General features: G+C 68.7%; 203 protein-coding genes, 4 tRNA genes, 3 rRNA genes, 19 pseudogenes and 1 riboswitch (2 of these 230 running past the window's edge). Of the genes and pseudogenes, 138 read left to right on the top strand and 91 right to left on the bottom strand.

Annotated elements, in window-relative coordinates:
- Together QUE79_RS06820 and QUE79_RS06825 are read left to right on the top strand one after the other, a co-directional pair.
- Positions 1-664 (top strand): annotated as a pseudogene (locus QUE79_RS06820) (carbohydrate ABC transporter permease) (it extends 172 nt beyond the left edge of the window).
- A gap of 90 nt (positions 665-754) precedes the next feature.
- On the top strand, positions 755-3,760 hold the full coding sequence (locus tag QUE79_RS06825; protein ID WP_286346010.1) for an alpha-mannosidase: 3,006 nt from the start codon (positions 755-757) through the stop codon (positions 3,758-3,760).
- Between the two features lie 168 nt (positions 3,761-3,928).
- On the opposite strand, the gene QUE79_RS06830 is transcribed toward QUE79_RS06825, so the two are convergent.
- Entirely contained in the window at positions 3,929-4,666 is a 738-nt protein-coding gene (locus tag QUE79_RS06830; RefSeq protein ID WP_286346011.1) for a phosphonatase-like hydrolase, read from the bottom strand.
- A gap of 197 nt (positions 4,667-4,863) precedes the next feature.
- On the opposite strand from QUE79_RS06830, the gene QUE79_RS06835 reads away from it, so the two are divergent.
- From QUE79_RS06835 to QUE79_RS06860, 5 genes and pseudogenes are all read left to right on the top strand, one after another.
- On the top strand, positions 4,864-6,027 hold the full coding sequence (locus QUE79_RS06835; RefSeq protein WP_286346012.1) for an ABC transporter substrate-binding protein: 1,164 nt from the start codon (positions 4,864-4,866) through the stop codon (positions 6,025-6,027).
- Positions 6,028-6,031: 4 nt separating this feature from the next.
- On the top strand, positions 6,032-6,979 hold the full coding sequence (locus QUE79_RS06840; protein WP_286346013.1) for an ABC transporter permease: 948 nt from the start codon (positions 6,032-6,034) through the stop codon (positions 6,977-6,979).
- Entirely contained in the window at positions 6,976-7,926 is a 951-nt protein-coding gene (locus QUE79_RS06845; RefSeq protein WP_286346014.1) for an ABC transporter permease, read from the top strand. The genes QUE79_RS06840 and QUE79_RS06845 overlap by 4 nt, the downstream gene beginning before the upstream one ends.
- A pseudogene (locus tag QUE79_RS26115) lies at positions 7,923-9,016 on the top strand (ABC transporter ATP-binding protein). Before QUE79_RS06845 ends, QUE79_RS26115 begins: the two are co-directional and overlap by 4 nt.
- Positions 9,017-9,161: 145 nt before the next feature.
- On the top strand, positions 9,162-11,372 hold the full coding sequence (locus tag QUE79_RS06860; RefSeq protein ID WP_286346015.1) for an NADP-dependent isocitrate dehydrogenase: 2,211 nt from the start codon (positions 9,162-9,164) through the stop codon (positions 11,370-11,372).
- Between the two features lie 233 nt (positions 11,373-11,605).
- Here the strand turns inward: QUE79_RS06860 and QUE79_RS06865 are convergent, their stop codons facing one another.
- The gene (locus QUE79_RS06865; RefSeq protein ID WP_286346016.1) at positions 11,606-12,547 is read right to left on the bottom strand and encodes an ROK family protein; all 942 of its coding nucleotides are present in this window, start codon (positions 12,545-12,547) and stop codon (positions 11,606-11,608) included.
- A gap of 246 nt (positions 12,548-12,793) precedes the next feature.
- Here QUE79_RS06865 and QUE79_RS06870 point away from each other — a divergent pair, with 246 nt between their 5' ends.
- The 7 genes and pseudogenes from QUE79_RS06870 to QUE79_RS06900 all read left to right on the top strand — a co-directional run.
- Positions 12,794-13,966, top strand: a complete 1,173-nt coding sequence (locus QUE79_RS06870; protein ID WP_286346017.1) for an ROK family transcriptional regulator — start codon at positions 12,794-12,796, stop codon at positions 13,964-13,966.
- 50 nt (positions 13,967-14,016) lie between these two features.
- Positions 14,017-15,345: an extracellular solute-binding protein gene (locus QUE79_RS06875; protein ID WP_286346018.1), complete on the top strand. Its 1,329-nt coding sequence runs from the start codon at positions 14,017-14,019 to the stop codon at positions 15,343-15,345.
- Positions 15,346-15,423: 78 nt separating this feature from the next.
- Entirely contained in the window at positions 15,424-16,353 is a 930-nt protein-coding gene (locus tag QUE79_RS06880; RefSeq protein WP_286346019.1) for a carbohydrate ABC transporter permease, read from the top strand.
- Positions 16,350-17,285: a carbohydrate ABC transporter permease gene (locus QUE79_RS06885; protein WP_286346020.1), complete on the top strand. Its 936-nt coding sequence runs from the start codon at positions 16,350-16,352 to the stop codon at positions 17,283-17,285. The genes QUE79_RS06880 and QUE79_RS06885 overlap by 4 nt, the downstream gene beginning before the upstream one ends.
- Positions 17,286-17,290: 5 nt before the next feature.
- Positions 17,291-18,952: a beta-N-acetylhexosaminidase gene (locus tag QUE79_RS06890; protein WP_286346021.1), complete on the top strand. Its 1,662-nt coding sequence runs from the start codon at positions 17,291-17,293 to the stop codon at positions 18,950-18,952.
- A 9-nt stretch (positions 18,953-18,961) separates the two neighbouring features.
- Complete coding sequence (gene nagB, locus QUE79_RS06895) at positions 18,962-19,747, top strand: glucosamine-6-phosphate deaminase (protein WP_286346022.1); 786 nt, start codon at positions 18,962-18,964, stop codon at positions 19,745-19,747.
- Positions 19,748-19,898: 151 nt separating this feature from the next.
- A pseudogene (locus tag QUE79_RS06900) lies at positions 19,899-21,317 on the top strand (N-acyl-D-amino-acid deacylase family protein); the annotation flags it as partial.
- A gap of 302 nt (positions 21,318-21,619) precedes the next feature.
- On the opposite strand, the gene QUE79_RS06905 reads toward QUE79_RS06900, so the two are convergent.
- Positions 21,620-22,480: an NmrA family NAD(P)-binding protein gene (locus tag QUE79_RS06905; protein ID WP_286346023.1), complete on the bottom strand. Its 861-nt coding sequence runs from the start codon at positions 22,478-22,480 to the stop codon at positions 21,620-21,622.
- Between the two features lie 86 nt (positions 22,481-22,566).
- Between QUE79_RS06905 and QUE79_RS06910 the strand changes: the two genes are divergently transcribed.
- On the top strand, positions 22,567-23,289 hold the full coding sequence (locus tag QUE79_RS06910) for a TetR/AcrR family transcriptional regulator (protein WP_286346024.1): 723 nt from the start codon (positions 22,567-22,569) through the stop codon (positions 23,287-23,289).
- 185 nt (positions 23,290-23,474) lie between these two features.
- Here the strand turns inward: QUE79_RS06910 and QUE79_RS26120 are convergent, their stop codons facing one another.
- On the bottom strand, positions 23,475-24,839 hold the full coding sequence (locus tag QUE79_RS26120) for an alanine racemase (RefSeq protein WP_286346025.1): 1,365 nt from the start codon (positions 24,837-24,839) through the stop codon (positions 23,475-23,477).
- Positions 24,840-24,932: 93 nt separating this feature from the next.
- Here QUE79_RS26120 and QUE79_RS06920 point away from each other — a divergent pair, with 93 nt between their 5' ends.
- Complete coding sequence (locus QUE79_RS06920; RefSeq protein ID WP_286346026.1) at positions 24,933-25,343, top strand: RidA family protein; 411 nt, start codon at positions 24,933-24,935, stop codon at positions 25,341-25,343.
- On the opposite strand, the gene QUE79_RS06925 is transcribed toward QUE79_RS06920, so the two are convergent.
- Positions 25,340-26,209: an HAD hydrolase family protein gene (locus tag QUE79_RS06925; protein WP_286346027.1), complete on the bottom strand. Its 870-nt coding sequence runs from the start codon at positions 26,207-26,209 to the stop codon at positions 25,340-25,342. The two genes, QUE79_RS06920 and QUE79_RS06925, sit on opposite strands and share 4 nt — an antisense overlap.
- 159 nt (positions 26,210-26,368) lie before the next feature.
- On the opposite strand from QUE79_RS06925, the gene QUE79_RS06930 reads away from it, so the two are divergent.
- Positions 26,369-26,803: a VOC family protein gene (locus QUE79_RS06930; RefSeq protein WP_286346028.1), complete on the top strand. Its 435-nt coding sequence runs from the start codon at positions 26,369-26,371 to the stop codon at positions 26,801-26,803.
- A 6-nt stretch (positions 26,804-26,809) separates the two neighbouring features.
- Positions 26,810-27,451: a winged helix-turn-helix transcriptional regulator gene (locus tag QUE79_RS06935; RefSeq protein WP_286346029.1), complete on the top strand. Its 642-nt coding sequence runs from the start codon at positions 26,810-26,812 to the stop codon at positions 27,449-27,451.
- Between the two features lie 39 nt (positions 27,452-27,490).
- On the opposite strand, the gene QUE79_RS06940 is transcribed toward QUE79_RS06935, so the two are convergent.
- Positions 27,491-28,105, bottom strand: a complete 615-nt coding sequence (locus QUE79_RS06940) for an NAD(P)-dependent oxidoreductase (RefSeq protein ID WP_286346030.1) — start codon at positions 28,103-28,105, stop codon at positions 27,491-27,493.
- A 126-nt stretch (positions 28,106-28,231) separates the two neighbouring features.
- On the opposite strand from QUE79_RS06940, the gene QUE79_RS06945 reads away from it, so the two are divergent.
- From QUE79_RS06945 to QUE79_RS06975, 7 genes are all read left to right on the top strand, one after another.
- Positions 28,232-29,437, top strand: coding sequence for an ROK family transcriptional regulator (locus QUE79_RS06945; protein ID WP_286346031.1), 1,206 nt, complete (start codon positions 28,232-28,234; stop codon positions 29,435-29,437).
- 136 nt (positions 29,438-29,573) lie between these two features.
- Positions 29,574-30,197 (top strand): ABC transporter substrate-binding protein, encoded by a 624-nt coding sequence (locus QUE79_RS06950; RefSeq protein ID WP_286346032.1) that lies wholly within the window; start codon positions 29,574-29,576, stop codon positions 30,195-30,197.
- The gene (locus QUE79_RS06955) at positions 30,092-30,910 is read left to right on the top strand and encodes an extracellular solute-binding protein (RefSeq protein WP_286346859.1); all 819 of its coding nucleotides are present in this window, start codon (positions 30,092-30,094) and stop codon (positions 30,908-30,910) included. Before QUE79_RS06950 ends, QUE79_RS06955 begins: the two co-directional genes overlap by 106 nt.
- Positions 30,910-31,902: a carbohydrate ABC transporter permease gene (locus tag QUE79_RS06960; protein ID WP_286346033.1), complete on the top strand. Its 993-nt coding sequence runs from the start codon at positions 30,910-30,912 to the stop codon at positions 31,900-31,902. Before QUE79_RS06955 ends, QUE79_RS06960 begins: the two co-directional genes overlap by 1 nt.
- Positions 31,903-31,951: 49 nt before the next feature.
- Entirely contained in the window at positions 31,952-32,833 is an 882-nt protein-coding gene (locus tag QUE79_RS06965) for a carbohydrate ABC transporter permease (RefSeq protein WP_286346034.1), read from the top strand.
- A gap of 49 nt (positions 32,834-32,882) precedes the next feature.
- Positions 32,883-34,106, top strand: a complete 1,224-nt coding sequence (locus QUE79_RS06970) for a family 4 glycosyl hydrolase (protein WP_286346035.1) — start codon at positions 32,883-32,885, stop codon at positions 34,104-34,106.
- Positions 34,103-35,137 (top strand): N-acetylglucosamine kinase, encoded by a 1,035-nt coding sequence (locus QUE79_RS06975; RefSeq protein ID WP_286346036.1) that lies wholly within the window; start codon positions 34,103-34,105, stop codon positions 35,135-35,137. The genes QUE79_RS06970 and QUE79_RS06975 overlap by 4 nt, the downstream gene beginning before the upstream one ends.
- A 175-nt stretch (positions 35,138-35,312) precedes the next feature.
- Here the strand turns inward: QUE79_RS06975 and QUE79_RS06980 are convergent, their stop codons facing one another.
- The 11 genes from QUE79_RS06980 to QUE79_RS07030 form a co-directional block, all read right to left on the bottom strand.
- On the bottom strand, positions 35,313-35,552 hold the full coding sequence (locus QUE79_RS06980; protein ID WP_286346037.1) for a hypothetical protein: 240 nt from the start codon (positions 35,550-35,552) through the stop codon (positions 35,313-35,315).
- A 136-nt stretch (positions 35,553-35,688) separates the two neighbouring features.
- Positions 35,689-36,669 carry an NAD-dependent epimerase/dehydratase family protein gene (locus tag QUE79_RS06985; RefSeq protein WP_286346038.1) on the bottom strand — a complete coding sequence of 327 codons (981 nt, stop codon included), beginning with the start codon at positions 36,667-36,669 and terminating at the stop codon, positions 35,689-35,691.
- Between the two features lie 33 nt (positions 36,670-36,702).
- Entirely contained in the window at positions 36,703-37,932 is a 1,230-nt protein-coding gene (gene nagA / locus QUE79_RS06990; protein WP_286346039.1) for an N-acetylglucosamine-6-phosphate deacetylase, read from the bottom strand.
- On the bottom strand, positions 37,929-38,321 hold the full coding sequence (locus QUE79_RS06995) for a YrdB family protein (RefSeq protein WP_286346040.1): 393 nt from the start codon (positions 38,319-38,321) through the stop codon (positions 37,929-37,931). The genes nagA and QUE79_RS06995 overlap by 4 nt, the downstream gene beginning before the upstream one ends.
- Positions 38,322-38,329: 8 nt before the next feature.
- Positions 38,330-39,181: a formyltetrahydrofolate deformylase gene (gene purU, locus QUE79_RS07000; RefSeq protein WP_286346041.1), complete on the bottom strand. Its 852-nt coding sequence runs from the start codon at positions 39,179-39,181 to the stop codon at positions 38,330-38,332.
- Positions 39,178-39,825 carry an HAD family hydrolase gene (locus QUE79_RS07005; RefSeq protein ID WP_286346042.1) on the bottom strand — a complete coding sequence of 216 codons (648 nt, stop codon included), beginning with the start codon at positions 39,823-39,825 and terminating at the stop codon, positions 39,178-39,180. Before QUE79_RS07005 ends, purU begins: the two co-directional genes overlap by 4 nt.
- A 366-nt stretch (positions 39,826-40,191) precedes the next feature.
- The gene (locus QUE79_RS07010; protein WP_286346043.1) at positions 40,192-41,010 is read right to left on the bottom strand and encodes an MFS transporter; all 819 of its coding nucleotides are present in this window, start codon (positions 41,008-41,010) and stop codon (positions 40,192-40,194) included.
- Positions 41,007-41,540, bottom strand: a complete 534-nt coding sequence (locus QUE79_RS07015) for an MFS transporter (protein ID WP_286346044.1) — start codon at positions 41,538-41,540, stop codon at positions 41,007-41,009. The genes QUE79_RS07010 and QUE79_RS07015 overlap by 4 nt, the downstream gene beginning before the upstream one ends.
- Positions 41,541-41,604: 64 nt before the next feature.
- Positions 41,605-41,856, bottom strand: a complete 252-nt coding sequence (locus QUE79_RS07020; RefSeq protein WP_286346045.1) for a MarR family winged helix-turn-helix transcriptional regulator — start codon at positions 41,854-41,856, stop codon at positions 41,605-41,607.
- Positions 41,857-42,306: 450 nt separating this feature from the next.
- On the bottom strand, positions 42,307-43,479 hold the full coding sequence (locus QUE79_RS07025; protein ID WP_286346046.1) for a glycosyltransferase family protein: 1,173 nt from the start codon (positions 43,477-43,479) through the stop codon (positions 42,307-42,309).
- A 38-nt stretch (positions 43,480-43,517) separates the two neighbouring features.
- Positions 43,518-43,898, bottom strand: a complete 381-nt coding sequence (locus QUE79_RS07030) for a DUF3253 domain-containing protein (protein ID WP_286346047.1) — start codon at positions 43,896-43,898, stop codon at positions 43,518-43,520.
- Positions 43,899-43,943: 45 nt separating this feature from the next.
- On the opposite strand from QUE79_RS07030, the gene QUE79_RS07035 reads away from it, so the two are divergent.
- Positions 43,944-45,281: an MFS transporter gene (locus QUE79_RS07035; protein ID WP_286346048.1), complete on the top strand. Its 1,338-nt coding sequence runs from the start codon at positions 43,944-43,946 to the stop codon at positions 45,279-45,281.
- On the opposite strand, the gene QUE79_RS07040 is transcribed toward QUE79_RS07035, so the two are convergent.
- Positions 45,278-45,745 (bottom strand): DUF2017 domain-containing protein, encoded by a 468-nt coding sequence (locus QUE79_RS07040; protein ID WP_286346049.1) that lies wholly within the window; start codon positions 45,743-45,745, stop codon positions 45,278-45,280. The two genes, QUE79_RS07035 and QUE79_RS07040, sit on opposite strands and share 4 nt — an antisense overlap.
- Positions 45,742-46,020, bottom strand: coding sequence for an ATP-dependent Clp protease adapter ClpS (gene clpS / locus QUE79_RS07045; protein ID WP_286346860.1), 279 nt, complete (start codon positions 46,018-46,020; stop codon positions 45,742-45,744). Before clpS ends, QUE79_RS07040 begins: the two co-directional genes overlap by 4 nt.
- Positions 46,021-46,078: 58 nt before the next feature.
- Positions 46,079-46,162, top strand: a riboswitch (ZMP/ZTP riboswitch).
- Positions 46,163-46,202: 40 nt separating this feature from the next.
- On the opposite strand from clpS, the gene glyA reads away from it, so the two are divergent.
- Both glyA and QUE79_RS07055 read left to right on the top strand, forming a co-directional pair.
- Complete coding sequence (gene glyA, locus QUE79_RS07050) at positions 46,203-47,483, top strand: serine hydroxymethyltransferase (RefSeq protein WP_286346050.1); 1,281 nt, start codon at positions 46,203-46,205, stop codon at positions 47,481-47,483.
- 9 nt (positions 47,484-47,492) lie between these two features.
- Positions 47,493-48,407 (top strand): bifunctional methylenetetrahydrofolate dehydrogenase/methenyltetrahydrofolate cyclohydrolase, encoded by a 915-nt coding sequence (locus QUE79_RS07055; protein WP_286346051.1) that lies wholly within the window; start codon positions 47,493-47,495, stop codon positions 48,405-48,407.
- Positions 48,408-48,528: 121 nt separating this feature from the next.
- Here QUE79_RS07055 and galK read toward each other — a convergent pair.
- Together galK and galT are read right to left on the bottom strand one after the other, a co-directional pair.
- Positions 48,529-49,687, bottom strand: a pseudogene (galK, locus tag QUE79_RS07060) (galactokinase).
- A pseudogene (gene galT, locus QUE79_RS07065) lies at positions 49,684-50,792 on the bottom strand (galactose-1-phosphate uridylyltransferase). The pseudogenes galK and galT overlap by 4 nt, the downstream one beginning before the upstream one ends.
- A gap of 65 nt (positions 50,793-50,857) precedes the next feature.
- Between galT and QUE79_RS07070 the strand changes: the two are divergent.
- The 4 genes from QUE79_RS07070 to QUE79_RS07085 all read left to right on the top strand — a co-directional run bounded on the left by QUE79_RS07070 (position 50,858) and on the right by QUE79_RS07085 (position 52,947).
- The gene (locus QUE79_RS07070) at positions 50,858-51,724 is read left to right on the top strand and encodes a DeoR/GlpR family DNA-binding transcription regulator (RefSeq protein ID WP_286346052.1); all 867 of its coding nucleotides are present in this window, start codon (positions 50,858-50,860) and stop codon (positions 51,722-51,724) included.
- The gene (locus tag QUE79_RS07075) at positions 51,725-52,348 is read left to right on the top strand and encodes an aldose epimerase family protein (protein ID WP_286346053.1); all 624 of its coding nucleotides are present in this window, start codon (positions 51,725-51,727) and stop codon (positions 52,346-52,348) included.
- 116 nt (positions 52,349-52,464) lie between these two features.
- Positions 52,465-52,671: an aldose epimerase family protein gene (locus tag QUE79_RS07080; RefSeq protein WP_286346054.1), complete on the top strand. Its 207-nt coding sequence runs from the start codon at positions 52,465-52,467 to the stop codon at positions 52,669-52,671.
- 87 nt (positions 52,672-52,758) lie between these two features.
- Positions 52,759-52,947: a multidrug transporter gene (locus QUE79_RS07085; protein ID WP_286346055.1), complete on the top strand. Its 189-nt coding sequence runs from the start codon at positions 52,759-52,761 to the stop codon at positions 52,945-52,947.
- 319 nt (positions 52,948-53,266) lie between these two features.
- Here the strand turns inward: QUE79_RS07085 and QUE79_RS07090 are convergent.
- Positions 53,267-53,339: transfer RNA gene (locus tag QUE79_RS07090), tRNA-Lys, on the bottom strand.
- A gap of 260 nt (positions 53,340-53,599) precedes the next feature.
- Between QUE79_RS07090 and QUE79_RS07095 the strand changes: the two genes are divergently transcribed.
- The 3 genes from QUE79_RS07095 (at position 53,600) to QUE79_RS07105 (ending at position 56,211) form a co-directional block, all read left to right on the top strand.
- A complete protein-coding gene (locus QUE79_RS07095) occupies positions 53,600-54,232 on the top strand; it encodes a DNA-directed RNA polymerase subunit beta (protein ID WP_286346056.1) in 633 nt (210 codons plus the stop codon).
- 531 nt (positions 54,233-54,763) lie between these two features.
- A complete protein-coding gene (locus QUE79_RS07100; protein ID WP_286346861.1) occupies positions 54,764-55,363 on the top strand; it encodes a sigma-70 family RNA polymerase sigma factor in 600 nt (199 codons plus the stop codon).
- On the top strand, positions 55,360-56,211 hold the full coding sequence (locus QUE79_RS07105; RefSeq protein ID WP_286346057.1) for an anti-sigma factor: 852 nt from the start codon (positions 55,360-55,362) through the stop codon (positions 56,209-56,211). The genes QUE79_RS07100 and QUE79_RS07105 overlap by 4 nt, the downstream gene beginning before the upstream one ends.
- A gap of 7 nt (positions 56,212-56,218) precedes the next feature.
- Here the strand turns inward: QUE79_RS07105 and QUE79_RS07110 are convergent, their stop codons facing one another.
- Positions 56,219-56,698: a hypothetical protein gene (locus tag QUE79_RS07110; protein ID WP_286346058.1), complete on the bottom strand. Its 480-nt coding sequence runs from the start codon at positions 56,696-56,698 to the stop codon at positions 56,219-56,221.
- 176 nt (positions 56,699-56,874) lie between these two features.
- On the opposite strand from QUE79_RS07110, the gene QUE79_RS07115 reads away from it, so the two are divergent.
- Together QUE79_RS07115 and QUE79_RS07120 are read left to right on the top strand one after the other, a co-directional pair.
- Positions 56,875-58,125, top strand: coding sequence for a sensor histidine kinase (locus tag QUE79_RS07115; RefSeq protein WP_286346059.1), 1,251 nt, complete (start codon positions 56,875-56,877; stop codon positions 58,123-58,125).
- A complete protein-coding gene (locus QUE79_RS07120; RefSeq protein ID WP_286346060.1) occupies positions 58,110-58,757 on the top strand; it encodes a response regulator transcription factor in 648 nt (215 codons plus the stop codon). Before QUE79_RS07115 ends, QUE79_RS07120 begins: the two co-directional genes overlap by 16 nt.
- 37 nt (positions 58,758-58,794) lie before the next feature.
- Here QUE79_RS07120 and pstB read toward each other — a convergent pair whose 3' ends face one another.
- The 7 genes from pstB to QUE79_RS07155 all read right to left on the bottom strand — a co-directional run bounded on the left by pstB (position 58,795) and on the right by QUE79_RS07155 (position 66,738).
- Positions 58,795-59,574 (bottom strand): phosphate ABC transporter ATP-binding protein PstB, encoded by a 780-nt coding sequence (gene pstB, locus QUE79_RS07125; protein ID WP_286346061.1) that lies wholly within the window; start codon positions 59,572-59,574, stop codon positions 58,795-58,797.
- Between the two features lie 37 nt (positions 59,575-59,611).
- Entirely contained in the window at positions 59,612-60,703 is a 1,092-nt protein-coding gene (gene pstA, locus QUE79_RS07130; protein ID WP_286346062.1) for a phosphate ABC transporter permease PstA, read from the bottom strand.
- Complete coding sequence (gene pstC / locus QUE79_RS07135) at positions 60,703-61,662, bottom strand: phosphate ABC transporter permease subunit PstC (protein ID WP_286346063.1); 960 nt, start codon at positions 61,660-61,662, stop codon at positions 60,703-60,705. The genes pstA and pstC overlap by 1 nt, the downstream gene beginning before the upstream one ends.
- 152 nt (positions 61,663-61,814) lie before the next feature.
- Positions 61,815-62,909: a phosphate ABC transporter substrate-binding protein PstS gene (gene pstS / locus QUE79_RS07140; RefSeq protein ID WP_286346064.1), complete on the bottom strand. Its 1,095-nt coding sequence runs from the start codon at positions 62,907-62,909 to the stop codon at positions 61,815-61,817.
- Between the two features lie 398 nt (positions 62,910-63,307).
- Positions 63,308-64,267, bottom strand: coding sequence for an NUDIX hydrolase (locus QUE79_RS07145; RefSeq protein WP_286346065.1), 960 nt, complete (start codon positions 64,265-64,267; stop codon positions 63,308-63,310).
- Positions 64,264-66,438, bottom strand: coding sequence for an RNA degradosome polyphosphate kinase (locus QUE79_RS07150; protein WP_286346066.1), 2,175 nt, complete (start codon positions 66,436-66,438; stop codon positions 64,264-64,266). Before QUE79_RS07150 ends, QUE79_RS07145 begins: the two co-directional genes overlap by 4 nt.
- Positions 66,439-66,522: 84 nt before the next feature.
- Positions 66,523-66,738 (bottom strand): hypothetical protein, encoded by a 216-nt coding sequence (locus tag QUE79_RS07155; protein ID WP_286346067.1) that lies wholly within the window; start codon positions 66,736-66,738, stop codon positions 66,523-66,525.
- 106 nt (positions 66,739-66,844) lie between these two features.
- Here QUE79_RS07155 and QUE79_RS07160 point away from each other — a divergent pair, with 106 nt between their 5' ends.
- Entirely contained in the window at positions 66,845-67,222 is a 378-nt protein-coding gene (locus tag QUE79_RS07160; RefSeq protein ID WP_286346068.1) for a hypothetical protein, read from the top strand.
- Here QUE79_RS07160 and mshD read toward each other — a convergent pair.
- Entirely contained in the window at positions 67,179-68,066 is an 888-nt protein-coding gene (gene mshD, locus QUE79_RS07165) for a mycothiol synthase (RefSeq protein ID WP_286346069.1), read from the bottom strand. The genes QUE79_RS07160 and mshD overlap by 44 nt on opposite strands.
- Positions 68,044-68,733 (bottom strand): winged helix-turn-helix domain-containing protein, encoded by a 690-nt coding sequence (locus QUE79_RS07170; protein WP_286346070.1) that lies wholly within the window; start codon positions 68,731-68,733, stop codon positions 68,044-68,046. Before QUE79_RS07170 ends, mshD begins: the two co-directional genes overlap by 23 nt.
- Positions 68,734-68,839: 106 nt before the next feature.
- Between QUE79_RS07170 and QUE79_RS07175 the strand changes: the two genes are divergently transcribed.
- The 4 genes from QUE79_RS07175 to QUE79_RS07190 all read left to right on the top strand — a co-directional run bounded on the left by QUE79_RS07175 (position 68,840) and on the right by QUE79_RS07190 (position 72,086).
- The gene (locus QUE79_RS07175) at positions 68,840-69,121 is read left to right on the top strand and encodes a hypothetical protein (protein WP_286346071.1); all 282 of its coding nucleotides are present in this window, start codon (positions 68,840-68,842) and stop codon (positions 69,119-69,121) included.
- Between the two features lie 149 nt (positions 69,122-69,270).
- Entirely contained in the window at positions 69,271-69,876 is a 606-nt protein-coding gene (locus QUE79_RS07180; protein WP_286346072.1) for a heme-binding beta-barrel domain-containing protein, read from the top strand.
- Positions 69,866-70,984 (top strand): CAF17-like 4Fe-4S cluster assembly/insertion protein YgfZ, encoded by a 1,119-nt coding sequence (gene ygfZ / locus QUE79_RS07185; RefSeq protein WP_286346073.1) that lies wholly within the window; start codon positions 69,866-69,868, stop codon positions 70,982-70,984. Before QUE79_RS07180 ends, ygfZ begins: the two co-directional genes overlap by 11 nt.
- 16 nt (positions 70,985-71,000) lie before the next feature.
- Positions 71,001-72,086, top strand: coding sequence for an FUSC family protein (locus QUE79_RS07190; RefSeq protein ID WP_286346074.1), 1,086 nt, complete (start codon positions 71,001-71,003; stop codon positions 72,084-72,086).
- 272 nt (positions 72,087-72,358) lie between these two features.
- On the opposite strand, the gene QUE79_RS07195 is transcribed toward QUE79_RS07190, so the two are convergent.
- The gene (locus QUE79_RS07195; protein WP_286346075.1) at positions 72,359-73,150 is read right to left on the bottom strand and encodes a class I SAM-dependent methyltransferase; all 792 of its coding nucleotides are present in this window, start codon (positions 73,148-73,150) and stop codon (positions 72,359-72,361) included.
- A 48-nt stretch (positions 73,151-73,198) separates the two neighbouring features.
- On the opposite strand from QUE79_RS07195, the gene QUE79_RS07200 reads away from it, so the two are divergent.
- The 3 genes from QUE79_RS07200 (at position 73,199) to QUE79_RS07210 (ending at position 75,299) form a co-directional block, all read left to right on the top strand.
- Positions 73,199-73,942, top strand: a complete 744-nt coding sequence (locus QUE79_RS07200) for a phosphoglyceromutase (RefSeq protein ID WP_286346076.1) — start codon at positions 73,199-73,201, stop codon at positions 73,940-73,942.
- Between the two features lie 65 nt (positions 73,943-74,007).
- Positions 74,008-74,934: a hypothetical protein gene (locus QUE79_RS07205; protein WP_286346077.1), complete on the top strand. Its 927-nt coding sequence runs from the start codon at positions 74,008-74,010 to the stop codon at positions 74,932-74,934.
- On the top strand, positions 74,931-75,299 hold the full coding sequence (locus tag QUE79_RS07210; protein WP_286346078.1) for a GntR family transcriptional regulator: 369 nt from the start codon (positions 74,931-74,933) through the stop codon (positions 75,297-75,299). The genes QUE79_RS07205 and QUE79_RS07210 overlap by 4 nt, the downstream gene beginning before the upstream one ends.
- A 355-nt stretch (positions 75,300-75,654) precedes the next feature.
- Here QUE79_RS07210 and QUE79_RS07215 read toward each other — a convergent pair whose 3' ends face one another.
- Both QUE79_RS07215 and QUE79_RS07220 read right to left on the bottom strand, forming a co-directional pair.
- Positions 75,655-76,074 carry a hypothetical protein gene (locus QUE79_RS07215; RefSeq protein WP_286346079.1) on the bottom strand — a complete coding sequence of 140 codons (420 nt, stop codon included), beginning with the start codon at positions 76,072-76,074 and terminating at the stop codon, positions 75,655-75,657.
- Positions 76,075-76,356: 282 nt separating this feature from the next.
- Entirely contained in the window at positions 76,357-76,926 is a 570-nt protein-coding gene (locus tag QUE79_RS07220) for a hypothetical protein (RefSeq protein WP_286346080.1), read from the bottom strand.
- A gap of 72 nt (positions 76,927-76,998) precedes the next feature.
- On the opposite strand from QUE79_RS07220, the gene QUE79_RS07225 reads away from it, so the two are divergent.
- Both QUE79_RS07225 and QUE79_RS07230 read left to right on the top strand, forming a co-directional pair.
- Positions 76,999-77,328, top strand: a complete 330-nt coding sequence (locus tag QUE79_RS07225) for a PadR family transcriptional regulator (protein ID WP_286346081.1) — start codon at positions 76,999-77,001, stop codon at positions 77,326-77,328.
- Positions 77,325-77,792: a hypothetical protein gene (locus tag QUE79_RS07230; protein WP_286346082.1), complete on the top strand. Its 468-nt coding sequence runs from the start codon at positions 77,325-77,327 to the stop codon at positions 77,790-77,792. Before QUE79_RS07225 ends, QUE79_RS07230 begins: the two co-directional genes overlap by 4 nt.
- Before the next feature lie 710 nt (positions 77,793-78,502).
- Here the strand turns inward: QUE79_RS07230 and QUE79_RS07235 are convergent.
- Positions 78,503-79,872, bottom strand: a pseudogene (locus QUE79_RS07235) (sugar porter family MFS transporter).
- A 218-nt stretch (positions 79,873-80,090) separates the two neighbouring features.
- Between QUE79_RS07235 and QUE79_RS07240 the strand changes: the two are divergent.
- Complete coding sequence (locus tag QUE79_RS07240) at positions 80,091-80,768, top strand: SDR family NAD(P)-dependent oxidoreductase (protein ID WP_286346083.1); 678 nt, start codon at positions 80,091-80,093, stop codon at positions 80,766-80,768.
- Positions 80,769-81,010: 242 nt separating this feature from the next.
- On the top strand, positions 81,011-81,685 hold the full coding sequence (locus QUE79_RS07245) for an HAD family hydrolase (RefSeq protein WP_286346084.1): 675 nt from the start codon (positions 81,011-81,013) through the stop codon (positions 81,683-81,685).
- Between the two features lie 60 nt (positions 81,686-81,745).
- Here QUE79_RS07245 and QUE79_RS07250 read toward each other — a convergent pair whose 3' ends face one another.
- The 5 genes from QUE79_RS07250 to phoU form a co-directional block, all read right to left on the bottom strand.
- Complete coding sequence (locus QUE79_RS07250) at positions 81,746-82,852, bottom strand: substrate-binding domain-containing protein (protein ID WP_286346085.1); 1,107 nt, start codon at positions 82,850-82,852, stop codon at positions 81,746-81,748.
- 113 nt (positions 82,853-82,965) lie between these two features.
- Positions 82,966-84,291: a multiple monosaccharide ABC transporter permease gene (mmsB, locus tag QUE79_RS07255; RefSeq protein WP_286346086.1), complete on the bottom strand. Its 1,326-nt coding sequence runs from the start codon at positions 84,289-84,291 to the stop codon at positions 82,966-82,968.
- Entirely contained in the window at positions 84,288-85,805 is a 1,518-nt protein-coding gene (gene mmsA, locus QUE79_RS07260; RefSeq protein WP_286346087.1) for a multiple monosaccharide ABC transporter ATP-binding protein, read from the bottom strand. The genes mmsB and mmsA overlap by 4 nt, the downstream gene beginning before the upstream one ends.
- 249 nt (positions 85,806-86,054) lie before the next feature.
- Positions 86,055-87,245 carry an ROK family transcriptional regulator gene (locus QUE79_RS07265; protein WP_286346088.1) on the bottom strand — a complete coding sequence of 397 codons (1,191 nt, stop codon included), beginning with the start codon at positions 87,243-87,245 and terminating at the stop codon, positions 86,055-86,057.
- A gap of 208 nt (positions 87,246-87,453) precedes the next feature.
- Positions 87,454-88,107, bottom strand: a complete 654-nt coding sequence (gene phoU, locus QUE79_RS07270; protein ID WP_286346089.1) for a phosphate signaling complex protein PhoU — start codon at positions 88,105-88,107, stop codon at positions 87,454-87,456.
- Between the two features lie 203 nt (positions 88,108-88,310).
- On the opposite strand from phoU, the gene QUE79_RS07275 reads away from it, so the two are divergent.
- The 6 genes and pseudogenes from QUE79_RS07275 (at position 88,311) to rlmB (ending at position 95,129) form a co-directional block, all read left to right on the top strand.
- Positions 88,311-89,447, top strand: coding sequence for a sensor histidine kinase (locus QUE79_RS07275; RefSeq protein ID WP_350271656.1), 1,137 nt, complete (start codon positions 88,311-88,313; stop codon positions 89,445-89,447).
- Between the two features lie 2 nt (positions 89,448-89,449).
- Positions 89,450-90,130, top strand: a complete 681-nt coding sequence (locus QUE79_RS07280) for a response regulator transcription factor (RefSeq protein ID WP_286346090.1) — start codon at positions 89,450-89,452, stop codon at positions 90,128-90,130.
- Positions 90,131-90,884: 754 nt separating this feature from the next.
- Entirely contained in the window at positions 90,885-91,367 is a 483-nt protein-coding gene (locus tag QUE79_RS07285) for a CarD family transcriptional regulator (protein ID WP_286346091.1), read from the top strand.
- Complete coding sequence (gene ispD / locus QUE79_RS07290) at positions 91,361-92,557, top strand: 2-C-methyl-D-erythritol 4-phosphate cytidylyltransferase (RefSeq protein WP_434011077.1); 1,197 nt, start codon at positions 91,361-91,363, stop codon at positions 92,555-92,557. Before QUE79_RS07285 ends, ispD begins: the two co-directional genes overlap by 7 nt.
- Before the next feature lie 114 nt (positions 92,558-92,671).
- Positions 92,672-94,089 (top strand): annotated as a pseudogene (gene cysS / locus QUE79_RS07295) (cysteine--tRNA ligase).
- Positions 94,086-95,129: a 23S rRNA (guanosine(2251)-2'-O)-methyltransferase RlmB gene (gene rlmB, locus QUE79_RS07300; protein WP_286346093.1), complete on the top strand. Its 1,044-nt coding sequence runs from the start codon at positions 94,086-94,088 to the stop codon at positions 95,127-95,129. The pseudogene cysS and the gene rlmB overlap by 4 nt, the downstream one beginning before the upstream one ends.
- Before the next feature lie 104 nt (positions 95,130-95,233).
- Here the strand turns inward: rlmB and QUE79_RS07305 are convergent, their stop codons facing one another.
- Positions 95,234-96,520, bottom strand: coding sequence for a DUF4032 domain-containing protein (locus QUE79_RS07305; RefSeq protein WP_286346094.1), 1,287 nt, complete (start codon positions 96,518-96,520; stop codon positions 95,234-95,236).
- Between the two features lie 197 nt (positions 96,521-96,717).
- Positions 96,718-97,818 (bottom strand): ABC transporter ATP-binding protein, encoded by a 1,101-nt coding sequence (locus tag QUE79_RS07310; protein WP_286346095.1) that lies wholly within the window; start codon positions 97,816-97,818, stop codon positions 96,718-96,720.
- A 253-nt stretch (positions 97,819-98,071) separates the two neighbouring features.
- On the opposite strand from QUE79_RS07310, the gene QUE79_RS07315 reads away from it, so the two are divergent.
- Positions 98,072-99,103 (top strand): DsbA family protein, encoded by a 1,032-nt coding sequence (locus tag QUE79_RS07315; RefSeq protein ID WP_286346096.1) that lies wholly within the window; start codon positions 98,072-98,074, stop codon positions 99,101-99,103.
- A gap of 5 nt (positions 99,104-99,108) precedes the next feature.
- Here QUE79_RS07315 and QUE79_RS07320 read toward each other — a convergent pair whose 3' ends face one another.
- Positions 99,109-99,615 carry a metallophosphoesterase family protein gene (locus tag QUE79_RS07320; protein WP_286346097.1) on the bottom strand — a complete coding sequence of 169 codons (507 nt, stop codon included), beginning with the start codon at positions 99,613-99,615 and terminating at the stop codon, positions 99,109-99,111.
- Between the two features lie 78 nt (positions 99,616-99,693).
- Here QUE79_RS07320 and QUE79_RS07325 point away from each other — a divergent pair.
- A pseudogene (locus tag QUE79_RS07325) lies at positions 99,694-100,853 on the top strand (AI-2E family transporter).
- 80 nt (positions 100,854-100,933) lie between these two features.
- Here QUE79_RS07325 and QUE79_RS07330 read toward each other — a convergent pair.
- Positions 100,934-101,986, bottom strand: coding sequence for an NAD(P)-dependent alcohol dehydrogenase (locus tag QUE79_RS07330; RefSeq protein ID WP_286346098.1), 1,053 nt, complete (start codon positions 101,984-101,986; stop codon positions 100,934-100,936).
- A gap of 108 nt (positions 101,987-102,094) precedes the next feature.
- On the bottom strand, positions 102,095-103,036 hold the full coding sequence (locus tag QUE79_RS07335) for an ROK family protein (RefSeq protein WP_286346099.1): 942 nt from the start codon (positions 103,034-103,036) through the stop codon (positions 102,095-102,097).
- Positions 103,037-103,193: 157 nt separating this feature from the next.
- Here QUE79_RS07335 and QUE79_RS07340 point away from each other — a divergent pair, with 157 nt between their 5' ends.
- Complete coding sequence (locus QUE79_RS07340; RefSeq protein ID WP_286346100.1) at positions 103,194-103,667, top strand: SRPBCC family protein; 474 nt, start codon at positions 103,194-103,196, stop codon at positions 103,665-103,667.
- Between the two features lie 43 nt (positions 103,668-103,710).
- Here QUE79_RS07340 and QUE79_RS07345 read toward each other — a convergent pair whose 3' ends face one another.
- Positions 103,711-104,760: an NADP-dependent oxidoreductase gene (locus tag QUE79_RS07345; RefSeq protein WP_286346101.1), complete on the bottom strand. Its 1,050-nt coding sequence runs from the start codon at positions 104,758-104,760 to the stop codon at positions 103,711-103,713.
- A gap of 117 nt (positions 104,761-104,877) precedes the next feature.
- The gene (locus QUE79_RS07350; protein ID WP_286346863.1) at positions 104,878-105,255 is read right to left on the bottom strand and encodes a DUF5997 family protein; all 378 of its coding nucleotides are present in this window, start codon (positions 105,253-105,255) and stop codon (positions 104,878-104,880) included.
- A gap of 139 nt (positions 105,256-105,394) precedes the next feature.
- On the opposite strand from QUE79_RS07350, the gene QUE79_RS25330 reads away from it, so the two are divergent.
- Positions 105,395-106,960, top strand: coding sequence for an SDR family oxidoreductase (locus QUE79_RS25330; protein ID WP_350271748.1), 1,566 nt, complete (start codon positions 105,395-105,397; stop codon positions 106,958-106,960).
- 54 nt (positions 106,961-107,014) lie between these two features.
- Positions 107,015-107,455 carry a YdeI/OmpD-associated family protein gene (locus QUE79_RS07365; protein WP_286346102.1) on the top strand — a complete coding sequence of 147 codons (441 nt, stop codon included), beginning with the start codon at positions 107,015-107,017 and terminating at the stop codon, positions 107,453-107,455.
- A 25-nt stretch (positions 107,456-107,480) separates the two neighbouring features.
- On the opposite strand, the gene QUE79_RS07370 is transcribed toward QUE79_RS07365, so the two are convergent.
- On the bottom strand, positions 107,481-108,740 hold the full coding sequence (locus QUE79_RS07370; RefSeq protein ID WP_286346103.1) for an MFS transporter: 1,260 nt from the start codon (positions 108,738-108,740) through the stop codon (positions 107,481-107,483).
- 74 nt (positions 108,741-108,814) lie between these two features.
- Here QUE79_RS07370 and QUE79_RS07375 point away from each other — a divergent pair, with 74 nt between their 5' ends.
- Positions 108,815-109,486, top strand: coding sequence for a TetR/AcrR family transcriptional regulator (locus tag QUE79_RS07375; protein ID WP_286346104.1), 672 nt, complete (start codon positions 108,815-108,817; stop codon positions 109,484-109,486).
- Here QUE79_RS07375 and QUE79_RS07380 read toward each other — a convergent pair.
- Complete coding sequence (locus QUE79_RS07380) at positions 109,473-110,315, bottom strand: ABC transporter permease (protein ID WP_286346105.1); 843 nt, start codon at positions 110,313-110,315, stop codon at positions 109,473-109,475. The genes QUE79_RS07375 and QUE79_RS07380 overlap by 14 nt on opposite strands.
- Positions 110,312-111,339 (bottom strand): annotated as a pseudogene (locus QUE79_RS07385) (ATP-binding cassette domain-containing protein). Before QUE79_RS07385 ends, QUE79_RS07380 begins: the two are co-directional and overlap by 4 nt.
- 210 nt (positions 111,340-111,549) lie before the next feature.
- Between QUE79_RS07385 and QUE79_RS07390 the strand changes: the two are divergent.
- From QUE79_RS07390 to QUE79_RS07425, 8 genes and pseudogenes are all read left to right on the top strand, one after another.
- Positions 111,550-114,976 (top strand): annotated as a pseudogene (locus QUE79_RS07390) (proline dehydrogenase family protein).
- Positions 114,977-115,076: 100 nt separating this feature from the next.
- Positions 115,077-115,847 (top strand): fumarylacetoacetate hydrolase family protein, encoded by a 771-nt coding sequence (locus QUE79_RS07395; RefSeq protein WP_286346106.1) that lies wholly within the window; start codon positions 115,077-115,079, stop codon positions 115,845-115,847.
- 644 nt (positions 115,848-116,491) lie between these two features.
- Positions 116,492-118,020: ribosomal RNA gene (locus QUE79_RS07400) — 16S ribosomal RNA — on the top strand.
- Positions 118,021-118,503: 483 nt separating this feature from the next.
- Positions 118,504-121,629: ribosomal RNA gene (locus QUE79_RS07405) — 23S ribosomal RNA — on the top strand.
- 175 nt (positions 121,630-121,804) lie between these two features.
- Positions 121,805-121,921, top strand: a 5S ribosomal RNA gene (gene rrf / locus QUE79_RS07410).
- The 16S, 23S and 5S rRNA genes sit together here, the layout of an rRNA operon.
- 97 nt (positions 121,922-122,018) lie before the next feature.
- Positions 122,019-123,509, top strand: a complete 1,491-nt coding sequence (gene gltX, locus QUE79_RS07415; protein WP_286346107.1) for a glutamate--tRNA ligase — start codon at positions 122,019-122,021, stop codon at positions 123,507-123,509.
- Positions 123,506-124,456: an NAD(P)/FAD-dependent oxidoreductase gene (locus tag QUE79_RS07420; RefSeq protein ID WP_286346108.1), complete on the top strand. Its 951-nt coding sequence runs from the start codon at positions 123,506-123,508 to the stop codon at positions 124,454-124,456. Before gltX ends, QUE79_RS07420 begins: the two co-directional genes overlap by 4 nt.
- A 66-nt stretch (positions 124,457-124,522) precedes the next feature.
- Positions 124,523-124,594: transfer RNA gene (locus QUE79_RS07425), tRNA-Gln, on the top strand.
- A gap of 82 nt (positions 124,595-124,676) precedes the next feature.
- Here QUE79_RS07425 and QUE79_RS07430 read toward each other — a convergent pair.
- Entirely contained in the window at positions 124,677-125,549 is an 873-nt protein-coding gene (locus tag QUE79_RS07430; protein WP_286346109.1) for a hypothetical protein, read from the bottom strand.
- Between the two features lie 358 nt (positions 125,550-125,907).
- Here QUE79_RS07430 and QUE79_RS07435 point away from each other — a divergent pair, with 358 nt between their 5' ends.
- The 7 genes and pseudogenes from QUE79_RS07435 (at position 125,908) to QUE79_RS25335 (ending at position 131,835) form a co-directional block, all read left to right on the top strand.
- Positions 125,908-126,894, top strand: coding sequence for an RDD family protein (locus QUE79_RS07435; protein WP_286346110.1), 987 nt, complete (start codon positions 125,908-125,910; stop codon positions 126,892-126,894).
- 268 nt (positions 126,895-127,162) lie between these two features.
- A complete protein-coding gene (locus tag QUE79_RS07440; protein WP_286346111.1) occupies positions 127,163-128,437 on the top strand; it encodes an ABC transporter substrate-binding protein in 1,275 nt (424 codons plus the stop codon).
- A 121-nt stretch (positions 128,438-128,558) separates the two neighbouring features.
- A pseudogene (locus QUE79_RS07445) lies at positions 128,559-129,559 on the top strand (carbohydrate ABC transporter permease).
- Positions 129,556-130,467, top strand: coding sequence for a carbohydrate ABC transporter permease (locus QUE79_RS07450; protein ID WP_286346112.1), 912 nt, complete (start codon positions 129,556-129,558; stop codon positions 130,465-130,467). The pseudogene QUE79_RS07445 and the gene QUE79_RS07450 overlap by 4 nt, the downstream one beginning before the upstream one ends.
- A gap of 12 nt (positions 130,468-130,479) precedes the next feature.
- A complete protein-coding gene (locus tag QUE79_RS07455) occupies positions 130,480-130,725 on the top strand; it encodes a hypothetical protein (protein ID WP_286346113.1) in 246 nt (81 codons plus the stop codon).
- Positions 130,726-130,742: 17 nt separating this feature from the next.
- Entirely contained in the window at positions 130,743-131,309 is a 567-nt protein-coding gene (locus QUE79_RS07460; protein WP_286346114.1) for a LacI family DNA-binding transcriptional regulator, read from the top strand.
- 76 nt (positions 131,310-131,385) lie between these two features.
- Positions 131,386-131,835 carry a substrate-binding domain-containing protein gene (locus QUE79_RS25335; RefSeq protein ID WP_350271660.1) on the top strand — a complete coding sequence of 150 codons (450 nt, stop codon included), beginning with the start codon at positions 131,386-131,388 and terminating at the stop codon, positions 131,833-131,835.
- A gap of 57 nt (positions 131,836-131,892) precedes the next feature.
- On the opposite strand, the gene QUE79_RS07470 is transcribed toward QUE79_RS25335, so the two are convergent.
- The 5 genes from QUE79_RS07470 to QUE79_RS07490 form a co-directional block, all read right to left on the bottom strand.
- Complete coding sequence (locus QUE79_RS07470) at positions 131,893-132,873, bottom strand: NAD-dependent epimerase/dehydratase family protein (protein ID WP_286346116.1); 981 nt, start codon at positions 132,871-132,873, stop codon at positions 131,893-131,895.
- Complete coding sequence (locus QUE79_RS07475) at positions 132,870-135,551, bottom strand: alpha/beta fold hydrolase (RefSeq protein WP_286346117.1); 2,682 nt, start codon at positions 135,549-135,551, stop codon at positions 132,870-132,872. Before QUE79_RS07475 ends, QUE79_RS07470 begins: the two co-directional genes overlap by 4 nt.
- Positions 135,548-136,570 carry a 3-oxoacyl-ACP synthase III gene (locus tag QUE79_RS07480; RefSeq protein WP_286346118.1) on the bottom strand — a complete coding sequence of 341 codons (1,023 nt, stop codon included), beginning with the start codon at positions 136,568-136,570 and terminating at the stop codon, positions 135,548-135,550. The genes QUE79_RS07475 and QUE79_RS07480 overlap by 4 nt, the downstream gene beginning before the upstream one ends.
- 111 nt (positions 136,571-136,681) lie before the next feature.
- Positions 136,682-137,323: a M15 family metallopeptidase gene (locus tag QUE79_RS07485; protein ID WP_286346119.1), complete on the bottom strand. Its 642-nt coding sequence runs from the start codon at positions 137,321-137,323 to the stop codon at positions 136,682-136,684.
- A 481-nt stretch (positions 137,324-137,804) separates the two neighbouring features.
- A tRNA-Thr gene (locus QUE79_RS07490) sits at positions 137,805-137,877 on the bottom strand.
- Positions 137,878-137,972: 95 nt separating this feature from the next.
- Here QUE79_RS07490 and QUE79_RS07495 point away from each other — a divergent pair.
- Positions 137,973-138,158, top strand: a complete 186-nt coding sequence (locus QUE79_RS07495; RefSeq protein WP_286346120.1) for a hypothetical protein — start codon at positions 137,973-137,975, stop codon at positions 138,156-138,158.
- A 27-nt stretch (positions 138,159-138,185) separates the two neighbouring features.
- Here QUE79_RS07495 and QUE79_RS07500 read toward each other — a convergent pair whose 3' ends face one another.
- Together QUE79_RS07500 and msrB are read right to left on the bottom strand one after the other, a co-directional pair.
- A complete protein-coding gene (locus QUE79_RS07500) occupies positions 138,186-138,743 on the bottom strand; it encodes a nitroreductase family protein (protein WP_286346121.1) in 558 nt (185 codons plus the stop codon).
- On the bottom strand, positions 138,743-139,144 hold the full coding sequence (msrB, locus tag QUE79_RS07505; protein ID WP_286346122.1) for a peptide-methionine (R)-S-oxide reductase MsrB: 402 nt from the start codon (positions 139,142-139,144) through the stop codon (positions 138,743-138,745). Before msrB ends, QUE79_RS07500 begins: the two co-directional genes overlap by 1 nt.
- A gap of 132 nt (positions 139,145-139,276) precedes the next feature.
- On the opposite strand from msrB, the gene QUE79_RS07510 reads away from it, so the two are divergent.
- The 5 genes and pseudogenes from QUE79_RS07510 (at position 139,277) to groL (ending at position 143,479) form a co-directional block, all read left to right on the top strand.
- Positions 139,277-140,263 carry a DUF2332 domain-containing protein gene (locus QUE79_RS07510; protein ID WP_286346123.1) on the top strand — a complete coding sequence of 329 codons (987 nt, stop codon included), beginning with the start codon at positions 139,277-139,279 and terminating at the stop codon, positions 140,261-140,263.
- A gap of 84 nt (positions 140,264-140,347) precedes the next feature.
- Positions 140,348-140,620 (top strand): DUF3263 domain-containing protein, encoded by a 273-nt coding sequence (locus QUE79_RS07515; protein WP_286346124.1) that lies wholly within the window; start codon positions 140,348-140,350, stop codon positions 140,618-140,620.
- Positions 140,621-140,649: 29 nt separating this feature from the next.
- A complete protein-coding gene (locus tag QUE79_RS07520) occupies positions 140,650-141,267 on the top strand; it encodes a LytR C-terminal domain-containing protein (RefSeq protein ID WP_286346125.1) in 618 nt (205 codons plus the stop codon).
- 201 nt (positions 141,268-141,468) lie between these two features.
- Positions 141,469-141,671 (top strand): annotated as a pseudogene (locus tag QUE79_RS07525) (cold-shock protein).
- Between the two features lie 188 nt (positions 141,672-141,859).
- Positions 141,860-143,479: a chaperonin GroEL gene (gene groL, locus QUE79_RS07530; protein WP_286346126.1), complete on the top strand. Its 1,620-nt coding sequence runs from the start codon at positions 141,860-141,862 to the stop codon at positions 143,477-143,479.
- A gap of 145 nt (positions 143,480-143,624) precedes the next feature.
- Here the strand turns inward: groL and QUE79_RS07535 are convergent, their stop codons facing one another.
- The 9 genes and pseudogenes from QUE79_RS07535 to QUE79_RS07575 form a co-directional block, all read right to left on the bottom strand.
- Entirely contained in the window at positions 143,625-144,080 is a 456-nt protein-coding gene (locus QUE79_RS07535; RefSeq protein WP_350271685.1) for a sensor histidine kinase, read from the bottom strand.
- Positions 144,081-144,372: 292 nt separating this feature from the next.
- Positions 144,373-145,281: pseudogene (locus tag QUE79_RS07540) on the bottom strand (HAMP domain-containing protein); the annotation flags it as partial.
- A gap of 40 nt (positions 145,282-145,321) precedes the next feature.
- Positions 145,322-146,014 carry a response regulator transcription factor gene (locus tag QUE79_RS07545; RefSeq protein WP_286346127.1) on the bottom strand — a complete coding sequence of 231 codons (693 nt, stop codon included), beginning with the start codon at positions 146,012-146,014 and terminating at the stop codon, positions 145,322-145,324.
- 84 nt (positions 146,015-146,098) lie between these two features.
- Complete coding sequence (locus tag QUE79_RS07550) at positions 146,099-147,733, bottom strand: DNA repair helicase XPB (protein WP_286346128.1); 1,635 nt, start codon at positions 147,731-147,733, stop codon at positions 146,099-146,101.
- A 179-nt stretch (positions 147,734-147,912) separates the two neighbouring features.
- Positions 147,913-148,080, bottom strand: coding sequence for a hypothetical protein (locus tag QUE79_RS07555; RefSeq protein WP_286346129.1), 168 nt, complete (start codon positions 148,078-148,080; stop codon positions 147,913-147,915).
- Positions 148,077-148,679 carry a helicase-associated domain-containing protein gene (locus QUE79_RS07560; RefSeq protein WP_286346663.1) on the bottom strand — a complete coding sequence of 201 codons (603 nt, stop codon included), beginning with the start codon at positions 148,677-148,679 and terminating at the stop codon, positions 148,077-148,079. Before QUE79_RS07560 ends, QUE79_RS07555 begins: the two co-directional genes overlap by 4 nt.
- Entirely contained in the window at positions 148,607-149,287 is a 681-nt protein-coding gene (locus QUE79_RS07565) for a hypothetical protein (protein ID WP_286346877.1), read from the bottom strand. The genes QUE79_RS07560 and QUE79_RS07565 overlap by 73 nt, the downstream gene beginning before the upstream one ends.
- A complete protein-coding gene (locus QUE79_RS07570; protein WP_286346130.1) occupies positions 149,284-149,778 on the bottom strand; it encodes a hypothetical protein in 495 nt (164 codons plus the stop codon). Before QUE79_RS07570 ends, QUE79_RS07565 begins: the two co-directional genes overlap by 4 nt.
- 36 nt (positions 149,779-149,814) lie before the next feature.
- Positions 149,815-150,114 (bottom strand): hypothetical protein, encoded by a 300-nt coding sequence (locus QUE79_RS07575; RefSeq protein ID WP_286346131.1) that lies wholly within the window; start codon positions 150,112-150,114, stop codon positions 149,815-149,817.
- 75 nt (positions 150,115-150,189) lie between these two features.
- Here QUE79_RS07575 and QUE79_RS07580 point away from each other — a divergent pair.
- Positions 150,190-150,566 (top strand): annotated as a pseudogene (locus QUE79_RS07580) (cold-shock protein).
- Positions 150,559-151,086: a DUF3027 domain-containing protein gene (locus tag QUE79_RS07585; protein WP_286346132.1), complete on the top strand. Its 528-nt coding sequence runs from the start codon at positions 150,559-150,561 to the stop codon at positions 151,084-151,086. Before QUE79_RS07580 ends, QUE79_RS07585 begins: the two are co-directional and overlap by 8 nt.
- Positions 151,087-151,182: 96 nt before the next feature.
- Here QUE79_RS07585 and serC read toward each other — a convergent pair whose 3' ends face one another.
- A complete protein-coding gene (serC, locus tag QUE79_RS07590) occupies positions 151,183-152,301 on the bottom strand; it encodes a phosphoserine transaminase (RefSeq protein WP_286346133.1) in 1,119 nt (372 codons plus the stop codon).
- Positions 152,302-152,423: 122 nt separating this feature from the next.
- Between serC and QUE79_RS07595 the strand changes: the two genes are divergently transcribed.
- From QUE79_RS07595 to QUE79_RS07615, 6 genes and pseudogenes are all read left to right on the top strand, one after another.
- Positions 152,424-153,116: an iron-dependent transcriptional repressor DtxR gene (locus QUE79_RS07595; RefSeq protein ID WP_286346134.1), complete on the top strand. Its 693-nt coding sequence runs from the start codon at positions 152,424-152,426 to the stop codon at positions 153,114-153,116.
- Positions 153,117-153,349: 233 nt separating this feature from the next.
- Positions 153,350-154,255 (top strand): C40 family peptidase, encoded by a 906-nt coding sequence (locus tag QUE79_RS07600; RefSeq protein WP_286346135.1) that lies wholly within the window; start codon positions 153,350-153,352, stop codon positions 154,253-154,255.
- Positions 154,256-154,768: 513 nt separating this feature from the next.
- Entirely contained in the window at positions 154,769-155,287 is a 519-nt protein-coding gene (locus QUE79_RS07605; RefSeq protein WP_286346136.1) for an HNH endonuclease, read from the top strand.
- Between the two features lie 150 nt (positions 155,288-155,437).
- Positions 155,438-155,509, top strand: a tRNA-Arg gene (locus tag QUE79_RS07610).
- A gap of 143 nt (positions 155,510-155,652) precedes the next feature.
- Positions 155,653-156,075, top strand: a pseudogene (locus QUE79_RS25340) (alpha/beta hydrolase); the annotation flags it as partial.
- Positions 156,076-156,221: 146 nt separating this feature from the next.
- Positions 156,222-156,581, top strand: a complete 360-nt coding sequence (locus tag QUE79_RS07615) for an alpha/beta fold hydrolase domain-containing protein (RefSeq protein ID WP_286346664.1) — start codon at positions 156,222-156,224, stop codon at positions 156,579-156,581.
- Positions 156,582-156,820: 239 nt separating this feature from the next.
- On the opposite strand, the gene QUE79_RS07620 is transcribed toward QUE79_RS07615, so the two are convergent.
- Positions 156,821-157,996, bottom strand: a complete 1,176-nt coding sequence (locus tag QUE79_RS07620; RefSeq protein ID WP_286346137.1) for a M24 family metallopeptidase — start codon at positions 157,994-157,996, stop codon at positions 156,821-156,823.
- 162 nt (positions 157,997-158,158) lie between these two features.
- Here QUE79_RS07620 and QUE79_RS07625 point away from each other — a divergent pair, with 162 nt between their 5' ends.
- Positions 158,159-158,971 carry a FadR/GntR family transcriptional regulator gene (locus QUE79_RS07625; RefSeq protein ID WP_286346138.1) on the top strand — a complete coding sequence of 271 codons (813 nt, stop codon included), beginning with the start codon at positions 158,159-158,161 and terminating at the stop codon, positions 158,969-158,971.
- Between the two features lie 64 nt (positions 158,972-159,035).
- On the opposite strand, the gene QUE79_RS07630 is transcribed toward QUE79_RS07625, so the two are convergent.
- Positions 159,036-160,157 carry a Gfo/Idh/MocA family protein gene (locus QUE79_RS07630; RefSeq protein ID WP_286346139.1) on the bottom strand — a complete coding sequence of 374 codons (1,122 nt, stop codon included), beginning with the start codon at positions 160,155-160,157 and terminating at the stop codon, positions 159,036-159,038.
- 29 nt (positions 160,158-160,186) lie between these two features.
- Positions 160,187-161,455, bottom strand: a complete 1,269-nt coding sequence (locus QUE79_RS07635; RefSeq protein ID WP_350271661.1) for a Gfo/Idh/MocA family protein — start codon at positions 161,453-161,455, stop codon at positions 160,187-160,189.
- A gap of 138 nt (positions 161,456-161,593) precedes the next feature.
- Here QUE79_RS07635 and QUE79_RS07640 point away from each other — a divergent pair, with 138 nt between their 5' ends.
- From QUE79_RS07640 to QUE79_RS07670, 8 genes and pseudogenes are all read left to right on the top strand, one after another.
- Positions 161,594-162,688 carry an ABC transporter permease gene (locus tag QUE79_RS07640; protein WP_286346141.1) on the top strand — a complete coding sequence of 365 codons (1,095 nt, stop codon included), beginning with the start codon at positions 161,594-161,596 and terminating at the stop codon, positions 162,686-162,688.
- Positions 162,685-163,710, top strand: a complete 1,026-nt coding sequence (locus QUE79_RS07645; protein ID WP_286346142.1) for an ATP-binding cassette domain-containing protein — start codon at positions 162,685-162,687, stop codon at positions 163,708-163,710. Before QUE79_RS07640 ends, QUE79_RS07645 begins: the two co-directional genes overlap by 4 nt.
- Positions 163,707-164,537 carry a sugar ABC transporter substrate-binding protein gene (locus QUE79_RS07650; protein ID WP_286346143.1) on the top strand — a complete coding sequence of 277 codons (831 nt, stop codon included), beginning with the start codon at positions 163,707-163,709 and terminating at the stop codon, positions 164,535-164,537. Before QUE79_RS07645 ends, QUE79_RS07650 begins: the two co-directional genes overlap by 4 nt.
- Before the next feature lie 110 nt (positions 164,538-164,647).
- Positions 164,648-164,842: pseudogene (locus QUE79_RS25345) on the top strand (hypothetical protein); the annotation flags it as partial.
- A complete protein-coding gene (locus tag QUE79_RS07655) occupies positions 164,818-166,050 on the top strand; it encodes a four-carbon acid sugar kinase family protein (protein WP_286346144.1) in 1,233 nt (410 codons plus the stop codon). The pseudogene QUE79_RS25345 and the gene QUE79_RS07655, both read left to right, overlap by 25 nt.
- Positions 166,040-166,855 carry an HpcH/HpaI aldolase family protein gene (locus QUE79_RS07660; RefSeq protein ID WP_286346145.1) on the top strand — a complete coding sequence of 272 codons (816 nt, stop codon included), beginning with the start codon at positions 166,040-166,042 and terminating at the stop codon, positions 166,853-166,855. Before QUE79_RS07655 ends, QUE79_RS07660 begins: the two co-directional genes overlap by 11 nt.
- 304 nt (positions 166,856-167,159) lie before the next feature.
- The gene (locus tag QUE79_RS07665) at positions 167,160-167,624 is read left to right on the top strand and encodes a hypothetical protein (protein WP_286346146.1); all 465 of its coding nucleotides are present in this window, start codon (positions 167,160-167,162) and stop codon (positions 167,622-167,624) included.
- Positions 167,625-167,640: 16 nt separating this feature from the next.
- Positions 167,641-168,048, top strand: a complete 408-nt coding sequence (locus QUE79_RS07670; RefSeq protein ID WP_286346147.1) for a RidA family protein — start codon at positions 167,641-167,643, stop codon at positions 168,046-168,048.
- Between the two features lie 60 nt (positions 168,049-168,108).
- Here QUE79_RS07670 and QUE79_RS07675 read toward each other — a convergent pair whose 3' ends face one another.
- From QUE79_RS07675 to QUE79_RS07690, 4 genes are all read right to left on the bottom strand, one after another.
- Entirely contained in the window at positions 168,109-168,759 is a 651-nt protein-coding gene (locus tag QUE79_RS07675) for a DUF11 domain-containing protein (RefSeq protein ID WP_286346148.1), read from the bottom strand.
- On the bottom strand, positions 168,756-169,307 hold the full coding sequence (locus QUE79_RS07680; RefSeq protein ID WP_286346149.1) for a hypothetical protein: 552 nt from the start codon (positions 169,305-169,307) through the stop codon (positions 168,756-168,758). Before QUE79_RS07680 ends, QUE79_RS07675 begins: the two co-directional genes overlap by 4 nt.
- Before the next feature lie 35 nt (positions 169,308-169,342).
- The gene (locus QUE79_RS07685; protein ID WP_286346150.1) at positions 169,343-176,449 is read right to left on the bottom strand and encodes a beta strand repeat-containing protein; all 7,107 of its coding nucleotides are present in this window, start codon (positions 176,447-176,449) and stop codon (positions 169,343-169,345) included.
- A gap of 260 nt (positions 176,450-176,709) precedes the next feature.
- Positions 176,710-177,078 carry a VOC family protein gene (locus tag QUE79_RS07690; RefSeq protein ID WP_286346151.1) on the bottom strand — a complete coding sequence of 123 codons (369 nt, stop codon included), beginning with the start codon at positions 177,076-177,078 and terminating at the stop codon, positions 176,710-176,712.
- 62 nt (positions 177,079-177,140) lie between these two features.
- Between QUE79_RS07690 and QUE79_RS07695 the strand changes: the two genes are divergently transcribed.
- On the top strand, positions 177,141-177,599 hold the full coding sequence (locus QUE79_RS07695) for a MarR family winged helix-turn-helix transcriptional regulator (protein ID WP_286346152.1): 459 nt from the start codon (positions 177,141-177,143) through the stop codon (positions 177,597-177,599).
- 5 nt (positions 177,600-177,604) lie between these two features.
- On the opposite strand, the gene QUE79_RS07700 is transcribed toward QUE79_RS07695, so the two are convergent.
- Positions 177,605-178,015, bottom strand: coding sequence for a hypothetical protein (locus tag QUE79_RS07700; RefSeq protein WP_286346153.1), 411 nt, complete (start codon positions 178,013-178,015; stop codon positions 177,605-177,607).
- A gap of 158 nt (positions 178,016-178,173) precedes the next feature.
- Between QUE79_RS07700 and QUE79_RS07705 the strand changes: the two genes are divergently transcribed.
- The 4 genes from QUE79_RS07705 (at position 178,174) to QUE79_RS07720 (ending at position 180,358) form a co-directional block, all read left to right on the top strand.
- Positions 178,174-178,731 carry an MOSC domain-containing protein gene (locus QUE79_RS07705; protein WP_286346154.1) on the top strand — a complete coding sequence of 186 codons (558 nt, stop codon included), beginning with the start codon at positions 178,174-178,176 and terminating at the stop codon, positions 178,729-178,731.
- A gap of 18 nt (positions 178,732-178,749) precedes the next feature.
- A complete protein-coding gene (locus tag QUE79_RS07710; RefSeq protein WP_286346155.1) occupies positions 178,750-179,430 on the top strand; it encodes a GlxA family transcriptional regulator in 681 nt (226 codons plus the stop codon).
- Positions 179,415-179,699: a helix-turn-helix domain-containing protein gene (locus QUE79_RS07715; RefSeq protein ID WP_286346156.1), complete on the top strand. Its 285-nt coding sequence runs from the start codon at positions 179,415-179,417 to the stop codon at positions 179,697-179,699. The genes QUE79_RS07710 and QUE79_RS07715 overlap by 16 nt, the downstream gene beginning before the upstream one ends.
- 101 nt (positions 179,700-179,800) lie before the next feature.
- Positions 179,801-180,358 carry a carbonic anhydrase gene (locus tag QUE79_RS07720; protein ID WP_286346157.1) on the top strand — a complete coding sequence of 186 codons (558 nt, stop codon included), beginning with the start codon at positions 179,801-179,803 and terminating at the stop codon, positions 180,356-180,358.
- A 34-nt stretch (positions 180,359-180,392) separates the two neighbouring features.
- Here QUE79_RS07720 and QUE79_RS07725 read toward each other — a convergent pair whose 3' ends face one another.
- Positions 180,393-180,731: a YciI family protein gene (locus QUE79_RS07725; RefSeq protein WP_286346158.1), complete on the bottom strand. Its 339-nt coding sequence runs from the start codon at positions 180,729-180,731 to the stop codon at positions 180,393-180,395.
- Positions 180,732-181,144: 413 nt separating this feature from the next.
- Here QUE79_RS07725 and QUE79_RS07730 point away from each other — a divergent pair, with 413 nt between their 5' ends.
- The 6 genes from QUE79_RS07730 to QUE79_RS07755 all read left to right on the top strand — a co-directional run bounded on the left by QUE79_RS07730 (position 181,145) and on the right by QUE79_RS07755 (position 189,610).
- Positions 181,145-182,095 (top strand): isopeptide-forming domain-containing fimbrial protein, encoded by a 951-nt coding sequence (locus QUE79_RS07730; RefSeq protein WP_286346159.1) that lies wholly within the window; start codon positions 181,145-181,147, stop codon positions 182,093-182,095.
- Entirely contained in the window at positions 182,092-186,483 is a 4,392-nt protein-coding gene (locus tag QUE79_RS07735) for an Ig-like domain-containing protein (protein WP_286346160.1), read from the top strand. The genes QUE79_RS07730 and QUE79_RS07735 overlap by 4 nt, the downstream gene beginning before the upstream one ends.
- 357 nt (positions 186,484-186,840) lie before the next feature.
- Entirely contained in the window at positions 186,841-187,392 is a 552-nt protein-coding gene (locus QUE79_RS07740; protein ID WP_286346161.1) for an alternate-type signal peptide domain-containing protein, read from the top strand.
- Positions 187,393-187,473: 81 nt separating this feature from the next.
- Positions 187,474-188,070 carry a TasA family protein gene (locus tag QUE79_RS07745; RefSeq protein WP_286346162.1) on the top strand — a complete coding sequence of 199 codons (597 nt, stop codon included), beginning with the start codon at positions 187,474-187,476 and terminating at the stop codon, positions 188,068-188,070.
- 50 nt (positions 188,071-188,120) lie between these two features.
- Positions 188,121-188,987 carry a hypothetical protein gene (locus QUE79_RS07750; protein ID WP_286346163.1) on the top strand — a complete coding sequence of 289 codons (867 nt, stop codon included), beginning with the start codon at positions 188,121-188,123 and terminating at the stop codon, positions 188,985-188,987.
- Complete coding sequence (locus tag QUE79_RS07755; protein WP_286346164.1) at positions 188,975-189,610, top strand: signal peptidase I; 636 nt, start codon at positions 188,975-188,977, stop codon at positions 189,608-189,610. The genes QUE79_RS07750 and QUE79_RS07755 overlap by 13 nt, the downstream gene beginning before the upstream one ends.
- Before the next feature lie 59 nt (positions 189,611-189,669).
- Here QUE79_RS07755 and QUE79_RS07760 read toward each other — a convergent pair whose 3' ends face one another.
- A complete protein-coding gene (locus QUE79_RS07760; protein WP_286346165.1) occupies positions 189,670-190,587 on the bottom strand; it encodes a phosphotransferase family protein in 918 nt (305 codons plus the stop codon).
- A 108-nt stretch (positions 190,588-190,695) separates the two neighbouring features.
- On the opposite strand from QUE79_RS07760, the gene QUE79_RS07765 reads away from it, so the two are divergent.
- Entirely contained in the window at positions 190,696-191,505 is an 810-nt protein-coding gene (locus QUE79_RS07765; protein WP_286346166.1) for a TolB family protein, read from the top strand.
- An 89-nt stretch (positions 191,506-191,594) separates the two neighbouring features.
- Here QUE79_RS07765 and QUE79_RS07770 read toward each other — a convergent pair whose 3' ends face one another.
- The 5 genes and pseudogenes from QUE79_RS07770 to QUE79_RS07790 all read right to left on the bottom strand — a co-directional run bounded on the left by QUE79_RS07770 (position 191,595) and on the right by QUE79_RS07790 (position 195,115).
- On the bottom strand, positions 191,595-192,527 hold the full coding sequence (locus QUE79_RS07770; protein ID WP_286346167.1) for an FAD-dependent oxidoreductase: 933 nt from the start codon (positions 192,525-192,527) through the stop codon (positions 191,595-191,597).
- Between the two features lie 101 nt (positions 192,528-192,628).
- Positions 192,629-192,760: pseudogene (locus tag QUE79_RS26125) on the bottom strand (FAD-dependent monooxygenase); the annotation flags it as partial.
- A gap of 28 nt (positions 192,761-192,788) precedes the next feature.
- Positions 192,789-193,484, bottom strand: coding sequence for a TetR/AcrR family transcriptional regulator (locus QUE79_RS07780; RefSeq protein ID WP_286346168.1), 696 nt, complete (start codon positions 193,482-193,484; stop codon positions 192,789-192,791).
- 144 nt (positions 193,485-193,628) lie between these two features.
- On the bottom strand, positions 193,629-194,375 hold the full coding sequence (locus QUE79_RS07785; protein WP_286346169.1) for a glucose 1-dehydrogenase: 747 nt from the start codon (positions 194,373-194,375) through the stop codon (positions 193,629-193,631).
- Positions 194,376-194,506: 131 nt separating this feature from the next.
- Positions 194,507-195,115, bottom strand: coding sequence for an acyl-CoA-like ligand-binding transcription factor (locus QUE79_RS07790; RefSeq protein ID WP_286346170.1), 609 nt, complete (start codon positions 195,113-195,115; stop codon positions 194,507-194,509).
- Positions 195,116-195,273: 158 nt separating this feature from the next.
- On the opposite strand from QUE79_RS07790, the gene QUE79_RS07795 reads away from it, so the two are divergent.
- The 10 genes and pseudogenes from QUE79_RS07795 to nagB (QUE79_RS07840) all read left to right on the top strand — a co-directional run bounded on the left by QUE79_RS07795 (position 195,274) and on the right by nagB (QUE79_RS07840) (position 203,044).
- Positions 195,274-196,353, top strand: a complete 1,080-nt coding sequence (locus QUE79_RS07795; RefSeq protein ID WP_286346171.1) for a Gfo/Idh/MocA family protein — start codon at positions 195,274-195,276, stop codon at positions 196,351-196,353.
- On the top strand, positions 196,350-196,685 hold the full coding sequence (locus QUE79_RS07800; RefSeq protein ID WP_286346172.1) for a LacI family DNA-binding transcriptional regulator: 336 nt from the start codon (positions 196,350-196,352) through the stop codon (positions 196,683-196,685). The genes QUE79_RS07795 and QUE79_RS07800 overlap by 4 nt, the downstream gene beginning before the upstream one ends.
- Positions 196,598-197,392, top strand: a complete 795-nt coding sequence (locus QUE79_RS07805) for a LacI family DNA-binding transcriptional regulator (RefSeq protein WP_286346173.1) — start codon at positions 196,598-196,600, stop codon at positions 197,390-197,392. The genes QUE79_RS07800 and QUE79_RS07805 overlap by 88 nt, the downstream gene beginning before the upstream one ends.
- Positions 197,393-197,469: 77 nt before the next feature.
- Positions 197,470-198,948: an MFS transporter gene (locus tag QUE79_RS07810; RefSeq protein WP_286346174.1), complete on the top strand. Its 1,479-nt coding sequence runs from the start codon at positions 197,470-197,472 to the stop codon at positions 198,946-198,948.
- Positions 198,949-198,985: 37 nt separating this feature from the next.
- Positions 198,986-199,924, top strand: a complete 939-nt coding sequence (locus QUE79_RS07815; protein ID WP_286346175.1) for a dihydrodipicolinate synthase family protein — start codon at positions 198,986-198,988, stop codon at positions 199,922-199,924.
- Positions 199,921-200,445 (top strand): fumarylacetoacetate hydrolase family protein, encoded by a 525-nt coding sequence (locus QUE79_RS07820; protein WP_286346176.1) that lies wholly within the window; start codon positions 199,921-199,923, stop codon positions 200,443-200,445. The genes QUE79_RS07815 and QUE79_RS07820 overlap by 4 nt, the downstream gene beginning before the upstream one ends.
- 61 nt (positions 200,446-200,506) lie before the next feature.
- Positions 200,507-200,650, top strand: coding sequence for a fumarylacetoacetate hydrolase family protein (locus QUE79_RS07825; protein ID WP_286346177.1), 144 nt, complete (start codon positions 200,507-200,509; stop codon positions 200,648-200,650).
- 108 nt (positions 200,651-200,758) lie between these two features.
- The gene (locus tag QUE79_RS07830) at positions 200,759-201,577 is read left to right on the top strand and encodes an ROK family protein (protein ID WP_286346178.1); all 819 of its coding nucleotides are present in this window, start codon (positions 200,759-200,761) and stop codon (positions 201,575-201,577) included.
- Positions 201,574-202,263, top strand: a complete 690-nt coding sequence (locus tag QUE79_RS07835; RefSeq protein ID WP_286346179.1) for an N-acetylmannosamine-6-phosphate 2-epimerase — start codon at positions 201,574-201,576, stop codon at positions 202,261-202,263. Before QUE79_RS07830 ends, QUE79_RS07835 begins: the two co-directional genes overlap by 4 nt.
- Positions 202,263-203,044, top strand: a pseudogene (gene nagB / locus QUE79_RS07840) (glucosamine-6-phosphate deaminase). The gene QUE79_RS07835 and the pseudogene nagB (QUE79_RS07840) overlap by 1 nt, the downstream one beginning before the upstream one ends.
- Before the next feature lie 150 nt (positions 203,045-203,194).
- Here nagB (QUE79_RS07840) and QUE79_RS07845 read toward each other — a convergent pair.
- The gene (locus QUE79_RS07845) at positions 203,195-204,730 is read right to left on the bottom strand and encodes a sialidase family protein (protein ID WP_350271662.1); all 1,536 of its coding nucleotides are present in this window, start codon (positions 204,728-204,730) and stop codon (positions 203,195-203,197) included.
- A 102-nt stretch (positions 204,731-204,832) separates the two neighbouring features.
- On the bottom strand, positions 204,833-205,579 hold the full coding sequence (locus QUE79_RS07850; protein ID WP_350271663.1) for a FadR/GntR family transcriptional regulator: 747 nt from the start codon (positions 205,577-205,579) through the stop codon (positions 204,833-204,835).
- 85 nt (positions 205,580-205,664) lie between these two features.
- Between QUE79_RS07850 and QUE79_RS07855 the strand changes: the two genes are divergently transcribed.
- The 5 genes and pseudogenes from QUE79_RS07855 (at position 205,665) to QUE79_RS07875 (ending at position 211,947) form a co-directional block, all read left to right on the top strand.
- A complete protein-coding gene (locus tag QUE79_RS07855; RefSeq protein WP_350271664.1) occupies positions 205,665-207,206 on the top strand; it encodes an ABC transporter substrate-binding protein in 1,542 nt (513 codons plus the stop codon).
- Positions 207,207-207,270: 64 nt separating this feature from the next.
- Positions 207,271-208,224 carry an ABC transporter permease gene (locus QUE79_RS07860; protein ID WP_286346180.1) on the top strand — a complete coding sequence of 318 codons (954 nt, stop codon included), beginning with the start codon at positions 207,271-207,273 and terminating at the stop codon, positions 208,222-208,224.
- 3 nt (positions 208,225-208,227) lie between these two features.
- Positions 208,228-210,197 (top strand): annotated as a pseudogene (locus tag QUE79_RS07865) (dipeptide/oligopeptide/nickel ABC transporter permease/ATP-binding protein).
- Positions 210,194-211,003 carry an ATP-binding cassette domain-containing protein gene (locus QUE79_RS07870; protein ID WP_286346181.1) on the top strand — a complete coding sequence of 270 codons (810 nt, stop codon included), beginning with the start codon at positions 210,194-210,196 and terminating at the stop codon, positions 211,001-211,003. The pseudogene QUE79_RS07865 and the gene QUE79_RS07870 overlap by 4 nt, the downstream one beginning before the upstream one ends.
- A gap of 8 nt (positions 211,004-211,011) precedes the next feature.
- Complete coding sequence (locus tag QUE79_RS07875; protein WP_286346182.1) at positions 211,012-211,947, top strand: dihydrodipicolinate synthase family protein; 936 nt, start codon at positions 211,012-211,014, stop codon at positions 211,945-211,947.
- 20 nt (positions 211,948-211,967) lie between these two features.
- Here the strand turns inward: QUE79_RS07875 and QUE79_RS07880 are convergent, their stop codons facing one another.
- Complete coding sequence (locus tag QUE79_RS07880; protein WP_286346183.1) at positions 211,968-212,351, bottom strand: winged helix-turn-helix transcriptional regulator; 384 nt, start codon at positions 212,349-212,351, stop codon at positions 211,968-211,970.
- A gap of 87 nt (positions 212,352-212,438) precedes the next feature.
- On the opposite strand from QUE79_RS07880, the gene QUE79_RS07885 reads away from it, so the two are divergent.
- Positions 212,439-213,176 (top strand): alpha/beta hydrolase, encoded by a 738-nt coding sequence (locus tag QUE79_RS07885; RefSeq protein WP_286346184.1) that lies wholly within the window; start codon positions 212,439-212,441, stop codon positions 213,174-213,176.
- Here QUE79_RS07885 and QUE79_RS07890 read toward each other — a convergent pair.
- The 3 genes from QUE79_RS07890 to QUE79_RS07900 form a co-directional block, all read right to left on the bottom strand.
- The gene (locus tag QUE79_RS07890) at positions 213,169-214,227 is read right to left on the bottom strand and encodes an AI-2E family transporter (protein WP_286346185.1); all 1,059 of its coding nucleotides are present in this window, start codon (positions 214,225-214,227) and stop codon (positions 213,169-213,171) included. The two genes, QUE79_RS07885 and QUE79_RS07890, sit on opposite strands and share 8 nt — an antisense overlap.
- A 146-nt stretch (positions 214,228-214,373) precedes the next feature.
- On the bottom strand, positions 214,374-215,753 hold the full coding sequence (locus QUE79_RS07895) for an MFS transporter (protein ID WP_286346186.1): 1,380 nt from the start codon (positions 215,751-215,753) through the stop codon (positions 214,374-214,376).
- A complete protein-coding gene (locus tag QUE79_RS07900; RefSeq protein ID WP_286346187.1) occupies positions 215,750-216,184 on the bottom strand; it encodes a MarR family winged helix-turn-helix transcriptional regulator in 435 nt (144 codons plus the stop codon). The genes QUE79_RS07895 and QUE79_RS07900 overlap by 4 nt, the downstream gene beginning before the upstream one ends.
- 146 nt (positions 216,185-216,330) lie before the next feature.
- Here QUE79_RS07900 and QUE79_RS07905 point away from each other — a divergent pair, with 146 nt between their 5' ends.
- The 6 genes from QUE79_RS07905 (at position 216,331) to QUE79_RS07930 (ending at position 223,152) form a co-directional block, all read left to right on the top strand.
- Positions 216,331-217,377 (top strand): LacI family DNA-binding transcriptional regulator, encoded by a 1,047-nt coding sequence (locus QUE79_RS07905; protein WP_286346188.1) that lies wholly within the window; start codon positions 216,331-216,333, stop codon positions 217,375-217,377.
- Positions 217,378-217,516: 139 nt separating this feature from the next.
- Positions 217,517-219,031 (top strand): FAD-dependent oxidoreductase, encoded by a 1,515-nt coding sequence (locus QUE79_RS07910; RefSeq protein WP_286346666.1) that lies wholly within the window; start codon positions 217,517-217,519, stop codon positions 219,029-219,031.
- A 55-nt stretch (positions 219,032-219,086) separates the two neighbouring features.
- Entirely contained in the window at positions 219,087-220,079 is a 993-nt protein-coding gene (locus QUE79_RS07915) for a hydantoinase/oxoprolinase family protein (RefSeq protein ID WP_286346189.1), read from the top strand.
- The gene (locus QUE79_RS07920) at positions 220,076-220,585 is read left to right on the top strand and encodes a hydantoinase/oxoprolinase family protein (RefSeq protein ID WP_286346190.1); all 510 of its coding nucleotides are present in this window, start codon (positions 220,076-220,078) and stop codon (positions 220,583-220,585) included. Before QUE79_RS07915 ends, QUE79_RS07920 begins: the two co-directional genes overlap by 4 nt.
- Positions 220,586-220,641: 56 nt before the next feature.
- A complete protein-coding gene (locus QUE79_RS07925) occupies positions 220,642-221,226 on the top strand; it encodes a hypothetical protein (RefSeq protein WP_286346191.1) in 585 nt (194 codons plus the stop codon).
- Between the two features lie 639 nt (positions 221,227-221,865).
- A complete protein-coding gene (locus tag QUE79_RS07930; RefSeq protein WP_286346192.1) occupies positions 221,866-223,152 on the top strand; it encodes a hypothetical protein in 1,287 nt (428 codons plus the stop codon).
- A gap of 22 nt (positions 223,153-223,174) precedes the next feature.
- Here QUE79_RS07930 and QUE79_RS07935 read toward each other — a convergent pair whose 3' ends face one another.
- Positions 223,175-224,272, bottom strand: a complete 1,098-nt coding sequence (locus tag QUE79_RS07935; protein WP_286346193.1) for a hypothetical protein — start codon at positions 224,270-224,272, stop codon at positions 223,175-223,177.
- 430 nt (positions 224,273-224,702) lie between these two features.
- Between QUE79_RS07935 and QUE79_RS07940 the strand changes: the two genes are divergently transcribed.
- The 5 genes from QUE79_RS07940 to QUE79_RS07960 all read left to right on the top strand — a co-directional run.
- Positions 224,703-226,067 carry an extracellular solute-binding protein gene (locus tag QUE79_RS07940; protein WP_286346194.1) on the top strand — a complete coding sequence of 455 codons (1,365 nt, stop codon included), beginning with the start codon at positions 224,703-224,705 and terminating at the stop codon, positions 226,065-226,067.
- A gap of 22 nt (positions 226,068-226,089) precedes the next feature.
- Positions 226,090-227,061 (top strand): carbohydrate ABC transporter permease, encoded by a 972-nt coding sequence (locus QUE79_RS07945; protein WP_286346195.1) that lies wholly within the window; start codon positions 226,090-226,092, stop codon positions 227,059-227,061.
- A 52-nt stretch (positions 227,062-227,113) separates the two neighbouring features.
- Entirely contained in the window at positions 227,114-228,043 is a 930-nt protein-coding gene (locus QUE79_RS07950) for a carbohydrate ABC transporter permease (protein ID WP_286346196.1), read from the top strand.
- Positions 228,044-228,053: 10 nt separating this feature from the next.
- Positions 228,054-228,752: an NAD-dependent epimerase/dehydratase family protein gene (locus QUE79_RS07955; protein WP_286346197.1), complete on the top strand. Its 699-nt coding sequence runs from the start codon at positions 228,054-228,056 to the stop codon at positions 228,750-228,752.
- A gap of 206 nt (positions 228,753-228,958) precedes the next feature.
- Positions 228,959-229,642: the 5' portion of an enolase C-terminal domain-like protein gene (locus tag QUE79_RS07960; RefSeq protein ID WP_286346667.1), read on the top strand. 585 nt of this gene lie beyond the right edge of the window; only the first 684 of its 1,269 coding nucleotides appear in the window; it begins with the start codon at positions 228,959-228,961; the stop codon falls past the right edge of the window.

Raw genomic sequence — 229,642 nt, forward strand, 5'->3', positions numbered from 1 at the left:
GAAGGTCCTGACACCCGACATCTCGTTCATCCCGCTGCTGAACAGCCTGATCCTGTCGGGCGGGTGCGCCATCGTCACGGTGATCGTCGCGATCCTGGCTGCGTACCCGCTGTCGCGGTACCGGATGCGAATCAACAAGCCGTTCCTCTACGGAATCCTGTTCGGCACCTGCCTGCCGATCACGGCGATCATGGTGCCCGTCTACAGCCTGTTCGTCAGCCTCAACCTGATCGACTCGGTGCCCGGCACGATCTTCTTCCTGGCGGCGTCGAGCCTTCCGATGGCGATCTGGATGTCCAAGAACTTCATGGACTCCGTGCCGATCTCTCTCGAGGAGGCCGCGTGGACCGACGGCGCCTCGATGATGACGACGCTCACGCGAGTCGTCGTGCCGCTGATGCGCCCCGGGATCGCGGTGGTCTTCATCTTCGTCTTCATCCAGGCCTGGGGTAACTTTTTCGTTCCGTTCATCCTGCTGCTCAGCCCGGGCAACCAGCCGGCCGCTGTGAGCATCTTCAACTTCTTCGGGCAGTACGGCTCGGTGGCCTACGGCCAGCTCGCGGCCTTCTCGATCGTGTACTCCGTGCCGGTCATCGCCCTCTACGTCGTCGTGTCGCGCACGCTCGGCGGCTCGAACGCACTGGCAGGTGCCGTGAAAGGGTAAGCCGAAACCAGACCACCACCAGTTCCTCCCCGGAACGACTGCCCGTACCACCGACTCTCTGCCGCACCGGCAGCCTCCAGGAGTAGAACCATGCACGACAACAGCGCCTCGGTCGAGGTCCGAATCGATCGATTCGTCCTCGAACGACTCACCCCGGCGATCTACCGCCGAGCTTTCCCCCTCAGCATCGAGGCCTGGGAGGTGCCAGACGAGCCGGTTCCGTTCGCCGAAGCGGTCGGCCAGGCCTTCACCCCGTTCTCGGTCGGCACTCCCTGGAGCAAACCGTGGGGCACCACGTGGTTCCACGTGACCGGCACGGTGCCCGCCGGCTGGGGTGTCGACGGCACCTCGCTCGAGCTCCTCGTCGATCTCGGCTTCAGCACGCGGCAGGCCGGCTTCCAGGCCGAGGGGCTCGTCTATCGACCCGACGGCAGCATCGTCAAGGCGATCGAGCCGTTCAACGGCTACGTGCCGCTCGACCTCCGCGAGGGCGACACCGTCGATCTGTTCATCGAGGCCGCGTCGAACCCCGACATCGGCGGCAACTATTTCTACATTCCGACTCCTCTGGGAGACAAGGCGACGGCCGGTACCGACCCGATCTACACGGTGAGCCGGATCGATCTCGTTGAGCGTGACGTCGACGTCTACGAGCTCGAGCGCGACACCTGGTCGCTCCTGGGGCTGATGCGCGAGCTCGAGCCCTCACTGCCGCGCCGCGCCGAGATCCTGCGTGCCCTCGAGCGCGTGTGCGACGTTGTCGATCCCGACGACGTGGCCGGCACGGCGCACCTCGGGCGCGAAGCCCTGACCGCCGTGCTCGCCTCACCCGCTTACGCCAGCGCGCACAGCGTCACGGCCGTCGGGCACGCGCACATCGACTCTGCCTGGCTCTGGCCCGTACGCGAGACGATCCGCAAGTGCGCTCGCACCTTCTCGAACGTCCTCCAGCTGATGGAGACCGATCCCGACTTCGTCTTCGCCTGCTCCAGCGCGCAGCAGTTCTGGTGGATGAAGCAGTACTACCCCGAGCTCTTCGAGCGCATCAAGGTGCGCGTCGCGGAAGGGCGCTTCGTGCCGGTCGGTGGAATGTGGGTCGAGAGCGACACCAACATGCCGGGCGGCGAAGCCCTCGCCCGCCAGTTCGTCCATGGCAAAGGCTTCTTCCTCCGCGAGTTCGGCTACGAGCCGAAAGAAGTCTGGCTGCCCGACTCCTTCGGCTACACTGCGGCGCTGCCGCAGATCGTCAAGGCGTCAGGATCCGATTCGTTCCTCACCCAGAAGATCTCCTGGAACGACACCAACCGGATGCCGCACCACACCTTCCTCTGGGAGGGCATCGACGGTACCCGTGTCTTCACGCACTTCCCGCCGAGCGACACCTACAACTCCGACCTCTCCGGTGCGGACCTCGCCAGAGCACAGCGCCAGTACGCCGAGAAGGGCGTCTCCAACGTCTCGCTGGCCCTCTTCGGCTGGGGCGACGGCGGTGGCGGACCCACCCGCGAGATGCTCGCCGCGGCCAAGCGCACGCGCGACCTCGAGGGATCGCCGCGCGTTCATTTCGGGTCGCCCAAGTCGTTCTTCGACGAGGCGAAGGCCACTCTGCCGCAGCCGTCGGTGTGGTCGGGCGAGATGTACCTCGAGCTGCACCGCGGCACCTACACCTCGCAGGCGAACACGAAGCAGGGCAACCGCGTCAGCGAGCACCTCCTCCGCGAGGCAGAGCTGTGGAGCAGCACGGCCAGCGCTCGCGGTCTGATCGAGTATCCCTACGACGCGCTCGAGTCGATCTGGCAGACGGTGCTGCTCCAGCAGTTCCACGACATCCTGCCCGGCTCCTCCATCGCCTGGGTGCACCAGCAGGCCGAAGAGAACTACCGCCGGATCGCCGGTGAGCTCGAAGCCATCATCGCGACGGCTCAGAAGGCGCTCGCCGGCACCGGCGACTCCGCCGTGGTGTTCAACGCGGCGCCGGTGACGGCAGCGGGCGTCGGCCCTCTCGGAGCCGCCGTCGTCGCTGCGCCCGAGCTGGTCGTTCCCCTGGCGGACGCGGGCGGCTTCACCCTCGCCAACGAGTCGGTCTCGGCGCACTTCGACGCGGCCGGGCTCCTGGTCTCCTTCGTCGACGCGACGAGCGGGCGCGATCTGGTCGCGCCCGGCGAGGCGGCTTCCCTGCTGCAGGTGTTCCGAGACACTCCCAACCAGTGGGACGCCTGGGACATCGACGTCCACTACCGGCACAACCGCACCGAACTGCGCACGCCGACCGCGGTGGAGGTCTCGGGTTCCGTGCTCGAGGTGACCCACGAGTACAACGCGTCGCGCATCGTCCAGCGCTACTGGCTCGCCGAGGGGTCGAGCGAACTCCAGATCGAGACCGAGATCGACTGGCACGAGCACGAGAAGCTGCTCAAGCTGGCGTTCCCGCTCGACCTGCGCACCGATCAGGCGTCGTCCGAGATCCAGTTCGGCCACATCAAGCGACCCACGTACACCAACACGTCGTGGGACTACGCGCGGTTCGAGACGATCGCGCACCGCTGGGTGCACGTGGGCGAGCCCGGCTTCGGGGCCACGGTCGCCAACGGATCGACGTACGGTCACGACATCACTCGGGCGACGCGCGACGACGGCGGCACGACGACACTCGTGCGAGAGTCGCTGCTGCGCGCGCCGCAGTTCCCCGATCCTTCGGCCGACCAGGGTGTGCACGTCCTGCGAACGGCGCTCGGCGTCGCTCCGGGCGTCCTCGACGCGGCGGCGAGCGGCTACCGGCTGAACCTGCCCACGCGCACCGTCGCCGGCGCCTCCGCCGAGGGCGTGGCGCCGCTGGTGACGGTGTCCTCGCCGTCGGTCTTCGTCGAAGCCGTCAAGCTCGCCGAAGATCGCTCCGGCGACGTGATCGTGCGTCTCTACGAGGCGCAAGGGGCCCGGGCCGAGACGTCTGTCGCGGTGGGGGCGGCTCTCGAGTCGGCGTGGACCACGGACATCCTCGAACGCGAGCTGGGCAACCCGGCCTGGCAGGCCGGCGACACGATCTCGCTCAGCCTGCGGCCCTTCGAGGTCGTCACCCTCCGGGTCAAGCTGGCCTAGAGGGCGTTCTCGAAAGGCGGCGCGGAAGCACCACGCGAGCCGGTCGGCACCAAGCGAACGTTTGGTGCCGACCGGCTTCGTCGGTGCCGCCGGCGGTGTGCTGTCGGCGCGGTGCCGCCACACCGGCCGCCACACCGCAGCGCCGCCGCCACACCGCCGCCACCCCCGTCAGCGCGCTGCGGCCGCCGCAGGCGCGAGCGCCGACTCCTGCGCCTCGGGCAGGTCCGGCACGTCCGCGACACCGTCCAGGACGTAGTCGAAGGGCCCCGCCGACAACGCCTCCCGCGACAGCGCGCCGGTGAGGACGCCGACCGAGACGACCCCGGCGTTCCTCGCCGCTTCGAGGTCGACGAGGGTGTCTCCGGCCGCGAGCACAGCCGCTACCGAACGGACACCCGTCAGCTCCATCGCGTGGTGGATCAGGTAGGGCGCGGGGCGCCCGGCTCGCACGTCCGACGTGGTCACCACGGCGTCGAGGGTGACCTCCGCGGACAGCCAGGCGGCGGGATCCTGCGCCACGGTCCAGCCGAGCGAGCCGAGCAGGCCCTCCGCGACGTCGCGGTCGAACCCGGTGCTGAGGGCGACCTTGATGCCGCGGGAGCGCAGCGTGGCGATCGCCGACTCGACGCCGTCGAAGGCGAACGGCGGGGTGGCCGCGTAGGCGCGTGCGAGATCCTGCTTGAACGCGTCGAAGGTGGAGGCGACCCGAGCGTGGTCCGGGGTCACGCCGCCGAGCTCGAGCAGCGCGGTGATGGCGGTGACCTTGTCGGTGCCCATCCACGTCTGGAGGTCTCCGGGCTCGACGGTGGCGCCGGCTCCCGTGACGGCCGACGAGAGCGCGCGGTAGACCGCCCCGCCGTCGTCGATCGTGGTGCCCGCCATGTCAAAGACTGCCAATTCGATCATGCTCCGAGGGTAGGTGCGCGCCCTCCTCCGACACCGCGGGAGGGCCCGGAAAGGCACTGGTCGCCGAGAGTTGGGGAACCGTTCACCGACCCAGCGTGTCCGCGTAACGGGGGACGACGACCATGGGCCCGATCGGCCACCGGCTTTCCCTCGTCCGGCACCACGGACCACCGGCTGCGATCAGAAGGACAATCACAGTGCAGACTCTCCCGAAGAAGTCGGTCCGCCGACTCGTCGCCGGCCTGGCCTTCACGGCCGCCGTCGGCATCGCCCTCACCGGCTGCTCCAGCAGCGCGACCGCCGGCTCCGGCAGCTCGGCCGACTCGAACGCGGCCACGGCCACGAGCGCCGCAGACCTCGGAGGCATGGACGGTCTCGTCAAAGCCGCCAACGCCGAGGGTGCCCTGAACGTCATCACGCTCCCGCCGTCGTGGGCCAACTACGGCAAGATCATCGCGGGCTTCGAGAAGAAGTACCCGAAGATCAAGATCACCTCGGCCAACCCGAACGGCTCGAGCGCCGACGAGGTCGCGGCCGCGAAGTCGCTCAAGGGACAGTCGACCGCGCCCGACGTCTTCGATCTCGGCACCGCCGTCCTGAGCCAGAACACCGACCTGCTGGCGAAGTACAAGGTCTCGAACTGGGCCGACATCCCCGCCGACTTCAAAGACCCGAGCGGTGCCTGGTACTACGACTACACCGGCCTCATGTCGATCGGCTACGACTCGAGCGTCATCAAGACGGCGCCGACCTCGGTCAAGGATCTCCTCGACTCGGCGTACAAGAACAAGGTCTCGATCAAGGGCGACCCGACGCAGGCCAACGAGGCCGCTTCGGCCGTGTACCTCGCCGCGCTCGGCAACGGCGGCTCGGCCGACGACGTCCAGCCCGGCATCGACTTCTTCAAGTCGCTCAAGTCGGCGGGCAACTTCAACTCCACCCTCCCGACCCAGGCCACCGTCAACTCCGGCGAGACGCCCGTCGTGATCCAGTGGAGCTACAACAACCTCGCCTGGGGTCCCGCCGCAGGATCGGCCGGCAACCCGAACTGGAAGACCGTCGTCCTTCCCGGAACCGCACTGGGCAGTTACTACAACCAGGCCATCAACAAGGACGCCCCGCACCCCGCGGCCGCCCGACTCTGGGAGGAGTACCTCTACACGCCCGAGGTGCAGAACCTCTACCTGGCGTCCGGCGCCTACCCGGCGACGCTCGCAGCGATGGAGAAGGCCGGCACGGTCGACAAGGCCACCCTCAAGACGGTCGGCGAGGCTCCCTCGGACTTCGTGCAGCTCAGCACCGACCAGGCGTCCAAGGCGGCGACCCTGCTGACGGCCGGCTGGGCCAAAGCGGTGAGCTAGCACCGTGACGACGCAATCGATTCCCGATGCGCGCACTCGCCCAGCGGGGTCGAGCGCGTCGTCCCCGGCTCCTCGAGAGGCGTGCGACGCCGGGGGCACGCGTCCCCGGCGTCGCAGCCTCGCGTGGCTCGGCTTCACGCCGTTCGCGGCCTACGTCGTCCTCTTCCTCGGCGTCCCCGCGGTCATCGCGGTCGCCAGCGGCTTCTTCTCTGCCGACGGGAGCATCACCGTCGCCAATCTCCGGGCGTTCACCGACCCCACGATCCTGAAGGCGTTCCAGGGTTCGCTCCTCGTCTCGATCGTGAGCGCCGTCCTCGGCGCGGTCATCGGAGCCCTCGTCTGCTTCGCGCTCCTCGGCACGAGGGCCGAGGGCCTCCTCCGCACCGTCGTCGACGCGGTCTCGTCGGTCCTCGCCCAATTCGGTGGCGTCATGCTGGCCTTCGCGTTCATCGCCACGGTCGGGTTCCAGGGCTTCGTCACGCTCTGGATCAAGAGCACCTTCGGGTACGACATCAACGGCGACGGCGCGCTCCTCTACAAGATCCCCGGGCTGATCCTGCCGTACACCTACTTCTCGGTGCCGCTCATGGTCCTGACGTTCATGCCCGCGATGGAGGGGCTCAAGGCCACCTGGGGTGAGGCGGCCGCCACGCTCGGCGCCACCCGGCGTCAGTACTGGACCAGGATCGCCATGCCGGTGCTCGCCCCCGCGTTCTTCGGCAGCCTCCTGCTGCTCTTCGCGAACTCGTTCTCCTCGTTCGCCACGGCGGCAGCTCTGCTCAGCCAGGGCGGGATCGTCCCGCTGACGATCAAGCAGCAGTTGACCAGCGAGACCATCCTCGGCGTCTCCAACACGGCCGGTGTCCTCGCCCTCGGAATGCTCGTCATCATGGTCGTCGTCATGTTCTTCTACTCGCTCCTCCAGCGTCGGGCCGCGAGGTGGCAGCGATGAGCGCCGTTCCGCTGACCGGCGTCGCGGTCGAACCGACCGGCGAACCGGCCAACCCGGCGCCGCGCAATCGGCGTGCGCCCCGCGTCGGAGCAGAACCGAGCAGGATCACCCGGCTCGTCATCCTGATCGTCGTCGGCCTCGTCTTCGTCGTCCCGCTCGCGGCGATGTTCGAGTTCACCCTCCGATCGGCGGGCACGACCGCGCTCGGCTTCGGCCACTACGCCTCGATCTTCCATCCGGACGCCGCGGCGGGGGTCGACTACTCGCCCCTCTTCCAGGGCCTGCGGAACTCGCTCGTGATCTGCCTCATCACGGTGGCGCTCATGCTCCTGATCCTGCTGCCGACGATGCTGTTCGTCGAGCTGCGGTACCCGAGGTTCCGCCGGGTGCTCGAGTTCGTCTGCATCCTGCCGATCACGATCCCCTCGATCGTGCTGGTGGTCGGTTTCGTCCCGGTCTACCAGCGGGTGGCCGCGATCTTCGGCAGTCAGCCGTGGACGCTGGCCTTCGCCGTGGGCATCATCGTGCTGCCCTACGCGTACCGGCCGATCGCCACGAACATCTCGGCCTTCGACCTCGTCACGTTGAGCGAAGCCGCGCGGTCGCTCGGCGGGAGCTGGCCCGTGGTCGTCTGGCGCGTGATCCTGCCGAACATGCGGCGCGGAGTCGTCTCGGCGGTGTTCCTCACCGTGGCCGTCGTGCTGGGCGAGTACACGATCGCCTCGTTCCTGAGCCAGAACACCTTCCAGACGGCGCTGCTGCTGATCAGTCAGACCGACTCGTACGTCGCGACGATCTTCGCGCTGGCGGCGCTCGTCTTCGCCGGCATCCTGCTCGTGATCATCGGCCGCTTCGGCGCCATCCGCCCGGGCGGACGCGAGCGCCGCGTCCGTCGCGCCCGCCCCGCGCGTCCCACTCGTCCCGTTCGTTCCAGGAGTGCCTCATGACGTCCACCAGCCCCGCCCCCACGCTCGAACGCCTCGGCGAGGGTGCGACCGTCGAACTCCGCGGGGTCGTGAAGAGCTACGCAGGATCCCGCGCGCTCGACCGGCTGAGCCTCACCCTGGCACCGGGGGAGTTCGTGGCGCTGCTCGGCCCGTCCGGGTGCGGCAAGACGACTGCGCTGCGCTCGCTCGCCGGACTCGAATCCATCGACGCAGGATCCATCCTCATCGACGGCGAGGACGTGGTCGCGACGCCGGTCAACAAGCGCGACATCGGCATGGTGTTCCAGCAGTACTCGCTGTTCCCGCACCTGACCGTGCTGCAGAACGTCGAGTTCGGCCTGCAGATGCGTCGCGTCGATTCGGCGAGTCGCCGGCGCCGAGCCGTGGAGGCTCTCGAGATGGTCGGTCTCGATCATCTCGCCGGACGGTTCGCCCATCAGCTGTCGGGCGGCCAGCAGCAGCGCGTCGCCCTGGCGCGGGCGCTCGTCACCCGACCGCGCGTGCTCCTGCTCGACGAGCCGCTGTCCGCGCTCGACGCGAAGGTGCGCGTCTCGCTGCGCGAGGAGATCCGCAGGATCCAGACCGAACTCGGCATCACCACCCTTTTCGTCACGCACGACCAGGAGGAGGCGCTCGCCGTCGCCGACCGGGTCGCGGTGATGCGCGCCGGAGAGATCGAGCAGATCGGCAGCCCGGAGGAGCTCTACCTCACGCCCGCCAGCGCCTTCGTGGCGGACTTCGTGGGGGTGAGCAACAGGATGCGGGGCGAGCTCCAGGCGGGGACCATCACGGTGCGAGGAGCGCGACTCGCGTCGATCGATCCGACGCTTCCCGACGGCCCGGTGCTCGCCTACGTGCGACCGGAGGACATCGCCTTCGTGCCCCCGCCGACGCCTCGCCGAAGGACATCCACGGGACGGTCGCGTCGACCAGCTTCCTCGGCTCGCTCCGGCGGACCACGGTCCGGCTCGACGACGACACCATCGTGTCGGTGCAGCACGGCGTCGAGCAGCAGTTCCTGTTCGGCGACGCCGTCGCGCTGCGACTGACGGGTCGGCCGGTGGCGTCCACCCCGGATGGCGCTGCCTGATCCTGCGCGCTTCGACGACTCACGGAACGGACACGGAAGGCTCACTAGGCTGGTCCGGGCGTCGGCGTTGCCCTTAAGGGGCCGACGCGAGGTATCTTGATATCGAGACATTTTCTGTCCGAAGATCTAAGGAGTCGTCCCGCGAATGAGCAAGATCATCTACACCCTGACCGATGAGGCACCCCGACTGGCGACGTACTCGTTCCTGCCCGTCGTCGCGGCCTATGCGGCGAAAGCGGGCGTCGACGTCGAGACCCGCGACATCTCGCTCGCGGCCCGCATCCTGTCGCAGTTTCCCGACCGGCTCACCGCGGAGCAGTTCGAGGCCGACGCGCTCGCGGAGCTGGGCACCCTCGCGGACACCCCCGAGGCCAACATCATCAAGCTGCCGAACATCTCGGCGTCCGTCCCGCAGCTGAAGGCGGCGATCGCCGAGCTGCGGTCGCAGGGCTTCGACCTGCCCGACTACCCCGACGAGCCCTCGACGGACGACGAGAAGGAGACCCGCGCGCGCTACGACAAGGTCAAGGGTTCCGCGGTCAACCCGGTGCTCCGCCAGGGCAACTCCGACCGTCGCGCCCCCGCCTCCGTCAAGCAGTACGTCCGCAACCACCCGCACCGCATGGGCGCGTGGTCGTCCGACTCGAAGACCAACGTGGCCACCATGGGCGTCGACGACTTCCGCTCGAACGAGACCTCGACGATCGTCCCCGACGCGGGCGCCGTCTCGATCCAGTTCACCGCGGCCGACGGCACCGTCACCGTCCTCCGCGACGCGGTCGCGGTCCGCGCGGGCGAGGTCATCGACGCGACCGTCCTTCACGTGAAGCCGCTCCGAGACTTCTTCGTGGCTCAGATCGACCGCGCCGCGGCCGAGGGTGTGCTCTTCTCCGTCCACCTCAAGGCGACCATGATGAAGGTCTCCGACCCGATCATCTTCGGCCACGCGATCCGCGCCTACTTCAGCGACGCGTTCGAGAAGTACGGCGCCGACCTCGCTGCCGCGGGGCTCAACCCGAACGACGGGCTCGGCGCCCTCCTCGCGGGCCTCGACTCGCTCCCGAACGGCGCCGAGATCACGGCGGCCTTCCAGGAGCGCCTCGACAACGGTCCCGACATCGCCATGGTCGATTCCGACAAGGGCATCACCAACCTCCACGTGCCGAGCGACGTCATCGTCGACGCGTCGATGCCGGCGATGATCCGCTCCTCCGGTCACATGTGGGGCAAGGACGGTGCCGAGCACGACACGCTCGCCGTCATCCCCGACTCGAGCTACGCCGGTATCTACCAGACGGTGCTCGACGACTGCCGCGTCAACGGCGCCTTCGACCCGAAGACGCTCGGCTCGGTGCCCAACGTCGGCCTCATGGCCATGGCGGCCGAAGAGTACGGGTCGCACGACAAGACGTTCGAGGCTCCGGCCGCCGGCACGATCCGCGTGCTCGACGCCTCGGGCGCCACGCTGCTCGAGCACGAGGTCGAGGCCGGCGACATCTGGCGCATGTGCCAGACGAAAGACGCGGCGATCCGCGACTGGGTCGGCCTCGCGGTCACCCGCGCGCGTGCCAGCGGGGCTCCCGCCGTCTTCTGGCTCGACCCGACGCGGGCGCACGACGCCGTCCTCACCGACCTGGTGCACGGCTACCTCGCCGAGCTCGACACCGACGGGCTGCAGATCGAGATCAAGTCGCCCGTCGACGCGATGCTCTTCTCGCTCGAGCGCATCCGCCGCAGCGAAGACACCATCTCGGTGACCGGCAACGTCCTCCGCGACTACCTGACCGACCTCTTCCCGATCATGGAGCTGGGCACCTCCGCGAAGATGCTCTCGATCGTTCCCCTGCTCTTCGGCGGCGGCCTGTTCGAGACCGGCGCCGGCGGCTCGGCCCCGAAGCACGTGTCGCAGCTCGTGAAGGAGGACTACCTGCGCTGGGACAGCCTCGGCGAGTTCCTGGCACTGGCAGCCAGCTTCGAGCACCTCGCGACGTCCACCGACAACGCCCGCGCGCAGATCCTGGCCGACACGCTCGACCGAGCCACAGCCACGTTCCTCGACGAGAACAAGTCGCCGGCACGCTCGGTGGGCTCGATCGACAACCGCGGCAGCCACTTCTACCTGGCGCTCTACTGGGCGCAAGAGTTGGCGGCGCAGACGGTCGACGCGTCGCTGGCCGCCGACTTCGCCGCTCTCGCGTCGACGCTGGCGTCGTCCGAGGAGAAGATCAACGGCGAGCTGATCAGCGTGCAGGGCTCGCCGGTCGACATCGGGGGCTACTACCGTCCCGACGACGTGAAGGCCAGCGCTGTCATGCGCCCCTCCGCCACGCTCAACGAGGCGCTCGCCGCGCTCTAGGTGCGTGCCGCGCGGGTGCGCGCTGCGCGTGCCTGCCCGCGCGGCCGCCCCTGCGCGCCGCCCGCGCCCGCGCGTACCCGCGCACACCCGCGCACCCGCACACCTGCCGAAATCGAAGGGGATTCTTCCCCGGAGGCCCTCGCATCCCCTTGCGCAGGCCCTCCGGGGAGGATCCCCTTCGATTTAAGGAGGGGCGGGGTGGCGGCGGAGTAGCGCGGGGCCGAGGGCAGGGATCAGGGGCGCAGGACGGCGGCCGGCGCACCCAGCATGGCGGCGCCCACCGCAGCGACCGAGAGGCCGTCGGGCAGCAGGCGGATCCGTCCCGGCAGGTCGAGCGACGCCAGGAACGTCGACGACCCGGCCCAGCCGGCGAGGACGCCGCGGACGCCGTCGAGGAGGGGCGCACCGACGTGGCTGAGGCCGCCGCCGATGACCACCGACTCGACGTCGACGGTCAGCACGAGGATCCGGACGGCCGCGGCGACCCCGGAGAAAAGAAGCGCGCGGATCCGCAGGGCTTCGGGGTCTCCACCCGCCGCCGCCGCGAAGAGGGCCTGAGCAGGATACGCGTGTTCGATCGGCCACAGTCGCGCGATGGCGCCGCCCGAGGCGACGGTCTCGAGGCAGCCGCGCTGCCCGCAGGCGCAGACGGCGCCGAGCGGGTCGACCGGGATGTGGCCGATCTCGCCGGACACGCCGCGGGCGCCGCGCCATAGGGAACCGTCGACGACGATGCCGGCGGCCAGGCCGGTGCCGAGGTTCAGGTAGGCCACGGGCCCGGACAGGGCCATCAGGTGGTACGCGCCCAGGGCGGCCGCGTTGACGTCGTTCTCGACCGCTACGGGGGCGTGCACCAGGTTCTCGAGGCCGCTGCCGAAGGCGGTGTCGTCGAAACCCAGGTTGACCGCGTGCCGCACGCGGCCGGTCGCGGGGTCGACCAGGCCGGGAATTCCGACGCCGATCGAGTCGAACTCGGATCGGGCGAGTCGCTGGAGCCCGGTCACGGCCGCAGCCGCATTGGCCAGCACCTCGGCCTCGCCGAAGCCCGTGGCGAGGCGCAGCCTCTGAACGGGTGTTCCCGCGTCGTCGATGGCGACGGCGTCGATCTTCGTGCCGCCGATGTCGAGGCCGGCCCTCATCGGACGGCGTCCGCCCTGGTGGTCGGCGCGGGGCATGTGCCGAAGACGTCGGTGGCGTGCGGGGCGGGCATGTTTGTTAGTAAAGCTTACGAATACGATTCCGCGCAACCGCTCCGTTCACTTCTTTACCGAATAAATCGCCGCAATTGCAAGGATGTTTCGGCCACGTTAACTCGCGAATTGCCCCTTGACTTTTGTTTGTAAGGGCAATTTACTAACACAACCAGGCCAGAGCGGGTCCCGTTCGGGGCCACCGGGCAGCCGAGACGAAAGTGGGCCAGCATGTCGGACGACGTGATGACGAGCGCGCAAGAAGCCGCTGCACCTCGTCGCCGACGCGTGTCGGTCAAGGCGCTCCCGCAGCACAATCGCGTGCACAACCGGTCCCTGGTGCTCCAGGCCCTCTTCCACCTCGGCGCCATGAGTCGAGCCGACCTGGCCCGTCAGTCGGGGCTCACTCGCCCCACCGTCTCGGTGCTCGTCGCCGAGCTCGAGGCCGACGGCATCGTCTCGGAGATCGGCCAGCGCGAAGACGTCCGCGTCGGCAAGCCGGCCACCCTCGTCGAGATCAACGCCGACGCCTTCCACATGATCGTCCTCGACCTCTCCAGCGCGGATCGTTTCGTCGGCGCGGTCGTCAACCTCCGCGGCGAGATCATCGAGCGCGCCGAGATCGAGATCGACGGAGCCGTTCGCGACGACGCGATCGCGCGGGTGATCCGGCTGGGGGAGCGTCTTTCCGCTCTGACGACCCGCCGCATCCTCGGTATCGGCGTCGGTTCTCCCGGAATCGTCGACGACCAGGGCGTCGTCCGCGAGGCCCTCCACCTCGAGTGGTTCGACCTCCCGCTCAAGGAGCGTCTGAAGAAGCACTTCCAGGTGCCCGTGCGCGTCGCCAACGACGCCAACGTCGCCGCACTCGGCGTGCACACCTTCCGCGACGTGCCCGGGCTCAGCCTCATGGTCATCACGATCGAGCACGGCGTCGGCGTCGGCCTCATCATCGGCGGATCACTCGTCGAGGGCGAGCAGTTCTCCGCCGGCGAGATCGGCCACGTCACGGTCGACACCGGCAGCGACGGCGAGTCCGGCGACCTCTGCACCTGTGGCCGCCGCGGCTGCCTCGAGGTCGTCATCGGTGCCCGCTACCTCAGCGACCGGATCGAAGGACTCGGCGAAGCCGATCGCGACGCGGCCCTCCGCACCGCGGGCCGGGCCCTCGGCGTCGTCACGGCGCCGGTGATCAGCGCGCTCAACCTCAACGAGGTGGTCCTCTCCGGCCCCGCCGCCCTCCTCGACGGCCCGTTCGCCGAAGCGGCCCTGGACACCGTCCGCTCGCGCACCCTGTCGGTGGTCGGCACGGGCCTCTCCCTCCGGACGAGCGGCGGCGACACCGACCTGGTGCTCCTCGGCGGTGCCTCCCTGGTGCTGCAGGCCGAGCTCGGCGTCTCCTGAATCTTCCTGTTCCCTCCCTTCACCCCACCCCACATCACGAGGAGTCGAAAGTGCGTAAGTCAAAGATCGCAAGCGTCGGGGCCATCGGCCTCGCCGCAATCGTGGCGCTCAGCGCCTGTTCCAGCGGCGGCACCACGAGCGCCGGCGGCGGCGGGGTCAAGACCATCCCCGACGTCAAGGGGTCGGGCAAGACCCTCAAGGTCTGGGTCATGACCGGCGACTACACGGACGCCACGATCGCCGCCATCAACAAGGAGTTCACCAAGAAGACGGGCGCCAAAGTCGACGTCCAGATTCAGCAGTGGGACGGCATCACGACCAAGGTCTCGACGGCGCTCGCGACGTCGACTCCGCCCGACGTGCTCGACCTCGGCAGCACGCAGGTCGCCAGCTACGCCGCCAACGGCGCCCTGCTCGACCTCACGCCGTACAAGAAAGACCTCGCTCAGGGCCAGACCTGGCTATCCGGCCTCTCCGACCCGGCCACCGTCGACAAGAAGCTGTACGGCCTGCCCGGCTTCGCCGGTGCGCGCGCCGTCATCTACAACAAGACGATGTGGGCCAAGGCCGGCATCACCGCCGCGCCGAGCACGTACGACGAGCTGACCGCCGACCTCGACAAGGTCGCGGCCGCCAACAAGTCGACCTCCGACTTCTCGCCGTTCTACCTGCCCGGGCAGTACTGGTACGCCGGCATGCAGTTCGTGTGGGACGCCGGCGGGTCGATCGCGACCTCGAAGAACGGTAAATGGACGGCCGGATTCGGCTCGGCCAAGGCCCAGCAGGGTCTGACCGACTTCAAGACCTTCCAGAACAAGTACTCCTCGGCGGCCTCGCAGACCCTCGACACCGACAGCCCGGATCAAGACCAGATCTTCGCGGACGGCAAGACCAGCGCGATCCTGCACACCAACGGCGCCATCGGTCTGATCGAGAAGGCCAACCCGAAGATCAAGGACTCCGACCTCGGCAGCTTCCCGCTCCCCGGCAAGTCGGGCAAGACGCAGCCGGTCATGCTCGGTGGCTCCGACTGGGGCATCGCCGCCAAGTCGAAGAACTCCGACCTCGCCCTGGCGTGGTCGAAGATCGCGGCGAGCCCGTCGATCCAGTCGAAGTGGGTCTACAAGAACGACGGCTGGATCCCGAACAGCACCGAGGGCATCAAGGCGGCCGACAGCACGCTGAGCGACCTCAACAAGGGCTTCTTCAACGCGGCCCTGAACTCGAAGGCCACCCCCGCAAGCGGTAACTGGGCCAACCTCGAGGGCGACAAGAGCATCAACCAGATCTTCGGCTCGATCGCCTCGGGCTCGAAGACGCCCGAAGCCGCGGCCAAGAGCTTCGACTCCGCTGCGAACAAGCAGCTGAACAGCAAGTAGTGCCGAGGGGCGCTGCGCGGACACGCGCAGCGCCCCTTCTCCACGTCGCCCATCACCCCGACTCGTTAGGACCTCTTCGTGGCCATCACGGCAGTGAACCCGGGCTTCCGGATGAAGAAGAAACGCAGCCTCGCGCCCGTCTGGCTCCTCAGCCCCGCCGGGATCGTCATCCTGGCGGTCCTGGTCGCACCGATCATCTACCTGGTCTTCACGTCGTTCACGAACTACGACCAGCGCACGCTCTACACCGGCGCCTTCGATTCCGTCGGCTTCGCGAACTACGTCACCCTGCTGACCGACCCCGACTTCTGGTGGTCGCTGATCCGCACGGTGTTCTTCACCGCGGCCATGGTGATCGGCAGCATCGTCATCGGCACCGGTGTCTCACACCTGCTGACCCGGCTCGGGACCGCGATGCGCTACGTCGTGACCGTCGTCCTCATCTTCGCCTGGGGCATGCCGAACGTCGCGTCCTCACTGGTGTGGAAGTGGCTGTTCCAGCCCGGCTACGGCGTCATCAACTGGTTCCTCACTCAGCTGCACGTCTTCGGCGACATGACGAACGTCGACTGGTCGAACAACGCGTTCCTCTCCTACTCGTCCATCTGGATGCTGATCGTCTGGCAGGCGGTTCCCTTCATCGCCCTGACGCTGTACGCGGCCGAGACGCAGATCCCCGCCGAGCTCAAGGAGGCGGCCCGCCTCGACGGCGCCTCCGAGTGGCGCGTCTACCGGATCATCACGCTGACTTTCCTCAAGCCGACCCTGCTTCTCGTCACGATCCTGTCGGTCATCTGGGACTACAACGTCTTCAACCAGATCTGGCTCGTCTCGCAGGGCGGCCCGGACGACGCGACGTCGACCCTGGGCGTCTTCACCTTCAAGACGGCCTTCGTCGGGTTCGAACTCGGGCAGGGCGCCGCGATCTCCGTCGTGACGACGCTCGTCCTCCTGATCCTGACCGTCTTCTACATCCGCAACCTCATCCGATCGGGAGAAGACCTGTGACCACGACCGCGCCCGCCGGCATCGGCACCGACGTCCCCGAGACCGCAGACGAGGCTAAGAAGATCTCGCGAGCAGAGGCGAAGGAGACGCGCAATCGCCCTCGCCGACGCAAGAAGGTGCGCTGGATCTCGAACACGATCGCCGTCGTGTTCTCGATCGTCTGGATCTTCCCCGTCTACTGGATGGTCAACACGGCCTTCAAGCCGCGCTCGGAGGCGATGACCTCCGTGCCGCAGTTCCTGCCGGCGAACCCGACCTTCCACAACTTCATCGTCGCGTTCACGCAGGGCGACTTCCTGCTCTACCTGCGCAACTCCGCGATCGTCGTCGCCGGAGCCGTGATCCTCTCGATCCTGCTCGGCCTCTTCGCCTCCGCGGCTCTGTCCCGCTTCACCTTCCGGGGTCGCCGCACGATCATGGTCTTCATCCTTGTCGTGCAGATGCTGCCCGCCACGGCGCTGCTGATCCCGCAGTTCCTGATCTTCAGCCAGATCGGCCTGATCGGCACCTACGGCGGCCTGATGCTCGCCTACGTCGGGGCGGTCCTGCCGTTCACGATCTGGGTCATGCGAGGCTTCTTCCTCGCGATCCCGATGGAGGTCGAAGAGGCGGCCAGGATCGACGGCGCGTCGACCTGGCAGGTTCTCACCCGGGTGCTGTTCCCGCTGGTGATGCCCGGCATCATCGCTTCGAGCGTCTTCGCGTTCATCGCGGCGTGGAACGATTACATCGTCTCGTACACGTTCATGCAGGATCAGTCGCACTACACGCTGCCGGTCTGGCTCGCCTCGTTCACCACGCAGACCACCGGAACGGATTTCGGCGGCCAGATGGCAGCGTCCGTGCTGTTCTCGCTGCCGGTCGTCGTGTTCTTCATGATCATCCAACGCAACCTGGTCTCCGGCATGTCCGCCGGTGCCGTGAAGGGATAACCACAATGATCTCGCTCGTCCCCCAGCCGTCGTCGCTCGTCGAGGGCTCCGGCCGATTCGTCCTCGACGAACAGACTCGCATCGTCGCACCCGACTCGCTCGCCGGCACCGTGGCCTGGCTTCAGCAGGCCCTCCGCCCGGCGACCGGCCTGCCCCTCCGCGAGAGCGAGCGATCCGACGCCACCGATCGATCCGACGCCACCGATCGATCCGACCGCGCCATCGTGCTGGGCCTCTCCGCCGATCTGCGGCCGTCGGAGTACCGCCTGGAGGCCGGCGTCTCCGGCGTCGTGATCGAGGGCGGCGACGAAGCCGGGCTCTTCCACGGCGTCCAGACTCTCCTGCAGCTTCTGCCGACCGCCGTCTATCGTCGCGCCCTGGTCGCCGATGCCGAGTGGTTCGTGCCCTCCGTCACCATCGTCGACGCCCCGCGGTTCGGCTGGCGCGGCGCCATGCTCGACGTGGCCCGTCACTTCCTCCCGAAGCACGACGTCCTGCGCTTCATCGACCTGATGGCGATGCACAAGCTCAACGTGCTGCACTGGCACCTCACCGAAGACCAGGGCTGGCGGATCGAGATCAAGCGCTACCCGAAGCTCACCGAGGTGGCCTCGTGGCGAACGGAGTCGCAGGTCGGCGCCGGGGAGGACGCCACGATGGACGGCCGCCCGCACGGCGGCTTCTACACCCAGGACGACATCCGCGAGGTCGTCGCCTACGCCGCCGCCCGCCACATCGACGTCGTGCCCGAGGTCGACGTGCCCGGCCACTCGCAGGCGGCGATCGCCGCGTATCCCTTCCTCGGCATCGGCGGAGAGGCGAAACAGCTCGAGGTCTACACCCGCTGGGGCATCATCGAGGACGTCCTCGCGATGGAGGAGTCGACCGTCGAGTTCTACACCAACGTCTTCGACGAAGTGATGGATCTCTTCCCGTCGGCCTACATCGGCGTCGGCGGCGACGAGTGCCCGCGCGTGCAGTGGGCAGAAGACCCTCGCACGCAGGAGCTCATGCGCGAGCGAGGCTTCACCGACGAGGCCGAGCTGCAGACGTGGTTCATCGGCCGCCTCGACGAGCACATCACCTCGAAGGGCCGCAGGATCTACGGGTGGGACGAAATCCTGGAGGGCGAGATCTCGCCCTCGGCCACCGTCGCCTCCTGGCGCGGGTTGACCGGCGCGGTGACCGCGGCCAAGCGGGGCCACGACGTGGTCGCCTGCCCCGACGACCAGGTCTACCTCGACTACCGGCAATCGCTCGATCCGAACGAGCCGATCCCCGTCTCGATCCCGCTCACCGTCGAAGACGTCTACGCGTTCGAGCCCGTCCCCTCCGACCTCACCGAGGCGGAGGCGGCGCACGTCCTCGGAGGCCAGGGCAACATCTGGACCGAGCACATGGACTCGCCGCGCACCATCGACTACCTGGTGTTCCCGCGGCTGTCGGCGCTCGCCGAGGCTGTCTGGACGACCGGTTCGCGCGACTTCTCGGAGTTCGAACCGCGGCTCGCGCGCCACCTGGCTCGTCTCGACGCGGTCGGAGTCGAGTACCGTCGGTCGTCCGGCCCGCTACCGTGGCAGACGCGGCCCGGCGTTCCCGGCCGCCCGGCGACCCGCGAGGAGCGCGCGGCGTACATCGCCGAGATCGTCGCGAACATAGCTCAGTAAGGACCCCGCGTGGAAATCATCATCCTCCCCACCCCGGAAGACGTCGGCCGCGTCGCCGCCGATCTCATCTCCTCGGTCGTGAAGGCCAAGCCGACGGCCGTCCTGGGCCTCGCGACGGGGTCGTCCCCGCTCGACATCTACCACTCGCTCGCTACGAGGGTGGCCGCGGGCGAGCTGGACGTCTCGCAGGCCTCCGGCTTCGCGCTCGACGAGTACGTCGGAATCCCGCTCGAGCACCCGGAGTCCTACGCCGCGGTGATCGCGCGCGACGTCGTCGGCCCGCTCGGCATGGACCCCGCGAAGGTCCGGGTGCCGGACGGACGCGCCCTCGACATCGAGGCGGCGACGGCCGAGTACGACGCGGCGATCGCGGCCGCGGGCGGGGTCGACATCCAGATCCTCGGAATCGGTGCGAACGGGCACATCGGCTTCAACGAGCCCACGTCGTCGTTCGCGTCGCGGACGCGCATCAAGACCCTCGCCCCGGAGACCCGTGCGGCGAACGCTCGGTTCTTCGACGATCCCGCCGACGTGCCGACGCACTGCCTGACGCAGGGGCTCGGCACGATCCTGGACGCCCACCGTGTGGTCCTGGTCGCGCAGGGCGCGGGAAAGGCTGCGGCGATCGCCGCAGCGGTGGAGGGCCCGCTGTCGGCGATGTGCCCGGGATCGGCGCTGCAGCTGCACCAGCACGCGACCATCGTCATCGACGAGGCGGCAGCCGCCGAGTTGACGCTGTCGGAGTACTACAAGTACACGTACGCGAACAAGCCGGCTTTCCAGCGGTTCGAGTGACCTCCGGCTCGTTCCTCCTGCGGGGCGGCCTCGTCCACGACGGCACCGGTGCGCCGCCGGTCGCGGTCGACGTCGTCGTGCGCGAGGGGATCGTGTCGGAGGTCGGGCCCGGCCGCGGTGTCGCGCCGGACGGCGAGAGGAGGTCGTCGATGCCCGCGGCCTCGAGATCCTGCCCGGTTTCGTCGACGTGCACTCGCACGACGACGCGGCACTCTTCCGGCCGGGTGGGCTTGCGCCGAAGCTCGGGCAGGGCGTCACGACGAGTGTGATCGGCAACTGCGGCCTCGGCGTCGCCCCGTCGGCGGCCGCGCTGCTCGACTCGGCGGGCCCCGTCCTCGGGGCCTTCCCCGACGACCACTGGGTGAGCTTCGGCAGCTACCTGACCACCGTCGCGGCGGAAGCGCGCGCGGTCAACACCGTTGCGCTGGTGCCGCACGCGCCCCTGCGGATCGCCGCCATGGGCGCGGCGCGGCGCCCCGCCACGCCAGCGGAGTCGGAGCGCATGGCGGGAATCGCCTCCGACGCTCTCGACGCCGGAGCCGCAGGCATCTCCCTCGGCCTGATGTACTCGCCCGGTGACGCGGCCGAACGGCCCGAGCTGCTGGCGCTCGCGCGCGCAGTGGCCGCCCACGACCGGCTGCTCGTCGCGCACATCCGCAACGAGGCCGATCACCTCCGCGCCTCGATCGACGAACTTGCCGGCCTCGGCCGCGAGGCGGGCGCCGCCGTCCACGTCAGCCACCTCAAGGTCACCGGGCCGAGGAACGCCGGCTCGATGCCCGGCATCATCGACCACCTCGAGGGCCTCCGAGCGAGCGGCCTCGACATCACCGCCGACGTCTACCCGTACGACGCCGGCTCGACGACGGTGGTGTCGCTGTTCCCACCGTGGGCGCAAGAGGGCGGCGCCGAGGGGCTGCTCGGGCGCCTCCGCGACGTCGACAACCGGGCGGAGGTGCTGGCGAGCCTGACCGCGCCGTGGACCGACACCACGCTCGAGAACCAGTGGGCCGCGATCGGGCCGGAGAAGATCGTGGTCGTGGGGTTCGACGATCCTGCCCTCTCGGATTTGGAGGGGCTCACCGTCGCCGAGGTGGCGGTCGCGCGCGACCAGCAGCCCCTCGAGGCGCTGGCGGACCTCGTCCTGCTGACGTCGGCTCAGCTGACCGTGATCCTGTTCCACACCGACCTCGAGGGGATGAAGACCGCCCTCGCCTGGCCGCACACCCTGGTCGGCAGCGACGGCCTCCCGCGCGAGAACGGCACGGTTCACCCGCGCCTGTTCGGCACGTTCTCGCGGGCGCTGACGCTGGGGGTTCTGCCGCGGGGCGAGATGATCCGGAAGATGACGCAGGATGCCGCCCTCCGCTTCGGCATCGCCGGTCGCGGCCGGATCGCACCGGGTTTCGCGGCCGACCTGCAACTCGTCGATGCGGGCGCTTACGCCGACCGGGCCACGTTCGCGTCGCCCCGACTGTCCCCCGCCGGCCTCGTCACCACCTACGTCAACGGGGTTCGGGCCGACGTCGCGCCGGCCGGGCTGTTCCTGCCCGCAGGCACGTCCCGCTAGTCGCCCGCCTCGTCCCCTCGTCCCCTCGCCGCCGCGCCGCGCCTCGCCTCCTCCTGCCACCCGCCGCGTCTTCCGGCCCGCCAGCCCCGTCGGCCCCGTCGGCCCTGCCGTTCCCTCCCGTTCCCAGCCGTTCCCTCCCGAAATCGAAGGGGATTTTCGGCGGATGCCCCCTCCTGGCGCAGAAAATGGCGGCGGGACGCGGAATCCCCTTCGATTTCGGGAGGGAGGAGGGCAGGGGAGGGGGAGGGGAGGGCAGGGGGAGAGGGCAGGGGAGGGGGAGCTGGGTGGCGGGCGGGAGCCGGCTAGTGGGCGACAGGCGCAGGCGCAGCGAGCAGGTCGCGCACCGACTGCGGCTCGCGGCCGAGCAGGGTGCCGAGCAGCGGGTCGGTGCCTCGGAAGTAGCCGCCGGCAGCAGCCTGGTACATGCCGAGCATGAAGCGGGCGCCGGCTTCCTGGCCCGCGGCGGCCTGCGCGGCGATCCACGCGTCTTCGCCGAGGACCTCGAAGCCGATCTCGCGACCGGCCACCTCGGAGGCGATCGCGGTGACCTCGGCGAAGGTCGGAGCGGCGTTCGCCGTGAGTGTCGTCGGGCCGTCGTAGGCGCCGTCGGAGGCCAGGATCACGGCGGCTGCCTCGGCGGCGTCGCCACGCGACGTCCACGACACGGGGCCGTCGGCGGGCACGGCGACGACTCCCGTCTCGCGCCACGGGCCGAGCAGCCAGTTCAGGCTGTGCGCGTAGAAGCCGTTGCGGAGAGACGTCCAGGCGACGCCGGACGCGGCGAGCACCTGCTCGGTCTCGTAGTGGCTCTTACCGGGCCCGAACGGAGAGTCGGGTGCTGCACCCTGGTGACTCGTGTACAGGATGCGCCCGACCCCGGCTGCGACGGCAGCCTCGATCGCGACGGTGTGGAGAGCCAGGTGATCGGCAGCGGGATCGCTCGACGATACGAGCAGGAGCTGGTCGGCGCCCTCGAAGGCGGCGGGGAGCGACGCGGCGTCGGCGTAGTCGCCCTGGCGGACGGCGACGCCCCGACCGGCGAAGCGCTGGGCCTTGGCCGTGTCGCGGGCGACGACGACGATCTCGCTCGCCGGGGTGGTCTTCAGCAGGTGGTCGACGGTGGCGCCGTTGAGCGCGCCGGTCGCTCCGGTGACGATGATCATGAAAAGCCCTTCGTTGTTATCGATGAAATCAAAATCAGATTAGCATTGGAAACATAACGTTAGCAAGAATGCGTTATCGTTGATTCGTGAGCGCGACGATCCGACGAGAAGCACCGGCCGACAACCGTTCCCGCATCATCGCCGCGGCCGCTCGTCTGCTCCACGAGGAGGGTCCGGCAGCGGTCACCACTCGGGCCGTGGCGCACGGCGCCGGTGTCCAAGCCCCCACCATCTACCGCCTGTTCGGCGACAAGGACGGTCTTCTCGAGGCCGTGGCCGAGCACGTGATGGCCGACTTCGTCTCGGCGAAGGCCGCGATCGTCGAAGCGGCGTCCGCCGACAACGTCGATCCCCTCGACGACCTGCGCGCCGGCTGGCAGACGCAGATCGACTTCGGCGTGGCGAACCCGGCCCTCTTCCGATTGCTCAGCGACCCGGCTCGAGTGCTCGGTTCGCCCGCAGCCCGGTCGGGAAGACGTGTTCTCGAGGCGAGGGTCCACCGACTCGCCCTGGTCGGGCGTCTGCGCGTCACCGAGGAGCGCGCCGTCGGCCTCATTCAGGCGGCCGGAACCGGAGCGATCCAGGTGCTGCTCACCACGCCCGTCGAGGAGCGCGACGCGGGTCTCGCCGACGGGCTGTTCGATGCCGTTCTGGCGCAGATCCTGACCGACGCTCCCGAGCGGGCCGAGGCCGGGCCGCTCACGGCCGCGGTGGCCTTCCGGGCCGTCGCTCCGCAGCTCGATGTGCTCAGCGGCGCCGAACGAGCTCTGCTCGTCGACTGGCTGGACCGCGCGATCGCCGTCCTGTAGCCGGGCTGCCGCCTGCGGCCTGCCGCCTGCCTCCCGCGCGTCGGCCGGACTGCAGCCGCCTGCCGCAAAACGTCTCGCGGACAACTAGACGTGCCGCGGCCGGTAGGGATGTCCGCAAAACGTCTCGCGGGCAGGAGCGCCTCGTCGCGGCCGGTAGGGATGTCCGCAAAACGTCTCGCGGACAACTAGACGTGCCGCGGCCGGTCGGGATGTCCGCAAGACGTCTTGCGGCAGCGCGGCCCGGCCCGCCCCGGCCCGCCCCCGACCCCGCGCCTCAGAACCGCGTGACGATCCGACCGTCCGCGACGGGCAGCGCGCCCGCCTGTCCGCGACCGTCCGCGATGGTCGCGATCTCGGACCACTTGTCGATGGTCGTGCAGGGATGAGAGATGCCGAGCCGCACCAGATCGCCGACGGCGAGCGTCGACTCGGCGGGCAGCCGCAGGAACGCGTGCTGGTCGTTGAGGCCCGTGACGACGGAGCCGTCGACGGAACCGGGGATCCTGCTCGCCCCGGCCTGCGGCGCTCCCGGCGAGGTGCGATACGCCTCGATCGGCAGCGGCACCCTCGTCGTCCGCGGTGTCGCGGCGACCGACGTTCAGCAGCGCCAGGGTCGGTTCCGGCCGTGAGATCACACTCGCCCAGAGGTCGAGCGCGGGCAGGAAACGCTCGGTCGCGGCCGTGCGGCCGAATGGCGTGAGCCGCCGGTAGAGATCGTGGTCGTGGGTCACGTAGGCGCCCGAGCGGAGCACGACGCGTGTCCGCACGCCGCGCTGGCCGAACGGATCGTGCCGGAAGCCCAGCGCTTCGACCACGCGGTCGAAGTAGACGCTGCCGCCCGCGGTGAGGACGACGTCTCCGCCTCGCTCGAGCCAGTCGGCGAACCAGACGCCGTCGAGGACATCGCGGAACTCGATGAGGGTCGCCAGGTAGTCGTCGATCAGGCGAAGGGCGGCAGGATCCGTCGCGTGGCTGAGCGCGCCCTCGTACCCCGCGACGCCCGCGAGCACGAGGGTGTCGGCGTCCTGCACGGCTGCGGCCACCGCGAGCGCCGACTCGATCGAGCGAGCACCCGTGCGCCCACCCGGGGCACCCAGTTCGACCAGGATCGGCAACTGGCGCTCGGCCCCCGCCGCACCCAGCGCCTCGTCGACGAGCCGCACGGCCGCCACCGAGTCGACCCACATGAGCACCTCGCAGCCCGGTTCCGCGAGCCGCGCCAGGGCCGCACCCGAGAACGTCGTACCGGCCAGGATCACGTTGCGAACGCCCGCCTCGCGTGCGATTTCGGCCTGGTACGCGGTGGCGACGGTGATGCCCCAGGCGCCGGCGTCGAGCTGGCGCTGCCAGATCTCGGGAGCCATGGTCGTCTTGCCGTGCGGTGCCAGGTCGACGCCCGATTCGCGACACCACGTCGCCATCGTCTGGATGTTGTGGTCGAGCACCGTGGAGTCGATCGTCAGGATCGGCGTCGGCAGCTCTTCGAGCGGGATCGGCCAGGGACGCCTGGTGAACGCGATCTTGGTCGACGTCTCCGTGCTGGTGGTCATGATCTCTGTCTCCTGCCTGGAACGGGGTGCAGTACCGTCTCCGTAGGCCGCCTGTGATCGTCCCGCGCGGTGAGAGAAAGAATGGACCCCTCCATGACCGACAGCAAGACCCCCGTCGTCACCGACGGCGCCCCGACACCCATGACGACATTCTCGCAGGGTGTGCAGAAGAGCGGCTTCCTGTCGGTGTCCGGGCAGGGCCCGCAGGATCCTGCGACGGGGGCCTACCTGTTCCCGGGTGATCTGACGTCGCAGACGATCCGCACCCTCGACAACGTCAAGGCCATCGTCGAGGGCGCCGGCGGAACCTTCGAAGACGTCCTCTCGCTCCGCGTGTTCCTCACGCAGCGCAGCGACTTCGCCGAGATGAACGCCGCGTACGCCGAGTACATCACTGCCAACGTGCCGTCCGGCGCCTACCCGACGCGCACCACGGTCTTCGTCGAGCTGCCCAACGAGGCGATGCTCGTCGAGATCGACGCCCTGGCCGTCCTCGATCGCTAGCGCCGGGAGCCGACTCGGGCGTTCGCCGCGAGCCAGTGCGCGACGCCGTCGGCCGCGTTCGACTCGATGACGCCGGTGGCTCGGGCCTTCACCTCGGGGCCTGCGTTGGCGACGGCGTACGACTCGTCGGCCGCGGCGAACATGCTGAGGTCGTTGCGGTTGTCGCCGAAGCAGACGACGCGGTCGGCGCCGGTGAGGCGACGGAGGTCGGCGATCCCGTCGCCCTTCGTGGCGCCGGGTGCTGCCAGTTCCAGCCAGAACACGCCCGGCAGGTACGTCTCCTCCTGCAGGCTGACAGCGACCTCGCCGGCGAACTCGCTCCGCAGCACGTCGACGACGGGCCGGAGCTCGTCCTCGGGAGCGATGGCCACGATCGAGAAGGTGCCGTCGCGCCGGAGCTCGTGCGCGTGACCCACCGGACGGAACCGCGGATCCTGCCCTCGATCGCCGAGGTACCAGGCGATGCCGGGGCTCTCCGATCCGGCGACCCACCCGACCGTGTCGGCGTGCAACGCTCCGGAGGCGTCGGTGTCGACGGCATCGACGGAGTACACCAGGGGCGCGACTCCGAGGCGGCCGAAGGCTCCGAGCACCCGGTCGACGAGCGCAGGATTCAGGACCCGTTCGACGAGCGTCACGCCCGTCGCCAGCTCGACGACGAACGCGCCGCCGTAGACGACTGCGGGCCCCCGGAGATCGAGGCCCCCGGTCACTCGGCGCAGGGACACGAGCGAACGTGCCGTTGCGACGGTGATGGCCACGCCGTCCTGCACGAGGTCGTTGAGGGTCTCCCGCGTGAACTCGCTGGGGCGCGCGTCCGGCCCGAGGAGGGTGCCGTCGAGGTCGCAGACGTAGAGGGTGGTCACGGGACCATTCTGCGCGCGCCGGGTCGGGTGCCCGCTGCCCCCAGTTCGCGTCGAGGCGTCCACCGGTCGCTGCCCGGCTGAATCGACCCTTGACGCGGTGCTTGTTTTTTGCAAGTGTTAGCCATCTCATCAACCCGCTCACTCGATTTGGAGACTGCGATGCCCTCGATGTTCGTCAACCTGCCGGTGACCGACCTGGATCGCGCGAAGGAGTTCTACACCGCGCTCGGGTTCACCATCAATCCGCTCTTCACCGACCACAACGCCGCGTGCGTCGTCGTCGAAGACGACCACAACTACTTCATGATCCTCACCCGCGAGTACTTCCAGACGTTCACCGACCTCCCGATCGGCGACCCGTCCGTGGCGCCCTCGGTGTCGACGGCGATCTTCCTCGACTCGCGCGAGGACGTCGACGCCGCGACAGAGAACGGCCTGGGGGCGGGTGGGTCGGAGCCTCGTCCGGCCTCCGACTACGGCTTCATGTACCAGCGGCAGCTCACCGACCCCGACGGCAACATCATCGAGTTCGGGTGGATGAACCCGGCAGCCGCCGAACAGGGCCCGGACGCCTTCGCAGCCCAGCAGAGCTGAGGGGCGATGGCGGTCCGCGACTACGGGCAGTACGGCGCCCTCACGCAGGCGGTCGAGCTCGTCGGTGAGCGCTGGGCGCTCCTGATCATTCGCGATCTGCTGGTCGGTCCGCGCCGCTACGGCGAGTTGGCGGCGGGCCTGCCCCGCATCCCGACGAACGTCCTTGCGACGCGCCTCAAAGAACTCCAGGCGGCCGGGATCATCCACCGGATGCCGCGTTCGCGCGTCATCGTCTACGAGCTCACGCCGTACGGTCGCGAACTCGAGCCCGTCGTGCTCGCCCTCGGTGCCTGGGGCTTCAAGAAGCTCGGAGATCAGCGCGACGAGCAGATCATCACCCCCGACTCGATGACCATGGACCTCCGCACCGCGTTCCGGGCTCAGGTCGCGGCCGATCTCCCGGCGACGGCCTACTCGGCGCGCCTGGGGGCCGCCGAACTCCTCATCCGGGTGGCCGGCCCCGAGCTGGAGGTGTCGCGCGGTGACGGGCCGGCCGACCTCACCTTTGCGGCCGGCCCGGGGTTCCGCCGTGTGATCTCGGGCGAGCTCGCCCCGGATCGGGCGATCGGGAGCGGCGTCGTGGAGGTCCTCGGCGGGCGGCACGACCTCCTCGACCGTTTCGCGCGCACGTTCCATCTGGCGGCGTGAGTCCGACGGCTATGACGAGGCGAAGGGGCCGCCGACCGCTCAGCGGCCGGAGACGATGACGGTCTGACGCGACCAGGCGGCGGAGTCGAGCTGTTCGACCATGAAGCGCGCGACGTCGGCGCGCGACACCCGGCCGACGCCGGCGAAGCTCTCGACCGCAAGGATCCGACCCGTCGGCGGCGTGTTGGTCAAACGCGTCGGATAGACCAGGGTCCAGTCGAGGTTCGACGCGCGCACGGCTGCGTCGGCCACCTCCTTGGCCGAGTAGACCCGCCCGAGCATCGTCGAGAAGAAGGCCCGCTGGGAGGCGTTCGCGCCGTCGCGCGTCTCGCCGACCCCGAAGGCGGAGCACACGATGAGGCGCTCGATGCCGACCTTCTCCGCTTCGGGCACCAGGATCGCGGTCGAGGCGGCTTCCACGGGATGCGTCAGGCTCCGGGAGCCGAGCGCGTTCAGAACGGCCTGTTGCCCGTCCAGAGCCGCTCGCACGTCGACGGTGTTCGTCGCGTCTCCGGTGAGCGAACGGATGCCCTCGATCGTGCCGAGCTTGGTCGGATCGCGCACCAGTGCGGTCACCTCGTGCCCGGCGGAGATCGCCTGCTCGAGGACGTGCCTGCCCGTCCCGCCCGTTGCTCCCAGAACCAGAACTCTCATGGGTGTAGCCAACCACTCCGGCGGAGGCCGGTCCCGACGGCTGGCGTCCCGGCGAGTCCACCGCCACATGTTTCCGATCTGTAAACAAACCTTTCAGTTAAGAAGGTTGTCTATTACAGTCGTGGCATGCCTCGAACGAGCCGTCCCGGAACACCCGCGCTGCTGCGGGTCCTGAACGACAGGACCGCGCTCGGGCTGCTCCTCGAGAACGGCCCGATGACGCGCAACGAGCTGGCGCGCCTGTCCGGCCTCTCGAAGCCGACCGCCGCCGAGATGATCCGCCGCCTCGAGGAGGCCGAGCTGATCGAGGTGTCGGGCGAGTCGTCGTCCGGGCGGGGGCCGGCGGCCGTCCTCTACTCCGTGCTCACCGACCGCGCCATCGGCGTCGCCATCGACGTCCAGCCGCTCGGCATCACGTCGACGGTCGTCGACGCCACCGGCGCGGCCCACCCCGTCGTCTTCGAGGCGGCGGAGGAGGCGCCGGGCGAGCGCGACGCCGCCACCGACCTGGCCCGCGCCATCGACGCCGCCTGCGCTGCCGCCTCGCGAGACCCCGAGACGGTCACCGTCGTCTGCGTCGGCATTCAGGGCTCGGTCGAACCCCGCACCGACGATCTCGTCTTCACCGACGAACTCCCGGGCTGGCCCCGGCACGAGGTCACCGAGACGCTGGCGAAGGCGCTCGGCGTCGAGGTCCTGGTCGAGAACGACGCCAACCTCGTCGCCATCGCCGAGCGCCGCGAGGGCGCCGGGGTCGACGCCTCCACCTTCGCCCTGCTCTGGATGGGCAACGGCCTCGGGCTGGCCCTCGACTTCGGCGGGACGGTCCACCACGGCGCCGCCGGCGGCGCCGGTGAGATCGGCTACATCGGCGCGCCGATCGACGCGGTCGACTACGACCCGGAGGCGCGCCTGATCGACGACCTGGTGACGACGCGCACGATCGAGCGTCTCGCCGGTCGCCACGGGATCGAGGCCGAGACGCTGGCCGACCTGCTCGAGGCGATCTCCGCGGATCCTGCGCGCCTCGCGATCCTCGACGAGCTCGCGCCCCGCGTCGGGCTCGTCGTGATGCCGGCGCTCGCCGTCGTCGACCCGGAGCGGATCATCCTGCACGGGCCGATCGGGATCGCCTTCGGCGCCGAACTCGCCGGCCGTGTCGAAGCCTGGCTCGCCGAGCACAGTCGCTGGTCGACCCCGGTGCTGAACCCCACGATCACGCAGACGCCCGTCCTCCACGGTGCGCGGCACGTCCTCATCGACGCCGTGCGCCAGGCCCTCGTCGAGGCGGTGGCGCACCTGCCATCGGTCGGCGACGACCCACCCGAGTAGTCGCCCCCAGACCAGCCACAGTGTCGAAGCAGCCCTCTCGCAGGGCTCTTCGGTGCGCCCGAAAACCGCTCCACCCCGACAGCACTGCGCTCCACCCCGACAGGCACCACCATCCCCTAGGAAGTGAGGCTCCACCATGAAACGCTCCCTCTTCTCCCACAAACGACTGTTCGCCGCCGCGTCGCTGACGCTGGTCGGCGCTCTCGCGCTGACCGGGTGTTCCGGCTCCGGCGGCAGCAAGGTCGCTGCCGACGCGCCGAAGCATCTCTCCGGCACCGTCTCGCTCTGGCACTTCTTCACGGGTCGCGAGGCGGGGGTCATCAAGACCGCCGTCGCCGGATTCGAGAAGAAGTACCCGGACGTCAAAGTCGACATCCACGGCGGCCAGGACGACACCAAGATGCAGCAGGCCATCTCGTCCGGCCAGAACATCGACGTGGGCATGTCGTACTCGACCGCCATCGTCGGAAGCTTCTGCTCGTCCGGCGCCTTCCGCAACCTCGGGCCGTACATCAAGCGCGACAAGGTCGACCTGACCGACATCCCCAAGGTCGTGCGCGGCTACACCTCGTACAAGGGCAACCAGTGCACGCTGCCGGCGCTCGCCGACACGAGCGCTCTGATGATGAACACCCCCAGCTCGCCGCGGCCGGCATCACGACGCCGCCGAAGACGCTCGACGAGCTCGAGGCCGACGGCCTCAAGCTCACCACCTACAACGCCGACGGTTCGATCAAGCACCTCGGCTTCAACCCGCTGATGAGCTTCGAGGAGAACAGCCCCGAGCACTTCGCCCCCATGATCAACGGCTCCTGGCTCACGAAGGACGGCACCTCGAAGATCGGTACGAGCGCCGCCTGGAAGAAGCTCATCGCCTGGCAGAAGGCGTACGTCGACAAGATCGGGTACGCGAAGCTGCAGGCCTTCACCGCGGGTCTCGGCCAGGAGTTCGCGGCCGACAACCCGTTCCAGACGGGGCAGATCTCGATGGTCCTCGACGGCGAGTACCGCACGGCGTTCATCAAGTCGCAGAAGCCGGACCTCCAGTACTCCACGGCACCGACGCCCGTCCTGACCGGCTACGGGAAGTACGGCGCCTCGTACATCGCGGGCAACGTCGCCGGTATCGCGAAGGGGTCGAAGAACCCCGAGCTGGCGTGGGCCCTGCTGAAGTACCTCTCGCTCGACACCTCGGCTCAGGTCCAGATCGGCAACGGGCTGAAGAACGTCCCGACCATCACGTCGGCGCTGAACTCGCCGAAGCTCGAGGTGGACAAGAACTACAAGACGTTCATCGACGTGGCCAAGAACCCCGACACCATCACCTCGCCTGCCACCGCCGACGGAGCGGCCTACATCACCACGTTCACCAAGATGTGGACCAAGTACCAGTCCGACGGCGGCGATCTCGACGCGCAACTCAAGACGCTCGACAAGAACATCGACAACGAGAACGCTCTGACGGGTCCGTGATGACGACCGACACCACCACGCAGGCGCTGGCGCGGCGCGCACCCACCCGGGTGCCGCGCCGCCGGTCGGCCGAGCGTCGCCGGCGGCGGACCGCGCTGATCATGCTGACCCCCGCGATCCTGGGCCTGCTGGTCTTCTTCGTCTATCCGCTGCTCGCGTCGATCTACTTCTCGTTCACGCGCTACAACCAGCTCTCGTCGCCTCAGTGGGTGGGGCTGCTCAACTACCGGTACCTGTTCACGCAGGATCCCCAGGTGGGCGCGGCCGCTCTCAACACGCTGTGGTTCGTCGTGATCCTGGTGCCCGTCCGCATCGTGTGCGCTCTTGTGGTCGCGGGGCTGCTGGTCCGGGCGCGCACGCTGTCCGGCGTCTGGCGCACGATCTTCTACCTGCCCGCCCTGGTGCCGCCGGTCGCGAGCGTCGTGGCGTTCGTGTTCCTCTTCAACCCGGGCACCGGGCCGGTGAACCTGATCCTGAAGTTCTTCGGAATCCACGGGCCGCTGTGGTTCAACAGTCCGTCGTGGTCGAAGCCGTCGCTGGTGATCCTCGGGGTCTGGGTGATGGGGGACATCATGATCATCTTCCTGGCCTCGCTGCTCGAGGTTCCGAAGGAGCTCTACGAGGCGACCTCGCTCGACGGTGCCAACGGCCTCCAGCAGGTTCGGCACATCACGCTGCCCACCATCTCGCCGGTGATCGGTTTCGCCGTCGTGACGGGGGTGATCGCCGCGCTCCAGTACTTCACCGAGGCGGCGGTCGCCTCGGGGGTGGCGTCCGGTCAGGCGACGGTCGGCGGCGGGTCGAGCGCCAACCTCGGCTACCCCGGCACCTCGCTGCTCACCTACACCGAACTGCTCTACCAGCACGGGTTCGCGAACTTCCAGTTCGGCTACGCCTCCGCCATGGCCGTCGTGCTGTTCGTGATCACTGCGGTGCTGCTCGCCCTCACCATTCGTCGCATTTCCGTCTTCCGGCCCGAGGCCGACCAATGAGCGCAGCCGAACCGAGGCCCACCACACTCAGCCGACCGGAGGCCGACCGATGACCACCATCTCCCGCCCCCTCGCGACCACGAGTCGCGGGCGTTCCGCCCAGACCCGCCCCGCGAAGATCCTGCGCTGGATCGCGGAGCACGCGGCTCTCGTCGCCGTGGCCGTGCTCTGCCTCGCGCCGATCGTCTTCGTCGTCCTGACGTCGCTCATGTCGAGCAATCAGGCGCTCACCGCGTCGATCATCCCGACGCACTGGGAGTGGTCGAACTACGTCAAGGTGTTCACGACCGTGCCGCTGGCCCAGTGGTTCGGCAACTCGGCCATGTACGCCGTGCTCGCGACGCTCTTCATGCTGGTCTCGAGCGTGCCGGCCGCCTACGCTCTCGCTCAGATCAAATTCAAGGGCGCGAACCTCATCTTCCTGGCGATCATCATCACGATGCTGCTGCCACCGCAGGTGACGGCCGTGCCGATCTACGTCCTGTGGAGCCAACTGCACCTGACCGGCACGCTGTGGCCGCTGATCCTGCCGAACCTCCTCGGTGACGCGTTCAGCATCTTCCTGCTCCGCCAGTTCTTCCTCACCATCCCGAAGGAGTACGCCGACGCGGCGCGCACCGACGGCTGTGGAGAGTTCGGGGTCCTGCTGAAGGTGATCGTGCCGATGGCGCGTCCGGGCATCGCTTCCGCCGCGATCTTCATGTTCTTCAACTCGTGGAACGATTACTACGGTCCGCTGCTGTACGCGTCCGAGAACCCGAACGCGTGGCCGGTGGCCTACGGGCTGGCCACCTTCCGCGGGGTCCACGGCACCGACTGGAGCATCACGATGGCGATGACCGTCGTCGTCATGATCCCGGTCGTGATCATCTTCTTCTTCGCCCAGAAGGCATTCGTCGAGGGCATCGCCCTGACCGGAACGAAAGGTTGACCATGAAACTCAGCGTCGTCGGGGAGGCTCGACCTACACCCCCGAGCTCGTGGACGGATTCTCGAGGCTCCGCGACGAGCTGCCCATCGACGAGCTCTGGCTCATCGACCCCGACCCGGAGCGTCGCGAGCTCATCGGCGGGATCTCGCGCCGAATGTTCGCCCGTGCCGGTCACCCCGGCACGATCCACGTCACGGACGACCTCCGTGCGGGTGTCGAAGGTGCCGACGCCGTCATGTTCCAGCTGAGGGTCGGTGGCCAGCAGGCCCGCCACGGCGACGAGACCTTTCCGCACGACCTCTGCTGCATCGGCCAGGAGACCACGGGGCCGGGCGGATTCGCCAAGGCGCTCCGCACCGTGCCGGTCGTGCTCGAGGCGGCCGAGGTCGTTCGGAAGTACGCCAAGCCCGACGCCTGGATCGTCGACTTCACGAACCCGGTCGGGATCGTGACGAGAGCTCTGCTCGAAGCCGGCCACCGCGCCGTGGGGCTCTGCAACGTCGCCATCGGGTTCCAGCGGCGATACGCCGACCGCTACGGAGTCGACCCGTCCGCCGTCCGGCTCGACCACGTCGGCCTCAACCACCTCACCTGGGAGCGCGGCGTCCACGTCACGAAAGACGGCGTCGAGCGCGACATGCTGCCGTCACTCCTCGCCGACCACCTCGACGAGACGGCGCTCTCCGTCCACGCCGACCCGCGTCAGCTGGCCATGCAGCAGGCGCTGCCGTCGTACTACCTCCGGTACTACTACGCGCACGACGAGGTGCTCCGCGAGCAGCTGTTCGAACCGACGAGGGCGCAGGTCGTGTACGCGACCGAGCGCGCCCTCCTGAAGAAGTACGCGGATCCCGCCGTCGACACCAAGCCCATCGAGCTCGAATCGCGCGGTGGGGCGTACTACTCCGACGCCGCCGTCAACGTGCTCGCCTCGCTCACGACCAACCGCGGCGACACGCAGGTGCTCAACGTGCGGAATGATGGAACGATGCCGTTCCTGCCCGACGACCACGTCATCGAGGTGCCGACCGTCGTGGGTTCGGCCGGCCTCACGGCGCTCCCGATCGAACCGCTGCCGGCCGACATGGTGGGGCTCATCTCGCACGTCGCCTCGTATGAGCGGCTCGCCCTCGAGGCGGCCGTCCACGGCGGCCGCGACCGGATCGTCCGGGCTCTGCTCGCGCACCCGATGGTCGGACAGTTCGAGAAGGCCGAGAAGATGACCGATCTGCTGCTGGCCGAGAACTCGAAGCACCTGGCCTGGGCACGATGACCTCGCCTCACGGGGCGGAGGCCGACGCCGGACGCCGCGACGTCGTGCTGGCCGTCGACGGCGGCGGCAGCAAGACCGACGTCGTCGCGGTCACGGTCGACGGCGACCTCGTCGGGCACGCGCGCGGGCCGGGATCGAACCCGCAGGTGCTCGGACTCGACGAGGCGCTCGAGATCCTGGACCGTCTGCGCGACACCGTCCTCCGCCAGATCGGTGACGTGAACGTCGTCGAGACGCACGTCTACCTGTCGGGCCTCGACCTCCCCGCCGAGATCGCGGCCGCTTCGGTCGGGCTGGCGCACTGGTCGGCCGACGTGATCGACAACGACCTCTTCGCCCTGTTGCGGGGCGGGCTCGGCGACGAGGAGGCGACCGGGCAGGATGCCGTCGCGGTCGTCTGCGGAACCGGTATCAACGCGATCGGGGTCCGGCACGACGGTGCGACCGCGCGATTCCCGGCGCTGGGAGACATCTCGGGTGACTGGGGCGGTGGGTCGTTCCTCGGCGGCCAGGCGCTCTGGCACGCGGCCCGGGCGGAGGACGGCCGAGGGCCGTCGACCCGTCTGCAGCAGGACGTCCCCGAGGCGCTCGGCTTCGAGACGGTGCGCGACGTGACCGAGGCGCTGCACTTCCGGCGCATCGACTTCCGGGTCGTCTCCCGGTTGAGCCCGGTGCTGTTCGCAGCGTCGGCGGCCGGAGACGAGGTGGCCTCGCGCGTCGTCGACCAGCAGGCGGACGAGATCGTGACGCTCACGGCGACCGCGCTGAAGCGGCTCGACCTGCTCGACGTGCCGGTGCCCGTCGTGCTCGGCGGCGGCGTGCTCGCGGCCCGCCACCCGCGCCTGCTCGACGGTATCGACTCGGGGCTCGCGGCGCGCGCCCTCGCGACGACCCGCGTCGTCAGCGTGCCGCCGCTGCTCGGTGCCGGGCTGTTGGCGCTCGAACACGCCGGAGCGGTCCCCGCCGCCCTCGACCGGTACCGCGCCGCGGTCCTGGCGCAGAGCTGGATGGCCGCCGGCGTGTCTGCCTGACCCTGCCGAAAATCGAAGGGGATTCTCCGCCTGCCGCCGGTTTCATGGGCATCGAAGGGGGTGCGAGCAAAATTCCCCTTCGATTTCGGGAGGTGGCGCGAGGCTCAACCAGACGCACCCCTCTTGCCGGAAGCAAGGAGGGGGTGCGGCGTGGGCCGGCGGGGTAGGGGTCCCGCTAGCGCGGCGCCCTGCGACCCGACCGCGGCCAGGTGTCGCCCGCGACACCACGACGCAGGTACAGGGTCAGCAGGATGCCGAAGAGGAGCCCGATGAACCCGAGCGGCAGACAGATGGCCGAGGCCATGATCGGCGCGGTCGTGAGCATCAGCGTCAGCGCCGCGACGAAGAACAGGCCGCCGATCATCCCTGAGATGATGGCGATCCGTTCCCAGACCCGACGGTGCTCCGGCTTCATGTCTGAAGGCTAGGGGTGCGGGCTAGCCCGCGCAGTCGGAACTTCGGGGGACACGCGGTTCTGCTCGGGGTACGCGGTCGCGTCGGCGAGCTAGCCGACGGGCGACGGGCGCCGACGGCCGACGGGCGCCGGGCGCCTACGCGGTGAGCCGGTCGTAGAGCGCGTCCGTCGCCGGATCGACCCGTCGACGCGCGGGATCCTGGTCGTGCCACCGGATGATCTGCCTCGCCCCCTCGGCGAACGGGATCCTCTGCTCCCAGTCGGGCACGACACTGCGGATCTTCGTCGTGTCGAAGATCGCCGCGTGGCTGCGGTCGCCGCGAAGACTGGCATCCCACTCGGGCGCTGCACCGACGAGGTCGCTGGTGGTGCGGTGCACGATGTGGGGCAGCTCGACGCCGGCGGCGTCGGCGAGGTCGAGGGCGATCGTGTTCCAGGTCAGGAGTTCGGGCGACATGATGTTGAACGCCTCACCGATCGCCGCCTCGGCGCCGAGGAGGCCGACGAACGCGCGCGCGAAGTCGTCCGAGTGCGTGATGGCCCAGGGCGCCGTGCCGTCGCCGTGCAGCACGATCGGGAGACCGCGCCGCATTCGATCCACGACGGTCCAGCCGCCGAGAAGGGGAACCCTGGTGCGGTCGTAGGTGGTCGACGGACGGACGCAGGTGACCCGGATCCTGCCCGCCGCGTGCTCGTCGCGGAGGAAGCGCTCGCAGGCGATCTTGTCGCGGGCGTACGCCGAGTACGGGTTGAACAAGGGCGTCGACTCGTCGATCGGCAGGTGCTGCGGCGGCTTCTGATAGGCCGACGCCGAGCTGATGAAGAGGTACTGGTCGGTCGACGACCCGAAGAGGCGCACCGCCGCCGCGGCCTCTGCGATCGTGAAGGTGAGGAAGTCGGCGACGCAGTCGAAACTCCGGCCGTGCAGCGCCGCCCGGGTGGCGTGTTCGTCGCGAACGTCGACGGTGATCGTCTCGGTCCCATCCGGGATGGTGCGCAGGCTCGTCGAACCCCGGTTGAGAACCGTCACACGGTGGCCGCGATCGGTCGCCTCGCGGACACAGGCGGCGCTGATCTGGCCGGTGCCGCCGAGGACGAGCAGTGACTTCGTTGTCATCGTCCGATCATGCCAGACGGGGGATACGTCGGCTCAGTTCGGAGCTGCGGCCGAGTCGGCGGGTCGTGCCGCAGCGCCGACCGCGACGGGCCGGCCGGCGGCCCACACGCGTCGCACGGTCCAGTCGTCGTTCCAGACGACCACGTCGGCGGCGTAGCCGGGAGCGATCAGGCCCAACCAGGAGTCGAGGCCGAGTGCACGAGCCGGGGTGCGCGTGAGGGCTGCGACGGCGTCGCGGGCGGAGAGACCCGCGGCCGTGATCGCCAGGCGGAGCGCTGCGTCTTGGGTGAGCGTCGATCCGGCGATGGTCGTCGTTCCGGCGAGAAGAGCGGTTCCGTGCGAGACCGTCACGTCGAGCGATCCGAGGCGGTAGGGGCCGTCGGCGGCGCCGGCGGCCGCCATGGCGTCGGTGACGAGCGCGACCCGGCCGGGCGCGGCGTCGAAGAGCAGGCGGGCGACGGAGGGATGCACGTGGACTCCGTCGAGGATCACCTCGAGGGTCACCCGCGCGTCGTCGATCGCCGCCACGATCGGCCCGGGTGCTCGGTGATGGATCCCCGGCATCGCGTTGAACGCGTGGGTGAGGAGCGTGGCACCCCGATCGAAACCGGCTCGCGTCTGCTCGTAGTCGGCGGTCGTGTGACCGAGGGCCACGCGGACCCCGGCCGCCGCGAGTCTCTCGATCGCGTCGAGTGCGCCGCGCAGCTCCGGAGCGATCGTGATCTGGCGGAGGGCTCCGCGCGAGGCTTCGAGGAGGTCGTCGACGAGAGCAGGATCGGGGGCCGCCAGGAAGTGGGGATGGTGCGCCCCGCGGTTGTCGGGGGAGAGGAATGGACCCTCGAGGTGTGCTCCGAGCACGAGTGGGTCGGTCGCGGCGAGATCGGCGATCGCCGCGAGGGAGGCGTGAAGGGCGGCCGGCGGATTGGCGACGAGGCTGATGACGCTGCGAGTGGTGCCTCGTTCGCGGTGAGGGGCGAGCCCGCGTCGGATCGCGTCGACCCCGTCGTCGAACGCGAACCCGCCGCCGCCGTGCGCGTGCAGGTCGACGAAGCCCGGCGTGATCGTGGCGCCGCCGAGATCGACCGTCTCGTCGGCCACGGGCAGGGGGCCGGCCGCGTGACGATCGACCGCGCGGATCCGGTCGCCGTCGAGCAGGATCCATGACTCGGCGGCCTCACCGTCGGCGTCGAGCCTCGTCAGGTTCGTCAGCAGCGTCGTCCGGCGGCTCTCGGGGATCGCTCCAGGTGCTCGCGTCGGGGTCACTCGGCATTCTCCCGTCGGAAGTTGAACACTCCGGAGACGAGGGCGAGGATGCCGAACACGGTGCCGACGATCGGGTAACCGAGGCTGAACCAGGCATAGACGGCCGAGCCCATGACGGCGATCTCGACGATGGCCTTTCCGACGGGATCGCTCTTGACGAGGGCTTTCGGCGAGCGGAAGAGGCCCCAGATGAGCATCGCGAACAGGGGCGCCCCCACCAGGAAGAAGATGCCGGGGAACGGGTACGGCCAGGCCATGTACCCCCAGAACCCGAGGCTGAAGAACGCGAAGAGCTCGAGGAAGAAGCGCAGGACGTCGTTCGCCTTGATCGGCGGGTTGTTCCCTCCGCCCCCGCCGCGACCCGGGCGTCTCTTGGGTGTGTCGAACATGCTGCGGCCTACCGGAACACGATCGTGCGGGCGCCGTCGAGCAGGACGCGGTCTTCGGCGAACCAGCGGACGGCCTGGGTCAGGGTGCGGGACTCCTCGTCCTGGCCGATGGCCACGAGGTCGGAGGCGGAGCGCGAGTGGTCGACTCGCACGACGTTCTGCTCGATGATCGGACCCTCGTCGAGGTCGCTCGTGACGAAGTGGGCCGTCGCGCCGATGAGCTTCACGCCGCGAGCGTGCGCCTGGCGGTAGGGGTTGGCCCCCTTGAAGCCGGGGAGGAAGGAGTGGTGGATGTTGATCGCGCGACCTTCGAGGGCGGCGCAGAGCTCGGGGCTGAGGATCTGCATGTAGCGCGCCAGGACGACCAGCTCGATGTCGTACTCGTCGACCGCGTCGAGGATCCGGCGCTCGAACTCCGCCTTCTGCTCGGGGCCGCTGACGGCGCGGTGCTCGAACGGCACGCCGTAGAAGGCGGCGAGCTCTTGGAGATCGGGGTGGTTGGCCAGGACGAGCGGGATCTCGACGGGCAGCTGGCCGGCGCGCTGGCGGAACAGCAGGTCGTTCAGACAGTGCGCCGCCTTGCTGGCGAGGACCAGCGTGCGCAGCGGGCGGCCGACGACGTCGAGCTTCCACTCCATGCCGTAGCGCGCGGCGACGGGCGCGAGAGTGTCGACGAACGCTTCGCGCCCCGACGAGGAGACGACCTGGAGACGCATGAAGAACGTGCCGGTGTCGTGGCTCGAGAACTGCTGCGACTCGGTGATGTTGCCGCCGGCGTCGACCACGGCTCCGCTGATCGCGTGCACGATTCCGGGCCGGTCTTCGCAGACGAGCGTGAGGGTCCAGTGCGTGTCGGTCACTCTCTCAGCGTATCGGCTATCCGATCGAGGACTTCGGCCGTCGTCGCCGCCTGCACGGTGGGTGCAGGGCCACCCGGCCACGGGCGGCCGAGCGTGACCCACCCGGTGCGGAGACCGGCATCCTGCGCGCCCTTGATGTCGGCGTCGGCGTTGTCGCCGACCATCCACGTGTCGTCGGCGTCGGCGCCGCGATCGGCCACCGCCCGGCGGAAGATCTCGGGGTCGGGCTTCTCCAGACCGGCGCTCTCCGAGATGACGGCCCCGTCGACCAGGTGGTCGAGCCCGACGCGGTGGAGCTTCATGCTCTGCTGCTTGACGTTGCCGTTCGTCAACACGGCGACGTCGACGCCGCGGTCGGCCAGGCGGGCGAGGCGCTCGCCCACTCCGTCGTTCAGCTCGACGTGTTCGACATGCTCGTGCCGGATCCGGTCGACCAGGGTCTCGAGGTCGTCGTCGACACCGAGTTCGCGCTGGAGGGCGCGGGCGACGTCGTCTCGGTCGGCGTACCCGCTGTCGTCGGCCTCGATGACCCGGTCGGCGGCCGCGTCGTCCGCTCCAGCGTCTTCCGCCACGCGCCGGACCCAGGTCGCGAAGGCGGAGTCGCGGTCGATGAGCGTGTTGTCGAGGTCGATCAGGAGGAGCATGCGCCCGACGCTACGCCGCCCTCCCGGACTCGAGGTCGACGGCGCGGTGCATGCCCTCGTCGCTCTCCCCCGCCGCCCCCTCCCGAAACCGGGGTCGAGGTGGAGCAGGATGCCCTCGTCGCTCCCCCGCCCCCTCCCGAAATCGAAGGGGATTTCCGGCCGATGGGCCTGCGATCGGCGCGGGCGCCAGGTGAGACGCAGAATCCCCTTCGATTTCGGCCGGGGTGTCAGGGGTGGTGACGGCCTCCGGCTCATCGAAGCGCTCGGCGTCCTGCTCGGCTGTGGTCGCGGGAGCTGCCGCCGCACGCGTCCGCAGCGCCCGGTCGAAGATCGTCAGCGCGCTCAGCACGACGGCGAGCCCCAGGATCACCCACCCCAGCTCGTGCAACGCCCCGTCGTCGGCCGGTCGCCGTAGGCCACCCCGATCAGGCTCGTCGAGGCGATCGCACCGATGTAGATGCTCGTCCGCGAGAGCCCCGCAGCCGCTCCGATCCCCGACGACGGCACCTGCCGATAGAGCGCCGCCTGGTTCGACACCGACGCGAGGCCCTGGGGGATCGTGAAGAAGATCGTGACCGCGACGAACAGCCAGATCGGCGAGCCCGACGTGAGGAAGAGCAGGATCGCGCCGCCCCCGAGCGGAACGACGGCCGCAGCGATCAGCGGCGCCCTCACCCCGGCCTTGCGAGCGAACCAGAAGGAGGCGACACCGGCCAGGATCGCGCCCGGCAGCTGGATGAGGCCGGCCGCCTGCGACGAGACACCCGCGTCGTCCTGCACCCACTGCGAGAAGCCGTACGTCATCGTGTAGGCGATGCCGTAGAGGAGGAACAGTCGGACGTAGGTGCGCGTGAGCGCCCCGTTGGTCGCGAGCATGCGGACGTCGATGAACGGCGCGACGGCCCGGCGCTCCCAGACGATGAGCGCGATCAGCGCGACGACCGTCACGGCCAGCAGCCACCACAGCCCGGCCGACAGGTCGAGCAGGAACACCAGCAGGCTGCCGATGGTGATCGCGAACAGGCCGAGTCCGAGCGGGTCGATGGCCTGCGAGAGGGGCAGCTTCGCCTCGCGGACGGGACGGATGCGATCGGACGGCAACCAGAAAGCGGCCAGGATCAGCCCGGCACCGGCGAGCGGGACGTTCACCAGGAAGATCGAGTGCCACCCGAATGCGCCGATCAAGGCGCCGGCCAGCGGCGGGCCCGCAGCAGCAGAAACCAGGGACGAGATCGACAGCCCCCGAGCACGAGCGGCGGAGTCGGGATCCGGAGCCGGTCGGTCTGATTACGGATCGCGCTCATGGCGGCGGGATAGGCCGACGACGTGCCGATGCCGATCAAAACGCGCGACAGGAGCGCGGCCCCGAACGTCGGCACGAGATCGGGCAGGAACCCGGCCACCAGCACGATGACCATGCCGAGCAGGAAGATCTTCTTCGGCCCGAACCGGTCGGCGAGCTTACCCATCGTCGGCTGCGCGATCGCACTCGCGAGATAGAGCGACGACACGAGCCAGATCGCCTGGTCGCTGCCGATGCCGAGGTCTTTCGAGATCGGCGCCAGGGCGACGGCGATCATCGTCGTGTTGATGGGGTTGAGGAGAGGCCCGAACAGGATCGGGATGATGAAGCGGGGGCCGAAGCCACTTTCTCTGCGCGTGGTGAACGCCTTCTTAGGGTTGGGAGTTTGCGGGGGTCTGTGTCGGAAGGCCACTTTCTCTGCGCGTGGTGAACGCCTTCTTAGGTGTAGGGGTTCGCAGGCGTGCGGCGACGGGACGTCAGCGCTCGATGACCGAGTCGATGAGTCGGAGGGCGCGGTCGATGACCGCGAGCTCGTCGGGCTTCAGGCGCGCGTCGAAGCGGGCGGCGAGGATGCCGGTGCGGCGGTCTCGAGCCCCGGCGCGCGACTCGCGGCCGGCGTCGGTGAGGTCGACGAGACTGCGTCGGGCGTCGCCGGGGTCCGCTCGCTTCTCGACCAGCCCGTCCTCCTCGAGGCCGGCCACGGTGAGGCCCATCGACTGCGGACGCACCCCTCGAGCCGGGCCAGGTCGGCGGTGGTCATGGCGCCGCCGCGGGAGAGGTGGCCCACGACGGCCTCCTGCGACAGCGTGAGGTTGTGCGGTTCGCCACCGGCCGAGTGCAGTAGGGACGCCTGCTCGTCGGCCCGGCGCAGCGTGCGCCGGATCCGGCCGGTCGCCGCGATGAGGCGGTCGGCCAGATCGATGCTCGTGATCACGGTCATGCCCTCGACCGTACGCTTCGCCAGTAAAACTTGCAAGGTTGCCTGTCTATTCGCGGACCCGCCCGGTGTGGGCGGGTGAACGCAGGAGTCGGCGGCTCGACGCGCACCCGCCGGCCCCTGCACCGACCCGCCCGAAACCCGGGCCCGCCCGAAACCCGGGCCCGCCCGAAACCCGGGCCCGCCCGAAACCCGGGCCCGCCCGCACACCCGCGCCGGCCCGCACACCCGCGCCCGCGAGCTACGGGTAGCCGAGGAACCACAAGAAGACGACGGCGACCGCCTGGAGCAGGATGCCGAGCGAGACCGCCGTGATCCTGCGCCGCCTGGTCGTCGAGAACACCGAGCTGCCCAGCAGCGGCGCGACCGGAAGCATCAGGCGGATCAGACTCTGCTGCGGCAGGAACACCGCGACGAGGTAGAGCCAGTACGACGCCGTGAAGCCGACGACCTCGTGCCCGAGCGCTCGCGAACTGCGGCGGGTCAGCCAGAACGCGCCCGCGGCGATCACGACCAGAACGAGCAGGATCCCCGCCCAGCCGACAAACGTCGTGGCCATGACGAACCACGGCGTGAGTGGTGCGAAGTGCCGGCGTCCGACGAACCCCACCCACCAGGAGAGCTCGGTGTCGAGGTACGCGTCCGGCGTGTGGGTGACGGCCGTCGCGATGACCGGCCAGGCGAGCCCGGCCACCGACACGACCGCCGCGGCCACGACTATCGACACCATATGCCGTACCGGGAATACGGAGCGGCCACGCCGGGAAGCGACCAGGCGCACGACGAAGTGCACGCCGAGGGTCAGCGCCAGTGCGAGCACTCCCGGCCTCGTGAACGCGGCCACGACGGCGAACGGCACGAGCAGCAGATAGCGCCTCGTCGCGAGACACCAGAGGGCGGCGAACAGGAAGAACAGGAAGGTGCTCTCGGCGTAGGCCGTCTGCAGGAGGAAGCCCATCGGCCCTACGCAGAACAGCACCACGGCGAACAGGGACTGCCGCTTCGGCACGCGCAGGATCAGCAGGCGATACAGCATCAGGGCGGCCCCGAACCCGAAGACGGTCGCCGCCGCCACGCCCGCGGGGTAGAAGCCGACTCCGGTCGCGCTCGACACGGCGCGAACGATCCCCGGGAACACCGGCAGGAACGCCCACGGATTCGGCAGGACGTGGCCCGACGAGTCGAGCGGCAGCGACAGCGGATACCCGTGCTCGGCAATGGTCTTGTACGCCGAGGCGTCCCAGGAGCCCGAGAAGGTGAAGAACGTCGGGTTCGACCGGTAGCTGGCGAACGTCCAGTGCTGCGCCGTGGCGAGAACGAACACCGCGCCGAGCAGCACGGTCGAGACGATCCGGGACGCCGCATAGATCACCAGGACGGCGAGCCAGGGCCTCGTCGTCACGGCGCGTCTCATCGGTCCAACCTAGCGGGGCGTGATCCTGCGCTCCTCTGTCACGGGCGGTGGCGGCGGATCCGGATCGGGCCCTTCGCGGTCGAGGGGTCGACGACGCTGCCGCGCTGCGTGATGTCCACCTCGCCGGCCGCGACGAGCCGCCTTGCTGCGCGCCGCGCGGGTTCCATCAGGTCGCGCCACCCGTCGCCCTCCCCGGTGAACACGTCGCGCGCCGCATCCGACGGGCAGATCGTCGAGCTGGCGGCCCGCTTCCCGAGCAGATCGCGGATGCTCTCCTCGAGAGCGCGGTCTACCCGGTTCACCTTGCGTCTGCGGCACGCATCGCTGCAGTAGGCGATCTGGTCCCAGGTGTCGGCCCACCTGGCTCGCCACTCGATGCGTCGCCCGCAGGAGCGGCAGGTCTTGGATTCGGGCGGCATACCCCGGTTCTACTCCGCGATGCCTGCACGCCCTACGCTTGATGCGTGACGTCGACCCCTGCTGCCCGCTTTCCCTGGGGCGGCCTCCTCGCGCTCGCCGTCGCCTCGTTCCTCTCCATCTCCGGCGAGATGCTGCCCACCGGTTTGCTGCCCGAGATGGGCCGCGATCTCGGGGTGAGCGAGGCTTCCGTCGGCCTCCTCGTCTCGGTGTTCGCGTTCACCGTCGTCTTCACGTCTCCGGTGCTGACCCACTTCACGTCCCGGATCCCGAGGCACCGGCTCCTCGTGGGCCTCATCAGCGTCATCGCCCTCGGCGCCGCGGGGACGGCGTTCGCCCCGACCTACGGCTGGATGGTCGCGGCCCGCGTCCTCGGCGGGCTGGCCCACGGCGTGTTCTGGGCCATCGCGGGCGCGTATGCCGCGCACCTCGTTCCCAAGGCGCAGGTCGGTCGGGCGCTGGCCGTCTCCTCCAGCGGCGGCACCCTCGCCTTCGTGCTCGGGGTGCCGCTGGGCACCGCGCTCGGGCAGGCCGTGGGCTGGCGTGTCGCGTTCGGGATCCTCGCGATCCTGATGGTGATCGGTGCCGTTCTCGTCTGGCGACTCCTTCCCGACGTCGGTTCGGGCGCCGACGACGCGGAGGCGTTCCGTCGCGAGGGCTCGGAGGCGATGACGGGTGCCACCCCGGTCGGCCCGGGAGCCCTGGCGACGGGCGCCATCCCGATCATCCGAGACGGCAAGGCTCCGCGCGAGCTGCCCGACGCGAGCGTGCTCGGCGTCGTACTCAGCTGCATCGTCACCGGTGTCTTCATGATCGGCCACTACTCGCTCTACACCTACGTCGCGCCGTTCCTCGAGCGGTCGAGCGGTCTCTCCAGCTCCTCGCTCAGCATCGCGCTGTTCGCCTACGGGATCGCGGGCGCCGTCGGCCTCCTGCTCGTCGGAGTCGCGCTCGGCAAGCGGCCCGCGCTGGCGATCCCGATCTTCATGGCCCTCGTCGCGGTCACCGTCATCGGTCTGCTGGTCTTCGAAGGGCGACCCGTCCCGTCATTCGTGGTCTTCGTGATCCTGGGCGTCACCTTCGGCGCCCTGCCGCCGCTCCTCCAGACGCGACTGCTCCAGGTGGCGCCGGCCAGGATCCGCGACATCGCGAACTCGTTCTACACGAGCTCTTTCAATGCCGGTATCGGCGCGGGTGCCCTCATCGGCGGGTTCGTCCTCTCGGGAGCGGGCCTCGGCGCGCTTCCCCGGCTCTACATCGTGATCGCCGTCGTGATGCTCGTGGTGTTCGTGGTGTCCGACCGGGTCCTGGCCAGGAGGGACGCCCGGCGGCGCGCGGCTCGGCGAGCGGAACGCGCGGCTCGTGCGGCTCGCGGTCCGCGCTAGCGGTCGAGCGCTCGGACGAGCGACTCCTGCACGTAGCCGAGCCACTCGTAGACGTCTCGCAGGACGATGCCGGCCTGCTCCGCGGGCTGGGGGATCCCCTCGTCGGTCACGCCGAGCCGCGAGGCGAGCGTGAGACGCAGATCGGTCAGCGATCGGAGCCACGCCTGCGCGACCTCGGGGGCCAGCGGGGTCCGGCGGTCGGTGTCGAGCGACGCGATCAGCACTTTCGCGTTGTCGATCTTGCTTGCCGTCAGGTCGTCGGCCGTCAGGCGCCGGAACTCGGCGTCGGCCTCGTCATCGCCCGAGTACCCGGGCGGGAACAACCGAGAGACGGCAGGATCGGCCTCGTCACGCCCCTCGAGGAGCGTCACCAACTGACCGGCCAGGTCGCCGAGCAGGGCCCGCTCGTGCTCGGCGAGGCTCAGGTGCACGCCGTCGCGTTTGTGCTGGAACGGCAGGATCACGTGTCGGCCCTCGAGACGGTCGCCCAGAGTCCGTAACCGTGCAGCGCCTCGACGTGGAGTTCCATCTGCTCGCGGGCTCCGGTCGCGACCACGGCCTTGCCCTTCGTGTGCACCTGCATCATGAGCCTCTCCGCCTCGGAGCGCTCGAGCCCGAAGTAGGTGCGGAAGACGAACGACACGTACGACATGAGGTTCACCGGGTCGTCCCACACGATGGTCACCCAGGGGACGTCCGGTGCGACCAGGCGTCGCAGATCGGTCTCGTCGAGGGTCATGCTCACGACTCCAGAGTGTCACGGTTTCCTTGAGAGGACGCACCGCGAGTGGTTATGCTCAGGGGGTCGCGACTGGCGTTCGGGTGGTCAACCACCGGGGAGCGACTGACACGGTTGGTGGCCGTACGCCTGGGCTGCCGCTGGACCTCTCATCCGTCTATCCGTGTGCATTGGAGCCTTCCATGACTGTCACCACCGATCGCCAGCCCTCCACGTTCAACGCCCCGCTCTCGGAGGTCGACCCCGAGATCGCGGCGGTCCTCGAGCAGGAGCTCGGCCGCCAGCGCGATTTCCTCGAGATGATCGCGAGCGAGAACTTCGTCCCGCGCGCCGTCCTCGAGTCGCAGGGTTCCGTCCTGACCAACAAGTACGCCGAGGGCTACCCGGGGCGCCGCTACTACGGTGGCTGCGAGTTCGTCGACATCGCCGAGAACCTCGCCATCGAGCGCGCCAAGAAGCTCTTCGACGCCGACTTCGCCAACGTCCAGCCGCACTCCGGCGCGCAGGCCAACGCCGCCGTGCTCGCTGCCATCGCGACTCCGGGCGACACGATCCTGGGCCTCGAGCTCTCGCACGGCGGCCACCTCACCCACGGCATGAAGCTCAACTTCTCGGGCAAGCTCTACAACGCCGTCGCCTACGAGGTCGACCCGACCACCTACCTCATCGACATGGAGACCGTGCGCAAGCAGGCGCTCGAGCACAAGCCCAAGGTCATCATCGCCGGCTGGTCGGCCTACCCCCGCCAGCTCGACTTCGCCGCGTTCCGCGCCATCGCCGACGAGGTCGGCGCGTACCTCTGGGTCGACATGGCCCACTTCGCCGGTCTCGTCGCCGCGGGGCTGCACCCGTCGCCCGTGCCGCACGCGCACGTCGTCTCGTCGACCGTGCACAAGACGTTGGCCGGGCCGCGTTCCGGCGTGATCCTGTCCAACGACGAGTCCCTGTTCAAGAAGCTCAACTCGGCCGTGTTCCCCGGCCAGCAGGGTGGCCCGCTCATGCACGTGATCGCCGCCAAGGCGACCGCGTTCAAGCTCGCCATGGAGCCCGAGTTCAAAGACCGCCAGGAGCGCACCATCCGCGGCGCGAAGCTCCTCGCCGAGCGGCTCACCGCTCCCGACGCCAAGGCCGCCGGCATCGACGTCCTCACGGGCGGAACCGACGTGCACCTCGTGCTCGTCGACCTTCGCGCCAGCGAGGTCGACGGCAAGCAGGCCGAGAACCTCCTCCACGAGGTCGGGATCACCGTCAACCGCAACGCCGTCCCGTGGGACCCTCGTCCGCCGATGACGACCTCCGGTGTGCGCATCGGCACCCCGGCGCTCGCGACGCGAGGCTTCGGCGACGTCGAGTTCACGGAGGTGGCCGACATCATCGCGAACACCCTCCTGCCGAATCCCGACATCTCCGCCCTGTCCGCTCGCGTCAAGGCTCTCACCGAGGCCTTCCCGCTGTACGCGTAGGCGGAGCGGATGGTCAGCGAAGCAGCCTCCGCGGTGTCTCCGGCGACCCTCATCGACGGCACGGCGCTCGCGGCGGGCGTGAAAGACGACCTGCGCGAGCGGGTCACCGCCCTGAAGGCCGCAGGAATCCACCCGGGGCTCGGCACGATCCTCGTCGGCGCGAACCCCGGTTCGCTGTCGTACGTCGCGGGGAAGCACCGCGACTGCGCCGAGGTGGGCATCGAGTCGATCCGACTCGACCTGCCGGAGTCGGCGACCGAGGCCGAGATCCGCACCGCGATCCACTACATGAACGACAATCCGGCCGTCACGGCGTTCATCATCCAGCTCCCGCTGCCCGAGGGCATCGACCCGACGGTGATGCTCGAGCTGATGGATCCGCTCAAAGACGCCGACGGCCTGCACCCGGTCAACCTCGGCGAGCTCGTGCTCGCCGTGCCCGGGGGCAGGGGGACGATCGACACCCCGCTCCCGTGCACTCCGCGCGGCATCGTCGAGATGCTGCGGGCGTACGACATCCCGATCGCCGGGCGTCACGTCACGATCATCGGTCAGGGCCTGACCGTGGGGCGTCCGCTGGGTCTCCTGCTGACGCGCCTCGAGGCGACCGCGACCCTGACGCACTCGCGCACGGCCGATGTCGCCGCAGAGGTCCGTCGCGCGGACATCGTCGTCGCGGCGGCCGGTGTCGCTGGGCTGGTCAAGCCCGACTGGGTGCGCCCCGGGGCGGTGGTCATCGACGTCGGCATCACCCGCGTGCTGAACGAGGAGACGGGCAAATACAAGCTGCGGGGCGACGTCGACCCCGCCGTCGCCGCGGTGGCGGGCTTCCTGTCGCCGGTGCCGGGCGGCGTCGGGCCGATGACGCGGGCGATGCTGCTGAAGAACGTGGTCGAGGCGGCGGAGCGGAAGCTTCGCCGGTAGCTCGGCTGCTCTCCCTCCCGTCCCTCTGCCCGTTCGTCGTGCGCAACAGGCCGCTCACCTTCGTGGTGTGCGGCGTGTAGTGCACGACCCACGCCGGGGCGGCAGCGGCAGGCCGCCGGGGCTAGAGCTTGTGCGCGCCGTCGGCGGCGTGCACGGCGAAGATCGTCGGCTCGGTGTAGCCGGCGGTGTCGAACGCCGAGAGCACGGCGGCCGTGACGGCCTCTCGCGACGCGGACGGGACGAGCGCGATCGCGGCGCCGCCGAAGCCGCCGCCGGTCATCCGCGCGCCGACGGCGCCGGACGCCTGCGAGGTCGAGACCGCGAGGTCGAGCTCGGGCACCGAAATCTCGAAGTCGTCACGCATCGAGACGTGCGACGCGTCGAGGAGAGCGCCGATCGCGCTCGGACCTTCGAGCCGGAGGGTTCGGACGGTGTCGAGCACCCTCTGGTTCTCGGTGATCACGTGCCGGACCCGGCGGAACGTCTCGTCGTCGAGGAGATCCTGCGCGCGACCGAGGTCGTCGATGTCGAGGTCGCGGAGCGACGAGACGCCCAGGGTCGAGGCGCCCCGCTCGCACGACGCGCGGCGCTCGACGTAGCCACCGGTCGCGTGGGCGTGGGTGACGTGCGTGTCGATCACGAGGAGCTCGAGATCGGCCCGGGAGAAGCCGAGGTCGATGACCTCGGCGTCGAGGCTGCGACAGTCGAGGAAGACGGCGGAGTCGGCGCGCCCGAGGAGGAGGCGGACTGGTCCATGATTCCGGTCGGAGCGCCGACGGCCTTGTTCTCGGCGAGCTGACCGACCGATGCGAGGAACGGGCGTGTGACGTCGAGGCTCCAGAGGTCGCTCAGGGCCACGGCGACCGCGCACTCGATGGCGGCCGACGACGACAGGCCGGCGCCGACCGGCACGTCGGACTCGACGAAGATGTCGAGCCCGAAGGCCCGCGACAGATCGGCCGACGTCTCGGTCAGGCCCTCGACCTCGGGAAGCTTCTGCCCGAGAGCCCAAGCGATGCCGAACACGTAGGCGGACCATCCGGCCATGCCGGCGGGATCGAGGAGTCGAGCGACGCCTCGTGCACCCCGTCTTCGAATGTGGAGGCCACCCGCAGCAGACGGTCGGAGCGTCGCCCGACCGTGATGGTCGTCGAGCGGTCGATCGCCAGTGGCAGCACGAAGCCGTCGTTGTAGTCGGTGTGCTCGCCGATGAGATTGACCCGGCCGGGAGCGGCCCAGCGGCCCACGACAGCGGTGTCGAAGGTGTCGGAGAACGTCATGCGCGGCTCATCGCCTCTCGGATCTCTGCGGCGGAGGTCTCGGGCACGAGGTCGCCGATCCAGGCTCCCATCGCGGACTCGGAACCGGCCACGAACTTCAGCTTCGTCGCGGCGCGACGAGGCGAGGTGATCTGCAGCATCAGCCGCACGGTGTCGCGTCCGACGTTGACCGGCGCCTGGTGCCAGGCGGCGATGTAGGGCGTCGGGTCGTCGTAGAGGACGTCGAGGCCGCGCAGCAGTGTGCGGTACATCGTCGCGAGCTCGTCGCGCTCGTCGCCCGTCAGACCCGCGATGTCGGGCACGTGGCGGTGCGGCAGCAGGTGGATCTCGACGGGCCAGCGGGCCGCGAACGGCACGAACGCCGTGAAGTGCTCGCCGGCGAGCACGACGCGGGGGCCGGTGCGCTCGCTCTCGAGGATGTCGGCGAACAGCGTGGGGCCGTACTCGTCGATGCTCTGGAGCAGTCGAGTGGTGCGAGGGGTGACGTAGGGATACGCGTAGATCTGGCCGTGCGGGTGGTGCAGCGTCACGCCGATGGCCTCGCCGCGGTTCTCGAACGGGAAGACCTGCTGGATGCCGGGCAGCGCGCCCAGCGCGGCGGTGCGGTCGGCCCACGCTTCGACCACGGTGCGGGCCCGGGACTCGCTGAGACTCGCGAACGAGCCGAACGTCTCGGGGCTGAAGCAGATGACCTCGCAGCGACCGATCGAGGTGCGAGTGCGGCCGAGGCCGAGCGTGGTCAGGTCGTCGAGGTCGTGCGGAGGATTCTCGGCATCGGCCGGAAGGAGCGGGCCGAAGGAGGGGAGCGGTTCTCGAAGACGGCCACGTCGTAGTCGTCGGGGATCTCGGACGGGTTCGTCTCGGACGCCGGCGCCAACGGGTCGAACTCGGCCGGCGGCAGGACCACGCGGTTCTGCCGCGACGCCGCGATCGACACCCACTCGCCGGTGAGGACGTCTTGTCGCATGGTCGCGGTCTCGGGCCGTGGCTCGAGCTCGCGCAGGTCGGGCTTGCGCTCGGGCGGCAGCGTGGTGTCGGCATCATCGAAGTAGATGAGCTCGCGGCCGTCCGCGAGGGTCGTCGGCCGCTTGACGATCTGGTTCATGGTGCCTTTCGGAGACGCGCTGCTTGGGATTGCGAAAGCAAATGAAAGTATACGAAACTGGACTCGTGGAATCCAGTCGTCCCGAGCATCCTGCGCCCGCCGCCCCGCTCGCGGCCACGAGGCGCGAGCGCATCGTGGCGGTGGTCGAGTCGCACGGCTTCGCGCGCACGGTCGATCTGGCCCGCGAGCTCGGCACGTCCGAGGTGACGATCCGCACCGACTTCGACGCCCTCGTCGTCGCCGGCCGGCTCGTCCGCGTGCACGGCGGGGCCATGTCGGTCGAGCAGTCGCCGGTCGAGCGGTCGTTCGAAGAGGTCGAGACCGTGAGGGTCGACGCCAAGCGCGCCATCGGCGCCCGCGCCGCCTCCCTCGTGCGCGACGGGCAGTGCGTCGTGCTCGACGTCGGCACCACCACGACGCAGATCGCCGAGGCGCTGCTCGAACGCACCGGTCTCATCGGCGTCACCGTCGTCACGAACAGCCTGGTCATCGCGCTGACTCTCGAACAGTCGGTGCCGCGCTTCACGGTCGTCGTCACCGGCGGAACCCTGCGGCCCCTTCAGCACTCGCTGGTCAACCCGCTCGCCATGACCGTCCTCGAGGGCATCACGGCCGACATCGCGTTCATCGGGTGCACCGGCGTCGACGTGCGCCACGGCGTCACGAACGTCAATCTCCCCGAGACCGATCTCAAGCGACTCATGGCCAAGACGGCCAAGCGGTCGTTCATCGTCGCCGACGGGGGCAAGATGGGAGAGGCGCATCTCGGTGTGATCGGTCCGCTGGCGTCCTTCGACGGCCTGATCACCGCCGGAGCAGAGCCATCGATGGTCGAGGGGCTCCGAGCCGCGGGGATCACCGTGCTCGAAGCCGATGCGCCCGACGAGACAGCCCCGTCAGAAGAGACAGCACCCTCGAAGGAGACCTCCTAAGTGACCGACACCGTCGCACCGCCCACCGGCGAGCAGTACCACCTCGCTCTCGAGTCGGGCGGCCGAACCGTCACGGCCATCGTCACCGAGGTTGCGGCCGGCCTGAGGGCGCTCGAGGTCGACGGCACCGCCATCGCCGAGACCTTCGCCGAGCACGAGACTCCTCCGTCGGCGTCCGGCATCACGCTGGTGCCCTGGCCGAACCGCGTCGACGGCGGCTCCTGGACCCTCGACGGCGCGGCCCAGCAGCTCGACATCACCGAGGTCGCGAAGGGCAACGCCAGCCACGGGCTGCTCCGTTACACGCCGTACCGCGCCGTGTCCGTCGAGCCCCACGCCGTCACGCAGGCCGCGACCGTCTTCCCGCAGCACGGGTTCCCGTTCCGGCTCGACACCGCCGTGCGGCACGAACTCACCCCCGATGGCCTCGTCGTCACGCACACGATCACCAATCGCGGCCCTGGCCGCGCGCCGTTCGCCGTGGGGTCGCACCCGTTCTTCCGCGTCGGGTCCCATGATCCTGCGACCCTCACGGTCACCCTCGACGCCGCCACCCGCTTCGAGACCAACGTCCGCAGCATCCCCGTCGGAACCTCACCCGTCGCCGGAACCCCTTCGACCTGAGCGGCTCCCCGCTGCTCGGCGACCTCGACATCGACGCCGGCTACAAAGACATCGCTCAGGATCACGACGGCAGACGCCGCACGCACCTCACCGCGCCCGACGGCTCCCGCACCACGATGTGGCAAGACGAGTCGTTCCCCTATGTGCAGATCTTCACGCCGCGGAACTTCCCCCGCGACGGCGTCAAGGGCCTGGCGTTCGCCGCCGAGCCGATGACGGCTCCCGCCAACGCCCTGGCCTCCGGCGAAGGCCTTCGCTGGCTCGACGAGGGCGAGACCTGGTCGGGGTCGTGGGGCGTCACGTACACGGGGCCGACTGTGTGACGTCGAGACGTCGGGCTGAGGTCATGGCCGCGGCTGGGCTGGGCAGAGGCTCGGGCCTGCGGTCGCGGAACGGCCTAGGCTCCGGGCATGAGCGCTGACGACATGACTTTCGACGAGAAGCGGCACGACCAGTTGACCAGGGCGCCCAAGTCCGACGAGTCGGACGCCGCCCCTCGCATCGAGGTGACGACGTCGCCGACCGGCACGACCCGGATCGACGTCGCCGACACCGCCAAGGTCACTCCCGGCAAACCCGGGCCGCGCCGCGGCGCCTGACGCGCGCCGGTCGGGCCCGATCCCCGGGGCACGGACGCCGCGATTCTGGCGCGTCGCGTCGTTACCGGCTCCGGGGGCCCACTCCCTGTCGGTTCTCGACGAGACGGGGCCCGCGCATGCAAAAGGGCCGGCGCAGAGCGCCGGCCCTTTTCACAGACGTGGGCCCCGTCGGGCTCGATCCCCGGGGGCACGGACGCCGCGACGCTGGCGCGTCGCGTCGTTACCGGCTCCGGGGGCCCACTCCCTGTCGGTCCTCGACGAGACGGGGCCCGCGCATGCAAAAAGGGCCAGCGCAGAGCGCCGGCCCTTTTCACAGACGTGGGCCCCGTCGGGCTCGAACCGACGACCAACGGATTAAAAGTCCGATGCTCTACCAACTGAGCTAGAGGCCCGTGTGCCCTCGCGGCGCACAGACACTCAGCCTAGCAAGCTTGCGACGCTCCCGAAGGCGTCCACCAGCAGCGACCCGCCCCAGCATCGACGTCGCGTCGCCGCGCGTCGCGTTGCGGCCGCAAGCGCCGACTGCCGGGGGCCTGGCGGCGAGAGAACGTGGTGTCGCCCTGGCGTCAGCGCCGCGGCCCGTGCCGCTGCCCTGGCGCGCGCCGCAGCCCGCCCCAGGCGAGCACAAAGGGCGGCGACTACCCTTGGGGCAATGTCCCCTCGCGACTTCCACCGCCCAGCCCAGTTCTCGGGTCACGAGTTCGAGGCGTTCCAGGGCGGCGACGACCCGGCTGTGATGCACCGCGTCGCGCACGAGTCGGCGAGTGCGCTGCTGGCCCGGGTCCGTAACGATCCGAGCCCCGAGATCCTCGATCGCCTGGTTGCCTTCACGGACGCGAACGGCATCGACGCGCTCGCCGAGCTGTGGGCCGGCGCGACGGCGCACAGCCTGCCGGGTGCGCTCTGGCGCATCTACCTGATGCGCGCGGTCATCCGCCAGAACCCCAACGACATCACCTATCTGTTCGAGCGCGGCACCCAGGTGACGGCGACGATCGACCAGGTCGTTGCGGGTGCTCCGGCTCCGGCGAGCCCGGAGGAGATCCTGGAGCTCGCCGACCAAATCCTGCGCGGCGTCTTCGTCGGCGACTTCGCCCTGGCGCTCGACCGCGGTGCGGCCTTCTGCCGGCTTGCCGGAGCGGGCGCCACCAGCGTCGCCGACGATCTCGAGGCGACCGAGCCGGCCCGCGCCAGTGAGCTCACCCGCCGCGCGCTTCGTCTGTCCGAGCTGGCGGTCGACCTCTCGGCGTGCGCGGCCCTGTGGCGCGACGGCAGCCTGGCCTGACGCAGTCGCGACCCGCACGCGCCGCCACCCGCACGCACCCCCGCCACGCCGACGACCCGCACGTTCGCTACCTGCGGAAGCCAGGCCCCGCCGAGCAAAGTCTCGCTACAGTAGACGACGCCGGGCCGCAGTAACCCCGGGCTCCAAAATTCGCCGCTCCGAGCGGCCTCGCGCCGAGAGGCGTTCTGCGGCCCGGCGCTCTTCTTTTAACGCGAGGCCACTTTAACGCGAGGCCACCGCGACGCCGCTGCGAAGTTACCGCGACGCCACCCCGACGCCACCGCCCACCCACCGCCCGCAGAAAAAGTCCGGTTCCACCCAAACCCCTCCGCGGCGGGTGCCGAACACCTTGCAAGAGAAAGACCGCAAAATCTCCATCTTCGCCGAGTCGTGCCCCTGTGCCCGATTCACTGCGGTGGTTCTCTCGTGCGAACCGGGCGTGATTGCCATCCCAGACGGACCTCGCACGGGAGGGCCACCGCAGTCCATGGCGTGAATCGAAGCGAAGTGCGGATGGAGGTGCAACCTGACATGCTGGAACTCGTGAGCCGAGATAGTGAAATCCCCGAGCGCGACCATGACGTCGCATCCTCCCCGGAGGAACTGCTCGAGCGCGTCGCCGAGGGCGACCGCGAGGCTTTCGCTCAGCTGTACGACCAGACCGCACCGCGTGTCCTCGGCCTCATCAAGCGCCTTCTGAAAGACCACTCGCAATCCGAAGAGGTCACTCAGGAGGTGTTCCTCGAGATCTGGCAGACGGCAACGCGCTTCGACCACAACAAGGGCGGCGCCGCGAGCTGGATGCTCACCATGGCCCACCGCCGAGCGGTCGACCGGGTCCGCGCCAGCCAGTCCAGCCGTGACCGCGATACGAAGGTCGGAATCCGCGACTTCGAGACCGACTACGACTCGGTCACCGAGCAGGTCGAGATCAGGATCGAGCACGAGCGGGTCGAGCGGGCTCTTGGCCGGCTCACAGAGCTCCAGCGGCAGGCTGTCACCCTCGCTTATTACGGTGGCTACACGCATAGCGAGGTTTCCACGATGCTTCACGTTCCGATCGGGACGGTCAAGACACGACTACGCGACGGCATGATCCGCCTTCGCGATGAATTAGGAGTGGCGTCATGAGCAAACACGGCTCGACGTCGGGCTTCGGCCCCCACGAAACCGACACCGACAACCTGTCCGGTGCCTACTCGCTGAACGCCCTCAGCGACGAAGAACGCACAGCCTTCGAGGCTCGCATGGCCGAGTCCGACGAGATCAGAACGGAGGTAGCCGAATTGAACGAGACCGCACTGCTTCTTGGCCGCGCCGTCGAGCCCGTGCAGCCGTCGGCCGCACTCCGCTCCAGCATCCTCGACCTCATCGATTCGACGCCGCAGCTCCCGAAGCTCGAGGCCGAGGGTTCTGACGGCCGCGACGAGTCGACGACGACCGCCGCAGCACCCGCCCCGGCGGAGAAGTCGGGTGAGCTCCTCGAGCCCATCCCTCTGGCCCGCCAGCGCTGGTTCATGCGCCCCGCGGTCCTGCTCGTCGGCGCCGCTGCCGCGGTCGGCCTGTTCTTCGGTGGCGGTGCGGTGCTCAACTCGCCGCAGCCGCAGAATCCCGGCACGTCGCAGCAGGCCATCAGCGCCGATGCGTCGCAGATCCTCGCGGCGTCCGACGTCGAGCACACGGCCTCCGACATCTCCACCGGCGGTACGGCCACGCTCTACTGGTCGAGTGCGCTGAAGCGCTCCGTCGTCGTCCTCGACGGCGCGTCCGCCCTGCCGAGCTCGAAGACCTACCAGCTCTGGTACATCAAGGGGTCGAGCGTCAAGTCGGCCGGCACGGTCTCCGCGTCGTCCAACTCGCTCACGCAGGTGCTCCAGGGCGACATGGCCAAGGGCGACACCGTGGGTATCACGGTCGAGCCGAACGGCGGCTCGAAGCAGCCGACCACCAAGCCGATCGTGGCCCTGCAGAGCGCCTGACCAGAGGTCAGTTCTGCGGCGCCGCCGCCGTGAACAGGCTCCGCAGGTGTCGTCCGTTGATCGCGACGGCCAAGCCGATCACGACGAGTCCGCAGACGACCTGCTCCAGGCGCATCCAGAGCGGAAAACCCGGGCTGATGACGATGGCCGCGATGGCGATCGGCACGACGATCGAGACGATCCGCAGGCGTCGGTACGCCCAGCGACGACCGCGGGAGGCGAGCACCGCGAACCCGTACAGGAGGCCGGCGCTGACGACGACGCCCGCGCTGCGCGACCAGACGTTGGCGTTGACCTCGGCGGAGTCGTTGCGAAGCAGGACCGTGACCACGAGGGCGATCACGCCGATGCCGAGATAGACCAGGATCCAGGCCTTGACCGCTCGGAAAGCGCGGAGGGTGTCCGGGTGATCGAGGTGCTCGCGAGCGACGTCGCCCGGCTTCACGGGGCGGACGGGAGGGGCTGTCGGGAGGCTGTTGCCGTTCATGGTGGTGTCCTTTCGGTTGCTGTCGACGCTACGGACACCTCGCGGAGCCGACCATCCGCCTGGACCGCCTGCCGGGGTGGGGGAAGCCCCACCCTTTCTCGTCCGGGCTGCGCCGACGCGGCCGGGCTGGAAGAGTGGACGGATCATCACCGACCGGGAGGGGAATCGTGCGCGCCGTGAGTTCGCTTCGCCTCGTCGTCTCGGGCTTCGTACGATCGGTCACGCTCGTCGTGCTGACCTGGTTCGTCCCGGCTCTCCTCCTCGTCGCCGTCGTCTTCTGCTTCCGGGTCGCCGACGACGTCGTGCTGGCCTGGTGGTGGGTGTTCTGGCTGGTCGCCCTGATCCTCCTGATCTTCGCGCGCCTCGTGAGTCGGGCCACGCGGATCCTGGTCGCCCGCTGGACCGGGACGGAGGTCGCTCCGGCCTACCGCCCGGTGGTGCCGCTGACGCGCTTGACGACGGGCTACTGGTGGAACGGGTACGGCTACCAGCGACGGCGGTGGCAGGCCGCCTACCAACGGTGGCTGCGCACGCGCGTGCGGGATCCTGCGGCCTGGCGCGACATGCTGTGGATCGTGGTCGCGCCGCTCTCGGTGGGGATCGCTGCGGCTCTGCCCCTGGCGCTGATCGCCTTCGGGGCGCTCGCCGCTCTTCGGCTCGGAGTCGTCTCGACCCCGTTCCTGGCCGTTTTGTCGATCGTCGTCGGCGTGGCCCTCCTGCCGGCGGGGTGGCGCCTCGTCGAGCCCGTCGCCGTCCGGCTCCTCGGCCCGTCGCTCGTCGAACTGCTCAGTACGCGCGTGGCCACCCTGGTCGTCGCGCGAGGCGATCTGACGCAGGCGCAGGACGCCGAGCTGCACCGGATCGAACGCGATCTCCACGATGGAGCGCAGGCCCGCCTGGTCGCGATCGGCCTGTCGGTGGGTGCAGCCGAGCGCCTCATCGACAGCGACCCGGAAGAGGCCAAGTCGCTTCTCCGGCAGACGCGTGAGGCGTCGTCGCTCGCCCTTCGGGAACTGCGCGAGCTGGTTCGGGGCATCGTTCCGCCCGTCCTCTCCGAGCGCGGTCTCGTCGAAGCCGTCCGGGCCCTCGCACTCGATTCGCCCGTGCCCACGCGGGTCGGCTCCGACCTGGCCGGCCGGCTCGAGCTGCCCATCGAGGCGGCGCTCTACTTCGCCACCGCGGAGCTCGTGACGAACGCGGCCAAGCACTCCGGTGCCGATGCCGTCGACATCCGTATCGCCCCGACCGCCACGGGGGTCGCCGTCGTGGTCGCCGACGACGGTCGCGGGGGAGCGGACGAAGCGGCAGGATCCGGGTTGCCCGGCGTCCGAGACCGGCTGGCCGCGTTCGACGGCACGCTCCTCGTCGAGAGTCCCGCCGGCGGACCGACCCGCATCACCCTGGAGGTTCCGTGCGCATCGTCGTAGCCGAAGACCTGTACCTGCTCCGCGACGGCCTCGTGCGCCTGCTGGAGGCGTACGGGCACCGGGTCGTCGCGGCCACCGCCGACGGGCCGGCCACGCTCGCCGCGCTGATCGAGCACCGACCGGACGTCGCCGTGGTCGACGTCAGGATGCCGCCGACCTTCTCCGACGAGGGTCTGCAGGCGGCGCTGACCGCTCGCCAGACCGTACCGGGGCTGCCCGTTCTCGTGCTGTCCCAGCACGTCGAGCAGCTCTACGCCCGAGAGCTCCTGGCCGACGGCAACGGCGGCGTCGGCTACCTGCTGAAAGACAGCGTCTTCGAGGCCGATCAGTTCATGGAAGCGGTCGAGCGCGTCGCTGCCGGCGGGACCGCCCTCGATCCTGCGGTCGTCGCGAAGATCCTCGGAGGCCCGGGTGGCTCGCCGCTCGGGTCGCTGACGGAGCGCGAGCGCGAGGTCATCTCCCTGATGGCCGAGGGACTCTCCAACGCGGCGATCGCGCGGCGGCTGTTCCTCAGCGAGGGCGCCATCGGAAAGTACACGACGTCGATCTTCGCCAAGTTCGAGATCCAGGCCGACGACGACAGCAATCGCCGCGTGCTGGCCGTGCTGGCGTTCCTCGGAGCCACCGGCTGACCGTCATCCCCGCGTGACGCGACCTGACCTTCGCGGTTCAGCCGAAGCGACCCGAGACGTAGTCTTCCGTCGCCTGGACACTGGGGTTCGAGAACATCGTCGCAGTGTTGTCGTACTCGATGAGCTTCCCCGGCTTGCCGGTGCCCGCGATGTTGAAGAACGCCGTCTTGTCGCTCACGCGCGAGGCCTGCTGCATGTTGTGGGTCACGATCACGATCGTGTACTCCTGCTTCAGCTCCTCGATGAGGTCCTCGATCGCGAGCGTCGAGATCGGGTCGAGAGCCGAGCAGGGCTCGTCCATCAGGATCACGTCGGGCGAGACCGCGACGGCCCGCGCGATGCAGAGGCGCTGCTGCTGGCCGCCCGAGAGGCCCGAGCCGGGCTTGTCGAGGCGGTCTTTCACCTCGTTCCAGAGGTTGGCGCCGAGCAGCGACTTCTCGACCAGGTCGTCGGCGTCGGACTTCGTGATGCGGCGGTTGTTGAGCTTCACACCGGCCAGGACGTTCTCGCGGATCGACATCGTCGGGAACGGGTTGGGGCGCTGGAACACCATGCCGACCTGGCGGCGGACGAGTACCGGATCGACCCCCTGCGCGTACAGGTCGTTCCCGTCGATCAGGACCTCGCCTTCGACATAGGCGCCCGGGATGACCTCGTGCATGCGGTTGAGCGTGCGCAGGAAGGTCGACTTGCCGCAGCCCGACGGGCCGATGAAAGCGGTGACGGTGCGAGGCTCGATGGTGATGGTGACGTCTTCGACAGCGCGGAACTTGCTGTAGTAGACGTTGAGGTCTTTGACTTCGATGCGCTTGGACACGTGGTTCCTTTTCGAAATTCGGGCGGGTGCGGCCGGATCAGCGGCGGCTGAGCTTGGGGGAGAAGATCTTGCCGATGAGGCGGGCGAGCAGGTTGAGAGCCATGACGATCAGGATGAGCACGAGCGCGCCGGTCCACGCGCGCTCGACGAACGGCGTGGCATCCGGCCCCTGGTTCGCGTACTGCGTGTAGACGAAGACGGGCAGCGTCATCATCCGGTCGTTGAACAGGTCGTAGTTCATGCTCGTCGTGAAACCGGTGGTGAGCAGCAGCGGTGCGGTCTCGCCGATGACGCGCGAGATGGCCAGCATGACCCCGGTCGTGAGGCCGGCGATCGACGTGGGCAGCACGATCTTCAGGATGGTCAGCCACTTCGGCACGCCGAGGGCGAAGCTCGCCTCGCGCAGCTCGTTCGGAACGATCTTCAGGATCTCCTCGCTCGAGCGGACGACGACGGGGATCATCAGGACGCTCAGGGCGATCGAACCCACGACGCCCGCGCGGAAGGCGGGGCCGAGGAAGAGCGAGAACAGGGCGAAGGCGAAGAGGCCGGCGACGATGGACGGGATGCCGGTCATGACGTCGACGAAGAAGGTGATCGCGCGAGCCAGCCGGCCGCGGCCGTACTCCACCAGGTAGATGGACGTGAGGAGGCCGATCGGGATGCTGATCAGGGCCGCGAACGCGGTGATCTCGAGCGTGCCGACGATGGCGTGCAGGGCACCGCCGCCCGCACCGATGACGTTGCGCATCGACTCGCTGAAGTAGTTCGCGTCGAAACGAGCGACGCCCCGCGAGATCACGGTGTAGATGAGCGACACGAGCGGCAGGAGCGTGACGATGAAGGCGGTCGTCACGAGTGACGTGACGAGGCGGTCCTTCGCCTTGCGGCCGCCCTCGACCACCATCGAGATGACGACGATCAGGACGTCGAAGAGGATGGTCCCGAAGAAGAGGGCCCCGACGATGTTGAAGTCGGCGGTCGTACCCGAGGCTTTCAGGAGGAGGAAGATCCCGACGAAGATCGCCCAGCTCACGATGAGCAGACCCCACGGAGCGCCCTTCGGGAGCTTGCCCGCGGTGAGGGTGTTGGAGGTGGTGGCGCGAGAAGAGCGCACGGCGACCGACATCAGTTGGCTCCCGAGAAGGCCTTGCGGCGGTTGACGACGAAGCGCGCGGCCATGTTGACCAGCAGCGTGATGACGAACAGGATCAGGCCCGACGCGATCAGGGTGTTGAGCCCGACGCCCTGGGCCTCGTTGAACTGCAGCGCGATGTTCGCGGCGATGGTGTTCGGGTTCTGCGAGGTGAGCAGGAAGACGTTGACGACGGTCGCGGGCGACAGCACGATCGCGATGGCGAGCGTCTCGCCCAGCGCGCGGCCGAGGCCCAGCATCACGGCCGAGACGATCCCGGAGCGGGCGAACGGCAGGACCGCCATCCGGATCATCTCCCAGCGCGTCGCTCCGAGGGCCAGCGCCGCCTCCTCGTGCAGCACGGGGGCCTGGAGGAAGATCTCGCGCATCACCGCGGTCATGATCGGCAGACACATGACCGCGAGGACGATCGCGGCCGTCAGGATCGTCTTGCCGGTGCCGGAGACCGGGCCGGCGAACAGCGGGATCCACCCGACGTGGTCCACCAGCGTGTTGTAGAACGGCTGGATGAAGGGGGCCAGGACCAGAACGCCCCAGAGGCCGAAGACGACGCTGGGCACGGCCGCGAGCAGGTCGATGATGTAGCCGAGCACCGCGGCGATCCTGCGCGGGGCGTAGTGCGAGATGAACAGCGCGATGCCCAGCGAGAGCGGGGTGGCGATGATCAGGGCCAGGATCGCCGCCCAGACCGTCCCGAAGACCAGGGGGCCGACGTAGGTCCAGAAGTTGGTGGCCTGGTTGGGGATCTCGCCGGGCTTCGCGAACAGGGCGGGGATGCTCTGGACGATGAGGAACAGTGCGACCAGCACGAGGACGAGCAGGATCAGTGACCCCGAGAGCACCGTCGCCAGCGAGAAGACGCGGTCGCCCAGCCGAACCGTGGCCTTGGGGCGTGGGGCGGTCGGGGTGGGACGTTCCGCGGTTGCGGTCATGAAGTGGATTCCTGCTCTGGCCGGGGGCCGCATGACTGGTCGGGTGGTGGCGCTGGTGGAACGATACGACGAGCGGGGGCCGACGTACAGGTGAAGCAGAGGTGGCCCGGGCCGCGGTCGATGACCGCGACCCGGGCCGATGGTGCGGGTCGTTACTTGATGGTGGCGGCAGCCTTGGCGACATCGGCGGCGAGCTTCGAGGTCAGCGGAGCCGACCCGGCCTGCGCGGCGGCGGCCTTCTGGCCCTCGTCGCTGGCCGCATAGGTGGCGTAGGCCTTGACGACCTTGCCGATCGAGGCGTCTTTGTAGGTGTCGCAGGCGATCAGGTAGCTGACCAGGACCATCGGCCAGTCGCCCTTGTCGGTCAGGGTGCGGTCGATGTCGATCGACAGGTCGTTCGACTCGCGGCCCGTGGTGAGCGGCGATTTGTCGACGACCGCCGCAGCACCGTCGGCGCTGATCTTGGTGGCGACCCCGCCGACGTCGAGCTTGGCGATGGAGAGGTCTCCGGCGCCGGACTCGTCGATGTAGGTGACGCTGTTCGTCGAGTTCTTGACGGCGTCGGCGACACCGGAGGTGCCCTTGGCCGCGTCACCGACGCTGTAGGGGAACGTCTGCGAGGCCGGAGCGGTCCACGCCGACTTGGCCTGGCTCGCGAGGTACTGCGTGAAGTTGAACGTGGTGCCGGAGTCGTCCGAGCGGTGCACGACGGTGATCGCCGCGTCGGGGAGCTTGGCGTCGGGGTTCAGCTTGGTGATCGCCGCGTCGTTCCACTTCTTGATGGTGCCCTTGAAGATGCCGGCGATGGCGTCGGCGTCGAGGGTCAGATCGGTGACGCCGGACACGTTGTAGGCGATCGCGATCGGGGAGATGTAGACGGGGAGGTCGATGGCCTTCGAGCCCGCGGCGCAACCGGCGAAGGTCGACTTGAGCTCGTCGTCGCTCAGCGCGGCGTCGGAGCCGGCGAAGTTGGCGGCACCCGAGATGAAGGAGGTGCGGCCGGCGCCGGAGCCCTGCGGGTCGTAGTTGACGGTGGCGTCGGGGTTGGCGGTCTGGAAGCCGGCGGCCCAGGTGGTCTCGGCGACGCCCTGCGCCGACGAACCGATGCCGTTGATCGTGCCGGAGACGGCCTTGGTGCTCGAGGACGCGCTGCTGGCGGGCGTCGACTCGTTGGAGGCACAGCTCGAGAGCGCGATGGTGCCCACGATGGCGATGGCGGCGATGCTGCCAAGTCGCTTGATGTTCACAGGTTTCCCTTCGGGGAGGTAGAAGTCGTTCGTGTTGCGGGACCGGGCCGGTGCTGACCCGCGAGCGAGGCTACGTCCGTGCGTTAACGACGATCGTTTGTACCGGTGAACGGAAGGTGAACGCGAAGGGAACAAGCGCCGGGGATCCTGACGGATCGCCGGGGCGCATTCGGTGGAACGATCTGTCGGTGAACGGGTCGTGCGGGTCGTGCCGTTCGTGCGGGTCGTGCGACTTGTGCCGTTGGTCAGACTCGTGCCGCTCGTGCCACTGGTGCCGCTCGTGCCGCTGGTGCCGCTGGTGCGCTCGTGCCGCCGCGACGGGACGAGCGGTACGAAGCGGCCTGGCCGTGGCCGAGGGGCGCCGACCGGCCCCGCGGGTCAGGCGATGCGGTTGATCGTCACGCGGCGGGGCCGTGCGTCTCGACCGCGACGAGCGTGCCGTCGGCTTTCGAGATGTGCAGGACGGTGTAGTCGGCCGTGCCGAGGGCCGAGTATCGACGCAGGTCGAGTTTGTGGCCGCCGACCGTCTGCGAGGAGATCTCGCGAACGATCTCGGGCAGCACTGGACCGTGACTGCAGAGGACGGCGTTGACGCGCTTCTTGAGTCGCTTCTTCACGACGCCGGCGACATCGTGTTTGCCGGCTTCGAAGGCGTCTTGGCTGAGGGCGTCGGTCTGCTTGACGCCGACGTGCGACGCGGACGAGAGCGGCTCCACCGTCGCGAGGCAGCGTGCCGCCGTGCTGGAGATGATGCGCTCGGGGCTCCACGACGCGATGCTGGGGGCGATGCTCCGGGCCTGCTTGCGGCCGGTGGGCTGCAGCGGACGCGTGGCGTCGACGCCCGACCATTCGGATGGCGGGATGGCCTTGGCGTGGCGGAGGGCGACGACGGCGAAGGTGCGGGCCTGGTCGCTCGCGACTCGGTCGGCGAAGCGGTCGAGCACTTCGGCGTCGCGCTCGTAGGTGAGTTGAGCCCGGGCCTTGGCGAGCGGCACCCACTCGATGACCTGCACTTCGCTGTTCGGCTTGAAGGTGCCGGCGGCCTCGAACGCCTCGTCGGTGACTTCGGCGGCCCAGTAGTGCACGATCTTGTCGCGGCCACCGGGCAGAAGGTATTCGGCCGTGCCGATCGGTGCTCCGAGGGTGATGTCGTAGCCGGTCTCTTCGGAGACCTCGCGCACGGCGGTCTGCGGCGTCGCCTCGCCCGGATCGACCTTGCCTTTGGGCAGGGAGACGTCGTGGTTGTACTCGCGGTGGATGAGGAGTACCCGCACCTTGCCGTCGACGAGGCGCCAGCACACTGCTCCCGCCGCGACCACGGTCGTTGCTGCAGCCGTTGTCGAACGCTTGGTCGTCACCGGGTGGAACGCCTTCTCTTGCTGATCTGTCGCATCAGTCCATCTTGCATGTCGGCGAGCCGTGTTCCGTCATCGGCCCGGGAGTGCCGCACCCAGGTCTCGTCGGCCTCGAGGTGCCACGACGACGTCTCGGGCGACATCGCGAGGTCGAAGAGGGCGTCGACTTCGCGGAGGTGGTCTTCTTGCACGAGTCGGACGAGCACTTCGACGCGCCGGTCGAGGTTGCGGTGCATCATGTCGGCGCTGCCGATGTAGACCTGCGGGTCGCCGTCGTTCGCGAACGAGAACAGGCGCGAATGTTCGAGGTAGCGGCCGAGGATCGAGCGGACCCGGATGTTCTCGCTCAGACCTGGCTGGCCCGCTTTCAGCGAGCAGATGCCCCGCACCCAGATGTCGATCGGCACCCCGGCGTTGCTGGCATGGTACAGAGCGTCGATGATCTCTTCGTCGACCATCGAGTTGATCTTGATGCGGATTCCTGACGGCTTGCCCGCCTTGGCGTTCTCCGCCTCGACGGCGATCCGCTTGACGAGACCTTTACGCAGGTGGAGAGGGGCGACGAGCAGGCGCTTGAACTTCTTCTCGATCGCGTAGCCGGAGAGCTCGTTGAACAGGCGAGTGACATCCTTGCCCACCTGGTCGTCGGCGGTGAAGAGGCCGAGGTCTTCGTAGATGCGGCTGGTCTTCGGGTTGTAGTTTCCGGTGCCGATGTGCGTGTAGTGGCGCAGCCGGCCACCCTTCTCCTGGCGGATGACGAGGGCGAGCTTGCAGTGCGTCTTGAGGCCGACGAGGCCGTAGACGACGTGCACGCCGGCCTTCTCCAGCTTGCGCGCCCAGGTGATGTTGTTCTGCTCGTCGAAGCGTGCCTTGATCTCGACCAGGGCCAACACCTGCTTGCCGGCCTCGGCGGCGTCGATCAGGGCTTCGATGATCGGACTGTCGCCGGAGGTGCGGTAGAGCGTCTGCTTGATGGCGAGGACGTTGGGGTCGGTCGCAGCCTGCTCGAGGAACGCCTGGACGCTGGTCGCGAACGACTCGTACGGGTGGTGCACCAGCACGTCACGACGGGAGATGCTGGCGAAGATGTCGGGCGCCATGTTGGGCTCGGTCGGCAGCAGTTGAACGGCGGTCGTCGGCAGATGTTTCGGGTAGTGCAGCTCGGGGCCGGCGATCTTGGCGATCTCGAACAGACCGGCCAGGTCGAGTGGCGCGGGAAGGCGGTAGACCTCTTGATCGGTGATGTCGAGTTCACGGACGAGGAGCTCGAGCGTGACGGGGTCCATGTCTTCGGTGATCTCGAGCCGGATCGGCGGACCGAAACGGCGCCGCAGGAGTTCTTTCTCGAGGGCCTGGATGAGGTTCTCCGACTCGTCTTCGTCGATCTCGACGTCTTCGTTGCGGGTGACGCGGAAGACGTGGTGCTCGTTGACCTCCATGCCGGGGAAGAGGTCTTGCAGGTGGTTGGCGATCAGATCTTCGAGGGGGATGAAGCGGAGGCGACCGCTGTTGTCGTCGGGCAGCTGCACGAAGCGGGGCAGGACCTGCGGAACTTTCAGCCGCGCGAACTCCTGCTTCTCGGTCTTGGGGTTGCGAACCCGCACGGCGAGATTGAGCGACAGCCCGGAGATGTACGGGAACGGGTGCGCCGGGTCGACGGCCAGCGGCATGAGGACGGGGAAGATCTGTGTCGAGAAGACGTCGTGCATGCGCTCGCGGTCGGCCTCGGCGAGGTCGGACCACATCTCGATGTGGATGCCGGCGGCGTCGAGGTCGGGCTTGACGAAATCGCTGAAGGCGACGGCGTGACGCTTCTGCAGCTCGTACGCCTTGGCGTTGATGGCGGCGAGCACGTCGACCGGTGCCGTGCCGACATTGGTCGGCACGGCGAGACCGGTTGCGATGCGACGCTTCAGGCCGGCGACCCGCACCATGAAGAACTCGTCGAGGTTGCTGGCGAAGATGGCCAAGAAGTTTGCCCGCTCGAGCAGAGGTGTCTCAGCGTCTTCGGCGAGCTCGAGCACACGCTGGTTGAACGCCAGCCAGCTGATCTCGCGGTCGAGGTAGCGGTCGCCGGGCAGCGTGCCGTCGTCGTCGAACGTGACGATATCGTCGAAATCGTCGATGAGGTCGTTCGTGACGGCTGCGCCGTCGACGTATGCTTCGCTGTCCATTGCTCAATCCTGCCACCGGTGGGTGCTCGGCAGGCCCGTCGCGCGTGAACTGTTGGTAACTCCTGCACGCGACGGCCCTGTGGACTACTCCTCGTTCTTGAGGGCGAGTCCGATGGCGAAGAACGTCGGTGCCCAGTGGCCGACGAAGATGCCCCAGCGGTCCGACTGCGCTTTGTCGTCGCTCTTCTTGCCGCGCGAGACGAGCCAGGCGAGCAGGGCGATGACGATGGAGGCGAAGCCGCCGATGTAGGCGTGCTCACTCTTGATGCCGAGGTCGTGGACGAACTTGATGGGATTCATGGTGTGCCTTCTGCTGGAGGGGAGGTGCGTTGGCCTCACTCCACTCCGATGCGCCTGTGAGTTCCCCATCCTTCCGCTCGGTTCCTCCGGCGTTGGCGCTCGTGAGATGGCCCGAGCCGTCGCCTCGCCCGACGGGAGGCGACGGTTCCGGCCATCTCACGAGCCGCCCGCCGTCCGAGCTGACCTCCGCCGGCGCACGACATCGCAGTTCGGCCCGGACGATCGCGGCGCGAACGGGTCGAACTGCGACCTCGCCGGAGGATCGGCGGCCGGAGGCGCCGAGGTCGACCGCCGAGGCCGCACCGGCGTCAGCACCGAAGCCGACGCCGACGCCGACGCCAGCGCCAGCACCGAAGCCGAAGCCGAAGCCGAAGCCGACGTCAGCGTCAGCGTCAGCGTCAGCGTCAGCGCCAGCGCCAGCGCCAGCGCCCGCGCCGGCGTCAGCGCGCGAGCGTGTACTGCACGTCGACCGCGTGGTCGGTGAATCCGCGGGCCGCGTAGAGGCGCAGTGCCGAGGTGTTGTCGCCCTCGACGTAGAGCGATGCGGTGGAGAGGCCGCGGGTGGCGAGGCGGTGCAGGCCCGCGTCGACGGCCAGGCCGCCGAGGTGCTGGCCCTGGTGCTCTGGGGCGACGCCGACCGCGTAGAACTCGCCGGGCTCCGGGGGCGGCCCGGCGACCTTCAGCCAGCAGAACGCGACGAGCTCGTCGCCCTGCCAGACGAGCAGGAAGTCGTCCGCGTCGAACCAGTCGTCGGCCTTGCGGGCGTCGAGGTCGAGCTGAGTCAGGGAGCCCTGCTCGGGGTGGTGGGCGAAGGCGCGGGCGTTGAGATCGAGCCAGGCCGCGTCGTCCGTGCCGGGGCGGAACGGGCGGACCGCGGTAGCGTCCGGGAGATCTGGAGCGGGGTGATCCTGGGAGACGGCCGCTCGCTGCTGGAGCAGGCGCCGCGTCGCCGTGAACCCGAACTCGTCGGCGAGGCGCTTCGCACCGGGGTGGTCTCCGTGAGCCCAGACCGCGAGCGGACCCTCGGTCAGCTCGACGACGTGACGAAGCAGGATCGTGCCCAGGCCCTGCCGACGGAGGGCCGGGCGCACGACCAGCTCGGCCTCGGACGAAGCACTCCGCAGGATCGCCGCGGCGTCGCCGTCGCCGACGACGGTGGCCTCGCCCGAGCGCGCGTCGACGAGCGCCTGGTCGGAGAACGGCGGGGTGCCGTCGACGGCGAGGGCCTCTGCCGCGAGTGGCCGAAGGAGGGCGGCCGCAGCGGCACCGCTCTGATCGGGAGCGGGGACGTCGGCCGGGCCCGGCTCAGGACGTGAGGGGCTGGACATCGCGCTGGTCGTCGTCGTAGACGTTGAAGCGGTAGCCGACGTTGCGGACGGTGCCGATCAGCGACTCGAGGTCGCCGAGCTTGGCGCGCAGGCGCCGCACGTGCACGTCGACGGTGCGGGTGCCACCGAAGTAGTCGTAGCCCCAGACCTCGCTGAGCAACTGCTCGCGCGTGAAGACCCGCGAGGGGTGCGTGGCGAAGAAGCGGAGCAGCTCGAACTCTTTGAAGGTGAGGTCGAGGGGGCGGCCGTGGACCTTGGCCGAGTAGCTGGCCTCGTCGATGACGACGCCCGAGGCCTGGATCTTGCTGCCCGACTGGCTCTGCGCCAGGCGCCCGGTCACGAGCCGGATGCGCGCGTCGACCTCGGCGGGGCCGGCCGTCTCGAGGATGACGTCGTCGACGCCCCACTCGGAGTTGACCGCGGTCAGGCCGCCTTCGGTGAGGACGAGCACGAGGGGAACCGTGACGCCGGTGGTGCGCAGGATCTTGCAGAGCGCCTTGGCGCTGGCGAGATCGGTTCTCGCGTCGACGAAGATGAGGTCGCTCGACGGAGCGTTGACGAGGTGAGCGGGCTCAGCCGGGATCTGGCGCGTACGGTGACTCAGGAGGGCGAGGGCCGGGAGGACGTCTGGCGTGCTGCCAGAGGTCAGGACCAAGAGTTGCGCCACACGACCTCCAGTAGATGTACTCCCAGCGATTCTAACGTCACACCGAGTTTGCCCCGGACCACCCTAGCGGGTGCGCAAGAGCGCCCCGGTAGGGGATGATGAAGCGGTGGAAACCAAGACCCGCGGCGAACGACTCCGGCTCGCGACCACCCTTCCCGTGTGGTTCGTGGCGATCGTCGGTGCGGTGGTGGTGGCGCTGACGACGCACGGCGACCGGTACCTCGTCTGGCTGCCCCTCGTACTCGGCGCGACGATCGTCGTGACCTTCAGCCTGCAGCTGGCGACCCGCGAGAAAGACGGGCTGGTCGATCGCACCATGCTGAGCCTCGCCGGCAGTCTCGTCGTCCTGGGAATCGCCACGGGCATCCTGTCGGTGCTCTCCCTCTAAGAGAGTTGCGCGGGTAGGCTGGCGGTATGGATTCGCTGCTTCCTCTCGAGATGTTCTACATCGGCCTGCTCGTACTGGCCTCCCTCTGCATCGTCTTCGTGGCGGTCACCGTTCTGGTCAAGCTGTTCAAAGGCCAGCGCTAGACCTCCATGATCGAAATCCCCACCGACCTTCCTGCGGAGATCGTTCCGCTGTCGTGGCTTCTCGGCGTCTGGGAGGGCACCGGTGTGGTCGATTACAAGGTGGGCGACGAAGACGACACCCGCCGTACCCACGAGTTCGGGCAGCGCGTGAGCTTCAGTCATGACGGTCTCCCCTTCCTCAACTACAGCTCGTACTCGTGGCTGCTCGACGAGCAGCACACGCCACTGGCGAGCGAGACCGGGTACTGGCGCCTCGACCGTCCCGCCGAAGAGGGCGACCGCGGTCCGGGCATGCTGCCGGGCGTCGGTGTCCAGCCCTTCACGACTCCCCGGGCCGTCGAGATCCTGCGCACCCCCGACGACGGCTTCAACATCGAGGTCTCGCTGGTGCACCCGTCCGGCGTCAACGAGCTCTACCTGGGCCGCGTCAAGGGTCCGCGCATCGACCTCTCGACCGACGCGGTCCTGCGTTCGAGCAACGCCAAAGAGTATTCGGCGGCCACCCGCATGTACGGCCTCGTCGAGAACCACCTCCTCTGGGCGTGGGACATCGCCGCGTTCGGCAACGAGTTGCGCACGCACGCGTCCGGGCGGCTCGCTCATGTCGACTGACGCCCGCACGCCCTTCGCCGCTCGCCCCGGTTTCGTCGCCGACGAGGCCACCGGCTCAGCCGCCCACTTCGGCAACCCGCTGGTCGAACAGAAGGCCCTGATCGCAGGATCCGCTCTGGTCGAGGTCCCCTCGCGCGGTCTCGTCACGGTCAGCGGCCCCGACCGGCTGTCGTGGCTCGACTCGCTCACCAGCCAGCGGCTCAAGGGCCTCGCCCCCGGCATCTCGACCGAGACGCTCCTGCTCGATCCCTCCGGCCGGGTGGAGCACGCCGCCGGCGTCCTCGACGACGGTGAGACGACCTGGCTGCTCGTCGATGCGGCCGCGGCGCCGGCGTTCGCCGCCTGGCTCGATTCGATGCGCTTCATGCTGCGGGTCGAGGTCGCAGACCGCACGGGCGAGTTCGCGGTTCTCGGAGCGTTCGCCGACCTGTCGCTGCCCGCCGCCGATCCTGCAGGTGTTCCTCTCGTCTGGCTCGACCCGTGGCGCGAGGTCGCCGTCGGCGGCGTCGGCTACGCAGCCGAGGCGACGCACCCGGCCCACGACTGGACCTATCGCGAGACGCTCGTCACGGCAGACGGTCTCGCAGCCGTCGCTGCGTCCGACGTCGGCGTCGCGGGCTCCCTCGCCCTCGAGGCGCTGCGCATCGCCGCCTGGCGGCCGCGCATCGGCACCGAGGCCGACGAGCGCACCATTCCGCACGAGCTCGACTGGCTGCGCACCGCGGTCCACCTCGACAAGGGCTGCTACCGCGGGCAGGAGACCGTCGCCAAGGTGCACAACCTCGGGCACCCGCCGCGGCGCCTCGTGATGCTGCACCTCGACGGCTCCGACAACGTGCTGCCCGCGCACGGCGCCCCCGTGTCGGCACTCGACCCGAAGCTCGGCGGCGAGGTCGTCGTCGGCGAGATCACCTCGAGCGGCACCCACTACGAGCTCGGTCCGATCGCGCTCGCCGTGATCAAGCGCAGCGTCGACGTGACCGCTCCGCTCTCCGTGCTGGCCGACGGCACGGTCGTCGCGGCGGCGCAGGAGGTCATCGTTCCGCCCGAAGCGGGCGCAGCGGCCGGTGTTCCTCGGCTGCCGCGGCTGGGTGCCGTGCGGCGCTGATCGTGCGGCGCTGACGGTGGCGCCCTCTGCGGGCACGGCCTCCGGGTTCGACGTTCGGCAGGCGCTGTTCCGCGTCCGATCCTCTTTTCCCGCGGTCGTCCAGATCGTCGTCGCCGCCGGTGCCGCGTATTCGATCGCGCGCTTCGGTCTCGGGCACGCGGCACCCGTGCTGGCGGTGACGGTGACCATCTCCTCGCTCGGTTTCGCGCGCGACGCCCGACCTCGGCGCGTGCTCGAGAACGCGGTCGGCGTGGTGATCGGGATCGCCCTCAGCGAGCTCCTCCTGCTCGTCATCGGCAAAGGGATCTGGCAGGACGGCGTCGTCCTGTTCGCCGCGCTCGTGATCGCCCGCTTCTTCTCGACGAGCAGCGCGTTCGCTGTGGCGGCCGCGACGCAGTCGATGTTCGTGATGCTCCTGCCCGATCCGGCCGGCGGTCCCTTCACCCGGTCGCTCGACGGCCTGGTCGGCGGTGTCATCGCACTGCTCATCACGGCTCTGGTGCCCCGCGATCCGCTCGGGCTGGCCCGTGCCGACGCCACGCGCCTGTTCGCCGAGCTCCAGCCGGCCTTCGAGTCGCTCGTACGAGCTCTCCGCCACGACGACGTGCGGCAGGCCGACGCCGCCCTCGATCGGCTGCGGGCGACGCAGCCGCTGCTCGACGACTGGGCGGCGACGCTCGAGACCGCGCGGTCGATCTCGCGGCTGTCGCCGTTCTTGCGCCGGCGGCTTCCCGTGGTGGAGAGCGAGGCGCGGATCCTGCGCTACCTCGACCTGGCTGTTCGCAACCTGCGCGTGGTGACCCGCCGCATCGACACCGGCATCGGCGACGGGCGACGACGGCCCGAGGTGGCGGACGTCGTCGCGAGCATCGGTGTCGCCGTCGGGGTGCTGGGGGAGTCCTTCGCCTCGGTCGAGCGGCGGCCGGTGGCGCAGGAGGCGCTGTCCGCCGTCGGACGCCGTCTCGACCCCGCGCTCGTCCTGCCGGGCGCCGCGGTCGGCGAAACCGTGCTCGTCCTGATGCTGCGGCCGCTGGTGATCGACCTGCTCATGGCGACGGGGCTGCCTCACGACGAGGCCCGCGCGCGGCTCGCGTCGCTCTGACCGGGGCGGCGCCGTGGCCGGCGCTCCCCGTAACTCGCGCGCTGCTGTCTGCCGGTCGTCCGGCGGTCGTCCTGCCGGAAATCGAAGGGGATTCGCCGCCCGGGAGCCAATTCAGTGGGATCGACGGGGGCTTTGCCGAAAATCCCCTTCGATTTCTGACCACGGCCGGGACCGGGACCCGGGGCAGGACCGGGGGCCGGGTGCGCGGCGAGGACAGGAGCGAGGACCGGGGCGCGAGCAGGTGGGAAGCCAGGGTGGCGACCGGGGTGGGGCTAGGGCAACGGAGCGACGGCAGCCCAGGGCACCGTGACCTCGCCGAGCCGCCAGCGCGAGCGACCGTGCAGGATCGGCCAGCCCTCGTCGCGCAGGGCACTCACCGTGGCCACCCACCGCTGCACGGGCGAGTAGACGGCGAGTCCGGCGTTGTAGCGCCAGTGCCGCTCGAGGTCGCCCAGGAACGCGTGGATCCGCTCCCCCTCCACATTGCGGTGGATCAGCGCCTTGGGCAGCCGCTCCGCCACGATCGACGGCGACTCGAGCGATGCCAGTCGGAGCGACGCGGTGAACGTCTGGGGACCGTCGGCGGTGACGTCGATCCAACTCGCCACACGGCCGACCTCGTTGCAGGTGCCCTCGACGAGCACTCCGCCCGGCGCGAGCCGATCGACCATCCGGGCCCACGCGTCGGCGACGGCGGACTCGTCGTACTGGCGGAGGACGTTGAGGGCCCGGATCACGGCCGGTCGCCTCCCCGCGCGCTCGTCCGACGGAGGGAGAGGCACCTCGAAACCACCGAGCACGAACGACACCCCCGGGATCGCCGACAGTGACGCCAGGGCCACGCGCGACGGCTCGATCTCGATGCCGACGACCTCGACGTCCGGCCGCACGCGGGCAAGGCGCTGATGCAGTTCGAGAGAGGTCGTCGCGCTGGCGCCATAGCCGAGGTCGACCACGAGCGGGTCGACAGCGCGGCGGAAGGCGGGATGCGACGCGATCCAGCGATCGACCCTGCGGAGGCGGTTCGTGCCGGTCGTTCCGCGCGTGACCTGGCCGATGGGCATGCGCACAAGTCAAGCATCCCGCGAGCGGGTCGGCGATAGGATCGGGGCATGACTTCGACCCTCATCCTCCTCAGGCACGGCAACAGCGAGTGGAACCAGAAGAACCTCTTCACGGGGTGGGTCGATGTCCGACTGAGCGAACAGGGAACCGCCGAGGCGAAGCGAGCCGGCGAACTGCTGCGCGACTCCGGCCTGAAGCCCGAGATCCTCTACACGTCGGTCTTGACGCGCGCCATCCAGACGGCGAACCTCGCCCTCGAGGAGGCCGACCGCCTGTGGATCCCGGTCAAGCGCTCCTGGCGACTCAACGAGCGCCACTACGGTGCCCTCCAGGGCAAGGACAAGGCGCAGACCCTCGAAGAGTACGGCCCCGAGCAGTTCCAGACCTGGCGTCGTTCGTTCGACGTCCCGCCGCCCGCGCTCGACGACGACAGCGAGTGGTCGCAGGCGCACGACGAGCGGTATGCCGATCTCGGTGCGGACGCACCGCGCACCGAGTCGCTCGAGCTCGTCATCGAGCGCATGCTGCCCTACTGGGAGAGCGACATCACCGTCGACCTCGCGGCCGGCAAGACGGTGCTCGTCACGGCCCACGGCAATTCGCTCCGCGCCCTGGTCAAGCACCTCGACGGCATCTCCGACGCCGACATCGCCGAGTTGAACATCCCCACCGGCATCCCGCTCGTCTACGAGCTCGACGACGACTTCAAGCCGACGAAGGCCGGCGAGTACCTCGATCCCGAAGCCGCTGCGGCCGGCGCCGCGGCCGTGGCCGCCCAGGGCAAGAAGTAGCGCACCGCGACCCCTTGCCTTTGTCGCAGTACATTGCGACAATGGATGCTACAAAGGAGTCGCTGATGATCTTTCTGACCTGCCTCATCGCGGCCTATGCCGTCTTCCTCGCCGCCACCGCGGCACTCACGGCAGCCGCTCCCTTCCAGGGCTGGCTGACGGCTCGCCTCGGCCGCCGCGTGGGCCTCGGGGTCCCCGTCGATCTCGACGCCCGACTCCGCGAAAGGGTGCGTCGGCGTGCTCTCGGCGGGTCCGTCGGTGGGCTGGTCGGGCTGGCCGTCGCTCTTGCTGCGTGCGCCGCAGCTTCGCTGTCCGGTCTGTTTCCGTGGCCTTCCGTCGCATCCGGCTACAGCGTGTGGATGGTCGAGACCTACGGCGTCCTCGCCGTCTCGGCCATCGCGACCGGGCTCGGTGTGGGGTGGGCGGCTCTCCGAGCCGAGACGCTTCCGGCCGACGAGCCGCGCGTGGCGCGAACGCGTGCGGTCGGCGTGCGCGACTACGTACCGTCGGTCCTCCGCGTCGGTGGGTGGCACCTGCTCGGGCTGGCCGTCGCGACGATCGTCGTGATCGCCGTCACCGGCGGTGTGAGTCCCTGGCTCCTGCCGGGGGCCGCCGTGGTCGCCGCAGGCATCGGCGGCATGGTGACGTTCGAGGTGGTGGCCCGCCGCATCGTCTCCCGAGGCCGGCCCGCGTCGGGCACAGACGAGATGGTGTGGAACGACGCCCTGCGATCGGAGGCTCTTCGAGACCTCCTCTACGCGCCTCTCCTGGCGGTGGTGCTCGGTGCCTGGTGGTCGCTGATCGGCCAGGGCGATGCGTTGCGGGCGCCACTCGCCCTCATCCCCGGTGCTCTCGGCCTGGGCGGCATGGTGCTCTTCGGCTTTATCTTCCGGCACACGCGCACCTGGTACCTCGAAGAGCTCTGGCCCGGTTCGCGTCGTCGCACCCCCGACGAAGAGGCGCGCAGGATCATGGCGGTGCAGGCCAGATGATCACCCTCGACCCGCGCTCCGCGACGCCTCCGTTCGAGCAGCTGCGCGTGCAGATCGCCGAACAGGTGCGCCGTGGCTCGCTCGCCGCAGGAGAGCGTCTGCCGACGGTCCGGCGCCTGGCCGAAGACCTCGGCATCGCGCCCAACACGGTGGCGCGCGCCTACCGCGAGCTCGAGGCCGACGGGCTCGTCGAGACGCGCGGCCGGAACGGCACGCTCGTCCGTGCCCAGGGCGACGCCGCCGCGCAGCAGGCCCAAGACGCGGCGCGCGCCTACGCCGAGCGCGTGGCCAAGCTCGGTGTCACGCCGGCCGAGGCGCTGAGGTACGTGACGGGTGCCCTCGGCGCGGCGGCGCCGACCGCCTGACGCGCCGACCGCGCGCCGCGCAGACGGCGGCGGCGCCGACCGCCTGACGCGCCGACCGCCTGACGCGCCGACCGCCTGACGCGCCGACCGCGCGCCGCGCGGACGCTAGCCGTGCTGACGGCGGGCAGCGCGTACGCACGCACTGTCGACCGCGCGCCATGCGAACGCAAGCGCAGGCAGCGCCGCACCCCAGGGCGTACGCCGGCCATGCAGACATCGCGCAGCGCGCATCCAGGCAGCGCCGACCCCGCGCAGCGCCGACCCCGCGCAGCGCACACGCAAGCACTGCCGCCCCGCGCAGCGCGCAAGCAGCGCCGCACCCGCGCAGCGCAGGCAAAGAGCGCCGACAGCGCGCCTACACGAACAGTGCGCTGATCTCCTGCACAAGGGCGTCCATATCGACGGTGGCCACGTCGTCGACGCGCACCACGGGAGAGAGACCCAGCGGCTCACCCGACTCGCCGCACCAGACCTCGACGAGCCGCGGTGATCCTGCGCTCTCGAGTCCCGTCCGCACGGCGCCGGAGTCGGACGCCTCCCAGCCCGCATCGAGGACGACGCCGGCTTCGATCAGCCCGGCTGTGCGCCACGTCGTCTCGATGGCCAGGGCCCGCACGCCCGCGGCCGGTGCGACGGGCCCGGTCTGTCGAAGGAGGGCCTCCTGCACCTTGGACGGCTGCAGGACGGGGCATCCGAGCAGGATTCCCAGCGCGGACGAGATCTCCGTCTTCCGGGGGTCGGGGGTGCCGTTGACAAGAATCGCGACCTGAGCCATGCGTCCATCCTGCCGGACGGTGACGTCGGCGAGAGACCGCGCATCCGACAGCCGTGAGCGACCGCCCACGGTGGCACGTGATTCGTGCTGCTCGGCAGAACGACCATGCTGGCGGTTATCGGCTTGGATGTGCGGAAGGTCGCGCGGTGACCTTCCATGGTCTCGTTGCCCGTCAGGCCGCAGGCCGGGTGGCCTAAGAGCATCCCGCCAGGCGATCCCATGGCCCGTGTGCCGAACCTCATGAGTTCGCACCGGGTCACGCACGCCGGGGATGCCGGGTCGTCAGGACAGACGAACCCGTTCAGCATGCGCAACCGCGGCTTGGATCACTGGTACCTGCTCTCGGACCGAACCGTCCCATGACGAGGGCAACTCGAGGCTGTGATTTGCTCCCGTCACCGAGTGGAGAATCGCGTGGCTGTCGGTCAGCAGCGACGGGAGCCAGGCGGGATCAGCAGTACCGCCGATGGCCACGTGGCGGTCGTCTGCAGCGTTGAGGGCTTCGGCAACGTCGGACTCGGAGAGTAATGGGGTCAGCCAGATGCCGGCCGCCCCGTGTGTCATCGCCCAGGGAAGGGCGAAGGTGCCGATGGATTTAGCCACGACGAGATCAGGGACGTCTCCTCCTGGGAACGTTTCCAAGGAGTCGTGAACCAACCTCCGCCCTTGTTCCAAGCTCGCGGGCCGGAACCCCCAGTCCGCCCGGATGAGTCTCCATCCGTGCGCGACGAGGGCGGAGGATATCCAGTAGAGGAGGGGCGCCTGAGTGGTGTAACCGGCGCCGGGAAGAATGAGTGCGGTCGGGGTGGTGGCGGCCGGGTGGGCGGGGAGTTGTTCTTCGAAGGTGACCACAGGCTCAGGGTAGCGGCGCCAAAGACGCGCCGGGACCGGCCGATAGTCATATGATCTGGATATAGTGACCAGATGAGTTTCGAGATGCGGGAGCCGACATTTGTGATCCTGTCGTCGTTGGCGGAAGGTCCTCGCCACGGGTACGGAATCATCACGGATACCGCGGGTCTGACCGGCGGCACGATGCGTCTTCAGGCGGGAACGCTGTACGCCGCTCTCGACCGGTTGCGGGTCGATGGCCTGGTCGAGGTGTCGTCCGAGGAGATCGTCCACGGAAGATTGAGGCGATCCTTCACCCTCACGACCCTCGGCCGCTCACGTCTTGCAGAGGAAGCACGACGCCGACAACACGGCGCGGAGCTTGCTTTGCGCCGATTGAGAACGAAGGTGGTTGGGGCATGAGCGAGCTTGAACGCCACTACCGGGCTAGCATCCGTTGCTATTCGGCGAGGTGGAGGCGCGTCCACGGCGAAGCGCTGCTCGATACCTTGCTGCAGGTTGCCGAAGCCGAGGGAAGGGCGCGCCCAACAGGGCGCGAGCTTCGAAACATCGTCCGAATGGGCCTGCGTCAACGCGCCCTGACGGCCGCACCGTTCTTCTTTTTCGTGATCGCTGCCCTCGGTGGTTTGGGGCTGCTGCTTGCCTGGCACGCGGGTATTCAGAGCACCCTTGTTTTCAGCGTGCCGGCCATTCCTGCTCATCCCGAGGGTCAGCTCTACACGACGCCTTCATTGCCGGTCGTGAGGTCCGTCTGGGTGGGCTTGGGTGGCGCGGCGATGTTCGTCGTGGCGGCCGGTCTCGGCGTCGTCCTGCTCCGGCGCAATCACCGAGCCGTGAAGACTCCCCGGCTAGACGACGCCGACTAGGGTCCGTGATCGTCGGATCCAGCCCGACCGGTCCCCGCGGGAAGGCCGAAAGGGCCGAAATGCTCGCTCCCAGGCCCGGAAGCGTGCATTTCGGCCCTTTCGACGCGCGCGGCTCACCGTGTACGGGCACGGCCGATGGAAGTGGATTCGACTAGAGGACGTGCAGGGTAGCGAGAAGGACGATGACACCAGCGATTCCGATCGCGGTCGCTCCGGTCCAGATTCACCAGGAGCCGGACCTCGTCTTTCGCGTCGCCTTCTCAGCCGGCGACTCTGTGATGCCCGTGAAGTCCAGGACACGTCGCGCACGACTCGGCTTCTCGCTCATGTCGCCACACTGTCACCAGTGACCACGCATTCGGGCGCGGCGCGCACTCGAGTCGCTACGACTTCGCTTCTCCTGCCGGCTGCGAGAGATCCAGGTCGCGTCCAGCCCGATCTCCTCCGTCTTCTTCGGCACGTCCCAGGTCATCGCGGTGCCGTTCTTGAAGACGAACCGACGCGGCCGTGCCGTCTCGATCGCACCATGGCTCATCGCGGCTCTGCTAGCGGCCATCGTGGGGGCCCTGCGGCTTCGATCCGTCCGCCGCGCCGATCCTGTTCCCCTGGCCGGCCTCGAAGCCGGACCGTCAGGGAGCCGCGCCCGGCACGCCGAAGCCCCCGCCCACCAGTCGGTGAGCGGGGGCTTCGAGGAGTTCGTAGCCGAGGGACTACTTCTTGGTACGGACGTTCTGCGTGTAGATGGCGCCGGTGCTGACGTCTTCCTCGAGGTTCTCCAGCGTGCGCCCCTGGGTTTCGGGGACAGCGCGCCAGACGAAGAACAGCGACAGCAGGTTGACGATGCCGAACGCGAAGAACGTGTTCGTGATGCCGAGGCCGGCGATGAGGGTCGGGAAGTAGAGACCGAGGAACGCGTTGGCGATCCAGAGGCAGAACACCGAGACGCCGATGCCGAAGCCGCGCATCTTGAGGGGAAGATCTCGGACAGCGTCACCCAGACGGCGACGTTGAGGAAGGTCTGCATGGAGCCGACGAATGCCACGATCAGGACCAGGAGCACCCAGGGGCGAGCCGCGTTGCCGTCGGGCAGGACGACGGAGCCGAGCCCGATGAGGAGATGGCAGACGGCAACCAGCGCGAAGCCCAACAGGAAGGTACGGCGGCGCGAGAAGTGGTCCATGATTCGGAGAGCGATGATCGCTCCGATGACCGCGACGATGCCCGGGGCGACGTTGGCGATGAGGGCGGCGCTGGAGGAGAAGCCGGCCTCCTTGAGCACGGTCTGGCCGTAGTAGACGACCGCGTTGATGCCGGTGAGCTGCTGCGCGACGCCGAGTCCGATGCCGACGAGGATGATGCGCAGGAACCACTTGTTCCGAAGGATCTCGCCGATCGGGAGAGACTTCCGGCGGGATTCCTCCGAGGTGATCGACTCGACTTCGGCGAGCTCCGCCGTGGCGCGCTCCTTCGTGCGGAGGGTCGAGAGCACGGTGAGGGCCTCGTCGTCGCGGCCCTTGCTGACGAGCCAGCGGGGCGACTCGGGCATGCGCAGCATGCCGATGAAGAGGGCGATCGCGGGCAGCGCCTCGATGGACAGCATGATGCGCCAGACACCGTTGCCCTCGCCCCACACGTTGCCGATGATGGCGTTGATGATGAAGGCCAGGAGCTGACCGCCGACGATCATGAACTCGTTGCGGCCGGCGAGTGAGCCGCGGATTTCGAAGGGAGCGAGTTCGGCGAGGAAGACCGGCACCACGGTCGACGCGGCACCGACGGCGAGGCCGAGGATGACACGCCCCAGGACCATGACGCCGAACGTCGGAGCCACGACGCAGATCATGGCGCCGATGAAGAACAGGACCGACATGAGGATGATCGTCTTTCGTCGACCCCAGGCGTCGGAGAGTCGGCCACCGGTGATGGCGCCGATGGCCGCACCGAAGAGCAGCGAGCTCGTGACGACGCCCTCGGTGAGCGTTGTGAGCCCGAGGTCTTTCACCATCGGCGACAGGGCACCGTTGATGACGGCCGTGTCGTAACCGAAGAGAAGACCACCGAAGGTCGCGACCAGGGCCACCTGGCCGAGACGCTTGCTGTGCGAGCCCTTGGTCAGAGGCGGCAGGGGGACCCTGGACCCGCTAGTAGTTGGGTCAACGGCAGTCGACATGGGAACTCCTTTGTTCTATCAATAAGACAGGAGGGACATTATCACGACCCTTTTGCCTTCGCCACATGTTCTGACAAATCGCCGGGCCGCACATCTCGAGTTCCGCGGGCGGGCGTAGTCTCGAAGGCATGGATCTGCAGCTTCACGACCACGTCGCTCTCGTCGTCGGAGGGGCCGGATACATCGGCTCGGCCATCACCGCTCGGCTCCGCGAGGAGGGCGCGACGGTCGTCGTGGCCTCCCGTCACGCGGAGGACGGCGTCGTGATGGACGCGCGCGATCCCGCGTCCGTTCGCGAAGGCGTCGCCCAGGTGATCGCCCTGCACGGTCGCATCGACGTCCTCGTCGTCACCGCCGCCCCCAGCGCGCGGACGCTCGACCCGGCGCGCAATTCCGACCCCGAGCAAGTGGCCGACGCGCTGGACGGCAAGGCGCTGGTCTTCCTCCGGGTCGCCAACGAGGTCGTTCCGCACATGCGCGAGGCGGGTTCCGGCCGGATCGTCGCCGTCAGCGGGCAGAACGCCCTCATCACCGGGAGCATCGCCGGTTCCGTCCGCAACGCGGCGACGAACCTCATCGCGAAGAACCTCGCCGACGAACTCGCCGGCAGCGGCGTCGCGGTCAACGTCGTGAACCCCGGCACAGTCACCGACGAGCCCGCGCTCGCCGTCGAGACGGGTCGTCCCGGCGAGTCGAGCCCGACTCAGATCGCCGACCTCACCGCATTCCTCGCCTCGCCGCTCTCCGCCGTGTCGGGGGAGTCGATCGCGGTCGGGCACCGAATCCGCGGAGTCACGTCGCTCTGAGGGCGGCGCAGGATCACGGGGCCGTGACGGCCTCGGGCCGAGGTTCCACGGAGCGCGTGCCCCCCTTCGCCGACGGTGGCCCGGGCGCCTGTTCCCCGGTGGCACAGCCGAGAGGCGTTGACTTCTGGCATGCCCACACCCATCGTCACGCCGAGCGGCTATTCGCACGTCCGCCTGACCGTCACCGATCCCGACGACATCAACCTGGAGCTCGCCGCGCCTCGGCCGAGTAGGACGGACGCATGAAGAAGCCTCTCGCCGTCCTGTTCGACATCGACGAGACGCTCGTCCACACGGGTGGGGCCGGCGGTCGCAGTTGGACCGCGGCGTTCCAGGAGCTCTACGGCATCCCCGCCGACATCGGGCAGCACACCTCGAGCGGGGAGACGGACCCCGAGGTGGGCAGGGAGACCTTCAGGGGCGTCCTGGGGCGCGATCCCCGCCCCGACGAACTGTCGAGGCTCTACGCGCGCTACCTGTGGCACCTGTCCGACATCATCCGGACCGCCGAGGGGTACCGGGTGGAGAAGGGCGTCGATGCCCTCCTCACGCGGCTCGCCGAGGAGAACGTGGTGATCGGCGTCATCTCCGGCGCCATGGAGGGCGCTGCCCGAGCCAAGATGGAGCCGGGCGACCTCGGGCGCTACTTCGTCTTCGGCGGATACGGCTCGGACTCGCCCGACCGTGACGAGGCGACGCGGGCTGCGATCCGGAAGGCCTCTCTTCTGGTCGGCCACGACCTGGCACCCGACGAGGTCGCGGTGGTGGGCGACACCCCGCACGACATCACCTCGGCCCACGCCGCCGGCGCCGCGGGCATCGGCGTCGCCACCGGGAAGTACTCGGCGGACGAGCTCCGGGAGGCGGGCGCCGACGCCGTCCTCACCGACCTCACGGAGCCGTTCCCGGGTCTCTGACAGCGGAAACCCCCGCCCGGGCGTGAGCCTGAGCGGGGGTTTCGCGGTGGAGCAGAGGTGTTACTGACCGGCCTTGGCGAGAGCCTCGAGGGTCGGGTTGTTCGCGTACGACTTGACCGCGTTCTCCTTGGTGATCAGGATCGGGGTCAGCTCGATGGCCGGCACCGTCTTCACGCCGTTGTAGTTGTTCTTCTTGTCGATGACCGTCTTGGGCTTGTTGCCCTTCGACAGGTCGGTGACGAGGTCGACCGCGGCCTGAGCCTCGGTGTCGGTGTTCTTGTAGATGGTCGAGTACTGCGTGCCGTTCATGATGAGCGGGATCGACGCGGTCTCGGAGTCCTGACCGGTCACGACCGGGTTGGGCTTGCCGGCCGACTTCGTGGCCTGCAGGATGGCGCGACCGAGGGTGTCGTTCGGGGAGAGGACACCGTCGAGCTTGGTGGAGCCCGAGTAGTGCGCCTGCAGCAGGTTGCTCATACGCGTCTGAGCGTTCTGAGCGAGCCAGCCCTGGGTCGAGACCGTCTTGAACGTGGTCTGACCCGAGACGACCTTGAGGGTGCCGTCGTCGATCTTCGGCTGCAGGATGTTCATCGCACCGTTGAAGAACACGGGGGCGTTGGCGTCGTCGGGCGAACCGGCGAAGAGCTCGACGTTGTACGGGCCGGAACCCTTCAGCTTCTTGAGTCCGTCGAGCAGGGCCTGACCCTGCAGCTGACCGACCTTGTAGTTGTTGAAGGCGACGTAGTAGTCGACGTTCTTGGTGCCGGTGATGTTGCGGTCCCAGGCGATGACCGGGATGCCGGCGGCCTTGGCCTGCTTGACCTGCGTGCCGAGCTGCGAGCCGTCCTGGGCGGCGATGATGATCGCCTTGTCGCCCTTGGTGACCATGCCCGAGATCTGGTTCTGCTGGTCGGGGACCGTGTTCGAGGCGGCGGCGTACTGGACGTCGGCCTTGAAGCCGGCCTTCTTCAGCGACGACTCGAATGCGGCCTTGGCCAGAACCCAGTTCTGCGAGGTCTTGGCGGGGAGCGCGACGCCGATGGTCGAGCCCTTGGGGATCTTCGCCGCGTCGTCGCTCGAGCCGCCACGCGAGGTGCCGGAGCAGGAGGTCAGCGTGACAACGGTGAGCGCCGCGACGGCAGCGCCGACGATGAGCTGTTTCTTCATTGAAAGGCTTCTTTCATTTCTGGGGATGTGAGTGCTGGTGCACCCGGTGCTGTGGGATCGATGGTGCGTATCCCGGGTTTCTGCTGCTGCTGTGCCCGTTTCGGGGCGGGTGGTCAGGGCAGCAAAACTTGTGAGTCGGAGTCGATGGACTGGGGCTGAGCGCCCTCGCCCTTCAGACCGCCCGACGTGGGGCCTTCGTCGTCCTTGTTCTTGCGACCGAAGCCGCGAGTCAGGTAGCCGATGATCGACGGCCGGCCCTGCGTCTTGTTGTAGACGTCGAACGCGACGGCGATGAGGAGCACGAGGCCGCGGATGATCTGGACCAGGTTGGTGTCGATGCCCTTCAGCGAGAGGCCGTTGGCGAGGAACGCCAGGACGAGACCACCGATGATCGAGGCGATGACGGTACCGACACCACCCGCGACCGCGGCTCCACCGACGAAGACGGCGGCGATGGCGTCGAGCTCCCAGCCCGTGCCGTCGGCAGGACCGGAGGATCCCGAGTAGCCGACGAAGACCATGCCGGCGACGGCGGCCAGGACCGACATGTTGAGCATGACGAGGAAGTTGACGCGCTTCGAGTTCACACCGGAGAGCACGGCGGCGTTCGAGTTGCCACCGACCGCGTAGAGGTGACGGCCGAAGGTGGTCGTGTTGGTGACGAAGCCGTAGATGATGACCAGGACGCCGAGGATGATCGCGACGATCGGGACCGAGGTGTTCGGGCGACCGGAGGCGAAGAGGAACGTGGCGTAGGCCGTGACGCCGCCGAGGACGACGATGCGGACGATGCTGGTCCACAGCGGAGCCGGCTGGGCACCCATCTTGACGCGGTTACGACGGCCGCGGAACTCGAAGACGATGATCGCGACGATCGAGACGATGCCGAGGATGAGCGTGCCGTTGCTGAATCCGGTGTCGGGGCCGAAGTCGTTGATGTAGCCGCCGCCGATGTTCTGGAAGCTCTGCGGGACGGGGACGGCGGTGGAGTTACCGACGATCTGGTTGGCGCCGCGGAAGATCAGCTGTCCGGCCAGGGTCACGATGAACGCGGGGACCCGGACGTAGGCGACCCAGAAGCCCTGCCAGGCGCCGACGAGCACGCCGACGACGAGGCCGAGGATGATCGCGGCCCACCAGGACCAGTGCCAGACGGCCATCGCCTGGGCCACGATGATGCCGACGAACGCGGCGACCGAACCGACCGAGAGGTCGATGTGGCCGGCGACGATCACCATCACCATGCCGATCGCGAGGATCAGGATGTACGAGTACTGCTGGAAGACGTTGATGACGTTGGCGGGCTCGAGCGTGATGCCGCCGGTCCAGATCTGGAAGCCGATGATGATCACGATGAGCGCGATGATCATGCCGTACTGGCTGATCCCGCCACCCTTGTTGCCAAGGATGCTGTCGAGATTCTTTTTGAAGTTCTTCATCGAACCGAGGTCCTTTTCGAGGTCATGCTCACCATCAGCGACTCGGGGTCAGCCTCGGTTGCGGTCAATTCATTGGTGATGGAGCCTTCGAAGATCGTGTAGATGCGATCCGAGAGGCCGAGGAGCTCGGGGAGCTCGGAGGAGATGAGGACCACGGCTTTGCCCTGCGCGGCCAGGTCTTGGATGATGCCGTAGATCTCGAACTTGGCGCCCACGTCGATGCCGCGGGTCGGCTCGTCGAGGATGAGGAGGTCGGGGTCGGTGAACATCCACTTCGCCAGGACGACCTTCTGCTGGTTGCCGCCGGAGAGCTTGTTGACGCCCTCGTCGACGCTCGTCGCCTTGGTGCGAAGGCTGCGACGGAAGCGCTCGGAGACCTCGTACTCTTCGACCGCCGAGACCACGCCGTTGTGCGTGATCTTGGGCAGGCCGGCCGAGACGGTCGACCGCTTGATCGTGTCGAGGAGGTTGAGTCCCAGGGCCTTGCGGTCTTCCGAGACGTAGCCGATGCCGTTCTTGATGGCGTGGGCGACGGTGTCCGTGCGGATCTCGCGGCCCTCCTTGTAGACCTCGCCCGAGACGTAGGTGCCGTAGGAGTGGCCGAAGATGCTCATCGCGAGCTCGGTGCGACCGGCGCCCATGAGGCCGGCGAAGCCGACGATCTCGCCCTTGCGGACGTAGAAGTTCTCGTTCTTGCAGACGAGGCGCTCGGGGTCGAGGGGGTGGCGGACCGTCCAGTTGCGGACCTCGAAGAACTTCTCGCCGATGTTCGGCGTGCGGTCGGGGAAGCGGCTCTCGAGGGAGCGCCCCACCATGCCGCGGATGATGCGGTCTTCGTTGACGCCGTCGGCCTTGACGTCGAGGCTCTCGATCGTCTTGCCGTCGCGGAGGATCGTGATGGTGTCGGCGACCTGCTCGATCTCGTTCAGCTTGTGGCTGATCATGATCGAGGTGATGCCCTTCGCCTTCAAACCGACGATGAGGTCGAGGAGGTGCTGCGACTCCTGCTCGTTGAGCGCGGCGGTGGGCTCGTCGAGGATGAGGAGCTTGACGTCTTTGTTGAGAGCCTTGGCGATCTCGACGAGCTGCTGCTTGCCGACACCCAGCGACTTGATCTTCATGTCGGGGTTCTCGGTGAGGCCCACGCGGGCCAGCAGGTCGTGCGCGCGTCGCTGGGCTTCGACCCAGTTGATGACACCGCGCTTGCCGGGCTCGTTGCCCAGGAAGATGTTCTCGGTGATCGAGAGCTCGGGGATCAGGGCGAGCTCCTGGTGGATGATCACGATGCCGGCGGCTTCGGACTGCCGGATGCCGGAGAACTGCGCGACCTCGGACTCGAAGACGATCTCGCCGGAGTAGGTCCCGAACGGGTAGACGCCCGAGAGGACCTTCATGAGTGTCGACTTGCCTGCACCGTTCTCGCCGCAGATCGCGTGGATCTCGCCGGCCTTCACGGTCAGGTTCACGTCGGAGAGGGCCTTCACACCGGGAAACTCTTTGGTGATCGAGCGCATCTCGAGGATGGTTGGGCCACCAGCCATTGTGCACCGCCATTTACTAAGACATCGTTGTCGGGTTGAGCTGTCTTGCTTGCCCCGCAGGCTGTTCATCAGCCCGGGATTACATTAGGCCTGGTTGGGCCTGGCGTCAAAAGGTTAACGCAACGAATTTGTAACGGCTTCAGGAGTCTCGGTCTCGAGAGCGCTCACATGACCCGGTCGGCCGGGACCCGTCGCGGAGCGTGAGCAGGATCACGACGGGGCTCAGATGACCCGGACCGCGGCCTGATGGAACACCAGGGCTGCGGCGCCGAGGGCTTCGCCGCGATCGTCCAGGGTCGACGCCACCAGGGCCGTGGAATCGCGGACGAGTGGCAGCACGTGTCGGGCGAACGCTCGTCCGACGGGTTCGAGGATGATGTCGCCGAGGGAGGCGAGTGGGCCGCCCAGCACGATCACCTCGGGGCTCAGGATGCTGGCGAGATCGCCGACCACGCGGCCGATCAGGCGGGCGGCGTCCTCGATGACCCGAAGGGCGGCGACGTCGCCGGCGAGAACGGCCTTGACCAGGTCTTCCGTCGTCTTGATGGGCGTCACGGTGCTCAACCGGTCGAGCATGGCCGTCGTCGAGGCCTCCGCCTCGAGGCAGCCGCGATTGCCGCAGCGACAGGCTTGTCCGTCGGGGACGACCTGGACGTGGCCTACCTCGCCCGTGATCCCGGTCGCGCCGTTGAAGGGCTGGCCGTTCAGGATCAGCCCGGCTCCGATCCCGGAGCCCACCTTCAGGTAGACGAGGTTGGTGGCGCCGCCGTGCAGCCCCCAGATGGTCTCGGCGACGCTGCCCAGGTTGGCGTCGTTGTCGAGGACGACGGGGACGCCGAGGCGATCCTCGAGCTCCACGACGACATCGACGAAGGCCCACTCCGCCCAGACGGTGCCGATCACCGGCATCTGGTCGCGGCGGTCGATGGATCCGGAGATCCCCACGCCCACGCCGCTCAGGGCCTCCCACGACGTCCCGGTCTGCTCGAGCAGTCGGGTCAGCATCTCCTTGGCGAGATCGAAGCCCTCGCGAGGGTCGTACTTCTGCGGAAGGACGATGTTCTCCTCCGCCGCGATCGTGTAGTCGGGGTAGACGAGGACGACGCGGAGGTGCCGTCGACCGAAGCCGATCCCCGCGGCGACGGTGCCGTTGTGGGTCAGCAGTTGGACCGAGACGGCCCGCCGGCCCGAGCTCGTCGTGGGCGTCAGACTGACGAGGCCGTTCTTGGCCATGTAGCTGACGATGTTCGAGATCGTGGCGGTACTGAGGCCCGTTCGGCGCGCGAGATCGGCCTGCGTCGACGCGCCCACCTTGACGAGGGCTTCGACGACGCGCTGCTGGTTGCGCTTGCGGAGAGACGTTTGCGACCCCGGGCTCGACCGAGCCGAGGGGTTTTGTCGTCGGCCCGCCATTGGGCCTTGGAGATTTGACACGCTCGAATCATTGTCGCCCGAATGGGTGTCGTCAAGAGGTTAACGCAAACCGTGATCCAAAAGTGAAGCTTGTGTTGGCGGGTCGGGACGCGCCCCTCGGCGCGGATCAGCCTGCCGACACAGGCACATGAGCAAGGGCCCGAACCGACGCGTGGTGCGTCGCTTCGGGCCCTTCTGGCCAGCTGGATCAGGCTTCGGCGCCCACCCAGTCACCCGTGGCGAGGTACTGCACCTTCTTGGCGATCGACACCGCGTGGTCGGCGAAACGCTCGTGGTACCGGCTCGCGAGAGTCGCGTCGACGGTGTCGGCCGGAGCGCCCTTCCAGGTCTCTCCGAGCACCTTGTCGAACACGCTGAGGTGCAGTTCGTCGATCCGGTCGTCGTCGTTGCGGATCTCTTCGGCGAGGCTGACGTCTTCGGTGGTGAGGAGCTGGGTCAGCTTTTTCGCGATGGCGACGTCGAGTTCGCCCAGCTCGGTGAAGGTGGGCCGCAGCGACTTCGGGACGACTTTCTCGGGGAAGCGGTAGCGGGCCAGCTGGGCGATGTGCTCGGACATGTCGCCCATGCGCTCGAGCGAGGCGCTGATGCGGAGAGCGCTGACCACGATGCGCAGGTCGCGGGCGACCGGCTGCTGGCGGGCCAGGATGTCGATGGCCAGTTCGTCGAGACTCACCGAGAGCTGGTCGATCTTGTCGTCGTCGGCGATGACCTGCTCGGCCAGGTTGACGTTGGATTCGTGGAAGGCCTTGGTCGCGTTCTCGATCGAGGCAGCTACGAGCGTCGAGATCTCGACGAGCCGCTCCTGCACTTCCTGGAGCTCCAGCTGGAATACCTCGCGCATTGTCTAGGTCGACCCTTTCGTTTCGGGACTCGCCCGCGGTGTGCGGGACGTCGCCCGGGCAGTCTCGACGAGCCTCCACCGCCGAGGTTAACGGATGGTGATCCGCAGGCGAACTCTCTCCAACGTACAGCGCTCCGTCAGTGCTCGGCACTGGTGGTCCACCTCCCGTTCACTAACCTGAGTCCCATGTACTCCCCTGGCTGGTGCCGATCTCCCTGGCATTCGGCATCGTCGTCGGCGCGGGACTCGTCTTCCTGGTCGTTTTCGCGGCGGAGCGCGGTCGCCGCGCCAGGGCGCTCAGCGACGTCACGCTCCCCGACGGGGTGGGTGCCGTCCTCGAGACCCTCGATTCGGCCGGCTTCGTCGTCGACCCGTCGAACAACGTCCAGAAGGCGTCGGCCATGGCCATCGCGACGGGCCTGGTGGTGGGCCAGCAGGTGGCACATCCCGAGATCGTCGCGCTGATCGAGCGCGCCCGGGTCGAGGAGCACGCCGCCTCGGAGGAGCTGCACCTCGCTCGCAGCCTCCGTGAGGAGACCGACCTGCGGATGCGCGTCCGGGCATCGCGTCTCGGGTCGCGCTACGTGCTCGTGCTGGCGGAGGACCACACGGAGACGCACCGGCTGGAGGAGGTCCGTCGCGACTTCGTCGCCAACATCAGCCACGAGCTCAAGACGCCGATCGGCGCTGTGGGGCTGCTGGCCGAGGCGCTCGACGCGGCGTCGGACGACCCGGAGCAGGTGCGCTACTTCGCCGCCAGCCTGACGCGGGAGTCCGGCCGACTCGGCCGCCTCACCCAGGACATCATCGAGCTCTCCCGCCTGCAGGCTTCGGACCCGCTCAACGAGCCGGCCCTCGTCGACATCCGGTCGGTCATCCACACCGCGGTCGAACGCAATCGCGTCGAAGCGGAAGCGCGCGGGATCGAGATCGTCACCCGGGGAGGAAAGCACGCGTCGGTCGTCGGCGACTCCGACATGCTCGCGGTGGCGGTGCACAACCTCGTCGCCAATGCGGTGCACTACTCGCCGGACGGCTCCCGGGTCGGGATCGGAACGGCCGTCACCGACCACGGGATCGTCGAGATCGCCGTCACCGACCAGGGCGACGGCATCTCCGAGGCCGACCGCGAGCGCATCTTCGAGCGCTTCTACCGGGTCGACCCCGCCCGCTCGCGCCGCACCGGCGGCACCGGGCTGGGCCTCGCCATCGTCAAACACGTCGTGCAGAATCACGGCGGCGACATCCGCCTGTGGTCGCAGCTCGGCTCCGGGTCCACCTTCACCATCCGACTTCCCGAGGCCTCGACGGCTTCGGTCCCCGTCCGAGAAGAGAACTGAGAATGACGCACATCCTGATCGTGGAAGACGAAGAATCCCTCAGCGAGCCGCTCGCCTTCATCCTCGAGCGCGAGGGGTACCAGGTGTCGGTCGCCGACGACGGGCCGAAGGCACTCACCACCTTCGACCGCGAAGGCGCCGATCTGGTGCTGCTCGACCTCATGCTGCCGGGCCTGCCGGGCACCGAGGTCTGCCGCGAACTGCGCAACAGGTCGCAAGTGCCGATCGTCATGCTCACCGCCAAAGACAGCGAGGTGGACATCGTCGTGGGGCTGGAGCTCGGCGCAGACGACTACGTCACGAAGCCGTATTCGACCCGCGAGCTGCTCGCCCGGATCCGCGCCGTCCTCCGGCGGCGGGTCGACCTCGAAGAGTTGAGCGACGCGATCCTGACGGCGGGGGAGATCTCGATGGACGTCGAGCGCCACGTCGTCACGGTGCGCGGCAGGGATATCGCGATGCCCCTCAAGGAGTTCGAGCTGCTCGAGCTGTTGATGCGGAACGCGGGCCGCGTGCTGACCCGCGGTCAGCTGATCGATCGGGTCTGGGGTTCCGACTATTTCGGTGACACCAAGACGCTCGACGTCCACATCAAGCGCATCCGCTCGAAGATCGAGGCGACGCCGTCCGAGCCAGTCGCGCTGGTCACCGTCCGTGGTCTCGGGTACCGCATCGAGGCGTGATCCTGCGCCCTTCCGCGCCCTGGCGAACGACGAAGGCCCCCGGATCGGTGATCTGGGGGCCTTCGTCGTGCGTGGTCAGGGGTCGGCGTCGCCGAATCGGTCGGGACGAGCGTCGGGTCGCCGGTAGGAACGGGGGTCGAGTCGATGGTCGGGACCGGCGAGGGCAGTAGGGTCGCGTACTGCTTGAGCGAGCCGTCGAGGACCGGGATCTTGAAGCTCTTGCCGGTCGCGCTGCCGTACTGGACGTAGACCTTGAGGAGCGTGCCCGGCTGCTTGCCGATGCCGGTCAGAAGCGCCTGCTTGTCGCCGCCGGTGGTGCCTCGCCGGGTCTCGCCGTTGCCGGCGACGGGAATCGTGATCGTCTTGTCGCTGCCGAGGGACTCGTACTGGAACTTGACGGTGCGGGCGGTCGGGCTCGTGTTGAGCAGGGTCACGCTGAGGCTCGCGTCGTCGCCGTTGTCGGTGAAGACCATGGCGTTGCGGAGCTCGACGGAGCCCACGTTCGTGCTGAACCCGTCGCTCGCGTCGTAGTGCTCGGTCGTGGTCTGGGGGCTGATGAAGTTGCAGCCCGCTGTGAGGACCATCACGGCTCCGGCCAGAACGACGGTTGCCGTGGTACGTGCTCTCACAGGTTCCTCCAGAAGGGATTCGAATGCAGGTAAAGCCTAGCCCAGACGGATACCCTCCGACGTCACGCGCCCGCGCCGCCCGGGGCCCGCGTGGTAATCTGGCGGCCCTGGAACGGAGTGCCCGCATGAGCTTCGAGGTCGGTCAGACCGTCGTCTATCCCCACCACGGTGCTGCAGAGATCACCGCGGTCAAGACCCGCGTCATCAAGGGCTCCGAGAAGCTCTATCTGACTCTCAAGGTCACCCAGGGCGACCTGGTCATCGAGGTGCCCGCCGAGAACGTCGATCTGGTCGGCGTCCGCGACGTCATCGGGCACGACGGCGTCGAGCAGGTCTTCGACGTGCTCCGGGCGCCCTTCACCGAAGAGCCCACCAACTGGTCGAGGCGCTACAAGGCGAACCTCGAGAAGCTCGCTTCGGGCGACGTGATCAAGGTGTCCGAGGTGGTGCGCGACCTCTGGCGCCGCGACCAAGACAAGGGTCTTTCGGCCGGCGAGAAGCGGATGCTGCAGAAGGCGCGTCAGATCCTCGTGTCCGAGCTGGCCCTGGCCGAGCACACCGACGAGGCGAAGGCGGAGTCGGTCCTCGACGAGGTCCTCGCATCGTAGACGCGGTGCCGGCCGGCGGTGTCGGGGCACCGACCCGCGCCGTGGTCGTCGTTGCCGCGGGCAGCGGTACGCGCCTGGCGCAGGGGAGGCCGAAGGCGTTCGTCGAGGTCGCCGGGCGCACGATCCTCGAGTGGTCGCTGCGGCCGATCCTGCTCTCGCCCGCTCCGTGGCAGGTCGTCGTCGTTGTGCCGTCCGACCTGGTCGACGAGGCTGCGGCGCTGCTCGGCTCGTCGGGCAACGGCTTCGTCACCGTGGTTGCCGGATCCGCCACGCGGCAGGGGTCGGTGGCTCGCGGTCTCGCGGCGGTCGGTCCCCGCGTGACCACGGTGCTCGTGCACGACAGCGCCCGCTGCTTCACGCCGACGGCGCAGTTCGAGGCGGTCGCCTCGGGCGTCGAGGCGCTCGGCCACGGGGTGGTGCCGGGGCTGCCCGTCAGCGACACCATCAAGCGGGTCGACGCGGAGGGCGCCGTGGTCGCCACGGTCGACCGTTCCGAGCTCGTCGCCATGCAGACGCCCCAGGGTTTCCCGCGCGCCGAGCTCGACGCCGCCTACGCCGCCGCCGACGACGAGCACACCGACGACGCCGCACTCTACGAAGCGGCCGGCCACCGGGTGACCGTGGTCGACGGCCACGCCGAGGCGTTCAAGATCACCACGCCGTGGGATCTCTCCCGGGCGGCGATGCTGGCGGCCGAGGGCACCGCTTCACCCACCGCTCTTCGCACCGGTGTCGGCATCGACGTGCACGCGTTCGATCCCGCCGAGCCACTCCGGCTGGGCACCCTCGACTGGCCGGGCGAGCAGGGTCTCGCCGGCCACAGCGACGGCGACGCGGTCGCCCACGCGATCGTCGACGCCCTCCTCTCGGCAGCCGGCCAGGGCGACATCGGCTCGCGCTTCGGCACCGACGACCCCCGGTACGCCGGCGCCTCGGGCGTGGTCTTCCTCGAAGCCACGCGCCGGATCCTCACCGACGCCGGCGCGCGCATCGCCAACGTGGCCGTCCAGGTGATCGGCAACCGCCCCCGCCTCGCCGCGCGACGCACCGAGCTGGAGGAGGCCCTGGCGATCCTGGTCGGCGCGCCGGTCTCGGTCTCGGCGACGACCACCGACGGTCTCGGCTTCACGGGGCGCGGCGAGGGCGTGACGGTCATCGCCACGGCCCTCGTGTCGGTCGCATCCGACTGAGTTCGAGCCCGGTGCGTGCGCGACTCGCAGCTCGGCTTCCGTCCCCGACCCGATTTGCGCACATGCGGCGGGCGGCCCCGTAACCCGGAAGTCGCCGCCACCTAAACTGTGGCGGTGACCATTCGCCTCTACGACTCCCGCACGCAGTCGACCGAAGACTTCGTCCCGCTCGTCGACGGCAAAGTAGGGCTGTACGTCTGCGGGCCGACGGTCCAGTCGTCGCCGCACATCGGTCACCTGCGCTCCGCGCTCGTCTACGACCTGTGGCGCCGCTGGTTCACCTACCGCGGGCTCGACGTCACGCTCGTGCGCAACGTCACCGACATCGACGACAAGATCCTGAACCTCGCCAGCGAGACGCGCGAGGAGTGGTGGGCGAGGGCGTACCGCTACGAACTCGAGTTCACGGCCGGGTACGACGCCCTCGGGATCCTGCCCCCACCTACGAGCCGCGCGCCACCGCGAGCGTCACCGAGATGCAGGCCATCGTCGCGAAGCTGATCGAACGCGGGCACGCGTACCCGGCGCCGGACGACTCCGGCGACGTCTACTTCGACACGCAGTCGTGGCCCGAGTACGGCGCGCTCACCCACCAGAATCTCGACGACATGGCCTCCGCCACCGACGCCGATCCGCGCGGCAAGCGTGACCCCCGCGACTTCGCGCTGTGGAAGGGCACGAAAGAGGGCGAGCCGCTGTCGGCCAGCTGGAAGTCGCCGTGGGGCGCCGGACGCCCCGGCTGGCACATCGAGTGCTCGGCCATGTCGCGCCGCTACCTCGGGCCCGAGTTCGACATCCACGGCGGCGGTCTCGACCTCCGCTTCCCTCACCACGAGAACGAGCTCGCCCAGTCGACGGCGGCCGGCGACGCCTTCGCCCGGCACTGGCTGCACAACGGCCTCGTCAACGTCGAGGGCCAGAAGATGTCGAAGTCGCTCGGCAACTCGATCTTCGCCTCGGAGTTCCTGGCGCTGGCACGCCCGATCGTGGTCCGCTACTTCCTCGGCGCGGCGCACTATCGCTCCACCATCGACTACCACGAGGGCGCCCTCGACGAGGCCGAGGCCGCGCTCGACCGCATCGAGACGTTCGTCTCCCGCGCCGGCCGCCGCCTCGCCGACACCCGGTTCGCCGGAGTCGGCACCCGCGACGTCCCGGAGGCCTTCGTCGAGGCGATGGACGACGACCTCAACGTGCCCCAGGCGCTCGCCGTGCTGCACGACGCGGTGCGCCGCGGCAATGCCGCGCTCGACGACGACGACCTCGACACCGCAGCGCGCGAGTGGCAGCACACCCTCGCGATGGTCACCGTCCTGGGCATCGACCCGCACGCACCCGAGTGGCGCGGCAGCGACGACGGCGCCGCACATGTGGTACTCGCTACTCTTGTCGACAAGCTGCTCGACGCGAGACAGAGCGCCCGCGAGTCCAAAGACTTCGCGAACGCCGACCGCATTCGAGCCGACCTGGCTGCTGCGGGCATCACCATCGAAGACACCTCGACCGGACCGCATTGGAGCCTTACATCGTGAAGAACACCTCTGGAGAACGCAAGGGGCGCCCCGGGGCGGTCCGTCAAGGCGGTAAAGGAAAACAGGTCGGTTCGGGCGGCCAGGGTCGTCAGGCCCTCGAGGGCAAGAAGCCCACGCCGAAAGCCGAGGACCGCCCGTACCACCCCGCGGGCAAGCGCAAGGCCTCGCAGGAGCGCCTCGCGGCGGCGAAGGGCCGAGCAGGATCGAATGCCGAGCGTCCGATCCGTCAGGCGCGCACCGCTCCCGACCGCACGGCACCTCCGCGTGGCAAGTCGAACGACGACACCGAGATCGTCACGGGCCGCAACTCCGTGCTCGAGGCGCTCCGCGCGCGAATTCCGGCGACGACCCTGTACCTCGCCGCGCGCCTCGAGATGGACGACCGCGTCAAAGAGGTCCTGACTCTGGCCACCCGCCGCGGCATTCCCGTCCTCGAGGTCATGCGCCCCGAGCTCGACCGCCTCACGGGTCCCGACTCGGTGCACCAGGGCCTCGCACTCAAGGTGCCGCCGTACGAGTACGCCCACCCGATCGAGCTCCTCGACCAGGCCGAGCGCCGCGGTCAGAAGCCGCTCTTCGTCGCTCTCGACGGCATCACCGACCCGCGCAACCTCGGCGCGATCATCCGCTCGGTCGCCGCGTTCGGCGGACAGGGCGTCATCGTGCCGCAGCGTCGTTCGGTCGGGCTCACCGCGTCGGCCTGGAAGACCAGCGCCGGGGCGGCCGCCCGCGTCCCGGTGGCCATGGCCGGCAACCTCACGCAGACGATCAAGGCCTTCAAAGACCGAGGCGTGTTCGTCGTGGGCCTCGACGGAGGCGGCGACGTCCAGCTTCCGGGCCTCGACCTCGCCGGCGAGCCGCTGCTCGTCGTCGTCGGCAGCGAAGGCAAAGGCCTGTCGCGGATCGTGACCGAGACGTGCGACGCGATCGTCAGCGTGCCGATCACCGCATCGACCGAGAGCCTCAACGCCGGTATCGCGACGAGCGTCGCCCTCTACGAGATCAGCAAGCTCCGCGCAGAACGCAAGCGCTCGAAGTAATCCCGGGCCCTGCGAGCGGAGCGAGCCTCAGCACGACGCAGGGTTCGGCTCCGCACCGCGCGGAGCGCGCTGTTCCCGTCCGAGAGCCCACGCTGACCCGCACCTCAGACTTTGCTGCGCCAGTCGTCTTCTTCGTGCTCGAGTTGGATCGCGGTCGGCAGGGTGATCGCACCCGTCGGCGGCGCGATCACCATCTGCTCGTCGCGGCGGTGGCGCAGCACGTCGTTGATGTATGAGGTGAGCGCCTCGGCGATCGGAACGTCGCGCCCCTGTGCCTGCGACAGGTACCAGCGATGCTCGAGCATCTGGTGGAACACCTCGGCGGGCTCGAGTCGACCGCGGAGCTCGCGCGGGATCGCGCGCACGACGGGCTCGAAGACGCGCGCCGCCCACTCGTGGGCGACCATCTCTTCGTCCAGCTCGACTCGATCGTTCTTCGAGCGGTAGGCGTCGAGGTCGTTCAGGAGGCGGCGCGCCTGGTTCTCCTGCGCATCGAGCCCGGTGAGCCGGAGCAGTCGGCGCGAGTGGTGCCCTGCGTCGACGACCTTCGGCTGGATCTTGACCTGCGTGCCGCCCTCGGTCGTCTTGATCGCGAGTTCCTCGATGTCGAAGCCGAGATCGTTGAGACGCTCGACGCGATCGTTGATGCGCCAGCGCTCGGCGTCGGAGAACGTCTCGGTGCCGGTCAGCTCTTTCCAGAGGCTGCGGTACTTCGCGACGATGCCGGCAGCGACGTCCACGGCATCGACGTCTTCGTCGAGGCGGTCGCCGGCCTCGAGGTCGAGCAGTTCGCCGGCGATGTTGACGCGGGCGACCTCGAGGTCGTTCTCGCGCTGGCCGTTCGAGAGGCCGCCCGGGTAGAGCTTGCCCGTCTCGGCGTCGACGAGGTAGGCGGCGAACGCGCCGGCGTCTCGGCGGAACAGCGTGTTCGAAAGCGACACGTCACCCCAGTAGAAGCCGATGATGTGCAGGCGGACCAGCAGGAGCGCGAGGGCGTCGACGAGTCGGGCCGCCGTGTCCGGCCGCAGCCGCTGCGAGTACAGGGCGCGGTAGGGGAGAGAGAACTTGAGGTGTCGCGTCACGAGCACGGGGTTCAACTCGTTGCCGTCGTTGTCGCGCCGGTTCGTGATGACCGCCAGCGGGTCGACGCAGGGGATGTCCATCCTCTGGAGCGTCCGGAGCATCTCGTACTCGCTGCGTGCCATCTCGCCGGACGTCTCCTTGATCGCGATGACGTAGCCGCTGAGGTACGCGAACCGCACGAGGTGCCGGGAGATGCCCTTGGGCAGGGTGGCGATGGAGTCTTCCGGCCACGTGTCGAGCGGCAGGTTCCAGGGCAGGTCGAGCAGCGCAGGATCGGCTGTGGCCGAGGTGATGTTGAGGGAGGTCACGGTTTTTCCGTTCGTACGGGGCGGAAACGAGAACGGCCCGCCGGGCGGTCGAGCGTGAAGCTCGAGCCGACGCCGGCGGGCCGATTCATCGTTGGACGCGACCTGGGTGTGTGAGGTGCAAGGCGGAGGAGGAAGGCCATGACGGAGTCATTGCCGACGACGACAACGCCGCAGATCGCGTGCCCAGGGAGTGTCGGTTAGGCGGAGACCACTGCTTTGTCGCCGAGGCGGAGGCCCGACTCGGTGTCGAAGACGTGGATGCGGTGCGAGATCGGCGTGATGAACACCGTGTCGCCGGCGGCAGCGTGAGCGCGACCGTCGACGCGGGCCACGATGTCGGCGCGCTGGCCGTCGACGTCGGCGTGACCGTAGAGGTAGCCGTCGGCGCCGAGCTCTTCGACCACGTCGACCGCGACCTTGAGGCCCTCACCCGTCTGCGAGACGGTGACGTCTTCGGGGCGGATGCCCACGGTGACCTGCTTGGAGGTGGCCTGCGACAGGATGTCGCGCTCGACGGCGGCGACGCTCGAACCGAACTGGATGCCTCCGTCGACAACGCCGGCGGGAAGGAGGTTCATGGCGGGGGAGCCGATGAAGCCGGCGACGAAGATGTTGTCGGGCTTCTCGTACAGGTCGCGAGGGGTGCCGACCTGCTGGAGGACGCCGTCTTTCAGGACCGCGATGCGGTCACCCATGGTGAGCGCCTCGGTCTGGTCGTGCGTGACGTAGACCGTGGTGACGCCGAGGCGGCGCTGCAGCGACGCGATCTGGGTGCGGGTCTGGACGCGGAGCTTGGCGTCGAGGTTCGACAGCGGCTCGTCCATGAGGAACACCTGGGGCTGACGGACGATCGCTCGGCCCATCGCGACGCGCTGACGCTGACCACCCGAGAGCGCCTTCGGCTTGCGGCTGAGGTAGGGCTCGAGGTCGAGCAGCTTGGCGGCTTCGAGGACGCGAGTCGCGCGCTCGTCCTTGCCGACACCGGCGATCTTGAGCGCGAAGCCCATGTTCTCGGCGACGGTCATGTGCGGGTACAGCGCGTAGTTCTGGAACACCATCGCGATGTCGCGGTCTTTCGGCGGCACGTCGGTGACGTTGCGGTCGCCGATGAGGATGTCGCCGGAGTTGACCTCTTCGAGGCCGGCGAGCATGCGGAGGGTGGTCGACTTACCGCAACCGGAAGGACCGACGAGGACGAGGAACTCGCCGTCGGCGACCTGAAGATCGATTCCGTCGACCGCGGGGCGGGTCGAACCGGGGTAGAGACGAGTTGCTTTGTCGAACGTCACTGACGCCATGATGTTTCTCCTTCACCGGCAGGTACGTGCCGGACGATCCGTTGTGAATGGATGACAACCATCGAGTGGGATCCTCGATGACCGCCTCGGTCATTATGGCACTCGGACGGCTCGGCAGCGCAAGCCGTGTCCCCCGGTCGAGGGGAACTCGTTTCATCTGCATGGATCCACGTGGACTTTTCCCAGCGGTTCCTCATACCCTTGTCCGGGCTCCACGACCACGTGAGAGCCTCCGCATCGGAGAGACCGTTCCATGACAGACAGCCACTCGGGCGACAGCGCCGACGGCGAGACCCCCACCGACAGCGCGACGACGTCGCGCGGACGCAGGGCCGCCGCTCGCGAGAAGGCGCGCCTCGCCCGCCAGAGGCAGCGGCGGCGGGCCCGCGGTACGCGGTGGGCCCTCTTCGGCGGTCTCGGCCTGGTCGTCGTCGCCCTCGTGGTGGGCGTCGTCGTCGTCGTCGTGTCGTCGATCCACCCGAGTGGCCCGGGCCCGGCGAACATGGCGAACGACGGCATCACGATCGGCAAAGACTTCAAGGCCGTCCAGGCCGATGCCCAGAGCCCCTCCGCCGAACCGTCCGCGACGACGACCGCTGCGACCGGGCAGACCGTCAAGATCTCCATCTATCTCGACTACCTCTGCCCGATCTGCGGGTCGTTCGAGAAGACGAACAACGACTACATCAAGGGTCTGGTGAGATCGGGTGCCGCCACCGTCGACTACCACCCCATCGCGATCCTGACCAATCAGTCGCTCGGCACGAAATACTCCCAGCGGGCCGCGAACGCGGGCGCGTGCGTGGCGAACTTCTCCCCGGACGCCTATTTCGACTTCAACACGGCGATGTTCGCCGATCAGCCCCAGGAGGGAACCTCGGGGCGCACGGACGCGCAGTTGATCGAGCTCGTCAGGAGTCTCGACGGCGTGACGCACACCGCGCAGATCAGCCGGTGCATCACGAAGCAGACGTACGCCTCGTGGGTGGTGAGCGCGACGCAGCGCGCTCTCTCGGGGCCCATCGCCGACGCGTCCATCAAGAAGGTCAGCGGCACCCCGACCGTGCTGGTCAACGGCCAGCAGTACAAGTACACGACGCCGTTCACGACCGACGAGTTCAGCAACTTCGTCGTCACCGCCGCCGGCAACAGCTACGCCGACAACAGCACGGCGACGCCGACCCCCACGGCGACAGGGACGCCGAAGCCGACCGGCACCGCCACCGCGAAGCCGACCGCCACCACCCTGCCCTCGAACACGAAGACCGGGACTCCCGCCAGGTAGCTCCTCTAATCCAGCGGGAGACGTCGCAGGATCACGTCCTCGACGCGACCCCGGTCGAGTGTCAGCGTCAAGAACGTGCGATTCGGCTGCCGGCGGCGGTCCGTCGGAGAGCCGGGATTCAGCATCCTGCGCCCGGCCGGGGTCACCGTGTCCCACGGGATGTGGCTGTGGCCGAACACGATCAGGTCGACGTCGGGATGCTCGCGGTCGGCTCGCGTCTCGCGACCGGCCTTGTCGCCGGTCTCGTGCACCACCGCGATCCTGACGCCCTCGATCGTGGCGTGGGCCACCAGCGGAAGGCGCGGCTCGAACTCGGGACCGTCGTTGTTGCCGCGGACGGCCAGCAGGCGCGTGGAGCGGGCCTCGAACTCGTCGACGAGGTCGAGACCGGTCCAGTCGCCCGCGTGCACGACGAGGTCGGCGTCGTCGACGGCAGCCCAGACCTCCTTCGGGAGCCGCCTGGCGCGCTGCGGGACGTGCGTGTCGGAGACGATGGCGACGGTGGTGGGCACCGGCCCAGGATAGACACGGGCTCCGAGAGCGCGGGCCCGGTACGGTGGTCGGAAGATCACGACGAAAGCAGAAGACCCATGGGCCTTTTCCGCCGCAGCACACCGAAGCCCGAGATCACCGAGCCGATCGAGAAGCAGCGGGCGCTGACCTGGTCGGCTCAGCGGACCATCTGGTCGGACGCGTTCGGTCGGCTGGCGACTCGCTGCCTGCAGATCATCCTGGTGCTCGCCGTGGCCGCGGGGCTCGTCTTCGCCATGACGCAGCTCAGCCTCGTGGTGATCCCGGTCGTCCTGGCCCTGGTCGTCTCGTCTGCGATCTACCCGCTGCTCGAGCTGATGCGACGGCGCGGGGTGCCCTCGATCCTGGCGACCTGGATCGCCCTGGTCGCGATCATCGTCGTCCTCGGCTTGGTCGTCTGGCTGATCGTCAACGCCGTGCAGAACCAGTTCAGCACGCTCATCAAGCAGGCCACCAAGGGCGTCGACCAGCTGCAGGCGTTCGTGAAAGACGGCCCGTTCCACGTCAGCGACACGCAGATCCAGCAGGCGATCGACCAGGCCGTGAAGTTCTTCCAGAGCAGCACGTTCTCCAGCGGCGCCCTCGCCGGGGTGTCCGCGGCGACCAGCTTCGTGACCGGATTCGCCCTCTTCGTCGTCGTGCTCTTCTTCTTCATGAAAGACGGCCCGAAGATCTGGGCGTTCCTCGAGCGCCCGTTCTCGGGGAGGCGTACGAGCGCGCGCAGCGGATCGGCCAGAAGACGGTGTCGACCTTCGGCGGCTACGTCCGAGGCACGGCCACCGTCGCCCTGGTCGACGCCATCGGCATCGGCCTCGGCCTGTTCATCATCGGAGTGCCGTTGGCGCTGCCCCTGTCGGTGATCGTGTTCCTGTCGGCCTTCGTCCCGCTGGTCGGAGCGACGGTGGCCGGGATCCTGGCCGCCCTCGTCGCTCTCGTCGCGAACGGGCCGGTCGCCGCCATCGTCGTGGTGGCGATCGTGATCCTGGTGAACCAGCTCGAAGGCAACTTCCTCCAGCCGGTCGTGATGGCCCGGTCGCTGTCGTTGCACCCGCTCGTCGTTCTGATCGCGCTGACCGCCGGCACGATCATCGGCGGGATCGTCGGTGCCGTGCTCGCCGTGCCGATCGCCGCGGTGGCCTGGGGCATCATCACCGTGTGGAACGGGCCCGACAAGCCCGCCGAGTTCGCACGCCAGAAGCGCCTCGAACCCAAGCTCTGAGCTCTGCCGCGCTGAGGACGGCCCCGCGCACTCGAGGGTGCGCGGGGCCGTCCTCGCTTCCGTGACGTGGGAGTCAGACCCTAGATCGTGGCGGCGTCGATCACGAAGCGGTAGCGCACCTTGCTGCGGACGACGAGGTCGTAGGCCTCGTCGATGGTCGCGGGGTCCGTGGCGTCGAGCAGCTCGATCTCGGCCCCGATCCCGTGCTCGGCGCAGAAGTCGAGCATCTCCTGCGTCTCGCGGATGCCCCCGATGTTCGAACCGGCGAGGCTCCGGCGACCCCCGATCAGCGAACCCGCTTTGAACGACTGCGGGTTCTCGGGGAGGCCGACGAACACCATCGTGCCGTTGAGGCGGAGGGTGCGGGCGTACGCGTCGATGTCCATGTCGGCCGAGATCGTGTTGATGATCAGGTCGAAGGTGTTGCGGAGCTCTGTGAACGTCGCGGGATCGCTCGACGCGTAGTAGTGGTCGGCGCCCAGCTTCAGGCCGTCCTCCTGCTTGGACAGCGTCTGGCTGATGACGGTCACCTCCGCGCCGAGGGCGTGCGCGATCTTGACGGCCAGGTGGCCGAGCCCGCCCATTCCGACGACGGCGACCTTCTTGCCGGGTCCGGCGCCCCAGTGCTTGAGCGGCGAGTAGGTGGTGATTCCGGCGCAGAGGAGCGGCGCCGCCTCGTCGAGGGAGATGCCCTCGGGGATCGAGAGGACGTAGTTCTCGTCCGCGACGATCTGCTTGCTGTAGCCACCGTGGGTGTTCTCACCGCTGTACTGGCGCCCGTTGTACGTGGCGACCATGCCCTTGAGGCAGAACTGCTCCTCGCCGGCGAGGCAGTTCTCGCACTCGCGGCAGGAGTCGACGAAGCAGCCGATCCCGACGCGGTCGCCGACCTGGTGCTTGGTGACGTCGGAGCCGACCGACGAGACGACGCCGGCGATCTCGTGGCCGGGGACCATGGGGAAGATCGCGCTGCCCCACTCCTCGCGGGCCTGGTGGATGTCGGAGTGGCAGATGCCGGCGTAGGCGATGTCGATCTGGACGTCGTGGGGGCCGACGTCGCGGCGCTCGACGGTGGAACGTTCGAAGGGGGCACCCGCGGTGGGGGTGACGAGAGCGGACACGGTGGTGGACATGGATGTTCCTCCAGGCAGACGGAACGGCCGGACGCGAGATGCGCGCCGGCCGTCATTGGGTGTCCTTAAAGCCTATGCCTCGCTCGGCGACGCTCGTGGTGCAAAGGCTCAGCCGAGCAGATGAGCCTGGTGGACGAGGGCCGCGGCGCCGATCAGCGGGCTCTCGTCGGAGAGGCCCGATGTGACGACCTGGATCCGTTTCGCGTACGTGTTGTACGCGGCCTCGTCGATGACGGCGCGGACGAGGTCGAGGTAGTCGGGGCTGACCCGTGAGAATCCGCCGCCGACGGCCACGACGTCGAGGTCGAGCAGCGTCGTCACCGAGGTGATCGCCTCCCCGAGGGCAGTGGCCGAGCGCTTCACGGCGGCGATCGCGAGGTCGTCGCCGGCTGCGTATCCGGCGGCCAGGTCTTCGCCCCGGGTACCCGACCAGCCCTGATCCTGCGCCCAGGCGACGGTGTGCGGGCCGGAGGCGAGCACCTCGAGGGTGACCGACTCCGACGTCTGGCCGGGCGTGCGCGAAGCGATCTGGATCTGACCGATGTGACCGGCGTTGCCCGTGCCGCCCGAGAGGAGGCGGCCGTTCACGATCAGACCGCCGCCGACCCCGGTCGAGACCGTGATCGCCAGGGCGTTGTCGACGCCCTGCGTCGCTCCCACCCAGTGCTCGGCGAGGGCCAGGCTGACACCGTCGAGCCGGAGCGTGACGGGCTCGGCGTCGGGGATCGTCTCGGCGACGAGCCCCTCGACCAGCTCGCGGAGCGGGAACTCTCGCCAAGCCGGCAGATTGATCGGCGAGACCGTGCCGTGGTGCAGATCGACCGGGCCGGCGCTGCCGATGCCGGTGCCCGCGACGCGCGCCCCCTCGGGCAGAGCGGCGAGGGCGTGCGCCGTGACGGCGCGGACGGCCTCGGCCAACTCGTCGGACGAGGAACCGTGCCCGGTGGGTCGCCGATCACGGCTGGAGGGGAGCAGGACACCGCGGTCGTCGACCAGCGCGGCCTCGACCTTCGTCCCGCCGACATCGATGGCTAGCGCGAAAACACTCACGGCGTTACAGTACCGGGCCTTCGTCAGAGGTGCTGACAACGTTGACATGGCGACGTGCACGCCTGGGCGCCAGCCGCGAGATGCGGACGCGGCGGCGACGCCGGTGTTGCGTGGGTGATCAGCAGGATCCGCGAACACCCAGCGAAAGCAGGCAGACATGACCACCGTGAAGAGCGACGTCGACGTGAACGTCCCCATCAGCGTCGCCTACAACCAGTGGACCCAGTTCGTCTCGTTCCCGCAGTTCATGGACAGCGTGAAGAGCATCACTCAAGTCGACGACACGCACACGCGCTGGGAGGTCAGCATCGCGGGTGTGGAACGTCGCTTCGACACCGTCATCACGGAGCAGTCACCGGACGAGCGCGTCGCGTGGAAGAGCACCGAGGGCGATCTGCACGCGGGGGTCGTGACGTTCCACCGCCTCGGCGACGACCAGACACGCATCTCCGTCCAGCTCGACTGGCAGCCCGAGGGCTTCCTCGAGCACGTCGGCGCCCTCCTCCAGGTCGACGACATCGCCATCGACCGCGACCTCGAGCAGTTCAAGGAGCTGATCGAGTCGAACGGGTTCGAGACCGGCTCCTGGCGCGGCAGCGTCGAGCGCGAGCCCGACGCGACCGGCCGCTGAGCGCGGCAGCGTCGAGCGCGAGCCCGACGCCCCCTGCTGACCCTCAGGGCACCCGGTAGGGCTGCTTGCCCGTCCAGACCGGCGTCTTGCGCTCCATCGGCACCTCGTGCAGAGTGCGAGCCTTCCCGGACAGATACCAGCTCGACCGGTTACCGGTCTCGACGGGCATCATGCCGACGACGACCTTGCCTCGGGAATGCATCTCGGCCATGTCGTCGAACGCCTGGGCGATGTACTCGAACGGGTAGAAGCCCGAGATCAGGAAGCGGACCTTCTGCTCGGTCAGCAGGGTCACCAGCGCCGACATCAGGCGCGCGGGTTCAGGATCGTCGCGCCCGGCCGTCAGGAAGCGGATCTCGGTGTCGAGCCGCTGCTCGCTCGTCCGCAGCGACTTCTTCGCCACGCCCAGTTCTTTGGCGCGCTTCGGGTTGTCGCCCCCGAAGTTGTCGATGAACGCCGTGATCGGTCGACCCGCCGCCGCACGGATCCGGTCCACGATGCCGTCGCCGTAGGTCACCGGGACCACGCCGATCGACCGGAGGTAGTCGTGGTTCGGCGGGCTGCACGTTCCGATGACCTTCGCCCCCGCCGCAAGGGCGAGCTGGCACTCGATGCTCCCGACGCCGCCCGCGGCCGCGGAGACCACGACGCAGTCGGTCTCGTCGAGACGGAGCGAGTCGACCGTGGCGTACGCCGTGCACCCGGCGAGATAGAGACCGCCGGCGACCTCCCACGGGATGTTGTCGGGCTTCTTGACCACCTGCGACCTCGCCGCGACCAGGTGGGTCGCGTGCGAGCCGCCGCCCACCGCGTGCCCGATGACGGCATCGCCGACCTTGAGGTCTTTGACACCGTCCCCGCGCTTGACGACGAGCCCGGCGAAGCAGGACCCCTGTCGGGCCGGGAACGTCTGCGGCAGCCGCTTGACGAAATCGCCTTTGCGGATGAAGTTCTCGATGTGGTTGAGCCCGGCCGCCACGACCTCGACGAGGACTTCGTCGCCCGCCGGCGTCGGCATCTCGTGCTCGGCGATGTGAAGGACGTCGACATCGCCGTATTCGTCGTACTCCACGGCCTTATAGGTGCGATTCATGAGGAGACCTCCCTGTCTGGGGAAGTCTGCGCCTCGGTTCGCCCGGGCGCGCGGACACGGAGCGCGCTCCGAGCGAACGCGCAGGATCGCGTCGGAGCGACCCGAGCAGGGATCGGGCTAGCGGCCCTCGGCTGCTCGCTTCGCCGCTCGCTCGGCGTTCCGCTCCTTGACGCGCAGCTCTTCGTCGCGAACGGCCGCGAGGTTGAACCTCTCTTGGGAGAGCCAGGTCGGCATCTCTTCGAGCAGCTCCTGGATCTCGGCGGTCGTGAGAGCCTCCTCGACGCCCCCGCGAGCCAGGCCCGAGATGGTGACGCCGAGCTTGCGAGCGACCTCGGGACGAGGGTGCGGGCCCGTGCGGCGAAGCTCGACGAGCCACTCCGGCGGAGTCGCCACGAGGTCGTTGAACGCGTCACGCGTCAGCGGGGTGTCCTGGAACTCCTGCGGGGTGGCCGGCAGGTGGATGCCGAGTTTCTTCGCCGCGGTGAACGGCTTCATGGTCTGCGACGTCTTGGTCGGCTTCGCGCGCTGCGCGTCCGGCTGGTCGCTGTTCTCGGTGGTCATTGGCCCAGGCTAACGGGTCGGCCTGCGCCGCCACCCGGGGACGTTACCCTTCTGGGGAGCGGAGGAGGCTCCCATCAGCGATCACGACGCACCCACCGACCTCGGGTCGAGCGCCGCCGACGTCTTCCGCGTCGGCTACGTCCCGGGCGTCACTCTCACCAAGTGGCTGCGGGTCTGGAACGAGCGCCACCCCGAGCGACCTCTGTTGATCGTTCCGATCGACGCGCAGGATCCCTCGGCTCGGCTCCGTGACGACACCGCCGACGTCGTGTTCGCCCGGCTCCCGATCGAGACAGAGGGTCTGCACGCGATCCCGCTCTATGAGGAGCAGCCCGTCGTGGTCCTGCCGAAGGAGCACGCGCTGGCCGACGAGGCCGACGTTGCGCTCGCCGATCTGGCGGGCGAGACGCGCCTCGACCTCGACGACTCCCTTGCGCTCGAGGCCGCCGTCGAGGTGGTCGAGGCCGGAGCGGGCGTGGCCGTGATGCCGCAGTCGCTGGCGCGCCTCTTCGCGCGGAAGGGAGTCGTCGCGCGCTCCGTCACCGACCTGCCGACCACGACCATCGCCCTGGTCTGGCCGGCCGACGGCACGACGGACGACGTCTCCGACTTCATCGGCGTCGTGCGCGGCCGCACGGCCAACAGCTCCAGGACCCGTAGCGCCGAAGAGGCCCGAGCGGCGGCCGCGGCCGATGCGAAGTCGGCGCGGGCAGCGCGCGCCAAAGCGAAGAAGGCGGCGAAGAACGCGCGGGAGAACCCTGAGAAGGGCGGCGGGAAATCGGCGAGCAGACCGCAGGCGCGCGGGCCGCAGCGCGGCAAGGGCGCGGCGGCCCATCGCGGGGCCGCGGCCGCTGACCGGGCGATCCGACAGAATGGGCTCATGACGCAGTCGTCCGCCCCCGTCGCCCTCCTCACCGGCGTCGGTCGCCGCGAGAACATCGCCGCAGCCACCGCCCTCACGCTGGCGAGAGACGGCTGGGACGTCGCGCTCGTGACCTGGGCGGCCTACGACCGCACCATGTCGTGGGGCGACCGCCCGGACGACGTCGCCAGCCTCGCCGCTGAGATCGAGGCGCTGGGCCGGCGAGCGGACGTCTTCGTCGCCGACCTCGCGGACGCGAGCGCCGCCTCCTCGCTCGTGGGCGAGGTGGCGAGCGCGATGGGCCCTGTGTCGGGCCTCGTGCTGTCGCACTCGCAGAGCGTCGACTCGAGCATCCTCGACACCACTGTCGAGAGCTTCGACCGCCACTTCGCCGTCAACGTCCGGGCGGCCTGGCTGCTCATCAAGGCGTTCGCCGAGCAGGTCCCCGACGGTGGCGGCCGGATCGTCGCCCTCACCAGCGACCACGTCGTCCACAACCTGCCGTACGGAGCCAGCAAAGGCGCGCTCGACCGCATCGTCATCGCGGCCGCCCGCGAGCTCGGCCACCTCCGCATCACGTCCAACGCCCTCAACCCGGGGCCGGTCGACACGGGCTGGATGGACGACGCCACCCGGGAGACGCTGACCGCCCTCCAGCCGAGCGGTGCGCTCGGGCTTCCGCAGGACGCCGCGAACATCGTGCGGTTCCTGCTCTCCGCCGAGGGCGGCTGGATCTCCGGGCAGCTGATCAAGAGCGACGGCGGCTTCTCGGTCTGAATTCCGGTGGTTCGGGGCTTCCGCCGGGTCGCCGGCGCCGCCTAGCATGGCCGCGTGCCGACCTTTCACACCGCCATCCTGCAGGCAAGGGCCACCGCGACGGGCCTCGAGGTGCCGCCCGAGATCATCGACGAGCTCGGCGCCGGCAAGAAGCCCGCGGTCGTCGTGACCGTCGGCGACTACACGTACCGCAGCACGGTCGGCGTCATGGGCGGCCGGTTCCTCGTCCCGCTCAGCTCCGACCACCGCAAGGCCTCCGGACTGGCTGCCGGCGATGAGGTCGACGTGACCCTCAGCCTCGACGATGCGCCGCGGGACATCGCGCCGCCGGCCGATCTCGCCGACCTGCTGGGGCAGGATCCTGCGCTTCTCGCCGCCTTCCACGCCCTCTCGTACAGTCGCAAGCGCGCCCTCGTCGAGCCGATCGAGCAGGCCAAAGCGGCCGACACGCGTCAGCGGCGGCTCGACAAGGCCATCGAGACGCTCCGAGCCTGAGACGGCGACCGCTCGCGCCCGCGCCTCAGCGCTCCCGCCGCGGCTGCCGAGGGATCGCCTCCAGGTCGACCCGGCGCACCCGGCCGTTCAGCCCGACCGCTGTCACCGCGACGACGACGAGGCCCGCGAGGCCGACCAGGGCGAAGGGCGCTCCGACGAGCATGACCACCGGCCCCACCACGATCTCACCGAGCGGCATCCCGAGCAGAGACGCCAGAGTCAAGCAGGCGTACACCCGAGCCAGGTAGCTGCGCGGCACCTGGAGCTGGATCGCGACATCTACGGGAATCGTGAACAGTTCGAGTCCGATGCTGGCCCCGAAGAGCGCCACGCTCAGCCAGAAGAACCAGTGCAGCGGGTCGACGATGTACGGCGCGACGCTCAGGATGAGAGCCAGCACGCCCAGCGGGAGGGCCATCCCGAGGACTCCGAGCGTGGCCACCGCCAGTCGGACGCGCCCCCGGAGATGCCCGGCGACGACGGCGCCGACCACGAGGCCCAGGGTCTGAACCGCTCCCGCGAAGCCCCAGAGGCTGCGCCCGAACGAGTGGTCGGCGGCGATCGGCCCGAGCACCTGCACGCCGCCCGCGAAGGCGAACTGGGCGATCAACGACAGGAGCAGAACGGCGAGCAGCCAGTGCGTCCGCCAGACGAACGCCAGACCGCCGGCGAGGTCTCGGGCGACGTGCCCGCCGCGCACGGAGCCCACGGCCCGTCGGGGGAGACCCGCGAACGCCGCCAGGGCACAGGTGAACAGCAGCGAGCCGACGGCCAGGGCGATCTCCGGGGAGAACGCCTGGACGATCCCGCCGCCCACCGCCGTGCCGACGATCAGCCCGATGTTCATGCTCACCCGGCCGAGTACGGTCGCGTCGCGGATCAGCCGATCGCCGACGATCTCGCGCAGGACGGCGCTCGTCGCCGGCACGAAGAAGGCGGCGCCCGCGCCGTTCACGGCAGCGACTGCACCGAGCAGCGGCAGCGTGGCCGACGACGTCGCGAGGAGGACGGCTGCGGCGGCCAGCGAGGCCGCGGACAGGACGGAGGCGCCCACGGCGACCGTCCGCTTGGGAAGGCGGTCGGCCAGCGCCCCTCCGAACAGGATCAGCACGAGGTTGGGCACCGAGCGGCAGGCGACGACGATGCCGAGCCCCGTCGCGCCGGCGCCCAGGTCGATCGCGGCGAAGGCCAGCGCCACAGGCCCGAGTCCGCTTCCGATCCAGGACAGCAGACGGCCGAAGAAGAGGGACCGGAAGGCGGCCAGACGCAGCAGGGACCAGTTCATCGGGAACGGGTGCCTCGGGGCGGCAGGATCACGAGCGAGAGCCTACTCACGCGCCCGTCCCGTATCGTCGGGGTGTGAGCACCGACACGACCTCGGGCGATGCAGGGCCGGCATCCCGCCGGAAGACCAGCGCGCCCGGCCACTACGCCAAAGGCCTCGCCAAGCGGGAGGCGATCCTCGACGCGGCGCTTCCGGTCTTCGGCCAGGCGGGATTCCACGGTGCTTCGCTGCGCGAGATCGCCAGGCAGTGCGGCGTTTCGCACCAGTCGCTGATGCACTACTTCCCGACGAAGGACGAGCTCCTCCTCGCGGTGCTCCGCCGCCGCGACGAGCGTCTCCGCCGCCACTTCGACGACCCCGGTGGCATGCGGCTCGACGAGCTGGTCGAGCTGGCCGAGTACAACGTCGAGGTGCCCGGCGTGATCCAGCTGTTCAACACCGCATCGGCGGAGTCGACGTCTCCGGATCATCCGGCGCACGAGTACTACGCCGACTTCTACGAGCGCATCGTCGCCTCGACCACGGCGTACCTCGAGGTCGCCTCCGCGCACGGGCTGCTCGCGCCGGGCTTCACGGCGGAGACGGCGGCGCGCGTCGTCCTGGCCGTGCAGGACGGTCTTCAGGTGCAGTGGCTGTACGACCGCGACACCGTGCACGTCGCCGAGTTGATGCGACTCGTGATCGCGACGGTCGTCACCGTCCCGCTCGACGCCCTGGACGAGCTCGTCTCGGCTACCTCGAGCTGATCGACTCGTACCGTCGGATGCACCAGGGCACGAACACGACGAGCATGATCGCGATCCCGATCAGCACCGTCGCGTAGGAGTGCTGCTGCGTCCAGACATCAGGCACCGGTGCTGTTCCTTCGTTGCCGAACAGTTTGCGGGCCGACTGCACGAGCGACGAGACGGGGTTCCACTCGGCGAAGATCCGGAGCGGGGTCGGCAGCGTGTTGCTCGGCACGAAGGCGTTCGACACGAACGTCAAGGGGAACAGGATCATGAAGGACGCGTTGTTGATCGTCTCCGGCGACTTGACGCTCATGCCGAGCAACGCCATCACCCAGCTGAACGCGTAGCTGAACAGGAGCAGGAGTGCGATCCCGGCGAGGAACTCGATCGGCGATGACGTGACGCGCCAACCGACGGCGAACCCCGTCGCCATCATGATGACCATCGAGATGCCGTTGAGGACGAGGTCGGAGTTCGTCCGGCCGATCAGCACGGCGGAGGACGACATGGGGAGCGTGCGGAAGCGGTCGATGATTCCGTTCTTCAGGTCTTGCGCCATGGCGGAGCCCGAGAAGGTGGCACCGAAGACGACCGTCTGCGCGAAGATGCCCGCCATCAGGAACTGCGTGTAGTCGGTGCCCTTGACGCTGATCGCGCCGCCGTACACCTGGCTGAACAGCAGCACGAACATGATCGGCTGCAGGACGGCGAAGATCAGCATGTCGGGCGAGCGTTTGATCTTGATCAGGTTTCGCTTCGTGACGGCCCAGCCGTCGGAGAACCAGCTTGTCAGGGAGGTGCCGGTCGCGGAGCGAGAGCGGGTAGGGGCCGCGAGCGTGGTCATGCGAGGTCCTTCTCTCTCTGTCGTTTCTTCGCGCTTCGCCCTTTTACGGCGACGGCGTCGTCGTCCGGTTCGTCGATCTCGGTACTCCGACCCGTGAGCTTCAGGAAGACGTCGTCGAGGGTCGGGCGCCTCATCCCTGCGTCGTGGAGCTCGATGTTGGCCGTTCCGAGTTCGCCGAGCACCCCTGGAGGGCGAGCGGACCGTCGGTGACGCCGACGTCGATGGTGCGGCCGTCGCTCGACACGACGGGCTCGGAATCGCCGTGACGGAGCAGGATTCGCGCCGCCGCTTCGCGATCGTCGGCCTCGATCAGCGAGACGACCACGCGGTGGCCGCCGACCTGCTGCTTGAGCTGGTCGGAGGTGCCCTCGGCTATGACGCGACCGTCGTCGATGACCGAGATGTCGTCGGCGAGCTGGTCGGCCTCCTCCAGGTACTGCGTGGTGAGCAGCACCGTCGTTCCGTTCGCGACGAGGTCGGTGATGATCGCCCAGAGCGACAGCCGGGAGCGAGGATCGAGGCCGGTGGTGGGCTCGTCGAGGAACAGCACCTCGGGGTCGGTGACGAGGGCACCGGCGAGGTCGATTCGCCGGCGCATCCCGCCGGAGAAGCCCTTCACCGGGCGATCGCCCGCGGCGGTCAGGTCGAACATGTCGATCAGCTCGTGCGCCCGCCGCTGCGACTCGATGCGACCGAGGTGGTAGAGCCGACCGATCATGTCGAGGTTCTCGAAGCCGGTCAGGTTTTCATCGACGGCGGCGTACTGCCCGGAGACGCCGATGATGCGTCGAGTCGCCTTGGGATCGGCGAGGACGTCGATGCCGGCGATGCTCGCGCTGCCCTCATCGGGGCGGGTCAGCGTGGTGAGAACCTTCACCGTCGTGGTCTTACCGGCGCCGTTGGGCCCGAGCAGCGCCTTCACGGTGCCCTGCGGGACGGAGAGGTCGAGGCCGTCGAGTGCTTTGACGGGACCGGACTTGGAGCGGTAACGCTTGGTCAGACCGCGCGCTTCGATGATCGCCATGGAGTGCCTCTCTGCTTTCGGCGGCCGAGTGTGGCGGCTAATATATCACCATCTCAGTCGCCGGGGGAAGGTTTTTCCCCCTGGTGCACACGTCGTTTTATCTCCTTGCCATCCGGCAAGTAATCGGAATAATCTTTCCGCGTGGCAAACATTGACTCCGCCCAGCCGACGATCCCGTCCGAGCCGACGACTCCCGGCGAGCAGCGCCCCCTGTCCGCGACCAAGCCCGGCATTCCTGCCGGGCTGGCCGACGAAGCCGTCGCGCTGGCCCGGAGCTGGGCTCGTCAGGCGGGTTCGACGCCGAGCACCGGCTCGGCCGCCCTTCTCGCCCAGGTGCTCGAAGACGAGTCCGGGCTCGCCTTCACCATCGGCTTCGTCGACCGAGTGGTCCGCCCCGAAGACCTGCGGGTCGCGGCGCACGACCTCGCGCTCCTCGCCACGAAAGCCCCGGCGTTCCTCCCCTGGTACCTGCGGGCCGGGGTGCGCATCGGCGGGCGGCTCGCGCCGATCCTGCCCGGTCTCGTCGTGCCCGTGGCCCGTCGGGTCCTGCGCGGAATGGTCGGTCATCTCATCGTCGACTCCCGCCCGGCGGCTCTCGGCAAGAGCATCGCCGCTCTCAAGCGGGACGGCACCCGCCTCAACCTCAACCTGCTCGGCGAGGCCGTGCTCGGCGACGCCGAGGCCGACCACCGCCTGACCGGCACGAGATCGCTGCTCGAACGTGACGACGTCGACTACGTCTCGATCAAGGTGTCGTCGATCGTCAGCCAGCTCTCGATGTGGGCGTTCGACGAGACGGTCGAGCGGGTCGTGTCGAAGCTCACGCCGCTGTACGAGATCGCCGCGGCCTCGGCGACGCCCAAATTCATCAACCTCGACATGGAGGAGTACCGCGACCTCGACCTGACGCTCGCCGTCTTCACGAGGGTGCTCGACCAGCCGCAGCTGACGTCGCTCGAGGCCGGCATCGTGCTGCAGACGTACCTGCCCGACGCGCTCGGAGCGATCCAGCGCGTGAACGCCTGGGCGGCCGCCCGAGTGGCCGGCGGAGGCGCCCCGGTCAAGGTGCGGGTCGTCAAAGGGGCCAACCTCGCCATGGAGCACGTCGACTCGGCCGTCCACGGCTGGCCGCTGGCCACCTACGACTCCAAGGTCGAGAGCGACACCAACTACAAGCGCCTGCTCTCCTGGGCGATGACGCCGGAGCGCACCAGCGCGGTCCGTCTCGGCGTCGCCGGCCACAACCTCTTCGACATTGCGTTCGCGCATCTCCTCTCCGAGAGGCGCGGCGTGGCCGACCGCGTCGAGTTCGAGATGCTGCTCGGTATGGCCGAGGGGCAGGCAGAACTCGTCAAAGAAGCGGTGGGCGGGCTTTTGCTGTACACCCCGGTGGTCCACCCGCGCGAGTTCGACGTCGCCATCAGCTACCTGATCCGCCGCCTCGAAGAGAACGCCTCGCACGACAACTTCATGTCGGCCGTCTTCGAACTCGCGTCCGACGAAGAGCTCTTCCTCCGAGAGAAGCGGCGGTTCGTCGACGCCCTCGAGGCGGTGACGCCCGAGACTCCGGCGGCGCATCGCGTGCAGTCGAGGCTCGCCGAGCAGCCGGTCCCCCGCGCGGGCGGGTTCGAGAACACGCCGGACACCGACCCGGCGCTCGCCACGAACCGGGAATGGGGGCGCAGGATCCTGCGGGCCGTCCCCTCGTCCACCCTCGGCAGCGCCACCATCGAAGCGGCCGCGATCACCGAGGTCGACGGCCTCGAGGCGGTCGTGGCAGGCGCCGTCGCCGCCGCACCCGCCTGGGCCGATCTCGGGGGAGCCGGCCGGGCCGTGATCCTGCGACGCGCGGCCGCCGAGCTGGCCTCGCGTCGCGCGCAGCTGATCGAGGTCGCCGCTTCGGAGACCGGCAAGACCCTTGCCGAGGGCGACGTCGAAGTGAGTGAGGCGATCGACTTCGCGAACTACTACGCCACGCTCGCCGAAGAGCTCGATGTCGTCGACGGAGCGACCTTCGTGCCGTCGACGCTGACGGTGATCGCGCCGCCGTGGAACTTCCCGCTCGCGATCCCGCTGGGCTCGACCGCGGCGGCGCTCGCCGCAGGATCGAGCGTGGTGCTGAAGCCGGCCGGCCAGGCCAAGCGCTGCGGCGCGGTTCTGGCCGAGGCGCTCTGGGCTGCCGGCGTTCCCCGCGAGGTGCTGCGCCTCGTCGACGTCGACGAGGAGACCTCGGCAGGCGGCTCGTGTCGCACCCGTCGGTCGACCGGGTGATCCTGACCGGCGCGTTCGAGACGGCCGAGCTGTTCCGCTCGTGGCGACCCGACCTCGAGCTGTTGGCCGAGACGAGCGGCAAGAACGCGATTATCGTCACGCCGAGCGCCGACCTCGATCTCGCGGTGTCCGATGTGATCAAGTCGGCCTTCGGTCACGCGGGGCAGAAGTGCTCCGCCGCCAGTCTCGTGATCCTGGTCGGCTCGGTCGCCACGTCCGAGCGCTTCCGTCGCCAGCTCATCGACGCGGCGTCGACGATGCGCGTGGGGCTGCCGTCCGACCCCGCGACGCAGATGGGTCCGCTGATCGAGCCGGCGTCCGGGAAGCTCCTGGGCGCTCTGACGCAGCTGGCCCCGGGGAGTCCTGGCTCGTGAAGCCGCGCCGTCTCGACGACACGGGCCGCTTCTGGTCGCCCGGCATCCGCACCGGTGTCGAGCCCGGGAGCGAGTTCCACCGCGTCGAGTACTTCGGCCCGGTGCTCGGCATCCTGACGGCCGCAACGCTCGACGAGGCCATCGACCTGCAGAATGCGACCGACTTCGGCCTCACGGCGGGCCTGCACACGCTCGATCCGTCGGAGCTCGAGACTTGGCTCGAGCGCGTCGAAGCCGGAAACCTGTACGTCAACCGCGGCATTACCGGCGCGATCGTGCGCCGCCAGCCGTTCGGCGGCTGGAAGCGGTCGGCCGTCGGCGCCGGTGGCAAAGCCGGCGGACCGAACTATCTGGTCCACCTCGGATCCTGGGCGCCGTCGCCCGTGACCCCCACCTCGACCGGCGCGGTGTCTGCGCCCGTCTCCCGTCTGATCGCCGCGGCGCACGACGGCGCAGGATCCTCGGGAGCGCTCGCAGCCATCGCCGCGGCCGACGAAGCGGCCTGGTCCGCCTCCTTCGGCCGCTCGATCGACGTTTCGCAGGTGGGCCTCGAGCGCAACGTGTTCCGGTACCGGCCCGTGCCCGTCACGGTGCGCCTGGCCGAGGGCGGCTCGCCGGTCGAGCTTCTCCGAGTGCTCGCCGCCGGCCTTCGCGCCGGGGCGCCACTGACCGTCAGCTCGGCGATCGGTCTGTCTGCGGGTGTGCGCGCGGCGCTGGGTTCCGCGAGTGTCACGCAGGCTTCCGACGCCGACTTCCTCGCCTCCGCGTCGCGGGGCGAGCTGACGACGTCGCGAGTTCGCCTCGTCGGCCCCGCGGAAGCGCGCGGGCAGCTTGCTATCGCACTCGGAGGCGATCCGTCCGTTGCCGTGTTCGCGGCCCCCGTCACTCCCTCGCCCCGCTTGGAGCTGCTCCCGTTCCTCCGCGAACAGGCGGTCACCGTCACCGCGCATCGCTTCGGAAACCCCGATGCCTGGTCGGAGGGCGTTCTCTAGGGTGTGTGCCCCCTCGCCACGGGTGGTGCGCACACACAGGGCTGCCTCTCATCGGCAGCCACGAGGGAGGTCCGGCCCAGGCGGGCGTTAGGCTCGACTCGTGAAGATCGCGCGTTTTTCCAGCCCTGGGGAAGATCCCCGCTTCGGCGTCGTCGACGGTGAAGATCTCGTCGTCCTGGCCGGCGACCCCATGTTCGCCGGCTACGAGACGACGGGCGAGCGGGTCCCGCTCCGGAGCACCAAGATTCTCGCCCCGGTGATCCCGCGCTCCAAGGTGATCGGCATCGGGCTGAACTACTACGACCACGCGGACGAGATGGGTCAAGAGGCCCCCGAATTCCCGATCGTCTTCATGAAGCCGAACACGACGGTCATCGGCCCGGGCGACTCGATCCAGATCCCTCCGGTGGAGGGAAGGATCGACCTCGAAGGCGAACTGGCCATCGTCATCGGCAGCATCGCCAAGCGGGTGAAGGCCGACGACTACGCCGACGTCGTCTTCGGCTACACCATCGGCAACGACGTCTCCGCCCGGGGGCCGCAAGAGGACGACGGGCAGTGGACCAGGGCGAAGAGCTATGACACCTTCTGCCCGCTGGGGCCGTACATCGAGACGGAGCTCGACTGGAGCGACCTCAAGATCCAGTCGCGAGTCGACGGCGAACTCCTCCAGAGCGAGTCGACCGCACAGATGATCCACAAGATCCCGGACATCATCGCGTACGTCAGCGAGATCTTCACGCTGCTGCCCGGCGACGTCATCCTGACCGGAACGCCGGCCGGAGTCGGGCCGTTCACCGCGGGGCAGACCGTGGAGATCAGCATCGAGGGGCTCGGGTCGCTCATCAACCCGGCGAAGAACCGGTCGTAGCCGCGAGTCGCCTTCGCGTGCATGCGCCGGAATTCCGGGGCTCGTAAGTGCGACACGCCCGGGATGCGGGCAGGATTTGCCGAGACCGGCGTTCGCCCGTAATGTTTCTTCCTGTCAGCCCAAAGGAACGGAAACGGGCCGGGGCCGAAGTCTTCTTCGGGTCCAGTTCTGTCGGCCTTCCTCAAGTGGTGACATCCTTCCCCCAGATTGGCTCGCTTAGAGCCTGGCTTGCTTGCGAGTCCGCCGGGTTGTGGCTAGGATTGCAAGTCCTCCACCTTCTGGTTTCGGCCAGGTGCGGACGCCTTTTATGGCTTCCGAAGTCGTGTTGATCCGGTCGTTTGACCAGGTTTGACAGGGCCCGTTGGGGTGGATAAGGTTTGAAAGTTGCCTTCGGCGAAGATCACTTTTGTGGTTGGGTTTGGGGTGCGTTTGGTCCTTGAGAACTCAACAGCGTGCACATTGTCAAATGCCAATTTATACTCCGGCATTCGATTGGTCTTGTCTCCTTTGTGGGGGTGGGGTTGGTTGGGTGTTGGGTTTCTTTGAGATTGAAATGGACAACAATCGTCAGATTGATTTGTACCTTTTGGTCAGTATCAAACTTGCTGTCAGCTGCCTATTCCGGTGGTTGGTGGTGTTTTTCTTTTACGGAGAGTTTGATCCTGGCTCAGGACGAACGCTGGCGGCGTGCTTAACACATGCAAGTCGAACGATGATCTGGAGCTTGCTCCAGGGATTAGTGGCGAACGGGTGAGTAACACGTGAGTAACCTGCCCTTGACTCTGGGATAAGCGTTGGAAACGACGTCTAATACCGGATATGACCCCTGCTGGCATCGGCTGGGGGTGGAAAGATTGTTTGGTCAAGGATGGACTCGCGGCCTATCAGGTAGTTGGTGAGGTAATGGCTCACCAAGCCGACGACGGGTAGCCGGCCTGAGAGGGTGACCGGCCACACTGGGACTGAGACACGGCCCAGACTCCTACGGGAGGCAGCAGTGGGGAATATTGCACAATGGGCGAAAGCCTGATGCAGCAACGCCGCGTGAGGGATGACGGCCTTCGGGTTGTAAACCTCTTTTAGTAGGGAAGAAGGGAGCTTGCTCTTGACGGTACCTGCAGAAAAAGCACCGGCTAACTACGTGCCAGCAGCCGCGGTAATACGTAGGGTGCAAGCGTTGTCCGGAATTATTGGGCGTAAAGAGCTCGTAGGCGGTTTGTCGCGTCTGCTGTGAAATCTGGGGGCTCAACCCCCAGCCTGCAGTGGGTACGGGCAGACTAGAGTGCGGTAGGGGAGATTGGAATTCCTGGTGTAGCGGTGGAATGCGCAGATATCAGGAGGAACACCGATGGCGAAGGCAGATCTCTGGGCCGTTACTGACGCTGAGGAGCGAAAGCATGGGGAGCGAACAGGATTAGATACCCTGGTAGTCCATGCCGTAAACGTTGGGAACTAGATGTAGGGGCCATTCCACGGTTTCTGTGTCGCAGCTAACGCATTAAGTTCCCCGCCTGGGGAGTACGGCCGCAAGGCTAAAACTCAAAGGAATTGACGGGGGCCCGCACAAGCGGCGGAGCATGCGGATTAATTCGATGCAACGCGAAGAACCTTACCAAGGCTTGACATATACCGGAAACGTCCAGAGATGGTCGCCCCGCAAGGTCGGTATACAGGTGGTGCATGGTTGTCGTCAGCTCGTGTCGTGAGATGTTGGGTTAAGTCCCGCAACGAGCGCAACCCTCGTTCTATGTTGCCAGCACGTTATGGTGGGAACTCATAGGAGACTGCCGGGGTCAACTCGGAGGAAGGTGGGGATGACGTCAAATCATCATGCCCCTTATGTCTTGGGCTTCACGCATGCTACAATGGCCGATACAAAGGGCTGCAATACCGTAAGGTGGAGCGAATCCCAAAAAGTCGGTCTCAGTTCGGATTGAGGTCTGCAACTCGACCTCATGAAGTCGGAGTCGCTAGTAATCGCAGATCAGCAACGCTGCGGTGAATACGTTCCCGGGCCTTGTACACACCGCCCGTCAAGTCATGAAAGTCGGTAACACCCGAAGCCGGTGGCCCAACCCCTTGTGGGAGGGAGCTGTCGAAGGTGGGATCGGTAATTAGGACTAAGTCGTAACAAGGTAGCCGTACCGGAAGGTGCGGCTGGATCACCTCCTTTCTAAGGAGCATGTACTGCCCGGTCTGTCTACAGCCGGATGATGCAGTCAAGTCAGTCCACAGCGAATGTCTGTGGGTGGCGCTCATGGGTGGAACATTGACAGTGGCCTTCACACGAAGGCTTCGTGCTTAGTACAGCTCCTTTGGGGGTTCGGAACGGTTGCGGGGTCGGGTGGTGGGGGCGTGCACGTTGTTGGGTCCTGAGGGACCAAGCCGGCCGGCGCTCGAGTTATCGGGTGTGGGTGGTTGAACTCCTCTTGCGGACTTTGAGGTCGGGCATCACTTGCTCGGGTTTCTTGGTGTCGCCCGTTTTTTGAGAACTACACAGTGGACGCGAGCATCTTGGATGCGCTCTTTGAGTGTCATCCGAGTGCAATTTCTTCCCCAGTCGGTCTTTGGCCGGGTGGGGTAACGAGATAACACTGATATGCCGCGCGAATGGGTTCTGTCTTCGGATGGGGCCGTATTTGTCGTGGTTCTTTGTGGTCAAGTTTTTAAGAGCAAACGGTGGATGCCTTGGCATCTGGAGCCGAAGAAGGACGTAGAAATCTGCGATAAGCCTCGGGGAGCTGATAATCGAGCTGTGATCCGAGGGTCTCCGAATGGGGAAACCCCGCCAGGCGGCGTGCTGACCTGGTGACTCCCGCCTGAATATATAGGGCGGGTAGAGGGAACGTGGGGAAGTGAAACATCTCAGTACCCACAGGAAGAGAAAACAACAGTGATTCCGTGAGTAGTGGCGAGCGAAATCGGAAGAGGCTAAACCGGTCATGTGTGATAGACGGCGGTCGTTGCATGGTCGGGGTTGTGGGACGTGTTTTTCAAGTCTGCCGGCTTGGAGCAGTTACAGCGCATTATAGGCGAACCGCATTGAAAGGCGGGTCATAGAGGGTGCCAACCCCGTAGCCGAAATGGTGTTGCTGGCTGGATGCGTATCCCAAGTAGCACGGGGCCCGAGAAATCCCGTGTGAATCTGTCAGGACCACCTGATAAGCCTAAATACTCCCAGATGACCGATAGCGGACAAGTACCGTGAGGGAAAGGTGAAAAGTACCCCGGGAGGGGAGTGAAATAGTACCTGAAACCGTTTGCTTACAAACCGTTGGAGCCTCCTTAGTAGGGGTGACAGCGTGCCTTTTGAAGAATGAGCCTGCGAGTTAGCGATATGTGGCGAGGTTAACCCGTGAGGGGTAGCCGTAGCGAAAGCGAGTCTGAATAGGGCGATTCAGTCGCATGTCCTAGACCCGAAGCGAAGTGATCTATCCATGGCCAGGTTGAAGCGACGGTAAGACGTCGTGGAGGACCGAACCCACTTCAGTTGAAAATGGAGGGGATGAGCTGTGGATAGGGGTGAAAGGCCAATCAAACTTCGTGATAGCTGGTTCTCTCCGAAATGCATTTAGGTGCAGCGTTGCGTGTTTCTTGCCGGAGGTAGAGCTACTGGATGGCCGATGGGGCCCAAAAGCTTACTGACGTCAGCCAAACTCCGAATGCCGGTAAGTGAGAGCGCAGCAGTGAGACGGTGGGGGATAAGCTTCATCGTCGAGAGGGAAACAACCCAGACTACCAACTAAGGTCCCTAAGCGTGTGCTAAGTGGGAAAGGATGTGGAGTTGCAGAGACAACCAGGAGGTTGGCTTAGAAGCAGCCACCCTTGAAAGAGTGCGTAATAGCTCACTGGTCAAGTGATTCCGCGCCGACAATGTAACGGGGCTCAAGCACACCACCGAAGTTGTAGATTTCATATTTTAGACAAGCCTTCGTGGTTCAGTCGTATGGAGTGGTAGGAGAGCGTCGTGTGGCGAGTGAAGCGGCGGTGGAAACCAGTCGTGGACGCTACACGAGTGAGAATGCAGGCATGAGTAGCGAAAGACGGGTGAGAAACCCGTCCTCCGAAAGACCAAGGGTTCCAGGGCCAGGTTAATCCGCCCTGGGTAAGTCGGGACCTAAGGCGAGGCCGACAGGCGTAGTCGATGGACAACGGGTTGATATTCCCGTACCGGCGAAAAACCGCCCAAGCTAATCCAGTGGTGCTAAGAGTCCTAACCCGGCTGAGTGGATCCCTTCGGGGTGATGCCGGCCGGTCTAACGCTCGACCCCATGCTGGTGCGGTTAGCGTATTAACAGGTGTGACGCAGGAAGGTAGCTGAGCCAGGCGATGGTATCCGTAAGGTGAACCTGGTGTAAGGATGTAGGGCTGACGATAGGCAAATCCGTCGTCAATGCGCCTGAGATCCGATGCGTACCCCTCACGGGGGAATTCAGTGATCCTATGCTGCCGAGAAAAGCATCGACGCGAGGTTTTAGCCGCCCGTACCCCAAACCGACTCAGGTGGTCAGGTAGAGAATACCAAGGAGATCGAGAGAATCGTGGTTAAGGAACTCGGCAAAATGCCCCCGTAACTTCGGGAGAAGGGGGCCGGAACCGTGAACGGATTTACTCCGGGAGCGGGAAAGGCCGCAGAGACCAGTGGGAAGCGACTGTTTACTAAAAACACAGGTCCGTGCCAAGTCGCAAGACGATGTATACGGACTGACGCCTGCCCGGTGCTGGAAGGTTAAGAGGAAGGGTTAGCGTAAGCGAAGCTCAGAATTTAAGCCCCAGTAAACGGCGGTGGTAACTATAACCATCCTAAGGTAGCGAAATTCCTTGTCGGGTAAGTTCCGACCTGCACGAATGGCGTAACGACTTCCCAGCTGTCTCAACCGCGAACTCGGCGAAATTGCACTACGAGTAAAGATGCTCGTTACGCGCAGCAGGACGGAAAGACCCCGTGACCTTTACTACAGCTTGGTATTGGTGTTCGGAGTGGCTTGTGTAGGATAGGTGGGAGACTGTGAAGCTCGGACGCTAGTTCGGGTGGAGTCATTGTTGAAATACCACTCTGGTCACTTTGGATATCTAACTACGAACCGTGATCCGGTTCTGGGACAGTGCCTGGTGGGTAGTTTAACTGGGGCGGTTGCCTCCCAAAAAGTAACGGAGGCGCCCAAAGGTTCCCTCAACCTGGTTGGCAATCAGGTGTCGAGTGTAAGTGCACAAGGGAGCTTGACTGTGAGACTGACAAGTCGAGCAGGGACGAAAGTCGGGACTAGTGATCCGGCAGTGGCTTGTGGAAGCGCTGTCGCTCAACGGATAAAAGGTACCTCGGGGATAACAGGCTGATCTTGCCCAAGAGTCCATATCGACGGCATGGTTTGGCACCTCGATGTCGGCTCGTCGCATCCTGGGGCTGGAGTAGGTCCCAAGGGTTGGGCTGTTCGCCCATTAAAGCGGTACGCGAGCTGGGTTTAGAACGTCGTGAGACAGTTCGGTCCCTATCCGCTGCGCGCGTAGGAAATTTGAGAAGATCTATCCCTAGTACGAGAGGACCGGGATGGACGAACCTCTGGTGTGTCAGTTGTTCTGCCAAGGGCACCGCTGATTAGCTACGTTCGGAACGGATAACCGCTGAAAGCATCTAAGCGGGAAGCCGGCTTCGAGATGAGATTTCCATCCCCTTCGGGGGAGAGGCTCCCAGCTAGACTACTGGGTTGATAGGCCGGATGTGGAAGCGAGGACTAACGACTCGTGGAGCTGACCGGTACTAATAAGCCGATAACTTGACAACACCCCCAACCCCGTCGTTCTGCGGGTTGGGCAGTGATGCTTGCGTCCACTCTGTGGTTCCCGAAACACGGTCGATGACTGGTTCGTGGAACAGATAATTCAATACTGAGCGAAAGCTCCGTGACATGACTTCAAGCCGGCAGACCCTGATGGGTGTGTACTGCTTGACCTAGTGTTTCGGCGGCCATAGCGAGAGGGAAACGCCCGGTCACATTCCGAACCCGGAAGCTAAGACTCTCAGCGCCGATGGTACTGCAAGGGGGACCTTGTGGGAGAGTAGGACACCGCCGGACTCCATTTAGAAACACCAGAAAGGCCACCCTCACGGGTGGCCTTTTTGCGTTTAACTCCCGGCCTGACGGCATCCGTCGAACGGTAGGATTGACGGCGATGTCTGCCTCCTTCACCACCGCGACCGGCGCCGACGTGCGTGTCCGGTTCTGCCCGTCGCCCACCGGTACGCCCCACGTCGGGCTCATCCGTACCGCCCTGTTCAACTGGGCCTACGCCCGTCACAACGGCGGCAAGCTGATCTTCCGGATCGAGGACACCGATGCCGCGCGCGACAGCGAGGAGAGCTACGCGCAGATCATCGACGCGCTGCGCTGGCTGAAGCTCGACTGGGACGAAGGGGTCGAGGTCGGTGGCCCCAACGGCCCGTATCGGCAGTCGCAGCGGCACGACGTGTACCAGGGCGTCATCGACCAGCTGAAAGAGCGCGGGCTGCTCTACGAGAGCTTCGCCACGGCGGACGAGATCGAGGCGCGCAACGTCGCGAACGGTCGCGACCCCAAGCAGGGCTACGACAACTTCGAGCGCGACCTCACCGACGCAGAGCGCGAGGCGTTCCGAGCGGAGGGTCGCTCGCCCGCGCTTCGTCTTCGCGTACCCGATCGCGACCTGAGCTTCGACGACCTCGTCCGTGGCGAGATCACGTTCCCGGAGGGGTCCTTCAAAGACTTCGTCGTGGTTCGCCCCAACGGCATTCCGCTCTACACGTTCGTGAATCCCGTCGACGATGCGCTGATGGGGGTCACCCACGTGCTGCGCGGCGAAGACATCCTGTCGTCGACTCCGCGGCAGATCGCCCTCTACGAGGCGCTCGTCGAGATCGGGCTGACCACGTACATCCCGCGTTTCGGGCACCTTCCCTACGTCATGGGCGGCGGCAACAAGAAGCTTTCCAAGCGCGACCCCGAGGCCAACCTGTTCCTCCACCGCGACAACGGGTTCATCCCCGAGGGTCTCGTCAACTACCTGGCCCTCCTCGGCTGGTCGCTGACGCACGACCGCGACGTCTTCTCCCTCGACGAAATGGTGGCCGCGTTCGACGTCGCCGACGTGAATCCCAGTCCCGCGCGTTTCGACGAGAAGAAGGCGGAGTCGATCAACGGCGATCACATCCGCCTCCTCGCTGCCGACGACTTCGCCGGGCGGCTGGTCCCGTACCTCGGCGACTACCTCGCGACGCCTCCGACGGCCGCCCAGCAGCGCACCCTCGACGACGCGGCGCCTCTCGTCCAGGAGCGCATGCAGCTCCTCGGCGAGACTCCCGGTCTCCTCGGCTTCCTCTTCACGAGCGACGACGATCTCACCTTCGACGACGATGCGCTCAAGACGCTGGGCGACACCTCCGGCGACGTCCTGCGAGCGGCCCTCGTAGCCCTCGGCGGGGTCGGGCACTGGACCGCGGCCGAACTCGAGGTCGCTCTTCGTGGTGCCCTGGTCGATCAGCTCGGAATCAAACCTCGCAATGCCTTCGGGCCGCTCCGGGTCGCCATTTCCGGGCGCAGGATCAGCCCGCCCCTGTTCGAGTCGATGGAGATCCTCGGTCGTGATTCGACCGTGGCTCGCCTCGAGAAGCTTCTGGCGCGGCCGTGACCGTCGCGTCCGATCCCGAGGTCTACGACGTCGCAGTCATCGGAGGTGGGCCGGCCGGCCTGAGCGCCGCGCTGAATCTCGTGCGGGCTCGACGCAGGGTCCTGCTTCTCGACAGCAACCGCCCTCGCAACTCCGCGACGCTGCTGGCCCACGGTTTCTTGACGCGGGACGGCATCTCGCCGCTCGAACTTCGCAAACTGGGGCGCGAGGAGGTCCTCCGGTACGACGGTGCCGAGCACCGGATGACCATCGTCGAATCCGTCACACGTGTCGACGCCGGGTTCGAGCTGGCGTGCTCGATGCGGAACAAGCAGTCGACGGCCGTGGCTCGGACGATCCTGGTCGCCACGGGGCTCCACGAGACGCTGCCGGAGATCGCAGGGCTGCGCGCGTTCTACGGGACCGCGTTCCACAGCTGCATCGAGTGCGACGGGTACGACAAGCGCGATCAACGCCTCGCCGTCATCGGGGAGTACCCCGACCTCGCCGAGCGTGCACTGTTCCTGACCCAGTGGTCGAACGACCTCGTCGTCTTCACGAACGGCAGCGACGTCGTCACCCTGCTGGAGGAGGAAGCGCTCGACTCCCGAGGGATCCGCGTCGACCGGCGAGCGATCGCCGAAGTCGTCGGGGGTCGCGACGGCGTGACCGGACTGCGTCTCGACGACGGAGAGATCGCCGACGTCGTCGGGGGTTTCGTGCGCCCGGGCTGGTCGAGCGAGCTCGACTACCTCGAGGGGCTCGCCGCCGACCTCGACGCCGACGGTCTCCTCGTGTCCGACGGTCACGGCCGCACGACCGCGGCCGGGGTCTACGTCGCCGGGGAGTCCGCCGCCCCGGGGCCTCAGCAGCTGATCGTGGCCGCAGGATCCGGGGCCAAGACCGCCACCACCATCAATCGCGACCTCGTCGGCGGCATTGGAGACCTCGCCGATGCTGTACAGTAGACACTCGGTTCGGTAATACGAGTCGATCATGTTTTCACCATCGCTCGGCGAATGTGTGAAATATCATGGGGTATGGTGTAATTGGCAACACGACTGATTCTGGTTCAGCTGTTCTTGGTTCGAGTCCAGGTACCCCAGCTCGAGTAACGCACAAAGCCCCCGGGAATCCGGGGGCTTTCTGCTTTACTCGGGCTCGTGTCACTGCCAGGCGCCGCCGCTCCTACTTGCAGGGAACGACCGTGGTGCCGCCGTGGCCGTTGGAAACGACGCAGGCGTGGCCGGCACCGCTTCCGACCTGGCCGCCGCCGACGTTTCCGCCGAGTCCACCGCGGACGGGTCCGCCGCCGACGGGGCCACCCCCGCTCGAGACGGGAGCGCGTCCCCTCACGGGTGGCGAGGAGCTGCTGCCGGAACTCCCGCCGCCGCTGTAGCTCTGTGCGGCAGCGCTTCGCTCGGCCGCGGCGACTCGGGCGGCCTCGGCTTTCTTCGCGGCGGCCTCGGCGGCGGCTTTCTTCGCGGCGGCTTCTTCGGCGGCTTTCTTCCTGGCCGCGGCGACCTGGGCGGCCACGCGGGTGTGTTCCGAGGTCTGGAAGGCCGCGAAGTCCGTCGTGAGCGCCGCGACGCGTGCGTCGAGCGCCTTCCGCTCACGTGTGGACTTCTTCGCGAGGCCGGTGATCGCGGAGGCGTCTTCCCGCGTGAGACACGTCGTCGGAAGGGGAGTGTGGGTGAGTGCGTTCCGGCCGTCGGCCACGGCGCTGGTGAGCTCGGATCCACTCGGGCGGGCGGGCGACGCGACGACCGCTTTCGTGTTCTTCGTGGCGGCGACCGCCTCGACCGCCTTGGCTGCCGGGCGGTTGGCGTACGGGGTGCTCTTCCAGCCTTCACCGCCCGGCAGGGCAACGCTCGCGGCGGCCGTGAGGGCCTTTGCCGCCGAGGTGTTGGAGGCCGCGGCCGCCCTGCTCGCGGCTGCGCCGGCCCCGACGGCGACGGTGCACTGCCGTGCGGTCTCCGACGCGGCGGCTCTCGCGACGCCCAGGGACGTCGCCGTGCCGCCGCCCGCGACGACGAGGGCCGCGGCGACGATGACGATCACCCGGCTTCTGGTCGGCCGTGGTCTCATGCGCGAGCCCCCGACGGCGAGCTCGCGCCGGATCCCGTGTGGTCGGCGCGCGACGAAGCGACGTGAGAGTGCACTGCAGATTCCCCTACACCCAGCAGTCCGCTGAGGTCTTCCTGATTCTTCGTCGAGCCTAGGGGAGCGTCGGCGTGGTGATCGTGCCCCTCTTCTGGGGTCAGCTCGGTCGTGGTGGCACCCGCTTGGGGAAGGCGCTGTCGGGAGAAGCTGGCCAGACTTGATCCCGGGGAAGTCGCGCGCGCCGCGTTGTCGTCGCCCCCGTATCGATCGCACTGGGGGCAGGATCGCCCCCACAAGCATTTCCTGGGGGAACACCATGACCGACTCCGTCACCACCGACTCGACCGGAGCGCCGGTCAAGCCTCGGTTCTGCTCCGCGTGCGGCACTCCCGCATCGTCGGGCGCCTTCTGCGCGTCGTGCGGAACCGCGCTCACCGCTGTCGCTCCGCACGCGGCCGCGAGCGCCCCGGCTCCGACCGTGCCGCCCGCTCCGACGGCGCTGCCCGCTCCGACCGTGCCGCCCGCTCCGACCGCAGCACCGGCGCAGCATTTCCCGGCGCCGACGCAGCCGGCGCCGACCCCGCTGCCGGTGGGCACCGCCCCCGCGGCGGGCCCGGTCCCCGACGCGGGATCGGTGCCGTGGCAGTCGCAGCAGCCGGCGACTCCCGGCTACGTGGCCGCCGAGGCCGTCGCGAGCCAGACGACGGAATACGTCCAGGTCGCCGGTCTCGGAGCGATCCGCCTGGCGAGCCTCGGCCAGCGCGTCGGTGCGCGACTCATCGACATCGTGATCGTGGTGCTCGCGTACGTGATCATCGCCCGGATCGTCAGCGCCGCCGCCGCCGCATCCGCACGCGCGACGTATTCGGGTTACGGGTACCTCGAGTCGAGCGCCGCGAGTATCGGCGCCGGCATCGGCGGATTCATTCTCGGGACGTTCCTGGCTGCCGTCTTCGCCTACGTCTACGAGGTCGTCATGACCGCCGCCTGGGGCCGCACGGTCGGCAAGATGATCGTCGGTCTCCGCGTCATCCGCGCGGTCGACGGCCGCAAGCCGAACGTGGGCAACGCCTTCCTCCGCTGGATCTCGCCGGGACTCGGCGGGCTGATCCCGTTCGTCGGCCCCTTCGGGGCACTGCTGGTGCTGCTCTCGCCGACGTTCGACTCGTCAGGACGTCGCCAGGGCTGGCACGACAAGATGGCCGGAACGCTGGTGGTCATCGGGCCGAAGGCGGTCACCAAGGAGCGCGGCGCAGCGCTGCTGAATCAGGCGCGCGAGACCGCAGACCGTTACCGCCGCTAGCACCGATCGCGACGAGACCACCGCCCCCTGTTCGCCGATCTCCCCTGTCCCGGCGCCGCCGAAAGGCGTCCGTGACACCGGGGGAGTGGCGAACAGGGGGCTCCGTGTTCGGCGGACGGCGGCACGAAATGTCCTTCGTTGTCGGTCTCGACGGAAAGGTAACGATGAGCAACCGGTTGCTGCAACCGGTTGCTGTCTCTACAGCGAACGGGTTATGTTTGCCTGGCACCAAGCAATGAAGCAGATGCGATCTCAATGAGGAGAAGACATGAAAACCAGGCGTTTCGCCGCGGTGGCCGGTATCGCGGTCATCGGGCTGGCATTGGCAGGCTGTTCGGGCAGCAGCTCCGGGGGCGGTGGCGGCGGAGGAGCCGCCTCGACCGGTCTCAGCAGCAGGGGCCCCATCACGTACGTTCAGGGCAAAGACAACAGCAACGTCATTCGTCCGCTCATCGCCAAGTGGAATGCAGCCCACCCCAGCGAGAAGGTCACCTTCAAGGAGCAGTCGACCGAGGCCGACCAGCAGCACGACGACCTCGTGCAGCACTTCCAGGCCAAGGACGCCGGCTACGACGTCGTCGACGTCGACGTCGTGTGGACGGCTGAGTTCGCAGCCAAGGGCTGGCTCACTCCGCTCACGGGCAAGATGAAGATCGACACGTCGCCTCTCCTGCCGGCGACGGTCGCCACCGCGACCTACAACAAGACGCTCTTCGCTGCACCGCAGACCTCCGACGGAGGCCTGCTGTACTACCGTTCCGACCTCGTCAAGACCCCGCCGAAGACGTGGGACGAAATGATGTCCGACTGCAGCATCGCCAAGGCCCACGGCATCGGCTGCTACGCCGGCCAGTTCGCCAAGTACGAAGGCCTCACGGTGAACACCGCCGAGGCCATCAACGGCGCGGGCGGCTCCATCCTCGCCAAGAACGGCACAACGCCGACCGTCGACACCGCCGCCGCGAAGAAGGGTCTGCAGAACCTCGTCGACGCCTTCAAGGACGGCAACATCCCCGCCGAGGCGATCACGTACCAGGAGGAGAACGGCCGCACCGCGTTCGAGGCCGGCAAGCTCCTCTTCCTGCGCAACTGGCCCTACGTCTACTCGCTGGCCAAGACCGACGGCTCGTCGAAGGTCAAGACCAGCTTCGGCATCGCCCCGCTTCCCGGGGTCGACGGCGTCGGAGCGTCGACGCTCGGCGGTCACAACGCGGCGATCAGCGTGTACTCGAAGCACAAGGCGACGGCTCACGACTTCCTCAAGTTCCTCGAGTCGAACGAGACGCAGAGCTTCTTCGCCACGCAGGGCTCCCTCGCCCCGGTGGTCGCGAGCCTCTACACCGACCCGGCCCTGGTGAAGAAGCTGCCCTACCTCCCGACGCTGCTCACGAGCATCCAGAGTGCCGTTCCGCGCCCCGTGTCGCCGTTCTACCCGGCTGTCACCGCGGCGATTCAAGACAACTCGTATGCCGCTCTCAAGGGATCGAAGACGGTCGACGAAGCGCTGAAAGACATGCAGGCCGCCATCAAGGCCGCCGGCTAACAACGCACGACGAAGGGGCGAGCAGGATCCGCGTGATCCTGCTCGCCCCTCCCCTCACCGCTGAACCGTTCCGCACACTCGGCAAGGAGGCCCCGTGTCCGCACTCACCGATCTCCCTTCAATCTCTCGCGAACCGAAACCCGTCAAGCCCCGTAAGAAGGGCGGCCTCAACGAGGCCCACGGCCGCTGGGCCTTCTACCTGATCGTCCCGACCGGCATCCTGCTCGCGGTCGTCATCGGCTATCCCGTGGTCAGCGCGGTCATCATGTCGTTCCAGAAGGACGCCGGTCTCGACAAGGCGACCGGGCTCTTCGTCGCCGGAGGCTTCGCCGGCGTGGCCAACTACGCGCACTGGTTCCTGCAGCAGTGCACCACGGCTGCCGGCACCGCCGCGTGCCCCCGGGCAACATCGGCTCGCTCTTCTGGGAGGCCATCGGCAACACCCTCTTCTTCACGGTCGTGACCGTGATCTTCGAGACGGTCATCGGCGTGTGGATGGCCATCATCATGAACCGCAACTTCCGCGGGCGTGCCCTCGTCCGCGCAGCGATCCTGGTGCCCTGGGCGATTCCCACCGCCGTCACTGCGAAGCTCTGGTACTTCATCTTCGACTACAACGGCATCCTCAACCACGTGCTCGGCACCCAGATCATCTGGACCTCGGGCGAGTGGTCGTCGAGATTCGCGATCGTCATCGCCGACACCTGGAAGACGACGCCGTTCATGGCGCTCCTGATCCTCGCCGGTCTGCAGCTCATCCCCGAAGAGGTCTACGAGGCCGCCTCGATGGACGGTGCGTCGACCGTGCAGCGCTTCTTCCGGATCACCCTCCCGCTCGTCAAGCCGGCTCTGATGGTCGCCGTCCTGTTCCGCGTGCTGGACGCGCTGCGCATGTACGACCTCCCGGCGATCCTCACCGGCGGAGGTGGTGGCACCGGTAACGCGACCACCACCCTGTCGATCCTGGTGGTGAGTCAGATCAGACAGGGATTCAACTCGGCCTCCGCCCTGTCGACGATCACCTTCCTCCTCGTCTTCCTGGTCGCGTTCCTCTTCGTCCGGTTCTTGGGAGCCAACGTGGTGCAAACGCAGGCCGCCCAGCAGAAGGGTGAACTCAAATGAGCGTCGCCGTCGATCGTCCTCGGGCGAACGCCCAGGGCAAGTCCTCCGACTACGCTAAGGTCAACGTCCGGACCAACAAGCGCCGCGGTCCTGCGATCCGCACGGCCATCAGCGCAATCGTCATCGCCGTCTGGTGCCTGCTGCCGTTCTACTGGATGATCGTCACCGCCTTCCGCGACGTCGGCTTCACGTTCTCGACCGACGCCTGGCCGAGCCACGTGACGTTCGACAACTTCACGACCGCGTTCTCGACCGAACTGGGGAACCACCTCGGGCGCGCTCTCCTGAACAGCCTGTTCATCGGCGCGGTCGTCACGATCATCGGACTCCTGGTCGGGACGACCGCCGCCTACGCGCTGGCCCGCCTCGACTTCAAGGGGAAGTCGATCATCGCCGGCGGCATCCTGGCCGCCTCCATGTTCCCGGGCGTCGCCCTCATCACGCCGCTGTTCCAGCTCTTCACGAACCTCGGCTGGATCGGGCAGTACCAGGCGCTGATCCTGCCGAGCATCTCCTTCGTACTGCCGTTGACGGTGTACACACTGACGTCGTTCTTCCGCGAGATGCCGTGGGATCTCGAGGAGGCGGCCCGGATCGACGGGTGCACCAGGGTGCAGGCGTTCCGGCGCATCATCCTGCCGCTCGCTGCTCCCGCCGTCTTCACGACGGCGATCCTGGCGTTCATCTCGTCCTGGAACGAGTACCTCATCTCGAGCCAACTCTCGAGCGACGCCACGCAGCCGGTGACGATCGCCATCGCCGGCTTCCAGGGCAGTGTGCCGCACCAGGAGCCGTACACCGCGATCATGGCGGCGGGCACCATCGTGACGATCCCGCTCGTGATCCTGGTGCTCGTCTTCCAGCGTCGCATCGTGGCCGGCCTCACCGCCGGCGGCGTGAAGGGCTAGACGATGGCTCGCATGTCGCCGCCCAAGCCGACCGACCGGGTCGACGTGATGATCGGATTCCTCGGCGTGTTCGCCGCGCTGTTCCTGGTGGTCACCATCGCCTGCGAGGTGACCGGGCGACCGGCCCTCTCGTACGCGCTGATCCTGCTGGCGCTCGTCGTGGCGCTGGTGCTCGAGGTGCGCCATCGCGGTGCCATCGTCCGCCGCACTACCGCCGCGCCCGGGGAACTGGCAACGGATCGTTCCGGTCACGAGTGACGAAGTAGAGTCGCACCGTGAGTGGCATCCAGGAGATCGCATCCGCCACCGGGCTGTCGAAGGCGACGGTCTCCCGAGCCCTGCGAAACCTGCCGAGCGTTGCTCCCGCGACCGTGATGGCCGTCCGGAGGAAGGCCGACGAACTGGGTTACATCCCGTCGTCGGCCGCCTCCGGGCTGGCCACCGGCCGAAACCACGCGGTCGGAGTCGTCGTGCCGGTGATCGACCGGTGGTTCTACATCCGGGTGCTCGAGGGGGTCGACGCCGAACTGCGGCGGGCGGGGTACGACCTGATCCTGTTCAATCTGGCCGGGCAAGCCGGTAATCGCGAGCGGGTCTTCCACCGTTCGATCCTGCGGAAGCGGGTCGACGCCCTCGTCCTCCTGTCGCTGGTGTTCGACGAGGCCGAGCGCGAGCAGCTCGAGCTCACCGAGTATCCGACCCTCGTCATCGGGGGCCGGCACCCGGCATCCGTCACCTCGGAATCGACGACCACGACGTCGCCTCCCGCGCGACGACCTATCTTCTCGGGCTCGGGCACCGAAGGATCGCGCACATCGGCGGGCAGGACGAAGCGGGCATGAACGTGCTGGTACCGGGCGAGCGCCACCAGGGCTACGTCCACGCGCTCGCCGAAGCCGGCATCGAGGCGATCCCGGAGTGGAGCCCGAACGGCGAGTTCACCTTCGCCGGCGGCCACGACTCGATGAAGCGGCTGCTGTGCGGCAGCTCCTCCCGACGGCGGTGTTCGCGGCCTCCGACGAGATGGCGTTCGGCGCGATGCTCGCGATTCGGCAGGCCGGGCTGCGAGTGCCGGAGGACATCTCGGTCGTCGGGATCGACGGGCACGCCTACGGCGAGACGCTCGGTCTGACCACGTTCGCGCAGGACCCCACGGCACAGGGGCGCGGGCCGCGCGCGTCCTGCTGGGGGAGCTGGCCGGGCAGCCCGCTCTGCCGCGGTTCGAGCCGGCACCGGTCGTGTTCGTGGAGCGGACGTCGGCCGGGCCTCCTCCCGCCTGACGCGCGCTCTCGCCCCTCCTGCCCTCCCTCCTGCCCTCCCCCTCAAATCGAAGGGGATTTTTCGCGGGAAGGCACCGGATCCGCATGAGCGCTGCCCGAGGGGGAGAATCCCCTTCGATTTAAGGAGGGGAAGGGGCGGGCAGGATCAGCGGGAGGCGGCCGCGTACGAGGCGGCGAGGCGCGCGAAACCCTCGTCGAGCGTCACCGCGGGTGTCCACTCGAGGTCGCGGCGGGTGCGACGCTGGTCGAACCAGTGCGACGTCGAGAGCTGCTCCGCGAGGAACCGGGTCATCGGCGGCTCGTCGGCGCCGGGCCGGAAGCGCCAGCCGAGTTCGATGAGCGAGCCCGCAGTGCGCGCCAGGCCAGCCGGGACGCTCCGAGTCGGGGGTCGGACGCCCGCGGCCAGGCAGATGCCGCTGAGCAGCTCGGCCACCGGCCGCGGCTCTCCGTTCGTGAGCACGTAGGCGTTGCCGTGCACGACGTCGGCGCGCTCGAGCGTCTGCGCGATGCCGGTTGCGGCGTTGTCGAGGTACAGGGTGTCGATCAGGGCGGTTCCGTGGTCGAGGAGCGGCAGACGTCCGGCGCGCGCGCGATCGACGATGCGTCCGACGAGCTGGGTGTCACCCGGTCCCCACACCAGGTGAGGGCGAACGGCCACCACGCGGAAAGCAGGATCGTCGGCGGCCAGCGCCACCCGTTCGGCTTCGGCCTTGGTGCGCGCGTACTCTCCGCGCGCTCGCCGCGGGTCGGCCGGGCGCGCGTCGTCGCCGACGATCGACGTGCCCGAGTGCGCGACCGACGGGGAGGACACGTACACGAAACGGGAGACCCCGCCGGCTCGGGCCGCGTCGAGGAGGACGGCCGTGCCACCGACGTTGACGGCCGCGAACTCGGCGGGGTCGCCCGCGAGCGACACCCTCGCGGCCAGGTGCACCACGGCCTCGACACCGTCGAGGGCCTGTACGACGGCGGCGGGATCCGTGACGGAGCCCGTCGCATCCTGCGCGCCCTCGATGCCCGACGGACGGCGCTGGAAGGTGCGGACCTCGTGCCCACGGCGCAGCAGCTCCGCTGCCACCGATCCGCCCAGCAGGCCGCTCGCGCCGGTGACGAGGACGAGGGTCACGGGGCGACCAGGTCTCCGCCGGCCAGGACCGAGTCGGCCCAGCGGCTGAGTCGCGTGCGGTCGATCTTGGAGTTGTGGCGGACGTCGGTGGGCAGACGCGGGACGACGAGGACCGCGGCGACGGGCACTCCGGCTGCGGCTCGTACCTCGGCGGCGAGGGCCGCGTCGGCGAGAGCCGGGCGCTCGGTGCCCGGTGCGGTCTCGGCGACGACGACGACCTGCTGGGTGCCGATCGGTCCAGCTGCGACGGCGGCGGCCCGGCTGATCCGCGTGACGCCCTCGACGCGCTGCTCGGGTTCGACAGGGGTGACGACCCCGCCCGCCGTCACGATCACGTGCGGGAGACGCCCCTCGACCCAGAGGCGGCCGTCGGCGTCGAGGTGGCCGACGTCGCCCGTCCGGTGCCAGCGGTTCGTCGTCTGGCCGTTCTCGGCCGCGCGCGCGTGCTGCTCCGCCCCGCGTCGAGCAGCACGGCCGGTCAGCCAGAGGCGGTCGTAGTGGTCGAAGACGTGGGCGGCGGAGACGACGATCTCGCCGGTGACGCCCTCGGTCTCCCCGAACGAGTCGGACGAGGACCCGTCGTCGGCCAGCGGAGCGATCCTGATTCGCACCCCCGCTGCCGGTCGGCCGACGCAGACGCCGCCGACTTCGGGCAGTGCGCGGATCTCGTCGAGGGAGACGTCGGTCAGCAGCAGCCCCTCCGTCATGCCGTAGGGCGTGTGCGCGCTCGCGTTCGGCATCAGCTCGGCCGCCGCCTCGAGGAGCGGTAACCCCACCGGCGCTCCCGCCGAGAGGAACGTCTCGACCGTGCGCAGGGCGTTCTGCTGCCAGGGGTCGAGCGCGTCGGAGGTCGCCACGACATTGGCGAGCGCCGCGGGCGACAGGAAGACGACCGTCGCGTCGATCTCGGCCGCGGCATCGGCAACGGCCGTCGCCGTGAGGGTCTTCGGCGAGGTGACGTCCATGTCGGGCGTCACCGAGCGCGCGCCCAGGGCAGGCCCCAGAAGGGCGAACGGCGCGAATCCGGCCACGAGGCCCGTGTCGGGCCCCACGTCGTACGTCTCGGCGAGGGTGCGGCAGACCGCGGCCAGCTGGCCGTGGCTGTACACCACGCCCTTCGCGGGCCCGGTCGAGCCCGACGTGAAGAGGATGGCGGCAGGATCATCCGCGGCTGGTCCGGCAGGAAGGGGCCGGGAGTCCGCGGCGCCGACGGACATCAGCTCGGGCAGCGAGTGCGTCACGCCGAGGGCGATCCTCGTGGCCGCGGGCAGGCTCGTGACCGAGATCTTCTGCCCCGGCCACCCCAGCGCCCTGGCAGCGGACAGCCCGGGCAGCGCGCCGATCACGTGCGCCGGCCAGGCGCCCCGAACGGCTCGGGTCAATCCCTTCACGCCGAGCCCGGCGTCGGCGACCACGACGACGGCGCCGATGCGCAGGCAGGCGTACAGGGCGATCGTCAGGTCGACGCCCGGGGGCACGAGGAGCGAGACCCGGTCGCCGCGCGCGACTCCGGCACCGAGGAGCCCTTTGGCGAGCCGGTCGACGCGCTGGCCGAGGGCTCGCCAGGAGACGACGCGGGGCGCGGCGTCGACGTCACCCCGGCGGGGCATCTCGACCACGGCTGTCGCGTCGGAGGAGCGTCGCGCGTCGAGGGCGGCGAGGAGGGAGACGGACGAGACGTCGTCGGGTTCGGCGGGGGCGGGATCCTGCGCTCCCCGGCCGAACCGGTCGCCCAACCAGGTGAGGGCCGCGGCAGCGAAGTCGACGTCTTCTGCGACGAGGTGCCCGGCGCCCTCGAAACGATGCACGTCGGCCCGCGGGAGTCGCGACACGAGGTCGTCGAGGTAGCGGTCGCTGAAGATCGGGTCTCGCGGCCCCCAGAGCATCAGGGCCGGGACGTCGACGGAGAGCAGGGCCTCGGCCACGCGACGCCGCTCGGGGTCGCTCGGGTGGCTTGCGCTCGCCGGGATGTCGGCGACGAAAGCGCCGATACCGCCCCGTCGCGAGGCACCGCGGTAGGGCGCCCGGTAGCCCTCCTTCACGTCGAGGGCGAGAGCAGGATGGCCGAGGGCGAGCGTGGTCTCGAGGAACGCCGGCGTCGAGACGGTGGCCTTTCCGAGCACACCCCGGCCGAGGGCGAGGCGGAGCGGCGCCGGGATCTTGGACGACTCCGGCTGGTGGACGGCCGTGTTCAGCAGCATGATTCCGGCGAGGAGGTCGGGATGGTCGACCGCCCAGCCGAGGGAGATGACGCCGCCCCAGTCGTGGCCGAACGTGACGACCTTTCCGGTCAGTTCGAGGGCGTCGGTGAGGTCGGCGAGGTCGCCGATCCTGAGGGTCAGGTCGCGTTCGACGGCGGTGCGCTCGGAGAAGCCCATGTCGAGTTGGTCGACGGCGATGACGCGCCAGGCGTCGCCGCCCCTCAGGGCCTGGTCGGTTGCGCCGGAGACGAAGGAGCGCCAGAGGAACGACCAGGTCGGGTTGCCGTGCACGCAGAGCACGGTGCCGATCGGCGCGATGCCCTCGCGCTCGAGCACGGGACCGTTGTCGAGGACGTGCCAGGTGCGCGCCGCCGCAGGGACGAGACGCGAGAGAGCAGGATCGAGCCCCGGCAGCCCCGCGGGAGGGAGCGACGCCGGGGCGGGCGCCTGGGCTGCGCGAGGCAGGCGGGAGTTCACCAGGCGAGCTCGGTCATCGCGGTGTTGATACCGGAGCCGACGCCCATGAGCAGGACCCGGTCGCCCTTGCTGAGCGTCTGCGACTCGCGTGCCAGCGTGATCGGGATCGAGGCCGATCCCACGTTGCCGAGCGTCGGGTAGGTGAGGGGGACGAGCGCCCGATCGATCCCGGCGGACTTGACGAAGTCGGCGGTGTGGATGTCGGACACCTGGTGCATGACGTAGCGGTCCATGTGCGCCCAGTTCCACTCGAGCTTGGCGTCGCTCCAGGCCTGGACCACGAGCTCCATGCCGTGCTTGAGCAGGCCCTTCGCGTCGGTGAACATTCCGTTCACGGTGCCGACGCAGAGGTCGTTGTACTGGCTGGCGGAGCGGGTGATGCCACCGACGATGCGGTGCCCTTCGGGGTGGAGGTCGGCTCGGCCCAGGACGGCCGCGGCCGCTCCCGATCCGAGCGTGAGCGACGCGAACTCGCTCATGAAGTCTTTCCGAGCGATGTTGCCGTTGAGGAGGCGGTCGACGGTGTTCGTCTGCACGTCGTCGAAGTCTTCGCCGTCGATGATGATCGCGTAGTCGACCTGGCCCGCGTCGATGAGCGACGCGGCGAGGTTCATGCCGTTGACGAAGCCGAGGCATGCGTTGGCGATGTCGAAGTTGAGAGCGGCGGAGCCGAGGCCCAGGCCGTCGTGCAGGTGGACGGCGACGCTCGGCTCAAGGTTGCGGCGCGTGATCGACGTGTTGATGAGGAGCCCGACCTGGTCGGGACGGATGCCCGCCTCGGACAGGGCGCGCTTGCCCGCCTCGATGGCAGCCTTCTCGAAAGTCTGCGTGTCGCTCCAGTTACGGCGCTCGAAGACTCCGGCCACCCTCTGGAGCAGCCCTTTGGGCAGTTTGAGGCGTTTGAGGACGGGTTGAAGTCGTCGATCGAGTTCGTCGGAGGTGGTGACGCGGTCGGCCATGATGCTCGTGACCGACAGGAGGGCGACATTCTTGTGCCGCGTCGTTGCATTTCCGTCCAACGGGACTCCCTATCGAGTTTTCTCGGGTCGTTTTGTACCCCCTCGAGTTTACGACCGAGTCAACTGGATAAGTGCCTGAAGCTTTCCCCCGCGCATGCCTGATGCGGCATACTACTTCTTCTTTTTCGCAATCGGGGTGAACTCGAAGTGCCAGGGCTCGCCGAAGGTGTTACCGATCGGGTACCAGCCGTACTTGGGGCCGTTGGCGTCCGCCCATTTCTTCTCGGTGCTTCCCGCCTTGTTCACGTTCGCGCCGAAGTCGACCGCCAGGGCCCAGCCGTGAACGGAGGTGCCGGGAACGGCCGCCACCGAGGTGTGGGGTTTCTGGACCCAGTACTTGCCGGCCCACTCGACGTCCTTCTTCTGCGGTGTGCTGTGCGCCGTGTAGCGCGAGGTGAAGATCGACTTCTGGGTGTCGTAGGTGCGGTAGCCCTCCGTGACGCTCAGTGGTTTCTTGAACTTCGTCTTGAACGCCGAGGCGAGAGAGTTGTAGGCCGTGGCGGCGTCGGGGCGGAGCCACCCGTTGGAGACCTTGGACAGCGACGTCAGCGGAATCTTGCCGTTGGGGTAGCCGCCCCAGGATTTGCTCGCGGCGTCGGCCGGAGTCGCGGAGGCACCGAGGACGAGGGCGAGGGACGCTGCTGCGGCGATGGCGGCCACGGCCAGCCGGCCGCGGGCGCTGCGCGTGCCGCTGCCCGCGCCGCTGCGGTCGCTCGCGCCGCTCGGGGTCGTGGTCGGGGTCGATGTGATCATGCTTCGACCCTCGCATCATCCTTCCGGATGATCTCCCCCAGAGAAGGTCGCCCCAGAACGGGGGCGTGCCCGGCGTGTCACCGTTTCCGCCCGCCCGCCGCCGCTAAAGAACGCCCCAGCGCCGCCACCGCCCGGGCTTCACTGCGGTCGCTCGGCGGCGACGCCACATCTTGCCCCCACCGTGGCGGCACTGCAGGGGTCTCTCCGCGGACGCCCTGCGGGGACGCCACCCCGCAAGCCCCACGCGCCGGCGCCCCAGAGGTCTCTCTGCGGACGCCCTGCGGGGACGCCACCCCGCAAGCCTCACGCGCCGGCACCCACTCCATCTACGAGCAACCCTTGCGGGCTGGCGGCGGGGACGCCAGCCCCACAGACTTGGCAGCGGGGACGCCACCCCGCAAGCCTCACGCGCCGGCACCCACTCCATCTACGAGCAACCCTTGCGGGCTGGCGGCGGGGACGCCAGCCCCCAAAAACACAGGGCCGACAGCGGGACTTGAACCCGCAACCTGCTGTTTACAAGACAGCTGCGCTACCAATTGCGCCATGTCGGCAAGTGCGAACAGTCTAAAGGACGCCCGCCGTGTGCGACGAGGTCGCGCGAGGGCATACCCTAGGAGAAGCGTTCGTAGAGTCTCGAGGAGCCAAGTTGTCCAACATCGTCATCGCCGTGGTCGCCATCGCGCTGTTCCTCTTCGGAATCCTGTGCTTCGGTCTGGCCTTCCAGGTCGATGAGGCCTGGCGTTTCTTGACGTTCCTCGGCGGCATCCTCGCGTGCACGGCTGCGCTCTTCATCCCGATGACGTTCATCGGTCGTAGCAACCGATCCTGGTAAGGCCCTCTCGGCGCCGAAGGGTCGCAGCTACAGGCTGCTGACGAACCGGGCCGCGTCCAGCGGCTTCCGCGGTTTCTCGTCGCCTTCGATGCCGCCGACGTACAGCCAGCCGAGCAGCTTCTCGCCGTCGGCCAGGCCGTGTGCCGCCGCCACCTCGGCCGACCTCGTCCAGATTCCGGTGCGCCACATGACGCCCCATCCCGCTTCGTCCAGCAGCAGGCTCAGCAGGTGAGCCACGCCCGAGGCGACCGACTCCTGCTCCCACTCCGGAACCTTGCGGCTCTCGCGCGGTGAGAGGACCACCGCCAGAAGCAGCGGCGCTCGCAGGGGTTTGCCGGCGAGTTTGTCGGCGGCGTGGCCTTCTGCACCCCCTGCGACGGCGATGGCGCGGCCGACGCGCTCGCGCGCTGCACCGCGGATCTCGATGATCCGCCACGGTTCGAGGCCCGAGTGGTCTGCCACCGTGCCTGCCGCGGCGACGAGCTCGAGGAGCTCGTCGTGTGTCGGAGCCTCGCCGTTCACCTTCGACCGGGAACGCCGGCGGAGCGCCGCCTCGCGAACGGGCGCGCGTCCCGCTTCGCCCACTACTCGCCGGCCTCGAAGCTGAGGGACAGGCTGTTCATGCAGTAGCGGTCGCCGGTCGGCGTGCCGAAACCGTCGTCGAACACGTGGCCCAGGTGCGAGCCGCAGTTCGCGCAGCGGACCTCGGTGCGGACCATGCCGAGCGACTTGTCTTCGATCAGTTCGACGGCCTCCGGGCGGACCGACTCGTAGAACGACGGCCATCCGCAGTTCGAGTCGAACTTCGTACCGCTCTTGAACAGCTCGTTGCCGCAGGCGGCGCAGGTGTAGACGCCGGCGCGGCTCTCGTCGAGCAGTTCGCCCGTCCACGGGCGTTCGGTGGCGGCCTGCCGCAGAACGGCGAACTCCTCGGGGCTCAGCTCTTCGCGCCACTCTGCGTCTGTCTTCTCGACCTTGTACTCCACGAGGTGCTCCTTCTTCGGTGTTCGTTGCCGCGTTGCGGGTCACTCCGGACCCACCCCATTCAACACGGAGCGGGGCCCGATGATTCCGTGAGTCGACCGGGTGCACGCTGTGCGTAACCCTAGGCTGGACGCATGACCACGGCCGAACGGTTTCGCGAGTTCGCAACCGCGGCGGCCCGTCAGAACTCTCCCCTCTACGCGGAGTGGGCCGACCGGATCGTCGTCGACGACGTGATCCTGCGCCTCATCGATCAGGCGCGGCCCGGTCAGCGCCAACCCGTGCTCGTGTTCGCCGTCGCGCGTCTGCTGGGCGCACCCGAGGCGCCCTACGAGGCCCTGCACGAGTGGCTGATCGCTCACCGCGAGGCCTTCCTCGCCGAGCTCGACGTGCGCCTCACGCAGACCAACGACGTCCGTCGCGTGGCGCCGGTCGCGCTCGCGCTCGCCGAGGCCCGACTTGACGGACCGGTCGCCCTCCTCGAGGTCGGCGCGGCGGCCGGCCTCGGGCTCTACCCCGACCGGTACCGGATCGACGTCGCGAGTGCGAGCGGCTCCCGCACGCTGGGTGATCCGCAGAGCTCTGTTCGTCTCACCCTCCGCGTCGAGGGCGAACCGAGGGGCGCGCAGGATCCCCGGGCACTGCCTTCGATCCGACACCGGGCCGGCCTCGACGTGGCGCCCCTCGACGTGCGCCGCGCGGCCGACGCCGTCTGGCTCGAGACGCTGCTCTGGCCGGGCCAGGGTGACCGTGTCGCGCTCCTGCGATCCGCGGTCGACGTGGCGCGGCGTGATCCTGCGGCGATCGCTGCCGGAGATGCCGTGGACGGCCTCGACTCGCTCGTGTCCGGCGTTCCGGCCGGGATCACGCCCGTCGTCGTCACGGCCGGAACCCTCGTCTACCTCCCGGGCGCCCGGCGTCAGGAGTTCGTCGACGCCGTCGCTCGACTCGGTGTCCGGTGGATCTCGTACGAGAAGACCGGCCTGCTCGCCGGGATCCACGCGACCCTCGGCGATCCTGCGCGCTCGCTCACCGGGTCGGAGCACTTCGCGACCCTGGCTCTCGACGGACGCGCCCTCGGCACGGGCGACGCTCACGGCACCCGCCTGAATCGGCCGTGACCGCCCCGATCGTACGCACCACGCCGTGCCTGCGCGATCCTGCCCGCCCGTGACTCTAGGCTGGCCGGGACCGAAGGGCGGCTCATGCGAGAAGACGAGGCAGGTGTGCTCGGTTCCCTCAGCGAACGCGATCGACGCATCCTCGATTTCGAGCAGGACGCCCCCGTCTCGGTGGCCCGCAAAGAGGCTGCCATCCGCAAAGAACTCGGTCTCACCGCACCGCGATATCAGCAATTGCTCGGTTCGCTCATAGAAAAACCCGCTGCACTTGCCTACGCGCCCATGCTCGTCGCGAGACTCCTGCGTCTCCGCGACTCGAGAGCCGCAGCGCGCAGCGCCCGCACCTTCGGGCACTGACCCGCCGACCCACGGAAGACCGCTAAGCCATGGCCAAGTTCCCGCCCGATCGTTTCGACGGGGTGCCCGACTCCCTCCTCCGCGTGGGTGCGCATCGCTCCGGCAAGCGCCGCCACTCGGGCTGGATCGTCTTCGCCTGGGCCGCCCTGGCCTGTGGCGTCATCGTCGCGGTGGGCATCGGCGCGCTCTCGCTGTCCAACAACAGCTTCCAGTTCACCGATCCCGGGGCCGGCTCGACGTCGGGCTCGTCGTCGTCGTCCTCGTCGTCGTCGTCGTCGTCCTCTTCCTCGTCGTCCTCGTCGAAGACGCCCAGCTCGACTCCGACTCCGACGACCGCGCCGCTGCTCGACCCGTCGAAGATCCCGTCCACGACGACGATCACGATCCTGAACGCGACCACCACGGCCGGACTCGCTGCGAACGCCGGCACGGCGCTCAAGAACGGCGGCTGGACGGTCGGCAACGAGGGCAATGCGTCGAGCAACGTGGCGACGTCGGTCGTCTACTACGACAACTCCGACGCGCTCAACAAGTCGATCGCGCTCGGAATCGCCCAGAAGCTCGGGATCGCCACGGCAGAGCAGAGCACCGCTTTCCCGGGGGCCACCATCACGGTCGTCTTGGGATCCGACTACAAAGCCCAGTGACGTCGTGATCCTGGCCCGTGCGTGACAGGAAATGACGAGTCAGGTTACGGCCGTGTTAAGAAGCGCTCGTTTTGGTTCGCCCGGCCCTGTTTTTTACCGTCGGGGTACAGTTTTCGGCCCGTTTCTTCATTACTATCTGGAACCAGTCGGCACTCCGCAACTGGGCTGGTGCCGCATGTCACACAGCTAGAGGAGTACGAAATGGCCAACGGGACCGTGAAGTGGTTCAACGCTGAAAAGGGCTACGGTTTCATCACCGTCGAGGGGGCGGACAAGATGTCTTCGTTCACTACTCGGCCATCGACATGAGCGGATACAAGGTTCTCGAAGAGGGCCAGGCTGTCGTGTTCGAAGTCGGAACCGGCAACAAGGGCCCCCAGGCCGAGGCTGTCCGCCTCGCCTGATCGGCACTCGCGTAAAGGCGTCGCTCCCCGTGGGGCGGCGCCTTTTCGCATCTCCCCAGAGCCTCCCGACAGCACTTGCACTCGTTACGGCAGAGTGCCAGAATCAATTGGCACTCACGCGCAGTGAGTGCCAAAGCTTCTGCCGGGGTTCATCCACCCCACGACGTCCGGGAGGGACGAAAAACCACATGGCTAAGATCATTGCTTTTGACGAAGAGGCCCGCCGCGGCCTCGAGCGCGGCCTCAACATCCTGGCCGACGCTGTAAAGGTCACCCTCGGCCCGCGCGGCCGCAACGTCGTTCTCGAGAAGAAGTGGGGCGCACCCACGATCACCAACGACGGTGTCTCCATCGCTAAAGAGATCGAACTCGACGACCCCTACGAGAAGATCGGCGCCGAGCTGGTCAAGGAGGTCGCGAAGAAGACCGACGACGTCGCCGGAGACGGCACGACGACGGCCACCGTCCTCGCCCAGGCACTCGTTCGCGAGGGTCTCCGCAACGTCGCCGCCGGCGCCGACCCGATCAGCCTCAAGCGCGGCATCGAGAAGGCCGTCGCGGCCGTCTCCGCGCAGCTGCTCGAGAACGCCAAGGAGATCGAGACGAAAGACGAGATCGCGGCTACGGCTTCCATCTCGGCTGCTGACCCCACCATCGGCGCGCTGATCGCCGAGGCGATCGACAAGGTCGGCAAGGAGGGTGTCGTCACCGTCGAGGAGTCGAACACCTTCGGCACCGAGCTCGAGCTCACCGAGGGCATGCGCTTCGACAAGGGTTACCTGTCGCAGTACTTCGTCACCGACCCCGAGCGCCAGGAAGCCGTCTTCGAAGACGCCTACATCCTGATCGTCAACTCGAAGATCTCGAACATCAAAGACCTTCTGCCGATCGTCGACAAGGTGATCCAGTCGGGCAAGCAGCTCCTGATCATCGCTGAAGACGTAGACGGTGAGGCTCTCGCGACCCTCGTCGTCAACAAGATCCGCGGCATCTTCAAGTCCGTCGCCGTCAAGGCTCCGGGCTTCGGCGACCGTCGCAAGGCCCAGCTCCAGGACATCGCCATCCTCACCGGTGGCCAGGTCATCTCCGAGGAGGTCGGTCTCAAGCTCGAGAACGCCACCCTCGACCTCCTGGGCCGCGCCCGCAAGGTCATCATCACCAAGGACGAGACCACCATCGTCGAGGGTGCTGGCGACGAGGAGCAGATCGCCGGCCGCGTCCGTCAGATCCGTTCCGAGATCGAGAACACCGACTCCGACTACGACCGCGAGAAGCTCCAGGAGCGCCTCGCCAAGCTGGCCGGTGGCGTCGCCGTCATCAAGGCCGGGGCCGCGACCGAGGTCGAGCTCAAAGAGCGCAAGCACCGCATCGAAGACGCCGTCCGCAACGCGAAGGCAGCCGTCGAAGAGGGCATCGTCGCCGGTGGTGGCGTCGCCCTCATCCAGGCCGGCAAGACCGCTCTCGCCACGCTCGAGCTGGTGGGTGACGAGGCCACGGGTGCGAACATCGTGCGCGTCGCCATCGACGCTCCGCTCAAGCAGATCGCCTTCAACGCCGGCATGGAGCCCGGCGTCGTCGTCGACCGCGTGCGCAACCTCGAGGTGGGCTGGGGCCTCAACGCCGCCACCGGCGAGTACGTCGACATGCTGGCCGCCGGCATCATCGACCCCGCCAAGGTGACGCGCTCCGCTCTGCAGAACGCTGCTTCGATCGCCGGCCTCTTCCTCACCACCGAGGTCGTCGTCGCCGACAAGCCCGAGAAGGTCCAGGCTCCGGCCGGCGACCCCACGGGTGGCATGGACTTCTAAGTCCGAGCTGATTCAGGCCCAGGCCGGTTCCCCTTCGGGGAGCCGGCCTTCGTCGTCGACGGGTGGTGGTGGCGTGGCGATGCAAGGTCGCCGGGCGGGGCAGCGCGGGAAGCGGGCCGGACAGACGCGGCGGCGCGGTAGCGGGTTAGGGGCGCGGCTCGGGGAGCAGCGGCAGCGAGACGCGGAAGGTGGCGCCGCCGCCCGGGGTGTCGAAGACGTCGACATCGCCGCGGTGTGCCGCGACGATGCCCGACACGATGGCCAGGCCGAGTCCCGAGCCGCCCGTGTCGCGTGTCCGTGACGTGTCGGCCCGCCAGAAGCGCTGGAAGATCTTCTCCCGGATCTGGGGCGGGATGCCGTCGCCGTGGTCGATCACGTCGAGTGTCGCCATGCCGCGGACCGGGTCGGCCTGCACGGCGAGCTCGATGGGCGAGTCGGACTCGGTGAATCGCATCGCGTTGCCCATGAGGTTCGTCACGACCTGGCGGATCTTGTTCTCTTCGCCGAGCACCACGGGGCTGATGGCGCGCTCGTCTGCGGCGTCGAGACGCGGGAGCTCCTCGGGCGGGATGCCCGCGGCCGTGGCCCGGGCGCGTCGCATCCTGAGCCTGGCGAGAGTCGCCCCGGCGAAGGCGATGGGGCCGGTGGCGCCGACCGGGGAGACGTCGGCGCCTGCGGGGGATGACGTACTCTTCGGTGGTCGCGGCGCCCGGGGCCACCGGCTCGCGGACGATGACGCGGATCTCGCGGTCGGTGTTCGAGGCCATGGTGTCGAGGGCGGAGTCGCGGGCGATGGTCACCAGGTCGACGGGACCGAGTTCGAGCGGCTTCGACTCGTCGAGGCGGGCCAGCTGCAGCAGGTCTTGCACGAGGCCACCCATGCGGATGGCCTCCTTCTCGATGCGGTCCATCGCCTGCGCCACGTCTTCGGGCTTGGTCAGGGCGCCCATGCGGTAGAGCTCGGCGTAGCCGCGGAGCGACACCAGCGGCGTGCGCAGCTCGTGACTCGCGTCGCCGACGAAGCGTCGCATCTGGTCGATGGTCTTCGCGCGGTCGTCGAAGGCCGAGTCGATCCGGGAGAGCATCGTGTTGAGAGAGCGGTTGAGCCGGCCCACCTCGGTGTTCGGGGACGTCGTGTCGAGGCGCTGGCTGAAGTCGCCGTCGGCGAAGCGCGCCGCGGTGTCTTCGACGTCGCGGAGCGGGGCGAACGTGGAGGTGACGAGGAGGCGGGTGATCGCGGCCCCGAGGACGACGACGGAGAGACCGAAGCCCAGGAAGATGTAGGTGAAGCGGGCGATCGTCGCGTTGGTCGACGCGAGGTTCTGGCCCGTGACGACGGTGAGCGCCTCCGTTCGGTCGGTCGCCGTGTTCGTGATCGCCGTGTGGACGGCGTAGAGGCGCCACTCTTCGGTGTGCGACTTGTTGTAGCCGTTGAAGGCGTCCTTGTGCGCAGCGGTCGCGCGCTCGGTGAAGGCCGGCAGGTACGGCGCGGAACTCGTGGAGTCGAGGTCTCGGATGTTGGTGCAGAGCAGCGTGCCGTCGTCGGCCACGATCGCGATGTAGGCGCTCTTCGCGATGCCGAAGTCGGCCGAACAGTGGTCGCTGTCGCCGTTGTACTTCGTGATGGCCTTCGAGGCCGTCGTCAGGTCGCGGTCGACCTGCCCGTAGAGGTAGGTGCTCAGCACCGTCATCGTGCCCAGGCCGGCGACGAGGAGGCCGAGCGTCACCAGACACACCGTGATCCCGGTGATCTTGGTGCGGATGGAGATCTCGTTCCACCACTGCGACAGACGTGTGTGCATGACCGCGTCAGATTAGCGGAGGTGGCTGGACGAACGCGGGCTACGCCTTGGCGGCCTTCAGCATGTAGCCGAAACCGCGCTTGGTCTGGATGATCGGCTCGGCCGAGAACTGGTCGAGCTTGCGCCGCAGGTACGAGATGTAGCTCTCGACGATGCCGGCGTCGCCGTTGAAGTCGTACTCCCACACGTGGTCGAGGATCTGGGCCTTCGAGAGCACGCGGTTCGGGTTGAGCATGAGGTAGCGCAGCAGCTTGAACTCGGTCGGGCTGAGCTCGATGGCGGTCTCGCCGATGGTGACCTCGTGGGTGTCCTGGTCCATCGTCAGTTCGCCGGTGCGGATGATGGCGTCTTCGTCTTCGTTCATCGTGCGGCGGAGGATGGCCTTGATGCGCGCCACGATCTCGTCGAGGCTGAACGGCTTGGTGACGTAGTCGTCGCCGCCGACGGTGAGGCCGGTGATCTTGTCTTCGGTGTCGTCCTTGGCCGTCAGGAAGAGGATCGGCGAGGTGTAACCGGACGAACGAAGGCGCTTGGTCACGCCGAAGCCGTTCATGTCGGGCAGCATGACGTCGAGGATGATGAGGTCGGGCTCTTCTTCGAGGACGGCCGAGATGGCCTGCGCCCCGTTTCCGACCGCGCGCACCGCGAAACCGGCGAACCGGAGGCTCGTGGTCAGGAGGTCGCGGATGTTGGGCTCGTCGTCGACGATCAGAATCTTGGGGCCATCACTCATAGGCCCAAGTATCTGCGCGCCGTCTAAGCGTTTCCTGAGAGTCGCGCGTACGCCGCTTGGTAGTGCGCTGGTGAGATCGCGACGCTATGCGGCGAGGGCGATGGAATCCAGGATCGTGTAGCTGTAGCCCTGCTCGGCGAGGAACCGCTGGCGGTTCTGCGCGAAGTCCTGGTCGACCGTGTCTCGGCTGACCAGCGTGTAGAACGACGCCGGCAAGCCGGACTTCTTCGGGCGGAGGAGGCGACCGAGCCGCTGCGCCTCTTCCTGGCGGGAACCATACGATCCGGACACCTGGATGGCGACCGTGGCCTCGGGGAGGTCGACCGAGAAGTTGGCCACCTTCGAGACGACGAGCACCTTCACCTCGCCGTCGCGGAACGCCTGATAGAGCCGCTGTCGCTCGTCGACGCTGGTCGCCCCGGTGAGTTTCGGGGCTCCGAGCGAATCGGCGAGCTCGTCGATCTGGTCGAGGTACTGGCCGATGACCAGGATCTGCTCGCCCTCGTGCCGCTGGACAAGCTGCCTCACGACGTCGAGCTTGATGGGCGCGGTCGCTGCGAGCCGGTATCGCTCGTCGTCGGCGGAGGCGGCGTACTCGAGGCGGGCCTCCTGCGGGAGGTCGACTCGGACCTCGTAGCAGCTGGCGGGGGAGATGAAGCCCTGCGCCTCGATCTCCTTCCACGGGGCGTCGAAGCGCTTGGGGCCGATGAGGCTGAACACGTCGCTCTCGCGGCCGTCTTCTCGGACGAGCGTGGCCGTGAGGCCGAGACGACGGCGAGCCTGAAGCTCGGCCGTCAGCTTGAAGACGGGGGCAGGCAGGAGGTGGACCTCGTCGTAGACCACGAGGCCCCAGTCGAGAGCGTCGAGCAGCGAGAGGTGCGTGTACTTGCCCGCGCGCCTGGCGGTGAGGATCTGGTAGGTCGCGATGGTGACGGGCTTGATCTCTTTCACGGCGCCGGAGTACTCGCCGATCTCGTCCTCCGTCAGGCTGGTGCGCTTGAGGAGCTCGTCACGCCACTGGCGGGCCGAGACCGTATTGGTGACCAAAATCAGCGTGGTCGTCTTGGCCTGCGCCATCGCACCCGCGCCGACGAGGGTCTTGCCCGCACCGCAGGGGAGCACGACGACGCCGGAGCCGCCTTCGAAGAAGTTGTCGACGGCCTTCTGCTGGTAGTCGCGGAGATTCCACTCGGTGGTGTCGAGATCGATCTGGTGCGGGGTGCCCGGGGTGTACCCGGCGTGATCTTCGGCGGGCCAGCCGAGCTTGATGAGCTGCTGTTTGATCTCGCCGCGAGCCCAGGGGAGGAGTTCCCAGAGGTCGTCGGCCCGTTTCACGCCGAGGAGCTCGCCCACCTTCTTGGCCCGGGTGACCTCGCGCAGGACGGCCGAGTCGGTACCGCGCAGGAGCAACTGATCGCCGTCTCGCTCGATGACGATCCGGCCGTAGCGGGCCACGGTCTCGCCGATGTCGACGGAGACGCTCTGCGGCACCGGGAACTTGGAGTACTTCTCGAGCGTGCCGAGCATGTCTTCGGCCGAGTGCCCCGCCGCGCGGGCGTTCCAGAGGCCGAGGCGCGTGATGCGGTACGTGTGCACGTGCTCGGGCGCGCGCTCGAGCTCGGCGAAGACACTGAGGTCGTGCCGGGCGTCGTCAGCGTCGGGGTGGGCGACTTCGAGCAGTACCGTGCGATCGCTCTGGACGATGAGTGGACCTGACAAAACGCTCCCGACATTGAGGGGTGTCGCGTGCAAACCGACAACGTTGAAGTCTAAGCGTCGCGCCTGTGCGTCGGCCCGGCCCCGTGACACTGGTTCGTCGTGCGCAGCGATCGGCGAACGTGATCGGCACGCCGTGCACGACCAAGCAGGGGGAGGTCGAGGGAGGGAGGGAGGGAGAGTCAGGGCGCGGGCGTCGCCACGGCGACGATGCTCGAGAGGGGCAGCGTGCGCTCGATGTCCGACTTGCGGTCTCGACCGCGAACGCGCCCACCGCCGACTCCGGTCGGCTCCATCGACAGCTCCGACGTGGTGCCGTCGGCCAGGGCGACGGTCACGACGACCGTCATCCGGGCCTTGACGGCGGCGTCGAGCTGGCGGGCGATCCACGCGCGGTCGGTGTCTTCGGGGCTGCCGCCGCCGGCTGCCGCCACCCGCTGGACGAGATCGGCCACGGGATCGGAGGCCGGGGGCGGCGTGATCCTGCGCGCCCTTCGTCGGAGGGGGAGCGGAGCGGCTCGCGCTCGTCGTCTTCGAGCACGACGGGATAGCGCTCGTCGCTGAGGCCCCAGTAGACGGTCTCGGCGTCGAAGCGGGACAGCATGCGCAGCCCGTCGACGCGGCGCAGGCCGAGCGGTGCCAGCGCCTGGTCGACCTCGACGGTGTCGATCAGCGCGCTGTCGTCGCTCCGGAGCTGGCTCACGGCGCCGATGGACAGGGCGACGCGATCGAGGCCGTCCTGGGCGAGCGTCGAGACGCGGTAGCGACCGTGGCGCGCGGCGGTCTCGGTGAGCAGGTAGTCGAGCGGCTGGGGGATGCCGGTCGACGAGACGCCGTTCAGGAACTCGCGGAGCCCCGCTTCGGTCTCGCCGGCGCTCAGAGCTCGCTGGATGCCGCCCTCGCTGATGCGGTAGGTGGCGGCCAGGCCGGCGCTCTCGACCTCGGCGATGCTGCGGAGGCGGCCGTCGAGGTCGGGCGCGAGGGCCCGGGCGCGACGACGGTGAGGTCGTGCTGCAGGTAGACCTTGTCGATGGGCGCGGGCATCAGCCGCCTGACGATCTCGCGCGCCGGATCGACGCCCTCCCGAAGCAGGGTGACCGCGACGGAGGTCGGCCGCGACCCGGTGGTGAGCCCGAAGAGTTCCGCTGAGCGTGCGAACGCGTCGAGGCGCTCGGGAACCCAGGCGTGGCCCGCCGGGTACCGCCACTCGGTGAAGGTGCGCAGCGGCTCGCCCCACGAGGTGTCTGCGCGCTGATCGAGCACCGCCAGCACTTCGCGCGGGAGGGCCCGAAGCCACGACGACACGAGCGTCGCCCAGCGATCGGGCCACGACGCCAGGAGCCAGCTCTCGGACTGCGGCGTCGGGACCCAGCCCTCACGACCGACCTCGACCAGCCCCGCCGCGCGCGAGGCGTTCAGGATCGGGGTGACGTCGTCGACGTCGATGCGAGCGGCCTCCGCGAGTCGGCGCGTCTCCGGCAGGGCCAACCCTCCCTTGGCGAGTTCGCGCGCAGGGCTGTCACCCACGGCCCGGATGATCTCGGCGACCTCGATCACGATCGCGTAGAGGCGCTCGGCGCTCCGTTCGTCTTGGGTCGCACGGTCGACGGAGTCGACGGCCTCGAGGACGACGGGGGCGTGGTGCCGCCGAGAGAGCTCTGCGAGAGCGCAGGATCATCGTCGAGAACGGTGGTCACGGGACCGAACGTCGTGGTCGTGCCCTCGGCTCGGAAGACGAGGAAGAGCTCGTCGAGGTGGGACAGCGCCCGCTCGAACTCGTCGGGAGCCACGTCGAAGGACGGCGCCGCGGCGGCCAGCAGGTCGGCCGGAGTGCCGGTCGTGGCCGCGACGCGGAGAGCGAGCAGCGCGACGCGGTCGAGCCGCGTGAGCGCGTCGCGCACCGACGTGTGATCGAGAAGGGCGTCGGCCAGATCGAACGCGTCTTTCACGGACGCCGGACGGTTGACGGTGCGCTCGCGGAGTCGTGCGAGCAGGGCCTCGGGCTCGAGGCCGCGCACGGTACCGGCGAGGTCGAGAGCGCTAGCCACGGGGCGCCTCTGCCCGGTGTCGGCGCTGCGCCGGGATCAGCGTTTCTCGCCCCGAGAGTCTGCCTCGCGTCGAGAGTCTCGCGATCGGCGGATGCCGCTGACGACGACGTAGGCGATCACCAGGATGATCGCGATCGGGAAGGCGATCTCGGGCAGCAGCGTGATCGTCGGCCAGATGCCGGACGACGAGTTGCCGTGACCGGAGATCGCCGCGATGATCACGATCACGATGCAGACGACGCCGAGGCCGATCACCGAGGGGAAGGCGAACAGCAGGGCGCGCTCGACGCGGCGGATACCGGTGCGCTCCTCGGGAGCAGGTCTGTTCGTGGGCACGATGCCAGCGTAGTGGGCCACGCTCTGCCGTGGGCCCGTATGCTTGGGGCGCCCCACCTACCTAGGAGTTCAGTCATGCCCACCGGCAAGGTCAAGTTCTACGACGACGAGAAAGGCTTCGGCTTCATCTCGAGCGATGACGGCCAGGAGGTCTTCTTGCACGCGTCGGCCCTGCCCACGGGCACGACCGGCGTGAAGGCCGGCACCCGCCTCGAATTCGGCATCGCCGACGGTAAGAAGGGGCTCAGGCCCTCTCGGTGCGCGTTCTCGACGCCGCGCCGAGCATGGTCGAGCGCAGCCGCCGATCCGCCGAAGACATGGCCGTCATCGTCGAGGACCTCGTAAAGATGCTCGACGGCGTCGGCAACCGACTCCGTCGCGGCCGCTACCCGGAGAACGGTGCGCAGGTCGCCGCCGTCCTGCGCAAGATCGCGGACCAGCTCGATGGCTGACGACGCCCTGTTCGAGCTGGCCCGGACCGCTCTGCTCGAGATCACGCGCGACGACACGATCGGCGAGCCCCTCGACGTCGTCGTCGAAGACGACAACACGTCGACGGTCCACTTCGCCAATACGCTTCCCGGCTACCCGGGCTGGATCTGGACCGTCAGCGTCTCGACCCTGGCGGGCGAAGAGCCCACCGTGCTCGAGACGGAGCTCATCCCGGGCGATTCCTCCTGCTCGCGCCCGACTGGGTGCCGTGGGTCGAGCGGCTCGCCGAGTACGAGGCGTCCCAGGAGGCCGCGGCGCACGCGGCCGACGATGAGTCGGACGACGACGACGAGTCGGACGACGACGACGACGAGTCGGACGACGACGATGACGAGTCGGACGACGACGATGACGACGACGATCTCGTCCGCGACCAGTTCGACGGCATCGACGTCGAGGAGGCGGCCGAGGCCGCCGGCCTGGACGGGTCGGGCGACGACGACGAGGACGAAGACGAGTAACCCGGATCCTGCGCCGTGATCCATCGCCTTAAATCGAAGGGGATTTTGCCCGAAGGGCCGCCGATCGCTGATCGAGCAGGCCCGGGGGCAAAATCCCCTTCGATTTCTGGAGGGGTCAGGCGGAGAGCTCGGCGACGACGAACTCGATGGAGCGGATCAGCTGCCGGACGTCGTCGGGCTCGATGGCCGTGAACGTGGCGATGCGCAGCTGGTTGCGACCGAGCTTGCGATAGGGCTCGGTGTCGACGATGCCGTTGGCGCGCAGGATCTTCGCGACGGCGGCTGCGTCGATGGACTCGGCGAAGTCGATGGTCGCCACGACCTGCGAGCGGTGCTCCGGGTCGACCACGAACGGCGTCGCGTACTCGGACGCCGTCGCCCAGTCGTACAGGGCGCCCGAGGACTCCCTGGTGCGGGCGTCGGCCCAGGCGAGGCCGCCGTTGCCGTTGATCCAGTCGATCTGGTCTTCCATCAGGAGCAGGGTCGCCAGGGCCGGCGTGTTCAGCGTCTGGTTGAGGCGCGAGTTGTCGACGGCGTTCTTCAGGCTCAGGAACTCGGGGATGTATCGATCCGAAGCGGCGATGCGCTCGATGCGCTCGATCGCTGCCGGCGACATCAGGGCGAACCACAGGCCGCCGTCCGAGGCGAAGTTCTTCTGCGGGGCGAAGTAGTAGACGTCGGCCTCGGCGGCGTCGAACCGGGCCCCGCCCGCGGCGCTCGTCGCGTCGATGACCGTCAGCGCGCCGGCGTCGCCGTTCACGCGGGCGACCGGGGCCATGACGCCGGTCGAGGTCTCGTTGTGCGGCCAGGCATAGACGTCGACGCCCTCGACGATCTCGACCTCGGCGCGCGAGCCGCCTTCGGCCGTGATCACGTGCGGCTTCTCGAGCCACGGCGCTCCGGCCGCCTTCGCGAACTTCGAGCCGAACTCGCCGAACGAGAGGTTCTCGGCGCGCTTCTCGATGAGTCCGAACGACGCGGCGTCCCAGAAGGCCGTCGAGCCACCGTCTCCGAGGACGACCTCGTAGCCGTCCGGGAGGTCGAACAGGGTGCCGAGGCCGGCGCGCACGCGGCCCACGAGGTCTTTGACGGGCGCTTGGCGGTGGGACGTCCCGAGGATCTTCGCTCCGGACGTGACGAGGTGCTCGAGCTGGGCTCCGCGGATCTTGGAGGGCCCGCACCCGAAGCGTCCGTCGGTGGGGAGGAGGTCGGTGGGGAGGGTGATGTCCGGCATGCGTTCGATGCTATCGAGAGGGCAGGATCGCGACGCCCGGTTCAGACGACCCCCAGGTGATCCGGCCCATACCGTCCGACCGGTAGGATTTCAGGAAAGCGCGCTGTACCGGGAGGCACCAGTTGACCGATCTCGTCGACACCACAGAGATGTACCTTCGCACGATCCTCGATCTCGAAGAGGAGAACATCGTGCCTCTCCGAGCCCGCATCTCCGAGCGCCTCGGCCACTCCGGCCCGACCGTCTCGCAGACCGTCGCCCGCATGGAACGCGACGGGCTCGTCGTCGTCTCGGGAGACCGCCACCTCGAGCTCACCACTGCGGGTCGCACGAAGGCGACCCATGTGATCCGCAAGCACCGCCTCGCCGAGCGCCTCCTCGCCGACGTGATCGGCCTCGACTGGGCCTTCGTCCACGACGAGGCCTGCCGGTGGGAGCACGTGATGAGCGAGCAGGTCGAGCGGCGTCTCCTCGAGATGCTCGACCACCCGACCGAGTCGCCCTACGGCAACCCGATCCCCGGGCTCGACGAGCTCGGCGATTCGCCGGCCGGTCGCTTCCTCGACGGAGTGATCTCGATCGTCGACGTGGCGGCCCAGAATCCCAGCGGAAAGTCAGGAACGATCCGTCGGCTCGCCGAGCCGGTCCAGTTCGAGCCGGAATTCCTTCAGCAGCTGCACGACAACGGGGTACAACCCGGCAACGTGGCCACGATCTCGGCGGCGGGTTCGTACGTCTCGGTCAAGGTGGAGGGGTACGACGAGGCGATCGAGCTCTCCAGCGACGTCGCGGCGCACATCTACCTCTCTTCCTGATTTCCTTCACAAACGTTTACCTTTTCGTTACAAACATCCTCCTTCAGGATGACATCGGGGTCGTACTCGGGTACGCTCGCCAAGTCCAAACAACCAGGAAGCCGGTTGCCGGACCCGTGGCAAGACGTCTCGTTCCCCATCTCTTGCCGTGAGTCGTTGATCCAACGAACGGGATGGGGCAGGCGCTGGGCCTAGGAGCCAGGTGTCCGTCGAGGCGCAGGAGAGCACCCCTCTTGACCAATGGCATCACCTCGACCCCCAGCACGAGCTCGCTCGTCGCCCGCCGGTCGACCCCTCGCACCGATCCGATCCGCACCGGCCCGATCTCGACCGTGACGACTTCGACGATCGCGGTTCCGACCACTCGTCGCGCCGCACGCGCTGCCGACCGCGCGCAGGTCAAGGCCAAGCGCCCGGGTGCCAAGAAGACCGTCGTCTCGGTCGTCGTCATGACGCTGACCGCCGGTCTCGTGGGCACGATGGCCATTCCGGCCTTCGCGCTCACCCCGAACAGCTCGGCCACCGGCTCCTCGTCGACCACGGCGGCCATCAACGCCGCGCGGACCAACGGCGCCCAGAGCGTCGCCGTCGCTGGTTCGGTCTCCGACGCGAGCGTCTCACGCGACAACTACACGGCGACCGTCCCCGTCGTTCGGACGGCGACGACCAGCACCACCCTCTCGGCCAGCCAGACCACCGCCGCCGTGGCCAAGCGCGCCTCGTTCGCCGCCAGCACCGCTTACACCGGCAAGACCGCCGCCGACTACCTGGCCGACCCGTCGCATCCTGCATTCAGTCTCGCCTCCGTCTACCAGACGGCCCTGAAGTACGTCGGCACCCCCTATGTCTTCGGCGGTGCGACGCCCTCCGGCTTCGACTGCTCCGGCTTCGTCATGTACGTCTACGCGCAGTACGGCATCTCGCTCGCGCACTCCGTTCCGGCCCAGTCGGCGGCGGGGACGACCATCTCGCAGGCCGACGCCGAGCCCGGCGACATCGTCGTGCTCAACAACGGTTCGCACGACGGTTTCTACGCCGGCAACGGCATGATCCTGGACGCCCCGAAGCCCGGCGGCGCCGTCAGCGTCCGCCCGCTCTGGACCAGCGACGTGCACTTCGTCCGCTTCGGTATCAAGTAGGTCTCTCGGGATCCTGCGTCTCGGCCCTCGCCCCTTCGGGAGCGGGGGCCGTCGCCGTGTGCGGATCGTTTCTGCGTGAACGTCCTGTAAACCGTTACGCGCGGTGCTAGGCACTCACCGAGACGTGTCGTAATCTGAGCGCACGCAGTTCGACGAACCACCAGGAGATCCGATGACACGAACGGGAGCCACCCGCACCATGGGTGCGCTGCTGAGCTGTGCCATACGGGCAACGCGCCAGAGCGTCCACCATTTCGGTGTGCGCCGAGGCGCCCACGACTGAGCACCGTCACTGATCGTGACGGTGCTTTTTTCGTGGGCACCACCTGGCGGCGAGACCGACTGCGCGTAATCGAATACCCGGAAGCCGTCCGGGCCTTTTCGAAAGGAAAGCAATGCGCACCCCTGTCTCCTCCTCTGCTCTCACGACCGTTTTCGAACCGTCGGCCGCCGCTCCGCCCCTGCTCCCCCTGATCTCCTCAGACGGGCGCGCTCGGTCTCGGGAGCGGAAGCGTGAACCGGACCCTGGTGCTCAACGCGAGCTACGAGCCCATCGCGGTCGTGTCCTCGCGTCGAGCGTTCCTCCTGGTCATGAACGACAAGGCGTCCGTCCTGTCGCAGAGCGACCGCGTGCTGCGGAGCGCGACGGTCACGGCCTTCGAGCCGAGCGTCGTCCTGCTGCGCCAGTTCATCCGGATCCCGCGGCGGTCCATTCCCCTGAGCCGTCGCGCCGTCCTGGAGATGTACGACTACACGTGCGCCTACTGCTTCAAATACGGCAACACGCTCGACCACGTGCTGCCCCGGGCGCGCGGCGGCACCAACACCTGGGACAACGTGGTGGTCGCCTGCGTCAAGTGCAACAACAAGAAGGCGGACCGACTCCTGAGCGAACTCGGCTGGAAGCTTCCGTTCGAGCTCAGGAACCCGGAGCCCACCGCCGCGGCCATCATCGGCAAACGGTGGAAGGAACCCGCCTGGACCGAGTTCACGGCTCCGTGGCAGCGCCACGAGCTGAAGATGGCGGTGTGACGCGCGGGGTCGGTTCCGGAACGTCGGTTCCGGCGCCCGCCCTCGGCGCGCGCCCGGTCGTCACGGCATCGGCCGCCGGTGCCGCCCGGAGCGGCGGCCGGTCGCCCGAACGCGAGGGTTCGGCGATGGTTGGGTAGGCTGGTCGGGTCAGCCTCTGTAGCTCAATGGAAGAGCAGTTCCGTCCTAAGGAAAGGGTTGGGGGTTCGAGTCCCTCCAGGGGCACTGGCTCGCCGCGCGAGCCCGTCGCAAGACGCGGTCTCCGTCCTGGGAGCTCCCGCTTCCGATGACGGTCGGTGAGCTCGCGGCACCTTTCGTCCGCCCGGCACGCCTTGCTACCGTGAGGAGAACGCGAAGAAGGGTTTGCCATGGCCGTCCACGACATCACATTCGACTCGAGCAACGGGCGCGACGTCGTCCACGGCTGGCTGCACACGCCGGTGGTCGACCGGTGTCGCGGTCTGGTGCAGGTCGCACACGGGTTCGGGGAGCACTCGAGGCGCTACCTGCCGCTCGTTCACGCTCTCACCGACGCCGGCTTCGCCGTGGCGATGGACGACCACCTCGGCCACGGCGCGACGGCTCTGGCGAACGATTCGTGGGGCTTGTCGAGATCCGACACGTCTGACGTCTTCGTCGACGACGAGCAGCGGCTGCGCGAGATCGCCCAGGGCATCGTGACCGACGTGCCCTATCTCGTCTTCGGGCACAGTTGGGGCTCGATGATCATGCGGGAGTACGTCGCCCAGCACGGAGACGGAGTCACCGCCGCGGTCTTCTGCGGCACGACCGGCATGCTCGACGGGATGGCGACGGCGCACCGGGCCGCCTCGGCGCAGGTCGCCGCGGAGGGCCTCGATGCCCCGACAGAGGCGCTCAACCCGCTGCTCGGCTCACTCGTGCGCCGGTTCGGGCCTGAAGCCAACCCCTCGAGTGGATCTCCGCGGTTCCCGCAGTCCTCGCAGACTACGTGGCAGACCCCTACAACGCGGGCATGCGCCCCTTCAGCGCGGGCTTCGCCGCCGGGTTCGCCGACCTCTACGAACGAATCGACTCGCCGGACTGGGCCGCCAGGATCCCGCGGACGACGTCCGTCCTCTTCGTCTCAGGCGACCAGGATCCCGTCGGCTCCTTCGGAAGCGGCGTGTACCAGGCTGCGAACCGCCTCGCCGACGCGGGCCACCCCGACGTCACGACGCGCCTCTGGACGGGTGTCCGTCACGAGGTGCACAACCAGCCGGAGGTCCGCGACGAGGTCTTCGCCACGATCGTCGACTTCTACGACCGCGCCCTGTAGTCGATCGCCCGAGCCACGTTCGTCGTGAAGCCGAGCGGACGTCGCCCATACGGAGGGACATCGTTTGTCGCCGCGAGGTCACGCGCGGGTGTCGCCGTCAGATAGCGATGGTCGCCGCAGAGGTCAGTCGACCGCAGCCGGAGGGGTCATCGGCATAAGCGTCATCGACAACGGTCGTGACCACGTCGGGTCAACTCTTTTGGCGTCCGCGGGAGCTCCGGTTGATTCGCGCGGTGGCGTCACGACCCTGACCCGCCCGTCCGATTCCAGCCGCGGGCGTCGTCACCGGGGGCACTCCAGCCGTCGTCGGTGACGATGAGTGTGTCCTCGAGTTTGATGAAACCCGAGTCGTGGTCTTCGAACCAGGACTCGATCGAGAGAACCATGCCTGCCTGCAGAGGGTCCTGAGCGTGCGTTCCGGGGTAGGGAACCGGCCCGGAGCCGGTCAGGCGGGGCGCCTCGTGAGTGATGAGGCCCATGCCGTGCGCGACGAACTTCATCTTGTCGCCGTCAGGCAGTTTCGAGATGACGTCGAGGGCGTGCGTGTAGATCTCAGCACCTCTCTTGCCCGCACCGATCATCGTTCGAGCTTCTTGTTGGACGGTCTCGACCTGCGATAGCAAACTCACCTGGCGCGGGCTCGGGTCGGTGTCAATGCCCATACGGGACAGGTCGCCGATGTAGCCCATGTATTGCCCGCCGGAGTCGAAGGAGAGGCTCCTACCGCTTTCCCAGATGGCGTCCGTTGGGGCCCGATTCATCGAGCCGCCACCGATGGTGACGAGCGCGTACTCGAAGTACATACCGCGTCTGGTTTGCTCGAAACGGAAGAGTTCCTGGAGTTCCAGCTTGCTCATGCCGGGTTGAGCCAACGCGAAGGCGGATTTCATGGACTCGATGATCTTGACGGAGGCTTCGCTGACCAAGGCGAGTTCCAACGGAGTCTTGACGGCACGCATGGTCTCGAGCACGGGATGAATTTCGACAAAGCGCGCGTCTGGGAGCAGGTCGCGCAGCGTGTCCAGAGCATCCGCCGGGATGAAGGACTTCTCGACGCCGATGGTTGCGGCCCCGAGGCCGCGCGTGAGAAGAGCCTGGGCCGCGACCTGAGCCGTCTGGATACTGGTCCAACTGACGTTCTGGATGTCCTGGACCCAGATGCGATCGCCCTCCGTGCCCCAATCCTCATTGCCGGCCCCGATGTAGAAGGCGTCATCGGGTCTATTGCGGATGAGGCCGACAGCGGGAAGGTAGCGGCTGATGCCGGTGGCATCGGCATTCGCGAAGAAGAAATAGCGGTAACCGCCGAGAAGGTGCTGGACATTGTGTTTCGTCGTCGCCAGCACGACGTCGACGCCTTGCTTCTCCAGGAGTTCGTCGAGCGCGTGGACGTCAAAGGGAACAGAAACCTTCATTGGTCACTCCAGTCGTGGATCGAAAAGCTTTGGACTCAATGCTTGCACCTAATGGTCGACCGGTCAACCACTGAGAGGGATGCATGTCCCTCACACACGTGGAAGACCTTGACGAATCGTCAGCCGTTTGCCACTCTCTAGCTCGGCAAAAGCTTTTCCTCCGTGTTGTCACGTGCCGCCCGCCTTGCTGGCGCAAATGCGCTGTCACGAATAGAATTGGTGCACCGGTGCTCCACTGCCGCTGTGAGAGGACATTCGATGGTATGGCTGGAAACTCAGCAGACGTCTCCCCGAGAGATGTCGAGTCGAGTCATCCTGAATCGCATGCTCGAGCTTCTTCTCTCGGGTGACCTCGCGCCGGGCGCTCGAATCCCCTCTGAGCGTCAGCTCGCCGAAGAGTTGCAGGTGGGGCGCGGCATGATCCGCGAAGCCATCAAGTCGCTCAGCATGCTCGGGCTTCTCGACCAGCGCGTGGGCGACGGCACCTTCCTGCAGAGTTCGAGTTCGGAACTCCTTCCGAAGGTCATCGAATGGGGTCTGCTCCTCGGTGAGCGTCGTCTCGAAGACCTGCTCGAAGCCCGAAGCATCTTGGAAGTGCAGCTGGTCGGGCTCGCCGCAGAGCGCCGGACGCCAGCCGAACTGGAAGCCATCCAGGCTCACGCTGCAGTGATGAGGACGCCTGACGTCGCCGTGGATGACTACGTGGCTGCCGACATCGCCTTTCATCTGGACATCGCGCGAGCCTCTCACAATGCTGTCTTGAGCGGCGTGCTCGAAAACATCCGGTCGCTCCTCGAGGTCTGGGTCTCCCGAGTCATTCACACCGCCGGCGAGACGGAGTCGTCGCTGGCGATGCACGAACCCATCCTCGCGGCCATCGAAGCGTCCGATGCTGAAGCCGCCGTCGCCGCAATGTCCGCTCACATGGAGCGGGCCACCCGTCGACTCCACGCGTCGCTGCCTTCCGCCGGCTGAAGAGCGGACGTGCAAAGGGAGGACCGCATGGTCCTCCCTTTTCCCCTGCCGGATCAGACCGCGGTCAGGACTTGAAGACGACCGGGAGCATCTTCCGCTCGTGGGCGGCTTCTTCGATCGTGTCGACGATTTCCGCGACGCGATAGCCATCCTCGAAGGTTGCGGCGACCGATCCCGTGGAGGTTCCGGCTGCAAGGGCGAGCATGTCGTGAGCCTGGTGGGCGAAGCACTCGTTCCAACCAACGGGGTGAGACCCCTGGACTCCGCCGGGAAGCCAGAATCCTTCGAGCGGGTCTCCAGAGCGCGTCACCATTTGGGTGCTCGGGCCGCCTCCGGGTCTGCGGATCACGAGCTCGTTCAGTCGTTCCATCTTCCATGAGATCGAGCCCTTGGTTCCGTCGATCTCGAACTCGCCGCTGAGCGCGTGGGCTGCAGCGACCCGGGATGCTTCGAAGGATGCCGTTGCTCCGTTGGCGAGGCGGCCGATGGCGATGAACGAGTCGTCGTTGACGTCGGTGATCCGGTTGCTCGGGTCGACTGTCCACGTCTGGGTGAGGGCGGACACCTCGGTGACTTCGCCGACGAGGAACCGCGCGAGGTCGATGTGGTGCGAGCCGAGGTCGCCGATGGCGCCGGCGCCGGAGCGCCCGCGATCGAAACGCCAGGTGATCTCGCCGTCGGGGCCGACCATGTCCATCAGGAACCGAGAGCGGAAATGACGGATCTCTCCGAGCTCGCCGGAGGCGATGAGTTCGCGTGCGTATTGCACGGCGGGGATGAAGCGGTGCATGAACGCGCACCGGTGTTCGACGCCGGTGGCGGCGACGGCTTTCCAGAGTTCGTGCGCGACGCCGGCGGAGGAAGCGAGCGGCTTTTCGCAGAAGACGGGGATGCCCGCTTGAGCGGCCCCGATGGTCGGATCGAAGTGGAGGTCGTTGGGGCCGGCGTTGATGAACAGGCCGAGGTCCTGTTTCAGGACATCCGTCCAGTCGCCGTAGGTCGCGGACCAGCCGTACCGGCTGGCTGCTGCTTCCCGGGCTTCGACGCTCCGGTCGGCTAGGGCTACCAGGTTGGCTGCGATGGAGGGCTGCCGTTGGGAGAATCCGGCGTTGTTGAAGGCGAGGGAGTGCATCTGGCCGATGAAGCCGGCACCGACTTGGCCGACTCGAACCGTTGTTTTCGTCATTGGGTCCTTTCAGGACGGGTGCGTGAGAGTCAGAGGACGATTTCGACCGGGGAGCGCCGGTCGTGGGACTCGACGGCTGCCTCGATGAGACGGATCGTGCTGAGCCCGTCGCGTGCGGTGGGGAGCTCGCGGACGGCTTCGTCGCTGCTTTCGCCGAGAAGGCGTAGGAGAACGCCGGAGAAGAAGTCACGGTAGATGTTCGCGAACGCCATGATGTAGCCCTCGGGGTGTCCGGGGCGAATGCGGGTCGCCGCCTGGGACGCCTCGCTGGTGCTGTCAAGGCCTCGCGAGATGCGGATAGCTGCCTCGCCCGGTCGGCGGAGCCACAGGTACTCGGGGGATTCCTGGTCCCAGTGGAGGGAACCGTCGTCGCCGTAGACGGCGAATGCGAGCCCATGTTCGTTCCCTGCGGCCACGAAGCTCGACCAGAGACGTCCGACGGCTCCGTCGCTGAAGCTAAGGGTCAGGTACGCGTTGTCGTAGATCTCGCGACGCTTGGCGATGGTCGTCAGCTGCGCGGTGACTTCGATGACGCGCTGGCCGGTGACGTACTCGACGATGTTGTGGGCGTGCGAGCCGACCTCTCCGAGAACAACGGCTTTGCCCATGGATGACGGCTTGAAGTGCCAGTGGCGCTTGCTGGAGTCCTCCGGTTCACGGAGCACACCCGGGTCGCCCGCGGCATGGCGCCCTTCGACCAGTGTGATCCGCCCGAGAACTCCGGTTCGGACGAGTTCTTTCGCTTCGCGCACCATCGGGTACCCGGTATAGCAGTGCGTGACGGTGAAGAGGGCGCCTGATTCATCGGCAACGCGGACCACTTCCGCGGCGTCCGCCGCTGTCGATGTCGTCGGCTTCTCGCAGAGGACATTGATCCCAGCCTGCAAGAACGCCATGGAAATTTCGCCATGAAATTGCGGAGGGGTAATGACGACAACGGCATCGACGCCGTCTTCACGAGCCGTCTCGCCAGCGAGAAGATCCTGCCACGACGCATATCGTCGACTCGGGTCGATGAGAAGCTCAGCAGCGGACGCATCCGCAACCGCCGGATCGATGCTCATGGCACCGGCGACGATGTCGGCCAGTCCGTCGGTGCGCAGGGCCAGCAGGTGGGTTCCTCCGATGACGGAGTCAAGACCGCCTCCGATAATGCCGAACCTGACGCGGCGACCCAACCGGGATACGAGTGATGTGCTGGACATGCGGTGCCTCTTCCTTGAGATCAAGCGCGTGAAGAAGTACCGCGCCGTCCTCAGCGTAGGTGCTTCGTCGTCAATGGGCAACCGGTCGACCATTAAAGGTCGACCATTTGCGAATAAAGGTTGACCGGTCGACCATTGGGACGTACGGTTCAGGAATGCACCGGCGCAGACGATTTTCTCGGACGAGGCTCATCGAGCGTCAACGCCTCGACTCGCGAAAGGACACTTGAGATGACTACCTCAACCATCACTCCGAACAGAACGGTGAAGACCGTTCCCGGAAAAAGCACGAACGCCGTGTCCGTCGGCCTGTGGGTCATGAAGCTCGGGCCTGGCATGATCCTGGTCCTGCTTGCTATCGCCATGACCATCGCCAACCCGCTCTTCTTCACCGAGCGGAACATGCAGAACCTGGCCATGCAGACGGCATCCATCGCCATTCTCGCCCTCGGTCAACTCCTGGTCATCCTCACTGGCGGCATCGATCTCTCCGTTGGCAGCGTGCTCTCACTGGCCAGCGTCGTCGGCGCGACCATCTTCATCGGCGGCGTGGGCAATGGGCTCGTCGTCATCGGGGCGATGGTCCTGGTCGGCGCGATAGCAGGTTGGGTAAACGGAGCCGTGTTCGTCCTCGGACGCATACCGAGCCCGTTCATCGTGACCCTCGCCATGCTGAGCGTCGCGAGCGGCCTGGCCCTTTCCATCTCAAATGGTCAGCCTCTGGTCGGCATGCCCGACTCCGTCAACTACCTCGGCAGCGCCTTCGTCGGGCCCGTACCGGTCTCTCTGATCTTTGTCGCGGTCCTCGGCGTCGCCGTCTGGGTCCTGACACGCAAGATGACCTGGGGCCGTTGGATCTACGCCATCGGCAGCAACGAGGAAGCAGCCCGACGAGTCGGAATCCCCGTTAAGAAAGTCATGATCTCCGTCTACGTCTTCGCCGGCATCGCCGCAGGACTGGCTGCCATCGTCGTCTCCGGTCGGACCAACTCCGGCTACCCGACCGCAGGGTCCCTCGCCGAGCTCGATGCGATCGCCGCCGTCATCATCGGCGGCGCCAGCTTCACCGGCGGCCGCGGCGGCGTCAGCAACGCCCTCATCGGAGCGCTGACCCTCGGCGTCATCCGCAACGGTCTCAACCTGCTCGGCGTGAACCAGTACATCCAGATCGTCATCATCGGAGCAACTATCGTCCTCGCCGTCCTCCTGGACGTCTACAGGACTCGTGCCGAGGCGCGGTTCCGCGCCATCCTCGCCCAACGAAGTGTCACCAGCCAGAGCGTCTCCACCAGGAACATCGCCACCCAGACAGGAGCTTCCTCATGAGTGTCCTCGAACACCCCAGCGTCACCGCCGCCAGTTCCGAAGACGCGCCCGTTCTCGAAGTACGAGGGGCCGTCAAACGGTACGGGAACGTCGTGGCCCTCGATGGCGCCTCGCTGACTTTGAAGAAGGGTGAGATCCTCGCCCTTCTCGGTGACAACGGTGCCGGCAAATCGACGCTCGTGAAAAGCATCAGCGGCACGCACCAGATCGACTCGGGCCAGATCTTGGTGGATGGCGCACCCGTCGAATTCAGAAGCAGCGCAGACGCGCGGAGTGCCGGAATCGAAACCGTCTACCAAGACCTGGCCCTGTTCGACAATCTGCCGGCGTCGGCGAACTTCTACGCCGGCCGCGAGCTCACCGGACCGGGCAGGATGCCACGCGGCTTCGGGCTCCTCCGAACGAAGACCATGGCCAAGGAGACCGCGAAGCTCCTCGAAGAACTGAAGGTCCGGATCCCGAGCCTGGTGATGCCCGTCGGACTCATGTCGGGCGGCCAACGCCAAGCCATCGCCGTCGCCCGCGCCGTCGCCTTCGCACACCGGGTCGTCCTCCTGGACGAGCCCACGGCCGCCCTCGGAATCCGAGAGACACGGCAGGTGCTCGACCTCGTCAAAGCGCTTCCCGCCCGCGGCATCTCCGTCATCCTCATCTCCCACCAACTCGACGACGTCATCGAAGTCGCCGACCGCGCCATCGTCCTCCGGCGCGGCCGAGTCGTCGGCGAAGAGATCCTCCGCCGCCACCCACCAAAAACTCGTCTCGATGATCGTCGGCGGCGCCGACGCAACCGCACCGACAGCGCCATTTGCCTGATTCGGCTGCATCCCCGTGTGATGCCGAACCCGTCGGCCGCGCACAATCCCCTGCACAACGAAGTGGAGAACACCATGAAGAAACACGTCACGATCACCATGGCCGCCGTCGGCATCCTCGCCTTCACCCTCACCGGCTGCTCCGGTGGAAGCGGGGAAGCGCCGGCGGCAAGGCTGCAAGCCTCCCCAAAATCGGCGTCGTCTTGAAGACGACCAACGCCTACTACAGCGCCATGACCACCGGTATCAACAAGATGGACAAGAGCAAATTCGATCTGCTCGGAGTCGTCGCGCCCGGGGACGGCACCGACGCCCAGGCGCAGATAACGGCCATCCAGGGAATGCTCACCCGCGGAGCCAACGCTCTTGTCGTTGCGCCGATCGGCCCGCAGGTCGAGCCGGTCCTCGACCAGGCCGTCTCCGAAGGCGTCAAAGTCGTCCTTGTGGACAACGACCTTCCCGGATGGAAGAAGCTCTCCAGCTACGTCGGCACCGACAACTACGCCGGCGGCAAACGAGGCGGCGAGTACCTCGCCAAGGAGCTCGACGGGAAAGGCAGCGTTGCAGTCATGTCCGGCGTTCCCGGTGTTCCCGCACTGCAGGACCGCGTCGACGGCATGCTCGCCGGCCTCAAGGGCACCGACATCAAGGTCGTCAAAACGCTGTCGACCGACTGCGACCAGACGAAGGGCGTCAACGTGATGCAGGCCATCGGTTCCTCCGACCCTGACGTCGACGCCATCTACAGCGCCTGCGGACCACCCGTCCTCGGCGCCATCGAAGCCCGATCCAAGACGAACGTGTTCAAGAAGAACCTCCTGATCGTCGGCTTCGACGGCCTGCCGGACGAGGCCAAGGCGATTCTCGCCGGAACCGAGACCGCAAGTGTCGCGCAGTTCCCGCAAAAGATGGGCACGACCGCCGTCACCACAGCCGCTGCCGCCGCCTCCGGCAAGAAGGTCAAGGCCGTCATCGACACCGGCACCGTCATCGTCACCAAAGCAACCGCGCAGACGTTCACGAAGTTCCAGTGACGCACAGCTGAGGCACTCGATACCGCACGATCACCTGCGAAGGAGCATTCCGTGACATCAGCACTCGAACGACAGAATCGACACATCACCGCAGCGTCTCGGGTCGGCTGATGCCTCACGACACGGAAATCCTTCGCCTTCTCGAGGCAGTCAACGGTTGGGTCGTCGTCCTCGACGACGACCCGACCGGATCCCAGTCCGTCCACGGAGCCACGGTTCTCGTCGACCCGAGCCTCCGGACGCTCACCGACCACGCGATCCGACGTGAAACGGTCTTCGTATGGACGAACACGCGAGGCTTCGACGAAGAACGAGCAGCCAGCACCACCGCCACTCTGACCACCAGGATCCTTTCCGCGGCAAACGAGGCGGAGGTTCGCCCCTCGTCGTCTCACGGGGTGACTCCACTCTCCGCGGACACTTCGCCATCGAGCTCGGCCAGATCCAGACGGTGTTCAAGGACGCCGGCCGTCCCGTCGACGGCGTCGTCTTCGCCCCCGCGTTCCTCGAAGCGGGCAGGGTCACGGTCAACGACATCCATGCCTTGAAGGACAGCGCCGGGCATCTGACCCCCGTCGTCGACACCGAATTCGCGCTCGACGCGACCTTCGGATATACCGAGAAGAATCTCCTCGACTGGGTCTCGGCTCGCCTCGGAAGCGGGACGGGCGTCGTGTCCATTGCGGCCACCGCCGAGCGTCCACCATTCGAAGCCCTCGACCAGCTCAGCGCCCTGTCCGGCGGAGACGTTGCCGCGGTCAACGCCTCCACCTGGCCAGACCTCGAGACGGTCGCACGGGCGAGCCTGGAAGCAATCACCCTCGGGAAGAACCTTCTGTTCCGAACCGGTCCCTCCTTCATCGCCTCACTCATCGGACAAGGCAGCAATGCACCACTGACCGAACACGACCTGCAAGGTCAGCGGAAGGGCTTCGGCCTCACTGTTGTCGGTTCCCACACGGCCTTGACGACGACGCAGGTCGAAGCGGCCGCGGCCCGAAATGACCTGGCCGTCATCGAGTTCGATGTCGCGGCGTTCCTCCACGAACGTCTACCCGGAGCCTACGGCGCCGAACTCGGGGAACGGGTGGCGCTGTCATTGGGGCGGCGTGACACGCTCCTCGTGACCTCGAGGTCGACCGAGGTCATCCACGGGAACAAGAAAGAGAGCCTTGCGCTCTCTAAACGGATATCGGACACCCTCGCGCAACTCGTCCATGACCTTCCGGTGGACCTGCCGTTGTCCTCCGTCATCGCCAAGGGCGGCATCACCTCTCACGACATCGCCGCCCACGGGCTCGACCTTCGCGAAGCCGTCGTCATCGGCCAGCTCGCCACCGGGAAGATCTCGGTTCTCCGCCTGGGCGCGACCAGCCCGAGAGCAGGGATGCTCTACGTCATCTTCCCCGGCAACGTCGGCGACGACCAGTCGCTCTCCGCGGCGATCGCACTCTTCCACAAAACCCGGACGCTCGCGTCCACCTGCCAAGGAGCCGGACATCATGACCGCTAAGCCATCCCTTCGAGAGCGCATCCGCAACGACGAAGTCGTCTACGGCCTCATCGTCAAGATGCCCAACCAGCCGCTCGTCGAGGTCGCCGGCTATACCGGATACGATCTCGTCCTCATCGATACCGAACACGGACAATCTGACGACTCCGTCCTCGAGAACCACCTTCGTTCGGCCCGCCTCGCGGGCCTTGAGACTCTCGTCCGACTCGGACGCAACGACCCCGTACTCATCCTGCGCGCTCTCGACGCAGGGGCGTCGGGCGTGATCCTGCCGCACATTTCCACGGCTGATCAGGCTGCGCTCGCCGTCGCGGCATCGAGATACCCACCCATCGGAAATCGAGGTCTCGCCGTGAGCACCATCGCCGGTCATCACGGAACCATGTCGCTGGAGGCGCACCTTCACACGTCGGAACGCGGTAGCTACGTCATCGCTCAGGCCGAAGATCGGGACGCCTACGTGAATAGTGCCCAGGTGGCCGCCGTGCCGGGGCTGGACGCCGTCTGGATCGGCCCGAGCGACCTCTCGATGTCGATGGGATACCCCGGGCAGCCGGGCCACCCGGAAGTCGCCTCTGCCATCGACACCATCGCCGTGAACGTGGCAGCATCCGGCAACGCGGCCCTCTGCGTCATCGCCGACGACGCCGAAGACGCTGCCCGCTGGGTCGAACGAGGGGCCCGTATCATCCTGTTCAATTCGACCAGTGTGCTGTCTGCCGCCCTGGGTGGGACAGTGACGAACGCTCGGCGAGCCGTTGATGAAGCCCGGACGTCATCGTCGATCAAGCGAGCTGCCGTCTAGCCCGTCTCTCCTCGCACAGGCGCGCCGGGGTGGCCACGTCTGATAAGGATGGTAGCCACGGCGGTCAGTCGACCGCGGCCGGAGGGGGCACCGAGATGAGCGTCATCGACACCGATCTGCCGTGGGACGGGCCCGTGGTCGACGACATTCCGCTGCCACCGTTTCGTGACACGGCAGAGCATCGCCGCTACGCTCGCATGCTTCAGCTCCACCTGGCGCTGCTCGACCCCGGTCGACCCGCACTGCCGACCATCGCGCTGTCGGTGGCGCTCGAACCCCCCACGCCTACCCCGATGACGAGTCGATGCGCTGGCTCTCCGAGCTCGAGCTCTCCATCGCGCTCACGAGCTGGTTCCCGGCACCGTGGACGCCGGCCGCCCTCGCCCAGTCGCTGGCACGAGTCCACCAGGATGCCCCCGTCCTGCAGGATCGCGCGTGGGCGTGGCTCTCCGATCCCGATTTCGCGGCCGAACCGAACCCGGCCGGAGGCTGGATCGTCACCCGGTCCGAGCGCGGCGATCGCGAGACCGCCCACCTCACGTCGGACCACCGGCTGACGGTGATGTGGCAGGACCACTTCCGAGGCAAGTTCGCTTTCCCTCTTGCGCACAGCGTCGACCCCGAGGACGTCGCGGCTCTCGCGGCGGCCTCTCTCGCCGCGCAGGAGTTCGACGAGCGGGACGCCGACTACAGCTACCGCACGTCGTGGCGCGCCACGCGCGACGAAGCACTCGCCACCGCCCGCCGGTACGGACACCCCGGGCGCTAGATCTCACAGGAGCGACATGCCGAAGACCGTGACTCTCATCCGATCTGCAGTCCTCTCGAGCGTTGCCGAATACGCCTACGCGGCGACGGCGCCCTCCGACGCTCGACTCGTCTTCCTGGCGGGGGCGTGCCCGCTCGATGCGGACGGGACCACCGCGAGCCTCGGCGACTACGCAGGCCAGGCCCGGAAGTGCCTGGAGAACATGCTCGTCGCGCTGCGCGAAGCGGGAGCCGGCATCGAGGACGTCCTCAGCACCCGGGTCCTCGTGGCGTCCACCGATCGGGCCGATCTGGGGGCGGCGTGGGAGGTCGTCCGCGACGCCTTCGGCGACCACGACGTCCCCAGCACGCTGCTCGGCGTGACAGTCCTCGGGTACGAGGGCCAGCTCGTCGAGATCGAAGCCGTCGCCGCGGTTCTCGACTGAGGGTCGAGAGCGGCGTCGGAACGGGCACCGACGACGAACGTCGTCAGTGCCCGCGTCCGCTCAGTGCCGCCGCTTGGCGTATCCGACTCCGCGACGTCGACGCCGCACCATCAGTACGAGACCGGCCGCGATAGCCGCGAGAGCTCCACCGACTGCCAGACCGACTCCGTGCGATCCCGTGAACGCGAGCACCGCGGATCCTGCGCCCCCTGCCGGTGTTGCCGCCGCAGCGGCTGCGACGGCCGCCGAGTTGGAGGCGGTGGTCTGCGGCGCGGGCGAGCCGGCGGGAGGCTGCACCTGCTCGGTGGGGGAGGAGAGGGCGGCCGTGTTGACGATCGTGCCGGGAGCGTTGTCGGCGACGCGCGTCGTGAGGAGGATGGTGCGCGACTGTCCGACCGCCAGGTCACCGGTCAGGTCGCAGGTCACTTTCGCGCCCGACGCACGGCACGAGTCGTCGCTCGGGCTGGCCGAGACGAAGCTCAACCCCGTCGGGAGCGGGTCGGTGACAGTGATCGGCCCCGGATCCGCGGTCGGTCCGGAGTTCGTCACCGTGAGCACGTAGACCAGCTCCTGGCCGCGAACCGCAGTGCCGCGATGCGTCTTGGTGATCGACAGGGAGGACAGGGCCGGCACGGTGACGGGGTCGGCCGCCGCGTTGTTCGACGGGTCCGAATCGGTCGTGGTCGAGGTGACCTTCGCCGTGTTCGTCACGCCGGGGTAGGCCTTCGCCGTGACGGTCGTGTTGATCGTGAGCGTCGGCGCGGTGGCATCGGCGCCCAGGGTGCCGGAGAGGTCGCACGAGACCGGCGTGCCTGTCGCGGTCGCCGCCGCCGCGGTACAGGTCCACGCGCTGTCGCTTCCTCGACCGACACGTAGTCGAGACCGACCGGGAGGACGTCCTCGACGGCGACGCCGGCGGCATCCGAGGGGCCGTGGTTGACCACGCCGATCCGGAAGGGCAGCGCGGACCCGATGTGGGGCGTCCCTGTGTGCGTCTTCGTGATCGACAGGTCGTCGACCGCTCCGACCGTGACGGTGGAGCTCGCCACGGCCTCTGGTCCGACCTGCGCGGTGGCGGAGGACAGCGACGCCTCGTTGGTGAGCGAGACGTTGCTGAGATCGGGAGCGACTCTCGTGGTCAGGGTCAGCGGCGGCGCGGTTCCGCCCGCGACGAGGCCGGACCCGTCGGCGAGCTGGCAGTCGACCGTGTCGGCGTGGATCGGGTCGACGGCGCAGGTCCAGTCCGGGTTGGAGGACACGTAGCTGAGCCCGGCCGGCAGGGTGTCGGTGATGCTCAGGGGCCGACGGCGTCGGACGGCCCCGCGTTGGTCGCGACCAGGGCGTAGCGCTGCAGATCGCCGGCATCGGCAGCGTCCACCGGAGCGCCGGACGCGTCGACCGCCGTCTTCGTGAGAGCGAGGGCGGCTGCAGCGTTCACCGTCACGTCGGCCGTGCTGGAGTCGGTGTAGCTGCCCTGCGTGTCCGTCCAGGCGAGGTTCGCCCGGTTGGTCAGGACGGTGTCGTTCGGCACGGACGAAGCGACGCGTGCCGTGACGTGGAGAGTCGTCGTCCCTGGGGGAACCAGAGCGTCGGTGCAGGATCCCGCGCTGTCGTCGCAGGTCCAGCCGTCGCCCGAGATCGACACCGTGGTCATTCCGACCGGCGTCACGTCGGCCAGCGAGACGCTGCGCGCGGCCGACGGGCCGTCGTTCGTGACGGTCACGTCGTAGGTCGCGAGCGTGCCCGCGGGAACGGTCGAGCCGGAGGTGACCGTCTTGTCGACGTGCAGGGTCGCGGCCGTCGTGATGACGGTGGGATCACTCGCGAACACGGTCGACGGCGCGCCGGGCCCGGTCACGGCGGCCGTGTTGGTGTAGGTGCCGGGGTCCAGCGTCGGATCGGTCGAGGCGACGACGGCGATCGAGGGGAAGGCCGCACCGACAGCCGCCGTGGCCTGAGTCGTGCAGGTGATGACCTGCGCGGCGGCCGAGCAGTCCCAGCCGTCGCCCGTGGCCGACGAGTACGTGAAGTCGCTCGGCAGGGTGTCCGTCACGGTGGTGCCCGCGGGTGCATCCGAGGGCCCGTCGTTCGTGGCCGTGAGCGTGTAGGAGATGTCCTGCCCCGCCCGGATGTCGCCGGCAGGGTGCGTCTTCGTCAGCGAGAAGGCCGTGCGCGGCGTCGAGCCGTTGGTGAACGTCCCGCTGGAATCGGGTGCGTTGTCGGCGTGCGCCGTCGCGACGTTCGTGATCGGCGTCGTCAGGTCGGCGGGAACGTGAGCGACGATGACGACCGTCGCCACGCTCGATCCTGCACTCGCCGACAGAGAGCCCTGCAGGTCGCAGGTCGCGGTCGACGGCGAGGTCGCCGTCTCGGAGCAGGTCCAGGTGCCGGTGGTGCTCGAGGACGACACGTAGGTCAGACCGGCCGGCAGCGAATCCGTCACGGACACGGTGCGGGCGTCGGAGGTTCCCGTGTTGGTGACGGCGACGGCGAAGCTGACGTCGGACCCGGGCTCGACGGTCGACGAGACGAGGGTCTTGGCCACGGACAGCGTGGTCGCCGTGTCGACCGTGGCCGACGCGGAGGCGCTGTTGTTCAGCGGGTTCGGGTCGGTCGTCCGGCCGGTCACGGTCGCCGAGTTCGACAGGGTGCCGGTGAACGAGGACGCCACGGTTCCGGTGAGCAGGATCGGGGGCGCCGGCGTTCCGGCGGAGAGGTCGGCGGTGAGCGTGCAGACGACCGTGCCGGTGGTGATGTCACAGGTCCAGTCGGTGCCGGACGCCGCGACGTCCGAGACGCCCGAGGGGATCGGGTCGGTCACCGTGATGCCGGATCGAGAGGTGGACGGACCCAGGTTCGACACCCCGAGCTGCCAGGTCACGGTGCTTCCGGCGTGGACGGAGCCCACGGTCTTCGAGACGGCGAGGTCGGCCTGCTGAACCGTCGACACGGTCGAGGAGGAGGTGTTGTTCGTCGTGTCGGGGTCGAAGGTCTTGGCGGTCACCGAGGCGGAGTTGGTGACCGACTCGACGGAGGCGTCGCTGTCGGTCGCCGCCGCGACACTGATGGCCGGGAAGGACGCCCCGCTCGCGAGGGTGTCGGTGGCGTCGGTGCGTGTGCAGGTGAACGCGCCGGAACCGTCCGGCGTCGTGCAGCTCCAGCCGTCGCCCGAGGCTCGGGTGATGGTGACGTCACCCGGGAGCGTCGTCGGGTCGTCGGTGACCGTGAAAGGGCCGACGGCCGTGTTGCCGCCGTTGTTGGAGACCGTCAGCTTCCACGCCGTCACGGTCGTTCCGGCGACGAGGGGGTCGGCAGCGCTCTTGACGACGGCGATGTCGGCGGACTGGATCACGGCCGAAGCGGTCGCGGCGGGGCCCGTGTACGAGTTGTCGGCGTCCTGCGAGGCACCGGTCGGGTCGGTGGAGACCGCCGAGACGGAGTTCACGTGCGGGTTGGCCGCGCCCGTGCCCGGTGTCTGCGTGGCGGCAGCCGTCGGCACCGCCTGGTAGTCGAGTTCGCTCGTCGTTCCGGCGCCGGGCAGGGAGCCCAGGTTGCCGAAGGCGAGGGTCTGGACGCCGCCGGCCGTGGTGACCGTCGGGTCGGCGATGGCCTGAGCTGCGCCGCTTGCGACCGAGTAGGTGGCGGAGCCGGGCACGTAGGTCCAGTTCGCCGGCAGGGTGTCGGTCGGGGTCAGCGTCGTCGCGGCCGCGCCGGCGTTCGCGAAGGCCACGCGCCACGGGAAGGGCTGGCCGACGTAGGCGAGCGTTCCGGCGGCTGCGCTCTTCGCGATCGTCACCCGCGGCACGGTCGGCGTGACCTTTGCTGTCGCCGCCGTTCCCGGACCGTAGGCGACGCCGGCGCCCTCCACCGAGTTGTAGGACGCGACGTTGGCCGTGTTGGTGAGAGCCGTCGCGTGCAGCGTCGCGGAGGCGGCAAAGGTGGCCGCGTAGGTATACGTCTTCGACCCGCCGGCAGCGATGGTCACGCCGGTCCAGGTGATCGTGCCGCCACCGGTCGCCGTCTGGCCCGAGAGGGTGCCGTTCGACGCCAGCGAGGACGGGTCGACGATCACCCCGGTGGGAACGACGTCTTTGATCACGGTGTCGAAGGCGGCGCTGGCGTTCGCGTTCGCCGCGTTCGTGGCCGTCACCGCATAGGTGAAGACGTCACCGGGCTTGGCCATCGCGGCGCCCGAGGCGGTGCCACCGGGAGGGGTGACGGTCTTGGCCACGGTCACGGCGGGTGTCGTGACGGTGGTGGACGCGGAATTCGACGGGACCGAGCGGTCGAAGGTCGCCGTGACGGACGTCGGAGCGCCCTTCTCCGACGAGTTCCACTTCAGGAGCGCCGTGTTGGAGAGAGCCGTCCCGCGCGCGGTCGAGACCGTCGTCGACAGCTGCACCGCGAAGGTGACGGTCAGCTTGCGGATCGCGGTACCGGCGGTGATCCGGGGGAAGGTCCAGCCGATCGTCGTCCGGTTCGCCGCGGTCGTCGTCGTCAGCGGGGCGCAGGCGATCGGAGTTCCGTCGAGGGTGCAGGTGGCCGTCCCGGACAGGCTCATTCCAGCGGGGAGCTGATCGGTGAGGGTGGGATCGAAGAGCGTCACGTTCGCGGGCACGCTCGACTCGACCGTGTAGGAGACGGTTCCGCCGGCGGCCACCTTCGGTGCGGACACCGTCTTGTTCACGGTCGGAGCGACCACGGTGACGGTCGCCTGCGCTGCGGTGGCCTCGACGCCTTCGACGGTGCTGTCGCGAACCCCGTTGGGAAGCGTCGAGGTGACGACCTTGGCGTTGTTGGTGTACGTGTCGCTGGACACGGCCGTCGAGTCGACCGTTGCGATGACGTTGACGAGTGTGGTCGCGCCGGGCGCGAGCGTCCCGATGCTGAACACGAGTCGCGTGGTTCCGGTCGGGCACAGTTCGCTGGTCCCGATGACCGGGGTGGTCTGGTCACCCGGAGAGTTCGACGCGAGGGCGACGCCGCTGGTGGTCGAGTTGAACGACTGGTAGGTGAGGCCGACGGGAAGGCAGTCGACGATCACGCTGTCGTAGCCGGGAGGGGATCCTGCCGTATTGCCCGCCGTGAGGGCGAACGTGATGCTCTGGCCCGCTGCCACGCCGGTCGACGGGCTGGCGGTCTTGGTCAGCGTCGGAACGGGTGCGACCACGGCGATCGACTTGCTGGCCGACTGCGGCGGAACGGCGGCCGCGTCCGAGGCGGTCGACACGGTGCTCGTGAAGGTCGCCGTGTTCGTCTTGGTGCCGAGGCTCGTGGCGGGGTCGACCTCCAGGCCGGTGACCTGCACGGTGAAGGTCTGGTCGGCCGCCGTGTCGTCGTAGGTCGCCGGGAAGGTCAGCGTGCCGGTGGGGCTGAGGGTGAAGCTCCCGCCGCCGAAGGAGAACGTGCCCGGGCCTTGGGTCGTGCCATCGGGCAGCGTGACGAGGTAGGTGGGTGACGCCCCGATGATCCCCGAGATGCCGGGATCCGTGAGCACGCCGGAGTAGACGGTGGTGGCGCGCGGCACGGTCACTCCGTACTGGTAGCTCACCGACTGTCCCTGGACGGCCTTGTCGACGGCCGTCTCGTAGGTGGTCGCCGACCCGACCAGTCCGGTCTTGGTGACGGTGGTGGCGGGCACCGTGACCGTGGCCGAGCCGTTCGCCGTCTGCGCGTTCGAGAGGGCGCTGTTCGTGGCCGACAGCGAGGCGGCCGGGTAGAAGGCCGCTTCGGCCGGGTCTCCCGTCGACGTGTCCGTCGTGGGCGAGCCGAACGCGACGACCGATGCCTGGTTGGTGAGGGAGGTGGAGACGCTGACTCCCGCGGGGACCGTCAGCGTGTAGGTGACGGCGGAGTCCGATGAGGCGGCGATCGTCGGGATCGTCCACACGATCACACTCGCCGACGACTGGGAAGGAACGATCCCGAGCGGGGGAGTGTCGGAGCAGGATCCGAGGTTCGAGATGGCGGACACGGCGGCGCACGTGACGCCGGCCGGCAGGGCGTCCCACACGGTGACGTTGTCGGTCTGCACGTCGTTGCCCTGTGCTGCCGTGCCGACGTTGGAGACGTCGACTCGGTAGCCCAGGACGGAGCCCTCCCGAGCCGTCGCCCGGGTGACCGGGCCGGCGACCGGATCGGTGCTGTCGGACACGATCGTCTTGGCCAGGGCCAGCTGCGGGGCCGGCGCCACGCGGAAGTTCGCCCTGTCGCGCAGGGAGAGCGCCTGACCCGCCGTGTTGGTCTCGCTGTACTTCATCAGGTTGCCCTGGACGTCAGGCGTCGTCGCCGTGGAAGCGGGTGACGTGACGAGTGCACTGACGTAGATGACGGCGGTGACGCCCTGATCGACGTAGAGTCCGCTCAGCCCCTGGCGGGTCGAGCCCAGGGTCCAGGCGGCGCGCGAGGTGCGCGTGGTCGGGGCCGAGTACTGACCGGCGGGAAGGGTGTTGCCGGTGCCGGCGTCTCCGAGGGCGGAGTCCTCGTAGGCGGCGTCGGACGGCAGGAAATCGGTGATCCTGGCGTTGCGGGTGAGGGTGTCGGCCGAGAACCGGACGGTCAGCTGGAAGCAGACGCGGTCGCCCAGCTGGAACGCGGGGCCCGACGTGGTCTCGGTCGAGACGTAGTCACCCGCGTGGGAGTCGGCGGCGCAGTCGGCGACACCGGACACGGCGGTTCGGGGCAGGATCTTCTTCGAGATGGTGGGCCCGGTGGTCGTCTTGGTGAAACTCGACGTGTCGGTGACCGGCTCGGTGGAGGGCGTCTGGCCGGTGGCGGGCACGGAGGTGGACGTGCCGGCGATCCTGACGTCGTTCGTGAACGAGTCGCCTGCCGCCGTCGGCAGGCCGGTGGTCGAGTAGGCGGCGCGCATGAGGACGCTGTAGCCGATGGTGACGGACGAGTTCGGCGCGAGGGTCGCGGCGGTCGGAACGAGCGTCAGGGTGAATTTGCCCGTGGAGGCGTCGTAGGCCACGTTCGTGGCGGTGGCGTTCGTGATCGTTCCGGCGACGGAAGGCGTCCGGGACGGATCGCAGTCGGCGGGGACCGGGTCGCCCGACCGAGGCGTGTCGGCGGGGACGGCCGGGCAGAGCCCGTCGTCCTGGACGTCTGTGATCGTCATACCGATGTCGGAGACGTACTCGCTCGACCGGACCAGGAGCGAGTAGGCGCTGAGCCGACCGGCCACGAACGAGGTGGAGTCGCTCGATTTCACGATGGAGAGGTCGGACGCCTTGATCGTGACGGAGTCCGTCGCCGACACCGTCGTCGAGGCTCCGGAGGCGACGGGACCGGTGTAGGTGCCGGTGGCGACGGCGCTGTTCGTGTAGGCCGTCGCGCCTCCGACCTGGCGGGTGAGCGCGCCGGTGTTGTTGTCGAGGTTCGCCGTCTGCCCGAGCGAGGCGGCCGACGGGGCCGTACCGCTCCACGTCGTCGTGTTCGCCCGCAGTGGCACGGCGGCCACGTACTGGATCGTCTGAGGCGTGGTCGACGAGATCGCCCCGAGGCTCCAGGTGACGGCCGTGTAGACACCGGCGGGCTGCCCGGCGGGGTTGCTGACGGTTACCACGCTCACCGGTTGCGGGCAGACACTCGCGGGCAGAGCGGTCGGGTAGGTCTGATCGAGACGGGGCGCACCGCTGTACTCGACCGCGCCCGCCGTGGAATTGTCGACCGCGCCGCAGCCGAGGAACTCGAGACCCGCCGGCAGGTAGTCGACCAGCGTCACCCCGGCGGTCGCGGCATCAGCCGTGTTCTCGACCGTGAGCGTGTAGACGGTCGGCTGGTCGTGGACGCCGCGCATCAGCTCGTGCTCGGGGCTCGGTTCCGACTTCGTGACCTTGAGGGCGGAGATCGTGGTGGCCGAGGAGATGGCCGTGGCGCTGTCCGTGTACGTGCCGGCCACGGCGTTCCCGTTCGCGTCGAACGCGGGGATGGTTCGCGGATCGGATTGCGCGTACGCGCTGGCCGTCCCCGTGAACGTGCTCCCGACCGGAGCCGTGCTCTGCACCTGGAAACCCACCGAGGACGACGACCCTGCGCTGAGGTCGGACAGGTTCTGCCACACCAGCACCTGGTGGGTGACCGCCGGGGGCCCGGCGGAATCCGTGATCGTCACGATCGTCGGATCGCCGGCGTCCGTTCCGGCCGATCCTGCGACGTAGGTCACGCCCGCGGGCAGGACGTACCGGAACGACGCGTTGTACTCGTCGGTCGCCGTCGGATTCGTCGCCGTCAGGGTCACCGTCGCGGGCTGGCCCGCGAGCACGCTGCCGGAGGACGTGGCCGTCAGGGTCATCGTGTTCGCGGCCTGAGCAGCCTGGGAGGGGACGACGGCGAGGCCGATCGCGACCAGCAGGATCGCCAGCACCGCAGCCAGCGGCCGGGTGAACCACCCTGTCACCTTCGATGAGGAATCCTGGTTGAGGAGCGAGGCGACAGAGAAGCGCAACGGACTGCTTTCGGGTTCGAGATCTGTCCAGGTCGGTCTGCGGCGGGAACGCTGGCCGAGGTGCCGTGCGGGTCACGGCGATGAACAGGCGCGTCTCCTCACGGAGACGACGATTTGAGGCATTCTTACAGGAATTCGGGCCACGGGTCATGTCCTCTGTTATGGGGGCACGGGGTTGGCGACCCGTTGCTCGGAAGACCGGCGCGCGCCCCTCAGGCGCGGTCGTGGAGGGTGATCTGGTAGCCGTCAGGATCGGCGAACGTGAAGGTTCGCCCGAACGGCCCGTCGATCGGGGCGGAGACGATGGTGTGACCGTCGGCGGCGAGTGCGTCGTGGATGGCCTGGGTGTCGGTGGCGTGGAGCCAGATCGCCGCGCCGACCCCGGGCTGCGGTGCGGCGTCGAGGTCGACCCCGGGGACGACGTCGCGCAGGGCGAAGGCGATCGGCGTCGTCTCGAAGACGACGGCGTGGGGAGGGCCCGCCTGCGAGCGGACGAGGCCGAGGTAGTGCTCGTAGAACGCCTGCGACGCGTCGAGATCGCGGGCCTGGAGAGAGAGGAAGTCGGGACCGGTGACAGCCATGATGATGCTCCTTTTTGATGTCAGTTTTGTTGACACGCATCACTGTATGTCAGAATACTGACATGAGTCAAGAAGGTGTCGGTGTCGACGTGGACACATCCGTGGGCTTGCTGCTCAAACAGGCGTCGAGCGCCCTGCGCTCGGCCATGGACGCGGCCCTCCGACCGCTGGGCATGAGCGTGACCCACTACGCGTGCCTCGAACAGCTCGCGCAGCGCCCGGGCCTGTCGAACTCCGAGCTCGCACGGGCGACATTCGTGTCGCGGCAGTCCATGAACGTCCTCCTCCAGTCGCTGGAGCATGACGGCTACGTGACCCGGCCGTCGGAGGCGCCCGTCGGCAAGGTCCTTCCCGCCCGGCTCACCGCCGCAGGCCGGCGGGAGCTCGCCACGGCGACGGTGGCCGTGCGGGCGGTCGAGCGGAGGATGCTGTCGAATCTGACCGATCAGGAGGAAACCGCTGCGCGGCGGATCCTGTGGAGCCTGATCGCTTCTCTGGGCCGGTCGACCGAGACGCCGTGAAGGCGTCAGTCGCAGTCGTTCGCGCCGCTGTAGCAGGGGTGGTAGTCGGCGGGCAGCGGGTTGCCACCGGAGGGCGGTTGCCAGCGATCAGCGGGGAAGGCGAGGATGACGACGACGCCGAGCGCGATGAAGGCTCCGACGATGTGCACGCCCAGGAGGATCTTGTGTCCGAGCAGGAAGGCGGCTGTCACGGCGGCGGCGAGGGCGACCGCGGCGACCCCGGTGGTCACGTTGTAGACCAGGATCTCGTGGTCGCTCGGTGGGCGCGCCGGGCCGCCGAACAGAACGAAGTAGAGGGATCCCCACTGGCTGATCAGCCCGAGCACGGCGACGATCGCCACGAACGCACCGGCGAACTCGACCCAGCCCCAGACGACGCGACTTCGAGGCATCACCGCGCCGAGATGATCCTGCATGCCCTGAGGGTAGTTGGAGACGGGATCGGCGCGGGAGGGGCACAAATGCCCCGGCCCGCCTGACCTGGGCATCTGCCCACGATAACGAGAGGCCCGCCCCGCCGGTCGTTCCCGGCGGTGCTCGACGGGTCGGCCCGGGCATGCGTCACAATCGAGTCATGCCCTTGGAGAACCAGATCGGGTCGATCGTCGCCGTGAGCCGGGATGCCGACCACCGTTTCAGCAAGCCCGTCGTCGACGAGATCGTTCTCATCGCGGGCTGGGGGATCGAGGGCGATACCCACGCCGGCGTGACCGTCCAGCACCGTTCGCGGGTTGCGCGCGACCCGACGCAGCCGAATCTCCGTCAGGTGCACCTGATGCACGCCGAGCTGTTCGACGAGGTGGCAGCGTCGGGATACGACGTCGAAGCCGGCCAACTGGGCGAGAACGTGACGACGCGCGGCCTCGACCTGCTCGCGCTGCCCTCGGGCACCCTGCTGCACCTCGGTGACGACGCGATCGTGCGCGTCACGGGGCTTCGCAACCCGTGCCAGCAGATCAACGGGTTCGAGCCGGGGCTGCTGCGACAGGTCCTCGGAAGGGCCGAAGACGGAACCGTCGAACGCAAGGGCGGCGTCATGGCCGTCGTCGTCGCCGGAGGGACCGTCCGTGCCGGCGACGAGATCCGCGTGGAGCTGCCGACGGGCGAGGCCGTTCCCCTGGCGCCCGTCTGACCGGGCTACGGTGGCCGGGTGACAGCTCAGTCAGGAGTGCACCGGGTCGTGGCCCTGGTGTTTCCGGGCGTGGTGGCGTTCGACCTGTCCATCGCCGCTCAGGTCTTCGGCCACCGCGACGAACGCGAGCGCTACGACTTCGTCGTCTGCAGCGAACGATCGGGTCGAGTCGCGACCTCGACCGCGTTCGGCATCGACGTGCGCTCCGGCCTCGACGCGATCGAGGCGGCAGACACGGTCATCGTGCCCGGCTTCTACCCGCTGCTCTCCGTGGAAGGACCCGCGCTGGACGCTCTGCGCTCGGCGGCAGCCCGCGGCGTCAGGATCGCGTCCGTGTGCACCGGTGCGTTCGCCCTCGCGGAGGCTGGTCTGCTGGACGGTCGCGCGGCCACGACGCACTGGGACGAAGCGGAGCACTTCCGTGCTCGGTTTCCGCGGGTTCGCCTCAACGCGGACGTCCTGTACGTCGACGAGGGGCCGATCCTGACCAGCGCCGGCCTGTCCGCGGGAATCGACCTGTGCCTCTATCTCGTGCGGAAGGACCACGGTGAACGCGTGGCCGCAGACATCGCGCGCCGCATGGTCGTCGCCACCCATCGCACCGGCGGCCAGACCCAGTACGCGCTGCGTCCCCTTCCCCGGACGGCGGCCTCGGTCCGACACGCGAGTGGGCCCTGGCCGAGATGCGGCGCCCTCTGACGGTGGGGCGTCTGGCGCGCCACGCGCGGTTGCCGGTGCGCTCGTTCGCCCGGCAGTTCCGTGAGGAGACGGACGTCAGCCCCATGCGATGGCTGACCGTGCAGCGGCTGCACGAGGCCCGGCGGCTTCTCGAAGCGACCGAGCTGCCCGTCGAGGCCGTTGCGGCCGAGAGCGGCTTCGGCAGCGCCGCCACTCTGCGCACGCACTTCGCGCGCGAGCTCGGCACCACTCCGACGCAGTACAGGAAGCGACACAGAGCAGGATCATGAGGCGGCAACGTCGGTCCCTGTGACAGAGGCTCGGCCGAAACCGCCCGCTTTCTGGCCGCGGCGCCCTCGTGGGGCCTCGCCCCGCTTGCTTCGATGGAGGCATGATCGATGCGCACCACTCGACCGTCGACAGCCTTCTCCGAGCCAACGAGACGTTCGCCCGGACCGATCAGAAAGCCGGCGTCCCCGAGATCCCGTTCGTTCCGAACAAGCAGGTCTACCTGATCACCTGCATCGACCCGCGCGTCGATCCGGCGAACCTGTTCGGGCTCACGCTCGGCGACGCGATCGTCCATCGCGTGGTCGGCGGGAGAGTGACCGAGGCCGTCCTCGACGACCTCGCGTGGATCAGCTACCTCCACGAGACCCTCACGCCCGACACCCCCTGGTTCGACGTCGTGGTGATGCACCACACGGACTGCGGGTCGGGGCTCATGGCCGATGACACTCTGCGCCGCGGCTTCGTCGCTCGCGGCTTCCGGGACGACGTCCTCCGAGCGACCGCGGTCACCGACCCGGCTGCGACCGTTGCGCTCGACGTCGACCGCCTCCTGTCGTCCGAGAAGATCTCGGGCAGGATCCGGGTCACCGGGCTCAGGTACGACGTCGACACCGGTCGCGCCGCTCGGGTGACGGGCACGCGGAGCCGGGAGGGCTGATCCGGTTCGGCGTCGGCGGCGGCCTTCGGGGCGGCTAGCTTTGCGGGTCGTACTGGAACTCGCGGAGCTCTTGCGAGCAGCGGCAGGAGACGGCGATCTTGCGGGCCCATTTCTCCGCGGTCTCGCGATCCGGCAGTTCGAGGACGGTGAACCCGCCCCGGATCTCGGAGCCCGGATAGGTCTCGGACGACACGGCCCCGTCGGCGGCGACGAGAACCGGAGCTGTCTGCTCGTCGATGCCGCCGCCGAACACGTACACGCCGGCGGCCTTCGCCTCCTCCAGGACGGCGTGCGCGGCGTCGGCGACGGCGGGGAGCTCCTCGTCGGAGACGACCATGGCTTCGCTCGGGAACGAGATGAGGTACTTGGTCATGGCTCCATGCTGCGTCGCCCGACCCGGGGAGGCAAGGGGCGGCGCTCCTGCGCCGGGCGGAGGTTCGTCGGTGCGGGCGTGCGAGGTGTCGGCGGGTGTTTGCGGGTGTGGGCGGGTGCGCGGGCACCCGCCGATGCGCGCGCCGGCCCGCCGACGTCGGGCAGGACCTCGCGCCTCACCGACAGGCAAAGTCTTCTGCCCGGCGGGAGTCGGTCATACAGTGGACTGCGGATCGATCGACAATTTGGCATGCTGATTCAGGGGTGCGAGGTTCGTCGCGTCGCAGGTTTCACGGGTCGGGTGTCTCTCGCCAGGGTGGATGCTCCAAAAGATGGGGATGTCGCGTGGCAGTTGTCAGCGGTCGGGAGTCACGGGTGTCACGGCTTCGGCGGGCACGGGCGAAGACGATCCGGTTGATCGCGGCAGGCGCGGCGTTCGCCGTCGTCGCGGCGGGTGGTCTGGCCGTCGTCGGTGTGACCGGCACGTCCCCGGCGGTTGCCGCGCAAGATCCGACGAGCTGTCAGGGCTCGCTGGCGCTCACGAACGGCGGTTTCGAGCAGCCGGCCATCCCCGACACCTCCTACCGACTCCTTCAAGACGCGACCGTGCCCGGCTGGCAGACGACCGCCACCGACCACCAGATCGAACTCTGGTCGACCGGCTTCAACGGGACGCCGTCGTCAGCCGGAAGGCAGTTCGCCGAGCTCAACGCGACCCAGGCGTCGACGCTGTTCCAAGACGTGCCGACGACGCCGGGGCAGACGCTCGGCTGGTCGCTCGACCACCGGGGCCGCGCCGGAACCGACACCATGCGCGTGATCATCGGAGCGCCAGGCGGAACCCTGACCCAGTCCGGCGCGAACCTGACGGACGGCAACACCGCCTGGGGCACGCACACCGGAACCTACAAGGTGCCCGCGGGCCAGACGACCACGCGGTTCGGGTTCCAGGCCGTCAGCAGCGCCGGCGGAAACGCCACGGTCGGCAACTTCCTCGACAACATCAGCTTCGGAAGCGGCCCGTGCGTCGTCGCGTCGAAGACGGTGCAGAACCTCTCGGGCCACAGCCCGGCGCAGGTCGGCGACACCCTCCGCTACACCGTCTCGGCGACCAACAGCGGGGGAACCCCCGCACCGCAGACCTCCCTCGCCGACCCGTTGGACGCCGGGCTCACCTACGTGCCGGGCTCTCTCAAGATCACCGCAGGATCGGGGACGGGCACGCTGACCGACGCCTCCGGTGACGACCGGGGCGAGTACACCGCCGGCGACAGGACGGTCACGGTGCGGCTGGGAGACGGCGCCACCGCGTCCGCGGGGGCACACTCAGTCCGGCCGCGACCACGACCGCGACCTTCGACGTGACGGTGAACACGAGCGCGGCGAACTCCGCCGTCACCAACACCGCCGGGGTCACCTTCACGAACCCGATCACCGGCGACACCGACACGTCCACCACGCAGACCACGTCGCTCGACATCGCGCCGGCAGCCGATCTCGCGATCGCCAAGCGGCTCGACACCGATCCGGTCGTGGCCGGGCGTCCTGTGTCGTACACGATCACCGCGTCCAACACCGGGCCGCAGACCGGCACCGGGGTGCGCATCGCCGACACCGTACCGGCCGGCCTCACCGGCGTCACCGCATCCGGGGCCGGCGCCACCTGCGCGACCGCGTCCGGCACCATCACCTGCACCGTCCCCGACCTCGCCGTCGGCGCCACCCAGGTCATCACGGTGACCGGCACGGTGCCCGCCGGCACCGACCCGGGCGCAGGGCTCTCGAATACGGCGACCATCTCGGGTTCCCTCGCCGACCCCGACCGCTCGAACGACACGGCGTCCGCATCGGGAACGGTCACGACCTCCGCAGACCTCTCGATGACGAAGACCCTCACTCCCGCCGTCCCGGTCGCGGGCGACCAGGTGACCTACCGGCTGACGTCGACCAACTCCGGTCCGTCCGACGCTCGCGACGTGACCTTCAGCGATCCTCTCGATCCTGGCGTGACGTTCGTGTCCGCCGCCGTCCCCGACGGAACCTGCTCGGTCACCACCGGCGTCGTGAGCTGCGACGTCGGCACGATCGCAGCGGGCGCGACGGTCGCCGCGACGGTCGTGGTCCGGCTCGCAGCCGACGTGAAGATCGCGCAGAACAGCGCGACGGTGGCCTCGTCGACTCCCGACCCCACCCCGGGCGACAACGTGTCCTCGGTCAGCGTCGCCGCTGACACCGAAGCCGACCTCCGGGTGACGAAGGCCGTCACGCCGACCACGGCGACGGCGGGCGACGACGTGACGTACACGCTGCACGCCCTCAACGCCGGCCCGTCGGACGCCCTCAACGCCGTGCTCGACGACACGCTGCCGACCGGCATCACGGTCACCGACGTCCAGGCGCCGCCGGGAGCGACGTGCGGCCAACCGACGGACGGTTCGATCCGCTGCCAGTGGGCCACCCTCGCCTCGGGGGCCGACGCCACCGTGACCGTCACCGCGACCGTTGCGGCCGACGCCCCGGCCGGTGCGCTGACGAACACGGCGAGCATCGCCTCGCCGACACCTGACCCCGACACCGAGAACAACGCGGCGTCGGTCGATGTCAGCATCGAGCAGAACGCCGACCTGTCGCTGACGAAGACGGCCGATCCGGCGACAGCGGTCGCGGGGAAGCCCGTGACGTTCACGATCTCGGCGACGAACGCCGGGCCGTCCGTTTCGCGCGGGGTCGTGATCACCGATCCTCTGCCCCGTTCCCTCGTCGACGCCGCCTCGAGCACGCCCGGCTGCACCATCGGCGACGCGGTCCTCATCTGTCAGGTCGGCGACATCGCGCCAGGAGACACGGCGACCGCCCTGGTCACGGCCACCGTCCCCTCCGACGGCTCCGGCACGAACGTGGTCAACACGGCGCAGGTCGCCTCGGCGACCCCCGACTCCGCTGCGGGCAACGACTCCGCGACGGCGACGGTTCCCGTCGAGGCCAGCGCCGACCTGTCGGTGACCAAGACCGCGGCAGACCCGACCGTCCGGCAGGGCCGCTCCGTGCAGTACACCATCACCGTGCGGAACGCCGGTCCGTCCGACGCTCAGGACGTCAGCGTGCAGGATCAGCCCGGCACCGGCGTCGCGATCACCGCGGCGACACCGTCGGTCGGCACCTGGAACCCCGACAGCCTCGTGTGGAGCGTCGGCAACCTCGCCGACGGTGCCACCGCGACCCTCCAGGTCACCGGACAGGCCACGATTTCGGGCTCGCTCACGAACGAGGCGATCGAATCCTCCGTGACCCCGGACCCCGACACCGCCGACCAGACGGCCACCGCGACCGTGACCTCGACGGCCGTCACCCCGGCGTCCGCCTCGCCCGACACCGCCACGGCGTCGTTCGACCGCCCGGCGACCGCGAACGTCCTGGCCAACGACACTCCGTCGACCGGGGCGACCTTCGACGCTTCGTCCGTTCGGCTCCGCGACGACGCCGGCAACCCCGTCGCGATTCTCGACGTGCCCGGCACGGGGCAGTGGTCGGTCGACACCGCCACCGGCGAGGTCACGTTCACGCCCGTCGCCGGATTCGTCGGAACGGTCACCGTCCCGTACCAGGTGACGGACTCCGACGGGACCGTCGCCGCGTCGACCGTCTCCGCCACGATCGCCGGGCCGCCCACCTCCCATGACGACACCGCAACGACAGACCAGGGCGACGTGGTGACCGTCCCGGTGCTCGACAACGACTCGGCGGACGGAACCACCCTCGATCTTGCGTCTCTCCGTTTCGTCGACCCCGACTCCGGGGCGCTGGTGTCCACCCTGACGGTTCCCGACGAAGGCACGTACTCGACGACGCCGGGCGGGGAGGTCGTCTTCACGCCGCTGCCCACGTTCTCGGGGACGGCGACGCCCGTGACCTACAGCGTCGCCGACGACAACGGGGATCGCTCGACGGCTCACCTGACGGTCACGGTCGACGCCGCCCCCGCTCCATCCGGTGTGAACGACGCCGTGAGCGCGGCCTACAACCAGCCGGTCACCTTCTCTCCGACCTCCAACGACGACACGGGTGATCCTGGGGCCGCCTTCGATCCGTCGTCGGTGCGTCTCATCGACCCGGCGTCCGGTGATCCCGTCACCGAGGTCGTCGTCGCCGGCCAGGGGACGTACGCGGTCGACACCTCCACAGGCCTCGTCACGTTCACGCCGCTCCCGTCGTTCACCGGCGCCGCCACTCCGGTCGCGTACACCGCCACGACCACGTTCGGAGCGAAGGCCGGAGCCGACATCACGGTCACCGTCGGCCGGCCCGACACGCCGACCGCCACGGACGACGCCGGCTACGCGCCGAACGGCCGACCCGTGCCGTTCTCGCCCCTCGACAACGACAACGCCGGGCCCGCGGGCACCACGTTCGACACCGGATCGCTCCGGCTCATCGATCCGGCGACCGGTGATCCCGCGACGCGGGTCGTCATCGCCGGCGAAGGCACCTGGACGGTCGACACCACGACGGGCGCGGTCGTGTTCACCCCTGACGCCCGGTTCTCCGGCGCCGCCACGCCGATCGACTACACCGCTTCGACGAACGTCGGCGACTCGGTGACGGGGAGCCTCAGCGCGTCCGTCGGCACCGCCCCGACAGCCGCGCCGGACTCGGCGACGGTGCCGTCGGGCCGTGCGGCGAGCGTCCACGTACTCGACAACGACGCCCCCGGAGGCACGGCCACGCTCGACACGTCGAGCGTCCGGCTCCGCGACGCGAGCGGCGCCCCGGTGACCACGCTCGTCGTGCCGGGCAAGGGCACCTGGAGCCTCGGCGCCGACGGTACCGTGGTCTTCACCCCGGTGGCCGGCTTCGCGGGCACGGTCACGGCGCCGTACGAGGTCAGCGACAGCGACGGCAACACGGCCGTCTCGCAGGTCACGGTGACCGTCGCGGCCGCGCCGCGGGCCGTCCCGGACGTCGTCACGACGGGTCAGGGCACCGCGGTGACCATCGACCCGCTCGCGAACGACGTGCCGAGCAGCACCGGAGCGACCCTCGACCGCTCCACCCTCCGTCTGATCGACCCGAGCACCGGGCAGCCGGCGACATCGGTCGTCGTCCCGGGGCAGGGCACCTGGGCCATCGGCTCGGACGGCCGCGTGACGTTCACCCCCGTCGCCTCGTTCTCGGGCACGGCCGACCCTATCCGCTACCGGGTGACCGACACGGACGGCATCACGACCGGATCGACGATCACCGCTACCGTCACGGAAACCGCCCCGACGGCCAAGAACGACACCGCGACGTCGCACGGCGGCCCGGTGACCCTCGACCCCCTCGGCAACGACTCCGCCCCCTCGGGGCACCTCGTCCCGTCGTCGTTGCGCCTGATCGACCCGAGCACCGGAGGCCTCGTCACGCGGCTCACGATCCCCGGTGAAGGCACCTACGTCGTCGACACGGCGACCGGTCAGGTCACCTTCACGCCGGTCGCGTCGTTCTCGGGGACGTCGACGGTCCGGTACTCGGTGGCGGACACCGGCGGGGATCGAGCGGTCGCGACCCTCAGCGTCGCCGTGGTCCTGCCCCCGCCGACGGGCATCACCCCGAATCCCGGCCCGGGCGGCGGCGTCACCGTCACGATCCCGGGCGGCGGGCAGCTGGCCTTCACCGGCTCGCAGCTGGTCTGGCCGCCGGTCGCGGTCGGCACCGTCCTGCTCCTTCTGGGAGTGACGTTGATCGTCCTCCGGCGGCGCCGCCGAGGAGCCTGAGATCACGCCGCAGGTCGCGACTCGTGCGGCCTGCGGCTGATCCTGCCGACTGGTCGGGGTACAGCCGTGTCGGCAGGGTGCAGGACACCCCGGACTGGGTGCATGCAGGCGCATGAAAGTGCTTGTCCGCATTCTGGGGGACCGCTAGTGTCATAACCAGAACGAGCCCAGCCCGCCCGAGCAACACCAGCTCACGGAGCCCGGCGGCCGTTCCCGGCGGCCGTTCCCGGCAACCAGTCAGCCGCGACCACCCGAGGTCGATGACACGCTCTCCGTCGAGCGTCGCCCGTATCCGAATGCGGTCGACGTCCGACGTCTTCCCCAGCGCTTCAGCCTGCGCAGAAACGGACTCTCCCCATGAACAAGATCATCACCGGAGCAATCGCCGGAGCAGCCGGCATCGCCCTCCTCCTCGGTGGAGCCGGAACCTTCGCTCTCTGGAACGCCAATGCCAGCAGCGCCGCCTCGTCGGTCAGCTCGGGCACGCTGTCGCTCAGCGCCAACAACGACGGCACCTGGACCGACATCACCAACGGCCGCTCCGCCACGATCAACCCGTCCACCGCTCTGATGGTCCCCGGCAACACGTACCAGTTCACACAGACCCTCACCGTCGCCGCGACCGGCAACGACCTCAAGGCGAACCTCACCTACGCCAGCCAGAGCATCACCGGCGACGCGGCTCTGCTCGCCGCCACGACCAAGACCCTCGCCGTGACCTCGTCGAGCGCCTCCGTCGTCGCCTCGTCGACCGCCAACACCTTCGTCGTGTCGCCGTCTGCCTCCACCTCCACCGTCAAGGTCGTCTTCACGATCTCGCTGCCGGCCTCGGCGACCACCGGCCAGGGCGGAACGCTGAACATCGGCGCCCTCGCGTTCACGCTGACGCAGACCACCATCGGCTCCTGAGCCGAGGCCGGGCTTTCGCCTCGCGGGAGCCCGGCAACAGTGCCCGATCGGGCAGAATGAGCAGCGACCAGGGGAACGGGAATGTCAGAGCCAACGATCGGAACGGGGCGCCACGCGGCGCCGCGCCGCCGTCGAGGGATCTGGATCGCCGCCGGGATCCTGGTCGCTCTCGTCGTCGCGGGGTCGGCCGGCATCGGCGGCACGTACGCCCTCTGGAACGGCAAGGCCTCGACCAACGCCTCGACCGTCACCTCCGGCACCGCCGCCGTCCAGGTGAGCGCTCTCTCCACGATGAACGCGTCGTCGCTGGCTCCGGGCACCGGGGTCACCGGCACCTTCTCGGTCAAGAACTCCGGCACCATTCCGCTGTCGATGCGCGTCTCGACCACGGCCACCTCGGTCGCCTACGCCACCAGCGCCACGGACGCGACCGTGCTCGGCGAACTGACCCTGCGCCTCTCGGTCGTCGCTTCGGCCGCCGACTGCAAGACCGGGCTCGGCGGAGCATCCGGCCGCGTCGCCGCCTTCGACACGGGTGCCGGCTACTACACGCTTCCCGTCGGCGCGAGCGGAGTCGGCTGCGTCGAACTCGACCTCGACGCCGACGCTCCCCAGTCGGTGGCGGGCGCCGTCACCAACTTCACCCTGACGGTCACGGGAACCCAGGTGACGACATGACGCGGGCGCGCCGGGCCTCTCGCCACCCGCTGTCGGGAATCAGGATCCGAGTGGTCGCCACCCTCGCGATCGTGGCCGTTCTGCTCGGGGCCGGTTCGACCGCGGCCTGGGCCCTCTACAGCGCGACGGCCACCGCGGCCTCGAGCGTGACCATCGGCAAGATGTCCGCGACGATCAGCGGGACCAGCGCCATGACGACGACCTTCTCGTCGAGTGTGACCACGGTCACCAACGCGGTGACGTTCGCCAATACGGGCAGCACTCCCGGCACGGTGTCGACGACCGTCTCGGTCGTCTCCGGAAGCTCCGTGGCACTCGCGCAGGCGGTCGCGGTCAAGGCCTGGCCCGTCGCCTCGACGGCGGCCTGCACGACGGCCGCCGCCGTCGGAGCCGGTTCCGTCAGCGGCACCTGGGCGCAGCTTCCCAGCATGGGGTCGAGTCTGGCCGCCGGCGCGAGTTCCACCTGGTGCATCCGCAGCACGCCGACCTCGTCGGCTCCCGCCTCGGCGACCACGAACGTCAACATCAACCTCACGATGACCACCGGGAGCTGGACCACCGGTGTCATCCAGGGCGGCTTCTACCTCAACACCTCGGCCGCGACACCGACGTTCGGCTGCGTGGACCACGGCGGCAACTACGTGGACCTCTCCTGGACCACGTCGACCCGCCCGCTCGCGACGTACTACGGCGCCTACATCAACGGCACGATGGTCGGCGACAAGGAGCAGGGCTTCTCCGGCGTCATCCCGCTCTCGTCGACCATCATCTCCAAGACCCTCGCCGCCGACGGCGCGACGACCGTCAACGTCGTGGTGCTCGACAGCTCGTACAACCCGACCACGACCGTCGCCGCCACCGGAACGGTCACCCTCTTCGTGCAGAACGGCGCCCGGGCGATCCGATGCGGAAGCTGACGCAGCACACCGGCCGTGAGCGCGCGCCGCGTCCCGAGCGCACCGGATGGCGGGCGGTCCTGCACGCGGTGAACCTGGGCGTGAGCGTCGGCCTCGTGTTCCTGATCGGCGGCCTGGCGCTGATCCTGATCGTCGTCCCGAAGACGACGGGTTCGACACCGCTCACGGTTCTCACGCAGTCGATGGAGCCCAAGCTGCCACCGGGAACCCTGCTGATCGTGCGGCCGACGCCCGTCGACGACATCCACGTGGGAGACGTCGTCACCTACCAGATCGTCTCCGGACAGCCCGCCGTCATCAGTCACCGCGTCGTCTCGATCACCTCGTCGTCGACCGGCTCGAAGACCTTCGTGCTGAAGGGCGACAACAACGCCGCGCCCGATTCGAACCCGGTGGCGCCGGCGCAGATCCGGGGCACGCTCTGGTACAGCATTCCGAAGCTCGGCTACGTGAACCAGCTGGTCAACGGATCGCGCACCTGGCTCATCCCCGCGCTCGCCGGGGCGCTCCTGGCGTACGGCGCCGTGATGGTCGTCCTCGGCATCGTCACCGCCGTCCGGCGGCGCCGACTGCGGGCGGCCGGGCTTCGACCCGCGCGAGGGCGGCGCGCCCGGCGACGCTGACCCCGCCCTCGGCCTCGCCCTCGGCCTCGGCCTTGCGGAAGCGGCTCACGCCCGCGGGCTCAGACCAGGGCTTCGAGGATGTCCAGCCCGGATCGACAACGCGCGACGTAGTCGTCGTAGAGGTCCGGGCGCCGGTCGTGAGCCCAGCGCGTCACGTCCAGGAGGTGCAGGACGACCATCGACAGCAGCGTCCGCTCGTCGGTCGGACCGTTCACACCCGCCGCGGCCGCGAACTCCTCGTACGCCGACCTGCTGATCGTTCGCTCGCAGAAGGCCCATTCGAAAACCCGCTGCGCGTCGGTCCACGGGGTCGGCCCCGTCGTCGCCGCACCCCAGTCGAGAAGCACGGGAGGCTGATCGGCGCCGCGCGAGAGGAGGTTCCGCGGGGCGAGATCCCCGTGGGCCAGCCCGAAGCGGAAGCGTCTGGCGGAGAGGTCGTCCAGCTGTCGACGCAGGAACGGGAGCGCGTGCGCGGAGTAGGCGCCGTCTCGCAGCAGGAGGTCGTCGGGGGTGAGCGCGTCGCGGTTGTACCGCACGTGCGACGACCACGCCGCCTCGAGATCTCGGCCGAAGCGGGAGAACAGCGAGGCCGGCGCACCCCGGACGTCGATGTCGCCCAGAGCGCGCGCGTAGCCGCCGAGCCAGGACCACGGCCGCTCGACGCCCTGCTCGGCCGGGTGCAGGTAGTCGGAGACCAGGAACGGCACTCCGTCTTCGAGCCCCTCCTCGAGCGGTGGGGCGATGGGAACGCCGACGGCTCGGGCAGCCCGGATCGCCCAGACCTCCGCGGGATACTCATTGGCCCGCAGACGGTCCCGCGGGAACCGGACCACGACGTCGCGGCCGTCAGCGGTACGGAGCCGGTGCGTGACGTTCACGAAACCGCCGGGCAACTCCGTGGCCGTAGCCGCACCTCCGCCGAGCCTGCTCGCGATCCGGTCGAGCAGGATCGCGTCGGGGTCGCCGTCGTCATCCACCCCCTCATGCTGGACCACGCCGGCGCCGCTGTCACCCGGCGTCCGCCGCGAGGGTGATGAGACCGAGGAGGACTCTGGGCACAGCGCACGCGTTGCTAGGGTGCACGGATGGACTACAGGCAACTCGCTCCCGGCCAGCGCTCCGAGGTCTGGGTGGCCGCGGCCGGAGGCGGCCCGGCGACTCTGCTCTACGAGACCTCGGCGATCCTGATCGAGGCTCCCAACTGGTCTGCTGACGGCGCTTCCCTCTTCCTGAACGGCGACGGCAAGCTGTGGCGGCTCGATGTCGGCTCGCCCTCCGCGCTGCAAGAGGTGGTGTTCGACGACCTGCCGGCCATCAACAACGACCACGTGCTGTCGCGCGACGGCCGGTGGGTGTTCCTGTCGGCGACGGACGGCCACATCTACCGCGGCGCCGTGACCGGTGGGGCGGTGACCCGTGTCTCGCCCGACGACGGGAAGTGGCACTTCCTGCACGGCGTGACGAGCGACGCCACGCGGCTCGCGTACGTCGAGCTCGGCGGCTTCGACGAGCCGGGCCGGCTCATCGTGTCGCCCGGCGGAGGAGCACCCGGCTCGCTCGTCGACATCGGCCCGAAACACATCGACGGGCCGGAGTGGTCCGCCGACGACGCCTGGATCTACTTCAACACCGAGGGCTTCACGACCGAACCGGGGCACGCGCAGCTCGCCCGGATCGCGGACGGCGGAGGCTCCGTCGAGAGGCTGCTGGCCTCCGGAACCGTCGACTGGTTCCCGCACCCTCGCCCGACGGACGCTTCGCCACCTACATCGCCTTCCCCGCCGGCACCGTCGGCCACCCGGCCGATCTCGACGTCGAGGTGCGGCTCGTCGCGACCGCGGACTGGGCTGCTCCGATCGCGACCTACCCGCTGTTCGGCGGGCAGGGCACGCTGAACGTCAACAGCTGGAGCCCCGACAGCGAGCGGTTCGCCTTCGTCGCGTATCCCGTCGCGGGCTGAAACGTCGTCGCGGCCCGCCGAGGGCTACTCGCCGGAGGTCGCAGCCTTCTGCTCGTCGAACGCGGCGAACATCTCGACCAGGCCCTTCGGGGAGTCCTCGCGGAAGATGATCCCCATGCTCTCCTGCGACTGTGCAGCCGCCTCGGCCGCCCGAGGGAAGAGGTCTGCTTCGTAGGCGGCGAGAGCGGCCTCGGTGTCGCCGACGTGATCCGCGATCGCCAGCGCGAGGAGAGCCCCGTCGTACAGGGCGAGGTTCGCTCCCTCGCCGGCGAACGGGGACATGACGTGCGCGGCGTCGCCCAGCAGCGTCACGCCCGCGACCCGCGGCCACGAGTGGCCGAGCGGGAGAGCGTTGATCGCGCGCGCGGTCAGGGGCGTGTCGGCGTTGCCGATCATCCCGCGGAGCGCGTCGTCCCAGCCGTCGAGCCTGTCGAGGACGGTGGCCGTGGCGGCGGAGGAGTCGCCGAAGTCGACCGACTCGGCCCAGTCTTCGGCGGCCGTGAACCCGAGGTAGACGTGGAGGCTGCCGTCGGTCTCGCGGTGCCCCAGGATCCCGGTCTCGCCGCGAAGGGCGAACAGCATTCCGCCACCCATCGCCGCCGCCTCGGCGGGGTGCCTCGCGTCGGCGTCGAAGAGATCGGCCTCGATGAAGGAGATGCCGGTGTAGGCGGGCCTGGCGTCGGACACGCGCGGGCGGACCTTCGACCAGGCGCCGTCGGCACCGATCAGGAGATCGGTCGTGATGGTCTCTCCACTCGCGAAGGCGACCTCGTGTCGTCCGGCCACGTCGTCGACCGGGCGGACCGCCGTCACCTTGGATCCCCAGTGGATGGTTCCCTCGGGGAGCGAGTCGATGAGCAGGTCGCGGAGCTGGCCGCGGTCGACCTCGGGGCGGCCCCGGTCGCCGCTGTCGGCCTCGTCGCGGAGGACCGCTCCGGTGTGGTCGAGGATGCGCATGGCCTCGCCCCCTCGTGGATGAGCGCGGTGAACGGCTCCCAGAGGTCGGCGGCGTGGATCGCCTTCTGGCCGTTCTCCTCGTGGATGTCGAGCATCCCGCCCTGGACGCGCGCGTGGCGGTCGGCCTCGAGCTCGAAGACGGCGGAGTCGATGCCCTTCGCGTGAAGGACGCGCGCGGTGACGAGGCCGCCGAGGCCGCCTCCGATGATGGCGATGGGATAGTGCGTTGTCATGGTCGGTGCTCCTTGAGGTGGTGGTCGGTCAGGATCGGGAGTCGGGCAGCGCCGTGGTGGCGATACCGGCGACGAGGGCGCGCAGGGCCCAGTCGACGCGTTGCTCGGGGGTGCCGCCGAGGATGGCCTCGGCGTGAGCGGCGACGTGCGGCGCCATCTCAGGGCTCGCCGTGCGGAGCGCTCGCGTCAGGTCGTCCCATTCGGCCGCGTCAGAGGCGGCGGTATCGACGTCGCTCGGAGCAGGCGCGCTGTGCTCGGCGGCGTTGGCGGTGACGTACTGCAGGAGGAGGTCGACGCCCCAGGCCGCCCGGGCGGGCTCGATGCGGCCCTCGAGGAGCAGGCCGAGAAGGCGGTCGTAGAGCAGGATCGCGTTCGGGCCGGTCGGGCGGAGCACGAGAGCGGACCGCGCGAGACCGGGGTAGGCGAAGAGCACCCGGCCGAAGTCGGTGAGGAGAGCCTCGAGCCGGGACTGCCAGTCGCCCTCGGAGGCGGGCTCGACGGACCCGAGGAGGTCGTCGAGGACAGCGGTGTGGAGCGCTGCGGTGTTGGCGACGTAGACGTACAGGGACGCCGGGCCGGTGTCGAGGGCCTGGGCGACTCGACGCATCGTTGCCTTCTCGAGGCCCTCGCTGCGCATGATCTCGATGGTCGCGGCGATGATCCAGTCGCGAGACAGCGGCGGTTTGGCGGGCCGCTCTCGGCGGCTGCGGGTGGGGGATGCCATGCATGCGAGTGTAACGAACATGTTCGTCACGAACATGATCGTCGGTGTTTTCTCAGGTGCGAACGTGTCCGTCCCGACGTCTCTGCTGAGACGACGAAGGCCCGCACCGCCGATGCGGTGCGGGCCTTGCGTGCTGTCGAACGACTAGTGCGCGGACATTCCGGCGTCGATCTTGTGCTCGGCACCCGTGATGTACGACGACTCGTCCGAGGCGAGGAAGAGGACGAGCGAGGAGACCTCGTCGGCCTCGGCGAGGCGCCCGAGGAAGATCTCCTTGAGTGCGTCGCCGCCGCCCTCGTCGGTCGCCTCGACCATCATCGGCGTGTTGATGAATCCGGGGTGGACGGAGTTGGCGCGGATGTTGTTCGCCCCGTACTCGGCCGCGATGGCCTTGGTCATGCCGCGCGTCGCGAACTTGCTCGCGACGTAGGCGAGGCTCGGGAACCCGTAGTTGGCGCGCAGGCCGGCGAGCGACGAGATGTTGACGATCGAGCCGATGCCCGCCTTCAGCATGGAGGGGATGACCGACTTGGCGCCGAGGAACTGGGAGTCGGCGTTGATCGACATGACCTTCTGGTAGGCCTCCTCGTCGAGGTCGACCGTCGTCGTGACCGGGCCGAGGATTCCGGCGTTGTTGACCAGGATCGTGATCGGGCCGAACGCCTCCTCGGTCGCGGCGACGACGCGGGTCCAGTCCTCGAGCTTGGTGACGTCCTGCTTGGTGAAGCGGGCGTTGTCGCCGAGTTCTGCGGCGAGCTTCTGGCCCGACTCCTCGTTGAGGTCGGTCAGCATGACCTTCGCGCCCTCTTTGATGAACCGCTTGGCGTGGGACTCGCCCATTCCGCGGGATGCTCCAGTGACGATCGCGACTTTTCCGTCGAGACGACCCATGTGCTGCTCCTTCGTTCTTCTTCGAACGGGGCACCGCTGAGAGTGGGATCACGGTCAAGCTATTTACGGTACCTCGTACCGAAAAGAATACGTCGGGAATGCTGAGTGTCTTCCGAGACCGGTCGGATGCCTCAGACGGACGCTTCGAGCAGGGCTTGAAGCGCTTGCCCCAGGGGCGCGAGCCGGGTCTCGAGCTGGGAGAGGTCGACGGCCGCGGGATCGGCGACCCACTGCCTCAGGACGGCCACGTAGGCGGCCTGGACGGCTCCGCCGATCGACGCCGGAACGACCGACTCGGCCGGAAGCTGGGTCCGTTGCTCGACGAACGCCGCGATCGCGCCGGCCCAGATGCGCCAGTGCTCCGCGCTCTCTCCCCGGAGGGCCGGATCTTCGTCGAGCACGCGGAATCGATCCAGCCAGGTGTCGGGTGCCGCTTCTCGGGAGAGCCGTGTCGACTCCGCCACGGCGGTCAGGATCGCCGCCATGACCGGGGTCTCTCCACGCTCGTCGAGCCGGGACTTCAGTCGCTCGACGGCGCGGTCGAACTCTCCCCAGACGATCCCGCCCTTCGAGCCGAAGTACCGGAAGAAGGTCGTCCGACCCACGCCGCCGGCGGCCATGATCGCTTGGACGGTGGTGGCCTCGTAGCCATCGCGCAGCAGGAGGTCGAAGGCGATCTCTTCGAGAGCCTCCCGCGACGAGACGGGCGGACGGCCGCGGCGAGGAGGTGAGGACGTCATCTCTCGAGGCTAAGGCACCGCCTCGACGTGCGGCCACCACGCTGTGTCAACCGGTTGCCATTCGAGCGGCATCTCTCTAGGCTGCCACGAGACGCCGTGCTTTTCGAAGTTCCAGCGCGTGCGACGCCGGCGTCCCACTCAAGGGAGATTGCTCGATCGTGACTTTTCATCCATCGGTTGCCGAGGCGGCGACCCGCGTCGCCGTCATCGGTTGCGGAGACATCTCGGCGCTCCACCTCGCGGCTCTCGACGTGATCCCCGGCGTCGAACTCGTCGCCGTGTGCGACACCGATCCGGGCCGCCTGGCCGCAACGGCCGAGCAGTGGGGCGTGCCGGGGTTCGGCGGCATCGACGAGCTCCTCGACGCCGTCGTCCCCGATGCCGTCCACGTGTGCACGCCTCACGTCGAGCACGCGCCGATGGCCATCGCCGCCCTCGATCGCGGAGTCCACGTCGTCCTCGAGAAGCCGCTCGCGACGGGCGTGGCCGAGGGTCGCGCCCTCGTCGAGGCGGCCGAGCGCTCGACGGCCAAGCTCGCGGTCTGTTTCCAGAATCGCTACAACGAGCCCGTCCAGCGGGCGAAAGAGGTGCTCGAGAGCGGTGTCCTCGGCCCTGTCGCCGGAGCTGCGGCAACGGTCGTCTGGCATCGAACTCCCGAGTACTACGAGGCCAGCCCGTGGCGGGGCAGGTGGGAGACCGCCGGCGGCGGACTCCTCATGAACCAGGCGATCCACACCCTCGACCTCGTGCAGTGGCTCGTCGGGGACGTCGTCGGCGTGACCGGTGGCGTCGCGACGCGCGCACTCGGAGACACGATCGAGGTGGAGGACACCGCCGACCTGGTCCTGACTCACGCGAGCGGCGCCCGGAGCGTCTTCTACGCCACGCTCGCGCACGTCGCCAACGAGACCGTGACCGTCGACATCGTGGCCGAGCGAGGTCACCTGAGCCTGCGGGGCGACCTCACCGTCACCTACGCGGACGGGACCACCGAAGTCGTTGCGGAGCCGGTCACCGCGAGCGGCGAGAGAGCGTACTGGGGCATCTCGCACCAGACGCTGATCTCCGATTTCTACGCCGGGATCCGGTCGGAGGAGCCCTTCTGGATCGGTGCCGACGAGGCCCTCAAGACCCTTGAGATCATTCAGACCGTGTACGACCAGACGTTCCCGGAGCGTCTTCTCGCCGGTGCCGCGTCGACCGGGAACGCCTCCGGCGGAGGAAGAACCCGGCCGTGACCACGGACCCCGTCCGCCCGCAGGAGCCGGCCGGCCGGGGGCGGACGCCTCGGCCGGCGGCGACGATCTACGACGTCGCGAAGCTGGCCGGTGTCGCGCCGTCGACCGTGTCGCGCGCGCTCGGCAAGCCGGGCAGGATCACCATCACGACGCGCCTCAAGGTCGAAGCCGCTGCCGCCGAGCTGCACTACCGGCTCAACCCGATGGCGCGCTCCTCCCCACGGGCCGTACCTCGACGCTGGCGATGCTCGTCGCCGACTTCACCAATCCGATGTTCTTCGAGGTGGTGCGGGGCGCAGAGCGCGCCGCCGCCGATCGCGGGTACACGATGATCCTCTCCGAGTCTCAGGAGTCGGCCGATCGCGAAGCGCGCACCGCGGATCGCGTCATCCCCTCCGTCGACGGGCTCATCCTGGTGACGACACGCCTTCGCGATGAGCAGATCCGCGAGCTCTCCGACCGAAAGCCGCTCGTCGTGATCAACCGCGAGGTTACAGGGGTCGACTCGATCGTTCCGAGGCTGGAGCCGGGCATCGGCGAGGCGCTCGATCTGCTGGCGGCCCAGGGGCACCGGTCGATGGCGTTCCTCTCCGGCCCGCAGCGGGCCTGGATGAGTCGCGCTCGCTGGGACGTCCTGTTCGACGGGGCGACGCGCCGCGGGATGCGCATCGTCGAGATCCCGTCGAGCGCTCCGACCATCGAGGGCGGCCGCGATGCGATGAAGCGGGTCGTCGCCTCCGGTGTGACCGCGGTGGTGGCCTACAACGACCTGATCGCGATCGGTCTCCTGCAGGGGGTCCAGGGGTCCGGAGGGCAGGTTCCGCGCGACCTCAGCATCATCGGCTTCGACGACATCTTCGGATCCGACTTCACGTCGCCCCCGCTGACGACGGTCATGACGCCGCTCGGCCTGATGGGGGAGCGCGCCGTCGAGGTCCTCCTCGACGGGGAGGGCGGTGGCGCCGCCGGCGAAGGCGCCCGGCCTCCCGACTCGAAGCTCGTCCTGCGCGGGTCCGTCGGGCCCGCACTCCTCGGCTGACCCGCTTGCCACGCCGTCGAGGCGCTGCTAGCGTTGCGCGAAGACATCAGACGTCCGATGTCCTCGAAAGGAGCGGGATGATGCAGCACAGCGCAGTGGCTCAGCCCTGGTACAGGCAGATCGATCGAAAGCAGTGGCAGCTCTTCTGGGCGTCCTGGCTCGGCTACCTCCTGGACGGGTTCGACTTCGTCATCATCGCCCTCGTGCTCACCGAGGTGTCGTCCGAGTTCCACCTGTCGACGGTGCAGGGCGCGAGCCTGATCTCGGCGGCGTTCATCAGCCGGTGGTTCGGCGGGCTGAGCATCGGAGCCCTCGGCGATCGCTTCGGCCGCAAGACGGCGATGATCGTCAGCATCCTGCTCTTCTCGATCGGGTCGGTCGCCTGCGCTCTGGCGCCGGCCTACTGGGTGCTCTTCGCCGCGCGGCTCCTCGTCGGGCTCGGCATGGCCGGCGAGTACGGCGCGAGCTCGACCTACGTCATCGAGTCGTGGCCGCCTCGGCTGAAGAACCGTGCCAGCGGCTTCCTCATCTCCGGGTACTCGATCGGCACCGTCGTGGCCGCGGAGGCCTACCGCTTCGTCGTGCCGGAGTTCGGCTGGAGGGCGCTGTTCGCACTCGGCATCGTGCCGATCGCGATCACCATCTGGCTGCGCAAGAGCCTGCCGGAGTCTCCCGCGGTCGTCCCTCGCCGGGAAGCGGGCGAGAGTGCCGCCCCCAACGTGTTCGCCGTCCTCTTCGCGGGGCCGCGGCGCCTGGTCAACGCCGTGACCGCGCTCGTCGCGATGGTCACGCTCGCGCTGATCTTCACGCAGACCCTGCCCGGCGGCGCCCCCGTCGTCGTCGCTGCCGTCGTGGTGGGCGCCATCTTCGTGTCGTACATCGTCCAGTTCTCCGGGCGCCGGTGGCCGGCCGCGCTCGGGCTGACGGTGACGGTGTTCGCGGCCTTCCTGTACTCCTGGCCGATCCAGTCGCTGCTTCCGACCTACCTCAAGTCCGAGCTCGGGTACGACCCGGCCGCCGTCAGCAACACGCTCTTCTTCGCGGGGCTGGGAGCGGCCGTCGGCTGCATCGTCGCCGGCTTCACGGGAGACCGGTTCGGCACCAGGCGCGCCTACGTCGTGAGCCTCCTCATCTCGCAGATCGTGATCTTCCCCGTCTTCGCCGTCGGCGGCGGCAGCCTCCTGCTCCTCGGTGTGCTGCTCTTCGTCCAGCAGGTCTTCGGTCAGGGGATCGCCGGGCTGCTGCCGAAGTGGATCGGCGGGTTCTTCCCGGCGGAGCAGCGAGCCGCCGGGCTCGGCTTCACGTACAACGTGGGTGCCCTGGGCGGCGCCGTCGCTCCCGTGCTGGGCGCCAGCATCGCGCGCACCCTGCCGCTGGGGACCGCGCTGGCCGTGATCTCGTTCGCGTTGACCTTCGTCGTGATCCTGCTCATCGGGCTGAACGTCCCGGCGCGCCTGCAGCGGCTGATCCACCGGGACGCCTCGTGGCCGACCGACTTCCGGCGGCACGACTTCGACGGTGCCCCGCCGCGCGCCCGCGCCGACGCCGCGGCGTGAGCCCGACCCTCTCCAGCAGAAAGTAGACGTCATCACCATGACCAGCCCGCACGACCAGATCCTCTCGGGGATCGTCCCTCCGCTCTGCACCCCGCTCACGCCGGACGGTCAGGTCGACACGACCTCGCTCGTCCGCCTGACCGAGCACCTCCTCGCGGGCGGCGTCGACGGTCTCTTCGTGCTCGGGTCGACCGGTGAGGTCGCGTTCCTGACCGACGAGCAGCGCGGAGTCGTCATCGAGACCGTGGTCGACGCGGTGGGTGGCCGGGTGCCGGTCGTCGCCGGGGTGATCGACACGACGACGCCGCGGGTCCTCCCGCACCTGGAGCAGGCCGCCGCGCTCGGCGCGACCGCGGCCGTGGCCACCGCACCCTTCTACACGCGGACCCACCCGGCCGAGATCGCGAGGCACTTCCGGCTCCTCGCCGCGGCGACCCCGCTCCCGATCGTGGCGTACGACATCCCCGTGTCGGTGGGCACGAAGCTCGACGCCGAGCTCGTCGCCCGCCTGGCCTCGGACGGAGTCATCCGCGCGCTGAAAGACAGCAGCGGCGACGACGCGGGCCTCCGACGGGTGATTCTCTCGACCGCGGCGTCGGATGTGGCGGACTTCGCGATCCTGACCGGCTCCGAACTCACTGTCGACGCGGCGCTGTCGTTCGGAGCCGACGGGGCCGTGCCCGGCTTGGGCAACGTGGATCCGGCCGGCTACGTCCGCCTGTTCGCCGCCGCCCGCGAGGACGACTGGGACACCGCGCGTGCCGAGCAGGAGCGGCTGTTCGCGATGTTCGGTCTCGTGACCGCGGGCGATCCGGTGCGAATGGGGCCGGCGTCGTCGGCTCTCGGCGCTTTCAAGGCGGCTCTGCATCTTCTCGGCGTCATCGACTCGCCTCGCACGTCAGAGCCGTACGTCCCGCTCGATGCCGACGAGACCCGAACCGTCGCGTCCTTCCTCGAGACGGCGGGGCTCCTGTGAGGATCGCGCGCCTCGCCACGGAGGGCGGCGCCACAAGCGTCGTCCTGCGCGACGGCGCGTGGTTCGCCGTCGCCGACCCGTTCGAGTCGCTCGAGCCGGCCGGCGAGAGCTACCGCGTCGACGACGCCGTCCTCCTGGCTCCCGTGGAGCCGGGCGCCCTGGTCGGAATCGCCCACAATGCGGCAGGATCGCACGCGCTCCCGATCCAGGCCTGGCTGAAGTCGCCGCGTGGCGTGGCCTCGCCGGGCGCCGCGATCGTCATCGCGCCCGGCATCGGAGACGTGGTCTCCGAGGGCGAGGTGGCGGTCGTCATCGGCCGGCGCGCCTCGGCGCTCTCTCCCGAGAACGCCCTCGACCACGTCCTCGGCTTCACGATCGGCAACGACGTCACCAACGTCACCCAGGCGGCGGTCGACGAGAAGAACTTCCAGAGCAAGGCGGGCGTCAACTACACCCCCTCGGCCCCTGGATCGAGACCGAGCTCGCCGACCTCGAAGACGTGTCGATCGTCGTCTCGGTGAACGGGAAGGAAGAGCGGCGTTCGAGCACGGCCGGACTTCCTCATCGATCGTCGCCACCCTCGTGCACGTCACGCGCTGGATGACTCTCGAGCCCGGCGACGTCGTCCTGACGGGATCGCCGAACACCGCGGCGGCCATCCGGCCGGGTGACACGGTGGCCATCACCGTCGACGGCATCGGAACCCTCGAGAACCGGGTCGCATGACGGCGGTCCTCGGCATCGATCTCGGCGGCACCAAGATCGCGGCCGCCCTCGTCGCCGCCGACGGATCCGTGCGCGGTCGTCGCACGGTGGCGACGCCTGCAGCGTCCGGTGCGGCCGCCGTCCTCGACGCCGTGGTGGGACTCGCCCGCGCCGTCCTCGACGCGGAGGAGCCCCGCTCCGACCGGCTGCGGCATCGGCGCTGCCGGCGTCGTCGACCCCGCGACGGGAGCCGTCGTCTCGGCCACCGACTCGTTGCCGGGCTGGGAAGGCACGCCGCTCCGAGCCGAACTCGAGCGCCGCCTCGATCTGCGGGTCACGGCCCTCAACGACGTCCAGGCGCACGCCCTCGGCGAGGCGGTTCGCGGGGCCGGCCGAGGTCACTCGAGCGTCCTGACCGTCGCCGCCGGGACCGGAGTCGGCGGCGCCCTCGTCGTCGACGGCCGGCTCGTGAGCGGGCGGCGCGGCGCTGCCGGGCACTTCGGCCACATCGCCTCTCCGGCCGCCGTCGGCCGGCCCTGCCCGTGCGGAGGAGCGGGGCACGTCGAGGCGATCGCCTCGGGTCCCGCCGTCCACGACCTCTACACCGAGTCAGGTGGTCTCGCCGCGGACACCCGCGAGGTCTTCGCGCTCGCCGCGGCCGGCGACGCTCGAGCGGCGACAGCCGTCGATCGGGCCGCGAGAGCGCTCGGCGTGCTGATCGGCGGTCTCGTCAACGAGGTCGACCCCGATGTCGTCGTGCTCGCCGGTGGACTCGCCGACAGCGGCGAGAGGTGGTGGTCGGCCGTCGACTCGGCGGCGCGAGGCGAGATGCTGCCCCTCCTGCGATCCTGCCCTCTCGTCCCCGCTCGCCTCGGTGCCGACTCCGCCATCGTCGGCGCGGCCGAGGCGTTCTCCCGCGACCACCCCCTGACGAAAGCGACTTCATGACCAGCACCGTTCTCGAGGCCCTCCGAGGGGGCCTCGTCGTCTCCTGCCAGGCCTATCCGGGCGAGCCCATGCGGCACCCCGAGACCCTGACCCAGATCGCCGAAGCCGCCGTCCGGGGCGGTGCCGTCGGGATCCGCGCCCAAGGGCTGGACGACATCCGCTCGATCCACGCTCGGGTCGCCCTTCCCCAGATCGGACTCTGGAAGGACGGCGACGGCGAGGTCTTCATCACGCCCACTCTCGTGCACGCCGTCGCGGTGGCGCGTGCCGGGGCCGAGGTCGTGGCGCTCGACGGGACGCGACGCACCCGACCGGACGGGCTGAGTCTCGCCGAGACGATCCGGCGTCTGCGCGAGGAGACCGGTGTGCTCGTCATGGCCGACGTCGGGTCGCTGGACGACGCTCTCGCGGCGGAGGATGCCGGCGCCGATTGCGTGAGCACGACGCTGTGCGGCTACACCGCAGAACGGCCGAAGACCGATGGCCCGGATCTCGAGGTGCTCGCCGCGGCCGCCGGGCGCCTGACGATTCCCGTCTTCGCCGAGGGACGCATCCACACGCCGCCTCAGGCGACGGCCTGCCGGGACGCGGGGGCCTTCGCCGTCGTCGTCGGGACGGCCATCACCCACCCGACGACGATCACCGGCTGGTTCGCCGCCGCCGTCGGAGCGGACGGTGAGCGCTGATGGAGATCCTCATCCAGCCGGACGCGCAGGCCGTCGGCCGTCAGGCGGCGGCGTACGTCGCACGGCTCGTCGAGCGCGCACCCGCCGCCGTTCTCGGCCTGGCGACCGGTTCGTCGCCGCAGGGCCTCTACGCGGCACTCGCCGAGCGCGTCGCCGACGGGCTCGACCTCTCGGGCGTCGCCGCCTTCGCCTTGGACGAGTACGTGGGCATCCCGCTGGAGCACCCCGAGTCGTACGCCGCGGTGATCGACCGCGACGTGGTCTCGCCCTCGGACTGGACCCGTCGCGGGTCCACGTGCCGGACGGCCGAGCGGCGGATCTCGGCGCGGCCGCCGCCTCCTACGACGCGGCGATCGCTGCGGCGGGCGGTATCGACCTGCAGATCCTCGGGGTCGGCGAGAACGGCCACATCGGGTTCAACGAGCCGACGTCGTCGTTCGCCTCGCGCACCCGGGTCAAGACCCTCGCGCCGTCGACGAGAGCGGCCAACGCGCGCTTCTTCGACGATCCGGCCCAGGTGCCGGTGCACTGCCTCACCCAGGGGCTCGGAACGATCCTGGAGGCGCGGCATCTCGTCCTGGTCGCGACCGGCGAGTCGAAGGCGCGGGCGATCGCGGCCCTCGTCGAAGGCCCGATCACGAGCATGGTCCCGGGGTCCGCTCTGCAGCTCCACCCGCACGCCACCGTGATCATCGACGAGGCCGCGGCGTCCCGCCTGACACTCGGCGACTACTACCGATACACGGCCGACAACCGGCCGTCCTGGCAGGTCGCCGGCTGACCCGCCGCTCGAGCCCCCGTGCCTCCGGATCGGAGGACGGGGGCGCGAACGCCCGTCAGCGGAGGGCGACCGGGGTGCCGAGCACGCGCGCCGTCGAGGTCGACGCCGCCGTGACCCGCCAGGTGGTGTCGGGCGTGAAGGATCCCGCGCTCACCTCGGCAGCGGTGACCGTGTGCTTCGGCGTCGAACACGTGTAGGACGCTCCGGCCGGAAGGTTCGTGTAGCGGCAGTTTCCGCGCCCGCGGGGACCAGGGGAGCGAAATCGCCGGAGGTCGGCGCCACGGTGACGGTGCTCGACGACGTGTTCGTGACGGTGAAGGTGTAGCCCACCTGCTCCCCGGCGGCGTAGGGCTGCGTCGCCGGGTTGCGCGAGATGTCGTTCCTCGCGCCGCTGATGTGGACGCCGTCGATCGACGAGACGGCGCTCGTGGCGGTGGGGCAGGTGTCGTCGAGCCACGCGTCGTCGAACCGGGCGAACTGGATCGCCGTGGTGGAACCGGACTCGTAGAGGACGCCGATCTGGCCGTTCGCCAGGCGCGTCGCGGTCGAGTAGGCGGAGGAGCCGGGAGCGATGGGACGGACGGAGACCCAGGTCGCGCCGTCGTCGCACGACACGCGAGCGGAGACGTTGACCCGCGACGACGTGCTGTCGGCGTTCGTGAAGAGGAGCTTCGCCGCATCGGCGGAACCGGCCGAGGCGCTCGGGAACAGCCGGGTGATCGAGCCGTTGTTGCCGGGGTCGGGCAGGTCTGTGTCGTCGGTGACCGCGCCGTAGCTGGCACCGCCGTCGGTCGAGATCGCGATCTTGCGGTCGCCGCCCGAGTGGTTGCGGGAGTTGAGCAGGACGCGGCCGTCCGAGAGCTCGACGGTCTTGTTCTCGTCCATCCCGGTGCCGACGAAGGCGCCCCGCTGCCAGGTGGCGCCGTGGTCGTCGGAGTAGACGCTGTAGGCCTGGATGGCGTTCGTCCCGTCCGCCTGTCGGACGTTGCCGGCGAACTGCTGGACGAGTCGTCCCGCGTGGGCTCCGAAGCCGAGCTGGATGCCTTCGCCAGAGGAGGCGAACATCCCCTGGACGTCGCCGGTTCGCGGGTTCGAGGCGCTGGTGCCCGGCTTCACCACGCTGGTGATCAGCCGCGGTGCTTTCCACGTGACGCCCTTGTCGTCCGACTCGGAGACCTGCGCGCTGATGACGTTCCGGTCGGCGTCGCTGTTGCCGAACGCGCTGCCGGCGAAGCCCTGGTCTTTCGAGAAGACCGAGAACAGGAACAGCTTGCCCGCAACGGCGTCGTAGACGAAGCTCGGATCGCTGTAGCCGGTCTTGGCGGCACCGTTGCCCGCCGTGTCCTGATTGCCGGCGAGGGCTGTGGTCTGCGTCGACCAGGTGGTGCCGTTGTCGGTGCTCCGGCGGACGACGATCGAGTTGGGGTTCGGGGCGTCGGCCGCGCTCGTCGGGCGTCCGTCCCAGGCGGCGATCACGGTGGTACCGCCGAGCGAGGCGAGCGCCGGGATCCGGTAGGCGGCGAAGGGCGCCACCAGCGCCGGCGTGAGGTTCTGCTGCGTGAAGGTGCCGGGAGAGTCGGAGGTGGCGGCCTGAGCCGGCCCGGGGGTCGCTGCGGGGCTCAGTGCGACCGCAGCGGCGAGGAGAGCCGCCGCGGCGACGGGAATGGTGGGGCGGAAACGGAACATCTGTGGTCCTTCCGAGATTTTGTCTGACATCAGACGTCTGATGTGGACAGAACCCTAGAGGCCTCCCGATCGAGGCGTCAAGGCCCCGCGAGCAGGATCGGCTCAGCCGACCGCTTCGGCTGCGGCCTTGTCGATCGAGCGGCGGAGGGGCAGGTAGTGCGTCACCACGGCCTCCCGGTAGGCCTCGAGATCGCCGGCCTGAGCGGCCTCGAGCATCGCGCCGTGGGCGCGAGCGGTCTCGTCGATGTCTTCGGCCGGCGCGAGGCCGAGCTTCGGGTAGACGACGGTGTTGACCTCCCAGAGGGCCGTGACGAGCTGCCCGACGAGGGCGTTGTCGAGGAATCCGAGGAGCCGGGTGTGGAACGCCAGGTCTTCTTCCGCGAAGGGCTCTCGCGTGATCGCCTTCGCGTTCATCCGCTCGACCAGGCGCGCCAGTTCGGGGTCGGAACCGCCGGTGAGGGCTGCCACGATCTGGTCGGCCATGGCGAGGTCGAGCGCTTCGCGAACCTCGACGACCTCGCGCAGGGCGGTGAAGTCGTCGGCGGGGCGCAGGACTCCACGGAAGACGAGCCCTTCGACGAGCGGCGCGAGCGACAACTGCCCGACGTAGGTGCCGTGGCCGTGCCGCACTTCGACGATGTCGAGGGCCGCGAGGGTGCGGATCGCCTCGCGGACGCTCGAGCGACCGACGCCGAGCTCGGCGCAGATCTCGGCCTCGGTGGGCATGAGATCGCCCGACCGCAGGCGTCTCGCGAGGATGAAGTCTTTGATCTGGTCGGTGACCGAACTTCGTTTCCGGGATGTTTCGGAAGTGAAAACTCCCTCGACCGGCAAAGCGTTCATTGACATTCCCCGTTGACCTTCCGCCGACTGTTGTACTACCTTCACGTTACCACGTAGGACGTCTGACGTCCGATCTCCAGGAAGGCATTCCATGTTCGAAGAGGCACTTCAGAAGAAGACTAGCCGTCGCGGTTTCTTGCAGGCGGCAGGCGCCGTGGGCATCGTCACGGCTCTGGCCGCGTGCAGCGGTCCGGCGTCCACGATCGGTTCCACCGCCGGATCGTCGAACGGCAAGATCGACAAGAACGGCACCATCCAGGCCGGGATCGCGTATCCGCTGTCGACCGGCTTCGACCCGATGACGACGACCGGTGCCGTGACCGTGGCCGCCAACTGGCACATCCTGGAAGGGCTCGTCGAGCTCGACCCGGTGACTCGCAAGGTCTACCCGGCGCTCGCGAAGACCCTGCCGACCGTCGACGGGAAGACGATCCGGGCCACTCTGCGTGACGGCGCCGTGTTCCACGACGGCAGCACCGTCACCGCAGACGACGTGGTCTTCTCGTTCCAGCGCGTCCTCGATCCTGCCAACGCCTCCCTGTACCTGACCTTCATCCCCTTCGTCGCCTCCGTCACGAAGGTCGACTCGACCACCGTCGAGATCGCCCTGAAGGAGCCGACGCCGCTGGCGCTCCAGCGCCTCTCGGTCGTCAAGATCGTGCCGAAGAAGGTCGTCACGGCCGATCCGAGCGCGTTCGACGCGCTCCCGACCGGAACCGGCCCCTACAAGATCACCAGCGCGACCGCCGACGACAAGATCACCTTCGTCCGCTTCGACGGCTACACCGGCCCCCGTCCGGCGCTGGCCGCCGCGATGACCTGGAACCTGCTGTCCGATGCCGCCGCTCGGGTCACCGCGGTTCGCTCGGGACGCGTCCAGGCCATCGAGGCCGTGCCCTACGTCGACGTCACGACCCTGGCCAAGAACGCCACGGTGCAGTCGGTGCAATCGTTCGGCCAGCTGTTCATGATGTTCAACTGCTCCCAGGCGCCCTTCGACGACAAGCGCGTGCGGCAGGCGTTCCTCTACGCGGTCGACTACACGAAACTCGTCGACACCGGCCTGCTCGGCCAAGCCGCGCCGGCGACCAGCTACCTGCAGAAGCAGCACCCCTCATACCAGCGCGCGTCGACCGTGTACACGCACGACGTCGCCAAGGCCAAGAAGCTCCTCAAGGCCGCCGGCGTCGGCGACCTGAAGATCACCCTGCTCGCGACGAACACCGACTGGGTGCTGGACACCCTTCCGCTGATCAAGCAGGATCTCGCCGCGATCGGTGTCACCGCGACCATCGACAGCGCAGAATCGGGCACCCAGTACAAGACCGTCGACGCCGGGAAATACACCGTGATGGTCGCCCCGGGCGACCCGTCGGTGTTCGGCAACGACGCCGACCTCCTGCTGCGCTGGTGGTACGGCGCGGCGACGGTCTGGCCCGCCGGCCGTTTCCGCTGGGCGAATTCCCCGAGTTCGGCACGCTCACCGGTCTTCTCGACGACGCTCTCGCCACGACGAGCGAGTCCACGCGGAAGAAGCTCTGGGGCCAGGCCTTCGACCTCATCTCCGAGAACGTGCCGATCTACCCGCTGGTCCACCGCAAGCTGCCGACCGCGTGGAAGTCGGACTCGCTGAAGAACTTCAAGCCGGTGTCGTTCACCGGCCTGTCCTTCCTCGACACGGCCCGACTGGCGTAGCCGTGGTCGCATTCCTCCGCCTGGCAGGGCGGCGCCTCGCCGTCCTGCCGATCCTGGTCCTGGGAATCACGGCCCTGGTCTTCTTCGTGATGCAGCTCGCTCCGGGCGACCCCGCCATCAACGCGCTCGGCGAGAGCTCCTCCCAGGCGGCACGCGCCCTGTACCGGGCGTCGCACGGCCTCGACCAGCCGGTGTTCCTGCAGTACCTGCGGTTCCTCGGCGGCCTGTTCCACGGCAGCCTCGGGTCGACCGTGCCGCCGTCGAACCCGGTCATCGGGCTCATCGCGACCGCGTTCCCGCTCACGCTGCAGCTCACCTTCCTGGGCCTCGTCATCGCCGTCGTCGTCAGCCTCGCCCTCGGCGTGACCGGTGCGCTTTACCGCGACCGCTGGCCCGACCAGCTCATCCGCATCGTGTCGATCGCCGGCATCGCGATCCCGTCGTTCTGGCTCGCGATCCTGCTCATCCAGAACTTCGCCCTGGACGTCGCGTGGTTCCCGACCGGCGGTTACGTCAACCCGGGCACCTCGCTCTCCGGCTGGCTGCGGACCATGCTGCTTCCCGCGATCGCTCTCGGGCTGCCCGTGGCCGCGTCGCTCACCCGGGTCATCCGATCGGCCATGGTCGAAGAGCTGGATCGCGACTACGTGCGAACCGCCATCGGCAGCGGCGTGCCGCGCTCCGTGGTGATCGGACGCAACGTGCTGAGGAACGCCCTCATCACACCCGTCACGGTGCTGGGGCTGCGCGTCGGCTACCTGCTGGGAGGAGCCGTCGTGATCGAGGTCATCTTCGACCTGCCCGGCATGGGGAAGCTCATCCTGAACGGCGTGACCAACAACGACACCAACCTCGTCCAGGGCGTCACGCTCACCATCGCCCTCGCCTTCGTGCTGGTCAACATCGCCGTCGACCTGCTCTACCTGCTCATCAACCCCAGAATCCGGACGGTCTAGACGATGCGTCGTTCCCTCACCGCACGACTCGCGGCACCCGGCCGTCGCCTCGGCGCCCTTCCCCTCGGCTCCAAGGTGGCCCTCGGCTTCTTCCTCGTCATCGTGGTGGCAGCCCTGGCCGCCCCGGTCATCGCCCCCTACGACCCGCTCGCGTCGGGCATCCCGGCGCAGGCGCCTTCCTCGGCGCACCTGTTCGGCACCGACCGCGTCGGTCGCGACGAGTTCTCGCGACTCGTCTACGGAGCCCGGTACTCGCTCGCCATCGGCCTGGGGGCGACGGTGCTCGCCCTGCTCGTCGGCAGCGTCGTCGGCGCCATCACCGCCACGGCGCCGCGTGCGATCAGCGAGACGGTCATGCGCCTCCTCGACATCGTCATGTCGTTCCCCGGCATCGCCCTGGCCGTCGTCTTCGTGGCGGTCTTCGGCAAGTCGCTGCCGGTGCTCATCGCCACGATCGCGTTCCTCTACGTCCCTCAGATCGCTCGCGTCGTCCGGGCCAACGTCCTCTCGCAGATCGGCGAGGACTACGTCTCGGCGGAGCGGGTGCTGGGCGCGCGCATGAGCTACGTCCTCGCGCGGCACGTCGCCAGGAACTGCGCCGCACCCGTCATGGTGTTCGTGACGGTCCTGGTCGCGGACGCGATCGTCTTCGAGGCGAGCCTGTCGTTCATCGGGGCGGGAGTGCAGGATCCTGCGCCCTCCTGGGGAAACGTCATCTCGTCCGGGCGCGACCTCCTGCTGAGCGGCAGCTGGTGGGCGACCTTCTTCCCCGGCGTGCTGATCCTGCTCACCGTCCTCGCGCTCAACATCCTGGCCGAAGGGCTCACCGACGCCATGGTGTCGACGGCGCCCGCTTCCGCGACCCGCGCCGTGAAGCGCGCGGAGGAGGAGGTCGTTCCGGCGGCGCTCGCCGAGGCCGCGAAGGGACTCGACCAGCACCTCGAGCGCCTGCGCGTGGCCGAGAACGCTCGCCACGACCGCCTGGTCCTCGCGGACGCCACCGCGGCACCCCTGCTCGAGGTCGAGCACCTCAGCATCCGCTTCCCCGATCAACACGGCGACGTGGCCCTGGTGGACGACGTCAGCTTCTCGGTCCGACCGGGCGAGACCATGGCGCTGGTCGGCGAGTCCGGGTGCGGGAAGAGCATCACGAGCCTCGCGATCATGGGCCTGCTGCCGAGATCCGCCGTCGTGACCGGATCGATCCGGTTCGGCGGTCGTGACCTCCAGGCGATGCCCTGGAAGGAGCGGCAGAAGCTGCTCGGTCACGACATGTCGATGGTCTACCAGGACGCCCTCAGCTCCTTGAACCCGTCCATGCTCATCCGCTCACAGCTCGCGCAGCTCCTGCGGCGGGGCGGGACGCGGACAGCCGAGGAGCTCCTCCACCTGGTCGGACTCGATCCGGCGCGAGTGCTCTCCAGCTACCCGCATGAGCTCTCGGGGGACAGCGGCAGCGCGTCCTGATCGCCATGGCCCTGACGCGCGACCCGCAACTGGTCGTCGCCGACGAGCCGACCACCGCGCTGGACGTCACCGTCCAGGCGCAGGTCATCGCCCTGCTCAACGACCTGCGCGACAAGCTCGGGTTCGCCATGGTCTTCGTCAGCCACGACCTGGCCCTCGTCGCCGAGCTCTCGCACCGGATCACGGTGATGTACGCCGGCCAGGTGGTGGAGTCCGCTCCGACCGGCGAGCTCCTGACCGACCCGCGGCACGAGTACACGCGCGGTCTGCTGGGCTCCGTGCTGTCCATCGAGGACGGCTCGGAGCGGCTCCACCAGATCCCCGGCACGGTGCCGTCGCCCCGCGACTTCGCCACCGGCGACCGCTTCGCCGCGCGCTCGCAGTCCGGGGCCGCGCGGCGGGCGGAACGACCCGCCTTCCGGCGCCTGCCCGGCACCGACCACTACGTGGCCCTGCACGACGCAGCCGACGCGACGCCGCCCCTCGCCCTGGAGGATGCCCGATGAACACGACCGAGGAGATCCTGCGCCTCGACGACATCCACGTCGTCCACACGGCCCGGACCGGCACGCTGTTCCGCCGGGACCGCGTGCACGCCGTCGCCGGCGTCAGCGTGGCCGTCCGCCGCGGCGAGACGATCGGGATCGTCGGCGAGTCCGGCTGCGGCAAGTCGACGCTGGCGCGAGTGATGGTGGGGCTCCAGGAGCCCACCTCCGGCACGGTCACGTTCAAGGGCGACGACATCCGTCGACGCTCTCGGGCCGTGGCCAAGCGTTCCGGACGCGCGGTCTCGATCGTGTTCCAGGATCCCGCGACCGCCCTGAACCCGCGGATGACCATTCGCGACACGCTCCTGGATCCACTCGACGTCCACGGCGTCGGAACCCGGGCACAGCGTCGGGCCCGCGTCGTCGAACTCCTCGACCTCGTCGGCCTCCCCGCGTCGGCGGCCGACGTGCTGCCGAGGCAGGTCTCCGGCGGTCAGCGCCAGCGGGTCGCCATCGCGCGGGCGCTGGCTCTGGAGCCGGAGCTGATCGTCGCCGACGAGCCGACCAGCGCGCTCGACGTCTCGGTGCGGGCTCAGATCCTCAACCTCCTCACCGACCTCAAGGAGCGGCTCGACCTGGGGATGGTCTTCATCTCGCACGACATCCAGACGGTGCGCTACGTCTCGGACCGGATCCTCGTCATGAACGCGGGCCGGATCGTCGAGGAGGGAGCGGCGGAGCAGGTCTTCGACTCTCCCTCCCAGGAGTACACGCGCACCCTGCTCGGCGCCGCGCCGACCCTTCTCTCCCATCACACGAACTAAGGAGCACCATGTCCGTCCCTCTCCCCACCGGCGGGGTCATTCCGCCCCTCGTCACTCCGCGCACGTCCGACGGAGCCCTCGACCTCGCAGCCCTCGAGGACGTGGTCGAGCACCTCGTGGCGGGCGGCGTGAGCGGCCTGTTCGTCCTCGGCTCCTCGGGCGAAGTCGCGTTCCTCTCGGACGCCGACCGCGAGGTGATCCTGCGCGAGACCGTTCGGGTGTCGGCGGGTCGTGTTCCGGTGCTCGCCGGGGTGAACGACATGTCGACGGCGCGCGTCATCGAGCAGATCCGCCTCGCCGAGCGCGCCGGCGTCGACGCTCTCGTCGCCACGGCACCCTTCTACGTGTTGCCCAGCGACCGCGAGATCGAGGAGCACTTCCGTCTGCTCGCCGCTTCGACGCCGCTCCCGATCTACGCGTACGACGTGCCCGTGCGAGTGCATCGCAAGCTCTCACCCGAGCTGCTCGTGCGCCTCGGCCTCGACGGGGTCATCGCCGGGGTCAAGGACTCCAGCGGCGACGACGTGTCGTTCCGCCGCCTCGTGGCGCAGAACCGTGCGGCGGGAAAGCCGCTGGTGCTCTTCACCGGCCACGAGGTCGTCGTCGACGGGGCCCTCCTGGCCGGAGCCGACGGCGTGGTCCCCGGCCTCGGGAACGTCGACCCGCGCCGCTACGTCGACCTGGTCGCGGCAGCCCGCGCCGACGACTGGGCGACCGCACGCCGGCTCCAGGAGGAGCTGAACGAGCTGTTCGAGATCGTGTTCCAGGCGCAGGGCGTCGGCGGTGAGGCTGCCGGCCTCGGCGCGTTCAAGACCGCGCTGGTCGAGCTCGGCATCATCGGTTCCAACCGCATGTCCGCCCCGGTGCCGAGTCTGTCCGGCGACGCGGCCGACCGGATCCGCGAGATCGTCGCGCGTTCGGCCGTGCCCGTCGCCGCTCGGTAGGCGGCTGCGCGCCGCGGTCGCTAGCGACCTGCGACCGCCCACGAGCCCTCCTCGGACGACTCCTTGAAGTCGAGGAGGGCCTCGCCGTGCTGCCGCGCCCACTCGGTCAGGATCGCGATCGGCTCTTCGAGCGTGCGGCCGAGGTCGGTGAGGCTGTACTCGACGCGCGGCGGAGCCTCCGCGAAGGCGCGGCGCTCGACGAGCCCGTAGGACTGCAGGTGTCGAAGCGTCTGCGTGAGCACCTTGCGCGAGATCCCGCCGATCAGGTCGACGAGTTCACCGTGGCGACGGGGGCCCTCGCCGAGCCCGAAGAGCACGACGACGGCCCACTTGTCGGAGATGACCTCGATCGCGAGTCGCGAGGGGCAGTCGGCAAGGAACACGGTTCCCGCGGTCAGCGTCATGCCCTCAGGCTAACCGCGCCGAGAGGTACCGATCGGTTCCTATCGGCTCCGTAGCGTCGGAGTCCCGACCCCGAAAGGAACGCCGCCATGCCCGCGACATCCCCGTCCCCCTTCGTCCTCGTCCACGGCGCGTGGCACGACAGCTCCGCGTGGAAGCGCGTCGTGCCCCTCCTCGAAGCTTCCGGGCACCGGGTATTCACCCCCGACCTCACCGGCCACGGCGCGAAGTCGGCGCTGCTCGGGCCCGAGGTCGGGTTGGAGACCCACGTCGGGGACGTCCTCGACGTGATCCTCGCCGAGGACCTCACGGACGTCGTCCTCGTCGGACACAGCTACGCCGGGATGGTCGTCTCCACCGTGGCCAACGAGGTTCCCGAGCGGATCGCGAATCTCGTCTACCTCGACGCCATGGTGCCGGACGACGGCGAGACCGCCGCGGACGTCCTGCCCGTGACGAGTCTGATGATCGAGGCCGCCTCCGCGTCGGACGAGCCGTGGCGGATCCCGCCCCTGCCCGAGTCGCCTGCGCCGGCCGGTCTGTTCGGGGTCACCGACCCGGAGGACCTCGCCTGGCTCCGGACGACACTCGGTGACGAGTCGGTGCTCTGCTATCAGCAGCCGGCCCGGCTGGACAACCCGGCCCTCGAGGGAGTCGCCCGAAGCTACATCCAGTGCGTCGACAACGTGCCCGCCGGTATCGTGCGGCGGCCCGTCCCGGCTCAGCCGAACGGTGACCCTGCCGTCGTCCACGAGCTGCGGAGCGGGCACGACTGCATGATCACCGTGCCGAACGAGCTGGTAGGGATCCTGCTCTCGCTCACCTGAGCTCCTGCCTCGGGATCACCACTTCTCGCACGATGAGCAGGATCGCCGCCGCGATGGGCACCGCGATGAGCGCGCCGAGGACACCCAGCAGCGTTCCGCCGACCAGGGCCGCGATCACGACGAGGGCGCCGGGCACCTTGACCGCCCGCCGCATCACCCGCGGGGCGAGGAGGTATGCCTCCAGCTGCATATAGACCAGGTACCAGATGGCGAGGACGATCCACGTGACCGGGTGACCTGGCACAAGAAGGACCTCCGCGAGGACGATGACGACCGCCGCCGACACCGTTCCCACCAGGGGGATCAGCGCGCCGAGGAACGCCAGGAAGGCGAAGAACGCCGGGAGCTGCGACCCGGTCAGCGTCAGGACGATGAAGCTCAGGACGCCGTTCAGGAGCGCGAGAGCCACCTGACCGAGGACGTATCTGCCGACCGACTGGCTGATCTCCTCGGAGAGGCGCTGGAACTCCTTCCGGCTCGATGCGGGAACCAGGGAGTAGAGCCCGCGTTTCATGCTGCGGAGCGACGCCATGAAGTAGAGGGTCAGGATCAGGACGACGATCGTTCCGGCGACGCCGTTGCCGATCGCGACGCCGACGGCCAGGAGCCCGCCGCCGATCGAGGCGAGGTTCTTCGGGTCGGTCACGAACGAAACGGCCCCGTCGATGGCGCTCTGCACGTTGAACGCCGACTTCGGGACGAGCGACTGGATGTTGTCGATGATCTTCTGCGACGTGGTGCTCTGCACGTAGTGGGTCAGGTTCGCGATGAGCGTGCTGGTCTGGTCGATGATCGTCGGCACGATGGCCAGGACGATGCCCGCGACGGCCAGGAGGACGACGAGGGTGACGATCGTGACCGCGATCGGGCGGTTCAGCCTGCGGCGCTCGAGCCAGACGACGAGCGGGTCGAGCCCGAGGGCGAGGAAGAGCGCGATCCCGATGTAGGTGACGACGGTGGACAGCTGGCCGAGCGCCGCTCCGATCGCGATGGCGGTCAGGGCGCCGAGGCCGCCGAACAGGCCGAGCCGGTAGGCGTTGTGGATTCTCATGGGGCCTCACCGGTTCGGGGACGCGCGAGCGGTGCGCACGCTCGAAACTACCCAGATCGCGACGCTCGCGCCCGCAGGTCGACGCGATCCGGCCAGCGCGTCGGCGATCTCCGCGACCGTCCCGGTCTCGCCGAGGGGACTCGGCGTCAGGCCGAGGCCGAGCGCTTCAGCGTGCGGTCGAAGAAGGTGATGAGCAGCAGCACGACGCTGACGCCCAGCATGATCCAGCCGATGCTGGTGACGCCGGCGTCGCTGGCGCTGTCGCGGAAGACGATGCCGATGATGGCCGACGAGGCGATCGAGCCGATGTAGCCGAACGACCGCAGGAGCCCGGACGCGGTCGCGAGCTGCTCGGGCGGAGCCTGCGTGTAGAGCGCGGTCGTGTTGCCGCTGCCGCCCGCACCCTGGGAGATGCCGAGGACGACCGTGATGATCAGGGTGATCACCAGCCAGGCGTCGGTGTGGAGGAACAGGACGCCGACGCCCGCCGCGATGCAGGCCACGGCCGCGATCAGCAGCGGGCTGCGGATGAGGTTGCGGCGCGCGATGGGAATGGTGACGATGCCGGAGACGACGGTCATCGGAAGGATGAGGAGGCCGGCCGTCCCCTCCGAGAGGCCCCGCGAGGCTTCGAGCCACTGGGTGATGCCGTAGAGCACGACGTACGCGCAGAACAACACGATGGCGAAGCGGAGGTAGGTGCGGGTCAGAGCGAGGTTGTCGGCGAGGAGCCGGATGTCGAGGAACGGGGTCTTCGCCCGGAGCTCCCAGAGCACCTCGGCGACCCAGAGCACGACGGTCGCCGCGAGGAAGGTCCCGTTGACGGTGGGCAGTGACGACAGGAAGAACAGCAGCGAGGTCATCGCCAGAGCGAAGCCGATGATGCCGGTCACGTCGAGCGAGGAGACCACCGCGCGAGGGCTGCGACGCTCGATCGGCACGTCGCGCGGGATCCAGAGCAGGGCCGCGACGAGGGCGAGGACGGCCACCGGCACGTTGATGAAGAAGACGGCGCGCCAGCCGAGGAACTGCACGAGCACGCCACCGATCGGCAGGCCGAGCGAAGCGGTGGCGATGCCCGCGATCTGCAGGCCGCCCAGCACACCTCCTGGCGGTCGGTCCAGCCCGGCGGCCTGCGCTCGCCGGCGAATCAGGAGCATCGCCGTCGGATAGGCGCACGAGGTGCCCAGCCCGATGAGCACTCGGCTGACGAGGAGAACCGTCAGGTTCGGTGCGAAGCCGCCGAGGAGCCCGCCGAGGAGGACGAGCAGGATTCCCGTGACGAACACGCGCCGTGGCCCGAACACCTCGGCGGCCTTGCCCGCCGTCGGCTGCGCGATCGCGGTCGCGACGTAGAGGGCCGAGACCAGGATCGCGGTCTGCCCGACACCGACGTGGATTCCTGCGGCGATGGGGATGAGCGCCGTCGCGATGAGGGAGCTGTTGATCGGGTTGAGGACGGAACCGATGAACAGCGGGGTCGTGAAACGCCACGAGAAGGGTTTCCCCGTGATCGACGTCGTCACAGCAGTTCGGCCAGTCGTTCGATGACCGGTGCCGCGGTGCGGATGAGCTCCATCTCGTCGGAGCTGAAGTGCTCGTCGAGAGTGGAGGCGAGTCGATCCGTCAACCGGCCACGGCTCGCGCGGACGACCTCGACGCCCTCCGGCGTGATGGTCAGGATCGCCCGGCGCCCGTCCTGCGGGTCGGGAGACCGTGCCAGAAGCCCCTTCGACTCGAGGGCCGAGACGGTCACTCCCATGGCCTGCGGGCTGATCTCCTCCCAGCGGGCAAGGCCGGCGGTGGTGTCCGGTCCGTTCCGGTCGAGTCGGGACAGGGCCGTGCGCTCGGGAAGGCTCAGCTCGGCCGATTTGCTCTCGCGCGCGCGTCTCGTGAACAGGCTGATCGCGACGTGCACGGCGGCGGCCGTCGATCGCGCTTCTTCGTCGTGACTCATGGAAGGAAACCTATGCTTGCAAATCTGAATTGGCAAATCTGGGTTGGCAAAAAAGAGGATTTCAAAGAATTTTGGCTGCTCATACGTATGCGCACTTTCAAGTGGCTACGGTCATACGCATTACCACTCGACGACGAGAGCGACGGATGACGAACACGAGGGCACCCCGCGTGACACAGCGGATGATCGCCGACATGGCCGGAGTGAGCCAGTCGACGGTCTCGCTCGTGCTGAACGGCAAAGCCGACGCCACCCGGCGGATCCCGGCCGAGACACGAGACCGCGTGCTCGAGGTGATCCGCGAGACGACCTACGTCGCGAACCCGGTCGCGCGAAGCCTCGCCGGGGTCAGCAACAACCTCATCGGCGTCTTCACCTACGAGCACGCCTTCCCGAACGACTCCACCGACTTCTACACGCCGCTGCTGACCGGGGTCGAGAGCGCGGCCGAGCACCTCGGCGCCGATCTCCTCATGTTCACCAGCACTCCGGTCCTCGACGGCCGCCGGCACCTCTTCCACGAGTCGAGCCGCCTGCGCCTCGCCGACGGCTGCCTCCTGCTCGGCCGCGAGATGGACGCGGACGACCTCGCGCGCCTGGTCGACAGCGGCTACCCCTTCGTCGCGATCGGTCGTCGCGACGCCGCCGCGGGCCGCGTGCCCTACGTCGGTGTCGACTACGTGTCGGCGGCTCAGGCTCTCGCGACCCTGGCCGTCGAAGCCGGCCACACCCGCTTCGCCTCCCTCCACCTCAGCCTCACGGCCGAGTCGACGACCGATCGGCGAGAGGGGCTGCTTCGGGGCCTTGCCGGACACGGCGCGCTCACCGAGCTTCTCGCCCCCGAGGCGGGCCTCGACGGCGCCTGGCGCCGAGTCCGCGAATCGGGAGCGACCGTCCTCTTCGTCGAGGACCCGCTCGACGCGCAGAAGATCCACGACTTCGCGGTGCGGGACGGTGTGACCGTGCCGGACGACCTCTCGCTCGTCGTCCTCGGTGAGCACAGCAGACCCCGTGAGCGCGCCGTCGACTTCACCCGCCTCAGCGCGCCCCGGACCGCGCTCGGCTCGCGGGCGGTGGCTCTGCTGGACGAAGTCATGAACGGCAGCCGCGGCGCCGCGCCGCTTCCCCGCCAGCAACTGCTGGAGTCGTCGATCGTGGGCGGCTCCACCCTCTCCCGGCCCCGAGCCCTGTGACCTTTTCCACCCGCTTCTCGAGGAGTACCCGCATGCCCAGCACCACCACGTCCCTCACCACCGACGTCGTCATCGTCGGCGGCGGTCTCGGGGAGTCGCCGCGGCGCTCGCCGTCTGCCGCGCCGGCCGCCACGCCGTCCTGACCGAGGAGACCGACTGGCTCGGCGGCCAGCTGACCTCGCAGGCGGTGCCGCCCGACGAGCACCCGTGGGTCGAACGCTTCGGCGTCACCGCCAGCTACCGCGCTCTCCGCGACGGGATCCGTGCCTACTACCGCCGCACCTACCCGCTGCGCCCCGAGGCGGCGCGACTGCCCGACCTCAACCCGGGCGCGGGACGCGTCAGCAAGCTCTGCCACGAGCCGCGCGTCGCCGTCGCCGTCATCGACGAACTGCTCCAGCCGTACCGCGCCGCAGGGCTCCTGACCGTCCTCTACGATCGGCGGCCGGTCGCCGTCTCGATGGACGGCGATCGGTGCACCGGGGTCACCGTGGCGGGGCACGACGGACGCGAGACGATCCTGACCGGCCAGTACGTCCTCGACGCGACCGAGACGGGGATCCTGCTCGAACTCGGCGGTGTCGAGAGCGTGATCGGCGCGGAGGCGCGATCCGAGTTCGACGAGCCGCACGCTCCCGCCGAGGCGCAGCCGCTGAACCAGCAGGGCATCACCTTCTGCTTCGCCGTCTCGCACCACGAGGGCGAGGACCACACGATCGAGAAACCGGAGCTCTACGACTTCTGGCGTTCGTACACGCCGCCGTTCTGGCCGGCTCCGCTGATCGGCTTCCTGGCGCCGGATCCGCGGACCCTCGAGGCGGGCACGCGCAGCTTCGAGCCGAACCCCGAGGTCGACCCTCTCGCCGTCAGCGCCGACCAGAGTGCCGACGCCGGTGACAAAGAGCTGTGGGGGTTCCGCCGGATCCTGGCCCGCAGGCTCTTCGCCGACGGCGCGTTCGACTCCGACATCTGCCTGATCAACTGGCCGCTGAACGACTACTGGCTCCAGCCGCTGATCGGCGCCGGGCAGGCGACGGCGGAGCGGGCGCTCCACGAGGCCAAGCAGCTCTCGCTCTCGGTCCTCTACTGGCTGCAGACCGAAGCGCCGCGCGCAGACGGCGGCGCAGGTTTCCCGGGCCTGCGACTCCGAGCCGACGTCACCGGCTCGGCCGACGGCCTGGCCAAGGCTCCGTACATCCGGGAGGCGCGCAGGATCAAGGCCGTCACGACGATCACGGAGCGGGACGTCTCGGCCGACCTGCTGGGCGTCGGCGGTCGCACTCGCTACGCCGACTCGGTCGGTGTCGGAAGCTACCGGCTCGACCTCCACCCGTCCACCGGAGGCGACAACTACGTCGACGTCCCGAGCGTTCCGTTCGAGATCCCGCTCGGGGCGCTGATCCCGCGGCGGGTGACGAACCTCCTGCCGGCCGGGAAGAACCTCGGGACGACGCACATCAGCAACGGCTGCTACCGGCTCCACCCCGTGGAGTGGAACGTCGGCGAGGTCGCGGGGGAGATCGCCGCGCACTGCCTCGACACCGAGCTGGAGCCGCGCGACGTCCAGGCCGATCCGGCCGAGTTCGCCCGTTTCGCCGCCGTCCTCGACCGGAACGGCATCGAACGCCGCTGGCCCGAGGTCCGCGGCTACTGACACACCCGTCGCGCGCGACCCGCGCGCGACCCGCTTCGAGAGAGGTCACAACGCAGTGAAACCCAACGCTCTGAGGATCGGCATCGACGTCGGCGGCACCTTCACCGATGCCGTCGCCATCGACGCCGGCACCCTTCGGTTGATCGGTCAGACCAAGGTGCCGACCAGCCACGACCACCCGGACGGCGTCGCCCACGGGATCGTCATCGCCCTGCACGATCTCCTGGCATCCGTCGGCAGGAGCGCGGAAGACGTCGTCTTCCTCGCGCACGGCACGACGCAGGCGACCAACGCCCTGCTCGAGGGCGACGTCGCCCCGGTCGGGCTGATCGGAATCGGCACCGGGCTGTCCGGCAGCTTCGTCAAGCGGCTCCGCTCGCTCGGCAAGATCGAGATCACGGAGGGCAAGAAACTCCCGATCGTGTTCGAGCACCTCCGGGAAGCCGACGACGGCCCTGCGATCGAAGGCATCCTCGATCGCTTCGCCGCCTCCGGAATCGCCTCCGTGGTGGTCACCGAGCCCTTCTCGGTCGACGACGCCCTCGGCGAGGACGCGGTCGCGGCCGCGGCGAGACGCCGCGGGTTCCTCGTGACGTCGACGCACGACATCACCTCGCTCTACGGCCTCAGCAAGCGGACCAGGACGGCCGTTCTCAACGCCGTGATCCTGCCGAAGATGTTCGCGACGGCGGACCTCGTGCAGTCCAGCATCGATGCGGCCGGGATCACCGCCCCGCTCATGGTGATGCGCTGCGACGGCGGCGTGATGTCCCTCGACGAGATGCGCCGTCGCCCGCTCCTGACCGTGCTGTCCGGCCCTGCCGCCGGAGTGGCCGGTGCGCTCATGCAAGAGAAGGTGAGCGACGGGATCTTCCTCGAGACCGGCGGGACCTCGACCGACATCTCGGTCATTCGGCGCGGCAAGGTCGCCGTCAAATACACCGATTTCGGCGGCAGCTCGACGTTCCTGTCCGCGCTCGACGTTCGGACCGTCGGCGTCGGAGGGGATCGATGGTCCGGGTTCGACTCGACGGCTCGCGAGCGGTGACACACGTCGGGCCGCGCAGCGCCCACATCGCCGGGCTGCCCTACGCGTGCTACGCCGAGCCGGGCCAGCTCGGCGGCGCACGCCTGGTCCAGGTGGCTCCGCTCGAGGGGGATCCTGCCGACTACGTCGCCATCGAGGCCGCAGGCGGACGGTTCGCCGTCACCATGACCTGCGCCGCGAACGCGCTCGGGCTCGTGCCCGAGACCGACTACGCGCGTGCTGATCCGGCCACGTCCCGCCTCGCCCTCCAGCCCCTCGCCGACGCGATCGGGGTCGACGTCGAGACCGCCGCGAGGCAGGTGCTCGCAGCCGGCGCGGGCCCCGTGCTCGCCGTGGTCGAGAAGATGATCGACGACTACCGCCTGCCCGACGAATCGGCCGTGCTGATCGGGGGAGGCGGGGGTGCGGCCTCCGTCACACCGTTCGTGGGGGCCAGTCGAAGCACGACTGGCGGATCGCGGAGCACAGCGAGGTCATCAGCCCGATCGGCGTCGCCCTCGCCCTGATCCGCGAGCAGGTCGAGAGGGTCATCCCCGGCGCGACCGACGAGCAGATCCTGGCCGTGCGGCGCGAGGCCGAACAGGCCGTCATCGCGCAGGGGGCGTCGGCCGCCGACGTCTCGGTCGACGTCACCGTGGACCCGCAGTCGAACACGGTCCGGGCGATCGCGACGGGGGCCACGGAACTGCGCACGCAGGATCGCACGCACCGCGTCACGGACGAGGAACTCCTGGGGGTGGCGGCCACGAGTCTCTCGGTCGACCGCTCGCTCGTCGAGGTGCTCGCCTCGACCGACAGCCACGTGGTCTTCGGGACGACCGAGCGACGGCGCCTCCTGCGGCCGGCGCGACAGGCGGTCCGGGTCGTCGACCGGGACGGGGTGGTCCGCTTCGTGTCGCAGGACGCCCGCGTCGAGCAGGCGACCGTCGGCACCGGCGGCGATTTCCTGCCGCGCCTCATCGGTGAGACCACGTCGTACGGCGACGGAGGCTCGCGCGCGCCCGCGCTGCAGTTGATCGTCGGACCGCGCATCGCCGATCTGTCCGGCGTGCTCGACGAGTCGCAGCTGATCTCGCTCGCCCGCACCGAGGTCGAGGGCCGGGACCGGGACGAATCCCTCGTCGCCGTCCTGGAGACCCGAGCATGAGCACGCTGGAGCGCGTCGAGCGCGACCGGCTCCGCGAGCTCGCTCGCATTGCCGACGTCGCCCTCGGCGTGCGCCTCCTGCGGGGCGTCCCGACGAACGAGTCCCGCACCGACGAGCAGCTGACCGAGTGGAGTCGGCGAGCGCAGGCGTTCGGGGCGGACCTCGCTCGCTCCCGACCGCTCGCCGACGACCACGTCGCGGTCGTCGAGCGGGAGGGCGGCCTCGAGGACGGCAACGCCGTGATCGCCCGCTACAGCTCGAAGAGCCACGTCGTCGAGCTCTTCACCGACAGCGTGGACTTCTGCGAGCGGCTGGTCGACGACCTCGACTGGCGCGATCTGTTCGCGGCCGGGTCGATCCGCGCCGCCGCGATCGCCCACGAGCGCGCACACGAGATCATCGGGCGGGATCGCGCCCTCGCCCTCAGGGAGGCGATCGGCCACGAGGTCTTCCGGCTGGGACGCCTCCGGCGCCTCGCCTACGTCGCGGGCGCCGACGAACTCGCCGCGCACGCCTTCGCCCAGGCCTCCTCGGCCTCGCCCGCTCGCCCCTTCTCATCACCGCGGCGGCCATGGCCGCCCTCGACGGCCCCGCCCTCGGCAACGACGCCGAGCCCTTCATTCCTAAGGAGAACTGACCATGGGTATCGCCATCATCGTCATCATGGCGGTGGGGGTCGTCCTGATCCTCACCGGCAAGATCCCGACCGCCTTCGCCCTCGTGCTGATCGCGGTCGCCATCGCCCTCGTATCCGGCGCGCCCTTGATGGGCGCGACCAACAGCGTGCTCAGCACGGTGCTGCAGGACGGCGCGATCAAACTCGCCTCGACCATGATCGCGATCCTGCTGGGATCGTGGCTCGGCTCCCTGATGCGCGAGACCGCCATCGCGAACACCCTCGTGCGCAAGACGGTGGAGTTCGCCGGCGATCGACCGGTCGTCGTCGCCCTGGGCGTCCTGGTCATCTCGGCGCTCTGCGGCGCCGTCACCGGCTCCGCCCCGGCGGCCCTGCTCGCCGGTGTGATCGGCATCCCGGCCATGATCGCCGTGGGCGTTCCGAAGGTCACCGCAGCGGGCACCATCCTGATGGGGATCGGCGCGGGCGTCCCGTTCGAGCTGCCGGTCTGGCAGTTCTTCTCCACCACGCTCAACCTGTCCATCCCGCAGGTGCGGTCGTTCATGATCCTGCTGTTCCCCTTCGCGGCCGTCGCCGCGGTCGCCTACGTCCTCATCGAGTCGCGTCGGCGGGGAACCGTGCACCAGTGGTCGATGGCGGCGATGTCGGAGAAGCGGAAGCAGTCGAGGCGTCAGCGCCTCGGGGACGCGCCCTGGTTCGCCCTGCTCACGCCGCTGGTGCCGATCGTCCTCGCGCTCGTCGTCCAGGTGCCGATCATCCCGTCGCTTCTCGCCGGCGTGCTGTTCGCGCTCGTCACGACGACGAGGCCGCGGCTCTGGGCGACGCGACTGCTGCGGTCGCTCTACGACGGCTTCCAGGTAGCCGCTCCGCCGATCGTGCTCTTCATCGCCATCGGGATGCTGCTCTCGGCGGTGGCACTGCCCGGTGCGGTCGGAGCCCTCAAGCCGATCGTCGAAGCGGTCGCACCGACCAACATCTGGCTCTACGTGATCGTCTTCTCGATCCTGGTTCCTCTCTGTCTCTACCGCGGGCCGCTCAACATCTTCGGCCTCGGAGCCGGGATCGCGGGCGCCATGACCGCGATCGGGTTCTACTCTCCGATGGCCGTCCTCGGGCTCATGACCTCGTACAACCAGGTCTTCGGAGTCGGCGACCCGACCAGTACGCAGACCGTCTGGGCCGCGCAGTACTCCGGAGTCAAGCCGCAGCAGGTCATGGTCAGGGTGCTGCCCTACGTCTGGCTCGTCGCGATCGGAGGCATCATCCTCAGCGCGGTCAAGTACCTCTGACGTGCTCTGCGCGACCGCGGGATCACGAATCGGGGTTCGCGGCCACGTAGTCGTGGAAGGCCTGGTACGGCGGCTGGACGGGTGTGCCCGCGTCGTCGACCAGGCCCCACTCGGTCCCTCCGTCGAGCTCGTAGATCATCGAGGCCTGGAAGGCCTCCGTGGTTCGGTGGGCGCGGAACTCGGCGAGCTGGCTCGGGATGTACGAGGCGCGGTGGCTCAGCGGCTGGTTCGGGTCGGAGTTCCACTCGGTCATCATGAACGGGGTGCCGTAGCGCGCCTTGCAGTAGATCGGGAGGTTGAACGAGGGCCCGGCGCCGTCGGTTCCGATCGCGAAGATGTCGCCGTCGCCTTCGTAGTTGTGCCAGGTCGTGATGTCCCAGCGCACGAGCGGGTACCCGCCTGACCCGTCCGGCTGGAAGCCGTCCCAGAGCGCGTCCGAGGCGCCGATGTCGGACTTGCAGAAGTTGACGCCGACCTTCGCGGTCGCCTGGACCGACTTCACGCCGTCGATCATGCCGCGGAGGAGACCGCGCATCAGCGGCCAGTTCTGGTTGTCGAAGTCGGCCGCCTTGGTGCCGGCGTCGGCCGTCTCGCCCGGCAGGATGATCGCGGGATTGCGGGTGAGCTCGTTGCCGCACTCGATCATCGTCACACCGTACGGGGTCAGCGCCGCAGCGACTCCCGCACCCGTGGTGTATCCGCTGGCGTACGCGGCGTCCTCGGTTGCGAAGAGGGTGCCGTCGGCGTCCTGCAGCCCCTTGTCGATGACCGGGAACAGGGTGATCCCGGTTCCCTGCATCGCCTCGGCAAGGGCCACGACCTTCGTGAGGCTCGTGGGGTCCTCGGTGCAGTTGACCCGGTAGCTCGAGAGGCCGAGACCGGTGAGCAGCGAGACGACGAGAGCCGGCGACTGCGGTGTGTCGTGGTGGCCGTTCGCCCCGTAGAGGAGGCCGGCAGGAGCCGAGAGCGGGATCCGCGGGTCGGTCACCTTCAGCCACTGCGAGTTGGCGCAGACGTAGAACTGGCCGCCCGTCCCCGAGTGATAGATCATGCCGCCGTACCAGAGCAGGAGGGTGACCGCGAAGGTGTCGCCGACGGTGGCCCCGTCGCGGTAGACCACGCCGTTCGAGACGGTCCAGACGGAGCCCGCGTTGTCGGTCAGGGAGGTCGCCGACGGAATGGTGGCTCCGTCCGGCGACGCGTTCGGTGAATCCGTCTGCGGTCTCGCGATGACGCGGGCCGCGCGTGCCGGGGTGCGGCGGTGGTGGCCAGCGCGACTCCGGCAGAGGCCGTGGCCAGGGCGCCGAGAAACACCCGGCGCGGAAGGTGGGATGAGTTGTCCACTGTCGTGACTCCTTCGTCAGCTACTTGGGCAAGCGCTTGTTCCCTCCACATGGTGCGCGTACCGCCGGTCTGCGTCAAGGCCCGCATTCAAATCGTGTGTCGTGTTGACGGTGGCGTGATCCTGCTGCATGATGAGCGTGAGCAAGCGCTTGTCCTAGGCGCCGGATGACCAGAACCGGCCGAGGTCGAAAACAGAGGAGTTTTCAATGAACAGACATGGAGCGCGGGCTTTCTCCGCACTCGGCCTGGCCGTCGTCGTGACCGCGTCGTTGGCCGCATGTTCGGGGTCGACACCGCAGTCGTCCGCCGATCAGAAGGTCACGATCACGATCGGCGATCGACCGGCGGCCAACCAGCCGGCCAACCGGAAGCTGTACGACGCGCAGGTCGCGTCCTTCGAGAAGGCGAACCCGAAGATCACGCTGAAGCCGACCGAGACGATCTACGACGCCACGACGTTCTCGTCGCTCCTGGCCGGAGGCAATCTGCCTGACACCCTGAGCGTCCCCTTCACCGAGGCGAAGGGCCTGATCGCCAACGGCCAGACGGCCGACCTGACCAGCGCGCTGAAGACCGCCGGGCTGACCAAGTCGCTGAACAAGACCACCCTGAAGGTCATCCAGGACTCCTCGGGGAAGGTCTTCGGCGTCCCCGTCAACGCGTACTCCATCGGCCTCGCCTACAACCGGGCGCTCTTCACGAAGGCAGGTCTCGACCCCAACAAGCCGCCGACGACGTGGGACGAGGTGCGCACCGACGCCAAGAAGATCACGGCCGCCACCGGCGTGCCCGGCTTCGAGACGCTCGGCACCAAGAACCAGGGCGGCTGGATCCTCAGCGCCATGACCTACAGCTACGGCGGCAGCATCGAGAACGCCGACGGGACGAAGACGACGTTCAACAAGGCTCCGGCGAAGGCCGTGCTGAAGAACCTGCAGGAGATGCGCTGGACCGACAAGTCGATGGGGCCGAACGGCCTCTACGACCTCGACTCCATGAGCCAGGACTTCGCCGCGGGCAAGGTGGGCATGTGGATCGCCGCGCCGGACGTCTACAACGCGGCCATCACGAACAACAAGATGAACAAGAACGACTTCGGTGAGGGTCCGATGCCGCAGAACGGCGGCGTCAACGGCACTCTGACCGGCGGCACGCTCGAGATCGTCAGCCCCAAGGCCACCGACGCCGAGCGCGTCGCGGCCGTGAAGTGGATCAACTGGAACTACCTGCGTCAGTACGAGAAGAAAGACCAGGCCATCTCCGTCGCCGAAGCGGCCACGGCGAGCAACACCCCCGTCGGTCTGCCCGGGCTCTCCGTGGTCAGCGACTCGACCAACGCACAGTACCTCGACTGGATCAAGGACAAGGTCGACGTGCCGATCTCGAACTTCGAGCCGTACCTCCAGACGACGGCGTCCATCCCGATCCAGCCCGAGCCCGTCAACAAGGCTCAGGAGGTCTACGCCGCGCTCGACCCCGTCGTCCAGGCCGTGCTGACCAACAAGAACGCGAACGTCGACCAGCTGCTCTCGAACGCCGCGAAGTCGATCGACTCGCAACTCGGTCGCTGACGACCGGGGAGGGACGAAGACCATGACATCAGTCGACCTCGACGGATCGCCCAGGACGGACCTGGTGACACCGCCTTCGGCATCGAACCACCCGCCGAGACGGAGACGCCAGTCGTTCCGCGTCTGGCGCTCGCGCGGCGGTATCAGCGCCATCGTCTTCGCCCTCCCCGCCCTGTTCGTCTTCGGGTACTTCTCCTGGGCTCCGATCGTCAACGCGGTGATCATGAGCCTCCAGAAGACCAACCTCGTGCAGGCGGCGACCTGGGTGGGGCTCAGCAACTTCACCTACGTGCTGCAGGATCCGACGCTGCCGCAGGCTGCGCTCAACACGCTCGCGTTCACCGGGCTCGCGCTGCTGTTCGGATTCCCGCTGCCGCTCTTCCTCGCCGTCTTCATGTCCGAGCTCAAGAAGCGGGGCTGGATCTACAGCGTTCTCGCCTACCTGCCGGTCGTCATCCCGCCCGTCGTCGCGATCCTGCTCTGGAAGGTGTTCTACGACCCGTCCACCAAGGGGCTCTTCAATTCGATCCTCGGCGGCGTCGGGATCGGGCCGCTGCCCTGGCTGAACAGCACGCACTCGGCCCTGCCGTCGATCGTCCTCGAAGCCACCTGGGCCTCCGCGGGCGGCACGGTGATCATCTACCTGGCGGCACTGACGTCGGTGCGGACCGAGCTCTACGAAGCCGCCGAACTGGACGGCTCCGGCATCTGGTCACGCGTCTGGCACATCACGCTGCCGCAGATCCGCGGCGTGATCCTGATCATGCTGCTTCTCCAGATCATCGGAACCATGCAGGTGTTCACCGAGCCGTACATCTTCACCGGCGGCGGTCCGCAGCACGCGACGATCACGGTCCTGCTGATGATCTACAACTACGCCTTCGTGAACAACGACATCGGGGCCGCGACAGCGTTGAGCGTTCTTCTCGCCCTCGTTCTCGGCCTCTTCTCCCTCGTCTACCAAATCGCGACCCGCCGCTGGAGCACCGACTGATGGCTACCCCCTGATCACCACGGAATTCCCCACGAGTCCCGACCCGACCCTCGTGCCCACGCCGACGCGGCGCGAGCGCCGGAACCAGGCCGAGGCCGAGGCGAGCGAGCGCGGCATCATCTCCTTCGCCGACCGCAAGCGCCTCGGCGTCCGCGCCCCGCTGCTCGTCGTCCAGATCCTCATCCTGCTCGGCCTGGTCGTCACCGGCCTCGGCCCGTTGCTCTGGCTCTTCAAAGCCGCGATCTCGACGACCCAGGACACGCTCCGCGACCCGTTCGCCCTGTTCCCCTCCGGCGTCGTCGAGTGGTCGAACCTGGGTCGCGCCTGGTCGCAGAGCGGGATCGGACACTACCTCACGAACACCGGCCTGATCGCGCTCGGACAGCTCGTCGCCACCCTCGTCGTCTGCACGACGATCGCCTACGTGCTGAGCGTGCTGAAGCCGAAGTGGGGCCGGATCGTCCAGGGCGCGATCCTCGCCACGCTCTTCGTTCCCGGAATCGTGATCCTGGTGCCGCTGTACCTGACGATCCTGCATCTTCCGGGAACGGGTCAGAGCCTCCTCAACACCTACTGGGCCCTCTGGCTGCCGGGGGCCGCCAACGCGTTCAACATCCTCGTCGTGAAGCGGTTCTTCGACGCGATCCCGCACGAGCTCTTCGAGGCCGCCCGCATCGACGGCGCCGGTACCGTGCGGGTCTTCCTGCTCATCGTCATCCCGCTCTCGCGCCCGATCCTCGGCGTCGTGGCGCTGCTGACGGTCATGGCGTCGTGGAAGGACTACCTGTGGCCGCTCCTCGTCCTGCAGAATCCCGGCATCCAGCCCATCTCGGTAGCGCTGCCGAGGCTGGCCATGAACTCGGAGGTGAGCATCCAGATGGCATCGCTGTTCCTGGCGCTGCTGATCCCGGTGGTGCTGTTCCTGATCTTCCAGCGCCAGTTCCTGCGAGGCGTCGGGCTGTCCGGCGGAGTGAAGGGTTAGAGGCCGACGAATGACGACCAACAGCAATCGAGCGCCCAGACGGGTGCTTGTCACCGGCGCTGCCGGCGAGATCGGGACGGCGGCGACGGCCGAGCTCGTCGAGCACGGGATCGCCGTCACGGCGCTCTCGCTCGCCGGTCCCTTCCCGCCCGGAGCCGACCGCATCGTGGTCGGTGACGCGACCTCGCCCACGGACGTCGCGGAGGCCCTCGACGGCGTCGACGGCGTGGTCCACCTCGCCGCCATCCCGCATCCGACTCTCGGCACTCCGCTCGAGGTGTACCGGACGAACGTCACGGCGACGTTCAACGTCCTCAGCTCGGCCGGCGCCCTGGGCGTCCCCCGGGCCGTGATCGCGAGCAGCATCAACGCGTTCGGGGTGCCGATGAACGCCCACGGTCCGATGCCCGCCTACTTCCCGCTCGACGAGGAGCTCCCCGTCGATCTCGAAGACGCCTACTCGCTCTCCAAGCACTCCGACGAGTCGACCAGCAGGATGGCGTGGCGTCGCTGGGGATCGACGTCGTCGCGATCCGGTTCCCGCTGGTCAAGAACGTCGAGGTCCTGCGCGAGACGGCAGCCGGCATCCGCGCCGACCCGGCTCGCACGGTGCGCGAGGGGTGGAGCTACCTCGACACGCGCGATGCCGCCCGAGCCATCCGGCTCGCGCTCACGGCGCCGCTCAGCGGATCCCACGTCGTCGGAGTGAGCGCCCGCGACACCCTCCTCGACCGGCCGACGGCCGAGATGCTGGCCGCCTACGCTCCCGGGGTCCCGGTCCGGTCGCCCATCGACGGCTGCGACGCCGCGATCGACACCACGCGCGCCAGAACGCTTCTCGGCTTCGAACCGCAGTACTCGCTGTCCGACCCTCCTCTTTCCGAACCCTCCCCTCACGCACCGGAGACGCCCTCAATGTCTGACCTCCTCACCGAGCCCACCTTCGAGCAGCCCTGGCCCGCGCGGGACGGCACGCGCATCACCGGGGTCCGTACGATCGTGACGGCGCCCGAGGGAACGCCGCTGGTCGTGGTGCGCGTCGACACGAACGTCGACGGACTCTACGGTCTGGGCTGCGCGACGTTCACGCAGCGGTGGCACTCCGTCGTGTCGTTCGTCGAGGAGCATCTCGAACGGCTGGTCGTCGGCAGGTACCCCGGCGACATCGAGGACCTCACGAGGCTCGTCCGCCTGTCCGGGTACTGGCGGGACGGCGGCGTCGAGAACAACGCCCTCTCCGGCCTCGACATGGCGCTCTGGGACATCGCGGGCAAGCGCTCCGGGCTTCCCGTCCACGAGCTCGTCGGAGGCAAGGCGCGCGCGGCGGCGGACACCTACATCCACGCCGGCGGCGCGACGGTCGAGGAGACCCTCGACCAGGCCCGGGCGTACGTCGCCGAGGGGTGGCGGCACATCCGGCTTCAGGTCGGCCAGCCGGGGATCGGCGCGTACGGCGCACACGGCGTCGGCGGAGGCTACCCGGGCAGCCCGTACCCCGACGGCTGGCGTGTCGAGGAGTATCTCCGCGTCACCCCCGCACTCTTCGAGCGCGCCCGACAGGAGCTCGGCCCCGACGTCGAACTGCTCCACGACGCGCAC

It is taken from the genome of Frondihabitans sucicola, assembly GCF_030296615.1.
In the GTDB taxonomy this organism is placed as follows: Bacteria; Actinomycetota; Actinomycetes; order Actinomycetales; family Microbacteriaceae; genus Frondihabitans; species Frondihabitans sucicola.

Bases quoted from the DNA above. Each gene is read 5' to 3' on its own strand.
- QUE79_RS06825 (WP_286346010.1), top strand. From the start codon at position 755: ATGCACGACAACAGCGCCTCGGTCGAGGTCCGAATCGATCGATTCGTC.
- QUE79_RS06830 (WP_286346011.1), bottom strand. From the start codon at position 4,666: ATGATCGAATTGGCAGTCTTTGACATGGCGGGCACCACGATCGACGAC.
- QUE79_RS06845 (WP_286346014.1), top strand. From the start codon at position 6,976: ATGAGCGCCGTTCCGCTGACCGGCGTCGCGGTCGAACCGACCGGCGAA.
- QUE79_RS06860 (WP_286346015.1), top strand. From the start codon at position 9,162: ATGAGCAAGATCATCTACACCCTGACCGATGAGGCACCCCGACTGGCG.
- QUE79_RS06865 (WP_286346016.1), bottom strand. From the start codon at position 12,547: ATGCCCCGCGCCGACCACCAGGGCGGACGCCGTCCGATGAGGGCCGGC.
- QUE79_RS06870 (WP_286346017.1), top strand. From the start codon at position 12,794: ATGTCGGACGACGTGATGACGAGCGCGCAAGAAGCCGCTGCACCTCGT.
- QUE79_RS06890 (WP_286346021.1), top strand. From the start codon at position 17,291: ATGATCTCGCTCGTCCCCCAGCCGTCGTCGCTCGTCGAGGGCTCCGGC.
- QUE79_RS06905 (WP_286346023.1), bottom strand. From the start codon at position 22,480: ATGATCATCGTCACCGGAGCGACCGGCGCGCTCAACGGCGCCACCGTC.
- QUE79_RS26120 (WP_286346025.1), bottom strand. From the start codon at position 24,839: ATGACCACCAGCACGGAGACGTCGACCAAGATCGCGTTCACCAGGCGT.
- QUE79_RS06920 (WP_286346026.1), top strand. From the start codon at position 24,933: ATGACCGACAGCAAGACCCCCGTCGTCACCGACGGCGCCCCGACACCC.
- QUE79_RS06930 (WP_286346028.1), top strand. From the start codon at position 26,369: ATGCCCTCGATGTTCGTCAACCTGCCGGTGACCGACCTGGATCGCGCG.
- QUE79_RS06935 (WP_286346029.1), top strand. From the start codon at position 26,810: ATGGCGGTCCGCGACTACGGGCAGTACGGCGCCCTCACGCAGGCGGTC.
- QUE79_RS06940 (WP_286346030.1), bottom strand. From the start codon at position 28,105: ATGAGAGTTCTGGTTCTGGGAGCAACGGGCGGGACGGGCAGGCACGTC.
- QUE79_RS06945 (WP_286346031.1), top strand. From the start codon at position 28,232: ATGCCTCGAACGAGCCGTCCCGGAACACCCGCGCTGCTGCGGGTCCTG.
- QUE79_RS06950 (WP_286346032.1), top strand. From the start codon at position 29,574: ATGAAACGCTCCCTCTTCTCCCACAAACGACTGTTCGCCGCCGCGTCG.
- QUE79_RS06960 (WP_286346033.1), top strand. From the start codon at position 30,910: ATGACGACCGACACCACCACGCAGGCGCTGGCGCGGCGCGCACCCACC.
- QUE79_RS06965 (WP_286346034.1), top strand. From the start codon at position 31,952: ATGACCACCATCTCCCGCCCCCTCGCGACCACGAGTCGCGGGCGTTCC.
- QUE79_RS06975 (WP_286346036.1), top strand. From the start codon at position 34,103: ATGACCTCGCCTCACGGGGCGGAGGCCGACGCCGGACGCCGCGACGTC.
- QUE79_RS06980 (WP_286346037.1), bottom strand. From the start codon at position 35,552: ATGAAGCCGGAGCACCGTCGGGTCTGGGAACGGATCGCCATCATCTCA.
- QUE79_RS06985 (WP_286346038.1), bottom strand. From the start codon at position 36,669: ATGACAACGAAGTCACTGCTCGTCCTCGGCGGCACCGGCCAGATCAGC.
- QUE79_RS06995 (WP_286346040.1), bottom strand. From the start codon at position 38,321: ATGTTCGACACACCCAAGAGACGCCCGGGTCGCGGCGGGGGCGGAGGG.
- QUE79_RS07005 (WP_286346042.1), bottom strand. From the start codon at position 39,825: ATGCTCCTCCTGATCGACCTCGACAACACGCTCATCGACCGCGACTCC.
- QUE79_RS07025 (WP_286346046.1), bottom strand. From the start codon at position 43,479: ATGAGACGCGCCGTGACGACGAGGCCCTGGCTCGCCGTCCTGGTGATC.
- QUE79_RS07030 (WP_286346047.1), bottom strand. From the start codon at position 43,898: ATGCCGCCCGAATCCAAGACCTGCCGCTCCTGCGGGCGACGCATCGAG.
- clpS (WP_286346860.1), bottom strand. From the start codon at position 46,020: ATGACCCTCGACGAGACCGATCTGCGACGCCTGGTCGCACCGGACGTC.
- glyA (WP_286346050.1), top strand. From the start codon at position 46,203: ATGACTGTCACCACCGATCGCCAGCCCTCCACGTTCAACGCCCCGCTC.
- QUE79_RS07055 (WP_286346051.1), top strand. From the start codon at position 47,493: ATGGTCAGCGAAGCAGCCTCCGCGGTGTCTCCGGCGACCCTCATCGAC.
- QUE79_RS07080 (WP_286346054.1), top strand. From the start codon at position 52,465: ATGTGGCAAGACGAGTCGTTCCCCTATGTGCAGATCTTCACGCCGCGG.
- QUE79_RS07085 (WP_286346055.1), top strand. From the start codon at position 52,759: ATGAGCGCTGACGACATGACTTTCGACGAGAAGCGGCACGACCAGTTG.
- QUE79_RS07095 (WP_286346056.1), top strand. From the start codon at position 53,600: ATGTCCCCTCGCGACTTCCACCGCCCAGCCCAGTTCTCGGGTCACGAG.
- QUE79_RS07100 (WP_286346861.1), top strand. From the start codon at position 54,764: ATGCTGGAACTCGTGAGCCGAGATAGTGAAATCCCCGAGCGCGACCAT.
- QUE79_RS07105 (WP_286346057.1), top strand. From the start codon at position 55,360: ATGAGCAAACACGGCTCGACGTCGGGCTTCGGCCCCCACGAAACCGAC.
- QUE79_RS07110 (WP_286346058.1), bottom strand. From the start codon at position 56,698: ATGAACGGCAACAGCCTCCCGACAGCCCCTCCCGTCCGCCCCGTGAAG.
- pstA (WP_286346062.1), bottom strand. From the start codon at position 60,703: ATGTCGGTCGCCGTGCGCTCTTCTCGCGCCACCACCTCCAACACCCTC.
- pstC (WP_286346063.1), bottom strand. From the start codon at position 61,662: ATGACCGCAACCGCGGAACGTCCCACCCCGACCGCCCCACGCCCCAAG.
- QUE79_RS07150 (WP_286346066.1), bottom strand. From the start codon at position 66,438: ATGGACAGCGAAGCATACGTCGACGGCGCAGCCGTCACGAACGACCTC.
- QUE79_RS07155 (WP_286346067.1), bottom strand. From the start codon at position 66,738: ATGAATCCCATCAAGTTCGTCCACGACCTCGGCATCAAGAGTGAGCAC.
- QUE79_RS07160 (WP_286346068.1), top strand. From the start codon at position 66,845: ATGGCCCGAGCCGTCGCCTCGCCCGACGGGAGGCGACGGTTCCGGCCA.
- mshD (WP_286346069.1), bottom strand. From the start codon at position 68,066: ATGTCCAGCCCCTCACGTCCTGAGCCGGGCCCGGCCGACGTCCCCGCT.
- QUE79_RS07180 (WP_286346072.1), top strand. From the start codon at position 69,271: ATGATCGAAATCCCCACCGACCTTCCTGCGGAGATCGTTCCGCTGTCG.
- ygfZ (WP_286346073.1), top strand. From the start codon at position 69,866: ATGTCGACTGACGCCCGCACGCCCTTCGCCGCTCGCCCCGGTTTCGTC.
- QUE79_RS07195 (WP_286346075.1), bottom strand. From the start codon at position 73,150: ATGCCCATCGGCCAGGTCACGCGCGGAACGACCGGCACGAACCGCCTC.
- QUE79_RS07200 (WP_286346076.1), top strand. From the start codon at position 73,199: ATGACTTCGACCCTCATCCTCCTCAGGCACGGCAACAGCGAGTGGAAC.
- QUE79_RS07205 (WP_286346077.1), top strand. From the start codon at position 74,008: ATGATCTTTCTGACCTGCCTCATCGCGGCCTATGCCGTCTTCCTCGCC.
- QUE79_RS07210 (WP_286346078.1), top strand. From the start codon at position 74,931: ATGATCACCCTCGACCCGCGCTCCGCGACGCCTCCGTTCGAGCAGCTG.
- QUE79_RS07215 (WP_286346079.1), bottom strand. From the start codon at position 76,074: ATGGCTCAGGTCGCGATTCTTGTCAACGGCACCCCCGACCCCCGGAAG.
- QUE79_RS07225 (WP_286346081.1), top strand. From the start codon at position 76,999: ATGAGTTTCGAGATGCGGGAGCCGACATTTGTGATCCTGTCGTCGTTG.
- QUE79_RS07230 (WP_286346082.1), top strand. From the start codon at position 77,325: ATGAGCGAGCTTGAACGCCACTACCGGGCTAGCATCCGTTGCTATTCG.
- QUE79_RS07240 (WP_286346083.1), top strand. From the start codon at position 80,091: ATGGATCTGCAGCTTCACGACCACGTCGCTCTCGTCGTCGGAGGGGCC.
- QUE79_RS07245 (WP_286346084.1), top strand. From the start codon at position 81,011: ATGAAGAAGCCTCTCGCCGTCCTGTTCGACATCGACGAGACGCTCGTC.
- QUE79_RS07250 (WP_286346085.1), bottom strand. From the start codon at position 82,852: ATGAAGAAACAGCTCATCGTCGGCGCTGCCGTCGCGGCGCTCACCGTT.
- mmsB (WP_286346086.1), bottom strand. From the start codon at position 84,291: ATGAAGAACTTCAAAAAGAATCTCGACAGCATCCTTGGCAACAAGGGT.
- mmsA (WP_286346087.1), bottom strand. From the start codon at position 85,805: ATGCGCTCGATCACCAAAGAGTTTCCCGGTGTGAAGGCCCTCTCCGAC.
- QUE79_RS07265 (WP_286346088.1), bottom strand. From the start codon at position 87,245: ATGGCGGGCCGACGACAAAACCCCTCGGCTCGGTCGAGCCCGGGGTCG.
- phoU (WP_286346089.1), bottom strand. From the start codon at position 88,107: ATGCGCGAGGTATTCCAGCTGGAGCTCCAGGAAGTGCAGGAGCGGCTC.
- QUE79_RS07280 (WP_286346090.1), top strand. From the start codon at position 89,450: ATGACGCACATCCTGATCGTGGAAGACGAAGAATCCCTCAGCGAGCCG.
- QUE79_RS07285 (WP_286346091.1), top strand. From the start codon at position 90,885: ATGAGCTTCGAGGTCGGTCAGACCGTCGTCTATCCCCACCACGGTGCT.
- QUE79_RS07310 (WP_286346095.1), bottom strand. From the start codon at position 97,818: ATGGCGTCAGTGACGTTCGACAAAGCAACTCGTCTCTACCCCGGTTCG.
- QUE79_RS07315 (WP_286346096.1), top strand. From the start codon at position 98,072: ATGACAGACAGCCACTCGGGCGACAGCGCCGACGGCGAGACCCCCACC.
- QUE79_RS07330 (WP_286346098.1), bottom strand. From the start codon at position 101,986: ATGTCCACCACCGTGTCCGCTCTCGTCACCCCCACCGCGGGTGCCCCC.
- QUE79_RS07340 (WP_286346100.1), top strand. From the start codon at position 103,194: ATGACCACCGTGAAGAGCGACGTCGACGTGAACGTCCCCATCAGCGTC.
- QUE79_RS07345 (WP_286346101.1), bottom strand. From the start codon at position 104,760: ATGAATCGCACCTATAAGGCCGTGGAGTACGACGAATACGGCGATGTC.
- QUE79_RS07350 (WP_286346863.1), bottom strand. From the start codon at position 105,255: ATGAAGCCGTTCACCGCGGCGAAGAAACTCGGCATCCACCTGCCGGCC.
- QUE79_RS07370 (WP_286346103.1), bottom strand. From the start codon at position 108,740: ATGAACTGGTCCCTGCTGCGTCTGGCCGCCTTCCGGTCCCTCTTCTTC.
- QUE79_RS07380 (WP_286346105.1), bottom strand. From the start codon at position 110,315: ATGACCACGCTCGCGGCCCCTACCCGCTCTCGCTCCGCGACCGGCACC.
- gltX (WP_286346107.1), top strand. From the start codon at position 122,019: ATGTCTGCCTCCTTCACCACCGCGACCGGCGCCGACGTGCGTGTCCGG.
- QUE79_RS07435 (WP_286346110.1), top strand. From the start codon at position 125,908: ATGACCGACTCCGTCACCACCGACTCGACCGGAGCGCCGGTCAAGCCT.
- QUE79_RS07440 (WP_286346111.1), top strand. From the start codon at position 127,163: ATGAAAACCAGGCGTTTCGCCGCGGTGGCCGGTATCGCGGTCATCGGG.
- QUE79_RS07450 (WP_286346112.1), top strand. From the start codon at position 129,556: ATGAGCGTCGCCGTCGATCGTCCTCGGGCGAACGCCCAGGGCAAGTCC.
- QUE79_RS07455 (WP_286346113.1), top strand. From the start codon at position 130,480: ATGTCGCCGCCCAAGCCGACCGACCGGGTCGACGTGATGATCGGATTC.
- QUE79_RS07485 (WP_286346119.1), bottom strand. From the start codon at position 137,323: ATGATCACATCGACCCCGACCACGACCCCGAGCGGCGCGAGCGACCGC.
- QUE79_RS07510 (WP_286346123.1), top strand. From the start codon at position 139,277: ATGACCACGGCCGAACGGTTTCGCGAGTTCGCAACCGCGGCGGCCCGT.
- QUE79_RS07515 (WP_286346124.1), top strand. From the start codon at position 140,348: ATGCGAGAAGACGAGGCAGGTGTGCTCGGTTCCCTCAGCGAACGCGAT.
- QUE79_RS07520 (WP_286346125.1), top strand. From the start codon at position 140,650: ATGGCCAAGTTCCCGCCCGATCGTTTCGACGGGGTGCCCGACTCCCTC.
- groL (WP_286346126.1), top strand. From the start codon at position 141,860: ATGGCTAAGATCATTGCTTTTGACGAAGAGGCCCGCCGCGGCCTCGAG.
- QUE79_RS07535 (WP_350271685.1), bottom strand. From the start codon at position 144,080: ATGCGACGCGCCCGGGCCACGGCCGCGGGCATCCCGCCCGAGGAGCTC.
- QUE79_RS07545 (WP_286346127.1), bottom strand. From the start codon at position 146,014: ATGAGTGATGGCCCCAAGATTCTGATCGTCGACGACGAGCCCAACATC.
- QUE79_RS07555 (WP_286346129.1), bottom strand. From the start codon at position 148,080: ATGACGGTCGTCGTGACCGTCGCCCTGGCCGACGGCACCACGTCGGAG.
- QUE79_RS07585 (WP_286346132.1), top strand. From the start codon at position 150,559: ATGGCTGACGACGCCCTGTTCGAGCTGGCCCGGACCGCTCTGCTCGAG.
- serC (WP_286346133.1), bottom strand. From the start codon at position 152,301: ATGCCGGACATCACCCTCCCCACCGACCTCCTCCCCACCGACGGACGC.
- QUE79_RS07620 (WP_286346137.1), bottom strand. From the start codon at position 157,996: ATGAAGGTTTCTGTTCCCTTTGACGTCCACGCGCTCGACGAACTCCTG.
- QUE79_RS07630 (WP_286346139.1), bottom strand. From the start codon at position 160,157: ATGACGAAAACAACGGTTCGAGTCGGCCAAGTCGGTGCCGGCTTCATC.
- QUE79_RS07635 (WP_350271661.1), bottom strand. From the start codon at position 161,455: ATGGTCGACCGGTTGCCCATTGACGACGAAGCACCTACGCTGAGGACG.
- QUE79_RS07640 (WP_286346141.1), top strand. From the start codon at position 161,594: ATGACTACCTCAACCATCACTCCGAACAGAACGGTGAAGACCGTTCCC.
- QUE79_RS07645 (WP_286346142.1), top strand. From the start codon at position 162,685: ATGAGTGTCCTCGAACACCCCAGCGTCACCGCCGCCAGTTCCGAAGAC.
- QUE79_RS07655 (WP_286346144.1), top strand. From the start codon at position 164,818: ATGGACGAACACGCGAGGCTTCGACGAAGAACGAGCAGCCAGCACCAC.
- QUE79_RS07660 (WP_286346145.1), top strand. From the start codon at position 166,040: ATGACCGCTAAGCCATCCCTTCGAGAGCGCATCCGCAACGACGAAGTC.
- QUE79_RS07665 (WP_286346146.1), top strand. From the start codon at position 167,160: ATGCGCTGGCTCTCCGAGCTCGAGCTCTCCATCGCGCTCACGAGCTGG.
- QUE79_RS07670 (WP_286346147.1), top strand. From the start codon at position 167,641: ATGCCGAAGACCGTGACTCTCATCCGATCTGCAGTCCTCTCGAGCGTT.
- QUE79_RS07690 (WP_286346151.1), bottom strand. From the start codon at position 177,078: ATGGCTGTCACCGGTCCCGACTTCCTCTCTCTCCAGGCCCGCGATCTC.
- QUE79_RS07695 (WP_286346152.1), top strand. From the start codon at position 177,141: ATGAGTCAAGAAGGTGTCGGTGTCGACGTGGACACATCCGTGGGCTTG.
- QUE79_RS07700 (WP_286346153.1), bottom strand. From the start codon at position 178,015: ATGCAGGATCATCTCGGCGCGGTGATGCCTCGAAGTCGCGTCGTCTGG.
- QUE79_RS07705 (WP_286346154.1), top strand. From the start codon at position 178,174: ATGCCCTTGGAGAACCAGATCGGGTCGATCGTCGCCGTGAGCCGGGAT.
- QUE79_RS07715 (WP_286346156.1), top strand. From the start codon at position 179,415: ATGCGGCGCCCTCTGACGGTGGGGCGTCTGGCGCGCCACGCGCGGTTG.
- QUE79_RS07720 (WP_286346157.1), top strand. From the start codon at position 179,801: ATGATCGATGCGCACCACTCGACCGTCGACAGCCTTCTCCGAGCCAAC.
- QUE79_RS07725 (WP_286346158.1), bottom strand. From the start codon at position 180,731: ATGACCAAGTACCTCATCTCGTTCCCGAGCGAAGCCATGGTCGTCTCC.
- QUE79_RS07740 (WP_286346161.1), top strand. From the start codon at position 186,841: ATGAACAAGATCATCACCGGAGCAATCGCCGGAGCAGCCGGCATCGCC.
- QUE79_RS07745 (WP_286346162.1), top strand. From the start codon at position 187,474: ATGTCAGAGCCAACGATCGGAACGGGGCGCCACGCGGCGCCGCGCCGC.
- QUE79_RS07755 (WP_286346164.1), top strand. From the start codon at position 188,975: ATGCGGAAGCTGACGCAGCACACCGGCCGTGAGCGCGCGCCGCGTCCC.
- QUE79_RS07765 (WP_286346166.1), top strand. From the start codon at position 190,696: ATGGACTACAGGCAACTCGCTCCCGGCCAGCGCTCCGAGGTCTGGGTG.
- QUE79_RS07770 (WP_286346167.1), bottom strand. From the start codon at position 192,527: ATGCGCATCCTCGACCACACCGGAGCGGTCCTCCGCGACGAGGCCGAC.
- QUE79_RS07780 (WP_286346168.1), bottom strand. From the start codon at position 193,484: ATGGCATCCCCCACCCGCAGCCGCCGAGAGCGGCCCGCCAAACCGCCG.
- QUE79_RS07785 (WP_286346169.1), bottom strand. From the start codon at position 194,375: ATGGGTCGTCTCGACGGAAAAGTCGCGATCGTCACTGGAGCATCCCGC.
- QUE79_RS07790 (WP_286346170.1), bottom strand. From the start codon at position 195,115: ATGACGTCCTCACCTCCTCGCCGCGGCCGTCCGCCCGTCTCGTCGCGG.
- QUE79_RS07805 (WP_286346173.1), top strand. From the start codon at position 196,598: ATGCTCGTCGCCGACTTCACCAATCCGATGTTCTTCGAGGTGGTGCGG.
- QUE79_RS07810 (WP_286346174.1), top strand. From the start codon at position 197,470: ATGATGCAGCACAGCGCAGTGGCTCAGCCCTGGTACAGGCAGATCGAT.
- QUE79_RS07815 (WP_286346175.1), top strand. From the start codon at position 198,986: ATGACCAGCCCGCACGACCAGATCCTCTCGGGGATCGTCCCTCCGCTC.
- QUE79_RS07835 (WP_286346179.1), top strand. From the start codon at position 201,574: ATGACCAGCACCGTTCTCGAGGCCCTCCGAGGGGGCCTCGTCGTCTCC.
- QUE79_RS07845 (WP_350271662.1), bottom strand. From the start codon at position 204,730: ATGTTCCGTTTCCGCCCCACCATTCCCGTCGCCGCGGCGGCTCTCCTC.
- QUE79_RS07850 (WP_350271663.1), bottom strand. From the start codon at position 205,579: ATGTCAATGAACGCTTTGCCGGTCGAGGGAGTTTTCACTTCCGAAACA.
- QUE79_RS07855 (WP_350271664.1), top strand. From the start codon at position 205,665: ATGTTCGAAGAGGCACTTCAGAAGAAGACTAGCCGTCGCGGTTTCTTG.
- QUE79_RS07870 (WP_286346181.1), top strand. From the start codon at position 210,194: ATGAACACGACCGAGGAGATCCTGCGCCTCGACGACATCCACGTCGTC.
- QUE79_RS07875 (WP_286346182.1), top strand. From the start codon at position 211,012: ATGTCCGTCCCTCTCCCCACCGGCGGGGTCATTCCGCCCCTCGTCACT.
- QUE79_RS07880 (WP_286346183.1), bottom strand. From the start codon at position 212,351: ATGACGCTGACCGCGGGAACCGTGTTCCTTGCCGACTGCCCCTCGCGA.
- QUE79_RS07885 (WP_286346184.1), top strand. From the start codon at position 212,439: ATGCCCGCGACATCCCCGTCCCCCTTCGTCCTCGTCCACGGCGCGTGG.
- QUE79_RS07890 (WP_286346185.1), bottom strand. From the start codon at position 214,227: ATGAGAATCCACAACGCCTACCGGCTCGGCCTGTTCGGCGGCCTCGGC.
- QUE79_RS07900 (WP_286346187.1), bottom strand. From the start codon at position 216,184: ATGAGTCACGACGAAGAAGCGCGATCGACGGCCGCCGCCGTGCACGTC.
- QUE79_RS07905 (WP_286346188.1), top strand. From the start codon at position 216,331: ATGACGAACACGAGGGCACCCCGCGTGACACAGCGGATGATCGCCGAC.
- QUE79_RS07930 (WP_286346192.1), top strand. From the start codon at position 221,866: ATGGGTATCGCCATCATCGTCATCATGGCGGTGGGGGTCGTCCTGATC.
- QUE79_RS07940 (WP_286346194.1), top strand. From the start codon at position 224,703: ATGAACAGACATGGAGCGCGGGCTTTCTCCGCACTCGGCCTGGCCGTC.
- QUE79_RS07945 (WP_286346195.1), top strand. From the start codon at position 226,090: ATGACATCAGTCGACCTCGACGGATCGCCCAGGACGGACCTGGTGACA.
- QUE79_RS07955 (WP_286346197.1), top strand. From the start codon at position 228,054: ATGACGACCAACAGCAATCGAGCGCCCAGACGGGTGCTTGTCACCGGC.